This window comes from Pseudomonas aestuarii (genome assembly GCF_027988105.1).
In the GTDB taxonomy this organism is placed as follows: domain Bacteria; phylum Pseudomonadota; class Gammaproteobacteria; order Pseudomonadales; family Pseudomonadaceae; genus Aquipseudomonas; species Aquipseudomonas aestuarii.
On the sequence record NZ_JAQJZJ010000004.1, the window covers coordinates 57,672 to 285,132 of the forward strand.

The 227,461-nt window shown below is 64.0% G+C and carries 211 protein-coding genes and 3 pseudogenes (1 of these 214 running past the window's edge); 113 read left to right on the forward strand and 101 right to left on the reverse strand.

Going from position 1 to position 227,461, the window contains the following annotated elements:
- A protein-coding gene (locus PH586_RS09800; RefSeq protein ID WP_271347582.1) for a haloacid dehalogenase type II crosses the window boundary here: on the forward strand, positions 1-531 show its 3' portion. The gene continues 138 nt to the left of window position 1, outside the view; only the last 531 of its 669 coding nucleotides appear in the window; its start codon lies off the left edge, out of view; it ends in the stop codon at positions 529-531.
- A gap of 181 nt (positions 532-712) precedes the next feature.
- Positions 713-2,359: a Na/Pi cotransporter family protein gene (locus PH586_RS09805; protein WP_271347583.1), complete on the forward strand. Its 1,647-nt coding sequence runs from the start codon at positions 713-715 to the stop codon at positions 2,357-2,359.
- 28 nt (positions 2,360-2,387) lie between these two features.
- On the opposite strand, the gene PH586_RS09810 is transcribed toward PH586_RS09805, so the two are convergent.
- The 6 genes from PH586_RS09810 to PH586_RS09835 all read right to left on the reverse strand — a co-directional run bounded on the left by PH586_RS09810 (position 2,388) and on the right by PH586_RS09835 (position 10,402).
- Positions 2,388-2,576 (reverse strand): hypothetical protein, encoded by a 189-nt coding sequence (locus PH586_RS09810; protein ID WP_271347584.1) that lies wholly within the window; start codon positions 2,574-2,576, stop codon positions 2,388-2,390.
- Between the two features lie 7 nt (positions 2,577-2,583).
- A complete protein-coding gene (locus PH586_RS09815; protein WP_271347585.1) occupies positions 2,584-3,540 on the reverse strand; it encodes a hypothetical protein in 957 nt (318 codons plus the stop codon).
- Positions 3,537-6,794, reverse strand: a complete 3,258-nt coding sequence (locus PH586_RS09820) for a toxin VasX (RefSeq protein WP_271347586.1) — start codon at positions 6,792-6,794, stop codon at positions 3,537-3,539. Before PH586_RS09820 ends, PH586_RS09815 begins: the two co-directional genes overlap by 4 nt.
- Complete coding sequence (locus tag PH586_RS09825; protein WP_271347587.1) at positions 6,791-7,660, reverse strand: DUF4123 domain-containing protein; 870 nt, start codon at positions 7,658-7,660, stop codon at positions 6,791-6,793. The genes PH586_RS09820 and PH586_RS09825 overlap by 4 nt, the downstream gene beginning before the upstream one ends.
- Positions 7,657-9,693, reverse strand: coding sequence for a type VI secretion system Vgr family protein (gene tssI, locus PH586_RS09830; protein ID WP_271347588.1), 2,037 nt, complete (start codon positions 9,691-9,693; stop codon positions 7,657-7,659). Before tssI ends, PH586_RS09825 begins: the two co-directional genes overlap by 4 nt.
- A gap of 190 nt (positions 9,694-9,883) precedes the next feature.
- Positions 9,884-10,402 carry an Hcp family type VI secretion system effector gene (locus PH586_RS09835; protein WP_271347589.1) on the reverse strand — a complete coding sequence of 173 codons (519 nt, stop codon included), beginning with the start codon at positions 10,400-10,402 and terminating at the stop codon, positions 9,884-9,886.
- Between the two features lie 667 nt (positions 10,403-11,069).
- On the opposite strand from PH586_RS09835, the gene PH586_RS09840 reads away from it, so the two are divergent.
- The 5 genes and pseudogenes from PH586_RS09840 to PH586_RS09855 all read left to right on the forward strand — a co-directional run bounded on the left by PH586_RS09840 (position 11,070) and on the right by PH586_RS09855 (position 16,588).
- Entirely contained in the window at positions 11,070-11,375 is a 306-nt protein-coding gene (locus PH586_RS09840) for a hypothetical protein (protein WP_271347590.1), read from the forward strand.
- Positions 11,376-11,534: 159 nt separating this feature from the next.
- On the forward strand, positions 11,535-13,787 hold the full coding sequence (locus PH586_RS09845) for an EAL domain-containing protein (RefSeq protein ID WP_271347591.1): 2,253 nt from the start codon (positions 11,535-11,537) through the stop codon (positions 13,785-13,787).
- Positions 13,788-13,826: 39 nt separating this feature from the next.
- Positions 13,827-14,522 (forward strand): annotated as a pseudogene (locus PH586_RS23695) (PAS domain-containing protein); the annotation flags it as partial.
- A gap of 342 nt (positions 14,523-14,864) precedes the next feature.
- Positions 14,865-15,404: pseudogene (locus tag PH586_RS23700) on the forward strand (methyl-accepting chemotaxis protein); the annotation flags it as partial.
- A gap of 89 nt (positions 15,405-15,493) precedes the next feature.
- On the forward strand, positions 15,494-16,588 hold the full coding sequence (locus PH586_RS09855) for a DUF5924 family protein (RefSeq protein ID WP_271347593.1): 1,095 nt from the start codon (positions 15,494-15,496) through the stop codon (positions 16,586-16,588).
- Here PH586_RS09855 and PH586_RS09860 read toward each other — a convergent pair.
- The 5 genes from PH586_RS09860 to PH586_RS09880 form a co-directional block, all read right to left on the reverse strand.
- On the reverse strand, positions 16,570-17,799 hold the full coding sequence (locus PH586_RS09860) for a nucleoside recognition domain-containing protein (protein ID WP_271347956.1): 1,230 nt from the start codon (positions 17,797-17,799) through the stop codon (positions 16,570-16,572). The genes PH586_RS09855 and PH586_RS09860 overlap by 19 nt on opposite strands.
- 174 nt (positions 17,800-17,973) lie before the next feature.
- On the reverse strand, positions 17,974-18,138 hold the full coding sequence (locus PH586_RS09865; RefSeq protein ID WP_013789335.1) for a DUF1328 domain-containing protein: 165 nt from the start codon (positions 18,136-18,138) through the stop codon (positions 17,974-17,976).
- Entirely contained in the window at positions 18,132-18,413 is a 282-nt protein-coding gene (locus PH586_RS09870; protein WP_271347594.1) for a hypothetical protein, read from the reverse strand. Before PH586_RS09870 ends, PH586_RS09865 begins: the two co-directional genes overlap by 7 nt.
- Before the next feature lie 2 nt (positions 18,414-18,415).
- A complete protein-coding gene (locus PH586_RS09875; protein ID WP_271347595.1) occupies positions 18,416-18,676 on the reverse strand; it encodes a hypothetical protein in 261 nt (86 codons plus the stop codon).
- A gap of 241 nt (positions 18,677-18,917) precedes the next feature.
- Positions 18,918-19,754: a BON domain-containing protein gene (locus PH586_RS09880; RefSeq protein ID WP_271347596.1), complete on the reverse strand. Its 837-nt coding sequence runs from the start codon at positions 19,752-19,754 to the stop codon at positions 18,918-18,920.
- 232 nt (positions 19,755-19,986) lie between these two features.
- Here PH586_RS09880 and algB point away from each other — a divergent pair, with 232 nt between their 5' ends.
- Both algB and PH586_RS09890 read left to right on the forward strand, forming a co-directional pair.
- Positions 19,987-21,330 (forward strand): sigma-54-dependent response regulator transcription factor AlgB, encoded by a 1,344-nt coding sequence (algB, locus tag PH586_RS09885; RefSeq protein WP_271347597.1) that lies wholly within the window; start codon positions 19,987-19,989, stop codon positions 21,328-21,330.
- The gene (locus PH586_RS09890) at positions 21,327-23,102 is read left to right on the forward strand and encodes an ATP-binding protein (protein ID WP_271347598.1); all 1,776 of its coding nucleotides are present in this window, start codon (positions 21,327-21,329) and stop codon (positions 23,100-23,102) included. The genes algB and PH586_RS09890 overlap by 4 nt, the downstream gene beginning before the upstream one ends.
- 194 nt (positions 23,103-23,296) lie before the next feature.
- Here PH586_RS09890 and PH586_RS09895 read toward each other — a convergent pair whose 3' ends face one another.
- The 3 genes from PH586_RS09895 to PH586_RS09905 form a co-directional block, all read right to left on the reverse strand.
- Positions 23,297-24,832 carry a nucleobase:cation symporter-2 family protein gene (locus PH586_RS09895; RefSeq protein ID WP_271347599.1) on the reverse strand — a complete coding sequence of 512 codons (1,536 nt, stop codon included), beginning with the start codon at positions 24,830-24,832 and terminating at the stop codon, positions 23,297-23,299.
- 275 nt (positions 24,833-25,107) lie between these two features.
- On the reverse strand, positions 25,108-25,887 hold the full coding sequence (locus PH586_RS09900) for an N-acetylmuramoyl-L-alanine amidase (protein WP_271347600.1): 780 nt from the start codon (positions 25,885-25,887) through the stop codon (positions 25,108-25,110).
- The gene (locus PH586_RS09905; protein WP_271347601.1) at positions 25,884-26,477 is read right to left on the reverse strand and encodes a MarC family protein; all 594 of its coding nucleotides are present in this window, start codon (positions 26,475-26,477) and stop codon (positions 25,884-25,886) included. The genes PH586_RS09900 and PH586_RS09905 overlap by 4 nt, the downstream gene beginning before the upstream one ends.
- 135 nt (positions 26,478-26,612) lie before the next feature.
- Between PH586_RS09905 and PH586_RS09910 the strand changes: the two genes are divergently transcribed.
- Positions 26,613-28,031, forward strand: coding sequence for a DASH family cryptochrome (locus tag PH586_RS09910; RefSeq protein ID WP_271347602.1), 1,419 nt, complete (start codon positions 26,613-26,615; stop codon positions 28,029-28,031).
- Positions 28,032-28,217: 186 nt separating this feature from the next.
- On the opposite strand, the gene PH586_RS09915 is transcribed toward PH586_RS09910, so the two are convergent.
- The 5 genes from PH586_RS09915 to PH586_RS09935 all read right to left on the reverse strand — a co-directional run bounded on the left by PH586_RS09915 (position 28,218) and on the right by PH586_RS09935 (position 32,770).
- The gene (locus tag PH586_RS09915; protein ID WP_271347603.1) at positions 28,218-30,137 is read right to left on the reverse strand and encodes a diguanylate cyclase; all 1,920 of its coding nucleotides are present in this window, start codon (positions 30,135-30,137) and stop codon (positions 28,218-28,220) included.
- On the reverse strand, positions 30,134-31,015 hold the full coding sequence (locus PH586_RS09920; RefSeq protein WP_271347604.1) for an endonuclease/exonuclease/phosphatase family protein: 882 nt from the start codon (positions 31,013-31,015) through the stop codon (positions 30,134-30,136). The genes PH586_RS09915 and PH586_RS09920 overlap by 4 nt, the downstream gene beginning before the upstream one ends.
- Before the next feature lie 22 nt (positions 31,016-31,037).
- A complete protein-coding gene (locus tag PH586_RS09925) occupies positions 31,038-31,664 on the reverse strand; it encodes a thiol:disulfide interchange protein DsbA/DsbL (RefSeq protein ID WP_271347605.1) in 627 nt (208 codons plus the stop codon).
- 163 nt (positions 31,665-31,827) lie between these two features.
- Positions 31,828-32,433, reverse strand: a complete 606-nt coding sequence (locus PH586_RS09930) for a c-type cytochrome (RefSeq protein ID WP_271347606.1) — start codon at positions 32,431-32,433, stop codon at positions 31,828-31,830.
- Between the two features lie 46 nt (positions 32,434-32,479).
- The gene (locus tag PH586_RS09935) at positions 32,480-32,770 is read right to left on the reverse strand and encodes a c-type cytochrome (protein ID WP_271347607.1); all 291 of its coding nucleotides are present in this window, start codon (positions 32,768-32,770) and stop codon (positions 32,480-32,482) included.
- Between the two features lie 248 nt (positions 32,771-33,018).
- Between PH586_RS09935 and yihA the strand changes: the two genes are divergently transcribed.
- On the forward strand, positions 33,019-33,681 hold the full coding sequence (yihA, locus tag PH586_RS09940; RefSeq protein WP_271347608.1) for a ribosome biogenesis GTP-binding protein YihA/YsxC: 663 nt from the start codon (positions 33,019-33,021) through the stop codon (positions 33,679-33,681).
- Positions 33,682-33,997: 316 nt separating this feature from the next.
- Here yihA and polA read toward each other — a convergent pair whose 3' ends face one another.
- On the reverse strand, positions 33,998-36,811 hold the full coding sequence (polA, locus tag PH586_RS09945; protein WP_271347609.1) for a DNA polymerase I: 2,814 nt from the start codon (positions 36,809-36,811) through the stop codon (positions 33,998-34,000).
- 74 nt (positions 36,812-36,885) lie between these two features.
- On the opposite strand from polA, the gene PH586_RS09950 reads away from it, so the two are divergent.
- Positions 36,886-37,170, forward strand: a complete 285-nt coding sequence (locus PH586_RS09950) for a DUF2782 domain-containing protein (protein ID WP_271347610.1) — start codon at positions 36,886-36,888, stop codon at positions 37,168-37,170.
- A gap of 15 nt (positions 37,171-37,185) precedes the next feature.
- Positions 37,186-38,136, forward strand: a complete 951-nt coding sequence (locus tag PH586_RS09955; RefSeq protein WP_271347611.1) for a homoserine kinase — start codon at positions 37,186-37,188, stop codon at positions 38,134-38,136.
- A 30-nt stretch (positions 38,137-38,166) separates the two neighbouring features.
- Here the strand turns inward: PH586_RS09955 and PH586_RS09960 are convergent, their stop codons facing one another.
- The 5 genes from PH586_RS09960 to PH586_RS09980 all read right to left on the reverse strand — a co-directional run bounded on the left by PH586_RS09960 (position 38,167) and on the right by PH586_RS09980 (position 44,912).
- The gene (locus tag PH586_RS09960) at positions 38,167-38,853 is read right to left on the reverse strand and encodes a TSCPD domain-containing protein (RefSeq protein ID WP_271347612.1); all 687 of its coding nucleotides are present in this window, start codon (positions 38,851-38,853) and stop codon (positions 38,167-38,169) included.
- A 24-nt stretch (positions 38,854-38,877) separates the two neighbouring features.
- On the reverse strand, positions 38,878-41,019 hold the full coding sequence (locus PH586_RS09965; protein WP_271347613.1) for an adenosylcobalamin-dependent ribonucleoside-diphosphate reductase: 2,142 nt from the start codon (positions 41,017-41,019) through the stop codon (positions 38,878-38,880).
- A 118-nt stretch (positions 41,020-41,137) separates the two neighbouring features.
- Positions 41,138-42,409, reverse strand: a complete 1,272-nt coding sequence (locus tag PH586_RS09970; RefSeq protein WP_271347614.1) for an MFS transporter — start codon at positions 42,407-42,409, stop codon at positions 41,138-41,140.
- Between the two features lie 621 nt (positions 42,410-43,030).
- Positions 43,031-43,750, reverse strand: a complete 720-nt coding sequence (locus PH586_RS09975; protein WP_271347615.1) for a class I SAM-dependent methyltransferase — start codon at positions 43,748-43,750, stop codon at positions 43,031-43,033.
- 193 nt (positions 43,751-43,943) lie between these two features.
- Positions 43,944-44,912: a zinc ABC transporter substrate-binding protein gene (locus tag PH586_RS09980; protein WP_271347616.1), complete on the reverse strand. Its 969-nt coding sequence runs from the start codon at positions 44,910-44,912 to the stop codon at positions 43,944-43,946.
- A 66-nt stretch (positions 44,913-44,978) separates the two neighbouring features.
- Between PH586_RS09980 and PH586_RS09985 the strand changes: the two genes are divergently transcribed.
- From PH586_RS09985 to PH586_RS10015, 7 genes are all read left to right on the forward strand, one after another.
- Positions 44,979-45,464, forward strand: coding sequence for a Fur family transcriptional regulator (locus PH586_RS09985; RefSeq protein ID WP_271347617.1), 486 nt, complete (start codon positions 44,979-44,981; stop codon positions 45,462-45,464).
- A complete protein-coding gene (gene znuC / locus PH586_RS09990; protein ID WP_271347618.1) occupies positions 45,461-46,267 on the forward strand; it encodes a zinc ABC transporter ATP-binding protein ZnuC in 807 nt (268 codons plus the stop codon). The genes PH586_RS09985 and znuC overlap by 4 nt, the downstream gene beginning before the upstream one ends.
- Positions 46,260-47,048 (forward strand): zinc ABC transporter permease subunit ZnuB, encoded by a 789-nt coding sequence (gene znuB, locus PH586_RS09995; protein ID WP_271347619.1) that lies wholly within the window; start codon positions 46,260-46,262, stop codon positions 47,046-47,048. Before znuC ends, znuB begins: the two co-directional genes overlap by 8 nt.
- 130 nt (positions 47,049-47,178) lie before the next feature.
- Complete coding sequence (locus PH586_RS10000; RefSeq protein ID WP_271347620.1) at positions 47,179-48,012, forward strand: tetratricopeptide repeat protein; 834 nt, start codon at positions 47,179-47,181, stop codon at positions 48,010-48,012.
- Between the two features lie 171 nt (positions 48,013-48,183).
- A complete protein-coding gene (locus tag PH586_RS10005; RefSeq protein WP_271347621.1) occupies positions 48,184-49,191 on the forward strand; it encodes a methionine ABC transporter ATP-binding protein in 1,008 nt (335 codons plus the stop codon).
- Complete coding sequence (locus tag PH586_RS10010) at positions 49,191-49,868, forward strand: methionine ABC transporter permease (RefSeq protein ID WP_271347622.1); 678 nt, start codon at positions 49,191-49,193, stop codon at positions 49,866-49,868. Before PH586_RS10005 ends, PH586_RS10010 begins: the two co-directional genes overlap by 1 nt.
- Before the next feature lie 78 nt (positions 49,869-49,946).
- Positions 49,947-50,717, forward strand: coding sequence for a MetQ/NlpA family ABC transporter substrate-binding protein (locus PH586_RS10015; protein WP_271347623.1), 771 nt, complete (start codon positions 49,947-49,949; stop codon positions 50,715-50,717).
- Positions 50,718-50,868: 151 nt separating this feature from the next.
- Here PH586_RS10015 and PH586_RS10020 read toward each other — a convergent pair whose 3' ends face one another.
- Positions 50,869-51,732 carry a LysR substrate-binding domain-containing protein gene (locus PH586_RS10020; protein ID WP_271347624.1) on the reverse strand — a complete coding sequence of 288 codons (864 nt, stop codon included), beginning with the start codon at positions 51,730-51,732 and terminating at the stop codon, positions 50,869-50,871.
- A gap of 110 nt (positions 51,733-51,842) precedes the next feature.
- On the opposite strand from PH586_RS10020, the gene PH586_RS10025 reads away from it, so the two are divergent.
- Positions 51,843-52,268, forward strand: a complete 426-nt coding sequence (locus PH586_RS10025) for a VOC family protein (protein WP_271347625.1) — start codon at positions 51,843-51,845, stop codon at positions 52,266-52,268.
- A gap of 40 nt (positions 52,269-52,308) precedes the next feature.
- Here the strand turns inward: PH586_RS10025 and PH586_RS10030 are convergent, their stop codons facing one another.
- Genes PH586_RS10030 through PH586_RS10050 form a run of 5 tightly spaced genes read right to left on the reverse strand, consistent with a single transcriptional unit; the run spans position 52,309 to position 56,296 of the window.
- The gene (locus PH586_RS10030; protein WP_271347626.1) at positions 52,309-52,944 is read right to left on the reverse strand and encodes an SCO family protein; all 636 of its coding nucleotides are present in this window, start codon (positions 52,942-52,944) and stop codon (positions 52,309-52,311) included.
- A complete protein-coding gene (gene cyoE, locus PH586_RS10035) occupies positions 52,941-53,855 on the reverse strand; it encodes a heme o synthase (RefSeq protein WP_271347627.1) in 915 nt (304 codons plus the stop codon). Before cyoE ends, PH586_RS10030 begins: the two co-directional genes overlap by 4 nt.
- Positions 53,856-53,876: 21 nt before the next feature.
- Positions 53,877-54,977 (reverse strand): COX15/CtaA family protein, encoded by a 1,101-nt coding sequence (locus tag PH586_RS10040; protein WP_271347628.1) that lies wholly within the window; start codon positions 54,975-54,977, stop codon positions 53,877-53,879.
- A 28-nt stretch (positions 54,978-55,005) separates the two neighbouring features.
- Positions 55,006-55,590, reverse strand: coding sequence for a hypothetical protein (locus PH586_RS10045; protein WP_271347629.1), 585 nt, complete (start codon positions 55,588-55,590; stop codon positions 55,006-55,008).
- Positions 55,565-56,296 (reverse strand): SURF1 family protein, encoded by a 732-nt coding sequence (locus tag PH586_RS10050; protein ID WP_271347957.1) that lies wholly within the window; start codon positions 56,294-56,296, stop codon positions 55,565-55,567. The genes PH586_RS10045 and PH586_RS10050 overlap by 26 nt, the downstream gene beginning before the upstream one ends.
- A 75-nt stretch (positions 56,297-56,371) precedes the next feature.
- Here PH586_RS10050 and PH586_RS10055 point away from each other — a divergent pair, with 75 nt between their 5' ends.
- Positions 56,372-56,575, forward strand: a complete 204-nt coding sequence (locus tag PH586_RS10055; protein ID WP_090500813.1) for a twin transmembrane helix small protein — start codon at positions 56,372-56,374, stop codon at positions 56,573-56,575.
- A gap of 51 nt (positions 56,576-56,626) precedes the next feature.
- Here the strand turns inward: PH586_RS10055 and PH586_RS10060 are convergent, their stop codons facing one another.
- Genes PH586_RS10060 through coxB form a run of 4 tightly spaced genes read right to left on the reverse strand, consistent with a single transcriptional unit; the run spans position 56,627 to position 60,823 of the window.
- A complete protein-coding gene (locus PH586_RS10060) occupies positions 56,627-57,514 on the reverse strand; it encodes a cytochrome c oxidase subunit 3 (RefSeq protein WP_271347630.1) in 888 nt (295 codons plus the stop codon).
- An 11-nt stretch (positions 57,515-57,525) separates the two neighbouring features.
- Positions 57,526-58,077 (reverse strand): cytochrome c oxidase assembly protein, encoded by a 552-nt coding sequence (locus PH586_RS10065; protein WP_271347631.1) that lies wholly within the window; start codon positions 58,075-58,077, stop codon positions 57,526-57,528.
- 12 nt (positions 58,078-58,089) lie between these two features.
- Entirely contained in the window at positions 58,090-59,694 is a 1,605-nt protein-coding gene (gene ctaD / locus PH586_RS10070; protein WP_271347632.1) for a cytochrome c oxidase subunit I, read from the reverse strand.
- Positions 59,695-59,698: 4 nt separating this feature from the next.
- Positions 59,699-60,823 (reverse strand): cytochrome c oxidase subunit II, encoded by a 1,125-nt coding sequence (gene coxB / locus PH586_RS10075; RefSeq protein ID WP_271347633.1) that lies wholly within the window; start codon positions 60,821-60,823, stop codon positions 59,699-59,701.
- Positions 60,824-61,176: 353 nt separating this feature from the next.
- Here coxB and PH586_RS10080 point away from each other — a divergent pair, with 353 nt between their 5' ends.
- Complete coding sequence (locus tag PH586_RS10080; RefSeq protein ID WP_271347634.1) at positions 61,177-61,833, forward strand: hypothetical protein; 657 nt, start codon at positions 61,177-61,179, stop codon at positions 61,831-61,833.
- A gap of 164 nt (positions 61,834-61,997) precedes the next feature.
- Here PH586_RS10080 and PH586_RS10085 read toward each other — a convergent pair whose 3' ends face one another.
- From PH586_RS10085 to PH586_RS10105, 5 genes are all read right to left on the reverse strand, one after another.
- Positions 61,998-62,711 (reverse strand): carbonic anhydrase, encoded by a 714-nt coding sequence (locus tag PH586_RS10085; RefSeq protein WP_271347635.1) that lies wholly within the window; start codon positions 62,709-62,711, stop codon positions 61,998-62,000.
- Between the two features lie 239 nt (positions 62,712-62,950).
- Entirely contained in the window at positions 62,951-64,012 is a 1,062-nt protein-coding gene (locus PH586_RS10090; protein ID WP_271347636.1) for a PA0069 family radical SAM protein, read from the reverse strand.
- Between the two features lie 259 nt (positions 64,013-64,271).
- Positions 64,272-64,556: a YheV family putative zinc ribbon protein gene (locus PH586_RS10095; protein WP_271347637.1), complete on the reverse strand. Its 285-nt coding sequence runs from the start codon at positions 64,554-64,556 to the stop codon at positions 64,272-64,274.
- The gene (gene prlC / locus PH586_RS10100; protein WP_271347638.1) at positions 64,553-66,601 is read right to left on the reverse strand and encodes an oligopeptidase A; all 2,049 of its coding nucleotides are present in this window, start codon (positions 66,599-66,601) and stop codon (positions 64,553-64,555) included. Before prlC ends, PH586_RS10095 begins: the two co-directional genes overlap by 4 nt.
- Before the next feature lie 145 nt (positions 66,602-66,746).
- On the reverse strand, positions 66,747-68,420 hold the full coding sequence (locus PH586_RS10105) for a diguanylate cyclase (RefSeq protein WP_271347639.1): 1,674 nt from the start codon (positions 68,418-68,420) through the stop codon (positions 66,747-66,749).
- Between the two features lie 200 nt (positions 68,421-68,620).
- Here PH586_RS10105 and PH586_RS10110 point away from each other — a divergent pair, with 200 nt between their 5' ends.
- Together PH586_RS10110 and PH586_RS10115 are read left to right on the forward strand one after the other, a co-directional pair.
- Positions 68,621-69,166, forward strand: coding sequence for a gamma carbonic anhydrase family protein (locus PH586_RS10110; protein WP_271347640.1), 546 nt, complete (start codon positions 68,621-68,623; stop codon positions 69,164-69,166).
- 70 nt (positions 69,167-69,236) lie between these two features.
- Positions 69,237-69,884, forward strand: coding sequence for an HAD hydrolase-like protein (locus PH586_RS10115; protein ID WP_271347641.1), 648 nt, complete (start codon positions 69,237-69,239; stop codon positions 69,882-69,884).
- 50 nt (positions 69,885-69,934) lie between these two features.
- Here the strand turns inward: PH586_RS10115 and PH586_RS10120 are convergent, their stop codons facing one another.
- Together PH586_RS10120 and PH586_RS10125 are read right to left on the reverse strand one after the other, a co-directional pair.
- Positions 69,935-70,180, reverse strand: coding sequence for a DUF1161 domain-containing protein (locus PH586_RS10120; RefSeq protein ID WP_271347642.1), 246 nt, complete (start codon positions 70,178-70,180; stop codon positions 69,935-69,937).
- Positions 70,181-70,242: 62 nt separating this feature from the next.
- Entirely contained in the window at positions 70,243-71,328 is a 1,086-nt protein-coding gene (locus tag PH586_RS10125; protein WP_271347643.1) for an aminopeptidase, read from the reverse strand.
- Positions 71,329-71,409: 81 nt separating this feature from the next.
- Here PH586_RS10125 and PH586_RS10130 point away from each other — a divergent pair, with 81 nt between their 5' ends.
- Entirely contained in the window at positions 71,410-71,823 is a 414-nt protein-coding gene (locus PH586_RS10130; protein WP_271347644.1) for a PA0061/PA0062 family lipoprotein, read from the forward strand.
- A 106-nt stretch (positions 71,824-71,929) separates the two neighbouring features.
- On the opposite strand, the gene PH586_RS10135 is transcribed toward PH586_RS10130, so the two are convergent.
- The 4 genes from PH586_RS10135 to PH586_RS10150 form a co-directional block, all read right to left on the reverse strand.
- A complete protein-coding gene (locus PH586_RS10135; RefSeq protein ID WP_271347645.1) occupies positions 71,930-72,355 on the reverse strand; it encodes an OsmC family protein in 426 nt (141 codons plus the stop codon).
- Positions 72,356-72,422: 67 nt separating this feature from the next.
- Positions 72,423-73,424 (reverse strand): LLM class flavin-dependent oxidoreductase, encoded by a 1,002-nt coding sequence (locus PH586_RS10140; protein WP_271347646.1) that lies wholly within the window; start codon positions 73,422-73,424, stop codon positions 72,423-72,425.
- Between the two features lie 347 nt (positions 73,425-73,771).
- A complete protein-coding gene (locus tag PH586_RS10145; RefSeq protein ID WP_271347647.1) occupies positions 73,772-73,987 on the reverse strand; it encodes a dodecin in 216 nt (71 codons plus the stop codon).
- Positions 73,988-74,093: 106 nt separating this feature from the next.
- Positions 74,094-74,981: a LysR family transcriptional regulator gene (locus PH586_RS10150; RefSeq protein ID WP_271347648.1), complete on the reverse strand. Its 888-nt coding sequence runs from the start codon at positions 74,979-74,981 to the stop codon at positions 74,094-74,096.
- A gap of 140 nt (positions 74,982-75,121) precedes the next feature.
- Here PH586_RS10150 and trpB point away from each other — a divergent pair, with 140 nt between their 5' ends.
- From trpB to PH586_RS10185, 7 genes are all read left to right on the forward strand, one after another.
- The gene (gene trpB, locus PH586_RS10155; protein WP_271347649.1) at positions 75,122-76,333 is read left to right on the forward strand and encodes a tryptophan synthase subunit beta; all 1,212 of its coding nucleotides are present in this window, start codon (positions 75,122-75,124) and stop codon (positions 76,331-76,333) included.
- Positions 76,330-77,139: a tryptophan synthase subunit alpha gene (gene trpA / locus PH586_RS10160; RefSeq protein WP_271347650.1), complete on the forward strand. Its 810-nt coding sequence runs from the start codon at positions 76,330-76,332 to the stop codon at positions 77,137-77,139. Before trpB ends, trpA begins: the two co-directional genes overlap by 4 nt.
- 177 nt (positions 77,140-77,316) lie before the next feature.
- Positions 77,317-78,228 (forward strand): LysR family transcriptional regulator, encoded by a 912-nt coding sequence (locus PH586_RS10165; RefSeq protein WP_271347651.1) that lies wholly within the window; start codon positions 77,317-77,319, stop codon positions 78,226-78,228.
- Positions 78,229-78,234: 6 nt separating this feature from the next.
- Positions 78,235-79,140 (forward strand): LysR family transcriptional regulator, encoded by a 906-nt coding sequence (locus tag PH586_RS10170; protein WP_271347652.1) that lies wholly within the window; start codon positions 78,235-78,237, stop codon positions 79,138-79,140.
- A gap of 225 nt (positions 79,141-79,365) precedes the next feature.
- On the forward strand, positions 79,366-79,992 hold the full coding sequence (locus PH586_RS10175) for a glutathione S-transferase family protein (RefSeq protein WP_271347653.1): 627 nt from the start codon (positions 79,366-79,368) through the stop codon (positions 79,990-79,992).
- A gap of 67 nt (positions 79,993-80,059) precedes the next feature.
- Positions 80,060-82,132 (forward strand): pyridoxamine 5'-phosphate oxidase family protein, encoded by a 2,073-nt coding sequence (locus PH586_RS10180; protein WP_271347654.1) that lies wholly within the window; start codon positions 80,060-80,062, stop codon positions 82,130-82,132.
- A gap of 29 nt (positions 82,133-82,161) precedes the next feature.
- Positions 82,162-82,638, forward strand: coding sequence for a nuclear transport factor 2 family protein (locus PH586_RS10185; protein WP_271347655.1), 477 nt, complete (start codon positions 82,162-82,164; stop codon positions 82,636-82,638).
- A gap of 131 nt (positions 82,639-82,769) precedes the next feature.
- Here PH586_RS10185 and pbpG read toward each other — a convergent pair whose 3' ends face one another.
- Both pbpG and PH586_RS10195 read right to left on the reverse strand, forming a co-directional pair.
- On the reverse strand, positions 82,770-83,684 hold the full coding sequence (gene pbpG, locus PH586_RS10190; protein ID WP_271347656.1) for a D-alanyl-D-alanine endopeptidase: 915 nt from the start codon (positions 83,682-83,684) through the stop codon (positions 82,770-82,772).
- 139 nt (positions 83,685-83,823) lie between these two features.
- On the reverse strand, positions 83,824-84,732 hold the full coding sequence (locus tag PH586_RS10195; protein ID WP_271347657.1) for a choline sulfate utilization transcriptional regulator: 909 nt from the start codon (positions 84,730-84,732) through the stop codon (positions 83,824-83,826).
- Positions 84,733-84,846: 114 nt separating this feature from the next.
- Here PH586_RS10195 and betC point away from each other — a divergent pair, with 114 nt between their 5' ends.
- The 3 genes from betC (at position 84,847) to PH586_RS10210 (ending at position 89,021) form a co-directional block, all read left to right on the forward strand.
- On the forward strand, positions 84,847-86,355 hold the full coding sequence (gene betC, locus PH586_RS10200; RefSeq protein ID WP_271347658.1) for a choline-sulfatase: 1,509 nt from the start codon (positions 84,847-84,849) through the stop codon (positions 86,353-86,355).
- Positions 86,356-86,446: 91 nt separating this feature from the next.
- The gene (gene choX / locus PH586_RS10205; RefSeq protein ID WP_271347958.1) at positions 86,447-87,334 is read left to right on the forward strand and encodes a choline ABC transporter substrate-binding protein; all 888 of its coding nucleotides are present in this window, start codon (positions 86,447-86,449) and stop codon (positions 87,332-87,334) included.
- A gap of 118 nt (positions 87,335-87,452) precedes the next feature.
- Positions 87,453-89,021 (forward strand): SulP family inorganic anion transporter, encoded by a 1,569-nt coding sequence (locus tag PH586_RS10210; protein ID WP_271347659.1) that lies wholly within the window; start codon positions 87,453-87,455, stop codon positions 89,019-89,021.
- 10 nt (positions 89,022-89,031) lie between these two features.
- Here PH586_RS10210 and aroE read toward each other — a convergent pair whose 3' ends face one another.
- A complete protein-coding gene (gene aroE, locus PH586_RS10215; protein WP_271347660.1) occupies positions 89,032-89,856 on the reverse strand; it encodes a shikimate dehydrogenase in 825 nt (274 codons plus the stop codon).
- A 5-nt stretch (positions 89,857-89,861) separates the two neighbouring features.
- A complete protein-coding gene (gene hemF / locus PH586_RS10220) occupies positions 89,862-90,776 on the reverse strand; it encodes an oxygen-dependent coproporphyrinogen oxidase (RefSeq protein ID WP_271347661.1) in 915 nt (304 codons plus the stop codon).
- 174 nt (positions 90,777-90,950) lie between these two features.
- On the opposite strand from hemF, the gene PH586_RS10225 reads away from it, so the two are divergent.
- Positions 90,951-91,928: an NADPH:quinone reductase gene (locus tag PH586_RS10225; protein WP_271347662.1), complete on the forward strand. Its 978-nt coding sequence runs from the start codon at positions 90,951-90,953 to the stop codon at positions 91,926-91,928.
- A 204-nt stretch (positions 91,929-92,132) separates the two neighbouring features.
- Here the strand turns inward: PH586_RS10225 and PH586_RS10230 are convergent, their stop codons facing one another.
- The 3 genes from PH586_RS10230 to PH586_RS10240 all read right to left on the reverse strand — a co-directional run bounded on the left by PH586_RS10230 (position 92,133) and on the right by PH586_RS10240 (position 94,982).
- Positions 92,133-92,690 carry an L-threonylcarbamoyladenylate synthase gene (locus PH586_RS10230; protein WP_271347663.1) on the reverse strand — a complete coding sequence of 186 codons (558 nt, stop codon included), beginning with the start codon at positions 92,688-92,690 and terminating at the stop codon, positions 92,133-92,135.
- 42 nt (positions 92,691-92,732) lie between these two features.
- Positions 92,733-93,845 (reverse strand): DNA-processing protein DprA, encoded by a 1,113-nt coding sequence (gene dprA / locus PH586_RS10235; protein ID WP_271347664.1) that lies wholly within the window; start codon positions 93,843-93,845, stop codon positions 92,733-92,735.
- A 111-nt stretch (positions 93,846-93,956) separates the two neighbouring features.
- Complete coding sequence (locus tag PH586_RS10240) at positions 93,957-94,982, reverse strand: LysM peptidoglycan-binding domain-containing protein (RefSeq protein WP_271347665.1); 1,026 nt, start codon at positions 94,980-94,982, stop codon at positions 93,957-93,959.
- 152 nt (positions 94,983-95,134) lie between these two features.
- Between PH586_RS10240 and def the strand changes: the two genes are divergently transcribed.
- From def to PH586_RS10265, 5 genes are all read left to right on the forward strand, one after another.
- Positions 95,135-95,641, forward strand: a complete 507-nt coding sequence (def, locus tag PH586_RS10245) for a peptide deformylase (RefSeq protein WP_238040916.1) — start codon at positions 95,135-95,137, stop codon at positions 95,639-95,641.
- Between the two features lie 68 nt (positions 95,642-95,709).
- Positions 95,710-96,654 (forward strand): methionyl-tRNA formyltransferase, encoded by a 945-nt coding sequence (fmt, locus tag PH586_RS10250; RefSeq protein ID WP_271347666.1) that lies wholly within the window; start codon positions 95,710-95,712, stop codon positions 96,652-96,654.
- A complete protein-coding gene (gene rsmB, locus PH586_RS10255; protein WP_271347667.1) occupies positions 96,651-97,955 on the forward strand; it encodes a 16S rRNA (cytosine(967)-C(5))-methyltransferase RsmB in 1,305 nt (434 codons plus the stop codon). Before fmt ends, rsmB begins: the two co-directional genes overlap by 4 nt.
- 116 nt (positions 97,956-98,071) lie before the next feature.
- A complete protein-coding gene (gene trkA / locus PH586_RS10260; RefSeq protein WP_271347668.1) occupies positions 98,072-99,445 on the forward strand; it encodes a Trk system potassium transporter TrkA in 1,374 nt (457 codons plus the stop codon).
- Between the two features lie 11 nt (positions 99,446-99,456).
- Positions 99,457-99,783, forward strand: coding sequence for a hypothetical protein (locus PH586_RS10265; protein ID WP_271347669.1), 327 nt, complete (start codon positions 99,457-99,459; stop codon positions 99,781-99,783).
- 40 nt (positions 99,784-99,823) lie between these two features.
- Here the strand turns inward: PH586_RS10265 and PH586_RS10270 are convergent, their stop codons facing one another.
- The 4 genes from PH586_RS10270 to PH586_RS10285 form a co-directional block, all read right to left on the reverse strand.
- The gene (locus PH586_RS10270) at positions 99,824-100,483 is read right to left on the reverse strand and encodes a 7-cyano-7-deazaguanine/7-aminomethyl-7-deazaguanine transporter (protein ID WP_271347670.1); all 660 of its coding nucleotides are present in this window, start codon (positions 100,481-100,483) and stop codon (positions 99,824-99,826) included.
- A gap of 125 nt (positions 100,484-100,608) precedes the next feature.
- Entirely contained in the window at positions 100,609-100,872 is a 264-nt protein-coding gene (locus PH586_RS10275; protein WP_271347671.1) for a PilZ domain-containing protein, read from the reverse strand.
- A gap of 102 nt (positions 100,873-100,974) precedes the next feature.
- The gene (locus tag PH586_RS10280; protein WP_271347672.1) at positions 100,975-101,862 is read right to left on the reverse strand and encodes a lysophospholipid acyltransferase; all 888 of its coding nucleotides are present in this window, start codon (positions 101,860-101,862) and stop codon (positions 100,975-100,977) included.
- A gap of 195 nt (positions 101,863-102,057) precedes the next feature.
- Positions 102,058-102,612, reverse strand: a complete 555-nt coding sequence (locus PH586_RS10285) for a DNA-3-methyladenine glycosylase I (protein WP_271347673.1) — start codon at positions 102,610-102,612, stop codon at positions 102,058-102,060.
- Between the two features lie 83 nt (positions 102,613-102,695).
- On the opposite strand from PH586_RS10285, the gene glyQ reads away from it, so the two are divergent.
- The 10 genes from glyQ (at position 102,696) to PH586_RS10335 (ending at position 113,148) form a co-directional block, all read left to right on the forward strand.
- Positions 102,696-103,643: a glycine--tRNA ligase subunit alpha gene (gene glyQ, locus PH586_RS10290; RefSeq protein ID WP_271347674.1), complete on the forward strand. Its 948-nt coding sequence runs from the start codon at positions 102,696-102,698 to the stop codon at positions 103,641-103,643.
- A complete protein-coding gene (gene glyS / locus PH586_RS10295; RefSeq protein ID WP_271347675.1) occupies positions 103,640-105,694 on the forward strand; it encodes a glycine--tRNA ligase subunit beta in 2,055 nt (684 codons plus the stop codon). The genes glyQ and glyS overlap by 4 nt, the downstream gene beginning before the upstream one ends.
- Positions 105,695-105,789: 95 nt before the next feature.
- Entirely contained in the window at positions 105,790-106,320 is a 531-nt protein-coding gene (gmhB, locus tag PH586_RS10300) for a D-glycero-beta-D-manno-heptose 1,7-bisphosphate 7-phosphatase (RefSeq protein WP_271347676.1), read from the forward strand.
- A 26-nt stretch (positions 106,321-106,346) separates the two neighbouring features.
- Complete coding sequence (locus PH586_RS10305; RefSeq protein WP_271347677.1) at positions 106,347-107,120, forward strand: lysophospholipid acyltransferase family protein; 774 nt, start codon at positions 106,347-106,349, stop codon at positions 107,118-107,120.
- A 260-nt stretch (positions 107,121-107,380) separates the two neighbouring features.
- Positions 107,381-107,986 carry a CDP-alcohol phosphatidyltransferase family protein gene (locus tag PH586_RS10310; protein ID WP_271347678.1) on the forward strand — a complete coding sequence of 202 codons (606 nt, stop codon included), beginning with the start codon at positions 107,381-107,383 and terminating at the stop codon, positions 107,984-107,986.
- Between the two features lie 28 nt (positions 107,987-108,014).
- Complete coding sequence (locus PH586_RS10315) at positions 108,015-109,772, forward strand: bifunctional alpha/beta hydrolase/class I SAM-dependent methyltransferase (RefSeq protein WP_271347679.1); 1,758 nt, start codon at positions 108,015-108,017, stop codon at positions 109,770-109,772.
- Complete coding sequence (locus PH586_RS10320; RefSeq protein WP_271347959.1) at positions 109,772-111,127, forward strand: phosphatase PAP2/dual specificity phosphatase family protein; 1,356 nt, start codon at positions 109,772-109,774, stop codon at positions 111,125-111,127. Before PH586_RS10315 ends, PH586_RS10320 begins: the two co-directional genes overlap by 1 nt.
- Before the next feature lies 1 nt (position 111,128).
- Positions 111,129-111,572 carry a hypothetical protein gene (locus PH586_RS10325; protein WP_271347680.1) on the forward strand — a complete coding sequence of 148 codons (444 nt, stop codon included), beginning with the start codon at positions 111,129-111,131 and terminating at the stop codon, positions 111,570-111,572.
- Between the two features lie 9 nt (positions 111,573-111,581).
- Positions 111,582-112,202, forward strand: a complete 621-nt coding sequence (locus PH586_RS10330) for a lysophospholipid acyltransferase family protein (protein WP_271347681.1) — start codon at positions 111,582-111,584, stop codon at positions 112,200-112,202.
- Position 112,203: 1 nt separating this feature from the next.
- Positions 112,204-113,148, forward strand: a complete 945-nt coding sequence (locus PH586_RS10335; RefSeq protein ID WP_271347682.1) for a phosphatidate cytidylyltransferase — start codon at positions 112,204-112,206, stop codon at positions 113,146-113,148.
- Between the two features lie 123 nt (positions 113,149-113,271).
- Here PH586_RS10335 and PH586_RS10340 read toward each other — a convergent pair whose 3' ends face one another.
- The 5 genes from PH586_RS10340 to dnaA form a co-directional block, all read right to left on the reverse strand.
- Positions 113,272-113,478, reverse strand: a complete 207-nt coding sequence (locus PH586_RS10340) for a hypothetical protein (RefSeq protein ID WP_271347683.1) — start codon at positions 113,476-113,478, stop codon at positions 113,272-113,274.
- Between the two features lie 1,055 nt (positions 113,479-114,533).
- Positions 114,534-116,951: a DNA topoisomerase (ATP-hydrolyzing) subunit B gene (gene gyrB / locus PH586_RS10345; protein ID WP_271347684.1), complete on the reverse strand. Its 2,418-nt coding sequence runs from the start codon at positions 116,949-116,951 to the stop codon at positions 114,534-114,536.
- 3 nt (positions 116,952-116,954) lie between these two features.
- Positions 116,955-118,058 (reverse strand): DNA replication/repair protein RecF, encoded by a 1,104-nt coding sequence (gene recF, locus PH586_RS10350; protein ID WP_271347685.1) that lies wholly within the window; start codon positions 118,056-118,058, stop codon positions 116,955-116,957.
- Positions 118,059-118,065: 7 nt separating this feature from the next.
- A complete protein-coding gene (gene dnaN / locus PH586_RS10355; RefSeq protein WP_271347686.1) occupies positions 118,066-119,169 on the reverse strand; it encodes a DNA polymerase III subunit beta in 1,104 nt (367 codons plus the stop codon).
- A gap of 32 nt (positions 119,170-119,201) precedes the next feature.
- On the reverse strand, positions 119,202-120,662 hold the full coding sequence (gene dnaA / locus PH586_RS10360; RefSeq protein WP_271347687.1) for a chromosomal replication initiator protein DnaA: 1,461 nt from the start codon (positions 120,660-120,662) through the stop codon (positions 119,202-119,204).
- 521 nt (positions 120,663-121,183) lie between these two features.
- Here dnaA and rpmH point away from each other — a divergent pair.
- The 21 genes from rpmH to glmS all read left to right on the forward strand — a co-directional run bounded on the left by rpmH (position 121,184) and on the right by glmS (position 141,714).
- The gene (gene rpmH, locus PH586_RS10365; protein WP_002551315.1) at positions 121,184-121,318 is read left to right on the forward strand and encodes a 50S ribosomal protein L34; all 135 of its coding nucleotides are present in this window, start codon (positions 121,184-121,186) and stop codon (positions 121,316-121,318) included.
- 14 nt (positions 121,319-121,332) lie between these two features.
- Positions 121,333-121,734 (forward strand): ribonuclease P protein component, encoded by a 402-nt coding sequence (gene rnpA, locus PH586_RS10370; RefSeq protein ID WP_271347688.1) that lies wholly within the window; start codon positions 121,333-121,335, stop codon positions 121,732-121,734.
- On the forward strand, positions 121,727-121,972 hold the full coding sequence (gene yidD, locus PH586_RS10375) for a membrane protein insertion efficiency factor YidD (protein WP_238040894.1): 246 nt from the start codon (positions 121,727-121,729) through the stop codon (positions 121,970-121,972). The genes rnpA and yidD overlap by 8 nt, the downstream gene beginning before the upstream one ends.
- A gap of 2 nt (positions 121,973-121,974) precedes the next feature.
- Positions 121,975-123,723, forward strand: coding sequence for a membrane protein insertase YidC (gene yidC / locus PH586_RS10380; RefSeq protein ID WP_271347689.1), 1,749 nt, complete (start codon positions 121,975-121,977; stop codon positions 123,721-123,723).
- A gap of 86 nt (positions 123,724-123,809) precedes the next feature.
- A complete protein-coding gene (gene mnmE, locus PH586_RS10385) occupies positions 123,810-125,177 on the forward strand; it encodes a tRNA uridine-5-carboxymethylaminomethyl(34) synthesis GTPase MnmE (RefSeq protein ID WP_271347690.1) in 1,368 nt (455 codons plus the stop codon).
- A 687-nt stretch (positions 125,178-125,864) separates the two neighbouring features.
- On the forward strand, positions 125,865-127,757 hold the full coding sequence (gene mnmG / locus PH586_RS10390; protein WP_271347691.1) for a tRNA uridine-5-carboxymethylaminomethyl(34) synthesis enzyme MnmG: 1,893 nt from the start codon (positions 125,865-125,867) through the stop codon (positions 127,755-127,757).
- Positions 127,757-128,404, forward strand: coding sequence for a 16S rRNA (guanine(527)-N(7))-methyltransferase RsmG (rsmG, locus tag PH586_RS10395; protein ID WP_271347692.1), 648 nt, complete (start codon positions 127,757-127,759; stop codon positions 128,402-128,404). Before mnmG ends, rsmG begins: the two co-directional genes overlap by 1 nt.
- A 12-nt stretch (positions 128,405-128,416) precedes the next feature.
- Positions 128,417-129,205 carry a ParA family protein gene (locus tag PH586_RS10400; RefSeq protein WP_271347693.1) on the forward strand — a complete coding sequence of 263 codons (789 nt, stop codon included), beginning with the start codon at positions 128,417-128,419 and terminating at the stop codon, positions 129,203-129,205.
- A gap of 10 nt (positions 129,206-129,215) precedes the next feature.
- The gene (locus tag PH586_RS10405) at positions 129,216-130,088 is read left to right on the forward strand and encodes a ParB/RepB/Spo0J family partition protein (RefSeq protein WP_271347694.1); all 873 of its coding nucleotides are present in this window, start codon (positions 129,216-129,218) and stop codon (positions 130,086-130,088) included.
- 147 nt (positions 130,089-130,235) lie between these two features.
- Positions 130,236-130,643: a F0F1 ATP synthase subunit I gene (locus PH586_RS10410; protein ID WP_238040887.1), complete on the forward strand. Its 408-nt coding sequence runs from the start codon at positions 130,236-130,238 to the stop codon at positions 130,641-130,643.
- A gap of 14 nt (positions 130,644-130,657) precedes the next feature.
- The gene (gene atpB / locus PH586_RS10415) at positions 130,658-131,527 is read left to right on the forward strand and encodes a F0F1 ATP synthase subunit A (RefSeq protein WP_271347695.1); all 870 of its coding nucleotides are present in this window, start codon (positions 130,658-130,660) and stop codon (positions 131,525-131,527) included.
- A 166-nt stretch (positions 131,528-131,693) separates the two neighbouring features.
- The gene (gene atpE, locus PH586_RS10420; protein ID WP_003097235.1) at positions 131,694-131,951 is read left to right on the forward strand and encodes a F0F1 ATP synthase subunit C; all 258 of its coding nucleotides are present in this window, start codon (positions 131,694-131,696) and stop codon (positions 131,949-131,951) included.
- 57 nt (positions 131,952-132,008) lie between these two features.
- Positions 132,009-132,479: a F0F1 ATP synthase subunit B gene (locus PH586_RS10425; protein ID WP_271347696.1), complete on the forward strand. Its 471-nt coding sequence runs from the start codon at positions 132,009-132,011 to the stop codon at positions 132,477-132,479.
- Positions 132,480-132,493: 14 nt separating this feature from the next.
- Positions 132,494-133,030 carry a F0F1 ATP synthase subunit delta gene (locus PH586_RS10430; protein WP_271347697.1) on the forward strand — a complete coding sequence of 179 codons (537 nt, stop codon included), beginning with the start codon at positions 132,494-132,496 and terminating at the stop codon, positions 133,028-133,030.
- Positions 133,031-133,051: 21 nt separating this feature from the next.
- Positions 133,052-134,596 carry a F0F1 ATP synthase subunit alpha gene (atpA, locus tag PH586_RS10435; RefSeq protein WP_271347698.1) on the forward strand — a complete coding sequence of 515 codons (1,545 nt, stop codon included), beginning with the start codon at positions 133,052-133,054 and terminating at the stop codon, positions 134,594-134,596.
- A 50-nt stretch (positions 134,597-134,646) separates the two neighbouring features.
- Complete coding sequence (gene atpG / locus PH586_RS10440) at positions 134,647-135,507, forward strand: F0F1 ATP synthase subunit gamma (protein WP_271347699.1); 861 nt, start codon at positions 134,647-134,649, stop codon at positions 135,505-135,507.
- 30 nt (positions 135,508-135,537) lie between these two features.
- Positions 135,538-136,914 carry a F0F1 ATP synthase subunit beta gene (gene atpD / locus PH586_RS10445; protein WP_271347700.1) on the forward strand — a complete coding sequence of 459 codons (1,377 nt, stop codon included), beginning with the start codon at positions 135,538-135,540 and terminating at the stop codon, positions 136,912-136,914.
- Positions 136,915-136,956: 42 nt separating this feature from the next.
- Complete coding sequence (locus tag PH586_RS10450) at positions 136,957-137,385, forward strand: F0F1 ATP synthase subunit epsilon (RefSeq protein WP_238040880.1); 429 nt, start codon at positions 136,957-136,959, stop codon at positions 137,383-137,385.
- A 96-nt stretch (positions 137,386-137,481) separates the two neighbouring features.
- Entirely contained in the window at positions 137,482-138,846 is a 1,365-nt protein-coding gene (glmU, locus tag PH586_RS10455; protein WP_271347701.1) for a bifunctional UDP-N-acetylglucosamine diphosphorylase/glucosamine-1-phosphate N-acetyltransferase GlmU, read from the forward strand.
- Between the two features lie 180 nt (positions 138,847-139,026).
- Positions 139,027-139,797: a DeoR/GlpR family DNA-binding transcription regulator gene (locus PH586_RS10460; RefSeq protein WP_271347702.1), complete on the forward strand. Its 771-nt coding sequence runs from the start codon at positions 139,027-139,029 to the stop codon at positions 139,795-139,797.
- A 66-nt stretch (positions 139,798-139,863) separates the two neighbouring features.
- The gene (gene glmS, locus PH586_RS10465; RefSeq protein WP_271347703.1) at positions 139,864-141,714 is read left to right on the forward strand and encodes a glutamine--fructose-6-phosphate transaminase (isomerizing); all 1,851 of its coding nucleotides are present in this window, start codon (positions 139,864-139,866) and stop codon (positions 141,712-141,714) included.
- Positions 141,715-141,957: 243 nt separating this feature from the next.
- On the opposite strand, the gene PH586_RS10470 is transcribed toward glmS, so the two are convergent.
- The 3 genes from PH586_RS10470 to PH586_RS10480 are packed head-to-tail and all read right to left on the reverse strand — an operon-like array spanning position 141,958 to position 145,377.
- Positions 141,958-142,698, reverse strand: a complete 741-nt coding sequence (locus PH586_RS10470; RefSeq protein WP_271347704.1) for a c-type cytochrome — start codon at positions 142,696-142,698, stop codon at positions 141,958-141,960.
- 9 nt (positions 142,699-142,707) lie between these two features.
- Positions 142,708-143,631: a copper resistance protein B gene (locus PH586_RS10475; RefSeq protein ID WP_271347705.1), complete on the reverse strand. Its 924-nt coding sequence runs from the start codon at positions 143,629-143,631 to the stop codon at positions 142,708-142,710.
- A 12-nt stretch (positions 143,632-143,643) separates the two neighbouring features.
- Positions 143,644-145,377 carry a copper resistance system multicopper oxidase gene (locus PH586_RS10480; RefSeq protein WP_271347706.1) on the reverse strand — a complete coding sequence of 578 codons (1,734 nt, stop codon included), beginning with the start codon at positions 145,375-145,377 and terminating at the stop codon, positions 143,644-143,646.
- Between the two features lie 599 nt (positions 145,378-145,976).
- On the opposite strand from PH586_RS10480, the gene bufA2 (PH586_RS10485) reads away from it, so the two are divergent.
- Entirely contained in the window at positions 145,977-146,237 is a 261-nt protein-coding gene (gene bufA2 / locus PH586_RS10485; RefSeq protein ID WP_271347707.1) for a BufA2 family periplasmic bufferin-type metallophore, read from the forward strand.
- A 78-nt stretch (positions 146,238-146,315) separates the two neighbouring features.
- On the opposite strand, the gene PH586_RS10490 is transcribed toward bufA2 (PH586_RS10485), so the two are convergent.
- From PH586_RS10490 to PH586_RS10500, 3 genes are all read right to left on the reverse strand, one after another.
- Positions 146,316-146,879: a carboxymuconolactone decarboxylase family protein gene (locus tag PH586_RS10490; protein WP_271347708.1), complete on the reverse strand. Its 564-nt coding sequence runs from the start codon at positions 146,877-146,879 to the stop codon at positions 146,316-146,318.
- Positions 146,880-146,989: 110 nt separating this feature from the next.
- On the reverse strand, positions 146,990-147,208 hold the full coding sequence (locus PH586_RS10495; RefSeq protein WP_271347709.1) for a hypothetical protein: 219 nt from the start codon (positions 147,206-147,208) through the stop codon (positions 146,990-146,992).
- A 65-nt stretch (positions 147,209-147,273) separates the two neighbouring features.
- Positions 147,274-149,631 carry a heavy metal translocating P-type ATPase gene (locus tag PH586_RS10500; protein WP_271347710.1) on the reverse strand — a complete coding sequence of 786 codons (2,358 nt, stop codon included), beginning with the start codon at positions 149,629-149,631 and terminating at the stop codon, positions 147,274-147,276.
- Positions 149,632-149,982: 351 nt separating this feature from the next.
- Between PH586_RS10500 and PH586_RS10505 the strand changes: the two genes are divergently transcribed.
- From PH586_RS10505 to PH586_RS10535, 7 genes are all read left to right on the forward strand, one after another.
- On the forward strand, positions 149,983-150,666 hold the full coding sequence (locus PH586_RS10505; RefSeq protein ID WP_271347711.1) for a heavy metal response regulator transcription factor: 684 nt from the start codon (positions 149,983-149,985) through the stop codon (positions 150,664-150,666).
- Positions 150,663-152,060, forward strand: a complete 1,398-nt coding sequence (locus PH586_RS10510) for a heavy metal sensor histidine kinase (RefSeq protein WP_271347712.1) — start codon at positions 150,663-150,665, stop codon at positions 152,058-152,060. The genes PH586_RS10505 and PH586_RS10510 overlap by 4 nt, the downstream gene beginning before the upstream one ends.
- Before the next feature lie 171 nt (positions 152,061-152,231).
- Positions 152,232-152,486 carry a BufA2 family periplasmic bufferin-type metallophore gene (gene bufA2, locus PH586_RS10515; RefSeq protein WP_271347713.1) on the forward strand — a complete coding sequence of 85 codons (255 nt, stop codon included), beginning with the start codon at positions 152,232-152,234 and terminating at the stop codon, positions 152,484-152,486.
- Positions 152,487-152,547: 61 nt separating this feature from the next.
- Positions 152,548-153,393 (forward strand): MNIO family bufferin maturase, encoded by an 846-nt coding sequence (gene bufB, locus PH586_RS10520; protein ID WP_271347714.1) that lies wholly within the window; start codon positions 152,548-152,550, stop codon positions 153,391-153,393.
- Complete coding sequence (locus PH586_RS10525) at positions 153,384-154,169, forward strand: HvfC/BufC N-terminal domain-containing protein (RefSeq protein WP_271347715.1); 786 nt, start codon at positions 153,384-153,386, stop codon at positions 154,167-154,169. The genes bufB and PH586_RS10525 overlap by 10 nt, the downstream gene beginning before the upstream one ends.
- Before the next feature lie 81 nt (positions 154,170-154,250).
- The gene (cfaB, locus tag PH586_RS10530; RefSeq protein WP_271347716.1) at positions 154,251-155,435 is read left to right on the forward strand and encodes a C17 cyclopropane fatty acid synthase CfaB; all 1,185 of its coding nucleotides are present in this window, start codon (positions 154,251-154,253) and stop codon (positions 155,433-155,435) included.
- A 326-nt stretch (positions 155,436-155,761) separates the two neighbouring features.
- Positions 155,762-156,349, forward strand: coding sequence for a LysE family translocator (locus PH586_RS10535; protein WP_271347717.1), 588 nt, complete (start codon positions 155,762-155,764; stop codon positions 156,347-156,349).
- Here the strand turns inward: PH586_RS10535 and PH586_RS10540 are convergent, their stop codons facing one another.
- A complete protein-coding gene (locus PH586_RS10540; RefSeq protein WP_271347718.1) occupies positions 156,350-157,180 on the reverse strand; it encodes an AraC family transcriptional regulator in 831 nt (276 codons plus the stop codon).
- 133 nt (positions 157,181-157,313) lie between these two features.
- Between PH586_RS10540 and PH586_RS10545 the strand changes: the two genes are divergently transcribed.
- Entirely contained in the window at positions 157,314-159,068 is a 1,755-nt protein-coding gene (locus PH586_RS10545) for a sensor histidine kinase (RefSeq protein WP_271347719.1), read from the forward strand.
- A 151-nt stretch (positions 159,069-159,219) separates the two neighbouring features.
- Positions 159,220-161,244: a hydantoinase/oxoprolinase family protein gene (locus PH586_RS10550; RefSeq protein WP_271347720.1), complete on the forward strand. Its 2,025-nt coding sequence runs from the start codon at positions 159,220-159,222 to the stop codon at positions 161,242-161,244.
- A 77-nt stretch (positions 161,245-161,321) separates the two neighbouring features.
- Here PH586_RS10550 and PH586_RS10555 read toward each other — a convergent pair whose 3' ends face one another.
- From PH586_RS10555 to purU, 3 genes are all read right to left on the reverse strand, one after another.
- The gene (locus PH586_RS10555; protein WP_271347721.1) at positions 161,322-162,878 is read right to left on the reverse strand and encodes a trimethylamine methyltransferase family protein; all 1,557 of its coding nucleotides are present in this window, start codon (positions 162,876-162,878) and stop codon (positions 161,322-161,324) included.
- Positions 162,879-162,954: 76 nt separating this feature from the next.
- The gene (folD, locus tag PH586_RS10560; RefSeq protein ID WP_271347722.1) at positions 162,955-163,869 is read right to left on the reverse strand and encodes a bifunctional methylenetetrahydrofolate dehydrogenase/methenyltetrahydrofolate cyclohydrolase FolD; all 915 of its coding nucleotides are present in this window, start codon (positions 163,867-163,869) and stop codon (positions 162,955-162,957) included.
- Positions 163,870-163,943: 74 nt separating this feature from the next.
- Complete coding sequence (purU, locus tag PH586_RS10565) at positions 163,944-164,810, reverse strand: formyltetrahydrofolate deformylase (RefSeq protein ID WP_271347960.1); 867 nt, start codon at positions 164,808-164,810, stop codon at positions 163,944-163,946.
- Between the two features lie 387 nt (positions 164,811-165,197).
- Here purU and PH586_RS10570 point away from each other — a divergent pair, with 387 nt between their 5' ends.
- From PH586_RS10570 to PH586_RS10620, 11 genes are all read left to right on the forward strand, one after another.
- Positions 165,198-165,896 (forward strand): corrinoid protein, encoded by a 699-nt coding sequence (locus tag PH586_RS10570; protein ID WP_271347723.1) that lies wholly within the window; start codon positions 165,198-165,200, stop codon positions 165,894-165,896.
- Positions 165,897-165,913: 17 nt separating this feature from the next.
- A complete protein-coding gene (locus PH586_RS10575; protein ID WP_271347724.1) occupies positions 165,914-166,522 on the forward strand; it encodes a DUF1638 domain-containing protein in 609 nt (202 codons plus the stop codon).
- On the forward strand, positions 166,510-166,821 hold the full coding sequence (locus PH586_RS10580) for a virulence factor (protein ID WP_271347725.1): 312 nt from the start codon (positions 166,510-166,512) through the stop codon (positions 166,819-166,821). Before PH586_RS10575 ends, PH586_RS10580 begins: the two co-directional genes overlap by 13 nt.
- Positions 166,822-166,932: 111 nt before the next feature.
- Positions 166,933-167,400, forward strand: coding sequence for a methylenetetrahydrofolate reductase C-terminal domain-containing protein (locus PH586_RS10585; RefSeq protein WP_271347726.1), 468 nt, complete (start codon positions 166,933-166,935; stop codon positions 167,398-167,400).
- Positions 167,397-168,461, forward strand: coding sequence for a methylenetetrahydrofolate reductase (locus PH586_RS10590; protein WP_271347727.1), 1,065 nt, complete (start codon positions 167,397-167,399; stop codon positions 168,459-168,461). The genes PH586_RS10585 and PH586_RS10590 overlap by 4 nt, the downstream gene beginning before the upstream one ends.
- A gap of 55 nt (positions 168,462-168,516) precedes the next feature.
- A complete protein-coding gene (locus PH586_RS10595; RefSeq protein WP_271347728.1) occupies positions 168,517-169,428 on the forward strand; it encodes a dihydropteroate synthase in 912 nt (303 codons plus the stop codon).
- A 95-nt stretch (positions 169,429-169,523) separates the two neighbouring features.
- Positions 169,524-171,557: an ASKHA domain-containing protein gene (locus PH586_RS10600; protein ID WP_271347729.1), complete on the forward strand. Its 2,034-nt coding sequence runs from the start codon at positions 169,524-169,526 to the stop codon at positions 171,555-171,557.
- A 215-nt stretch (positions 171,558-171,772) separates the two neighbouring features.
- Positions 171,773-173,125 carry a sigma-54-dependent transcriptional regulator gene (locus PH586_RS10605; RefSeq protein WP_271347730.1) on the forward strand — a complete coding sequence of 451 codons (1,353 nt, stop codon included), beginning with the start codon at positions 171,773-171,775 and terminating at the stop codon, positions 173,123-173,125.
- A 453-nt stretch (positions 173,126-173,578) separates the two neighbouring features.
- Positions 173,579-174,532, forward strand: a complete 954-nt coding sequence (locus tag PH586_RS10610) for a TAXI family TRAP transporter solute-binding subunit (protein WP_271347731.1) — start codon at positions 173,579-173,581, stop codon at positions 174,530-174,532.
- 280 nt (positions 174,533-174,812) lie between these two features.
- Entirely contained in the window at positions 174,813-176,840 is a 2,028-nt protein-coding gene (locus PH586_RS10615) for a TRAP transporter permease (protein ID WP_271347732.1), read from the forward strand.
- Positions 176,837-177,256 carry a DUF1850 domain-containing protein gene (locus PH586_RS10620; RefSeq protein ID WP_271347733.1) on the forward strand — a complete coding sequence of 140 codons (420 nt, stop codon included), beginning with the start codon at positions 176,837-176,839 and terminating at the stop codon, positions 177,254-177,256. The genes PH586_RS10615 and PH586_RS10620 overlap by 4 nt, the downstream gene beginning before the upstream one ends.
- A gap of 432 nt (positions 177,257-177,688) precedes the next feature.
- Here PH586_RS10620 and cls read toward each other — a convergent pair whose 3' ends face one another.
- Complete coding sequence (cls, locus tag PH586_RS10625) at positions 177,689-179,134, reverse strand: cardiolipin synthase (RefSeq protein WP_408636826.1); 1,446 nt, start codon at positions 179,132-179,134, stop codon at positions 177,689-177,691.
- Positions 179,135-179,389: 255 nt separating this feature from the next.
- Here cls and PH586_RS10630 point away from each other — a divergent pair, with 255 nt between their 5' ends.
- Positions 179,390-181,057, forward strand: coding sequence for a BCCT family transporter (locus PH586_RS10630; RefSeq protein WP_271347734.1), 1,668 nt, complete (start codon positions 179,390-179,392; stop codon positions 181,055-181,057).
- A gap of 377 nt (positions 181,058-181,434) precedes the next feature.
- Here PH586_RS10630 and PH586_RS10635 read toward each other — a convergent pair whose 3' ends face one another.
- The 8 genes from PH586_RS10635 to folE2 form a co-directional block, all read right to left on the reverse strand.
- Positions 181,435-182,157 carry a 3'-5' exonuclease gene (locus tag PH586_RS10635; RefSeq protein WP_271347735.1) on the reverse strand — a complete coding sequence of 241 codons (723 nt, stop codon included), beginning with the start codon at positions 182,155-182,157 and terminating at the stop codon, positions 181,435-181,437.
- The gene (locus tag PH586_RS10640) at positions 182,154-184,019 is read right to left on the reverse strand and encodes a DUF294 nucleotidyltransferase-like domain-containing protein (RefSeq protein ID WP_271347736.1); all 1,866 of its coding nucleotides are present in this window, start codon (positions 184,017-184,019) and stop codon (positions 182,154-182,156) included. The genes PH586_RS10635 and PH586_RS10640 overlap by 4 nt, the downstream gene beginning before the upstream one ends.
- A 200-nt stretch (positions 184,020-184,219) precedes the next feature.
- On the reverse strand, positions 184,220-185,215 hold the full coding sequence (locus PH586_RS10645; RefSeq protein WP_271347737.1) for a DUF6976 family protein: 996 nt from the start codon (positions 185,213-185,215) through the stop codon (positions 184,220-184,222).
- Positions 185,212-185,934, reverse strand: coding sequence for a hypothetical protein (locus PH586_RS10650; RefSeq protein WP_271347738.1), 723 nt, complete (start codon positions 185,932-185,934; stop codon positions 185,212-185,214). Before PH586_RS10650 ends, PH586_RS10645 begins: the two co-directional genes overlap by 4 nt.
- A 131-nt stretch (positions 185,935-186,065) precedes the next feature.
- A complete protein-coding gene (locus tag PH586_RS10655) occupies positions 186,066-186,470 on the reverse strand; it encodes a ribonucleotide reductase subunit alpha (RefSeq protein ID WP_271347739.1) in 405 nt (134 codons plus the stop codon).
- Between the two features lie 174 nt (positions 186,471-186,644).
- The gene (locus PH586_RS10660; RefSeq protein WP_271347740.1) at positions 186,645-186,881 is read right to left on the reverse strand and encodes a hypothetical protein; all 237 of its coding nucleotides are present in this window, start codon (positions 186,879-186,881) and stop codon (positions 186,645-186,647) included.
- 2 nt (positions 186,882-186,883) lie between these two features.
- Entirely contained in the window at positions 186,884-187,390 is a 507-nt protein-coding gene (locus tag PH586_RS10665; protein ID WP_271347741.1) for a GNAT family N-acetyltransferase, read from the reverse strand.
- A gap of 247 nt (positions 187,391-187,637) precedes the next feature.
- A complete protein-coding gene (gene folE2, locus PH586_RS10670) occupies positions 187,638-188,534 on the reverse strand; it encodes a GTP cyclohydrolase FolE2 (protein ID WP_271347742.1) in 897 nt (298 codons plus the stop codon).
- Positions 188,535-188,610: 76 nt separating this feature from the next.
- On the opposite strand from folE2, the gene dksA reads away from it, so the two are divergent.
- Genes dksA through PH586_RS10685 form a run of 3 tightly spaced genes read left to right on the forward strand, consistent with a single transcriptional unit; the run spans position 188,611 to position 190,903 of the window.
- Positions 188,611-189,036, forward strand: a complete 426-nt coding sequence (dksA, locus tag PH586_RS10675) for an RNA polymerase-binding protein DksA (protein ID WP_271347743.1) — start codon at positions 188,611-188,613, stop codon at positions 189,034-189,036.
- Between the two features lie 14 nt (positions 189,037-189,050).
- Complete coding sequence (gene zigA / locus PH586_RS10680) at positions 189,051-190,259, forward strand: zinc metallochaperone GTPase ZigA (RefSeq protein WP_271347744.1); 1,209 nt, start codon at positions 189,051-189,053, stop codon at positions 190,257-190,259.
- Positions 190,259-190,903, forward strand: coding sequence for a DUF1826 domain-containing protein (locus tag PH586_RS10685; RefSeq protein ID WP_271347745.1), 645 nt, complete (start codon positions 190,259-190,261; stop codon positions 190,901-190,903). The genes zigA and PH586_RS10685 overlap by 1 nt, the downstream gene beginning before the upstream one ends.
- A gap of 50 nt (positions 190,904-190,953) precedes the next feature.
- Here the strand turns inward: PH586_RS10685 and PH586_RS10690 are convergent, their stop codons facing one another.
- The gene (locus tag PH586_RS10690; RefSeq protein ID WP_271347746.1) at positions 190,954-191,307 is read right to left on the reverse strand and encodes an NADH:ubiquinone oxidoreductase; all 354 of its coding nucleotides are present in this window, start codon (positions 191,305-191,307) and stop codon (positions 190,954-190,956) included.
- Between the two features lie 154 nt (positions 191,308-191,461).
- Between PH586_RS10690 and PH586_RS10695 the strand changes: the two genes are divergently transcribed.
- Positions 191,462-192,430, forward strand: coding sequence for a CobW family GTP-binding protein (locus tag PH586_RS10695; RefSeq protein WP_271347747.1), 969 nt, complete (start codon positions 191,462-191,464; stop codon positions 192,428-192,430).
- Between the two features lie 82 nt (positions 192,431-192,512).
- On the forward strand, positions 192,513-193,394 hold the full coding sequence (locus tag PH586_RS10700) for an alpha/beta fold hydrolase (protein WP_271347748.1): 882 nt from the start codon (positions 192,513-192,515) through the stop codon (positions 193,392-193,394).
- 65 nt (positions 193,395-193,459) lie between these two features.
- Here PH586_RS10700 and PH586_RS10705 read toward each other — a convergent pair whose 3' ends face one another.
- Both PH586_RS10705 and PH586_RS10710 read right to left on the reverse strand, forming a co-directional pair.
- Entirely contained in the window at positions 193,460-193,849 is a 390-nt protein-coding gene (locus tag PH586_RS10705; RefSeq protein ID WP_271347749.1) for a DUF3301 domain-containing protein, read from the reverse strand.
- Positions 193,850-193,944: 95 nt separating this feature from the next.
- The gene (locus tag PH586_RS10710) at positions 193,945-194,427 is read right to left on the reverse strand and encodes an acyl-CoA thioesterase (protein WP_271347962.1); all 483 of its coding nucleotides are present in this window, start codon (positions 194,425-194,427) and stop codon (positions 193,945-193,947) included.
- Positions 194,428-194,495: 68 nt separating this feature from the next.
- On the opposite strand from PH586_RS10710, the pseudogene PH586_RS10715 reads away from it, so the two are divergent.
- Positions 194,496-194,876: pseudogene (locus tag PH586_RS10715) on the forward strand (NADPH-dependent FMN reductase); the annotation flags it as partial.
- 8 nt (positions 194,877-194,884) lie between these two features.
- Here the strand turns inward: PH586_RS10715 and PH586_RS10720 are convergent.
- From PH586_RS10720 to PH586_RS10730, 3 genes are all read right to left on the reverse strand, one after another.
- Positions 194,885-195,643, reverse strand: coding sequence for an SDR family NAD(P)-dependent oxidoreductase (locus PH586_RS10720; RefSeq protein ID WP_271347750.1), 759 nt, complete (start codon positions 195,641-195,643; stop codon positions 194,885-194,887).
- Positions 195,644-195,696: 53 nt separating this feature from the next.
- Positions 195,697-197,064: a glutamine synthetase family protein gene (locus tag PH586_RS10725; protein WP_271347751.1), complete on the reverse strand. Its 1,368-nt coding sequence runs from the start codon at positions 197,062-197,064 to the stop codon at positions 195,697-195,699.
- 103 nt (positions 197,065-197,167) lie between these two features.
- Entirely contained in the window at positions 197,168-198,559 is a 1,392-nt protein-coding gene (locus PH586_RS10730) for an aspartate aminotransferase family protein (RefSeq protein ID WP_271347752.1), read from the reverse strand.
- A 119-nt stretch (positions 198,560-198,678) separates the two neighbouring features.
- Here PH586_RS10730 and PH586_RS10735 point away from each other — a divergent pair, with 119 nt between their 5' ends.
- Together PH586_RS10735 and PH586_RS10740 are read left to right on the forward strand one after the other, a co-directional pair.
- On the forward strand, positions 198,679-199,461 hold the full coding sequence (locus PH586_RS10735) for an SDR family NAD(P)-dependent oxidoreductase (RefSeq protein ID WP_271347753.1): 783 nt from the start codon (positions 198,679-198,681) through the stop codon (positions 199,459-199,461).
- Between the two features lie 211 nt (positions 199,462-199,672).
- Complete coding sequence (locus PH586_RS10740; protein ID WP_271347754.1) at positions 199,673-200,338, forward strand: GntR family transcriptional regulator; 666 nt, start codon at positions 199,673-199,675, stop codon at positions 200,336-200,338.
- Between the two features lie 27 nt (positions 200,339-200,365).
- Here PH586_RS10740 and PH586_RS10745 read toward each other — a convergent pair whose 3' ends face one another.
- On the reverse strand, positions 200,366-200,776 hold the full coding sequence (locus tag PH586_RS10745; protein WP_271347755.1) for an SMI1/KNR4 family protein: 411 nt from the start codon (positions 200,774-200,776) through the stop codon (positions 200,366-200,368).
- Positions 200,777-201,029: 253 nt separating this feature from the next.
- On the opposite strand from PH586_RS10745, the gene PH586_RS10750 reads away from it, so the two are divergent.
- Entirely contained in the window at positions 201,030-201,503 is a 474-nt protein-coding gene (locus PH586_RS10750) for an aminoacyl-tRNA deacylase (protein WP_271347756.1), read from the forward strand.
- 179 nt (positions 201,504-201,682) lie between these two features.
- Here PH586_RS10750 and PH586_RS10755 read toward each other — a convergent pair whose 3' ends face one another.
- The 4 genes from PH586_RS10755 to uvrD form a co-directional block, all read right to left on the reverse strand.
- Positions 201,683-202,528, reverse strand: a complete 846-nt coding sequence (locus PH586_RS10755) for a Tim44 domain-containing protein (RefSeq protein ID WP_271347757.1) — start codon at positions 202,526-202,528, stop codon at positions 201,683-201,685.
- A gap of 125 nt (positions 202,529-202,653) precedes the next feature.
- Entirely contained in the window at positions 202,654-203,232 is a 579-nt protein-coding gene (locus tag PH586_RS10760) for a TetR/AcrR family transcriptional regulator (RefSeq protein ID WP_271347758.1), read from the reverse strand.
- Between the two features lie 101 nt (positions 203,233-203,333).
- Entirely contained in the window at positions 203,334-204,428 is a 1,095-nt protein-coding gene (locus PH586_RS10765; protein ID WP_271347759.1) for a TRAP transporter substrate-binding protein, read from the reverse strand.
- 40 nt (positions 204,429-204,468) lie between these two features.
- Positions 204,469-206,658, reverse strand: coding sequence for a DNA helicase II (gene uvrD, locus PH586_RS10770; protein WP_271347760.1), 2,190 nt, complete (start codon positions 206,656-206,658; stop codon positions 204,469-204,471).
- Positions 206,659-206,889: 231 nt separating this feature from the next.
- On the opposite strand from uvrD, the gene PH586_RS10775 reads away from it, so the two are divergent.
- A complete protein-coding gene (locus tag PH586_RS10775) occupies positions 206,890-209,766 on the forward strand; it encodes a putative bifunctional diguanylate cyclase/phosphodiesterase (RefSeq protein ID WP_271347761.1) in 2,877 nt (958 codons plus the stop codon).
- Positions 209,767-209,858: 92 nt separating this feature from the next.
- Here PH586_RS10775 and PH586_RS10780 read toward each other — a convergent pair whose 3' ends face one another.
- The 5 genes from PH586_RS10780 to ectA form a co-directional block, all read right to left on the reverse strand.
- A complete protein-coding gene (locus tag PH586_RS10780; protein WP_271347762.1) occupies positions 209,859-211,289 on the reverse strand; it encodes an aspartate kinase in 1,431 nt (476 codons plus the stop codon).
- Positions 211,290-211,378: 89 nt separating this feature from the next.
- Positions 211,379-212,287 carry an ectoine hydroxylase gene (gene thpD / locus PH586_RS10785; protein ID WP_271347763.1) on the reverse strand — a complete coding sequence of 303 codons (909 nt, stop codon included), beginning with the start codon at positions 212,285-212,287 and terminating at the stop codon, positions 211,379-211,381.
- Between the two features lie 21 nt (positions 212,288-212,308).
- Positions 212,309-212,704 (reverse strand): ectoine synthase, encoded by a 396-nt coding sequence (locus PH586_RS10790; protein WP_271347764.1) that lies wholly within the window; start codon positions 212,702-212,704, stop codon positions 212,309-212,311.
- A gap of 10 nt (positions 212,705-212,714) precedes the next feature.
- Positions 212,715-214,001, reverse strand: a complete 1,287-nt coding sequence (gene ectB, locus PH586_RS10795) for a diaminobutyrate--2-oxoglutarate transaminase (protein ID WP_271347765.1) — start codon at positions 213,999-214,001, stop codon at positions 212,715-212,717.
- A complete protein-coding gene (gene ectA, locus PH586_RS10800; protein WP_271347766.1) occupies positions 213,998-214,528 on the reverse strand; it encodes a diaminobutyrate acetyltransferase in 531 nt (176 codons plus the stop codon). The genes ectB and ectA overlap by 4 nt, the downstream gene beginning before the upstream one ends.
- A gap of 936 nt (positions 214,529-215,464) precedes the next feature.
- Between ectA and PH586_RS10805 the strand changes: the two genes are divergently transcribed.
- The gene (locus tag PH586_RS10805; protein ID WP_271347767.1) at positions 215,465-215,851 is read left to right on the forward strand and encodes a c-type cytochrome; all 387 of its coding nucleotides are present in this window, start codon (positions 215,465-215,467) and stop codon (positions 215,849-215,851) included.
- 88 nt (positions 215,852-215,939) lie between these two features.
- Here PH586_RS10805 and zwf read toward each other — a convergent pair whose 3' ends face one another.
- On the reverse strand, positions 215,940-217,427 hold the full coding sequence (gene zwf, locus PH586_RS10810) for a glucose-6-phosphate dehydrogenase (protein WP_271347768.1): 1,488 nt from the start codon (positions 217,425-217,427) through the stop codon (positions 215,940-215,942).
- A gap of 113 nt (positions 217,428-217,540) precedes the next feature.
- On the opposite strand from zwf, the gene hexR reads away from it, so the two are divergent.
- Both hexR and PH586_RS10820 read left to right on the forward strand, forming a co-directional pair.
- A complete protein-coding gene (gene hexR, locus PH586_RS10815) occupies positions 217,541-218,407 on the forward strand; it encodes a transcriptional regulator HexR (protein WP_271347769.1) in 867 nt (288 codons plus the stop codon).
- A gap of 114 nt (positions 218,408-218,521) precedes the next feature.
- On the forward strand, positions 218,522-218,746 hold the full coding sequence (locus PH586_RS10820) for a PA3496 family putative envelope integrity protein (protein WP_271347770.1): 225 nt from the start codon (positions 218,522-218,524) through the stop codon (positions 218,744-218,746).
- On the opposite strand, the gene PH586_RS10825 is transcribed toward PH586_RS10820, so the two are convergent.
- Entirely contained in the window at positions 218,688-219,650 is a 963-nt protein-coding gene (locus PH586_RS10825) for a LysR substrate-binding domain-containing protein (protein WP_271347771.1), read from the reverse strand. The genes PH586_RS10820 and PH586_RS10825 overlap by 59 nt on opposite strands.
- 192 nt (positions 219,651-219,842) lie before the next feature.
- On the opposite strand from PH586_RS10825, the gene PH586_RS10830 reads away from it, so the two are divergent.
- The 5 genes from PH586_RS10830 (at position 219,843) to glsB (ending at position 225,765) form a co-directional block, all read left to right on the forward strand.
- Entirely contained in the window at positions 219,843-221,258 is a 1,416-nt protein-coding gene (locus PH586_RS10830; RefSeq protein WP_271347772.1) for an acetyl-CoA carboxylase biotin carboxylase subunit, read from the forward strand.
- Positions 221,259-221,327: 69 nt separating this feature from the next.
- Complete coding sequence (gene oadA, locus PH586_RS10835; protein WP_271347773.1) at positions 221,328-223,154, forward strand: sodium-extruding oxaloacetate decarboxylase subunit alpha; 1,827 nt, start codon at positions 221,328-221,330, stop codon at positions 223,152-223,154.
- A 126-nt stretch (positions 223,155-223,280) separates the two neighbouring features.
- Entirely contained in the window at positions 223,281-224,222 is a 942-nt protein-coding gene (locus PH586_RS10840) for a sodium-dependent bicarbonate transport family permease (protein ID WP_271347774.1), read from the forward strand.
- Between the two features lies 1 nt (position 224,223).
- Positions 224,224-224,526, forward strand: coding sequence for a P-II family nitrogen regulator (locus PH586_RS10845; RefSeq protein WP_271347775.1), 303 nt, complete (start codon positions 224,224-224,226; stop codon positions 224,524-224,526).
- Between the two features lie 330 nt (positions 224,527-224,856).
- Positions 224,857-225,765 carry a glutaminase B gene (gene glsB / locus PH586_RS10850; protein WP_271347776.1) on the forward strand — a complete coding sequence of 303 codons (909 nt, stop codon included), beginning with the start codon at positions 224,857-224,859 and terminating at the stop codon, positions 225,763-225,765.
- Positions 225,766-225,838: 73 nt separating this feature from the next.
- Here glsB and PH586_RS10855 read toward each other — a convergent pair whose 3' ends face one another.
- Together PH586_RS10855 and PH586_RS10860 are read right to left on the reverse strand one after the other, a co-directional pair.
- On the reverse strand, positions 225,839-226,294 hold the full coding sequence (locus PH586_RS10855; protein WP_271347777.1) for a GNAT family N-acetyltransferase: 456 nt from the start codon (positions 226,292-226,294) through the stop codon (positions 225,839-225,841).
- 73 nt (positions 226,295-226,367) lie between these two features.
- The gene (locus PH586_RS10860) at positions 226,368-227,357 is read right to left on the reverse strand and encodes an asparaginase (RefSeq protein WP_271347778.1); all 990 of its coding nucleotides are present in this window, start codon (positions 227,355-227,357) and stop codon (positions 226,368-226,370) included.
- Between the last annotated feature and the right edge of the window lie 104 nt (positions 227,358-227,461).

Consider the following 227,461-nt stretch of genomic DNA (forward strand, 5'->3'; position numbering starts at 1 on the left):
CGCCGCGGCCTGATGGGCGCCTACGTGGATTTTGCCCAGTGCACCCGTGAGGCCCTGGCCTTTGTTTGTGCGCAGGCCCAGGCCCCGTTCGACGCCGCGGCGCAACAGGGCTTGCTGGAGGCCTGGAACCACCTGCCGGCCTTCGCCGACAGCGCCCCCGGGCTGGTCGCCCTGCAGCAACGCGGAATACGCCTGTATGCCTTCTCCAATGGCAGCCAGGCGGCAGTCGGCGCCCTGCTCGAACAGGCCGGTCTGGCGGAGTTCTTCGACGAAATCGTCAGCGTCGAGGCGGTACACAACTTCAAGCCGGCGCCGCTGGTTTACCAGCATCTGCTGAGCCGCACCGGCAGCGCCGCCGCAACGACCTGGCTGGTCTCCAGCAACCCCTTCGACGTGCTCGGGGCAAGCCACGCAGGCCTGCGCAGCGCCTGGGTCAGACGCAGCGAACAGGCCCAGTTCGATCCCTGGGGCATCGAGCCGGATCTGCAGGTCGCCAGCTTGCTACAACTGGCCGAACGCCTGCCCGGCTGAGCCGCCGCCCTGCCCTCGGCGGCTGGCGCGAACGCCAATCGCCGACTACAGCTTAAGACAGGTCCGGTAAAAACTATTCGACCCTGGGCCAACGCTATCGACCCGGGCCCAGCGCCGCGGGTAACCTGCTACACATCCATTGGTTGCCCGCGCATGGGCGCCCCTGTCAGGGAGATGCACGATGCTGACCCTGCTCAATCTGCTTTCTGCTGTTGCCCTGCTGATCTGGGGAACCCATATCGTCCGTACCGGCATCCTGCGCGTGTACGGCTCGCAGCTACGCAAGGTCCTCAGCCACAACGTCAGTAAACGGCCCCTGGCGTTTGCCGCCGGGATCGGCGTCACCGCCCTGGTACAGAGCAGCAACGCCACCGCGCTGCTGGTCACCTCCTTCGTCGGCCAGGGCTTGATGGCGCTGACACCCGCCCTGGCGATCATGCTCGGCGCCGACGTCGGCACGGCGCTGATGGCACGGGTACTGACCTTCGACCTGAGCTGGTTGTCGCCGCTGCTGATTTTCCTCGGGGTGATCTTCTTCCTCTCGCGCCGGCAAACCCGCGCCGGCCAGCTGGGCCGCGTGGGCATCGGCCTGGGCCTGATGCTCCTGGCGCTGGAGCTGATCGTCGTCGCCGCCACACCGATCACCCAGGCCCACGGAATCAAGGTGCTGTTCGCCTCATTGACCGGCGACCTGCTGCTGGATGCCCTGATCGGCGCCCTGTTCGCCCTGATTTCCTACTCCAGCCTGGCAGCCGTGCTGCTCACCGCGACCCTGGCCGGCGCCGGCTTGATCAGCCTGCCGGTGGCCATTGGCCTGGTGATCGGCGCCAATATCGGCAGCGGCCTGCTGGCCTTCCTGACGTCCAGCCTGCAGACCCCGGCGGGACGCCGGGTGGCGCTCGGCAGTCTGCTGTACAAGCTGATTGGCCTGGTTCTGGTAATCCCCCTGCTCACCCCCCTGGTGAGCTGGCTGGACAGCCTGAACTGGCGCCCGGCCGAGCTGGTCATCGGCTTCCACCTGCTCTACAACAGCCTGCGCTGCGTGCTCATGCTGCCCAGCGTCGGGCCGATGGCGCGCTTCTGCAACTGGCTGCTGCCGGATCGCGCCGACACCGGCGGCGTCGCCCGCCCGCGCCATCTCGACCCCACGGCCCTGGCCACACCGAGCCTGGCGCTGGCCAATGCGGTGCGCGAAACCCTGCGCATCGGCGACCTGATCGAGACCATGCTCAACCACCTGCTGGAAGTCCTGCGCAGCAACCAGCCGGCGCTGAGCAAGGAGTTGCGCCGCCTGGATGACGATGTCGACGCCCTCTATAGCGCGGTCAAGCTGTACCTGGCCCAGGTGCCGCGTGAGGCACTCAGCGATCAGGACAGCCGGCGCTGGGCGGAAATTCTCGAGTGGGCAGTCAACCTGGAACAGGCCGGCAACATCATCGAACGCATGCTCGGCAAGGTGCAGGACGAAAAAACCGCGCAACGCCATGCCTTCTCCGACAGCGGCCTGGAAGAACTGACCGGCCTGCACGCCCAGCTGATGGCCAACCTGCGCCTGGGACTCAACGTGTTTCTCTCCGGCGACGCCGAGAGCGCCCGCCAACTGCTCCACGAGAAACGCCGCTTCCGCGTCCAGGAACGCCGCCTGGCCCACGCCCACGTCGGCCGCCTGCATCGCCAGGTGGTGCAAAGCATCGAAACCAGTTCGCTGCACATGGAGCTGATCGGCGACATGAAACGCCTCAACTCGCTGTTCTGCAGCAGCGCCTATGCGGTGCTGGAAAGCCGAGAGACCGGCGCACTGCACGCGGAAGAAGTGGGGGGTGAGTAGCCGATAAGCAAAGGCGGTCACGGCGGTCTTAGGCTCTGGGTAATCCCCCTGAAATCAGTCGGTGTACGCAACATGCAGGGCCATCAAGCAGGGGGCCGTCGCTGGATCCATGCTCGACGATGGTCGAGCCGGTGATGATATAGCGCATGCCCATGCCGCCGCCGACCACCGGCTGCTGTGCGTCGAGGGTGCCAGCCTGCATGGCCGCGACGATCATGAGCGGCCTATTGCGCAGCCAGTTCGGCCTCACGCTCGGCGATGGCTCGCTCCAGTTCGGGTGAGCGTTTGGCCCATTGCGCGGGCGGCAGGGGTTTGGACCATTCGACGACTTCGGGGGCGGTGAGGTCGGGGAGATTGGCGAGTTTTTTGGTCAGCAGAACGACAATCCAAGGTGCGCCAAAAATAGTCAGCCCGGTGAGGGTTGAAAAAGCGGCACCGTATTCTTTGGCTTTCAGCTCATCGAACAGTTGGCCGAAAAGCCCCCACCAAACGCCGAGGTATCCCTGTTGCTCCACTTTGCTACTTCTTTCTGCATGGGAGCTATCAGGTACTGCATCTGGCCCCACCTCCATAAAGCTGCGAATACACTCCCACTGCGCCATAGAGGAAATACCGCCGCCGGGATTGACCATCAGCACCCAGCCCTTCTTGTCGGGGCCGTAGGTTTCATGCTCCTGGCCCTTGAGCGGAAACCACAGCAGCAGGCTGCCATGCTTGGTCGCGCCATAGGTGCCCAGGTTGGTGACGCTGGGGGCTATGGCATATACGCGCTCCCAGGGCACGAACCAGTAGCTGCTGTCCGGTTCGGTAATGCAGACTTCGCGGCGCTGGCGGTTGAAGCGAATCGGCGGCGTCAGTGGATTGCGCCACTGTTTGATAAAGAAGTACCAGAGGGGCACCATTACCCCCCCCCCTGTAACTCCCAAAATCGCTAGGCTTAACCAATAATCTCCTGTTAAAGCTATCCCAACAGCTATTCCTGCAAACATCACGGTCAGGCAATGCAGTGTCAGCCAACCGGCCGCCATGGCGAAACTGCCGATATCCAGATAAACCTCGTTCTTGCGCCAGATGATATTCATCAGATCGCTAGCGGGCTGTCCGGTGGGAATGGGCATAGGGGCCAGGTGCTCCTGTTTCCAGAGCAAGCCCTGTTCTACTTCGCCGGCGTGTTCGGTCATATCGCGTCCTTGGGTTGTAGCTGCTCATGGCTGACAGCCACTGAGCTATAGCGGTCACTGATCAGCGGGCCGTCGCTGGAGCCATGCTCGACGATGGTCGAGCCGGTGATGATATAGCGCATGCCCATGCCGCCGCCGACCACCGAATCTCGTGGGCCCAGGGTGCCGGCCTGCATCGCCAGCGGGCTATGGTACAGAACCTGAAGCTGCCAGTAGGTGCAGTCGGCTCGGCGCGGCACTGCACCGGCCAGGCGCAGGCCCATGCCCTGATGGATGGGTAGCCAGTGGCTTGCAAGATTATTCAGCCATTGCTGGGTGCAGTCGGTTGGGGTGTTGAGCTTGTCGAAGGCAATCAGTTTTACATACAGCTGAGTGCGCTCGGAGTCGGCACCGGGCAAAAACAGTTGCAGGCTCTCTGTTTGGCTATCCAGCACGATGTTATTGCCGCTATGGCCAATCTGCCGGCTGACCAACCTGGATTCGGCCAGCAGTTTTGGCTTGAACAGCAGGTCGATCAGGGTTTGCAGTTCCTCGCTCTGGCTGGCGGGGCTGTCGCCCCAGCGCCGTTCGTTACCCCAGCAGCACTGTTCGAGAAAGGCTTGCAGCTCGCTGTCCTTGAAGTAGTTCCAGGCCAGGTACAGGCCCTCGACGATCAGCAGAATCCAGTTCAGCGGCACCAGGCGCAGAGTGAACCATTTGATCGCCTGCTGGGTGGTCCATTGCCCGGTCAGCGCCATATAGGTGGCATGGCCGCCCAGCCCGGTTTGCGCGGCCATCAGACCGAGCACTGCACCATCATGGCCCAGACGTGCCCAATGGTTACTTGTCCAGTAGGCACCGTCTTTCTCCATTTCGGCGGAGAGCTTTGCCAAGTCGGCCACATTGGCAACTACTGCCAGACCGCCGGTTACCGTACCAAACAGCGTCATGATCGGGGCTTTCAAGGATACGTTAGACAGCTTGATATCGAGTCGGACCTCTACTCGCCCAGTTGCTTCCCAAGCCGCGCCCACCACCGCAGAAAAGGCCGCCCCCACCTTGAAGTTCTCGGCCACATGTTCCCGTTTGCGCACATCGTCATTTTGCCGATGCTGATCACGCATATTGAGCTCACGCACGTTGTTCAAGTGCAGCAGCAAGGCGGCGAGGGGGAGCACGCCGCCAAAGGTGTTCAGGCCCCTGATGCCGGTGACGGTCGGTGCCAGGCCTTTTTGCAAAAGCTGGCCGGTTTGCTGGCCCCAGTCCCAGAGCTGTTGTCCGGCACTGCCGCTGAGGATAAAGCCGATTTTGCCGGCCTTGATCGGGGCATCTACGCACAGGCGCATGATCAGCAGCAGGCCTTGCAGTGGCCGGGGAAAGCGCTGGATCAGGTTGGCCGGCACCGCTGCCGTGGCGGAGAGGTGCTCGGCCTGCAAGGCAGTGAAGGCGGCAGACAAGCGTGATACCGCTTTGCTCCAGTCGTCTCCTGCGGGGCCGCCCAGATCACTGAGCCAGGCGAGTTTGTCGCTGGTTACCAGGCTGCCGAGCAGTTGGCCGATGGCGGCCTGATTGGCGCTGGTCAGGGCCGCTTGTACGTTGTTGGCACGGTCCCCCAGGTCCGTCAGCGAAGGGCTGAAGCCACTGGCAAGCAAGCTGAAGGGATACTCCGGTGACGGAGAACGCAGCAGGTTGACGGCCAGCTGGGTCCCCGCGCCGGTGCTGCACAGCTCACTGAGGCTGTTGAGTGACAACTCGCTCAACCAACTGCAATGTGCGCCGTCCTCATAGTCGGCATACCAGAGCGCCTGGCCGTGACGAGCCAGGTAGCTCGACATGTCGCCGTGCAGCACGTTGCGGCGTGCGGCCAGCCACTCCCGGTGCGGTTCGGCGACCCGGGCAATCCACTCCTGCATGCTGGCCAGACGCACTCGCTCGGCAACCTGAGCACCGCTCTTGCTGGCCGTCATGTTGCGCGTTTTTTCGGCCTGGTAGGCCATGACCACGCCCTGGATCTGCCCATGCAGATCCGCCGGAATAATCGGCCTGGTTGGTGCCAGTACCAGCGCCTCGCGCCGATGGATATTGGCTATTCGCCTATCCGCCGCGGCGTGGCCGATCTTGTGCCTCAGGCGCTGATTGACCTCGGTTTCCTCATCCAGCAACGGCTTGAGTTCGTGCTTGGCCTTGAGCAGCGTTTCGCCTTGCTCAGGGGTGAGCTGGATATCGCGGTCCCGGTAGCGGTAATTGAGTAGGTTGCTCAGCTCGGTACCGTCTTCGTTGATCAGGCTATTGATAAAGCCCGCGATCAGGCCTTTATGGGCGTTCTGATGATCCCAGTCTTCCTCGCGCAGGTTGACCAGGCCTTGCTCGCGATTGAGGTCGCGCAACACCCCCAGATCGTCATCCAGGCTGGCAAACACCCCATGCAACGCGCCGGCCTGGCTGCGTGCCTGGTTGAGCCAGGTGTCGGTCGCGGGCACATCCCAGGGCTGGGCGCTCCATTCGCCGGGCGCGTGTTCGGCGGCCTCAGGCTGGCGGGCGGCGGCTTGTTCGCGCTCGTGCAGCCAGGTGCGGGTATGCACATAGGCCTGGATACGCTCTGGGCTGGGATCGTCCATCATTTGCTGGCCGAGGGTGTCCACCCCTTCGCGATAGGCATCGCCATTTTGTGCATAGTCATGGGCAAGCGCCTGGTCACGCACCTCCGGCATCAGCTCGGCCATGACCTGGTCGGAGCTGTCCAGGGTCGGACAGTGGTCGGCCTCCAGGGTGCGCGCGACTTGAGTCAGGCTGATGCGGCGCATGCGGGCGCGGCGTTCGTTCGGTTCGTCGGCGAGGCGCTGGTGGACAGCGGCGGTCAAAGGGATCTCGGTATAAAGCAAGAGGGCGTCGTGCTGCTTGTTCAGCGCGATGCCGACGATGCTGCCGCTGGGCAAGTCGCTGGCGGCGTCATCCAGCCCCTGTTCGAGCAACTGGCCATCGGCGGCTACGGCGAAGCGGCGCAGCGGGCCTTGGTCGTGCCAGAGGTAGAGATAGCCGGGACGCAAACGGCGCAGGGCCATAGGGTGGCTATGGGTTTTGCTCGCCGGCTTGCAGCGGACGTGGTTGGCGGCCAGTTCGGCCAGGGCATAGCGGGCCGGGACGATGAAAACCTCGTCCTGGTGCGCCGGGCAGCTGGCGACGGGGCTGGACAGATCGTCCTTTTCGAATTCCTGTTGCGCGGCCTGGTCGGCCTGGGCCAGGCGCAGCGTTCGATCCTGAGGGCGGGCGGTCATGCGACTGACTCCTTGTCGGTGCGCAGCAACTGGCAATGCAGTTCGGCGATGAGGTTGTCCAGGCGTTGTGCGGGTAGCGGGCCGCGCTGTTCGAGCAGCTGCCGATAAACGTCATGCTCGGGGGCCTGCGGAAAATCTCTGCCCAGCTCGACCAGCAAGCCAGCCCAGCGGGTGACTTCATCGGCCGCACTGTAGCCGTAGCGCGCCGCGCTTTGCCGGCACAGGGCGGCGAATTGCTGCTGGGCGGCAGCATCCATGCCCTGCAGCAATTCGGGATAAAAGCGTTGCAAATGGGTCAGCAGGCGTTGATCGAAGCAGGCGTGCTTGGCCTGGTTCATCTGCTCCAGTTGCGTCTGGGAGAGCCGCAGCCAGGGCGTGTCGTTATAGCGCGCAAATGTCTGCGGCTTGTTCTCGCGCAGCAACTCCAGCTCTGCGCCGGAGTCGGTCGGCAGGCGAATACGCTTCACCGGCCCCATCAACGGGTCACGTTCGTCGGCTTTCAGCACGCCCAGCCATAAAGCCATGATGCGTGGGTCGTGATAGCGGAACAGCGTGGATTGATCGCCGTCCAGGCACACATGAATCAGGCTGCGCAGGTGCTCGAGCAGATCGTCTTCGCCCGCATCGGACTCCAGCCAGATGCCGGCCGTTGCCCGCCATTCTTGGTTGAAAACCTGGGCCAGCTCGCTGTGCGGACGCACCGCCACCAACAGCGGGCCGACTTCGGCCAGCGCCTCATAGGCGCTTTGCTGATAGAGCAGATGCAGCGAGGGTGATTCTTCCAGGCCGTAGATTCGGGCAACCATGCCATCGATCTGCGCACCGTCGAGGAGCAGGTAGCTATGCAATGGCGGTTGGGCCGTCATACCTTGGCCTGCTGGCAGATCTCACAAACAGGTTGGGCGCTGCGCGCCGCCTGTTGCAATGCCTGCTTCTGCGCCTGAATCAGCAACTCCCCAGCCTTGTCCGCATCCGCCACCTTGACCTTACCCGGCCGAATCGGCGCTGCGCCCGAGCCACTCCCCGGCCCACCACCGGAGTTGAATTTGATCACCGGCCCGACCAGGGTGATGCCGCCGGCGTCCAGCTTGATAAAGCTGCCGGCGGCCTTGAAGGTCAGTTCGCTGCCGGCCTCCAGCACCACTTTTTGGCCGCTGGATAGATGAATCTCTGTACCGGCGTTGATGAACTGACCGGTGCCGATCTTGATGTGCTGGTTGTTGCCGACGGTCAGGTGGTCGTTGGCTTTGATTTCGCTTCTGCGGTCGAGGTGGGTGGTGCGGTGTTCTTCGGCTTTGAATTCGCTGTAGCTGTTGGCCTCGACCGTGTCGTGGCGCTGGTTACCGACGCGGATTTTCTGGTCGTGCTCGATGTTCTCGTCCCAGTCACGCTGGGCGTGGATATAGATCTGCTCGGCGCCCTTTTTGTCTTCGATGCGCAGCTCGTTGTAGCCGCCACCGCCGGGACTGCTGAGGGTCTTGAATACCGTGCGGGTCTTGTTCGCCGGCAGGTCGTAGGGCACCACGTGTTCCTTGTGATACAGGCAGCCGGTGACCAGCGGCTGGTCGGGGTCGCCTTCGAGGAAGGTCACCAACACTTCCATGCCGATCCGCGGGATGGCGATGGCGCCGTAGCGGTCGCCGGCCCAGCTGCTGGCGACCCGTAGCCAGCAGCTGGTCTGGTCGTCGGCCTGGCCTTGGCGATCCCAGAAGAATTGCACCTTGATCCGGCCGTATTGGTCGCAATGGATTTCCTCGCCGGCGGGGCCAGTGACCACGGCGCTCTGGCTGCCGAGGATGCGCGGTTTCGGGTGGTCGAGGCTCGGGCGGTAGGGCACCGTCCAGGGGGTGGCGCTGAAGCGGTTGCGATAGCCTTGTTGGAAGTCGCCGTCGGCTTCGCTGTGTTCGGTCACAGACTCTTCCAGCACCTGCGGCTGCTTGCCCTCGTGACGGATTTCGGTCAGCAGCCAGAGGTCGTTCCAGCTGGCGCGCGGATGGTCGGTGAAGGCGAGGAAGTGGCCGCTGACCAATAGCGTCTGGTCACTCTCGCCCTGGGCCAGTTCGAAGTCGTGGCGATGGCGTTCCAGGGCGCGCTGGCTGAGGTGCTTGCCGCGCTCGCGCTCGACGAAGCGGCCGGGGTAGTCGTAGTCCTCGAGGTCCGGGACGAATTCACTCTTGGCCTCGGCCTCCAGCAGTAGCTTGGGCTTTTCGAAGTCGTAGTCGCGGCGGGTCACCCGACTGGTGCGGGTTTCCACGCGCACGCCGAAACGCTTGATCACCGGGTCGTCGGCGACCAGGCCACTGTCCTGCTGGTAAGCGGTGGGCGCGAGTTTGGGAAAGGGCGTCTGGTCGTCGCCAAAGACCAAAATATGGCCCTGTTCGCTGTGCTGAAAGTGGTAGTGAATCCCCTCTTCCTCGCACAGGCGCTGGACGAAGTGCAGGTCGCTTTCGTCGTACTGCACGCAGTACTCGCGCTCGGGGTAAATCGAGCCGAGTTGGAATTGGTAGGCGTTGGCCTGGATGCCGTGCTCTTCGAGCACCTGGCTGATGATCTTCGCCACCGTCAGGTGCTGGAAGATCCGTTGATTGGTGCGGTGCGCCAGGTAGGCCAGCTGCGGGCGCAGGCTGAGGTGGTAGCGGCTCAGGCGCTTGCCGGATTCGCCCTGGGCGACGCGGTAGATCTGCCCGTGGATGCCGTTACCGGCTTGAGACAGACTGAGGAAGGCCGCTTGATGCAGCAGGCTTTCCAGATCGAGGTCGGGACGTTCGCTGACCAGTTCCAGTTCGAACTCGAAAGGCTGGCTGATCGCCTCGCGGCCAGTGAATTCGAGCACCTGCAGATCGTGCGCAAGGCCTTCGATGCTGAGGCTGAAATGGGTCTGGTTGGCAGGGGCGAACATTCGTTGTTCCTCCGTTCCATGAGCCTGGGCTCCGGGAGTTATCGTTCCATGAAAAAGCCAGCCATTTTACGAGCACATCGAGTGGGCAACCGGGCGTATTCGACGTTTATGGCCTGATGCGGAAAACTCAAAAACGCAACGGCCAGGACGATGCCTGGCCGAAGCGGTGCGACGCGAACTCTGCCAGTGCTTAGGCGGAGATCGGGGTACGCCAGTCGTCGGAGCCGGAAGTACCGGAGACTTCGTGAGTCCAGACGATTTTGCGGTAGGTGAAGTAGACGTCTTCCAGGTGAGTGAAGTGCGACATGCCTGGGTCTTGGCAGTTCGGCATACGCGACTGCACGTCGACGATCACGGCATCTTCCAGCTCGATGGTGAAGTAGTGCTCCTGGGTCCCGGTGGAGGAGGTGCGGTACCACTCCAGGCGGCACTTGTTCAGGCGCTCACCGGAGGTCAGCGAGTTGAAGATCAGCGGCGAGGACTTGTCGAAGACCTTGGTGATCATCAGCGGCTTGTGTACGCGCTGGCCAGTCGGCTGACCGGACTGCGGATCGCGCGGGATGATCACCTGGTGACTGAATGCCTGAACCAGGATCTGGTCTTCATGACCTTCCTGAAAGATGTTACCAACCGAATCTTCGGTGAAGGTGCCGGCGGTGATCAGGCCTTGTTTGGTGCCTTCGAGGGACAGATACGCGGGTGTTGGCATGAGTGCTTTCCTTGCCTTGGGTCATGGATCGGAAATGATCCGGAGCCCAGTAGATAGCGATTTGCGTGCCAATTATACTAAACCTATATAAACCAATTAGTTAGCATGACCATAAATACACTATTGGTCATAGTTAGCGGTAAGTCACTGAAAGCTGAGCAATTTATTGCGCAGTGCTGCGCCAGAAGTTGCGCACTTGCCTGCAGGCCTTTAACAGCGCGATCTGCAGGCAAGTACCCACAGGCTTATCCACAATTTACTGCGCAACTAGTTGCGCAGTGGGACGAAGCGCAGGCGAACCCAGCAACGCCGAGGCGCCTCCCAATCAGGTGCCTATCGGCACCTCATTCGGCATCCGCCGCCTTGGCCGGCGACACAGGAGACCCGCCGGTACCGATGGAGACGCATTGTTCCTCGGCCGGTGCCGCGCCGCTCAGGGTGATACCCAGAGCAGCGCCGACAGACCCCAGGCCAGGGAGTTGCCATTCAGGGGCGCACCTTTTCTGCTGGTTGTTAGCCGCGCGAGCTTCATGGGTTGCGGCCGCAAGCGAAATTGGACGGGGCAACACGCCAGCCAAGTGCAAGCCCACGCAATACTGACCCCGGTCAATAGCAGCACCGGCCCGTCGCGCTAGCCTTGATGGCAATTAGCCACTGAGTAATTGCCATGCACCAGACCTGCCTGCTCGTGACCCTGCCCACGCCGCAATGCGCCAACCGTGTCCAGCAACTACTCCATGACCAGGCGCCGGGTTGCGCAGTACTCGGCCAGCCGGGCGACTGCAGTCAAGCTGCCTGTTGTCGCTGGCTACAGGCGCTGCCCCTGCATCAGGCCGGTGAGGTACAAGCCCTGCTGCGCGATGCCGTGGAGGTACTGGAACAGACCCGGCATGCCTTCAAGTCGGCGCAACTGGCGCAACTACGCAAACGGATGATGCGCATGCTGGAAACCTTGTCGGACAATACTGAATAAGGTAAAACCACAACTTTAGTAATGGCTTTCGCCACAGTGAAAGCCAGCTTTGCCGGGCAGGACATAAGGGCCTGCAAGACGGAGCGTCGAGGTTAGTCATTCTTTCGGATGGCTAACCTCGACGCTTTTTTTTGCGGCGAGAAACGCAAGGGACTTTCCATGGGCAACGAACAAGAATTCCAGGAACTGCTCCAACATGTCGGCCTCGAGCGCGAGGAAATCAGCCAGCGCCTGCGCTTTCTCGACTGGAGCGCGGCCGACGTCGAGCAGCTCAGCCGGCACAGTGCTACGCTGCTGCCGGCCCATTCCGATTTCCTCGACCACCTCTATCAGCGCCTCGGTGAATTTCCGGCCACCGCCGCCATCGTCAACGATCCGGCCACCATCACCCGCCTCAAGCACAGCCAGAGCGACTATTACCAGCGCCTGTGGAATGGTCCCTACGACCAGAGCTACGTGCTCAATCGCCTGCGCATCGGCTGGGTGCATCAGAAAATCGGTGTCGACCTCAAGTGGTACCTGGGCGCCTACCGCCTCTATCTGCAGGAGATGCTCGACGGCCTGCTCGGCGAGCACCCGGCCTGCGCCGGCTTCGCCAGCCTGCTGAAGGCGGTGTTCTTCGACATCGGCCTGGCCCTGGACACCTACAGTGCGGCACAGCGCAAGGCCCTGGAGAGCAGCGAGGCACGCTTCGCCCGCGCGCTGCGCGGCGCCAATGACGGGCTCTGGGACTGGCATGTCGATCACGACCAGCTGTACCTCTCCGAGCGCTGGGCGAGCATGCTCGACCTGCACCGCGACCAGCTCGGCAACGGCAGCGCCGGCTGGTTTGCCCGCGTCCACCCGGATGACCTCGGCGGCCTGCGCCGGGCCATAGACGCGCACTTGCAGGGCGGCACGGCATCGCTGCACCACGAGTACCGCATTCGCCGGCAGAGCGGCAGCTATCTCTGGGTGCTGGTGCGCGGGGTTGCCGAGCAGGTGGCTGAGGGCCAGCGGCGCATGGCCGGCTCGCAGACCGACATCAGCCAGCGCCGCGCCGTCCAGGAGCAACTGCAGCATGCCGCCCGCCATGACCCGCTCACCGGCCTGGCCAACCGCGAGCGCCTGAGCGAGCTGCTGAGCCTGGCCCTGCAGCGCCAAGGCCGGGCCGGGGCGCGCGAAGCAGCGCTGTTGTTCATCGACCTGGACCGTTTCAAGCTGATCAACGACAGCCTTGGCCATCACATCGGCGACCATGTACTGGTCGAAGTGGCGCGCCGTCTCGGCCATTGCCTGCGCCCCGGTGATCACCTGATCCGCTTCGGCGGCGACGAGTTCGTGGTCTTGCTCGACGATCTCGCCTGCAGCGCCGACGCCGAGCGGGTGGCGCAACGGATGCTGGACAGCCTGCTGCCGCCCCTGCAAGTGCAGGAGCACCAGTTGATGGTCAGTATCAGCATCGGCATCGCCACGCTGAGCGAGGAAAACGCCGGCCTCGATTCGCTGCAAGCCGCCGACCTAGCCCTGTATCGCGCCAAGGCCGCCGGCAAGGCGCAGTTCGCCCGCTACAGCAGCGAAATGCAGGCCCAGGCCCAGCATCAGCTGGAACTGCAGGGCGCGCTGAGCCGGGCCCTGGCCAGGGATGAGTTCAGCCTGGTCTATCAACCCATCTGCAAGGTGGATCAGGAACAGCCCTCCGTGGTGGCCGTGGAAGCTTTGCTGCGCTGGCAGCACAAGGGCCGAACGGTTTCGCCGCTGGAGTTCATCCCCTGCCTGGAAGAATCCGGAGGGATCCTGGCGGTCGGCGACTGGGTGCTGCGCCAGGCGTGCGCGCAAGTGCGCCACTGGCAGCTGGCCGGCCAGCCCGCTCTGCGCTGCTCGGTCAACCTGTCCAGCCGGCAACTGCAACAGAGCGACTTCGCCGCGCGGGTCGCCGATATCCTGCGCGCCAGCGGCCTGCCGCCGGCCAGCCTGGTGCTGGAGATCACCGAAAGCCAGCTGATGGAAGACAGCGCCCAGACCCTGTCCTGCCTGCGCGAACTGGCCAGCCTGGGTATCCAGCTGGCGCTGGACGATTTCGGCACCGGCTATTCCTCGCTCGGCTACCTCAAGCGCTTCCCGCTGCACATCCTCAAGGTCGACAAGAGCTTTATCAGCGGCCCGTCCGCGAATGGCGACTCGCAGCTGATCAGCCGCGCCATCATCGGCCTGGGCCTGAGCCTTGGCCTGGAGGTGGTGGCCGAGGGCGTGGAGCGCAGCGAACACCTCGACTTCCTGCGCGCCGAAGGCTGTCGCCTGGCCCAGGGCTACTGGTTCAGCCGCCCGCGAGCACCGGCCGAGCTGGAGCGCCTGTTCGGCGGCGAGGACGGCTTCGAAGGCCTCGACGCCCGGCTGCCGCCCCGGCTCGACCCCGCACCTTCACTCCCATAACAATAACGCGCGAGAGAACTGTCCCCCATGAAACTCAATATGCCCGTCAGTGGCCGTGCCATCGCGGTCGACGCCCAAGCCAATATCCTTTCCACCACCGACCTCAAGGGGGCGGTCAGCTACGTCAATCCGGACTTCGTCGCCATCAGTGGTTTCACTGAGGCCGAGTTGCTTGGCCACAACCACAACATCGTGCGCCACCCGGACATGCCGCCGCAGGCATTCGCCGACCTCTGGCGCACGCTCAAGGCGGGACGCTCATGGATGGGCCTGGTGAAGAATCGCTGCAAGAACGGCGACCATTACTGGGTCAGTGCCTATGCGACCCCGGTGCTGCGCAATGGCCAGGTGGTGGAATACCAATCGGTGCGCACCCTGGCATCGGTGCCAGGAGTCGAGCGCGCCGAGGGCCTGTACGGCGAACTGCGCGGCGGACGCACCCCGTCACGGTTACGCGCGCCGCGGCTGAGCCTCGCGCAACGTCTCAGCCTGCTCTGCGCAGCGCCCGGGCTGATCGCCGCCACGCTACTCGGGGTCGGTGGCGCCCTGCCGCTGCTGCCCGCCCTCTGCGGCGCCGCCTTGCTCGCCGGGCTGCTGGCCGGCGTGCTGCACCTTGGCCTGCGGCCGCTGGCGGGCTTGACCGAGCAGGCCCGGGCGATTGCCGACAACCCGCTGAGCCAGCTGGTATATACCGGACGCAACGATTGCTTCGGTCAGATTGCCTTCGCCCTGCACAGCCTGCAGGCCGAAACCGGGGCCGTGGTCGGCCGGATGGCAGACTCCGCCCGGCAGCTGAGTGTCGAAGCCGGGCAGTTGGTCGCCGCGGTGGACAGCAGTAGCCAGGCGACCATGCAGCAACAGGGTGAAACCGATCAGGTCGCCAGCGCCATCGGCCAAATGGCCAGTAGCGTGCAGGAGGTGGCGCGGCACGCACAGCTCAGCGCCAGCGCTGCCGGCGCCGCCGACCTGGAAACCGGCAGCGGTCTCCAGCTGGTCGAACACACCCGGCAGTCGATCGCCGCCCTGGCCAGCGAAGTACAGCAGAGCAGCCAGGTGATCCACCAACTGGAGTTGCACAGCCAGGAAATCAATCGCGCCCTGGAAGTGATCCAGAGCATTGCCGAACAGACCAATCTGCTCGCCCTCAACGCCGCGATCGAAGCCGCGCGGGCCGGCGAGGCCGGTCGTGGTTTCGCCGTGGTCGCCGACGAGGTGCGCGGCCTGGCCTCGCGCACCCAACAGTCCACCGCGGAAATCCACGGCATCATCAGCAACCTGCAGCAGGGCACCGGCAACGCCGTGGCGGCCATGAGCCGCAGCCAGCAACAGGCCGAGGCCAGCGTTGCTCATGCGCTCCAAGCCGCCCAGGCACTCGAAGGCATCAACCAGCGGGTCAGCCAGATCAGCGACATGAACCTGCAGATCGCCGCCGCCGTGGAGCAGCAGAGTGCGGTCGGCGACGATATCCAGCGCAACCTCAGCGGCATCCGTCTGGCCAGCGAGAGCAACGTCGTGGCCAGTAACCAGAGCCGCAGCAGCGCCAACCAGGTCGCGGCTCTGGCCGAGCGCCTGCAGTCCCTGGTCGAGCATTTCTGGGGGCACAAGCGCAATCACTGATGACCGGCAGGCGGCTCTGGATACAAGCTTCGTGCACAAGGAGTATTCTCCGCTATTCGCCGACCTCGACCATTGCCATGAGCCTACCCTTGACCCTAATCGCGCGCTGGAAAACCCAGCTGCTCAGCCTGTTCGCCCTGCTCCAGCGCCACCCCGGGCTGGTGGCCATCTTCGGTTTCGCCTCGGGACTGGCGAGCTTTCTGCTGGTCGAGCGCCAGGCCGAACTGGCCCAGGGGCTGGCCACGGTGATGCTGGTCAGCTGGCTGTGGCTGATCCTGGAAAACACCCTGCGCACGCAGATCGCCCGCTGGTTCGGCTTCGAGTTGCCGCCACCGCTGCTACGCTACGCAACCCAGATGATCCACCAGGAGAGCCTGTTTTTCGTCCTGCCATTCTTCTTCATCACCACCACCTGGAACAGCGGCCAGGCGCTGTTCAGCAGCGTACTGGCGATAGCGGCGCTGGTCTCGATCATCGATCCGCTGTACTACAAGTGGCTGGCGCCACGACGCTGGCTGTTCCTCGCCTATCACACCCTGACCTTGTTCGCGGTCATGCTCACCGCCTTGCCGATCATCCTCAAGCTGACCACCCCGCAGAGCTATCAGCTGGCCTTGGCCACCGCGGTGATCCTCTCGGTTCCCAGCCTGATCGGGATCATCACGGTGCAGCGCTGGTGGCGCGGCGTGCTGCTGATCGGCTTGACCCTGGCGCTGGGGGCGACCGGCTGGCTGGCCCGGTTCTGGGTGCCACCTGCCACCCTGTGGCTGACCGAAGTGGCGGTGAGCCAGGAATTCAACGACCGCAACCGCTCGCCAGGCGCTGGACTCAAGCAGCTCGGTATTGCCCAATTGCGGGCCCAGGGGCTGTATGCCTACACCGCGATCAGTGCGCCGCGCGGCCTGAACGAGCGCATCTACCATGTCTGGCGGCACAACGGCGAGGAAGTCGAGCGTATCGCGCTGGACATTTCCGGCGGGCGCAAGGAAGGCTACCGCGCCTGGACCCACAAGCAGAACTTCCCCAGCGACGCGCTGGGCAACTGGCAGATCCAGGTGCTCACCGAGGCGGGGCAGATGATTGGGGTGTTGCGCTTTCGGGTGCTGGAGTCTGCGGCCGCCCCGGCTGCCGACCTCAGCGGCCAAGCCGAATCACTATCACTCCCTCAGCCGAAGAACCAGTAGCACACGCCGATGGCGGCGAGGATTCCGGCCAGGTCGGCGAACAGCGCACAGGCCACGGCATGCCGGGCACGCTGGATGCCCACCGCACCGAAGTACACTGCCAGTACATAGAAGGTGGTCTCGGTACTGCCCTGCACCGTGGCCGCCAACAAGGCGGGAAAACTGTCCACGCCGAAACTCTGCATGGTCTCGATCAGCATGGCCCGCGCCGCGCTGCCGGAGAACGGCTTCATCAGCGCGGTGGGCAAGGCATCAATGAAGCGGGTGTCCCAGCCCAGCCACTGCCCCACCGCGCGCAAACCATCCAGGCCAAAGTCCAGGGCGCCGGAGGCGCGCAGCACGCCAATCGCGCAGAGCATGGCGACCAGGTAGGGCAACAGGCTCTTGGCCACGTCGAAGCCTTCCTTGGCGCCTTCGATGAAACTCTCGTAGACCGGCACCCGGCGTAGTGCACCGACCAGCAGGAACAGCAGGATCAGGCCGAACAGGGTGAGGTTGCCGAGCAGCGAGGACAGCGCCGCCAGCGCCGTGGCCGAGAGCCCGGCCAGCAGCGCCATGAAGCCACCGAGCAACAGCGCACCGGGAATCAGGTAGGCCAGCACCACGGGATCCCACAGGCGCAGACGCTGCACCAGGGCCACCGCCAGCAGGCCGGCCAGGGTCGAGGCGCTGGTCGCCAGGAGGATCGGCAGGAACACCAAGGTCGGGTCGTCGGCGCCCTGTTGCACCCGGTACATGAAGATCGAGACCGGCAGCAGGGTCAGGGAGGAGGTGTTGAGCACCAGGAAGAGGATCTGCGCGTTGCTCGCCACCACCTGGCTCGGGTTCAGCTCCTGCAGCGCGCGCATGGCTTTGAGGCCGATCGGCGTGGCGGCGTTGTCCAGGCCCAGGCCGTTGGCGGCGAAGTTGAGGGTAATGAAGCCCAGCGCCGGATGGCCGCGCGGCACCTCGGGCATCAGCCGCGCGAACAACGGCCCCAGCGCGCGGCCCAGGAGGTCGACCAGGCCGGCCCTCTCGGCGATGCGCAGAAAGCCCAGCCACAGGGTCAGGGTGCCGAACAGCACCACCATCACCTCGACCGCCAGCTTGGCCATGGCGAACAGGCTTTCGACCATCGCGGCGAACACCGCCGGATCGTCCCCCAGCAACCAGCGCGACAATCCCGCCACTGCCGCCACCACGAAAAATCCCAGCCACAAGCCGTTCAGCATCATCCACCCCCAGTCGATGGGCGGATGATAGCGCGGCTCAAGGTGGCCGCGCCCAGCTTGTGTGCTGACTGGAGACGGCCCTGGCGAGAGATGGCGCCCTGCGAGAGCGCTTCAGCAGGCCCTCAGGCAGCTGCCAGGATCCGGCCACAGACAGCTAGCCAGCGACGTGGACAGCTAGCCTCGTGGACGACGGCCCATGATGAACGACACGATAAACATCACCAGAAACACCACGAAGAGGATCTTCGCAATGCCCGTGGCAGTGCCGGCGATACCACCGAAACCCAATACGGCTGCGACGATGGCGATGATCAGAAAAGTTATGGCCCAGCTCAACATGGCGTTTCTCCTTGGTGCGTGAGGTCTTGCAAAATATGTGTCGAATCTACAGTTGTGCTGCCGCGCGCGGGCATTGCCAACACTTTCCCGGCGCGATCTAACCCGTCGTTGCAGCGCTGCCACGGCATGACATGCTCCTCGGCATGATTGCCCCACAGCCATTGGCCGGCCAGCAGCGTGCCGCCGAACATCACGCCTGACAGGGCCAGCAGAATCGCCAGCAACAAGACCACCGCACAGAGGGCCGTCTTGCTCGCCTGCAGCTGCATGTACATGGCTAGAACACCCAACTGACTTTGCGCGAGGAGTCGCTCCAGGTTGGCGCCAGACTATCGCTGCTGATCTGCTGCATGCCTCGAACCATCACCACTCCACCCGTCGTAGCGGCTATCGGCAGGGCTGGAGCAAGCATCGCCGCAGGAGAGGCTGCCACCTCGGCATCCCGACTCAACACCAAGCCGATCAGCGCCAGCAAAAAGGCGCTGCCGATCAACAAATACTTATCGCTTGATGCGAGATCGAAATGACGGTGGTTCATCCTGAAACTCCTCCCAGTCTTGCCTGGGTTGTCCGGTACCCGGCCGGCATGGATGCGGGCGCTGGGGCTGATAGCTTAACTAGTGCAGCGGTCGTGCCAGCTGAACTGAAAATAAAAAGTCTTTAATATCAACAAGATAAAAATAAATCCGGCAGCAGATACGGGCATCCTGCACGATCAGGTGCCGGCCGCCGGGCAATTTGCACGACGGCCGGCGGAGAGCGCGCCCGGCAGTGAAAGCTTAGCCAGTGACTTTCAGGCCTGCGGCTTTCACCGACTGCACGCCGCGGATGTTGCGGGCGGTCTCGATTGCCAGCTGCTTCTCGGCCTGGCTCAGCACGTTGCCGGCGAGCGTGACCTGTCCGGCCTTGGTCACTACCGAGATATTCAGGCCCGAGGTGTTGCGGCTGTAGAGCAGGCTGGATTTGACCTTGCTGGTGATCCAGCTATCGCTGATCACTGTCTTGGCATCAGTCGCAGCGTGCTGTGCTTTTGCCGCTGTTGTATCGGCGGCGCTGACGGTCAGCTGGTTATGCACCTGGCGCACCCCGTCGGTATTGGCCGTCAGGCGTCCGGCCAGCTCCTTGGCCGCCGCCGACTGTGCAGTGCCCGTCAGGGTCACCACACCATTGTCACTGACGACCTTGATGTCCAGACCTTCGGTGTTGCTGTTCCACAGCAGCTTGGATTTCACCGTGGCGACCAGGGTGGCGTCGTCGAAACGCTGCGCCAGGGTCGGTTCGCTGCTGACCGCGGGTTCGATCTGCGGATCGACCTGCAGCTGGTTATCGACCTTGTTCACCCCATCGATGCCCAGCGCGACCTGTTCGGCGAGGTCGCGCTCGACGGAAGTTTCCACGCTGCCGGTGAGCAGCGCGCTGCCGTTCTCGACATCCACATCGATCTTGAACGGACTGAGGTGACGGTTGAGGGCGAACGCGGTCCAGATCGAACCTTCCTGACGGGCTTCACTGAGCTGGCTGCTCAGATCGCCCTGCTCGGCGTAGGCCGCCAAGGGCATGAAGGCAAACAAACCGGCGGTCGCGGTGGCCAGGGCCAGGGTTTTCAACTGATGCATGGCAGTACTCCTAATGAATTCACTTACCAGCTACCTGCGGCAGCTATGTCTGAGTGGACTATTGCAGTACTTGTGCCAGCCCATTGGCTCAGATTAATTCTATATATATCAATAGCTTATTAAATATATTCGAAAGCGCCAGCATGCAATGTGCAAGATCGCCGCATACTCGTCATGCAACTTGCACGAGAGCGCGGGGACTAATCCTCACATTCAGCCTCTGGAGATGGACATGGACGCAGCACAACCAGGCGGGCGCATCCTGCTGGTCGATGATGAGGCGGCGATTTTGCGCACCTTTCGCTACTGCCTGGAGGACGCCGGCCATCAGGTGGCCACGGCCAGCAGTGCCCATCAGGCTGAAGCGCTGCTGCAACGCCAGGTGTTCGACCTGTGCTTCCTCGATCTGCGCCTGGGCGAGGACAGCGGTCTCGACGTCCTGGCGCAGATGCGCGTGCAGGCGCCATGGATGCGCGTGGTGATCGTCACCGCGCTGTCAGCGGTGGACATCGCCGTGGATGCCATCCAGGCCGGCGCGGCGGATTACCTGGTCAAGCCCTGCAGCCCCGAGCAACTGCGCATGGCGGCGACCAAACAACTGGAAATACGCTACCTGTCCACCCGCCTGGAAGCCCTCGAAGGCCAGGTGCGCAACCGCAAGCAGGAGCTCGATTCGAACAACCCGAGCATGATGGCAATCCTGGAAACCGCGCGCCAGGTGGCCGTTACCGACGCCAACATCCTCATCCTCGGCGAGTCCGGCACCGGCAAGGGTGAGCTGGCGCAGGCCATCCATGGCTGGAGCCGGCGGGCGAAAAAATTCTGCGTGACCATCAACTGCCCCTCGCTGACCGCCGAACTGATGGAAAGCGAACTGTTCGGCCATAGCCGCGGCGCCTTCACCGGCGCCAGCGAAAGCACCCTTGGCCGGGTCAACCAGGCCGACGGCGGCAGTCTGTTCCTCGACGAGATCGGCGATTTCCCGCTGACCCTGCAACCCAAGTTGCTGCGTTTCATCCAGGACCGGCAATACGAGCGGATCGGCGACCCGGTGACCCGCCAGGCCGACGTGCGCATCCTCGCCGCCACCAATCGCATCCTCGGCGAGATGGTCAAGGACGGTCAGTTCCGTGAAGACCTGCTCTACCGCCTCAACGTCATCACCCTCAACCTGCCGCCGCTGCGCGAGCGCAGCGAAGACCTGCTGCCCTTGGCCGAGCGCTTCCTCGCCCACTTCGTCGAGGAATATGCCCGCCCGGCGCGCGACTTCAGTGACGCCGCACGCGCGGCTTTGCTGGCTTACCACTGGCCGGGCAACATTCGTGAACTGCGCAATGTGATCGAGCGCGCCAGCATCATCTGCACCCAACCACTGGTCGAGGTCAGCCATCTCGGCCTCGGTGGGCAGCTGCCCGGCAACGGCCCGCGAGTCGGCGCCGCGATGAGCCTGGAAGAGCTCGAGAAGGCCCATATCGGCGCGGTGCTGGCCAGTAGCGAAACCCTCGACCAAGCGGCCAAGACCCTTGGCATCGATGCCTCGACCCTGTACCGCAAACGCAAGCAGTTCAATCTGTGAAGCTGCGCAGCCGGCTCTTCCTCAACAGCAGCGCACTGATCACCGTGGCCTTGCTCGGCCTGCTGCTGGGCATGTTCAGCGTATTGCAGCTGACCAGGACGCAAAGCCAGGCGATGACCCACAACCTGAGCATGCTCGACGCCACCCTCGGCATGCGCCTGGAAGTGGGCAAGCAGCTGGTCCTGCTGCTGCCGGAGAACCTCGACCGCCAGGCCTTGAGGGCTTCCGACCGGCGCTTTAACGACTGGCTCGAGCTGATCCGCGCAGGCGCCCCGGACGACCGCGACCGCCAGGCCGTGAGCGAGATCCAGCGCGCATACACGCTCTATGAGCAGCTGCTGGATAAACCCTTCTCGGCGCGCCAGGCATTGCTCGGTTCCACCGTCTTTGGCCAGGCGGTGGAGGACCTGCGCGAGCGCATCAATGCCGTGCAACTGCGCTATTTCGCCGAGCTGCAAAGCTCCGAACAGCATTCACAGGAGCGCGCCACCCTGATTGTCGCACTGCTCGGCCTGATCGGCCTGGCCGTGCTGCTGCTCGGTTTCGTCACCGCGCACAGCATCGCCCAGCGCTTCGGCCAGCCGCTGGAGGCCCTGACCCTGGCGGCCGAGCGAATCAGCCTGGGCGATTTCCAGGTCAACCTGCCATCTACTCCGGTCGCCGAACTCTCGTCCTTGAGCCAGCGTTTCGGGGTGATGGCCGAGTCGCTGCGGCAATTCAAGAACAGCGATGTCGAGACCTTGCTCACCGAGCAGCGCCGCTTGCAGGCCGTGCTCGACAGCATCGACGACGGCCTGCTGATTTTCGACCGCGGCGGCCTGCTCGATCACTTCAATCAGGTTGCCCAGCGCCAGCTCGGCTGGTACGACCAACCGCGCGGCGTGAGCATCAGCCAGGCCCTGCAGCGCCCCGGGCTGGATGAGCAGTTGCAACGGGTCATGCGCGGCGAAGGCCTGCAACAGGCACCCGAGGACCTGGAGGTCGAGGCCGACGGCGAAACCCGCCTGCTGACCTACCGCCTGACCCCGGTCAGCCTCAACGACGAACGGATTCACGGTGCGGTAATGGTGCTGCACGACGTCACCGAGCAACGCGCCTTCGAGCGCGTGCGCAGTGAATTCGTCCTGCGCGCCTCGCATGAGTTGCGCACCCCGGTGACCGGCATGCTCATGGCCTTTGGCCTGCTGCAGGAGCGCCTGCACTTCCCCGCCGAGGCGCGTGAGAGCCAGCTGCTGCAGACCGTCGACGAGGAAATGCGCCGCCTGCTCCTGCTGATCAACGACCTGCTGAATTTCTCGCGCTACCAGAACGGCCTGCAACAACTCGACAGGCGCCCGTGCGGGCTCGAACAACTGCTGCAGCAGGCGCAACTGCGCTTCGCCGCCCAGGCCGCCGAACGCGGGGTCACGCTCAGCGTCCAAGTCGACGGCGCGCTGCCGGAGATCGACCTGGATCGCCTGCAGATCGAACGCGCCCTCGACAACCTGCTCGGCAACGCCCTGCGCCACAGCCATGCCGACGGGCAGATCCGTCTGCAGGCACGGCGCCAGGGTCAGCGGCTGATCCTGAGCGTCGAGGATGATGGCGAGGGCATTCCCTACAGCCAGCAAGCGCGGATATTCGAGCCGTTCGTCCAGGTCGGCCGCAAGACCGGTGGCGCAGGCCTGGGACTGGCGCTGTGCAAGGAAATCGTCCAACTGCACGGAGGCCGCATTGGCGTGCAGTCGCGGCCGAGCCAGGGCGCACGCTTCTATCTGGAACTGCCGCTCTGAGCGGCAGCGTGACGTCTCGGTTTGCAATTGGCACCCGGCACAGCCTGTTCAGGCCGATGCCGGGCATCAGCTCCAGCAGTCAGACGCATGCCCGGCACCAAGCCCAGCCAGGAACAACTGGCCAGCGTTGTCGATGCGCTGCCAGGCGCTTGGCAACTGAGGTGAAGCCGGCGCTCGAGCTTATCCGCGCCGGCCTAGCCGTCGGCTGTCGCGGTCGCTGCAGGCGCGGTCTCGCCGCCTGACCTGAACGCCGGGGCACTTGCCACGACCACCGGGACCTCGCGCCCTTCGGCGTCGAACAACTTGCCGCCCTTGAAGTAGTCGCCATCGTTCAACGCGGCGACATCCTGATAGCGCAAGGTGCGCTCGCTGCCCGCGGCGAAGACCGATTGCTGGTCCGAGTTACCGGCCTTGACGTGGTTGAACACCAGGTTCAGCAGGATCGCCATGATCGCCGCCGAGCTGATCCCGGAGTGGAAGATGGTTTCGAACCAGGCCGGGAAGTGGTGGTAGAAGGTCGGCGCGGCGATGGGGATCATGCCGAAACCGATGGCGGTGGCCACGATGATCAGGTTCATGTTGTTGCGATAATCGACCTTGGACAGCGTGCGGATGCCGCTGGCGGCCACCGTACCGAACAGCACCACGCCGGCGCCACCCAGCACCGAGGTCGGAACCGCCGCAATCAGGCGGCCCATCACCGGCAACAGGCCCAGGGTTACCAGAATCAGCCCGGCACTGGCCACCACGTAGCGGCTCTTGACCCCGGTGACCGCCACCAGGCCGACGTTCTGGGCGAATGCGCTCTGGGTAAACGAGCCGAAGATCGGCGCAAACATGCTGGAGATCATGTCGGCGCGCAGGCCGTTGCCCAGGCGCTTGGAGTCGACCTTGGTCTCGATGATGTCACCCACCGCGAGGATGTCCGCCGAGGTTTCCACCAGGGTGACGATGATCACGATCAGCATCGAGATGATCGCCGCCACCTGGAAAGTCGGCATGCCGAAATGGAAGGGGGTCGGAAACGCCAGCAACGGGCCTTCGGCGACCTTGGAGAAATCCGCCATGCCCAGCGCCACGGCCACCAGGGTGCCGATCACCATGGCCAGCAGGATCGACAGGCGCGAGATGCTCGCGTTGCCCAGTTTGCTCAGCACCAGCACCGTTACCAGGGTGAGCGCGGCCAGACCGATATTGGCCATGCTGCCGAAATCCGCCGCCTGGCTATTACCGCCCATCGCCCAGCGCGCCGCCACCGGCATCAGGGTCAGGCCAATGATGGTGATGACAATGCCGTTGACCAACGGCGGAAAGAATTTGGTGATGCGTGAAAACACCGGGGTGATCAGCAAACCGATAAACGCCGCGGCAATCACCGCACCAAAGACGACCGGTAATCCACCGCTGCCATCGCTGCTGATGATCGCAATCATGGTCGCCACACCGGCGAATGAGACGCCCTGCACCAGCGGCAACTGGCAGCCGAAGAACGGCAGGCCCAGGGTTTGCAACAGCGTCGCCAGGCCACCGGCGAACAGCGAGGCGGCGATCAACAGGCCGATGTCCGCTGGCGACAGGCCTGCGGCCTGGCCGACGATCAGCGGTACGGCCACGATACCGCCGTACATAGTCAGCACATGCTGCAAGCCATAAGCAAGGCTGGCACCGATGCCAAGATTTTCGTCTTCCGGGCGCAGCGCAGAAGACGGCGTATCAGGTGAAGTCGTCATGCTGGGGGTTCTCGCTATTATTCTTGTATTCGGTTTGTAGACAACCGTGTCGATAAACATCCTATTCTTTGTATACAATTTTTGTCCAGCAGTACCTGGCCACCATTTTCACCATGGCCCGGAGCAATTGCTGTCTGGCGGTCGCAGCAGGAACGCCAGGCGCACGAGTTGATGACGCCGGGCAAGCAGCCGCGACAGGCCGCGGTGCAGGCACGCAAACGCAGAGGGGGAGGGAACGGCGCAAGGCCGAGCACTGACGACGAACGGTGATCGGGCTAGCTCGCAGGGCCGCCTAACACCAGCAGCAGCGCCGCCGTCTCGGCATCCGGCTCACCGTCGTAGCGCGCCTGGCGGTACTTCATCTGGAAGGCTGCCAGGACATTGCGCGTGGCCTCATCCAGCTCGCCATGCTCGGGTACCCGATAGCCCTGGCGCTGCAGTTGCTGCTGAAACCAGACCACCGTGGGCAGGCTCTCGCTGAACAAGGCCTGCTGCTGCGCCACCGCCTGGGCATCCGGCCAGGGCAGCAGACCGGCATCGGCCAGGCGTTTCCAGGGGAATAGCGGGCCCGGATCGACCTTGCGCTGCGGCGCCACGTCACTGTGGCCGAGGATGCTGCCCGGCGCCAACTGGTGGCGCTGCATGATGTCCTTGAGCAAGGCGATCAGCGCCTCGACCTGCGCCGGGGCAAAGGGTTGCCAGTGACGCCCGTTGGGGCCGTCGGTATAACCACGGTTAACCAGCTCGATGCCGATCGTGCTGGCATTGAGCCAGGTGCGTCCCTGCCACTGGCTGTCGCCGGCGTGCCAGGCACGGCGGTTTTCATCGACCAAGCGGTAGATGGTCGGCGGCGTGTCACCGATCAGGTAATGGCTACTGACTTCCTCCTCGGTCAGCAGACGCAAAGAGTTCGGCAGATCGGTCGAGGTGTAGTGCAGAACGATGTACTGCACACGGCTGCTCTGGCCGATCGCCGTGTAGCGGTCGTCGATCCGCGGACCGCCGGTACAACCGGCGAGCAGGGTCAGCCACAGGGCAAGGCAGAGGATTCTCATGGACTGATATGCAACACGCTTTGCAAGTTATCCAGCAGCATATCGACGCTGAGCATGATCAACAGCATCCCCATCAGGCGCTCTATTGCGGTGAGCCCGCGGGGGCCGAGGAAACGCTGCAGGAACGAGGCCTGCAACAGGATGAAGGCGGTCGCCGCCCACGCCAGGATCACCGCCAGGTAGAGTTCCCAGAGCGGCCCCTCGTGGGTATTGCGCAGGGTCATCAACACCGCCAGGGCCGAGGGCCCGGCCACCGCTGGGGTGGCCAGCGGCACCAGCATCGGCTCGCCATCCGGCACATCGCCGAGCACGCCCTGCGGCCCGGGAAAGATCAGGCGCATGGCAATCACGAACAGGATGATACCGCCGGCAATCGCAGTGGCCTCGCGCGACAGACCCAGGGCGCTGAGTACCTTGTCGCCGAAGGTAAGGAACAGCAGGAGCAGGATCAGGGCGCTCAGCAACTCGCGGCCCGCCACCCACAGCCGACGCTTGGGCGCGACATTCTTCAGGGCGGCGATATAGATGGCGATATTGCCGAACGGGTCGGTCACCAGAAAGATCAAGACCGCGATTCCGAAAATATCCATGCAGCACTCCTCGACAGGTCACGACAGTCTAATGTTCTAGTAGGCGTGAGTCTTTCGGCAAAACGCCTTCGTGAGGCGAATCGGCGGCAAGCGCACCTTCGCGGCGCTGTCGGGCCGACGCCCGAGGAACCTACCATGCGCGCACTGCTCTGGTTCAAACAGGATCTGCGCCTCGACGATCACCCGGCCTTGCAGGCCGGACAGAGTGCCGAGTGCCTGCTGCCTGTGTTCGTTTTCGATCCGGCGCAGTTGCAGACCGGCGACCTGGGCACCCGTCGGCTCGGCGTGCACCGTGCACGCTTTCTCCTGGAGAGCCTGATGGCGCTGGATGTCGCGCTGCGCCAGCGCGGTTCGCACTTGCTGGTTCTGCCGGGTACGCCAGAGCAGGTGCTCCCGCGGCTGGTCGGCCAGTTCGGCCTGGACCGGGTGCTGACCCTGGAAGAAATCGCCCCGGACGAACGCCGGCAGCTCGCCCGCGTGCAAGGCGCGCTTGCCGGCATCGCCCTGCAGCAAGCCCCAGGCGATAACCTGCTGCATGCGCAAGAACTGCCCTGTCCACCCGAACGACTGCCGCTGGTCTTTACCCAGTTCAAGACCCTGGTCGAGGAACGCCTGCACGTGTTCCAGCCCCGCCCCGCGCCCCAGTTGCTGCCACCTTTGCCGGACGGTGCGCAGGCGCTGCTGCAAGGGCTGCCAAGCCTGTCTCGACTGGGCCTGGGTGAGCCGTTCAGCGTGGCCGCCGGCGCCTTTCCCTTCTCCGGCGGAGAAACTGCGGCCCAGGCACGCCTGCGCGACTACCTGTGGATCAGCCAGGGGGTGCGCCACTACAAGGACACGCGCAACGGCCTGATCGGCAGTGAGTATTCGTCGAAATTCTCGCCCTGGCTGGCCAACGGCAGCCTCTCGGCACGACGGGTGGTGGCCGAATTGCGCCGCCATGAGGCGCAATACGGCCGTAACGATTCAACCTATTGCTTGTGGCTGCAGCTGCTCTGGCGCGATTTCTTCCGCTGGACCCTGGTTCGTCACGGCAGCGCACTGTTCAAGGCGGGCGGTGTGAAAGCCACCGAGCATGCCCCGCGACGGCTCGACCGAGGCTTCGAGCGCTGGTGCCAAGGCCGTACCGGCATGCCGCTGGTGGACGCCAACATGCGCGAACTGGCCGCTACCGGCTTCATGTCCAATTGTGGTCGGCAAATCGTCGCCAGTTACCTGATCAACGACTTGCAACAGGATTGGCGATATGGCGCCGCCTGGTTCGAGGAGCACCTGATCGACTACGACCCGGCGAGCAACTGGGGCAATTGGGTCTACCTCGCCGGCGTCGGCTGCGACCCGCAGCAGCAACGGGCATTCAACGCCCTGCGCCAGGCTCGTCACTTCGATCCGGACGCCAGCTATGTCAGCCTCTGGCTGCCGGAGCTGCGCCAGGTGCCAGAGCATTTGCGCCATACGCCGTTCCTGCTCTCGCAACGGCAACTGGACGCGCTCAACTACCCGCGCCTGGAACAGATTCCCGAGACCTGGCGACCCTACCTGCCCAGGGCGGCCTGAGGTCATCGGGCCGCGCCTGCGACTGGGGTCTCGCAACACTGACCAATCAGCGCTTGAACGGCCTCGCATGGGGGCGTCAGGGCACAGTGCCGAGCGGCTTCGGCAAGAGCTTTTGCGGCGCCACGCCGGGTAGCGCTGGGCGGGCTTCAAGGTTGACGCGACAGCTTCCGCACGCAGCGGCCGTGCTCAGCCGGCCTCGACGCAGTTGCGGCCGCCGCGCTTGGCCTGGTACAGCGCTTGGTCGGCGCGCTCGAATACCTGATCGCTGCGCTCTGCGCTGGCGAATGCACTGATCCCGGCCGACAGGGTGATGGTCACCCGCTCGCCCCTGAAGTGGAACGGGCAGGCTTCGATGCCGGCACGCAGGGTTTCCAATAGTTGCAAGCCGCCGGTCAAGGGGGTCGCCGGAATCAGCAGGGCGAACTCCTCACCACCGAAGCGGGCGATGAAGTCGGTCTTGCGCAGGCGCTTGTGCAGTTCGCCGGCGATGATTTTCAGCACCTTGTCGCCGGCCAGGTGGCCGTACTCGTCGTTGATCCGCTTGAAGTGGTCGATATCGACCACCGCCATCAGCAGTTCGCCACCGTAGCGCTGCCAGCGCGCCACCTCCAGATCCAGGCGCTCGTTCCAGGCCGCGCGATTGGGTAGCCCGGTAAGCGGGTCGAGCAAGGCTTTCTGCCGTTGCTCTTCGAGGTGCTGACGAAAGCCCTTGGCTTCCTGCTCCATGTTTGCCACTCGTTCGACCAGGGTTTGCAAGCGCCCGGCCACCAACTGTTCGCGCTCGTCACGCTGGCGTTGATACTGCTCCATGGTGCCCAGCAAACCGCCCAAGCGGTTTTCCACCAATTGCTTGAGGCTCGGCAAATCCGTTGCCTGCTGCACGCTGCTGTGCAGTCCGTCGACCTGCTGGCGCAGCTCGCTGTCGAGCTCACGCGCGGCACTGACCGAATCGGTGTAGCCATCGTGGGCATCTTGCAAGCCGCCCTGAAAGGTCGCCAGGCGCTCATTGAGCTGTTTGAGGTAACCCTCGAACTCGCGCTGCCCGACATCGGCAATGGCCAGCATCAGCACGGCCAGATCGTCCAGCACCGGCACCAGCTCATACAGGTTCAAACCGGCCAGAATGCGCTCGCGCAACAAGTCGGCCTGATCCTGGTGGTGCTCCGGCAAGACCAATTCGTCCAACAGACCGATCAGGGTTTTCTCGACATGATTGGCGATGGCGCTGTAACCAGGCTCTGGTGGTGGCGGCAAGGCGAACTCGGGGTCCGTCTCGGCGCTCTCAACCGACTCTTCACGGGTGCCGGGCGTCGCCGCCTGCGGTAACAAGCCGGCAGGCAGTGGCAGGCTGTCGAGCACGCTCGCCGCTGGGGCCGGGGCGTGAACGGCGTTCTCCGCGGCCTGGTTGACGGTAGCCGCCGTTGCTTCGTCAACAGAGCGGACGGGCGCTGGCTCTGCCAGGGGTGCGACTGCCGAGGGCACTGTCAGCGGCGGCAGCGGTTGCGGCACAGGCAACGGCGCCACTGGCACAGGCACTGGCACTGGCCCGGCTTCGGTCGCGGCCGGCAGCTCGCCAATCGCCGGGGCGCGGCCAGCGAACAGCCGTTTGAGCAAGCCCGGTCGCTCGACCTGAGCGTGCCCCAGCACTGCCAGCGCCTGTTGCTGCAGGGTACTCAACTCGGCCAGCAGCAGCGGCAACTCACGCACCTGCTCGGCACGGCTATCGAGTTGCTTGGCAAAGTCCTTCAGCGGCCGGCGCACTTCGCGCGGCAGGTCCAACTCGAGCAGCTGGCCAACCAACGCAACCAGGGCGCTGGAAACCTGCCCGACTCGTTGCTGGCGGCGTTGCTCGGAATCCAGAACGGCTTTTTCCAGCCGCGGGATCAATCCAGCAAGGCCCGCGTCCATGTCATCACGGCGCAGGATTGCGCGCAGATCCTGCATGCACTGATCGACCGCTTTATCGGCGCCCTCGGCCGCCAGGCTGCTGCGTACCAGCCCCCGCCGCAGCAGGTCGACCCGGGCATCCCAACGCCGTTCGAGGACTTCCTGCTGCTCGAGGCTGGCCAGGTATTTGTCTTTCCAGCGCTGGGCGTCATTGCTCATTGCGCGGTATCGGCGGCAGGCAGGCCACGCGCAGGCAGCTGCGAGCGGCCCAGTGCTTGCGGCAGGCGAATTTCCACGGCCACTGGCAGATGATCGGAAATCGGCAGAGCCAGCACCTCGTATCGCTCCAGCGCCAGGCCAGGGCTGAGCAGGATATGGTCGAGGCAGCGCTGCGGCCGCCAACTGGGAAAGGTCGCTTCGATCTGCGGCGCCACCAGGCCGAGGTCGCGCAAGGGCGATTTCAGCAGCAAGTCACTGGCGTGGGTATTCATGTCGCCCATCAGGATCTGGTGCCGATAGCCGCCGATCAGGTCGCGGATATAGGCCAGCTGGCGGGTGCGGGTCCGCGCGCCCAGCGACAGGTGCATCATCACCACGACAATCGCATCCTCGCCTTCGCCGATGCGCAATAGCATCGCACCGCGGCCCGGCGGGCCAGGTAGCGGGTGATCCTCGAGCAGGCTGGGGCGCAACCGGCTGAGCACGCCGTTACTGTGCTGGGCCAGGCGGCCAAGATTGCGATTGAGCTGCTGGTACCAGTAGGGAAAGGCACCGAGGTGGGCCAGGTGTTCGACCTGATTGACGTAGCCGGAACGCAGGCTGCCGCCATCAACTTCCTGCAGGGCAACCAGGTCGTAATTTTCAAGCAGATTGCCAATGCGCTGCAGATTGCCGGCACGGCCGATATGCGGCAGCAGGTGCTGCCAGCTGCGCGTCAGGTAGTGGTGGTAACGCTGGGTGGTGATGCCGACCTGGATATTGAAGCTGAGCAGACGCAGCAGCCCGCCGCAGGGCCAATCGACGGCAGCAGTGCACTGCGAGTTGACCTGTGGATCACACAGGCCAACCTGACGGCTGTTGGTCCATCGACGCAGCATGCGCGACGCTCGTGGCGGCCGCCTACTGCGCGGCGCGCTCTTTGTCGATCAGGTAATCGGCCACCTGCAGAGCCTGCTTGGCACCCCCGGCCATGCCGATGTCGAAACGGTACTTGCCGTTGACGACCATCACCGGCACACCGCTGATCTGGTAGGCCATGGCCAGTTTCTTGGCCTTTTCCATCTGGCTCTTCACGCCGAAGGAATTGTAAGTCTTGAGGAAGGTGTCCTTGTCGACCCCCTGGGTGGCGAGGTATTCGGCCATTTCTTCTGCCGTTGCCAGCTTCTTGCCTTGCTTGTGAATAGCGTCAAAGATGGCCGTATGCACCTTGGACTCCACCTTCATCGCCTCCAGGGTGATGAAACCTTGGCCATGCACATTCCACAGGCCACCGAACAAGGCCGGAATGCGGACAAAATTGACGTCGCCCGGCAACTGCTCGATCCACGGGTTGATGCTCGACTCGAACTGATAGCAATGGCCACAGCCGTACCAGAACAGTTCAACCACCTCGATCTGCCCGGGCTTGGATATCGGCACAGCGCTGGTGAGCTCGACATAGTTCTTGCCGGCTTCGGGTTCGGCCTGAACAGTCAGCGCGAACAGGCTGCTGATGGCCAGGGCAGCGCCGAGGATCAGTTTACGCATGAGGTACTCCTTGCTTGAATGTTAGGCGTCGCGCAACGACGAGTCGCTATTCAGACCCTGTGCCGCAGGGCAGGTTCCCACCATTGTAGCGGGCTGACAAACGAAAAAGGGTGGCCGCGGCCACCCTTTTCGTTGCAGGTTCTTACGTCCCGCGCGGCAAGGCTCAGTGCAGGCCCTGGATGAAGCTGGATACCGCTTCGATATCCTTGTTGCTCAGCTTGGCGGCGATGCTGCGCATGATCATGCCGTCACCGTCGTTGGTGCGATTGCCTTCACGGAAATCGGTCAGCTGCTTGGCCACATAGGCCGCATGCTGACCACCGATTTGCGGGAAGCCTGCCGCATCGAGGCCAGCGCCGTTGGGCGAGTGGCAACCGGTGCAGGCGGGCATGCCTTCGTTCAACTTGCCACCACGGAACAGCTCTCCGCCGCGAGCGACCAGTTTCGGGTCGGCTGCGCCAACACTCATCGACTGGCTGGAATAGTAGGCGGCGATATCGGCCAGATCCTGATCGCTGAGGTTATTCAGCAGACCGGTCATTTCCACGACCTGGCGATTGCCGGCCTTGATGTCGTTAAGCTGCTTGAGCAGGTAGCGCTCGCCTTGACCAGCCAACTTCGGGAAGTTCGGTGCAGCACTGTTGCCATCGGCACCGTGGCAAGCGCCACATACGACAACTTTGCCCTGACCTGCGGCAGCATCACCGGCGGCCTGGGCCAAACCTGTGATGCTTAGGGTCAACAGCAGACTCACGAGTATTTTGTTCATCAGCTAATCCAACTACGGCTAAGAGAGAAAGAGTTATGGGCCGGATTTACTCGGTCATCCACTGTATGACGGCTTGGTAATCCTCGGCGGTGCAGTCCATGCACAGACCACGCGGCGGCATTGCATTAAAACCATTGGTGACGCTGCTGACCAGCGTATCCATGCCTTTAGCCAAACGTGGCTCCCAGGCGGCTTTGTCGCCTTTTTTCGGTGCCATTGGCAGTTGCCCATTGTGGCATGCCCCGCAAGCGCGGTTGAACACCGTTTGTGGATCCTGGGCAGCCTGGCTGTTGTAGGAAAACACCAACACAGCAGCGGCAAGCAGCATTTTATTCATCAGATCAGCCTCATCAGGGAAGGCAACGCACCGCCCTCTATGGACACCAAGGTCTAATTCGTCCCCGCAATAATCATCCAGCGTACGGGACAAAGCGCACACAAAATCTGCGGCATTATATACTGGCACCACTGAAACGGAAACGACACCGCTTGCCGCGCCGCGTAGCGCCCGGCAGGATGTGCGCAAATGTCGCAAGGGCTGCGCGCCTGAAATTTCCATTATGCCCGCCCTCACCGGATACCCTGATGCAAGCTAAGAACCCCATTATCGGCCTGTGCCAACAAGCCACCTTCCAGATCAGCGCCGCCAAGGTCGACCAGTGTCCAGACGACCTGGGCTACGAAGTGGCCTTTGCCGGCCGCTCCAACGCCGGCAAATCCAGCGCGCTGAACACCCTGACCCACGCCAGCCTGGCGCGCACCTCGAAAACCCCGGGGCGCACCCAGCTGCTGAACTTCTTCCGCCTGGACGATGAGCGGCGCCTGGTCGACCTGCCCGGTTATGGCTACGCCAAGGTCCCGATCCCGCTGAAGCTGCACTGGCAAAAGCACCTGGAGGCTTATCTGGGCAGCCGCGAGTGCCTGCGCGGGCTGATGTTGATGATGGATATCCGCAAGCCGCTGACCGAGTTCGACATCTTGATGCTGGATTGGTCGACAGCCAGCGAGATGCCCATGCACATTCTGCTGACCAAGGCCGACAAGCTGGCTTTCGGCGCGGCCAAGACCACGCTGCTCAAGGTGCAGCAGGACATCCGCCAGCGCTGGGGCGACCGGGTGAGCATTCAGTTGTTTTCCGCACCCAAGCGTATCGGGATCGAAGACGCCCAGGCGGTGCTGGCCGAATGGCTGCAATTGGGTGAGTTCGCCATTGATGAAGAGCAGAACGAGCCGCAAACCGAAGCCTGAGTCGGCCGCCGGGTACTTTGCTGCGGACAAAAAAATCCCCGAGCCTCATATGGGGAGAGAGAAGCTCGGGGTTTAAAGGTCTGAACCGCTAGGGCGGGGTTCAGATATCTGCCAACACTTAACACAACAAGGAGCATTGAAAGGCTTTCTGGGCCATTCAAAGCTTCTGACTACGGGTACAAACGCAAAGTTCAGCCACTTCTTAGAATCTATTGATCATAAAAATCTGACGCTTAATACCTGACGGTTTTAGAAGTTAACACCCCCCGCCAGCGCCCCCCAAACGCAGGCGGGTTCGCACCGGCCAGCCGCCGGATCAGTGCGCCTCGTCCCAGTTATTGCCCACGCCCACCTCCACCAGCAACGGCACAGCCAGTTCGGCCGCGCCGCTCATCAGCTGCTTGATCTGCTCGCGCACCTGCTCGATCAGGTCTTCGCGCACCTCCAGCACCAGTTCGTCGTGCACCTGCAGGATCACCTTGGCATCCAGGCCTGACTCGCTCAGCCAGTTGTCCACCGCGATCATGGCGCGCTTGATGATATCCGCAGCGGTGCCCTGCATCGGCGCGTTGATCGCGGTGCGTTCGGCGCCCTTGCGCAGGCCCGGGTTACCCGAGCGGATCTCCGGCAGGTACAGACGACGGCCGAACAGGGTCTCGACATAGCCCTGCTCGGCGGCCTGTGCGCGGGTGCGCTCCATGTAGGCGAGCACGCCGGGATAACGGGCGAAATAGACGTCGATATAGGCTTGCGCCTGCTTGCGATCGACGCCGATCTGCTTGGCCAGACCGAAGGCGCTCATGCCGTAGATCAGGCCGAAGTTGATCGCCTTGGCGCTGCGCCGCTGGTCCGTGCTCACCTCGTCCAGGCTAACGCCGAACACTTCGGCGGCGGTGGCCTTGTGCACGTCGAGGTCATGGCGGAAGGCATCCAGCAGCCCTTCGTCCCGGGCCAGATGGGCCATGATGCGCAGCTCGATCTGCGAGTAGTCCGCCGCCAGCAACTTGTAACCCTTGGGCGCAATGAACGCCTGGCGAATGCGCCGGCCCTCGGCGCTGCGGATCGGAATGTTCTGCAGGTTCGGGTCCGAGGACGACAAGCGCCCGGTGGCCGCCACGGCCTGGTGATATGAGGTATGGATGCGCCCGGTGCGCGGGTTGATCTGCTCCGGCAGACGGTCGGTGTAGGTGCTCTTGAGCTTGCTCAGGCTGCGGTACTGCATCAGCACCTTGGGCAGCTCATAGTCCTGTTCGGCCAGTTCGGCGAGCACCGCCTCGGCGGTCGATGCCTGGCCCTTGGCGGTTTTGCTGATGACCGGCAGGCCGAGTTTCTCGTAGAGAATCACCCCGAGCTGCTTGGGTGATGACAGGTTGAATTCCTCACCGGCGATGTCGAAGGCCTGACGCTCCAGCGCCACCAACTTGTCGCCCAGCTCGACGCTCTGTTCGCCGAGCAGCTTGGCGTCGACCAGCGCACCCTGGCGCTCGATCCGTGCCAGCACCGGCACCAGCGGCATCTCGATCTCGCGCAGAACCTTGGCCAGGCCCGGTTCGGCTTCGAGCTTGGCCCACAGGCACTGGTGCAGGCGCAGGGTCACATCGGCGTCTTCTGCCGCATAAGGCCCGGCCAGCTCCAGAGCGATCTGGTCGAAGGTCAGCTGCTTGGCGCCCTTGCCGGCGATGTCCTCGAAACGAATGGTGCTGTGGTCTAGGTATTTCTGCGCCAGGCTGTCCATGTCATGGCGGGTGGCCGTGGAGTCGAGCACATAGGACTCGAGCATGGTGTCGAAGGCCACGCCCTGCACCTCGATCGGCGTCGAGGCATTGGCGAGGATATTGATGTCGTACTTGGCGTGCTGGCCGACCTTGGCCTTGTGCGGGTCTTCGAGAATCGGCTTGAGCGCGGCCAGCACCTGATCGCGGTCGAGCTGCGCCGGCACGCCCATATAGGAGTGGGCCAGCGGAATATAGGCCGCCTCGCCGGCCGTGACCGCAAACGACAGGCCCACAAGCTGCGCCTTCTGTGCATCGAGGCCGGTGGTTTCAGTGTCGAAGGCGATCAGCTCGGCGCCTTTAAGCTTGCCCAGCCAGCGCTCGAACTGCGCCTGTTCGAGTATCGTCTGGTAGCCAGGCGAGGCCGGGATAACCACGGCCGGTTCGGCTTGCGGCACCGCGCTAGCGGTCAGGCTGAACAGCTCATCGGCCGCCGGCGCGGCGCTGGCGACCTTGGCGCTTTTGGCAACCTGCCCCTTGTTCTGGCGCAATAACTCATCGCGCCAGCTCTTGAACTCCAGCTCCTCGTACAACTCGAGCAACGCGGGTACATCGGCGGCGCCGGGGTGCAGCGCGTCGACTTCCAGGTTCAGGGGTACGTCCAGCTTGATGGTCGCCAGCTGGTAGGACAGGTAGGCCATGTCACGGTGCTCGGTGAGCTTGGCCGCCAGGGTCTTGGCCCCGCGAATCGGCAGCCCGGCCACCTTGTCGAGGTTGGCGTAGATCACGTCGAGACCGCCACCGATGCCGACCAGCAGGCCTTGGGCGGTTTTCTCGCCAACCCCCGGCACTCCCGGAATGTTGTCGACCTTGTCGCCCATCAGGGCCAGGTAATCGATGATCAGCTCAGGACCGACGCCGAATTTCGCTTTCACGCCATCGATGTCATAGACGCTACCGGTCATGGTGTTGACCAGCGTAACGTGCGGGCAGACCAGCTGGGCCATGTCCTTGTCGCCGGTGGAAATCACCACGTCGCGGCCTTCGCCGGCGCATTGGCGGGCCAGGGTACCGATCACGTCATCGGCTTCGACGTCATCGACACAGAGCAGCGGGAAGCCCAGCGCCCTGACGCTGGCGTGCAATGGCTCGACCTGCACGCGCAGATCATCGGGCATCGACGGCCGGTTGGCCTTGTACTCGGCGAACAGCGCATCGCGGAAAGTGCCGCCCTTGGCATCGAAGACTACGGCGAAGGGGCTGTCGGGGTACTGCCTGCGCAGGCTCTTGAGCATGTTCAGCACGCCTTTCACCGCACCGGTGGGCAAGCCCTTGGAGGTGGTCAGCGGCGGCAGGGCATGGAAGGCGCGGTACAGGTACGAAGAACCGTCGACCAGGACGAGAGGAGCTTGGCTCATGAGCAGGATCAACCTTTTCGGCGGGGGCGGCGTTAGAATGACCGCACCATTGAAAACAAAGGGACAAGGTTACCATGCGCACACTCAATCTCTTGTTGCTGGCCAGCCTGTTGGCAGTCACTCCGCTTGCGGCATTTGCCGATGATGCCCCCTCGGCCGAGCCGGATGTAACCATCCGCCAGGAAGGCGACCGCACCGTTGAGGAATACCGGGTCAATGGCTTCCTCTATGCAATCAAAATCACCCCCAAGACCGGCAAGCCCTACTTCCTGGTGCGCGCCGACGGCAGTGACGGCAACTTCGTCCGCTCGGACTCGCCGGACATGCTGATTCCGTCCTGGGAAATCTTCAAATGGTAAGTCGGCGGTTCTGATATGTCGGTATTCACCCCCCTAGAGCGTCACGAGCTGGAAGCCTTTCTCGCGCCTTATGGCCTGGGTCGCCTGCGCGATTTCCAGGGCATTGCCGCGGGCAGCGAGAACAGCAACTTCTTCGTCAGCCTGGAGCAGGGCGAGTTCGTCCTGACCCTGATCGAGCGCGGCCCCAGCGCCGACCTGCCGTTCTTTATCGAACTGCTCGATGTCCTGCACGAGGCCGGCCTGCCGGTGCCCTATGCCCTGCGCACCGAGAGCGGTGAAGCACTGCGCTGCCTGGCGGAGAAGCCGGCGCTGTTGCAGCCGCGCCTGCCGGGCAAGCACGTTACCGTGGCCAACCCGCACCACTGCCAGGAAGTCGGCAGCCTGCTGGCGCACATTCACCTGGCCACCCGCGCCCATGTGCTGGAACGCAAGAGCGATCGCGGCCTGGACTGGATGCTCGAAGAGGGGCCCAGCCTGGCGCTGAAACTGCCGGAGGCGCAATTGCCGTTGCTGCGCGATGCCCTGGCGGAAATCCACGCGCTCAAGCCTCGCATCCTCGCCCTGCCGCGGGCCAACCTGCACGCCGACCTGTTCCGCGACAACGTGTTGTTCGATGGTAATCACCTGGCTGGGGTGATCGACTTCTATAACGCCTGCGCCGGCCCGATGCTCTACGACCTGGCAATCGCCCTGAATGACTGGTGTTCGGATGCCGATGGCAGTCTCGATCCGCACCGCGCCCAGGCCCTGCTCGGCGCCTATGCCACCCTGCGCCCCTTCACCCCGGCCGAGGCCGAGCTATGGCCGGCCATGCTGCGCATCGCCTGCGTGCGCTTCTGGCTGTCGCGGCTGATCGCCGCCGACTCCTTTGCCGGCCAGGAAGTGCTGATCCATGATCCGGGCGAGTTCCAGCACCGCCTGCTGCAGCGCCAGCAGGTCGAGGTGGCGCTGCCCTTCGCCCTCTAGTCCGGCACTTGCGCCGCCCCCCGGGGCGGCTCAGCCGCACCTGGAATACCCGCAGTTGAGGCAGGTGGCGCAGCCCTCCAGGTGCACCACCGCCTGGGTCTGGCACTTGCTGCACAGTAGCGCGCCGGGCGGGAAGCCCTCGCCCGGCTCCACCGCGCTGGCATCCTGGCTGGCCTGGTAGACCGCCCACTTCTCTGCCAGCAGCCGGCGCTGCCCTTCATCCAGTTCGTGCCCCTCGAGCAGGCCGATGGCGATCAGGTGGCGCTCCAGCACCGCGCCGATTTCGGCCACCAGCGACGGCATGTAGACGCCACCGCGCTTGAGGTAACCGCCGCGCGGATCGAACACCGCCTTCAACTCCTCGACCAGGAAGGTGCAGTCGCCGCCCTTGCGGAACACCGCCGACATGATCCGGGTCAGCGCCACTATCCACTGGAAATGCTCCATGCCCTTGGAGTTGATGAAAATCTCGAACGGCCGGCGCTGCTCGTGGGGCGTACCGGCGTTGAGCAGGATGTCGTTGATGGTGACGTAGAGCGCATGCTCGAACAGCGGCGACTTGATCTTGTAGGTGACGCCGAACAGGCTCTCCGGGCGCTGCAGGGTTTCGTCCATCTGCACCGGCGCTGACGTTTCGGCGGCGGCCGCGCGCTGCATCGCCTCGACTTCGTCGATCACCTGGAAACCGGTGATGCGCTGCTCGATCTTCACCGCCATGGATGTCTCCTGCGCGCCGGGCGCTCAATACTTGCCGTAATAGCCTTCCTTCAGGGCGTCGAACAGGTTGGCGGCGCTGTGCACCTCGCCGTCGTACTCGACTTCCTCGTTGCCCGCCAACTCCACCAGGCTGCCGTCCTCCAGCTCGAAGCGATAACGGGTGCGCGCCAGGTCCGCCTCCTTGACCAGTACGCCCTGGAACGCCACCGGGTTGAAGCGAAAGGTGGTGCAGCCCTTGAGGCCCTGGCGCCAGGCATACCGGTAAATATCCTTGAACGCCGCGAAGGGATAATCGGCGGGCACGTTGGCGGTCTTGGAGATCGACGAGTCGACCCACGGCTGCGCCGCGGCCTGCATGTCGACATGCTCGGTGGGGCTGATGTCCTCGCTGCTGACGAAATAGTCCGGCAGCTGCTCGGCCGGGTCGTCCGCGCCGGGCCGGGCATGCGGGTTGACCAGCGCGCGGTAGGCCAGCAGCTCGTAGCTGAGCACCTCGACCCGGTCCTTGGCCTTGCGCCCGGCGCGAATCAGGTTACGCGAATAGCACTGGGCGAAGCTCGGCTCGATACCGTTGGAGGCGTTGTTGGCCAGGCTCAGGCTGATGGTGCCGGTGGGCGCGATGGAGCTGTGATGGGTGAAGCGCGCGCCACGCTCGGCCAGCGCCGCCACCAACTGCGGCGCCTGCTCGGCCAGGCGTTGCATGTAGCGCGAATACTTGGCATGCAGCACCCGGCCCGGCAGACGATCGCCGACCTTATGGCCGTCGGCGAGCATCTCCGGGCGCCGGCGTAGCATCGCCGCGGTCACCTCGAACTGCTCGGCCAGCAGCGGTGCCGGGCCTTTTTCCTCGGCCAGCTCCAGGCCCACCTGCCAGCCGGTCAGGGCTATTTCGCGCGCCACCTGCTCGGTGAACGCGCAGGCCTGCGGGCTGCCATAGCGCAGCTTGAGCAGCACCAGCGCCGAACCCAGGCCGAGAAAACCCAGGCCATGGCGACGCTTGGCGAAGATCTCGGCGCGCTGCTCCGCCAGCGGCAGGCCGTTGATCTCCACCACGTTGTCCAGCAGGCGGGTGAAGATGCGCACCACGCGGCGAAACCTGTCCCAATCGAAGCGCGCGTCGGCGGCGAACGGCGCTTCGACGAAGGCGGTCAGGTTGAGCGAACCGAGCAGGCAGGCGCCATAGGGCGGCAGGGGCTGCTCGCCGCAGGGATTGCTCGCGCGGATGTCCTCGCACCACCAGTTGTTGTTCTGCTGGTTGACCCGGTCGATCAGGATGAAGCCCGGCTCGCCATAGTCGTAGGTGGTCGCCATCAGCGCGTCCCACAGGTCACGGGCGCGCAGCGTGCCATAGACCTTGCAGGCCACCAGGCCGTCCTCGCGCACGCAGTAGCCGTCGTGCAACGGCCAGTCGCGCCAGCGCACCCGGGCCGGGTCATCGAGATCCAGCGCGGCGCGCTCCTTGGCATGCACCGGGAACAGCAGCGGCCAGTCGGCGTCGGTCTCCACCGCCTGCATGAAGTCGTCGCCGACCAGCAGGCTCAGGTTGAACTGGCGCAGGCGCCCGTCCTCGCGCTTGGCGTCGATGAACGCGCGCACATCCGGGTGGGCGATATCGAAGGTGGCCATCTGCGCACCCCGGCGACCGCCGGCCGAGCTGATGGTGAAACACATCTTGTCGAAGATATCCATGAACGACAGCGGCCCGCTGGTCTGCGCCCCGGCGCCGGAGACCAGGGCGCCGCGCGGGCGCAGGGTAGAGAACTCGTAGCCGATGCCGCAGCCGGCCTTGAGCGTCAGCCCGGCCTCGACCAGCTTGCCGAGGATGTCCTCCATGGAATCGGCGATGGTCGCAGAGACCGTGCAATTGATGGTCGAGGTGGCCGGCTTGTGGGCCTCGGCGCCGGCATTGGCGACGATCCGGCCAGCCGGAATCGCACCATTGCGCAGCGCCCAGAGGAACTGTGCATACCAATGCTCGCGCAGCGACGGCGCCTCCACCTCGGCCAGGGCCCGGGCGATGCGCTGCCAGGTGCCATCGACATCGGCATCCAGCGGCGTACCGTCATGGTCGCGCAGGCAGTACTTCTGCGCCCAGATATCCAGCGCCGCCGCCTGCAGGGCAATCCCCCGAGCCGCTGCCGAACTGCCACCCGCGCGCTTGGCCATCAACCGCCCTCCTGCCGCCGAGGTGATAAAAGCACACCCTGCCTTTCACCTTAGCAGGCACGCCACGCGTAGCGCCGGCCGGTTATCGTGGGGGTATGGCTGGAGGGGGAAGGCTCGGCTACGGGTTTATAGCTTCTTCCATGATGGGTTTTAGTGGTTCGCCATCCTCGCCCAGGAGCTGGTGATCGAACGCCGCCTGCAGGCCGGTATCGTCCTCGGCCTCCTCCTCGGGCTCATGCTCAATGTAGCGCGGGTAGAGTGGCGACAAGACCGCTGCCAGGATGCCGATCGCGGAGAACATGGCAAACGCATCGGCGTAGCCGAATTCACTCACCAGCACGCCGACGACAGGCGAGCCGGTCGCCTGCCCGATTGAGACAGCCATGAATGGCAGCACCGGCCCCATCGACAGTCGGCCTGGCAACAGACGGATGCCGGTCATCAGATAGAGCCCGGTCAGACTCATATAGGCCAGGCCGAAAACCAGCGCGGAAAATGTCGCGAGCACCAGCTGACCGGGGCTGGCAGCGAGCAATGCCAGGCTCGCGGACAACATCGTCAGCATCAGAGCCTGCGTAATGGGCGGATTGTTGCGATCGGCCAGGTCGGCCACCACGGCGCCGCCGAGGCCGGCGATGCCAACCGCTAGCCACAGCCCCCCGGTTGCGCCGGGCGGCAGGCCGCCGTGGGTGACCACCAGATCGGGCGCGAAGATCCAGTACGCGGAGGAGACGAAGCCCATCACGAATGCGAACAGCGAGAGCCTGAACAGACGCGACCACTGCAGGGCGCTGATCGGAGGCGGTGGCGCGGCGTTCGCTGGCGTGACCCGCGATACCGAGGGGATGAAGTACCACGCGGCAACCACCCCGATACCCGCCAGGACGGCAAAGGACAGGTAGGCGAAACGCCAGGCGCCGGCCAGGAACAGTACCGCCGGTACGGCAACGATTACGCCAATGCTGGTGCCCGCGTTCATGACCGCGCTGACGCGTCCGTGCAGCGAGCGTTTCACCAGCGCCTGCATGGCGGCCGTCAGCGCCGGCATCATCAGGCCGGTGCAGATGCCGCAGGCGAACACGCCGACGCCAAGCGACAGGGCGGCAGAGGCCTGGCTGATCAGCGCTAGACCGCCGACGCCGAAAACACCGGACAGCACCGCCGTGTTGCGGGCACCGAGGCGATCGGCGGCCAATGGCGCGACCAGCGTGGCCAGCAAGAAACTGATGAGCGGCAGCGCGCCGATGATGCCAATCACGTAGGGCGTTAGTTCCAGCTCGGCGCGTATAGGGGGCACGAACAGCCCGAACGCGAAGCGCGCGAGTCCGTAACTGATCGCGACCAGCGCTGCACCGAACAGCGAAAAACCCGTGCTCGAAAGCGACTTCATATTGCCTCCGCCAGACCAGCATCGAGGACTGCGGCCCATTGCGGTTCCCGGCGCCGCCCTTGCCGCACGATGACTACCCGTTGATGCTCGAAATCCGTAGGTACGTTGATCATCATGCAGCCCTCATATAAATGGGAACGGGCCGGGAGCTTGCCGAAGGCATACCTGATAAAGCTTGGAACGCTATAGCGATCTGGATGGGAAACAGGCTCGGGTATCACACCCCGTGGTGAACGTTGATCTCGGCCGACGGCGCCCCCGTGCACAGCGGAAACCGGACACTCAAAGCCTAGGAGCTCCCCTGGCCGGATTCAAGCAGGCTTGCAACTAGCCCCGTTCACGCATCAGCCATCGGCGGAAAACGCTCATCAACGATGTAGCTGAACCAGGGAGGGTTACACCGCATGCGTGGCTCTGCGGTGGAGGCGAAGCCGCAATGGACTACAGTGCCTGGTCAGGCTGCTGGTCATTGCCCAGAGCAATTTCTACTGCGAGCGGCTTGAATGCTGCTGCAAGGGCTTAGCCAAGCCACAGTGCTCGCGCCCTGGCCAAGGAGCGCTCTGCGCACAGGACTGGCCGCGCTTAACCGCCGGCCACTCCCACCCAACAACTGCCGCGCCTTCAGGGCGCCCTGAAATTGCAGGTCAGGTAGCGATTGCTGAAGCCGTAGCGCAGCATCGAGCGCAGGCGCAGCAGCAGGTAGAGGGGGTGCTTGCGGTAGTACTGCAGCACGGCGTTGCCCACCCCTTCGGAGCGGTGCTGCTTGATTTGGCGCTTGACGAACAGGCCCTTGAATTGCCACCACTGAATCTGCTCGAACTGCTGATCCGGGCGCAGGCCATGGGCGCGAAACAGGGCGAAAAACGAGGCCTTGCTGAAGTCATGCAGGTGGTGCGGGTTGCCGTCCAGGGTCGGGGTGATGGGCACCGAGGCGATCACCTGGCCATGCTCGGCCAGCAGCGCGGCATAGTTGGCGACCAGTTGCTGCGGGTTCGGCAGGTGCTCGATGGTTTCCAGGCTGACGATGCTGTCGAAAGGCTGCTCGGCGCTGAAGCTCTGGGCATCGGCGCAGCGGTAGCTGAGGTTGGGCAGGCGGTAGTGCTCCTCGGCATAGGCGATGGCGGCCGGGTCGATGTCCACCCCCACGAGCATCTTGTCCGGGTGCAGTTCGGCCAGCAAGGCGGTGCCGTAGCCGCAACCACAGGCCATGTCGAGGATGCGCTCGCCGCTCAGGCAGGCAGCGGCGAAACGATAGCGCTGCAGATGGATGCGCAGGGTGTTCTGGTCGTCGACATTGTTCGGGTCGAGTTGCTTGGGATAGATGCGTTCAATGGTCAGCATGCGGGCCTTCCCTGGTGAACCAGCGGTGGCGCTGATAAGCGCCTGACTATAGGCCAGTACAGGCATGGGATATACCAACCAGCCTACGAGAGTGCTGCTCCCTGGTGCTGGATCGAGGCAGCCTGAGCCACGCAATGCCCCGGGGTTGCAGGCGCGAATGAGCCGCGCGCCAATCACTTCTGGAGGCTGCGCCTTACAAGGCGTTCAGGCACTCGGCCAAGTCATTGCCCAGGTTATCCAGCAAGGCCGTATAGCCGTTGCTATCCACGGCCAGGGTGGCGCCCATAGTATCCAGTTCGGCCAGGGTCGCCGGCAGGCCGGCGATCAGGGTCTCGGCCAGGCGCGGGCGCAGTGGCGGCTCACTGAATACGCAGCTCGGGCCGGCCTGCTCCAGGCGGGTGCGCATGGCCGCGACATGGCGGGCACCCGGTTGCACTTCGCCGAGCACGCTGAACACCCCGGCGTGCTGGAGGCCGTAGGCGGCCTCGAAGTAGTCGTAGGCTTCGTGGAAGACGAAATAGGGCTTGTCGGCCAGCCCGCCCAGGCGTTGTTTCAGGCGCTGATCGAGGGCTTCCAGACGTTTGCCGAAGGCGCCCAGGTTGGCCTGGTAACGCGCGGCGTTGGTTGGATCGGCGGCACTCAGGTCGGCGGCCATGCGCGCGGCAATTACCCGCGCATTGGCCGGCAACAGCCAGAGGTGCGCATCCACGGTACCGGGGCGGTGATCCTGATCGTGCTCATCGGCGACCGCCGACTCGGGCTCGGGCTCGGCGTGCTCGTCATGGGCCTGGTCGTGGTCATCGTGACCGGCATGGCCGTCGGCGTAGTGGCGCAGGTGCATGCCGGGCAGCTCCAGCACGGCGACACTCGGCTGGCTGCGAGCGGCCAGTACTCGCGGCAGAAAGCTTTCCAGGTCGGGACCGATCCAGTACAGCAACGCCACGTCGCGCACCCGCCGCACATCGGAGGGGCGCAGCGCGTAGTGGTGCGGCGAGGCCCCGGGCGGCAGCAGCACTTCGGGGCTGCCGACACCGTCCTGCACGGCCGCGGCGATCAGCTGCAAGGGTTTGATGCTGGTCAGCACACGCACCTCGGCAAGGGCAGCAGAGCTGGTGAGGAAAACGGCGCAGAGCAGGCCGACAGTAGAAAAAAGACGCAACACGGAGGACACCCTGGCGGGAAGGAAAGAGTAATATAATAACGTCTCTAGTCTCTGCCGTCCCTGCCCATGACTCAGCCACCGCTCGCCTCACGTCCCCACGACCATTCCCACTGCGTCAGCCAGGCCCTGGCCGAGGCCGAAAGCATCTGCACGCTTCAGGGGCTGCGCCTGACCGCCCTGCGCAAGCGCGTGCTGGAACTGGTCTGGCAGAGCCACAAGCCGCTTGGCGCCTACGATATCCTCGCCGTGTTGAGCGAGCTGGATGGCCGCCGTGCCGCACCGCCGACCGTCTATCGGGCGCTGGATTTTCTCCTGGAAAACGGCCTGGTGCACCGCATCGCCTCGCTCAATGCCTTCGTCGGCTGCAGTCACCCGACCCATACCCACCAGGGCCAGTTCCTCATCTGCCGCAGTTGCCATGCGGCCATCGAACTGGAGCACGCGGCGATCAGCGAGGCGATCATCGCTGGCGCGCAGAGCGTCGGTTTCGTGGTCGAAGGGCAGACCGTCGAAGTGGTCGGCCTCTGCGCCGGCTGTCAGGAGGCCGCATGAGCGATGCGCTGATTCGCCTCAGCGGGATTAGCGTCGGCTTCCGCGGCCAGAGCGTGCTGCAGGATGTGCAACTGAGCGTCAAACCCGGCGAGATCGTCACCCTGATCGGCCCCAATGGCGCCGGCAAGACCACCCTGGTGCGCACCGTGCTCGGCCTGCTCAAGCCCGATAGCGGCAGCGTCTGGCGCAAGCCGAAACTGCGCATCGGCTATATGCCGCAGAAACTCCATGTCGATGCCACCCTGCCGCTCAGCGTGCTGCGCTTTCTGCGCCTGGTGCCCGGCGTCGATCGCGCCAGCGCCCAGGCGGCACTGGCCGAGGTCGGCGCCAACCAGGTGATCGACAGCCCCTTGCAGAGCATTTCCGGCGGCGAGTTGCAGCGTGTGCTGCTGGCCCGCGCGCTGTTGCGCGAGCCGCAGCTGCTGGTGCTCGACGAGCCGGTGCAGGGCGTCGATGTCAGCGGCCAGGCCGAGCTGTATCGCCTGATCACCCAGTTGCGCGACCGCCATGGTTGCGGCGTGCTGATGGTCTCGCACGACCTGCACCTGGTGATGAGCACCACCGATCAGGTGGTCTGCCTGAATCGGCATGTCTGCTGTTCCGGCCATCCGGAGCAGGTCAGCGGCGACCCGGCTTTCGTCGAGCTGTTCGGCCAGGACGCCAAGAGCCTGGCGATCTATCACCACCGCCACGACCATGAGCACGACCTGCACGGTGCGGTGGTCAACGAAGCGAGCGCCGGCCTGAGTATCCAGGGTCCGGTCCAACCACACGTTCACGGAGATGGCTGCAAGCATGGCTGATTTTCTACTCAACGCCCTGCTCGCCGGCCTGGCCCTGGCCATAGTCGCCGGCCCCCTCGGCTCCTTCGTGGTCTGGCGGCGCATGGCCTATTTCGGCGACACCCTGTCGCATGCCGCGCTGCTCGGCGTCGCCCTCGGCCTGATGCTGGATGTCAGCCCGACCCTGGCGGTGACAGTCGGCTGCGTGCTGCTGGCGGTGCTGCTGGTGACCTTGCAGACCCGCCAGCCGCTGGCCTCGGACACCCTGCTCGGGATTCTCGCCCACAGCACCCTGTCGCTCGGGTTGGTGGTGCTGAGCTTCATGCAGGATGTGCGCATCGACCTGATGGGCTACCTGTTCGGCGACCTGCTCGCCGTCGGCCCGGCCGACCTGGCCTGGATCGTCGGCGGCAGCGCCCTGGTCCTGGTAGTGCTGGCCGTGCTCTGGCGGCCGTTGCTGGCGATCACCGTGCACGAGGAACTGGCCCGGGTCGAAGGCCTGCCGGTGGCGGCGATCCGCCTGAGCCTGATGCTGCTGATCGCCGTGGTGATCGCCGTGGCGATGAAGATCGTCGGCGTGCTGCTGATCACCTCGTTGCTGATCATTCCGGCGGCGGCGGCCCAGCGCCACGCGCGCACCCCGGAGCAGATGGCCCTGGGCGCCAGCCTGCTGGGCATGGTCGCCGTGTGCGGCGGCCTCAGCCTGTCATGGTTCCAGGACACCCCGGCCGGCCCCTCGATCGTGGTCTCGGCGGCCAGTCTGTTCCTGCTCAGTTTCGCCTGGCCACGGCGCACAGCCTGAGGCTCAGGCTCGGTTGTCGCAGGCCTTGGGCATGGCATGGGATCTCCCGGGCACACGCAGCAAGGTTTGGTGGCGCCCGGCTCGGCGGTGTAGAATTGCACGTTTTTTGCCCAACATGAGACTCGCAGAAATGATCTCGTTCGCCTCACGTTGTCTTTCCATCCTCGCTGTTTCGCTGCTGCTGGCCGCGTGCCAGAGCACGCGTCAAGGGCCGGGCCAGACCACCGACGCGCTGATCGGTGACTTTCGCCTGCTCGAGCAGAACCTGGCCAGCGGCCAGTTGAGCGAGGCCAAAAGCCGGCTCAAATCCCTGCGCGGGCGCGCCAGCGGCGATGCCCGCCTGGAGCTGTATCAGCGCCAGCTGGCCGAGGCCTACCTGCGCCAAGGGCAAACGGCCCTGCAGAGCGGCGATCTCGACCGTGCAGCCAAGGCCCTCCGCCAGGCGCGTCAATTGATGCCGCAGGCACCCGCCCTGACCACCGGGGTGGGTGGCGCCATTGCCCGGGTTCGGCAAACCGAGCTGGATGCCGCAGACCTGGCGAGCAACGCCGCCGAACAGGCGGCCGTCCAGGCCCAGGCCGCACGCGGGGAACAGGCGCGCCAGTTGGGCCAGGCGGCCGAACGCCAGGCGGCGGCACTCAGGGCGGTCCAGTTGCCCGAAGAGGCGCCACAGCCACACGCCCAACTGATCGATCCGGCCGCGCCCAGCAGCCTGGTGGCCCTGCCGATGCTGGACAGCCGCGACAATCAAGCGCTGTACCGCCTGCTCGACAGGGTCGCCGCGGATGTGGTCAAGTTCCGCTGCGCAGTGGACATCCAGGTCCGCCAGGCCAGTGACTATCTGTGGCTTGCGCCGCTGCTCAACGCGCGGGTCGAACGCCTCGACCCGCGCTTCAGCGCGACCGTCAACCAGGTGCTCAAGCCCGAACAGACCCCGCAACTGCGGCTTAGCCCGCAACGCTAGCCTGCGCGAGTGGCTGCCGCGAGGACAGCGCAGCTGCCTGTGGCTGCGCTCATTAATGCTATCTGGCTATAACTATAGGCCTACAAAGATTTTTGCGGCCTAAACGGCGCCGGGTAGACTAGGCACCTTTTCGCCTACCCGGCAGCTCGACAAACCCAAAAGGTTTAACGCGTGATCAATTTTCACCAGGTCCACAAGGCGTATCGCGTCGGTGGCCACGATATCCCCGCCTTGCAGCCGAGCGACCTGCAGATTGCCCGTGGCGAAGTGTTCGGCATCATCGGCCATTCCGGTGCCGGCAAGAGCACCCTGCTGCGCCTGATCAACCGCCTGGAAGAGCCGTCCGGCGGACGCATCCAGATTGACGGGGAAGATGTCACCGCGCTGGACGCGGCTGGCCTGCGGCGCTTTCGCCAGCGGGTCGGGATGATCTTCCAGCACTTCAACCTGCTCTCGTCGAAGACCGTCGCCGCCAACGTCGCCCTGCCGCTGAAACTGGCCGGGGTGCTGTCACGCAGCGCCATGGAGGCGCGGGTAGCCGAGCTGCTGGCGCGGGTCGGCCTCAGCGAGCACGCCAACAAATACCCGGCGCAGCTCTCCGGCGGGCAGAAGCAGCGGGTCGGCATCGCCCGCGCCCTCGCCACCGAGCCGAAGATCCTGCTGTGTGACGAAGCCACCAGCGCCCTCGACCCGCAGACCACCGCCTCGGTGCTGCAACTGCTGGCGCAGATCAACCGCGAGCTGAACCTGACCATCGTGCTGATCACCCACGAGATGGACGTGATCCGCCGGGTCTGTGACCGCGTGGCAGTGATGGACGCCGGCGTGATCGTCGAGTCGGGCGCGGTGGCCGATGTGTTCCTGCATCCGCAGCACGCCACCACCAAGCGTTTCGTCCTGGAAGCCGAGCAGGTCGATGAGGACGAACGGCACGACGACTTCGCCCATGTGCAGGGCTGCATCCTGCGCCTGACCTTCCAGGGCCAGGCGACCTATGCGCCGCTGCTCGGGACAGTGGCGCGCGAGACTGGGGTGGACTACAGCATCCTTGCCGGGCGCATCGACCACATCAAGGACACGCCCTACGGCCAACTGACCCTGGCCCTGACCGGTGGCGACCTGGAGGCCGCGCTGGCGCGCTTCACCGCCGCCGACGTACACATGGAGGTGCTGCGCTGATGGACGCCCTGTTGACCTCACTGCTGCCCAATGTCGACTGGCTGGAAATCTGGCAGGCCAGCCTGGACACCCTGAGCATGCTCGGCGGTTCACTGCTGTTCACCACAGTACTCGGCCTGCCCCTGGGCGTGCTGCTGTTCCTCACCAGTCCACGGCAGATGTTCGAACAGAAAACCTTCTATGGTTTTCTTTCGCTGCTGGTGAATATCCTGCGCTCGGTGCCCTTCGTCATCCTGCTGATCGTGATGATTCCCTTCACCGTGCTGGTCACCGGCACCTCGCTGGGCGTGGCCGGGGCCATTCCACCGCTGGTGGTGGGGGCCACACCGTTCTTCGCCCGCCTGGTGGAAACCGCATTGCGCGAGGTGGATCGCGGCATCATCGAGGCGACCCAGGCGATGGGCGCGACCACCCGGCAGATCGTGGTCAACGCCCTGCTGCCTGAAGCGTTGCCGGGCATCTTCGCCGCCGTGACAGTGACCGCCATCACCCTGGTGTCCTACACCGCCATGTCCGGCCTGATCGGCGGCGGCGGCTTGGGCGATCTGGCGGTGCGTTATGGCTACCAGCGCTACCAGCCCGACGTGATGCTGGTCACCGTGGTCCTGCTGCTGGTGCTGGTGCAGATTCTGCAAACCGCCGGCGACAAGCTGGTGGTGCATTTCTCCAGGAAATAAACAAAGTTCTCGAAAGTAAACAGCCCAGAAAATAGGCCGGCCACCCGCCGCCGCCCCTGATCCCACAAGGAGCACTTCATGAAAAAACTGCTAGTCGCCGCCGCGGCCTTGGTCGCGCTGTCCGCCCAGGCCGAGAGCCTGACCGTCGCCGCCACTGCCGTGCCGCACGCGGAAATCCTCGAGTTCGTCAAACCGGCGCTGGCCAAAGACGGCGTCGAACTGGATATCAAGGTCTTCACCGACTATGTACAGCCCAACGTGCAGGTTGCCGAGAAGCGCCTGGATGCCAACTTCTTCCAGCACCAGCCGTACCTCGACGAGTTCAACAAGAGCCGTGGCACCGAGCTGATCAGTGTCGCCGGCGTGCATGTCGAGCCCTTCGGTGCCTACTCGAGCAAGATCAAGGATCTCAAGGACCTGCCCCAGGGCGCTACCGTGGTCATTCCCAACGACGCCACCAACGGCGGCCGCGCCCTGTTGCTGCTGCAGAAGGCCGGGGTGATCACGCTGAAGGACGCCAGCAACATCCTCGCCACGCCGAAAGACATCGCCGTCAACCCCAAGGGCATCAAGGTGCGGGAACTGGAAGCCGCAACCCTGCCGCGCGTGCTGACCCAGGTCGACCTGGCGCTGATCAACACCAACTACGCCCTGGAAGCCAAGCTCAATCCGACCAAGGATGCGCTGATCATCGAAGGCAGCGACTCGCCTTACGTCAACATCCTGGTGGCTCGCCCAGACAATAAGGACAGCGCCGCCATGCAGAAGCTGGCCAAGGCGCTGAACAGCCCTGAAGTCAGAGCCTTCATCCTGGAGAAATACCAGGGCGCGGTGGTGCCGGCGTTCTAAGCGACCGCCTGCATGCCTCGAAAGCCCGCCCTGTGCGGGCTTTTTGTTGTCGGCACGTTGTGCGGCGCGACCACGCCAGGACCGGGCTGGGATTGAGCCCAGTGAAGCGTTCACTGCTGCGGGACTGCAGCCGATCGACCGCCTGGCCATGCTATTGCGTCGGTGCGCGCAGGCACTCCAGCAGACAGTCCAGGGCCGGCTGCCGCTGGGCGCGACGCAGCAGCGCCACCAGTTCGCGGTGGAAAGTCAGTTCGCCCAATTCGAGCACCCGCAGTTGGGTCGGCCGCTGCAGCCACAGGCCGGCGCGCGGGATCAGCGAGACGCCGAGGCCGCATTCGACCATGCGCACGATGGCCTCCAGCTCGTCCAGTTCCAGCGCCTCGTGCACGCTCAGGCGCTGCTCGCGCAGGAACTGGCTGACCAGCCGGCCACCGAAGGAGCGGCGCTCGTAGCGCACGAACGGCTGCTCGGCGAGGATCTGCAGCGGCTCATCTCCGGGAACGCCCAAGGGCGTGATCAGGACGAAGGGTTCGCGCACCAGACTGATTTGCAGCAGCTCCTTGGGCAACTCGAACGGCGGCTTGATCAGCAGCGCCAGGTCCAGTTCGCCGGCATCCACCTGGCTCAGCAGATTCAGCGACACCCCGGGCACCAACTGCAATTCGACTCGCGGCGCAGCGGCCCGAAAGCGCGGCAGGGCTTCGGGCAGCAAGCCGGTCTGCACACTGGCGATGGCGCCGACCTTCAGCTCGCCCTGCCACTCGGCGGCCGAGGTCGGCAGCGCCATCTGGGCATAGAGCGCGAGCATCTGCTCGGCCAGCGGCAGGGCATGCCGACCGGCGGCATTGAGCACGGCGGCGCGGCCACTGCGGTCGAATAGGCGCACACCCAAGCCCTGTTCCAGCACGCGCATCTGCGCGCTGACCGCCGACTGGGTCAGGCCGACCTGCTGGCCGGCGGCGGCAAAGGTGGCGTGGCGGGCGACCATCACGAAGGTTCTCAACTCGCGCAACATCAGCGCCTCGACTGATCAATTTTATTGGTGCTTGCGAAGAAGAATATTCGCTTTTACTCAGTATCGTTGTTGCTGAGAATCAGCGGACAGTCACCACAAGGAATCTCTCCATGGCGCTCGCCCCCTTTCACCTGGCCATACCCGTCCATGACCTGGCTGCGGCCCGACACTTCTACGCTGAGGTATTCGGCTGCGCCGAAGGCCGCAGCAGCGCGCATTGGGTGGACTTCAACTTCTTCGGCCACCAACTGGTGATCCACCAGGCGCCGCAGATGGACTACCAAAAGGCCGCACACAGCAACCCGGTGGACGGCCACGAGGTGCCGGTACCGCATTTCGGTGTGGTGCTGGACTGGGCGGATTGGCAGCAACTGGCCGAGCGCCTGCGCGCCAGGTACACCCGCTTCGTCATCGACCCCCATGTGCGCTTCGAGGGCCAGGTCGGCGAGCAGGCCACCCTGTTCCTCCTCGACCCCTGCGGCAACGCCCTGGAGTTCAAGGCGTTCAAGGACATGAGCCAGCTGTTCGCCAAATAACTCGGTGATGGGTTGTCGCCCAGGCGGCACGCCCCATCAATCACTCCACCGGATTGATCAACCCTGGCAACTGGGCCGCCAGCTTGGCGTTGTTCAAGGGTGCACGGATGAAGCCGCGCTGGGTGCCGTCCGGGCCGATGATTACCAGGTTGCCGCTGTGGTCGACGGTGTAGTTTTCCTTGCTGGTATCGGCCGGGATGTAGGGGATGCTCAGCGCATTGGCGAATTTCTGCAGGGTGGCTTCCTCGGCGGTCAGGCCGACAAACCCGGCATCAAAGTAGTCGAGGTATTTCTTCAACTGCTCCGGCGTGTCGCGGTTGGGGTCGACGCTGACCAGGATTACCCGCAGGTTGGCACGGCTCTGTTCCGGCAGCTGGCCTTGCAGCTGGCGCAGTTGGGCGAGCGTAGCCGGGCAGATGTCCGGGCAGAAGGTGTAGCCGAAAAACAGCAGGCTCCACTTACCCTCGAGCTGATCGACCTCAAACGCCTGGCCATCCTGATCGACGAAACTCAGCTCCGGCAAGGTGCGGCTCTGAGGCAGCAGGACGATGCCGGCATCGAGCAGCGCGGTCGGGTCGGCCAGGCCCTTGTTGCTCAGCACCTTGTTGACGGTCAGGCCGAGTACCAGCGCGACTATGGCTACAAGAACGAAAACGGTGATCTGGGTACGGGTCATGACACCAACGATGACAGGTTGAACAGCAGGTAGTGATCGACCAGCAGGGCGATAAACAGCGAGAAAAGATACCAGATGCTGTATTTGAAGGTATTGATCGCCGCGTGCGGCTTGCTGTCACGGTACAGCACCCAGGCCCAGTGCAGAAAGCGCGCGCCCAGGCCGATGGCGCAGACCAGGTAGAACAGGCCGCTCATGTGAATGGCATAGGGCAGCAGGGTCACGGCAAACATCACCAGGGTGTAGAGCAGGATGTGCACCTTGGTGTAGTGCTCGCCGTGGGTCACCGGCAGCATCGGGATGTTGGCCTTGGCGTATTCGGCCTTGCGGTGAATGGCCAGGGCCCAGAAATGCGGCGGGGTCCAGGCGAAGATGATCAGCATCAGCAGCAGCGGCTCGGCGGTCAGCTCGCCGGTAACCGCGACCCAGCCGAGCAGCGGCGGGGCGGCACCGGCCAAGCCGCCGATCACGATGTTCTGCGGCGTGGCGCGTTTGAGAAAGCCGGTGTAGATCACCGCATAGCCGAGCAGCGAGGCCAGGGTCAGCCAGGCGGCCAGTTCATTGGTGAAGGTCAACAGCAGGGCCAATCCGGCCACCGCCAGCAGCAGGGCGAAGCTCAGTGCCGCCAGCGGGGTAACCCGCCCTTCGGCCAGCGGGCGCTTGTGGGTGCGCGCCATGAGCGAGTCGATGCGCCGGTCCACCACATGGTTGACCGCCGCCGCCCCTCCGGCACACAGGCCGATACCCAGGTTGCCGAAAACCAGTACCGTCCAGGGCACGCCGGCACGGGTAGCGAGGAACATGCCGACCAAGGATGTGATCAGCATCAGCACCACCACCCGCGGCTTGGTCAGTTCCAGGTAGTCGCGCCAGCTGGCGTGGGCCTGTTGTTCGCGCAGTAGAGTAGCCATGGGGTCTCTCCTTGTTGTTCTTTATTGACCTGTTGGAGCCAGGGGGACGCCTAGTTCTTGCTGGCGATCCGGCGTCCCGGTGTTGTGTTGCCGCACGACTGCATCGCCGCAATGCCGGGCCACAGCAAGCTGGCTGCTGGGTAAGTTCAAGCGCACCCGATAGTTGACCAATACCGTCGTCAGCAGCAACAGCGCACCACCGGCGTTGTGCGCCACCGCCACCAGCAGCGGCAGATGGAACACCACGTTGCTGATACCCAGGCTGACCTGTACGCCCAGCGCCAACAGCAGCAGGCCGGCCAGACGCGCCAAGCCGGCACGGCGCAGTTGCCAGGCCAGCAGCAGCAGCACCAGGCTGACTGCCAAAGCGCCCAGACGATGGGTCATGTGGATGGCCGTGCGTGCGTCGCTGTCGAGCTGGCCGCCCAGGTAGTTGGGGCCGATATGCTGGGTCAGATGAAAACCGTTGGCGAAATCCATCGCCGGCCACCATTCGCCGTGACAGGTCGGCAGGTCCACGCAGGCCACCGCCGCGTAATTGCTGCTGACCCAGCCACCGAGGGCAATCTGTCCGATCACCAGCAGCAGGCTGATCGCGGCCAGACCGCGCAGGCGAGCGGAATGCGCGGGCACCGGCGGCGCCGCACCAGACAGGCGCAAGGTCAGGAGGAACAGCAGACTGAGGGTGGCAAAGCCGCCGAGCAAATGGGCGGACACCACTTGTGGCCAGAGTTTCAGGGTCACCGTCCACATGCCGAAGGCGCCTTGCAGGATCACCAGGCCGAGTAGCAACAGCGGCAGTTTCAGCGGTTGCCCCTCGGCACCGCGACGGCGTAGTGCATGAACCGCCAGACCCAGGATCACCAGGCCGAGACTGCCGGCAAAATAGCGATGAACCATCTCGAACCAACCCTTGGCCACTTCCACCGGCGCCTCGGGGAAGCGCACCCCGGCGAGGGCCTGCGAGTGCTCGCTCATGGGCACCGCGAGGAAGCCGTAGCAGCCTGGCCAATCCGGACAACCCAGGCCCGCGTGAGTCAGCCGGGTGTAGGCACCGAGCAGCACCACCACCACGGCCAGGAAGGTGGCGAACAAGGCGAGGCGGTATCCGGGTTTGACCATCGTGCTACTCCTTGTGCCTTCGTCGAGATCAGCCGATCTGGGAAATCTTCAGCAGATGCCGCAAGTCGTTGAGAATCGCCTTGCCCTTGCTGCGGCTGTCGTAGCGCAGCACCAGATTGCCGCGCGGATCGACAATCCACAGCTGCGCCCCTTCGGCTTTGCCGGCGACTTCGCCATAGGCCTGGGGCTCGAGTTGATAGCGGGCCAGCTGCGGGTATTCGCGGCGCAGCAGCGCGTCATAGTCATCGGCCAAAGGCTGGGTGCTGGCCACGGCATGTGAGGCGCGTGCGGTATCGCGGTTGAGGCCGATATGGATCTGCCGCGCGAGAAACACCAGCTGCTTGCAATCCGTATCGCAGGTGCCCGGTACTGTCACCAGCAACTGCCAGCGCACCTCCGGCGCACCGGAAACACCGAGATCGGCGCGGGTCTGGCCGGTGCCGATCAGCTCGCCGTGGTAGCTGCGGGTTTCCGGGACCCAGAAGCGCCACTGGTACATGGCGCTGGCCAGGATCATCGGACCGATAACCACGGCGAGGATCATGATCAGTTGCAGGCGACCTCGCCGACGACGGCTGGGCGACACTTCAGGAAGCGTGATGGCTGGGTTCATGGCGAGTCTCCCGCGCGTTATGCAAACCTAAATAGATGAACAGGCCGAGCAAAGCCGTTGCCAAGGCGAACCATTGAAAAGCATAGCCCAGGTGTTTGTCCGGGCTCATGGCGATCACCGGCCAGTCGACCCGAAAAGACCCGGGACCGGGGGCTAGACGCACCTCATGACTCAGGCCCGCGCGCCCCAACTCTCGCCAGATTTGGTCCGGTTTGACCGCGCTGATCACGCGTGGCCAGGCCTTGCCCTGTGGCCCCTGCTGCAGCTGCAAGCCATCGCCCAGCGACACATACACCGAGGCCTGGAGGCGCAGCGGAGTATCGGGCGTGGCGAACGTCGGGGTTATGCGGCGATCCGGCCAAGGCAGCCAGCCGCGATTGAGCAGCAGCCACTGGCCGCTGGCCTGATCATGAAAGGGTTGCAGGATTTCGACGCCCGCCTGGCCATCACGGGTGCGGTTATCCAGCAGGAAACTGTGCTGCGCATCGAAGTAACCCTGCAGTTTTACCCGCACATAGGCAGGGTTGGCCTGCTTCTCGAGCTCAGCGATGGCAACAGGTGCGGCCAGTTGCTGGGCTTGATTGTCGACCAGCAACTGGCGCTTTTCTTCGGCGCGCGCCAACTGCCAGAAACCCAGGGCGATAAGCGCAGGAAACAGCATCAGCACCAGCAGACTGGGCAGCCAGCCAGGGCGAAAGACGTTCATCGCGCCCGCCCCGAAGCCCGGGCCAAGCTGGTTATACTGCATCTGCAACACATTACTCTCCCCCCGGAGTTACCCATGCTCAAGGTCGCAATCGTCCTCTTGCTACTCGCTACAGTGGTCAGCCTGTTCAGCGGTCTCTTCTTCCTGGTCAAGGACGAGGGGCGCTCTTCCCGAGTGGTCAATTCCCTGACCGTTCGGGTCACGCTCACCGCCCTGACTGTAGCCCTGATTGCCTGGGGCTTCTATAGCGGCCAACTGGTGCCCCAGGTGACGTGGTAAACACCGGCCACCGCCTGAAACGCCCCCTGGCGCCTAGCCTGGCCGCGCGGGTCAGAGCACATAAACGAAGGTGAACAAGCCGATCCACACCACATCGACGAAGTGCCAGTACCAGGCGGCCGCCTCGAAACCGAAGTGATGCTCGGGGCTGAAGTGGCCACGCAAGACGCGCACCAGCATCACCGTCAGCATGATGGCCCCCAAGGTGACGTGGGCACCGTGGAAACCGGTGAGCATGAAGAAGGTCGCGCCATAGATGCCCGAGCCCAGGGTCAGGCCGAGTTCGGTGTAGGCATGGATATATTCTTCGGCCTGGAACACCAGGAACGCCGCGCCGAGTACCAGGGTCAACGCCAGCCAGAGTGTCAGCGGTTTGCGCTGGTTCTTGCGCAGGGCATGGTGGGCGAAGGTCAGGGTGAAGCTGGAACTCACCAGCAGCACGGTGTTGAGCAACGGCAAGCCCCAGGCGCTGATGATCCCGCTGGGGGCCGGGTAGAGCTTGGGATCCGGGGTGTTGAGCAGCGGCCAGCTGTACTCGAAGCCCGGCCAGAGCATGTTGGCGATACCCTTGTCGCCTTCGCCGCCCAGCCAGGGCCCGGCCCAGTTGCGCACATAGAACAGCACGCCGAAGAAGGCGGCGAAGAACATCACCTCGGAGAAGATGAACCAGCTCATGCCCCAGCGGAACGAGAGGTCCATCTGCGAGCTGTACAGGCCGGAACGGCCTTCCTTGATCACGGTGCCGAACCAGCCGAACAGCATGTAGGCGAGGAACAGGCCGCCGACGAAGAAGATCAGCGGGCCGTTGGAGTCGGCCCGCTCGGCCTTCATATCGTTGAACCAGGTACCGAGCCCGACGACCGTGATCAGCAGGCCAAGGGTGGCAATAATCGGCCACTTGCTCTGGGCCGGAACGTAGTACTGCTCATGAGCTGCCATCTTTGTTCTCCTTATTGGCCCACCTGGGCTACAGGCGGTTTACTCGCAGTGATATCGAACAGGGTGTAGGCCAGGGTCAGGTGGCGCACATCTGCCGGTAAATCTCGATCGACGATAAAACGGACCGGCATTTCAATACGTTCACCGGGCTGCAGAACCTGCTGGGTAAAGCAGAAACACTCGGTCTTGTGGAAATACGCCGCCGCCTTGGAGGGCGCAATACTGGGGATCGCCTGAGCAGTCATCGGCTTGTCCGTGGGGTTGTGCGCGACGAACACCATCTGCGTGCTGTCACCCGGATGCACCGTCACTTCATCGCCCAGCGGGCGGAATCCCCAGACCATGTCGGCCGCATTGGTGGCGAGAAACTGCACGCGCACCTGGCGCGACAGATCCACGCTTTGCTGCCCGGCCTCATAGACCCCGGCGGTTTTACCGTTAATGCCGAAGGCCTGGCACATCACGTCGTAGATCGGCACCAGGGCGAAACCGAAGCCGAACATCGCCACCACCACCAATGACAGGCGGATAACCAGGCGGCGAATCGGCAGGGCTTCACTCATGGCCGCGGTTCCTTACTTCACTTCCGGCGGGGTCTGGAAGGTGTGATACGGCGCTGGCGACGGGATCGTCCACTCCAACCCTTCGGCACCATCCCAAGGCTTGGCCGCCGCCGGCTTGCCGCCACGGATGCACTTGATGACGATGAACAGGAACAGCAACTGGGTCGCGCCGAACATGAAGGCACCGATGCTCGAGACCATGTTGAAGTTGGCGAACATCATGTTGTAGTCCGGGATGCGCCGCGGCATGCCGGCCAGACCGACGAAGTGCATCGGGAAGAACGCCAGGTTCATGCCGACGAAGCTCATCCAGAAGTGCAGCTTGCCGAGGGTCTCGTCGTACATGTGGCCGGTCCACTTCGGCAGCCAGAAGTAGGCCGAGGCGAAGATGCCGAAGATCGCCCCCGGGACCAGCACATAGTGGAAGTGCGCCACCACGAAGTAGGTGTCGTGGTACTGGAAGTCCGCCGGGGCGATGGCCAGCATCAGTCCGGAGAAACCGCCGATGGTGAACAGGATGACGAAGGCCACCGAGAACAGCATCGGCGTTTCGAAGGTCATCGACCCGCGCCACATGGTACTGGCCCAGTTGAATACCTTCACCCCGGTCGGCACGGCGATCAGCATGGTGGCGTACATGAAGAACAGCTCGCCGGTCAGCGGAATGCCGACGGTGAACATGTGGTGCGCCCAGACGATGAACGAGAGGAAGGCGATGGACGCCGTGGCGTAGACCATCGAGGTGTAGCCGAACAGCGGCTTGCGCGCGAAGGCCGGGATGATCGCACTGACCGCGCCGAACGCCGGCAGGATCATGATGTACACCTCGGGGTGGCCGAAGAACCAGAACACGTGCTGGAACAGCACGGGGTCACCGCCACCGGCAGCGCTGAAGAAACTGGTGCCGAAGTGGATGTCCATCAGCATCATGGTCACGCAGCCGGCCAATACCGGCATCACCGCAATCAGCAGGAAGGCGGTGATCAACCAGGTCCAGACGAACAGCGGCATCTTCATCAGGGTCATGCCGGGGGCGCGCAGGTTGAGAATGGTGGCGACCACGTTGATCGCGCCCATGATCGAACTGATGCCCATCAGGTGCACGGCGAAGATGAAGAAGGTCACGCTTTCCGGCGCGTAGGTGGTGGACAGTGGCGCGTAGAAGGTCCAGCCGAAGTTCGGACCGCCGCCTTCCATGAACAGGGTGCTGACCATCATGCTGAAGGCCGCCGGAAGCAGCCAGAAGCTGAAGTTGTTCATCCGCGGCAAGGCCATGTCCGGCGCACCGATCATCAGCGGAATCATCCAGTTGGCCAAGCCGACGAAGGCCGGCATTACCGCCCCGAAGACCATGATCAGGCCATGCATGGTGGTCATCTGGTTGAAGAATTCCGGCTGCACGATCTGCAGGCCCGGCTGGAACAACTCGGCGCGAATCACCATGGCCATAGTGCCACCGAGGAGGAACATGGCGAAGCTGAACCACAGGTACATGGTGCCGATGTCTTTATGGTTGGTGGTCAGCACCCAACGCATCAGACCTTTGGCCGGTCCGTGATGATGGTCATCCCCGGCATGGCCATGGCCTTTATGATCCGTATCGATCACTGCACTCATGTCCTTACTCCTGAGCTTGTTTGAACGCGAGAACGTCTTGTGGCGTGACCATGTCACCCACTTTGTTGCCCCAGGCGTTGCGTTCGTAGGTGATGATCGCGGCAATGTCGACTTCCGACAGTTGCTTGCCGAAAGCAGCCATGGCGGTGCCCGGCTTGCCGTTGACCACGATGCCGATATGGCCTGCGACTGGGCCGGTGGCGATAGCCGAACCCTTGAGCGCCGGGAACATCGGTGGCAAGCCTTCACCCGTAGGCTGATGGCATGCGGCACAGTTGGTGGTGTAGGCCTTTTCGCCGCGGGCCAGGAGTTCCTCCTGGGTCCACTCCTTGCTGGTCAGCTCCTGTTCGGCCAGCGCGAGCTGTTTGCGCTCGGTCAACCAGAGGGCAAAATCGTCCTTCGACTTGACCTCGACCACGATGGGCATGAAACCGTGGTCCTTGCCGCACAGCTCGGCGCACTGACCGCGATAGAGGCCTGGTTCCTCGACCCGCGTCCAGGACTCATTGACGAAACCGGGAATGGCGTCCTTCTTCACGGCCAGGGCCGGCACCCACCAGGAATGGATCACATCGGCGGAGGTAATCAGAAAGCGTACTTTTGTACCGACCGGCACCACCAGCGGCTGATCCACCTCGAGCAGGTAGTGCTCGCCCTTTTCGGCGCGGTTATGGATCTGGTCTTGCGGGGTGGTCAGGTTGCTGAAGAACTCGACGTCCTGGCCCAGGTATTTGTAGTGCCATTTCCACTGGTATCCGGTGACCTGGATATCCAGCTCGGATTCCGAGCTGTCGTAGATGTCGATCAGCGTCTTGGTCGCCGGGATCGCCATCAGCACCAGAATCACCAGCGGCACCACGGTCCAGAGGATCTCCACCGTGGTGCTTTCGTGAAAGTGCGCGGGCTGCTGCCCCGTTGAGCGGCGGTGAATCAGCATCGACCAGAACATCGCGCCGAATACCACAACACCGATCACGACGCAGATCCAGAAAATGGTCATGTGCAGGTCAAACACCGAGCGACTGACCTCAGTAGCGCCGGGCGCCATGTTGAGCGTCCAGCTGGCATGAGCCGAACTGAATACCAAACACAGCAGGAGGCTCATCCAAACACGTGGATGTCGCATCATTGCGGGTTCCCCTTATCGTTCTTGTTATCCCGCCGGCGGAGCATGCAGCAAAAGGATCGACGGCCATGACAACTGTCGAAACCTCTCCGTGCCGAAGCCCGTCCGGTGTTATCAGGTACTGTCTTTCGAATTCGAGTATAGACGGCGACTTCGACCTGGCAACGTCAAAACAAAAATCGTCAACGCCGCGCAAGCCTTGCGCTAAACGCCACCGTGGGTGTGGCCCGGCTAGAATGAGCGATAGCGTGTTATAGCGCGCTCGTATAAGTATGAAAAATTTATGACAATCGCATCTGAGCAGTCGCCGACAGCCAGCTATGGTTCACGCCCATGTCCTCACATCAGGAGTAGTCATGAATATCCCCGCCTTGCGCGAACTGATTCAGCGCGCTCACCAGCACGATGCCAGCAGCAAGCAACTCTGCGCACAACTGAGTACGCAACTGGAGCGTCTGCATCCCTCCATCCGCCTACCCGAGATTGACGCCCTGGGAGTGCTGACGCGCTTTGTCAGCGCCTATATCGAGCAGGTGCCCGATGTTCTGGAGGCGGCCAACCAGGTCGCGCGCGAAGCCGGCATCGAAGCGCAGATCAAGCCCGTACTGAAAGTCGCCGAAGAGTTTTTCCTCCAGCCGCCTGCACTGATGGCCGGACATGACGGTCTCGATGGTCTGCTGGACGAAGCCTACCTGGCCCACCGCCTGGTCGAGGAGGTCAACGACCGCTACATCGCCCACCTTGGCCGCCCCCTGATTCCGCTGGACACCACGGTGGCCAACCTGATCGCCCACCAGTTGATCGGCGAGCCGTTTGCCAATCAGCTGGACGAAGCCGTGCACCACGCCGTGGATGGCATGCTCGACGAGGCCAGCTTCGACCAGGCCTCCGTGCAGGCCTATCGCGAGCGCTTGAGCGACCCGCACACCGAAGCCGCTTGGAAACGCTGGCCCTGCCTGTCAGGCCAACTGGGAGTAGAACTGCAGCTGGACGAATCGCGAGCGGCGAGCTGACAAGCGCGCGCACGAACCGGTAACAAGACGTTCGCGGGGCTGGCCGGCGGTGAAAGATTTTCGCCTACTGCGGCCGCTTGAAAACGACCACGACAGCGCCCGATATTTTCCCAACCGCTGAGCGCAGCGCCGTCCGCCCTTGCTCTGCCGGATGCCGCTAGCTTTCAGACCTGCAAATAACGTGGCCGCGGTGTGGCCATCGGCAGGGGGCCGTCGCCGATCTGCCGGAACTCGCCTTTTTCGGCGTCATACGCCTTGATCGCGCTGGTCTCGATGTCATACACCCAGCCATGGATGAATAATTGCCCGCTGGCCAGGCGCGAGGCTACCGAGGGATGAGTACGCAGGTGGTCGAGTTGGGCCACCACGTTCTCCTCGGTGAGGATGCCCAGGGTGTTGTGGTCGGCGCAGCCGCAATTGTCCTCCACCACGATCTTGGCCACTTCGGCATGGCGCAGCCAGGCTTTTACCGTCGGCATGCGCTCCAGGTCTTCGGGGTTGAGCACCGCCTTCATCGCGCCACAGTCGGAATGCCCGCAGATGATGATGTGCTGCACGCCCAGTGCCATCACCGCGTACTCGATGGCGGTGGAGACCCCGCCCATCATCTGCCCGTAGGGCGGCACCACATTGCCGACGTTGCGGGAGACGAACAGGTCGCCGGGATCGCTCTGGGTAATCAATTCGGGGACGATGCGCGAATCGGCGCAGGTGATGATCATCGCCCGTGGCGTCTGCTCATGGGCGAGCTTCTTGAACAACGCCTGTTGCTGCGGAAAGACTTCCTTACGGAAGCGCTGAAAGCCTTCGACGATATGCCGCAGTGCTTCCTCCGCGCTTTCCACCACGCGAGTGTTCTGCTGCTCTTGCTTGTCCATAGGGCTAACCTCGAAAAATCTGCGGGGGGCGCATCCTTCTGGCGCGGCCAATGTCCCGGGCCGGTGATTGCGCACCCTTACTGGACACTCCACACGCACCTTGGGTCACCGCGAACCCGGCCAATGGTGACCTTCCAGATCGCCTGTTCGATCGACAGCAATTCGCGTTCCAGTGCAAGGTTCGCCACGGACATCTGCAGGCGGCCGCAGGCAACCCGTGGCGCATAACCTCCCATTATTCAGAGCAGGCTCAGCTGCGCCCCCGGCGGGCAGAACTGCGAGCAGTCCAGGCCCTGGGTATCGCGGCGGTCCAGGCCGAGCTTGCGGCTGGCCAGGCGAAAGCGCTGGGCCAGCAGCTCGGCAAACGGGCCCTCGCCGCGCATGCGGCTGCCGAAGCGGCTGTCGTAGTTCTTGCCGCCGCGCGACTGGCGGATCAGGCTCATGACATGGGCGGCGCGCTCGGGGAAGTGCGCCTGCAGCCACTGTTCGAACAGCTCGGCGATTTCCAGCGGCAGGCGCAGCAGCACATAGCCGGCAGAGCGCGCGCCGGCATCGCGGGCGGCCTCGAGCAGGCGCTCCAGCTCGCTGTCATTGATCAGCGGAATCATCGGCGCGCACAGCACCCCGACCGGCACACCGGCCTCGTGAAGTGTGCGCATGGCACGCAGACGCGCCCCCGGCGAGGCGGCACGCGGCTCCATGATGCGTTTCAGTTCGTCGTCGAGGGTGGTCAGGCTGAAGGCCACGCTGACCAGGCGCTGACTGGCCAGCTCGCCGAGCAGCTCGAGATCGCGCAGGATCAGCGAACCCTTGGTGATGATGTTCACGGGATGCTTGTAGCGCAGCAGGATTTCCAGGGCCTGGCGGGTCAGGCGCTGCTCGCGCTCGATCGGCTGGTAGGCATCGGTGTTGATGCCCAGGGCGATCGGCTGCGGCACGTAGCCGGGCTTCTGCAATTGCTCTTCCAGGCGGCTGGCGAGGTTGGTCTTGGCGATCAGCCGGGTTTCGAAATCGATACCCGGCGACATATCCCAGTAGGCGTGGCTGGGTCGGGCGAAGCAGTAGATGCAGCCGTGCTCGCAGCCCCGATAGGGATTCAGCGAACGGTCGAAACCGACATCCGGTGAGTGGTTGCGGGTGATGACGCTCTTGGCCATCTCGCTGCGCACTTCGGTGGCGCGCGACGGCGGCGTCTCGTCCTGGAACCAGCCATCGTCCTCGGCCACCGAACGGGTCGGCGCGAAGCGGTTATGCGGGTTGCTGGCGGTAGCGCGACCGCGCGGCGGCAGGGAAACGGACATGGGATGACTCCGGCAGAATACTGTATATAAATACAGCTATTCTGACTGATCACCAAGTACCAGCCGTCGCCTGTCGGCTCAGGCCGTCGACCCTCCGGTCATGAACACGGCCTGAGGCAGCCGCTTCCCATCCGCCATCGCGTTCATCGCACCCAGGCTCGCGCCTGGGTCCGCCGCCCGTGACGCTAGGCGTCAGCGCCGAATCCAACACCTGGCAAACTGCGGCGCCGGGCGACAAAACCGGTTGGCCCGTGCGGGTTCACTCGGTCGGCTTCTTCAGCTTGGGATTGGGGAAGAACTGCACCGCCTGCACCTTGGCATCGGCGACCTTGGGCTTCAGCGCGCTGACGTTGACCCTGGTCGGCAGCTCCTTGGGCACCGAGTTGCCGCGCGCATCCAGGGTGTCGGCGTAACCGCAGCCCACGCATTCGCGGTGCGGCACGCCGTCTTCGTCCCACATCTGGATCTTGTCCATCTCGCTGCAGGCCGGGCACACGGCACCGGCAATAAAGCGCCTCTTGCTTACCTTAGGCTCGTCGCTCATGCGGCCTCCTGGCTCAGGCCCAGATGGCGCAGCAGCGGGTCGATGCTCGGCTCGCGGCCGCGGAAGTCGACAAACAGCTGCATCGGTTCCTGGGAACCGCCGCGGGCGAGAATCGCCTCGCGGAAGGCACGACCGGTGGCGCTGTTGAACACCCCTTCTTCCTCGAAGCGCGAGAAGGCGTCCGCCGAGAGCACTTCGGCCCATTTGTAGCTGTAGTAACCGGCCGCGTAACCGCCGGCGAAGATGTGCGCAAAGCTGTTGGGGAAGCGGTTGTAGGCCGGCGGACGCAGCACCGAGACTTCGTCACGGATGCCTTCGAGCACCTCGAGCACGCTGCGACCGTCGCCGTGAGTGGCGTGCAGTTCGAAGTCGAACAGGGAGAACTCCAGCTGACGCACCATCATCAGCCCGGACTGAAAGTTCTTTGCCGCGAGCATCTTGTCCAGCAGGTTCTGCGGCAGGGCGTCGCCAGTCTGGTAGTGCCCGGAAATCAGCGCCAGGCCTTCGGGCTCCCAGCACCAGTTCTCCATGAACTGGCTTGGCAGCTCGACCGCATCCCAGGCCACGCCATTGATCCCCGACGCGCCGGCATGCTCGACCCGGGTCAGCAGGTGGTGCAGGCCGTGGCCGAACTCGTGGAACAGGGTGGTGACTTCGTCGTGGGTCAGCAGCGCCGGCTTGTCGCCGACACTAGGGGTGAAATTGCACACCAGATTGGCCACCGGGCTGATCAGCTTGCCCGAGGCGCTGCGCCGCTTGTCGCGGGCGCCGTCCATCCAGGCGCCGCCGCGCTTGTTGGCGCGCGCGTAGAGGTCGAAGAAGAAGCGCCCGACGTGCTGGCCCTGCTCCTTGATCTCGAACAGGCGTACATCCGGGTGCCAGCTGTCGAACCCGGACAGCTCCTCGATCTGGATGCCGTAGAGCTTCTCGACGATGGCGAACAGGCCGCCCAGCACCTTGTCGATGGGAAAATAGGCGCGGAGGATTTCCTGGGAGATGCTGTAGCGCTGCTCGCGCAGCTTCTCGCTGTAGTAGCCGACATCCCAGCTTTGCAGGTCGCGGCAGCCTTGTTCGGCGGCGAAGGCCTGCAGCTCGGCCAGGTCCTGGGCGGCAAACGGTTTGCTGCGCAGCGCCAGGTCGCGCAGGAAGTGCAGCACCTGATCGGTGGACTCGGCCATCTTGGTCGCCAGGCTCAGCTCGGCATAGTTGGCAAAACCGAGCAGCTTGGCCAGCTCCTGGCGCAAGGCGAGGATTTCCAGCATCACCGGGCTGTTGTCGTGCTGACCGGCGTTCGGCCCCTGATCGGAGGCGCGGGTGCAGTAGGCGGCATACAGCTCTTCGCGCAAGGCGCGGTCATCGGCGTAGGTCATCACCGCGAAGTAGCTGGGGAACTCCAGGGTGATCAGCCAGCCATCCAAACCCTTGGCTTCGGCGGCCTGTTTCATCTGCGCCTTGGCCGAGTCGGTCAGGCCGGCCAGCGCCGCCTCCTCGCTGACCTGCTTGCTCCAGGCCTGGGTGGCATCGAGCAACTGATTGGAGAAGCGGCTGCCGAGCTCGGAGAGCTTGATCTGAATGGCGCCGAAGCGCTGCTTCTCGGCTTCCGGCAGATCGATGCCGGACAGGTGGAAGTCGCGCAGGCTGTGCTTGAGGATGGTCTGCTGGGCGACCTCGAACCCGGCCGCCTCGGGGCTGGCGGCCAAGGCATGGTAGGCCTCGTACAGCGCACGGTTATGGCCCAGCTCGGTCGAGTACTCGGACAGCTTGGGCAGGCAGGTCTCATAGGCCGCACGCAACTCGGCGTTGTTGCACACCGCATTGAGGTGACTGACCGGGCTCCAGGCGCGGCCCAGGCGATCATTCAATTCGTCGAGCGCCAGCACCAGCCCGTCCCAACTCGGCTGGCTGGCCTGGCGGCCGAGCAACTCGGCGATGGCCGCGCGGTTGTCGGCGAGAATGCTATCGATGGCCGGCTCGACGTGCTCCGGGCGAATTGCGGAGTAGGGCGGCAGGTCGAAATCTTGCAGCAGCGGATTGTTCGCAGTCACGGTGGCACCTTGGCTAATTCGGGCGGCGTCGAACGCGCCGTAATGGCGGCTATCTTAATACAAGCCAGGCCCGCGGCCGCAGCAAAGCGCTCTATCGGCACGATTGACCTGACGGGAGCACATCAGCGCGCCCCCGGCCGTGATGCTAGCCCTGGTAACACACCAACTGGTCGCGGCCGCCGCGCTTGGCGGCGTAGAGCGCCTCATCGGCGGCGGCAAACAGCTGTTCGGGCTGTTCGAAGGGACCATCGGCCAGGCTGGCCAGGCCGATACTCAGGGTCAGGGGCACATCGCCCTCGTCCAGATTGGCCAGCTCGCGGCGCAAGCGTTCGGCCAGCACCTTGGCGTCCTCTGCACTGCTGTTCGGCATGATCACGGCGAATTCCTCACCACCGTGGCGGCAGGCAATGAACGGCTTGCGCACCTGACATTGCAGCAGCCGCGCCAGCTTCTGCAGGGCGCGGTCGCCAGCCTGATGGCCGTGGTTGTCGTTGAAGCGCTTGAAGTGGTCGATGTCCAGCAGCAACAGGCTGAGCGGCCGGCCGAGCTGACGCGCCACCTGCAGCTCCTTGTGCATCTGACTGTCAAAGTGGCGGCGATTGCACAGGCCGGTCAGGGCGTCCAGATAGCTGCTGCGCTTCAACTCGCGCACCCGGCTGCCGAGGGCCAGCGACAGCAGCAGCATCTCGATCAGCGAGCCGAGCTGGAAGGCATTCTGCGTGAGCACATTGTGCGGCAGCCAGCCGAAGGACTTCAGCATGTAGATCACCACCCCGACCAACAACGCGCTCCAGGCCAGCAGGTAGTAGCGGGCCGGACGGGCACCGGCCAGTAGCGCGACCACCCCGAGCAGCAGCAACTGCAGGGTGATCACCAGGGTCAGCGCGGCAAACGGCTGGATCAACTGGCCATAACTGAACCCGGGGATGCCCAGCATCAGCAACACGCACAAGCCCTGCAGCACCTGACTGAGCCGATCCAGGCGCGGCGCCAACTGGCGGGTGGCGAGGATGCCGCGGGCGAACTGCAGGGCCCAGAGCAGCGACATCCCGAGCAGCAGCAGCAGGCTGTCATTGGCCAGGCGTGGGTTGTCCGGCCAGAGGAACTGGTAGCTCAGACCGTTGTGCACGGCCATGTACAGGCCGTAGCAGCTGACATACAGCAGGTAGAAGAAGAATGCCCGGTCACGCACCACCAGGAACATGAACAGGTTGTACAGCACCAGCGACAGGAAGGCGCCGTAGTAGAAGCCGTAGGCCAGCTGTTCCAGGCTGATGCGCTCGAACAGCGCCTGCGCCGAGGACAGGCTCAGGCCGATGTTGATCGGCCCGGCCGAGGCATAGCGCAGGTAATAGGTCTGCTCACTGTAGGGCGGCAGGTCCAGGCTGAAGATGAAATCGCGATGGTGGATCTCGCGGCTGGCGAAAGGCCGCCGGTCACCGGTGTTGCGCACCTGCCAGCTGCCATCTGGCTGAGGGCTCCAGAAGTCGAGCCAGTCGATCAGCGGATAGTCCTGGCGCAGCATCAGGTGGCGGATTTGCGCGCTGGGGTTGCTCAGGTGAACGCGCACCCACCAGGCCGAATGACTGAAGCCGAAATTGGCCGAGTCCGCTTGGTTGTCCCGGAAATCCATGGCCTGGACCTGTTCCAGGCCGAGCTGGCCACTGGGGTCCTCCAGCAACTGCAGATGCGGCGCCAGGTTGAGCATCTCGCCCTGTTGTGGCGCAAGCAACGCGCTGGCCTCGGCCTGAACCAGCCCGAGACACAGCCACAGCGACAACCCTGCCAGCATGCGCCAGGCCGCCGCCCTTACACTCAATAAATCCCCCACCACCATCGAAAACCTGACCTTGCGTCTACGCGCCCCTCCGGCAACCGGGAGGAAGCTTTTTGCCGAATTCTGCCAGCACAAGTGGCCCTGAGCCATTAGTTTCCGGCGAGCGGTTCCGAGCGCAAGACCGGCGTTATCGGTCAGAGTTGATTACACTCAGGAAAAACCCAGCTCGGGAGACTCCCATCGTGGCCATCCGCAGTTACCAACAGTTCACTCCGCTGCTCGGCGAGCGGGTATTCGTCGATACTTCCGCCGTGGTGCTCGGCGATGTCGAAATCGGCGCCGACAGTTCGATCTGGCCGCTGGTGGTGATCCGTGGCGACATGCACAGCATCCGCATCGGCGAGCGCACCAGCATCCAGGATGGCAGCGTGCTGCACATCACCCACGCCGGGCCCTTCAACCCGCGCGGCTACCCGCTGAATATCGGCGACGACGTGACCATCGGCCACAACGTCACCCTGCACGGCTGCAACATCGCCAACCGGGTGCTGATCGGCATGGGCAGCATCATCATGGATGGCGCGGTGATCGATGAGGAAGTGGTGCTCGGCGCCGGCAGCCTGGTCACCCCCGGCAGCCACCTGGAAAGCGGCTACCTGTACATCGGCAGCCCGGCGAAACAAGCCCGCGAGCTGAGCGAAAAGGAACGCAGCTACTTCCGCTACAGCGCCGACAACTACGTGCGCCTGAAGGATCAGCACCTGATGGAAGAAGGTTACGCCGGCTGACCACCTGGCGCGCTCCTGCCAGGATCGCGCGTCGTCCTTGCCCTGTTTTCAGCCCCTGGATACTAGTGACATGCACTACCAGCACATCCTCTTCGACCTCGACGGCACCCTGACCGACCCGCGCGAGGGGATTACCCGTTCGGTGCAGCATGCGCTGGCGCAACTCGGCATCGTCGAACCTGACCTGCAGGCGCTGGAGCATTTCATCGGCCCGCCGTTGCTGCAGTGTTTCATGCAGACCTATGGCTTCGACGAGGCCACGGCCTGGCGGGCGGTGGGGCATTACCGCGAAAGGTTTCGCGAGGTCGGGCTGTATGAGAATCGGCTGTTCGATGGCGTGGGCGAGCTGCTGGAACTGCTGCTCACGCAGCAGCGAACCCTGTATATCGCCACCAGCAAGCCGGCGGTATTTGCCGTGGAGATTGCCCGGCACTTCGATTTCGCCCGGCACTTCAAGGTGATATACGGCAGCGAACTGGACGGCACGCGCACCGACAAGGTCGAGCTGATCGGCCATCTGCTGGAGCGGGAAGGCTTATCGGCCAATAGCACCCTGATGATCGGCGACCGCAAGCACGATTTGATCGGCGCACGGCGCAACGGCCTGGATGCGGCGGCGGTGGGCTATGGTTTCGGCAGCCATGAGGAGTTGCAGGCCGAGGCGCCGACCTATCATTTCGCCAGCCTGGCCGAACTGCACCGGGCCTTTATCGACTGAGACCCGGGATAGGCAGGCGTGAGGCGCGGATGGACAGGCCACTACGCGACTCACCCATTCTCCTGTCCGCCGTTCTTCTGGTAGATGATCTTCTTGGTGCCGCCGGCGCAGCTGCCGACCACCATGCTCTGATCCTGCACCTCGTCGTTGTCGACGATCTCCAGGGTGTAGCTGGACACGCCAGCGGCCTGGATCTTCACCTCGATTTCCTGCTTCAGTTCCTCGCAGGGCTTGGGCGCCGCCCATGCAACGCTGCCGAGCAACCCAAGCAGCACCGCCACTGTCCATCGGTTCATCGTGCACCGCCTTGCTGTTGCGAAACTCTCCCCTGTTTGACTGGCGCGCGGTACAGCAAGTTCTAGCGGGCTTTGGCCAAGGCTTGCAGTGCCGCGGTGCGGTCCCCGGCTGGCAACTTGCCGAGAACGGCGGCTCGTCGATAGAAGCGCGACCAATCGCCGCCGACCTCGGCGAAGATGGTGGCGAACGCCGGGACCCACTTGTGGTACAGGCCGAACGGCAGCAGCTTGGCGTTGTTCAGCGGCGCCGCGACCCAGGCGTCGTAGCGGCCGCGACCGCCCCACTCGCGCTCACGCAGGGCGCGGTACTCCTGGCGCAGACGTTCGAACTCGGCCTGCTTGGCCACCCGCGTGGCGTCTGTTGTCAGGTCGCGGGCATACAGTTGCTTGAGGCGCGCGCGGCTGGCCAGCACCAGCGCGATGAACTGTTCATGCTGCCTGGCTTCGCGACGCCCGCCGGCACTCAAGCCCAAGCCGCGCGCCTGCTGCCACTGGCGCAGTCCTTCGCGCTCGACGAAGGTGGCGAAGGATTCGTTGAACGCGGTGTCGTCGGCCACATACAGTTGCTGGTGGGCCAGTTCGTGGAAGATCACCGCCACCAGGCGTTCATCGCTCCAGCGCAGCATGCTGCTGAGAATCGGGTCGTCGAACCAGCCCAGGGTGGAATAGGCCTCGACCCCGGCCAGGTAGGTGTCGAAGCCGCGCTGCTTGAGTAGGGCCGCCGCGCCACGGCCGCGGCCCAGGCTGTAGTAGCCGCGATAGGCCACGCAGCCGGCGATGGGAAAGCAGTGCAGCTCGGGCTGGACGGAAAACTCCGCCGTGGCGAACAGGTTCCACACCACGAAAGGCCGCTGGATATCGGCATACAGGCGGTAGCTGCGGTTATCCGGCAGGTCCAGCTCGGCACTGGCAAAGTCGCGCACCTGCTGAGTCAGAATCAGGCGTTGCTGCAGGCCGGGATCCACCTGCGGATCATGCAGCAAGGCAGCCACCGGTTGGCGCGCCTGCAGCAACTGCAGCTGACCCCGGGCCAGGTGGCCGTAATAATCCAGGGTGCCGCAACCGCCGAGTAACAGCAGCGCCGCCAGCAGCGGAACCCAGGGCCGGCAGATGGTGTCGACAAAAGAGTGAGCGATGCGATAGGTCATACCCAGCACGCTAGCGCATTGCAGCTGCTGTCCGCACTATCGGCGTACGCTAATTGCATAGCATTAACTGCGGAGTCTTCCATGCGTTATCCAGCCCTGATTGTCGGCCTGTTGCTTCTCAGCGCCTGTGCCTCACCGCTGCCGCCGCGCGACCCCGGCCTGGCCTGGGTCGACCTGTACACCACGGCCAGCGATCTGCTGATGGCCGAGGAACTCGACGGCCAGCGCGTCAACGATGGCCGCTACTTCCAGATCACCCCGGGCGCCCACGAACTGATCGCACGCTACCAGTTCGACGTGCCGGGCGGCGGCAGCCTGATGGCCGAGCCGGTCCAGCGCACCTGCGAGATCCGCGTGCGCTATGACGACTTCGCCGCCGGTCAGCGCTACCGGATCGAAGCGCGGGAACTGGCGATGAGTGCCCAGGCCTGGCTCTACGACGCGCAACGCAATGTGCTGGCACGGGCCAAGGTACTGCGCTGCGGCGTGTTCTAGCACGAGCCGGCAAGCCGATCCGCCGGCAACGGGTGGATCGGCACAATGCCGATGAGTGGGCCAGGCATGGGTTGCTGCACCCTGAGCCGCGCTCGGTCTACATCGCTCAGCTGTCGAGCACCGCTTCCAGGGTGATCTCGGCATTCAGCACCTTGGATACCGGGCAACCATTCTTGGCGGCCTCCACCGCCTGCTCAAAGGCGGCCCGATCCGCACCCGGGATCTTCGCGCGCAGGCTGAGATTCACGGCGGTTATGGCGAAGCCGCCGTCGACCTTGTCCAGCGTTACCTCGGCCTTGGTCTCGATGCTTTCGGCGGTCATCCCGGCGTCACCCAGTTCCTTGGACAGGGCCATGGAAAAACAGCCGGCATGGGCCGCGCCGATCAGCTCTTCCGGGTTGGTGCCCGGCTGATCCTCGAAACGCGTATTGAAGCCATAGGGACTGCTGGACAAGGCACCGCTCTGGGTGGAAATAGTGCCTGTGCCGTCTTTGAGGCCGCCTTGCCAGTGGGCCGATGCTGTCTTTTTCATCTAAACGCTCCATTGCATAAGGGCTACAGAGTTCAGAGGGCTATAGGCGCGACAAGTTCGCGGCGATTTAGCCGGCACGCACCTGGGCGACAATCTCGAAGGCGCGCAAGCGGTCGGCGAACTCGTAAAGATCGCAGGTGAAGATCAGCTCGTCGGCGCCGGTCTGCTCCAGCAGCACCTCCAGGCGCGCCCGGACTTTCTCCGGGCCGCCGACCACCGCCATGCCGAAGAAGCTGGCAACCGCCTCTTTTTCGTGGGGCAGCCACAGCCCCTGCATGCTCTTGACCGGCGGTTTCTGCACCAGGCTGTGGCCACGGATCAGGGCAAGAATGCGCTGGTAGGCCGAGGTCGCCAGGTAGTCCGCCTGCTCGTCGCTGTCGGCGGCTACCAGTGGCACACCGAGCATCACATAGGGCTCATCGAGCACCGCCGAGGGTTTGAAGTGGTTGCGGTAGACGCGAATCGCCTCGTGCATGTAGCGCGGCGCGAAGTGCGAGGCGAAGGCATAGGGCAGGCCTTTCTCGCCCGCCAACTGGGCGCTGAACAGGCTCGAACCGAGCAGCCAGATCGGCACATTGGTGCCTGTGCCCGGCATGGCGATGACCCGCTGATTCGGCGTGCGTGGGCCCAGATAGCCCTGCAACTCCTCGACATCGCGGGGGAAGTCATCGGCGCTGCCGCTGCGCTCGCGGCGCAGGGCATGGGCGGTGAACTGGTCGGCGCCGGGCGCGCGGCCCAGTCCCAGGTCGATGCGCCCCGGGTACAGGGTGGCGAGAGTGCCGAACTGCTCGGCGATCACCAACGGGGCGTGATTGGGCAGCATCACCCCGCCGGAGCCGACACGAATGGTCGTGGTGCCCGCGGCCAGGTAACCCAGCAGCACCGCGGTCGCCGAACTGGCGATACCGTCCATGTTGTGGTGCTCGGCCACCCAGAAGCGGGTGAAACCGAGGCGCTCGACATGTCGGGCCAGTGCCAGGGAGTTGTGCAACGCCTGCTCGGGTCCGCCGTCATCGCGGATCGGCGCGAGGTCGAGGGTGGAAATCTTGGTCTGTGCGAGTGCGCTCATCTGCCCCTGCCTGTTCGAATACGGTCTATCGAGGCGAGTCGACACCCGAGTGGAATGCGTGGGCATACTTTACGGCGTCCAGGGACGACCGGCCAGCAGGCGCCGCCTGCGCTGCACGGCGCGCGGCAGATCCTATGTCAGTGCGCCAGGACTGCAGGAGGGTGGCAAACCGACAACCCATCCACCAGCGCGGGGGATGGGTTGCCGGTTATCCACCCGGCTAGCGTCGCCCGCATCGACCCAGGCCAATCCGGGGCACGACCGTGGTCACAAGCCCCCTGCCCCGGATTGCCTTCGGGCTGCATATTTTCAAGGATCGCTGGGCGGCTGTTAAGCCAAGGGGCTGCTCAGCTATCGCTGATGCGGAAACCGACCTTGAGGGTCACCTGATAGTGGCCGACTTTGCCGTTTTCGATATGCCCGCGGTTTTCCAGGACTTCGTACCATTCCAGGTTGCGGATCGACTTGGCACACTCGGCCAGGGCATTGTTGATCGCCTCATCGCTGCTGATGCGCGAAGAGCCGACTACTTCGACTTTCTTGTAGGTGTGGTGATCAGACATGGCGGTTTCTCCTCGAAGGGGTAGTTAAACGCTAGTCGATAAGTCGGCAGTCCGCGGTTTCTCTTTGCTCGGATGAGCGGTACAGGCGGCGGTCGAATCGCCGCCTTCAGCCCGCCAACTCGCCGCGCAGCCACTCGGCCAGGCACTGCGCGCGCTTGTCCAGGCGCCGCGCGGGAACCCACAAGGCCAGCCGCGCCGGGGTTGCGACGAACCCCCAGGGGGCCACCAGACGCCCGGCTGCCAGATCGTCGGCAACCAGTTGTTGCGGCGCGATGGCCACGCCCAGGCCAGCCGCGGCGGCCTCCAGCAGGTAGTAGAGATGCTCGAAGCCCTGACCCAGCTTGAGTGCGCCCGACTCGAGGCCATTGCGCGCCGCCCAGCTCGGCCAGGCTTGCGGACGCGAGCTGGTGTGCAGCAAGGGTTCGCCCAGCAGTGCCGCTGCGGGTGCCTGGTGCAGCGCGGCAAAGCGCCCATAGCGCGGACTCAAGACCGGTCCTATGTGCTCGACCGCCAGCTCGAACACCTGCATGTCCGCCGGCCAGGGTGGCTCGGCAAACCACAGGGTGGCGTCGACCCCGGCGCGGCGTGGATCCAGCTCACCCTCGCTGGCCGAGAGTTGCAGGCGCAACTCCGGCAGTTCGCGATTGAGCCGATCCAGGCGCGGAATGAACCAGCGTGCCAGCAGGCTGCCCGGGCAGGCCAAGACGAAGGGCGCCTCGGCCTGCCCCTGCTGCAGTTCGCTGCAGACCGCCCGCAGCCGCTCGAACGCCTCGCTGCTGACATCGCGCAGGCGTACCCCGGCATCTGTGAGTTTAAGGCCACGCCCGTCCTTGACGAACAAGGCCACGCCGAGGTGCTCCTCCAGCGCCCGGAGCTGGCGGCTGACCGCGCCGTGGGTGACATGCAGCTGTTCTGCCGCCAGGCTGACGCTCTGCAGGCGGGCGGCGGCCTCGAACGCACGCAGGGCATTGAGGGGGGGGAGCGCTCGGGTCATCTGTGAGTTTTCCTGACAGGTTGCGGCAATCTTATCGCTTTTGTCCCGGCCCCCACAGCCTTATCCTGTGTCCATTGTCGCAGGAGCCGCAGGTCGCCATGCCCCGCCTCCCAGACGCCCAACACTCCCAGGAGAACGTCATGACTTCATTCCGCAGCGGCCCCGATGCCAACGGCCTGTTCGGCTCGTTTGGTGGCCAGTATGTCGCCGAAACCCTGATGCCGCTGATCCACGAACTGGCCGCGGAATACGAGAAAGCCAAGGCCGACCCGAGCTTCCTCGAAGAACTGGCCTACTTCCAGCGCGACTTCGTCGGCCGGCCGAGCCCGCTGTATTTCGCCGAGCGCCTGACCGAGCATTGCGGCGGCGCGAAGATCTACTTCAAGCGTGAAGAGCTCAACCACACCGGCGCGCACAAGATCAACAACTGCATCGGCCAGGCCCTGCTGGCGCGGCGCATGGGCAAGCAACGCATCATCGCCGAGACCGGCGCCGGCATGCACGGCGTGGCCACCGCCACGGTAGCGGCGCGCTTCGGCATGGAATGCGTGATCTTCATGGGCACCACCGATATCGACCGCCAGCAGGCCAACGTCTTTCGCATGAAGCTGCTGGGCGCCACCGTGATTCCGGTGGTCGCCGGCACCGGCACCCTCAAGGATGCGATGAACGAGGCCCTGCGCGACTGGGTGACCAACGTCGACAACACCTTCTACATGATCGGTACCGTGGCCGGCCCGCACCCCTATCCGGCAATGGTGCGTGACTTCCAGGCGGTGATCGGCAAGGAAACCCGCACCCAGATCCTCGCTCAGGAAGGCCGCCTGCCCGACAGCCTGGTGGCCTGCATCGGCGGCGGCTCCAATGCCATCGGCCTGTTCCACCCCTTCCTCGACGACCAGGACATCCAGATTATCGGCGTCGAGGCGGCGGGTTACGGCATCGAAACCGGCAAGCATGCCGCCAGCCTCAACGGCGGCGTACCGGGCGTGCTGCACGGCAACCGCACCTTCCTGCTGCAGGACGACGATGGCCAGATCATCGACGCCCACTCGATTTCCGCCGGCCTGGATTACCCCGGCATCGGCCCGGAACACGCCTGGTTGCATGAGGTCGGTCGGGTCGAATACACCTCGGTGACCGACCAGCAAGCCCTCGACGCCTTCCACCAGTGCTGCCGCCTGGAAGGCATCATCCCCGCGCTGGAAAGCGCCCACGCCCTGGCCGAAGTGTTCAAGCGGGCGCCGACGCTGCCCAAGGAGCACCTGATGGTGGTCAACCTGTCCGGGCGCGGCGACAAGGACATGCAAACCGTGATGCACCACATGGGCGAACTGGAGAACCAAGCATGAGCCGCCTACAGACGCGCTTTGCCGAACTGAAACAACAGAACCGCGCCGCCCTGGTGACCTTCGTCACCGCCGGCGACCCCAACTACGCCGCCTCGCTGGCGATCCTCAAGGGCCTGCCGGCGGCCGGTGCCGACGTGATCGAACTGGGCATGCCCTTTACCGACCCGATGGCCGATGGCCCGGCGATCCAGCTGGCGAATATCCGCGCTCTGGACGGCGGACAGAACCTGGCCAAGACCCTGCAGATGGTTCGCGAGTTTCGCCAAGGCGAGCAGAACACGCCGCTGGTGCTGATGGGCTACTTCAACCCGATCCACCATTACGGCGTGGCGCGCTTTATCGCCGAGGCCAAGGAGTCGGGAGTCGACGGCCTGATCGTGGTCGACCTGCCGCCGGAACATAACATCGACCTCTGTGATCCGGCGCAAGCGGCAGGCCTGGACTTCATCCGCCTGACCACCCCGACCACCGACGATGCGCGCCTGCCCAAGGTGCTCAACGGCAGCTCCGGCTTCGTCTACTACGTCTCGGTGGCCGGCGTCACCGGCGCCGGCGCGGCAACCCTGGAGCACGTCGAGCAAGCGGTGGCCCGCCTGCGTCGGCATACCGACCTGCCGATCAGCATCGGCTTCGGCATCCGCACCCCGGAACACGCGGCGACCATCGCCCGCCTGGCCGAAGGCGTGGTGGTCGGCTCGGCGCTGATCGACCAGATCGCCCATGCCGAGGACAGCGAACAGGCCGTTCAGGGCGTGCTGAGCCTGTGTCGCGACCTGGCCGACGGGGTGCGCAACGCCCGCCTGTAACCCTCGCCAGCCAAAAAAGCCGCTATTGCCGCACAGGTGTAGCGGCTTTTTTGTTTGGGAAGAACCTGCAGGCGAGCATCGATAGCCACCTGACTAGAAGAAATACAGAATAACCACAGTCAAAATCCGAATACTGTTGCCCATAATGGAATGACCCGCCCAACAGGAGATGCGCGAGTGGACAGGTTTCAGGAGATGCAGGTGTTTCTCGCCGTCGCCGAGGAGCAGGGCTTTGCCGCCGCCGCCCGCCGCTTGAGTCTGTCGCCGCCCAGCGTGACTCGCGCGGTGGCAGCCCTCGAAGAACGCATCGGCACCCTGCTGCTGGCGCGTACCACGCGCAGCGTGCACCTGACCGAAGCCGGCCAGCGTTATGTGGAAGACTGCCGACGGATTCTCGTCGAGCTGGAGGAGGCCGAGGAATCCGCCGCCGGTAGCCATGCCATGCCCCGTGGCCTGCTGTGCCTGACCGCCCCGGTACTGTTCGGCGAACTGTTCGTCACTCCGCTGATGGTCGACTACCTCGAGCAGCACCCGGCGGTGACGATCAAGGCCCTGCTGCTCGATCGCGTGGCGAGCATGGTCGACGAGGGCATCGATGTCGCCGTGCGCATCGGCCACCTGCCTGACAGCGGCTTGCACGCCGTGCCGGTCGGCCACGTGCGCCAGGTGGTCTGCGCATCCCCGGCCTACCTGCAGCGGCACGGCCGGCCGGCCCATCCGCGCGACCTGCACGCGGCGCGCATCGTTCTCGCCGGCAGCAGCAGCCTGCTCACCGACTGGCAATTCAGCGCGCCCGAAGGGGTGCTGAGCATTCGCCCAGAGCCGCGCCTGGCGGTCAGCGCCAACCAGGCCGCGATCAATGCCGCCCAACTGGGCTGGGGCCTGACCCGCGTGCTCTCCTATCAGGTGGCCGCGCAGGTGGCCGCCGGCGAGCTGGAGCTGCTGTTGGAGCGCTTCGAGCCAGCGCCGCTGCCCATCCACGTGGTCTATCAAGGCGGTCGCAGGGTACCGGCCAAGGTGCGCAGCTTTGTCGATTATTGCGTCGAGCGCCTGCGCGGCGACGCGGCACTCAATCCGCCGGCGCGCTGACCGAGCATGGACCGCTATCAACAGATGCGCGCCTTTCAGGCCGTGGCCGAAGCCCTCAGCCTGGCCGCGGCGGCGCGGCGCCTGAGCCTGTCCGCACCGACGCTGACCCGCGCCATCGCCACCCTCGAGCAGCGTCTCGGCGCGCCTCTGCTGAGCCGCAGCACCCGCGGCGTACGGCTGACCGAGGCCGGCCAGCGCTTCGCCCTGGACTGCCAGCGCATCCTGCGCGAGGTGGCCGAGGCGGACGAGTTGGCCAGCGGCCTGCACCGGCAGCCGCGTGGCCTGCTGAGGCTGTCCACGCCGCTGCTGTTTGGTCAGCAGGTGCTGACGCCGATCCTGCTCGACTACCTGGATGCCTACCCCGAGGTGCAGATCCTCGGCCAGTACCTGGACCGCGTCCCCAACCTGCACGAGGAAGGGCTGGATGTCGCCATCCAGGTCGGCGAACTGGTGGACTCGTCCTTGTACGCCCTGCGGGTCGGGCATATTCGTCATGTGGTCTGCGCCAGCCCGGCCTACCTGGCCGCGCAGGGCGAGCCCGAGACCCCGCAGAGCTTGAGGGCACGGCAGATCATCCATTCGAGTGCCGATACGCGTTTGCCGGAATGGCGCTTTCAGCACAATGGTCAGGCTCTGACGGTGAACCTGCAGCCGCGCCTCAGTTGCGCCACCACCCAGGCGGCGATTGCGGCGGCCTGCCGGGACGCCGGCCTGACCCGCTGCATGAGCTATCAGATTCATGCGCAACTGCAGGCGGGCCACCTGCGAACGGTGCTGACCGCCTTCGAACTGCCCAGCCAACCGGTCCACCTGGTTTACCGGGAAGGCCGCCGGGCCGCCGCGCGGGTGCGCAGCTTCGTCGATTTCGCCGCGGCGAAGCTGCGCCAGCACCCCGCGCTCAATCCAAGCTGACGGCCGCCACCGATTGTCGCAACAAGCCGAACCGCACAAGCTCGGCGCACGGCCGAGCAGGACTGCAACGGCCTCGGGGGTTATTGCAGAAACTGAAACAGTGGATTGTCATTTCTGGTGATTCTGCAATTTCCATCGGGAATGGATGATCACGTCCAGCGGCGCGGCCTCTGCAAATAGCACCCGCCGCCGAGCGATCCACTCAACTGCCTTGCGGAGCCTGCCATGACCCAGAACGCCATCAAACTGTTTCATCATCCCCTGTCCGGCCACGCCCACCGGGTCGAGCTGATGCTGTCCCTGCTCGGCCTGCCAAGCAAACTGGTGTTCGTCGACCTGGCCACGGGCGCCCATAAGCAACCCGAATTCCTGGCGATGAATCCCTTCGGCCAGGTGCCGGTGATCGATGACAACGGCACCGTGCTGGCCGACTCGAATGCCATTCTGGTCTACCTGGCGCTGAAATACGGCGACGCTGGCTGGTTGCCCAGCGATGCCACAGCGGCTGCCGGCGTGCAGCGCTGGCTCTCGGTTGCCGCCGGGCCGCTTGCGGCGGGGCCCGCCCGCGCACGCCTGATCAGCGTGTTCGGCGCGCCCTACAACGCCGAAGAAGTGATCGCCAACGCCCACGCCCTGCTCCAGGTGATCGAGGTCGAATTGCAGGGTCGGCAGTTTCTGGTTGGCGAGCAGCCAAGCATCGCCGACATCGCTTGCTACAGCTACATCGCCCATGCGCCGGAGGGCAACGTGTCGCTGGCCGACTACCCGGCTATCCGCGCCTGGCTGGCGCGTATCGAAGCGCTGCCGCGCTTCGTGCCGATGCCGCGGACGGCCGCCGGCCTGCAAGCCTGATTCGCCGCGCCGGTTGCCCGCACGCTGACCGGCGCCCTGTCGCCAGAGTAGCCCTGGAGTCGTCGCCATGGTTTCCCCGCCTCACGAAAACACCCCCTCGCCCTGGCATGCCGGGGAAAAGGCCCTGCAGCAACGCGTCGGCGTGGCCGAGCGCATGGAGCAGTTCGGCCGCCGGGTGATCCGCAATCACCTGCCCGAGCAGCATCGCGAGTTCTACCGCCAGTTGCCCTTTATCCTGCTGGGTTCGGTGGATGCCGAGGGTAACCCCTGGGCCAGCATCCTCGAAGGCCGGCCGGGCTTTGTCCAGGCGCCGCAGCCGCGCCTGCTGCAACTGGACTGCCGGCCCGACGCCAGCGACCCGGCGGCGGCCAATCTGGCCGATGGCGCGGCGGTCGGCCTGCTCGGCATCGAGCTGCACAGCCGCCGGCGCAACCGGGTCAACGGCCATGTGACGGGTTCTTCCGCGACCGGCTTCGCTGTGGTGGTGGAGCAGGCCTTCGGCAACTGCCCGCAATATATTCAGCAGCGCGAAGCGCACTTCGTCCGCGAGCCAGGACCACGCCAAGGCCTGCAACATCAGCGCCTAGGCGCCCTGGATGAGGCCGCCCGCGCGCTGATTCGCGGCGCCGATAGCTGCTTCGTCGCCAGTTATATCGACCCGGACGGCGACCCCGCGCGGCGCTCGGTGGATGTCTCCCATCGCGGCGGCCAGGCCGGTTTCGTCCGGGTCGAGGGCGACTGCCTGAGCCTTCCGGATTTCGCCGGCAACCTGCACTTCAACACCCTCGGCAACCTGCTGCTCAACCCGCGGGCCGGCCTGCTGTTCATCGACTTCAACAACGGGGATCTGCTGCAGCTCAGCGGCCACAGCGAGATCATCTTCGATGGCCCCGAAGTGGCGGCCTTTCAGGGCGCCGAACGGCTCTGGCGACTGCACGTCACCCAGCTGGTACGGCGGCCGGCGGCGTTGGCGCTGCGCTGGACATTTCAGGGCTTTTCGCCGAACAGTTTGATGACCGGCTCCTGGCCCCAGGCCCAGGCCCGCCTGCAGGGCGAAGCGCTGCGCCACAGCTGGCGCCGCCTGCGGGTGACGCGCATCGAGGAGGAAAGCGCGACTATCCGTTCGTTCTATCTTGAGCCCGGCGACGCCGCCGGCTTGCCGCTGTTTCAAGCCGGCCAGCACCTGCCCATCCGCCTGCACCTGCCGGGCACCTCGACGCCACTGATCCGCACCTACAGCCTGTCCAGCGCACCCTCGGATGACTGCTGGCGCATCAGCGTGAAACGCGAAGGTGCGGTGTCCAGTTACCTGCACGAGCACGTCACGGTGGGCGACCTGATCGAGGCACGGGCGCCGCAAGGCAGTTTCGTCGTCGCTGCCGACGAACCGCGGCCACTGGTGTTGCTGGCCGCCGGCGTCGGCGTGACGCCCCTGCTGTCGATGCTGCGCGAGGTGGTCTATCAGGGCCAACGAATCCGCCGCACCCGCCGGACCTTCTTCGTGCAGAGCGCGCGCACCCTCGCTCAGCTACCGTTCAAGGATGAACTGGCAGAACTGATGAACCGCGCCGGTGATGCGCTGAGCGTGCTGCGCCTGCTCAGCCAGCCGGAGGCTCATGCCCGCGAAGGCGCGGACTTCGAACGGACGGGACGCATCGACACCCAGCTGTTGCAGACGCTGTTGCCCTTCGACGACTTCGATGTCTATCTGTGCGGGCCGAGCCGTTTCACTCAGGACTTGTATGACTGCCTGCGCGCATTGTGCATCGCCGACGCGCGCATCCACGCCGAAACCTTCGGCCCCTCGACCCTGCGCCGCCAGCCCGACCCAGGCTCAGCGGCGCACGCACAACCGCCAGCCGCGACGGCTTCGGTGCCGGTGCTGTTTGCCCGGTCGGCCCAAGAGGCGCGCTGGACGCCCGAGGGTGGCAGCCTGCTGGAACTGGCCGAGAGGCGCGGCCTGAACCCGGAATTCAGCTGCCGGGGCGGCTCCTGTGGCACCTGTAGCACCCGCCTGGTCAGTGGTCAGGTGCATTACCCGATTCCGCCGGCCGAGTTGCCGCCGAGCGGAGCAGTGCTGATCTGCTGCGCCATTCCGGCGCTCGATCCACAGGGTCACGGCCTGGTGCTGGACCTTTAACCCACCGCCCATTGTTGCGAGGCAACCCCATGAATGACACTGAAACCCGTCCACCCTTGCCGCCCTTCAGCCGCGAAACGGCGATACAGAAAGTGCGCATGGCCGAAGATGGCTGGAACAGCCGCGACCCGCAGCGGGTGGCCCTGGCCTATACAGTCGACAGTCGCTGGCGCAACCGCGCCGAATTTCCCCAGGGCCGCGCCGAGATCCAGGCCTTCCTCGAAGGCAAGTGGCAACGCGAGCTGGAGTATCGCCTGATCAAGGAACTCTGGGCCCATGACGGCAACCGCATTGCCGTGCGCTTTGCCTACGAGTGGCACGACGCCGACGGCAACTGGTTTCGCTCCTACGGCAATGAGAACTGGGAGTTCGACGAGCAGGGCCTGATGCGCCTGCGCTACGCCAGCATCAACGACCTGTCGATCAGTGCCGCCGAGCGCAAGTTCCACTGGCCGCCAGGCCGGCGCCCGGATGATCACCCCGGCCTGAGCGAGCTGGGCCTGTAGCCGTCCACCCATGCAAAAGCCGTTTTGGCAGTCCGCAACAACGGCTTTTCTGTACGCTGGAGCGCCGACGCTTGCAGGGGCCTAGCACTGGGATACCTGCGCCCCCGAGCACAGGCGTTGTTCATGGCCGTTCAAGGCTGCGTCGCCTGCAAGCGCCGCTGCTGGGTCTTCTGCTGGCGGTAGCTGATCGCCGCGGCCGGCACCGGTGTGACCTTGCCGGTTTCCAGCCAGCGCTTCAGGCGGCTGGCATCGGCCATGTGGGTGTATTTGCCGAAGGCATCCAGCACCACGAAGGCCACCGGGCGCTTATTCATCACCGTGCGCATCACCAGGCAATGGCCGGCTTCGTCGGTGAAGCCGGTCTTGGTCAGCTGTACGCTCCAGCCGGCCTTGCGCACCAGGGCGTTGGTGTTGCGAAAACCCAGGGTGTAGTTGGGTTTGCGAAAGCGCACGGTCTGCTCCGGGGTGGTGCTCAGCTGGCCAAGCAGCGGGTACTGCTGGCTGGCCTTGAGCAACAGCACCAGGTCCGTGGCGGTGGAGACGTTGTGCTCGGACAGGCCGGTCGGTTCGACGTAGCGGGTGTTGCGCATGCCCAGCGCCTTGGCCTTGGCGTTCATGGCCGCGACGAAGGCCGCGTGGCCGCCCGGATAGTGGTGCGCCAGGCTGGCCGCCGCGCGATTCTCCGAGGACATCAAGGCCAGCAGGAGCATGTCGCGACGGCTGATTTCGCTGCCCACCCGCACCCGGGAAAACACCCCCTTCATCTCCTGGGTGTCGCGGATGGTGATCGGTAGCACCTGCTCCAGCGGCAACCTGGCATCCAGCGCGACCATGGCGGTCATCAACTTGGTCACCGATGCGATCGGTACCACCACATCGGGGTTGCTGGAGTAGAGCACCTGGTTGCTCTGCAGGTCGACCAGCAGCGCACTGCCGGCGGCAAGCTCTTGCTGACGGGGCGCCTTGACGGCGGCATGGGCGTTCGATGCAACTACAACGCAGCTGCAGATCAGCAGCAGACTGACGAGCGAATGACGGATATTCACAGGACGATTCACAGGATGGGGTGGAAGGATGTCGGCACTGTCCCTTGCGCCCGGCGCAGTATACGGCACTCAGCTGCCGCCCTTGCAGTGTAGTGTAGGGTGCCTGCGCGGCGCCGCTTTGTCCGTTCGGCGGATGCTGTCAGGCGCCGCTCAACTCGCTTTGCAGCCAGTCGACGAACTGCTGAGTCAGGCGCTGGCGCCGTTTGCGCTCGGGCAGCACCAGGTAATAGCCGAATTCGGAACGCACCTCGCCGGCACAGACCCGACAGAGCAGGTCCTGGGCCAGCAGCTCGTCGACCAGATGGTGCCAGCCGATGGCCACGCCCTGGCCGGCAATCGCCGCCTGGATCAGCAGGGTGTAGTTGTCGAAACGCAGGGCGCCGGCACCGGGCGCCGCGGCGACGCCCAAGGCATGGAACAGACCGTTCCAGTCAAACCAGCGCGAGCGACTCTCGGGGCGCAGGTGCAGCAGCGGCAATTCTGCCAGCGCCGCCGCCGGTAACGGCAACTGACGGCCGCGCAGCAACTGGGGGCTACAGACCGCAAATACCTCCTCGTTGAACAGCAGGCGGGCCTCGCCATGCTTGAAGCGACCGTCGCCGAAGGCGATGGCCACGTCGATGTCCGACGGCAGGGTGCCGAGGTCGCGCGCACTGCTGATCAGGCTGACGTCCACCTCGGGGTGGATCTGATGAAAACGCGGCAGGCGCGGCATCAACCAATAGGCGGCGAAGGCGAAATCGGTGGCCACCTGCAAGACCTCGTGCTGCTGCCGGGCGGTGACCGCCATCAGGCCGGCATCGAGCGACTCCAGCCCGCTGCGCACATAGCGCAGCAGTATCTCGCCGGCCTCGGTCAGGACGATGCCGCGATAGACCCGATCGAACAGACGGGTCGCCAGCTGCTGCTCCAGACGTTTGATCTGCTGGCTGATCGCCGGCTGGCTGCTGCCCAGTTCGCTCGCCGCCGCGGTGAAGCTCAGATGGCGGGCGGCGGACTCGAACACCCGCAACACATCCAGAGAGACGCCTTCGATACTCTCAAACATAAGCTGTAGTTATCCGAGTCATGTGTTTACAGCGGGTTTACCACATTTTTTGCAGGGCAGATTATCGCTAGCAGCAATTTCGCATAAATTTTTTATATGGAATAACGGCTCGCCATGAAACGTCCCAACATTCTCTTCATCATGGCCGACCAGATGGCCGCACCGCTGCTGCCGATCCATGATCCGGCCTCACCGATCAAGATGCCCAACCTGGTACGCCTGGCCGAAACGGGCGTGGTATTCGATTCCGCCTATTGCAACAGCCCGCTCTGTGCCCCGTCACGCTTCACCCTGGTCAGCGGCCAGCTGCCGTCGAAAATCGGCGCCTACGACAACGCCGCCGACTTCCCCGGCGACGTGCCCACCTACGCGCACTACCTGCGCAGCCTCGGCTACCACACGGCGCTGTCCGGCAAGATGCACTTCTGCGGCCCCGATCAGCTGCACGGCTACGAGGAGCGCCTGACCAGCGACATCTATCCGGCCGACTACGGCTGGGCGGTGAACTGGGACGCACCGGAAGAGCGCCTGAGCTGGTACCACAACATGTCCTCGGTATTGCAGGCCGGCCCCACCGTGCGCACCAACCAGCTGGATTTCGATGAAGAGGTGGTGTTCAAGGCCCAGCAGTACCTCTACAACCACGTCCGCGAGAACGCCGAACAGCCGTTCTGCCTGACGGTGTCGATGACCCACCCGCACGACCCCTACTGCATCCCGGAAGAGTTCTGGAACCTGTACCGCGATGAGGACATCCCGCTGCCAGGGGTCAACATCGACCAGCAAGACCTCGACCTCCACTCGCAACGCATCCTCAAGGTCATCGACCTGTGGGGCAAGGAGCTGCCCGCGGAGAAGATCCGGGACGCGCGGCGCGCCTATTTCGGGGCCTGCAGCTATATCGACGCGAATATCGGCAAGCTGCTGAAAACCCTCGGTGATTGCGGCTTGGCCGAGGACACCATCATCGTCTTCTCCGGCGACCACGGCGACATGCTTGGCGAGCGCGGCCTCTGGTACAAGATGCACTGGTTCGAGATGGCCGCCCGGGTGCCCTTCGTGGTCCATGCGCCGCGCCAATTCGCCGCGCACCGGGTCAGCCAGTCGATGTCCACCGCCGACCTGCTGCCGACCCTGGTGGAGCTGGCCGGCGGCACGCTGGACCCCAGCCTGCCGCTCGATGGTCGCTCCCTGCTGCCACACTTGCAGGGCAGCGGCGGGCACGACGAAGTGCTCGGCGAGTACATGGGTGAAGGCACTAACAGCCCACTGATGATGATCCGCCGCGGCGACTGGAAATTCATCTATTGCGAACAGGACCCGCTGCTGTTGTTCAACGTGGCCAACGACCCGCACGAGCTGGAGAACCTGGCCCAGTCGCCCGAGCACCAGGGCCTGCTGGCCGAGTTCCTCGCGGACGCACGCCAGCGCTGGGACATTCCGGCGATCCATCAGGCCACCCTCGCCAGCCAGCGGCGTCGACGCTTCGTCGCCGAGGCGCTGACCAAGGGCAAGCTGAAGAGCTGGGACCATCAACCCATGGTCGACGCCAGCCAGCAATACATGCGCAACCACATCGACCTCGACGACCTGGAGCGCCGCGCCCGCTACCCGCGGCCATAATCGCGACAACCGACAAGCGTGCAACTACAACTAAAATAACTGGAGATGCCCCATGAAAAAGATCAGCACCCTATGTGCCGCGAGCCTGTTGATGGCTGTCGGCACCCTGCAGGCCCAGGCCGAAGACGCCCAATGCGCCACGGTCAAACTCGGCGATCCGGGCTGGAGCGACATCGCGGTCACCAACGGCATCACCAGCTTCCTGCTCGACGGCCTGGGCTACAAGGCACAAACCCAGATCCTCGCCGTGCCGATCATCTTCGCCGGCCTGCAGAAGGGCCAGGTCGATGTCTTCCTCGGCAACTGGATGCCGGCGCAGCAAAGCAACTACGACAAGTTCGTCGCCAGCGGTGAAGTGGCCAAGCTGGCGCAGAACCTCAGCGGCACCGAATACACCCTGGCAGTGCCGACCTACGCCTATGAGGCTGGGGTGAAGACCTTTGCCGATCTCGACAAGTTTGCCGAGCAGTTCAAGCACAAGCTCTACGGCATCGCCTCGGGCTCGCCGGCCAACGAATCGATCCGCAAGATGATCGAGTCCGACGAGTTCGGCCTGGGCGACTGGAAACTGGTGGAATCCAGCGAACAGGCGATGCTGGTGCAAGTCGGTCGTGCGGTGAAACGCGACCAGTTCGTGGTGTTCCTGGGCTGGACCCCGCACCCGATGAACGTCAACTACGACATCAAGTACCTCAAGGGTGGCGAACAATATTTTGGCGAAAGCGGCAGCGTCAACACCCTGGCCCGCAAGGACTATGCCGCGCAATGCCCGAACGTCAGCACGCTGCTGAGCAACCTGAGCTTCACTCAAGAGATGGAGAACAGCATCATGAACCAGGTGCTGAGCAAGCAGGCGAGCAACACCGAGGCGGTCAAGGCCTGGCTCCAGGCCAACCCGGCGATGCTCGAGGGCTGGCTCAAAGGCGTCACCACCCGCGATGGCGGCGACGCGATGGCGGCGGTCAAAGCTAAGCTTTGAATCGCCAGGCTGGATTGCGTAGGGTGAACCCAGGTTCAGCCTGCGCTGGCCGCCCCGGATCGGCCGGGACTTTTGCGCGCCGGGGCAGTCCGCCTCCAGCCCCTAACTAGACGTCGCCATGCAGCTACCCAACCGTCAAACCCTACTGCCCTTCCTCAGATGGCTGCCCAACACCAGCCGCCGCAGCCTCGGCAACGATTTGCTGGTGGGCCTGAGCGGCGCCATCCTGGCTCTGCCGCAATCCATCGCCTATGCCTTGATCGCTGGCCTGCCTGCCGAGTACGGCCTCTATGCGGCCATAGTGCCGGTGATCATCGCCTGCCTGTGGGGCTCGTCCTGGCACCTGATCTGCGGGCCGACCGCGGCTATCTCCATCGTCCTGTTCACCAGCGTCAGCCCCCTGGCGACGCCGGGCAGCGACGATTTTATCGCGCTGATCCTGTTGCTGACCTTTCTCGCTGGGCTGTTCCAGTGGCTGCTCGGCCTGCTGCGCTTCGGCGCCCTGGTCAACTTCGTCTCGCACTCGGTGGTGCTCGGCTTCACCTTGGGCGCCGCGACGGTGATCGTACTCGGTCAGTTGCCCAACCTCATCGGCATCAGCATGCCCAGCCAGGCCACGGCCCTGGCGACCCTGCTCAACCTCGGCGAACACCTGGCGGAAATCGACTGGCGCTCGCTGGCGCTGGCCCTCTTCAGCCTGGGCGTCAGCCTGCTGATAAGAAGATTCTGGCCACGCCTGCCGGCCCTGCTGGTCGGCATAGTCGCCGGCAGCCTGGCCGTATTGGCCTGGCCCGCCCAGCTCGGCGACATCGCCCTGGTCAGTGCTTTCGACGGCCAGCTGCCCCCGTTCAGCCCGCTACGCTTCGAGCTGGCGAGCATCCTGCAACTGCTGCCGGCAGCGGTGGCCTGCGGCATGCTCGGGCTGGTCACCAGCCTGTCGATTGCCCGTGCGCTGGCCAGCAAATCCCAGCAGTTCCTCGACGCCAACCAGGAGGTGCGCGCCCAGGGCTTGTCCAACCTGATCGGCCCCTGGTTCTCCGGTTCCTTGTCGGCCGGCTCCTTCACCCGCTCGGCCCTGAACCTGCAGGCCGGCGCCCGCTCGCCCCTGGCCGGGGTATTTTCCGCGCTGCTGGTGGCCCTGTTTGCCCTGGTCGGCGCCCGCCTGATCGCCCACATCCCGCTGCCCAGCATGGCCGCGAGCATCCTGCTGATCTGCTGGGGGCTGGTGGATATTGCCGGGATACGCGCATTGTTCCGGGTCAGTCGCTCGGAGTTCCTGGTGATGTTGCTGACCCTGCTCGCCACCCTGCTGCTGGAGCTGCAAACGGCGATCTATGCCGGGGTGCTGGCCTCGCTGTTCTTCTACCTCAAGCGCACCTCGCAGCCGCGGGTGAAGTTCTGGGAGGAGGGCGAGGAGGAATTGCTGCGCGTGGAGGGGTCGATCTTTTTCGGCGCCTGCCACTACCTGCAACAGATCATCCAGCGCAGCAAAGGCGAGCGGGTGATCATCGATGCCCACCACGTCAACTTCATCGATTACGCCGGGGTGGAAATGCTCCACCAGGAAGCACGCCGCCTGCTCGCGCAGGACCGTAGCCTGATCCTGCGGCGCGCCCGACCGCAGGTGATCGAGGAAATCCACAAGCTCGAAGGCGCCGAGCAGTGCCCGGTGCAGTTCGAGGATTGAAACCCCGGATTCACCCCAGCTGCAGCTGGCGGCGCAATTCGGCCAACACCGGCGCGCTGTCCGGGCGCACGCCGCGCCACAGGTAGAAGGCCTCGGCAGCCTGCTCGACCAGCATGCCCAAGCCATCCAGGGTACGCGCCGCGCCCTGCTCGGCGGCCCAGCGGTTGAACGCGGTGGGCGCTTTGCCGTACATCATGTCGTAGCACAGGGTATGCCCCGGCGCGATCAGGCTTGACGCGATCGGCGGCAGCTCGCCGGCCAGGCTGGCCGAGGTGCCGTTGACGATCAGGTCCACCGGCGCATCGATCCAGTCGAAGCCGCTGGCGACTACCGGCCCCAGGTCGGCGAATTCGCGGGCCAGCTGTTCGGCCTTCTGCACCGTGCGGTTGGCGATCACCAGGGTCGCCGGCTGCTCGGCCAGCATGGGTTCGAGCACACCACGCACGGCACCGCCGGCACCGAGCAGGAGGATGCGTTTGCCGCGCAGGTCGAAGCCGGCGTTGACGGTCAGGTCACGCACCAGCCCGGCACCATCGGTGTTGTCGCCAAGCAGGCTGCCGTCATCCAGTTTCTTCAGGGTATTCACCGCGCCAGCACGCTGGGCGCGGGCACTGAGGCTGTCGGCCAGCTGAAAGGCCTGTTCCTTGAACGGCACGGTGACGTTGGCGCCCTTGCCTTGGGCGAAGAACGCCCGGGCAAAGCCGGGAAAGTCATCCAGCGGCGCGAGCAACGCCTCGTAGCTCAGCTGCTCGCCGGTCTGCGCGGCAAACAGGCGGTGGATCAGCGGCGACTTGCTGTGGCCGATGGGGTTGCCGAAGACGCCGTAACGATCCATCAGCCTCATGCCTTTTTCAGCCAGTCGCGGTCGGTCAGGTAGTACTCGGTCAGGCGCGCCTCTTCGCTGCCCGGTTCGGGCTTCCAGTCGTAACCCCAGCGCACCTGCGGCGGCAGCGACATGAGGATCGATTCGGTGCGCCCGCCGGACTGCAGGCCGAACAGGGTGCCGCGGTCGTAGACCAGGTTGAACTCGACGTAGCGGCCGCGGCGGAACGCCTGGAACTCGCGCTCGCGCTCGCCGTAGGGGGTCAGCTTGCGCCGCTGCACGATGGGCAGGTAGGCCGCAAGGTAGGCATCGCCGATCGCGCGCATGAAGGCGAAGCTGGTGTCGAAGTCCCACTGGTTCAGGTCGTCGAAGAACAGGCCGCCGATGCCGCGCGGTTCGCCGCGGTGCTTGATCAGGAAGTAGCGGTCGCACCAGGCCTTGAACTTCGGATAGACCTCGGCGCCGAACGGCGCGCAGGCCTCAAAGGCGACCCGATGCCAGTGCACGCAATCTTCTTCGTTGGCGTAATAGGGGGTCAGGTCGAAGCCGCCACCGAACCACCAGACCGGCTCCTCGCCTTCCTTCTCGGCGCTGAAGAAGCGCACGTTGGCATGGGAGGTGGGCACGTAGGGGTTTTCCGGGTGGATCACCAGGGACACGCCGAGTGCCTCGAAACCGCGTCCGGCCAGTTCCGGGCGATGAGCACTGGCCGACGGCGGCAAGCCGTCGCCAAACACGTGGGAGAAATTGACCCCGCCCTTTTCGATCAGCGCGCCATTCTCGATCACCCGCGTGCGGCCGCCGCCGCCGGCCGGGCGCTGCCAGCTTTCCTCGAAGAACTCGGCGCCAGCGTCCTCGGCTTGCAGGGCGGCGCAGATACGGTCTTGCAGGTCGAGCAGATAGGCCTTCACGGCCTCAGTACGGTCACTCACGGCGGCACCTTGGAAGCAGTCAGGCCAGCCAGGGAGTTGCCCAGCCGGCGAAATCGGCGCCCAGCATAACATTTGCCGACACAGGCTTGCTGTTGACGCCGCGCCTGCACAGCGGTTGGATAGGGGCCTGAATCGCCCATGCCCGTGGGCGAGCCCTGCGACAAGGAGCCTGAGATGGCCAAGCGTATTCAATTCAGCAGCCACGGCGGCCCCGACGTCCTCGAGTACTGCGACTACCAGCCAGCCGCACCCGGCCCCCACGAGGTCCGCGTGCAGAACCGGGCGATCGGCCTGAATTTCATCGACACCTACTTCCGCAGCGGCCTGTATCCGCCGCCGGCGCTGCCGTCGAGCCTGGGCAATGAAGCGGCCGGTATTGTCGAAGCCGTCGGCGCGCAGGTCAGCCAGTTCCAGGTCGGCGATCGTGTGGCCTACGCCACCGCACCGCTGGGCGCCTACAGCGAACTGCACGTGCTGCCGGCCGCCAAGCTGGTCAAGCTGCCGGATGCCATCAGCTTCGAGCAGGCCGCGGCGGTGATGCTCAAGGGCCTGACCGTGCAGTACCTGCTGCGCCAGGTATTTCCACTGCAGGGCGGCGAAACCATCCTGTTCCATGCCGCCGCCGGTGGCGTCGGCTCCCTGGCCTGCCAGTGGGCCAAGGCCCTGGGGGTCAGGTTGATCGGCACCGTCAGCTCGGCCGAAAAAGCCGCGCGGGCCATGGAGCAGGGCGCCTGGGCGACCATCGACTACAGCCATGAGAACGTGGCCCAGCGCGTACTGGCGCTGACCGACGGGCGCAAGTGCCCGGTGGTCTACGATGGCGTCGGCAAGGACACCTGGGAAACCTCGCTGGATTGCGTGGCCCCACGCGGGCTACTGGTCAGCTTCGGCAACGCCTCCGGGGCGGTCACCGGGGTCAACCTGGGCATCCTCGCGCAGAAGGGTTCGCTATTCGTCACCCGGCCGACCCTGGCCGGCTACGCCGACACCCCCGAGCGCCTGCAGATGATGGCCGACGAGCTGTTCGGCATGATCGAAAGCGGCCAGTTGCAGGTCGATATCAGCAATCGCTACGCCCTCAAGGACGCCGCCGCCGCGCAAGCCGCCCTGAGCGCCCGGCAGACCACCGGCTCGACCATTCTGCTGCCATAGGCTGGGTTAGGTTTCGCACGCACAGCCCAATACCTGTCGCGCCGTAACCCACCATGGTCATCTGCGGCGCCTGAACAGATGGGTTAGGCGGCGATCCGCGCGGAGCGTAGGGCGGCTTCGGAGCGCAGCGACAACCCGCCAGCTTTATGCCGCGCGGCTGAACCATGGTGCACTGCCTGCGGCGAGTGACACCCTACAACAGCATCAGGATGGTCGGATTACATCGCCACTGATCAGGTCACGAATCAGGCTGGGGTTCTTGCGCCCGCCCAGGGCGCCGCCGAGGACCTTGTCCAGTTGCCGCGGAAAGTACTGCTCGACCCGCAGGCGCGTGCGGGCCGCCGGGCGGCCGGCGGGGTTGGCCGAGGTCGAGACCAGCGGGCCGGTGAGGGCACAGAGTTGGCGCACCAGCGGGTGATCGCTGACGCGCAAAGCGACGCTGCTGTGCTCGCCGGTGATCCACTCGGGCAGGCGCTGCTGATGCGGGACCAGCCAGGTATTGGGCCCCGGCCAGGTGCTGGCCAGACGCTCTTGCCAGATCTCCGGCAGATCCTCGAGGAGAAAATCGAACTGCTCGATGCAGTCCGCCACCAGGATCAGGCCCTTGTCCATCGGCCGCTCTTTCAGCGCCAGTAGGCGCTCCACCGCGAGCTCGTTCCACGGGTCGCAGCCCAGCCCCCACACCGCCTCGGTCGGGTAAGCGATTATTCCGCCCTGACGCACCACCCGCGCCGCCTGCTGTACCTGCCACCTGCTGACCATCCACTGCACTCCCACCTATGCCTGCCGCGCAGTGTATCCAAGCTAGCGGGCGCGGCCCACCCAGCGTCCGGCTTCGCAGGCTATATGGCCGTCCAGCTCCAGCTCGGTGAGGGCCGCCAACACCTGCGGCAAGGGCCAACCGCTGACCGCCGCCAGGGCTTCACTGCTGTGCGGCGCCGCATGCAGCAAGTCGAGCAACGGGTGCGCGAAGCGCTGGGCCGGACTTGCCTCGCTGGCCAACGGCGGCTGCAGCTGCCAGCCACGCAGCGCTTCGAGGATATGCTCGATGCTTTCCACCAGCACGGCGCCATCGCGGATCAACTGATGGCAGCCGCGCGCGCCGGGATGGTGGATCGAACCGGGAATGGCATAGACCTCGCGGCCTTGCTCGGCCGCCAGCCGCGCGGTGATCAGCGAGCCGCTGGAAGGGCTGGCCTCGACCACCAGCACGCCGAGGGACAGGCCACTGATGATGCGGTTGCGCCGAGGGAAATTGCCCGCATGCGGCGGGCAATCCAGTGGCAACTCCGACACCAGCGCACCACCATGCTCGACGATGTCCGCGGCCAACTGCCGGTGCCGCGCCGGATACAGGCGCTGCAAGCCGGTGCCGAGTACCGCGATGGTTTTTCCGGCCACATCCAGGGCACCTTGATGGGCCGCGCCGTCGATGCCCAGCGCCAGGCCGCTGGTGATCACGAAGCCGCCGGCGGCCAGGCTGCGAGCGAAGCTGTGCGCGGTATCCAGTCCGGGCCGTGAGGCGCGGCGACTGCCGACCATGGCCAGTTGCGGCTGCTCGAGTAGCGCCGGATCGCCGGCCACATAGAGCAAGGGCGGGGCATCGCCGAGTTCGGCGAGCAAGCCCGGATAAGCCGGGTCATCCCACATCAACAGATGATGCTGCTCAGCCTCCAGCCAGGCCAGGGCGGCAGTGGCGCGCTCACGCACCTCGCTGCTGCGCCGGGGTTCGGCACAGGCCGCCGGTAACCCCAGCGAACGCCAGGCACTGGCTGGTGCACTGAGGGCCGCGGAAGCGCTGTCGAAGGCACTGAGCAATTTGCGAAAACGCCGCGGGCCAAGCTCCGGCAGGCTGTGCAGGCGCAGGCGGGCTTCGAGTTCGGCAGGGGAGATACGGTAGCTGGGGCATTGCGCCATGGCGATCATCCTTGATCGGTCGCGCCCGGAAACGTTGCGGGAACTACGGGCGGCAGGTAGCGGTGCAGCAGAGACCCCCGCCGCGCAGGCGCGCGGCTGGGGTTGGCGGCGCTAGGGGTTGCGTACCTTGTCCATCACCGCCAGCTGGCGGGTGGCGCCAAGGATCAGGCCATAGCTGAGTTTTTCGTAGGTGCGGAACACCATCAACAGACCGGCCCGCTCATCCGGGATCTTCACCGCTTCGCCGGTAATCCGATCGCGTACGGTTTCGCCGGTCTTGTACACCGCCAGCACGCTGCCCTCGGCCAGGCCATCACGCGCACCCTTGTTCAGGGTGACCACGTCGAACTGGCCGATCTGGGTCACGCCACGCGGGACGTCGAGGATCAAGCCGTTGATTTCGCTGCTCGGCGCGCTGGGCATGAAGGTCGAGGTGATCGCCCGCTCTTCGGTGGCGAAAAGGCGATCGCCGAGGCGCACTTCCTGGGTTGTGCGGGTCAGGCTCATGGTGCCGATATCACCTTCCTCGGCAACGATCTCACCGCCGCCGATGTCATCGGCATTGATTCCGAGGAACTCCTGGGTGTCCGGGTCGACGTAGGTCTTGCCCTGGCGGAAGATGCCATACACCGGCGCAGTTTCGTCGAAGGAACCGCGCGCGTAAACCCGATCACCGGCACCGCTGACCACACGCTCGGCGTTACCGGCGACGATATAGGGTGCTCTCTCGAACGCTTCGGGGGTATCGACGATGCGGTTGCTCAGCAGGAAGCTGTTGATCGCCCCCAGCGGGATGGTCGGAATCGCTTCGGCCATCGGCGTGCTGCGGATCTGCGGCGACAGCTTGATGGTGCCACGCGACTCGCCACGGCTGAGCATCAGCCGTGGCTGGCCATCGACATAGACCAGGCTGAGTTGATCGCCGGGATAGATCAGATGGGGGTTTTCCACTTGCGGGTTGGCATGCCAGATTTCTGGCCACTTCCACGGCTCACTGAGAAACCGCCCGGAAATATCCCAGAGAGTATCGCCCTTGACCACGGTATAACGGTCTGGGTGACCGTCCTTGAGATGCACTTCGGCCTGGGCCAAGCCGCTAGCGGCAAGCAATAGCAGGGCGAGTAGTGATTTCCTCATGCGGTGAATCCCTTTATTATGTGTCTTCACGTGGAGCGCCCTAGCGCCGCGACTAAACCCAGTAGTACTGCGGCGTGAAGCCGTTTTTCAATGCTGCTCATCATCTTAGCAGCGGATTTTGACTTTATTCCACAAGTGCATCACAAACGCATATGGCTATCTTAAACATCCTCGAATTTCCCGATCCACGCTTGCGCACCATCGCCAAGCCGGTGGACATGGTCGACGACGCCCTGCGTCAATTGATCGACGACATGTTTGAAACCATGTACGAAGCCCCGGGCATCGGCCTGGCCGCGACTCAGGTCAACGTGCACAAGCGCCTGGTGGTGATGGATCTATCGGAAGACCGAAGCGAACCCCGGGTGTTCATCAACCCCGAGTTCGAGACCCTTACCGACGAGGTGGAGCAGTACCAGGAAGGCTGCCTCTCGGTGCCGGGCTTCTACGAAAACATCGACCGCCCGCAAAAAGTCAGGATCAAGGCGCTGGACCGCGATGGCCAGCCCTACGAACTGATCGCCGAAGGCCTGCTCGCGGTGTGTATCCAGCACGAGTGCGACCATCTCAACGGCAAGCTGTTCGTCGATTACCTGTCCAACCTCAAGCGCGACCGGATCAAGAAGAAGCTGGAAAAGCAACATCGCCAGCAGGCTTGAGCCACACCCCGATAGAAGGCTTGCTGCGGCAAGCCTTCTTCTTTTTCAGTAGTGATTAGCGAGAATCCATGTCCGAGTCTTTGCGCATCGTCTTTGCCGGCACCCCGGAGTTCGCCGCCGAACACCTCAAGGCCCTGCTCGATAGCCCGCATCAGATCATTGCCGTGTATAGCCAGCCGGATCGGCCGGCCGGCCGCGGACAGAAGCTCGCCGCCAGCCCGGTCAAACAGCTCGCCCTGCAGCATGCAGTTCCGGTCTATCAACCGCAAACCCTGCGCGACCCGGCAGCCCAGGCCGAGCTGGCCGCGCTCGCGCCGGACTTGCTGGTGGTGGTGGCCTACGGCCTGATCCTGCCGCAGGTGGTGCTGGACATCCCGCGCCTGGGCTGCATCAACAGCCACGCCTCGCTGCTGCCGCGCTGGCGCGGCGCCGCACCGATCCAGCGCGCCATCGAAGCCGGCGACAACGAATCCGGGGTCACCGTGATGCAGATGGAAGCTGGCCTGGACACCGGGCCAATGCTGCTGAAAGTCAGCACGCCGATTGCGGCCGACGATACCGGCGGCAGTCTGCACGACCGCCTGGCCGCGCTTGGCCCGCCGGCGGTGCTCGATGCCATCGCCGGCCTGGCCGCAGGTACCCTGGTCGGCGAGGTGCAGGACGACAGCCTGGCCACCTACGCGCACAAACTGAACAAGGATGAAGCCCGTCTGGACTGGACGCGCCCGGCGCTGGAACTGGAGCGGCTGATCCGCGCCTTCCACCCCTGGCCGATCTGCCACAGCACCCTGACTGGCGCAGCGCTGAAGGTGCATGCGGCTGAGCCGGGCGAGGGCAGTGGTACACCCGGCCGCATACTCGCGGCCGACAAACAGGGCCTGACGGTTGCCTGCGGCCAGGGCGCGCTGCGCTTGACCCGCCTGCAACTGCCCGGCGGCAAGGCGCTTGATTTCAGTGACCTGTACAACAGTCGCCGCGAGCAGTTCGCCGTCGGCCTGGTGCTCGGCGTATGAACCCTCGTCTCGCTGCCGCCCGTGCCCTGGCTGTCGTGCTCAATGGCAAAGCCTCCCTGGGCAGCAGCCTGCCACCGCTGCTGGACAAGGTTGAGCAGCGCGACCGCGGCCTGGCCCAGGATCTGGCGTTCGGCACCGCACGCTGGCAACCACGCCTGGCGCTGATCGCCGAGCAACTGCTGCAAAAACCTTTCAAGGCGGCCGACCGTGACGTCGAGGCACTGCTGCTGATCGGGCTGTATCAGCTGTTCTACACGCGTATTCCCGCCCATGCCGCCATCGGCGAGACCGTGGCCTGTATCGACAAATTGAAGAAGCCTTCGCTCAAGGGCCTGCTCAATGCCGTGCTGCGCAATGCCCAGCGCGAAAGCGAAAGCATTATTGCCAGCCTGGATCGCGATCCGGTGCTGCATAGCGCCCATCCACGCTGGCTGCAGAAAGCCCTGAAGGCCCAGTGGCCCGAACAATGGCAAGCCATCTGTGCGGCCAACAACGCCCATCCGCCGCTGATCCTGCGGGTCAATCGCCGCCTCGGCAGCCGCGATGACTACCTGGCTGAGCTGCGGCGCAGCGGATTCGCCGCCGAACCCTGCACGTTCAGCCGCGACGGCATTCGTTTGCTGCAGGCGTGCGATGTCACCGGCTTGCCGGGTTTCGCCGCAGGCCTCCTCAGCGTGCAGGACGAGGCCGCGCAACTGGCCGCCGACCTGCTCGAACTGGCCCCTGGGCAACGGGTGCTGGATGCCTGCTGCGCACCGGGCGGCAAGACCTGTCACCTGCTCGAGGCCGAACCGGCACTGGCCGGCGTGGTGGCGGTGGATCTGGAAGAAAAGCGCCTGGTGCGGGTGCGCGAAAACCTCAAGCGCCTCAATCTCGACGCCGAACTGATCGCCGCCGATGGCCGTGATACCGCTGCCTGGTGGGATGGCCAGGCGTTCCAGCGGATTCTCCTCGACGCGCCGTGCTCCGCCACCGGGGTGATTCGCCGCCATCCGGACATCAAGCTGACCCGGCAACCCGCGGATATTCCGGCGCTGGCCCAGTTGCAGGGCGAATTGCTCGATGCCCTGTGGCCGACCCTGGAAGTCGGCGGCATCCTGCTGTACGCCACCTGCTCGGTGCTGCCCATGGAAAACAGTGACAACATCGCCGCCTTTCTCGCCCGCACGCCAAACGCTCGTGAACTGGAGATAAGCGCCGACTTCGGTCTCCAGACGACCCATGGTCGCCAGTTGCTGCCGCAAATCGACGGTCACGATGGTTTCTACTATGCCAAGCTGAGCAAGATCGCCGCATGCTGAACAGAGGCGTCGACAGGGCCAGGCCGCGCAGGCTTGAGTCCGGCGCAACGCCCGTATAACTGGAGTCGGTGGACGGCAGCTGAACGCAGCCCGGCCCACCCAACAGGAGTGATCGCTTGAAAATCATCATTCTCGGCGCTGGCCAAGTCGGCGGCACCCTGGCGGAACACCTGGCCAGCGAGGCCAACGACATCACCGTGGTCGACACCGACGGAGATCGCCTGCGCGACCTCGGTGACCGTCTGGATATCCGCACCGTACAAGGCCGCGGCTCCTTCCCCACGGTGCTGCGCCAGGCCGGCGCGGACGATGCCGACATGCTGATCGCGGTAACCAACAGCGACGAAGTCAACATGATCGCCTGTCAGGTGGCCTACACCCTGTTCCATACCCCGACCAAGATTGCCCGGGTGCGCGAAGCGGCCTACCTGACCCGCTCCGGCCTGTTCAACAACGAAGCGATTCCGGTCGACGTGCTGATCAGCCCGGAACAGGTGGTGACCAACTACATCAAGCGCCTGATCGAATACCCCGGCTCGCTGCAGGTAATCGACTTCGCCGAAGGCAAGGCCCAGCTGGTGGCCGTGCGCGCCTACTACGGCGGCCCACTGGTCGGTCAGCAACTGCGCCAGTTGCGCGAACACATGCCCAATGTCGACACCCGGGTTGCCGCGATCTTCCGCCGCAACCGGCCGATCATTCCCCAGGGCGACACCGTGATCGAGGCCGATGACGAGGTGTTCTTCATCGCCGCCAAAGGCCACATCCGCGCGGTGATGAGCGAAATGCGCCGCCTGGAAGTCAGCTACAAGAAGGTGGTGATCGCCGGCGGCGGGCACATTGGCGAGCGCCTGGCCGAGGCGATCGAGAGCCGCTATCAGGTGAAGATCATCGAGATGAACCCGGCGCGCTGCCGCTACCTCTCGGAAAACCTCGACAGCACCGTGGTCCTGCAGGGCAGCGCCTCCGACCGCGACCTGCTGGTCGAGGAGAACATCAGCGATGCCGACATCTTCCTCGCCCTGACCAACGACGACGAGGCCAACATCATGTCGTCCTTGCTGGCCAAGCGTCTCGGCGCGCGCAAGGTAATGACCCTGATCAACAACCCGGCCTATGTCGACCTGGTCCAGGGCGGCGAGATCGATATCGCCATCAGCCCGCAGCTGGCCACCATCGGCACCCTGCTGACCCATGTGCGCCGTGGCGATATCGTCAGCGTGCACTCGTTGCGCCGCGGAGCCGCCGAAGCGATCGAGGCCATCGCCCACGGCGACGCCAAGTCGAGCAAGGTGGTCGGTCGCGCCATCAAGGACATCCCACTGCCGCCGGGCACCACCATCGGGGCGATCATCCGCGCCGAGGAAGTGCTGATCGCCCACGACGCCACGGTGATCGAGTCCGGCGACCACGTAATCCTGTTCCTGGTGGACAAGAAGTACATCCGCGATGCCGAGCGCCTGTTCCAGGTCGGCCTGACGTTTTTCTGAGCACAGGAGGGTTGATGCTCGAATCCCTGGAAAAAATGCTGGCCAAGGGCGTGGACAATGCCCTGTTGCGCTTCGGCCTGGGCAAGGGCTATCTGGATGCAGGTGAACCGGCGCGCGCCGCCGACCACCTGCGGCGCTGCGTCGAGTTCGATTCCAAGTATTCGGCCGCCTGGAAGCTACTGGGCAAGGTGCTGCTGGCCGCCGAGCAACCGCTGGCGGCCCGCCAGGCCTGGGAGCAGGGCCTGCAAGCGGCCCGCGAGCATGGCGACAAGCAGGCGGAGAAGGAAATGACGGTATTCCTGCGCAAGCTGGATAAACGCCAGCAGCAACCCGAGTAGCTCACACGCAGTCGGCCCCCGGCTTGCTGTTGCGCCGCCATCAACCTCGGGCAGACAGCACCTCGCGCTTGGGCACAGCCCGGGCGATGGCGTTGAGCAGCATGCCGTAGAGCGGTACGAAGAGCAGCAGGCTGATTGCCAGCTTGATGGCGTAATCCACCGCCGCGATCTCCACCCAGTGCTCGGCCATGAACGGGTCGTTGCTTTGCCAGAAGGCGATGGAGAAGAAGGCGAAGGTGTCCAGCAGGTTGCCCAGCAGCGTCGAGGCGGCCGGGGCCACCCACCATTGACGCAGGTTGCGCAGGCGATCGAATACCTGGATATCCAGCAGTTGCCCGAGGACATAGGCGAGGAAGCTGGCCAGGGCGATGCGGGCGACGAACAGGTTGAACGCCAGCAACGCGCCAACGCCGGCGAAACTGCCGTTCTGGAACAGCACGGACACCCCATAAGAGGCGAGCAAGGCGGGCAGCATGACCCGCGCGATCACTTGCCGCGCCTGTCCTTTGCCGAGCAGACGGACGCTGAGGTCGGTCGCGAGGAAGATGAACGGAAAGCTGAACGCGCCCCAGGTGGTCTGCCAACCGAACAGCGTCATGGGTAGCTGCACCAGGTAGTTGCTGGCAATGATGATGAGCAGGTGAAAGGCGATCAGGCCGGCCAGGGCCGGGCGCCAGATAGTCGCAGGGACGGTGGGCATGGCATGTCCTTTTTGAATGAGATGGGGTTAGGGAACCCATTGCCGCGGCTGGAAATATTCTCCGCGCGGCATTCTAGCGTTTTCTTGACCGACAGGATAAGTTTTTGAGCGCTGTGGACGACTGCTCAACGCTCGATGAAGCGCAGGCCGATACCCTCGGCATCCACTCGCATCACTTCCATCTGCAGCACCGGCGCCTCGATCGGCAGATCCTGCACCTGGCCCGTGACTATCGTGCCTTGGAGCAGGGCCAGCAGATCCGGGTGTTTGACATAGACGCCGCCATCGGAGAGGTCGCGGGTCTGCGCCAACACTTCACCGAAACTCGGGTGGCAGATCTTGATCCGGCACTTCATCGAGGTACGAGGATGCTGGCGCTGGCTGGGCATAGAGGTGACCGTCCTAAGCGGGTGAGGCGCAATTATTAGCAGCGCAAGATTCTGCAGCCGCCGAGCAGCAATGGACAAAAGGCGCCGATCGGGCGCCTCGGTTCAATACCACTTCGGCTCGCCTGGCGGGCGCTTCTTGAAGCGTTTCATGCTCCACATGTACTGGCTCGGGTAGGCCCGCACGTATTTCTCGATAACCCCACTCATGGCTGCCACCGCGGTTTCCACATCGTCGCTGTACATCTCCGCCGGCGCCGCCTCGAGGATCACCTTGAAACCGGAACCATCGGCCAGACGCAGGGCATGCAGGAACACCCCGCAGGCCTTGCCGCCGACCAGCATGCCGGCCACGAACTTGCTGGTCAGCGCCTGGGTGGCCAGAAAGGGCACGAACACCCCCGCCGACAGGCTGGGTTCGGGGTCGGCGGGAATGCCCACGGCGCCGCCTTTGCGCACTTCCTTGATGACGCTGAGGATGCCTTCGCGGGTGGAGGGCGCCACCCGGTTGCCCAACTGCACGCGCTGCTGGCGCAACAATTCGTCGACCGCCTTGAGCTTGGGCGGCCGGTAGAAAATAATCGGCTTGCACTGGGCGCAGTAGAAGTGATTGAGCACTTCCCAATTGCCCAGATGGCTGGTGATGCCGACCACGCCCTTGCCGCTGGCCAGGGCCTGCTCGAGAACCTCCAGGCCCTCGACCTCACGGACCAGGCCGATGGACTTCTGTGCCGGCCAGATCCAGGCACAGGCGCTTTCGGTGAGGGTCTTGCCGATGTCCTTGAGGCTCTGCCCGACCAGGCGCTCACGCTCGTCCTCGCCCAGTTCGGGGAAGCACTTGGCCAGGTTGATCCGCACCACCTCGCGCGAGCTGTTCGGCAGCTTCCACATCAGCCAGCCGATGAGATTGCCCACCGCCTGCACGGCGCGCCAGGGCAGCAGGGCGAACAGACGGAGAAAGCCGACCACCAGGCGGCCTTTGAATGCTTCCACGTACGACTCCAGGCAGTTGCATAAAAGCTGGCATTGTAACCGGCTGAACCGGTTGCGGGCGTGCCCCTTGGTTTGGGTTGGAAAATAGGGCGGGCGCAACCCGCCAGTCATGCGGATGATCCAGGCGGGTTGCCCCGCCCAACAGGATGGGGCCGACCGGTAACCGCGGGGTGGCCTCGCTGAGTTCGGTCCGACCTAGGCACCAACCAGCACGGCATAGCGGTCGCAATCGGTGGCGTGGTCCATGACCATCCCCGTGGCCTGCATATAGGCGTAGCAGATGGTCGGGCCGACGAAGGTGAAACCGGCCTTCTTCAGCGTCTTGCTCATGGCTTCGGCTTCCACGGTGACGCTCGGCATCTGGCTGCGCTCGCTGAAGTGATTGATCTTCGGCTGCCCGCCGACGAACGACCAGAGCAGCGCCACTGGATCCTCCAGCCGTAGCCAGGCCTGGGCGTTCTGCCGCGCGGCCTTTATTTTCAGGCGGTTGCGGATGATCCCAGGGTCTTGCATCAGGCTTTCCAGATACTCATCGCTCATTACGGCCACACGCTGCACGTCGAAGCCGAACAGCACCTCGCGGTAGCGTTCGCGCTTCTTCAGCACGGTGATCCAGGACAAGCCGGCCTGAAAGCCCTCCAGCAGCAATAACTCGAACAGGGCCTGGGGATCGCGCTGCGGCACGCCCCATTCCCGATCGTGATAGGCCTGATAGAGCGGGTCGTCGGTACACCAGAAGCAACGCGGCATAGGGCCTTCCAGGGCGGTGGAGGCCGCGTCGATTGGGGTATACTCCCGCCCTTTCTGTCGCAGCCCCAACAGGTGAATTTTCCGTGAGCCAGACTACGCCTGCCGTGCGCACCTTCCAAGACTTGATCCTCACCCTGCAACAATACTGGGCCGAGCAAGGTTGTGTGGTGTTACAGCCTTACGATATGGAAGTGGGCGCCGGCACCTTCCACACTGCCACCTTTCTGCGCGCCATCGGCCCAGAGACCTGGAACGCCGCCTACGTGCAACCCTCGCGTCGTCCGACTGACGGCCGCTACGGCGAGAACCCCAACCGCCTGCAGCATTACTACCAGTTCCAGGTGGTCTTGAAGCCGAACCCGGAAAACTTCCAGGAGCTGTACCTCGGCTCGCTGCAGGCCATCGGCATCGACCCGCTGGTGCACGACGTCCGCTTCGTCGAGGACAACTGGGAATCGCCGACCCTCGGCGCCTGGGGTCTGGGCTGGGAAATCTGGCTGAACGGCATGGAAGTCACCCAGTTCACCTACTTCCAGCAAGTCGGTGGCATCGAGTGCTACCCGGTGACCGGCGAGATCACCTACGGCCTGGAACGCCTGGCCATGTACATTCAGGGCGTCGATTCGGTCTACGACCTGGTGTGGACCGATGGCCAGTTCGGCACCGTCACCTACGGCGACGTGTTCCACCAGAACGAGGTGGAGCAGTCGACCTACAACTTCGAGCACGCCAACGTCGACAAGCTGTTCGAGCTGTTCGACTTCTATGAGTCGGAAGCCAACCGCCTGATCGAACTGGAACTGCCGCTGCCAACCTACGAGATGGTGCTCAAGGCCTCGCACACCTTCAACCTGCTGGACGCGCGCCGCGCCATTTCGGTGACCGCACGTCAGCAGTACATCCTGCGCGTACGCGCCCTGGCCCGCGCCGTGGCGCAGAGCTACCTGCAGGCGCGGCGCAAACTCGGCTTCCCGCTCGCCGCCCCCGACCTGCGTGATGAAGTATTGGCCAAGCTGGAGGCAGCAGAATGAGTGCGCACGATTTTCTGGTAGAACTGGGCACCGAAGAGCTGCCGCCGAAATCCCTGAACAGCCTGGGCCGAGCCTTCCTCGCCGGCATCGAAAAGGGCCTGAAAGGCGCCGGCCTGAGCTATGGCCAGGTGCGCTACTACGCCGCGCCGCGCCGCCTCGCGGTGCTGGTCGAGCAGCTTGAAGAGCAACAGGCCGATCGCACCCAGAACCTCGATGGCCCGCCGCTGCAGGCCGCCTTCGACAAGGACGGCAACCCGACCCAGGCGGCGCTGGGCTTCGCCAAGAAATGTGGCGTCGAGCTGGCCGAGATCGACCGCAGTGGGCCGAAGCTGCGATTCAGCCAGCGCATCCCTGGCCAGGCCGCCGCCGGCCTGCTGCCGGGCATCGTCGAAACCTCGCTGAACGAGTTGCCGATTCCCAAGCGCATGCGCTGGGGCGCGCGCAAGACCGAATTCGTCCGCCCGAGCCAGTGGCTGGTGATGCTGTTCGGCGACCAGGTGATCGATTGCGAAATCCTCGCCCAGAAATCCGGCCGGGTCTCGCGCGGCCACCGCTTCCACGCCAATCAGGAAGTGCGCATCTCGGCACCGGCCAACTACGCCGAGGACCTGCGCAGCGCCTATGTGATCGCCGATTTCGCCGAGCGTCGCGCGCAGATTGCCGCGCGCATCGAGCAACTGGCCAGCGAGCAGCAGGGCACCGCGATAGTGCCGCCGGCGCTGCTCGATGAAGTCAGCGCCCTGGTCGAATGGCCGGTGCCGCTGGTCTGCTCCTTCGAGGAGCGCTTCCTCGACGTGCCGCAGGAAGCGCTGATCATCACCATGCAGGACAACCAGAAATACTTCTGCCTGCTCGATGCCAACGGCAAGTTGCTGCCGCGCTTCATCACCGTGGCCAACATCGAAAGCAAGGATCCGCAGCAGATCATTTCCGGCAACGAGAAGGTGGTGCGCCCACGCCTGACCGACGCCGAGTTCTTCTTCAAGCAGGACCAGAAGCACAAGCTCGAGACCCTCAACCAGCGCCTGGCCAATGTGGTGTTCCAGGCCCAGCTCGGCTCGGTCTACGACAAGGCCAAGCGCGTTTCCGCCCTGGCCGGCTTCATCGCCCAGCGCGTCGGCGGCGACGCGACGCGTGCCGCGCGCGCCGGCCTGCTGTGCAAGTGCGACCTGGCCAGCGAGATGGTCGGCGAGTTCCCGGAGATGCAGGGCATCGCCGGCTATTACTACGCCAAGCACGACGGCGAGGCGGAAGACGTCGCCCTGGCCCTGAACGAGCAATACATGCCGCGCGGTGCCGGTGCCGAATTGCCAAGCACCCTGACCGGCGCTGCGGTGGCCCTGGCCGACAAGCTCGACACCCTGGTCGGCATCTTCGGCATCGGCATGCTGCCCACCGGCAGCAAGGACCCCTATGCCCTGCGCCGAGCGGCCCTGGGCGTGCTGCGTATCCTGATCGAGAAACAGCTGGACCTGGATCTGGCGGCCACCATCGCCTTCGCCATCGAACAGTTCGACGGCAAGGTCAAAGCCGGCAATCTGGCGTCTCAGGTGCAGGACTTCATCTTCGACCGTCTGCGTGCGCGTTATGAAGATGAAGGCGTCGAGGTCGCCGTGTATCAGGCCGTGCGCGCGGTCAACCCGGTTTCGCCGCTGGACTTCGACCAGCGCGTGCAGGCCGTGCAGACCTTCCGCACCCTGCCTGAAGCGGCGGCCCTGGCCGCCGCCAACAAGCGTGTATCCAATCTGCTGGGCAAGGCCGAAGGTCAGGTCGCCGCAAGTATCCAGGCCCACCACTTCGATACGCCGAGCGAGTTCACCCTCAACGCCGCCATCCAGCAGGCCGAACAGGCGGTGCAGCCACTGGCCGAGGCGCGTCAGTACAGCGCCGCCCTGGCGCAACTGGCCGGCCTGCGCGAGCCGGTGGACGCCTTCTTCGAGTCGGTACTGGTCAACGCCGAAGACCCGGCGGTGCGGGCCAACCGCTATGCCCTGCTGGCCAAGCTGCGCGGCCTGTTCCTCGGCGTAGCCGATATCTCGGTGCTGAGCTGACCCTTGCCTGATCGTAGGATGGGTTGAAGAAAGCGATACCCATCATCACCTTCGCCGGATTGTGGCCACCACCGCAATCCGGCCACGGATGCCCCATGAAACTGCTGATTCTCGACCGCGACGGCGTGATCAACTACGACTCCGACGCCTATATCAAAAACCTCGACGAGTGGCGGCCGCTGCCCGGTGCCGTCGACGCCATCGCCCGCTTGTCCAAGGCCGGCTGGACGATCGCGGTGGCCACCAACCAGTCCGGTCTGGCGCGTGGCTATTTCGATCAGGCCGCGCTGGACGCGATGCACGAGCGCCTGCGCCAACTGGTCGCCGAGCAGGGTGGCGAGCTGGGGCTGATCGTGCACTGTCCGCATGGTCCGGATGACGGTTGCGACTGCCGCAAGCCAAAGCCCGGTATGCTCCAGCAGATAGCCGCGCACTACGGCGTCAGTCTGGCCGGGGTGTGGTTCGTCGGCGACAGCAGCGGTGACCTTAAAGCCGCACTCGCCGTCGATTGTCAGCCGGTCTTGGTCAAGACCGGCAAAGGTCTGCTCACCCTGGCCCAGCCATTGCCTGCCGGTACCCTGGTATTCGATGACCTGGCAGCGGTCGCCAGCCAACTTATCCACTGAAATACAGCAGGACGGTAAACGCTCCCATGTCGATATTGCAGACCATCAGAACCTTCCTCTTCTACCTGTTGCTGTCTGCCAGCGCGTGCTTCTGGTGCATCCTCAGCATGTTCGTCGCACCCTTCCTGCCGTTTCGGGCGCGCTACCGTTTCGTCAATCAGACCTGGTGCCGCTGCGCCGTCTGGCTGGCCAAGGTGGTGATGGGTATCAGCTACCAGGTCACAGGCCTGGAGAACATCCCGCAGCGGCCCTGCGTGATCCTTGCCAAGCATCAGAGCACCTGGGAGACCTTCTTCCTCTCGGCGCTGTTCGAGCCACTGAGCCAGGTGATCAAGCGCGAACTGCTCTATGTGCCGTTCTTCGGCTGGGCCATGGCCATGCTCAAACCCATCGCCATCGACCGCAGCAATCCCAAAGCCGCCCTCAAGCAACTGGCCAAGCAGGGTCACGAGCGCCTGGAACAGGGCGCCTGGGTGCTGATCTTCCCGGAAGGCACGCGGATCGCCACCGGCCAGATCGGCAAGTTCTCCCGGGGCGGCGCCGCCCTGGCGGTCAACGCCAACCTGCCGGTATTACCCATCGCCCATAACGCTGGCGAGTTCTGGCCCAAGCAAGGCTGGGGCAAAACCCCCGGCACCATTCAGGTGGTAATAGGCCCGGTCATGCAGGCCGAAGGCACAGGCCCGCGGGCGATTGCCGCGTTGAATGATCGCGCCTTCGCCTGGATCAGCCAGGCACAGCGCGATATCGGTGCCCTGAGCACTGCAGATGCAGTCTGCGACACCAGCGATAGCCTCTAGCCAGCGGGCGGGTTCGTCACCATTGCGAATCCGCCGCCTACTGCGAAAACTGTGGATAAGCTGTGGGCGAAATATCGATAAAGCCCTCTTGTCGAATATAACTCCCTGATTATTAACTCCTTTGCCTGGTGCATGGAAACTCGGCAGCTGGGTATAAGTTTTCAGCCGTTGCGCGAAACCGGCACCGATCCACGCTCACCGGGCAGCCAAAGCGGCTAAGCTGTTCGCCACTCCAGTGCACTGAAAGGGAACTCAGGCCGATGCTGTCCATTTATCAACTCAAACCACACTTCCAGAACCTGCTGCGTCCCGGCGTAAAGTACCTCTACGACAGCGGCGTGAGTGCCAATCAGGTAACGTTGGCGGCGGCCATGCTGTCGCTGCTGCTCGGCAGCCTCCTGGCGATTTTCCATCAACACGCCTGGCTGTTCGCCTTGATCCCGCTGTGGATGCTGCTGCGCATGGCGCTCAACGCCGTGGACGGCATGCTCGCCCGCGAGTTCGACCAGCAATCGCGGCTCGGCGCCTACCTCAACGAACTCTGCGACCTGGTCGCCGACGGCGCCCTGTACCTGCCATTCGCCCTGCTGCCCGGCGTCTCGCCACAGCTGGTGGTGGTGCTGGTGCTGTTCGCCCTGATCAGCGAATACGCTGGCGTACTCGGCCCTATGGTCGGCGCCTCGCGCCGCTACGATGGGCCCATGGGCAAGAGCGACCGGGCCTTCTGTTTCGGCGTGCTGGGTGCCGGTGTGGCCAGCGGCCTGCTCCCTGCCAGCGGGATCAACGGCCTGCTCGCCCTGATTCTCGCCCTGCTGCTCTACACCCTCTATAACCGCGTGCGCCAAGGCCTGGCCGAAGCGGTGTGACCGACTGATTCGAAATAGGGATATCTCGATGCGCGAAGCCCAAGAACTGCGTTTTACCACCCATGACGGCGTAGAGCTGTTCTATCGCCACTGGCCTGCCGAGGTCGCTGACACTGCCGCGCCCAAGCGGGCCATCGTGATGTTCCATCGTGGCCATGAGCATGGTGGGCGCATGGCCCATCTGGTCGACGAATTGGCTATGCCCGGTTTCGAATTCTTTGCCTGGGATGCCCGCGGCCATGGCCTGTCGCCGGGCGAACGTGGCGACAGCCCGAGCTTTGCCACCAGCGTCCGCGACGTGCAGACCTTCATCGAGCATATCGTCGCCAGTCATGGACTGGCCGAGGCAGATCTCGCGGTACTGGCGCAGAGCGTCGGCGCCGTGGTGGTATCGGCCTGGGCCCATGACTACGCGCCGAAGATCCGCGCCCTGGTGCTCGCCTCGCCGGCCTTCAAGGTCAAGCTCTACGTGCCCTTTGCCAGGCCGGGCCTCAAGCTGATGCGCGCCTGGCGCGGCAATTTCTTCGTCAACAGCTACGTCAAAGCCAAGTTCCTAAGCCACGACCCGGCCCGCATCGCCTCCTTCGACAACGATCCACTGATCACCCGGGCGATTTCGGTCAATATGCTGCTCGGCCTGAACGACGCCGCCGAGCGGGTGGTGGCCGATGCCCAGACGATCCAGATCCCTACCCAGTTGCTGATCTCCGGCGCCGACTTCGTGGTGCAGCGTAAACCCCAGGAGCAGTTCTTCGATCGCCTCGGCAGCCTGCACAAAGAGAAGCACATCCTGCCCGGCTTCTTTCACGACACCCTCGGCGAACGTGACCGCAGCCACGCCTTGAACCGCATCCAGCGCTTTCTCCTGCACTGCTTCGAAGAGCCGCTAGCATGTCCTTCGTTACTGGATGCCGACCGCCTCGGCGCGACCTGCGCCGAGGCCGAAAGCCTGGCTGCGCCGCTGCCGCCTAACTCGCTACGCGACCTCTACTGGCGCGCCACCCGCACCGGCCTCAAGTTCGGCAGCAGCCTGTCCGACGGGGTCAGGCTGGGCTTCGACACCGGCTTCGACTCCGGCAGCACGCTCGACTACGTCTACCGCAACCGGCCCAGCGGCAAGTCGGCGCTCGGCAAGTTGATCGATCAGAACTACCTGAACTCCATCGGCTGGCGCGGCATCCGCCAACGCAAACTGCACGTGGAGGAGCTGCTGCGCCTGGCCATGGCCAAACTGCGCATGCAGGGCCAAGCCGTGCGCATCGTCGATATCGCCGCCGGCCATGGCCGCTATATCCTCGAAGCCCTGGACGGCATGGAACAACAACCCGACTCGATCCTGCTGCGCGACTACAGCGACATCAATGTGTGCGACGGCGCCGCGCTGATCGAACAGAAAGGCCTGGCGGCTATCGCCCGTTTCGTCAAAGGCGACGCCTTCGATCGCGACGATCTGGCCACACTCGATCCCAAGCCGACCCTGGCGGTGGTTTCCGGCCTGTATGAGCTGTTCGCCAGCAACCAGATGGTCGGCAACTCCCTAGCCGGTCTGGCGGCTGCGGTGGAAGAGGGCGGCTATCTGGTCTACACCGACCAGCCCTGGCACCCGCAACTTGAATTTATCGCCCGGGCCTTGACCAGCCACCGCAGCGGCGAAGCCTGGGTCATGCGCCGACGCAGCCAGGCAGAGATGGATCAGCTGGTCGAGGCCGCAGGTTTCCGCAAGCTGACCCAGCGCATCGATGAATGGGGCATTTTCAGCGTCTCCCTGGCGCAGCGGGTGTGCTGATTGCAGGCGCAGCGGTAAGTCGCGAAGCCGGGTTGTGGAAGCGCGGTGTGCTCTGGCTGCTGCTCTTGGCGCCGCTTTTTTTCGCCAGTTACAGCTTTGCCAACTGGCTAAGCGCTCAACGGGCGGACGTCGGCACCCTGGTGTTCGCCTGGGAAAGCCGGATACCGCTATGGCCGTGGACCATCGTGCCTTACTGGTCGATCGACCTGTTATACGGCTTGTCCTTTTTGCTGCCGGCGACCCGCCGGGAGATGGATCGACACGGCCTGCGTCTGCTCAGCGTGCAGCTACTGTGCATCGCCGCGTTCCTGCTCTGGCCACTGCGTTTCACCTTCGAGCGGCCGGAACTGGATGGCCTGTTCGGCACGCTGTTCGATGTGCTGATGGGCTTCGACAAACCCTTCAACCAGGCGCCATCCCTGCATATCGCCCTGCTGGTGGTGCTCTGGCTGTGCTTCGCCCGCTATGCCACGGGTCTCTGGCGGGTATTGCTGCATGCCTGGTTCTTCTTGATCGGCATGTCGGTGCTGACCACTTGGCAGCATCATTTCGTCGATGTGCCCACCGGGGTACTGGCCGGTTGCTGGTGCGTCTGGCTCTGGCCGCAGCAAGGCCCCAGTCCGCTGCTGGATTGGCAGCTGACGTGCGCTGCGCAGCGTTGGCGCCTGGCGTTGCGCTATGGCTTCGCCGCGGCCCTGCTGACGGCTGTGGCGGTGAATCTGGGAGGTGCCTGGCTATGGCTGCTATGGCCGGGATGCTCCTTGCTGCTGGTGGCGCTGAACTATGCGCTGTTCGGCGCGGCGGGCTTTCAGAAGGATGCCAATGGCCGCCTGAGCAGCGCCGCCTGCTGCCTGCTCGCGCCCTATCTGCTTGGCGTCTGGCTGAATTCACGCCTATGGACGCGTAAGCATCCGCAGGCAGACGAAGTCGGCGAGGGGGTTTGGCTTGGACGTATTCCTTCAGCAGGGCAGGCCGAACAGTTTCATGCCCAGCTGGACCTCTGTGCCGAGCTGCCGAACTGGTCGCCGGCCAAAGCCTATCGCTCGCTGCCGGTGCTCGACCTCACCGTACCCTGCCCGAACACGCTCCTGGCCGCCGCACAGGCAATCGAAGCGCTACGCCAGCAGGGTCCGTTGTTGGTCTATTGCGCGCTCGGCTATTCACGTAGCGCCTGCGCGGTAGCCGCCTGGTTGCTGCACAGCGGTCGTTGCCAGAACCTGTCAGAGGCGCTCGCCCAGCTGCGCCAGGCACGCCCACAAGTGGTATTGAGCCAAGCCCACCTGCGAGCGTTAGAGGACATGCTGCAATTGCCCGGCAACGCGGCACCGGCGGTAGCATCAGCCCATGGTTACTGAGATGCAACTGTATACGGTGGCCTGCCTGCTACGCCGGGGCAAGACCCTCGATGGACTGTCCAGCGCGCTCAGCGTACTCGCCCTGCTGATCGGCCTCGCGCCGCTGTTGGGCGCCGTGATACAGCCATTGGCCGCCACGCTCTGCGCCCTGTTGCTGCTGCTGGGGCTGGCTGAAAAATATTGGGCGTTGCGTGTGGCCCTGGATGCCGAGCTATTCCAGCACCTGGCGGGCGACGCCGAGCAACTGGCGCGGCGTACCGTCGAGCTCGATCAGGCACTTGCCAGACTCGGTCTACAACCGCCGAACAATACCGCGCGCAGCTGGGTCGAGCGCAGTCGCGGCGCGTTGCGCTTGTTACGTCTGCAGGCACTCTCGCTGCTCGCGCAATTGTTGCTGGCCGTGGCGATCCTGCTCGGCCTGCCTTGGTTTTCAATCCCTGGATAAGGCATCTTCATGCTCGCTTCCCTGACCGCTTTTGCCATTACCTCCGCCGCACGCCTGCTGACAGGCGCCCGTGCGCTCTGGATCGGCTGCACCGCCCAGCCAGTGCAACGGCTGTACTACGCCAACCACAGCAGCCATGGCGACTTCGTCCTGCTCTGGGCCTCGTTGCCGCCAGAATTGCGGTACACGACCCGCCCGGTGGCCGGTGCCGACTACTGGCAGCGAGACGGCTTGCGTCGCTATCTGATCAACCGGGTATTCAATGGCGTACTGATCGACCGCGAGCGCAGTTCGCCCGACGCCAATCCGCTGCAACCCATGCTTGACGCCTTGGACCACGGCGATTCGTTGATCCTGTTCCCCGAGGGCACGCGCAATCTGGAGGATGGCCTGCTGCCATTCAAGAGTGGCCTCTACCACCTGGCCCAGGCGCGGCCACAGGTGGAGCTGATCCCGGTATGGATCGCCAACCTCAGCCGCGTCATGCCCAAGGGCAGGGCGCTGCCGCTACCGCTGCTGTGCACCCTGAGTTTCGGCGAGCCGCTGCAGCGACTCGAAACAGAGAATAAGAACGCGTTCCTCGAACGCGCGCGCAATGCCCTGCTGGCCATGGCACCCGAGGAGGTTTGAGATGGATCACAACACCCTGTTGCTGTTCGCCGGTATCGGCGCCCTGTTACTGCTGGCATCGACCATTGGCTTTTTGCTCAAGCGCCGCAGCGGCGACACACCCAATCCGGTCATCGACAACCTCAATGCGCGGATCAACGCCTGGTGGGTGATGGTGCTGGTGATAGGCGCTGCCTTTCTGTTCGGCGATACCGGCGTCATCTTGCTGTTCTACTGCGTCTCGTTCTATGCCCTGCGCGAATTCATGACCCTGACCCCAACCCGGCGCAGCGATTACCCGGCACTGGTGGCGGCCTTCTATTTCGCCCTGCCCATGCAGTACCTGCTGATCGCGTTGGACTGGTACGGCTTGTTCGCTATCTTCATCCCGGTTTACCTGTTTCTTCTGCTGCCGATTCTCGCCTCCCTGGGCGGCGATACCACGCGCTTCCTCGAGCGGGCGTCCAAGGTGCAATGGGGCCTGATGATCACGGTGTACTGCATCTCCTCGGTACCGGCACTGCTGACCCTCGACATTCCCGGATATGAAGGACGCAACCTGTTGCTGATCGCCTGGCTGATCATCGTGGTGCAGCTCTCCGATGTGCTGCAATACGTCTGCGGCAAGCTATTAGGCAAACACAAGATCGCCCCACACCTGTCGCCCTCGAAGACTGTGGAAGGCTTTATCGGCGGTGTCAGCCTGGCTTGCCTGGTTGGCGCGCTGCTGTGCTGGATCACCCCGTTCAACTTCTGGCAGGCGGCGCTGATGGCCCTGGCCGTCAACCTGCTCGGGTTTTCCGGTGGCCTGGTGATGTCGGCGATCAAACGTGATCGCGGGGTAAAGGATTGGGGCCATATGATCGAAGGCCATGGCGGCATGCTCGACCGCCTGGATTCGGTCTGCTTCGCCGCCCCGATATTCTTCCACTTCGTGCGCTACTGGTGGGTACCGGCACTGGTCTAGATTCAGTCAATCGGCCACCAGCTTCGCACCAGGGATACACCAGCCCCAGGTACTCGAGGGCTGTTTTATTCGGCTGCAGCCAAGCTCGAAATACCGTTCAGTTCATCCCCAGACGACCGGTTTTCAGCCATTGAACGATGCCAGCGCCGGCCGGTGCCGCCACATGATCGTCTCGGCATGCCGGGTAATCACCACCAGCCCCACTGTCTGAATTTCAAGCGGGGTGAATTTGAACAACAGGCCCAGCGCGTCCTGCACACTCACGTTGAGCAAAATGAACTTCGGGCGCCCCAGTTCCTCCGCCTTGATTCCAAGAATGTCGGTGTACAAGCACACCAGCGAATCGACTGGTAATCCTCCCATTGTTAGCACTCGGCAGAAATAGAGGTCGGGCCGCTTGTTCGCTCGGTTACACCACCGCTATAACCCAACGCTTTGCTCGTACCCTGAGGGACTCCGCTCAACCGCGTATCCTGTTACGACCGCCATGCTCAGGTAACGTAACTGAGTGATACGGAAACAGATCAGCCGCACTTCTCCCTAGCTGAAAAACCGATAATTTAGCAATCTGTTGATTTATAAGAATAATTTCAAGATGGCACGCGCTGTGCTGTATCTATGGCAGAACAACAACAAAAACAGTAAATAAAGAAAAACATCTCGACTCTGGCAAAACAAAAACAAAACCGCAGAGAAGCAGCAAACCGATTTTTTTGGAGAGGGTAGGCTTTTCCGGGTTCATCCCGGCAACCAGTTTTAGAAGAATAAAACTACCTTGAGGTAGCTCGTTCTGGTTGGATCACCTGCTGACAAGGGGCTGTACCAGCAACCAAAAAAATACGTTTGCCCTTGATCCCTCTCGGGGATCTGATGAACAAGCCGTCGATCACTAATAACAACAACAGATTGCTGAACAAGAAAAACAAAGCACGGATTAATTATTAGAGGGGAGCCAATGGCTCCCCTCAGTGCTTTCTGGCTTCTCCATCTTTCGCAGGTCAGTCTCGGCTCTCTAGGGTGAATGAACGACAGGATGATGCTATGGGCTAAGGCGCTGATGCTCCGGCCACGAACCCAATGCTGCCGCCGAATTTCGGCAATGTTGTCCATTGATACCCCCCAGACTCTTTAGGCAAATGACCGGATGGTTGCACACACCGGGGGGAGTACTACTGGACGCTATTTACCCCGGGTAATCTGTAAATTTTTCCACGCAGCCTCACAAGTCGCCGCCACCTGAAGCCCGATAAACCATCCCCTCTAACGACAAAACCCCGGCGGACCTTTCGGTCACCGGGGTTTTGTCGGCAGGGCAGGGGCCATTAACTTTGGCTAAAGCTTAGCTTTGAGCGCAAGGATAAATAACTCTGTCCATCCACAAGCGATCAGAAGTCCAGATTGGACACCGCCAGGGCGTTAGCCTCGATGAATTCACGACGTGGTTCTACGGCATCGCCCATCAAGGTGTTGAAGATCTGATCCGCGCCAATCGCGTCTTCGATCGTCACCTTGAGCATGCGCCGTACTTCGGGATCCATGGTGGTTTCCCACAGCTGGTTCGGGTTCATTTCACCGAGTCCCTTGTAGCGCTGAATGCTGTGGCGTTTAGTACTTTCGGTCATCAGCCAGCCCAAGGCGTCCTTGAAGGTGGTGACCGCCTTCTTGCGCTCGCCGCGCTGCACATAGGCATCCTCTTCCAGCAGGCTGTTCAGTTGGTCGCCCAAGCTGGTAACGGTCTTGTAGTCGTTGCTGGCGAAGAAGTCGCGATTGAAGATGATGTAGCTGGAGACCCCGTGGGAAATCAGTTCGACCTGCGGTAACCACAGATGACGCTCTTGGTCTTCATGCAGGCTGGTCTTGTAGCCAAGACCAGACTTCTCCATGCCTTTCAGACGGGCATCCAGCAGATCTAGCCAGGCTTGCATGGCATCCTTGTCCGCCAATTGCTCGGTACTGACGCGCGGAATGTAGACGAAATGCTCAGTCAGCTCGATCGGGTACAGCCGCGACAAGCGATTGAGGGTCTTCATTACCAGGCGGTAGTCACCGACCAGCCGCTCCAGCGCCTCGCCTGACAAGCCGGGGGCACTTTCGTTGACATGCAGGCTGGCATCTTCCAAGGCCGACTGGGTCATGTATTCCTCCATGGCCTCGTCGTCCTTGATGTACTGCTCCTGCTTGCCCTTCTTGACCTTGTACAGCGGCGGCTGGGCGATATAGATGTAGCCGCGCTCGACCAGTTCCGGCAACTGACGGAAGAAGAAGGTCAGCAGCAGGGTACGGATGTGCGAACCGTCGACGTCGGCGTCGGTCATGATGATGATGTTGTGATAGCGCAGCTTGTCGATGTTGTATTCATCGCGGCCGATACCACAGCCCAGGGCGGTGATCAGGGTGCCGACTTCCTGGGAGGAGATCATCTTGTCGAAGCGGGCTTTCTCGACATTGAGGATCTTGCCCTTTAGCGGCAGGATCGCCTGGGTCTTGCGGTTGCGGCCCTGCTTGGCAGAACCGCCCGCGGAGTCACCCTCCACTATGTAGAGTTCGGAAAGAGCAGGGTCCTTTTCCTGGCAGTCGGCCAGTTTCCCGGGCAAGCCGGCGATATCCAGGGCCCCCTTACGGCGGGTCATTTCCCGGGCTTTGCGCGCGGCTTCACGGGCGCGGGCGGCATCGATCATCTTGCCGACCACGGCCTTGGCTTCGCCTGGATTCTCCAGGAGGAAGTCGGAGAAGTGCTTGCCCATTTCCTGCTCGACCGCGGTCTTCACTTCGGAAGAAACCAGCTTGTCCTTGGTCTGCGAGCTGAATTTGGGGTCCGGCACTTTCACCGAAATGATCGCGGTCAAGCCTTCGCGGGCATCGTCACCGGTGGTAGCGATCTTGTGCTTCTTGGCCAAACCCTCCTGCTCGATATAGGCATTCAGGTTACGCGTCAGCGCCGAGCGGAAACCGGCCAGGTGGGTGCCACCGTCGCGCTGCGGGATGTTGTTGGTGAAACACAGCAGGTTCTCGTTGAAGCTATCGTTCCACTGCAAGGCCACTTCGACACCGATGCCATCCTCACGCTGAATGCTGAAGTGGAACACCTGGTTGACCGCAGTCTTGTTGACGTTGAGGTATTCGACGAAGGCGCGCAGCCCGCCTTCGTACTTGAACAGCTCTTCCTTGCCGCTGCGCTCGTCCTTGAGCACGATGCCGACACCCGAGTTGAGGAACGACAGTTCGCGCAGACGCTTGGCCAGAATGTCCCAGCTGAAATGGATATTGGCGAAGGTTAGCGAGGACGGCTTGAAGTGAATCTGGGTGCCCGTGCTGTCAGTGTCGCCGACGATGCGCATGGGCTCCTGTGGCACACCATGCACGTAGGTCTGCTCCCAGATGTGGCCACTGCGGCGCACGGTGAGCAGCAGATGCTCGGAAAGGGCGTTGACCACCGAGACACCCACGCCGTGCAGACCACCGGAGACTTTGTAGGAGTTGTCATCGAACTTACCGCCGGCATGCAACACGGTCATGATGACCTCGGCAGCGGAAATACCTTCCTCTTTATGGATGTCCACCGGGATGCCACGACCGTTGTCGCTCACGCTGATGGATTCATCCGGGTGGATGGTGATGGTGATGTCGCTGCAATGCCCCGCCAACGCTTCGTCAATCGAGTTGTCGACCACCTCGAATACCATGTGGTGCAGACCGCTGCCATCATCGGTATCGCCGATGTACATGCCAGGTCGCTTGCGTACGGCATCCAGGCCTTTCAAGACCTTGATGTTATTGGAGTCGTACGTTTGGTTTTCGCTCATGCTTCACTCCCGGTGGTCATCGGTCTGGGTGATACGGCCATGTTCCACGTGGAACATGGCAACGGGCGTATCCGTGCGCCAGCCTTCCCTCAACAATTCATGGTCTACACAGGTGATGAACACCTGGCAGTGCAAGTCTTCTAACAAACGACACAAGGCACGGCGATGCTGCTCATCCAGTTCTGACGGCAAGTCATCCACCAGATAAATACATTGCCCACGCTTGGCCTGATTAACCAAATGGCCCTGGGCAATACGCAGGGCACAAATAACCAGTTTCTGCTGACCTCGCGACAATATCTCCGCGGCACTATGGGCTGCCAGACGCAATCTGAGATCCGCGCGCTGGGGGCCGGCCTGGGTATGACCTATTTGCTGATCCCGGAGAAGGGAAGTGGCCAGCACTTCACTCAGTTCACGCTCCTTGTCCCAGCCGCGGTAATAACTGAGGGTCAAGCCTTCCAGCTCCAACAGCTCGCTCAGGGTGCGTTCGAACACCGGTTTCAAGGCCTTGATATAGGCTCTACGGTAACCATCGATCTCGTCGCTGGCCAGGCAAAGCTCACGGTCCCAGGCCGCCTGCGAAGCGGCGTCAAGTGTACCATGCCGCAGCCACGAGTTCCGCTGCCGCAGGGCCTTCTGCAGGCGCTGCCAGGCCGGCATAAAGCGAGGTTCCACGTGGAACACACCCCAATCGAGAAACTGTCGACGAACCTTGGGCGCGCCTTCGAGCAAGCGGAAACTATCCGGGTTGATCAATTGCAAGGGCAGCGCTTCAGCCAATTGGGCAGCACTGCGCGCATTCTGCCCATCGATACGAATCTGCAACTCGCCCTGGCGATCACGGGAAATTCCCAGACTGCTTTGCCGGCCATCGGCCAGTTGCACTTCACCAAAAACAGTACAAGCCAGTTGCTCGTACTGAATCATTGGCAGTAGTCGGGTGCTGCGAAATGAGCGGGCCAACCCAAGCAAATGCACGGCTTCCAGCAAACTGGTTTTGCCGCTGCCATTGGCGCCGTGGAGGATATTGATACGCGGGGAGGGGGAGAGGGTCACCGGGTGCAAATTGCGCACCGCGGTGACCATGATGCGGGTGAGGGACATTTAGCAGTTACAGACGCATGGGCATAACGACATAGGCGGAATCGTCGTTATCGGCTTCCTGTACCAGAGCACTGCTATTGGAGTCGGACAGAATCAGGCGCACCTGATCAGTGGTCATCACACCCAGCACATCGAGCAGGTAACTGACATTGAAACCGATCTCCAACTGGTTACCGTTGTAGTCCACGGCAATCTCTTCTTCGGCCTCTTCCTGCTCCGGGTTGTTGGCCTGAATTTTCAGCAGGCCAGCCGCCAGTTGCAAACGGATACCCCGGTACTTTTCGTTGGAGAGAATAGCCGTGCGGCTGAACGCTTCGCGCAGACCTTGACGATCGGCGACCACCAATTTGTCGCCTCCGCGCGGCAGCACACGCTCGTAATCGGGGAACTTGCCGTCAACCAGTTTGGAGGTGAAGGTAAACTCACCGGTGGTCGCACGAATATGATGCTGGCCCAGAACGATGCTGACGTTGGCATCCTGCTCGGTCAGCAGTCGCGCCAACTCGAGAATACCTTTGCGCGGCACTATCACCTGATGGCGTTCGGTCTGCTCGATCTCGGCGGCCATCGAACACATGGCCAGACGATGACCATCGGTGGCGACTGCGCGCAAAATGCCCGTCTGAACTTCCAGCAACATACCGTTGAGGTAATAGCGCACGTCTTGCTGCGCCATGGCAAAACTGGTGCGTTCGATCAGGCGGCGCAGCCTGCTTTGGTTGAGGCTGAGGGTCAGCGAACCCGGGCCTTCCTCGACCGTGGGGAAGTCATTGGCCGGCAAGGTCGACAGGGAGAAACGGCTACGTCCGGCCTTGACCAGCAACTTCTGATCGTCGACGCGGATGTCGATCAACGCATCATTCGGCAGGCTTTTGCAGATATCCATCAGCTTGCGCGCCGGTACGGTAATTTCACCGGGCTCGGCCGGCTCTTCCAGACTTACCCGGCCCACCAGCTCGACTTCGAGATCGGTACCGGTCAGCGACAATTGCTGGCCTTCGACCACCAGCAGCACATTGGACAGCACCGGCAAGGTCTGGCGGCGTTCCACGACGCCGGCGACCAGTTGCAGTGGTTTCAACAAGGCTTCGCGTTGAATAGTGAAATGCATGGTCTAGTCCCTTGCCTAGTGGAGTGGCGTATTCAAGTGGTCAACGTACGCAGCAGATTCTTGTAATCCTCGCGGATGTCCGCGTCGGATTCCTTCAGTTCAGCAATCTTACGGCAAGCATGCAATACCGTGGTGTGATCGCGGCCGCCGAAGGCATCACCAATCTCCGGCAGGCTGTGGTTGGTCAGTTCCTTCGACAGTGCCATCGCCACTTGTCGCGGTCTTGCCACCGAGCGTGAACGGCGTTTCGAAAGCAGATCGGAGATCTTGATCTTGTAGTACTCGGCCGTGGTGCGCTGGATATTGTCGATGCTGACCAGCTTGTCTTGCAGCGCCAACAAATCCTTCAGCGACTCGCGGATCAACTCGATGGTGATGTCACGGCCCATGAAGTGCGAATGGGCAATCACGCGCTTGAGCGCGCCTTCCAGTTCGCGCACGTTGGAACGGATGCGCTGGGCAATGAAGAACGCCGCGTCGTGTGGCAAATCCACTTTGGCCTGATCGGCCTTCTTCATCAGGATCGCCACCCGGGTTTCCAACTCGGGCGGTTCGACCGCCACCGTCAGGCCCCAACCGAAGCGCGATTTCAGACGCTCTTCCAGGCCTTCGATTTCCTTCGGGTAGCGGTCACTGGTGAGAATTACCTGCTGGCCACCCTCGAGCAACGCGTTGAAGGTGTGAAAGAACTCCTCCTGAGAGCGTTCCTTTTTGGCGAAAAACTGAATGTCGTCGATCAGCAAGGCATCCACCGAACGGTAGAAACGCTTGAACTCGTTGATTGCATTCAACTGCAGTGCCTTGACCATATCGGCAACGAAGCGCTCGGAATGCAGGTACACCACCTTGGCATTCGGGTTCTTCTGCAACAGGTGATTACCCACCGCGTGCATCAAGTGGGTCTTACCCAGGCCCACGCCGCCATAGAGGAACAGCGGGTTGTAACCGTGCTTGGGATTGTCTGCCACCTGCCAGGCCGCCGCGCGGGCCAACTGGTTGGACTTGCCCTCGACGAAATTGTCGAAGGTGAAGGTACGGTTCAGGTAGCTGGTGTGCTTGAGTCCGCCTTCCACTTGGACCGTGCGCTCAGTGCGCGCGGGGGCGGTCTGGCTGGCAGCCCCGGCCATGGGGTCAAAACTGGAGCGCGATGGCTCTGACAGCGCAGGAGCGGCCTTCGGGGCGGCCACTGGCGTGCTGGTCACGACCGGCGCCGGTGCGGGAGCCGCAGCCACGCGCGGGGCGCTGCTGCGTTTGCTGCCTATTAACAAGGACAGTGCCGGCATCATGCCGTTGGTGCGTTCGGCGAGCAATTCGAGCAGCCGCGTCAGGTACTTTTCATTGACCCAGTCCAGCACGAAACGGTTCGGCGCATAGACGCGAAGCTCGTCGCCAGCGGCTTCGACCTGCAGCGGTCGGATCCAGGTATTGAATTGCTGGGCAGGCAGTTCATCGCGCAGAAGCTCTACGCACTGCTGCCAAAGTTCAACGGACACGGATAACCCCTAAATAGGAAAGCGGCGAGGCAAAAAACAAGCGCCATTGTAGCGACCGAAGACCGAGTTATCCACACGTAACGATCGCTCAGGTGAGATACCTGATGCCGGCCATCAGCCTTACCACTGGTCGATAACTGCAGATTCAACTCTGTGGATAACCCTGCTTGAGCCCAGCGGATAAGCCTGGGCATAAGTGGTGCATGAACCCAGCTGTGGATAACATGGCATTCCATCCCCAGCTTATCCGCTGCCTTCGCACAGCCGCAGCACGTCTTCCTGACAGACTTACCCTTCCGCATAAGCATCATGGATAAAGGGCTTGAGGCACTTATGCACAGAAAAGTGGCTTGCTAATAGTTATTAACATTACAGAAAAGCTTTAAATATTCTCTTCTCTATATTCTTTATTAACGAAAATGCTGGTTGGAAATTGACCTGACCCTTGGGATTCTCTAGAATCGCCGGTCTCTTAAAACGGGGGCCATTCCGGCCCGTAGTCGACAGCCAGGTAACACGCCATGAAACGCACTTTCCAACCCAGCACTATCAAACGCGCTCGCACTCACGGTTTCCGTGCTCGTATGGCCACCAAGAACGGCCGTGCTGTCCTGTCGCGTCGCCGCGCCAAGGGCCGTAAGCGTCTCGCCGTCTAAATTTCGGTATCGTGGTGAGTCGAGACTTCAGTCGGGAAAAGCGTCTGCTAACCCCCCGACAATTCAAGGCAGTCTTCGACTCCCCTAGCGGCAAAGTTCCGGGCAAAAATGTCCTGCTGCTGGCGCGCAACAACCAGCTTGACCACCCCCGCCTGGGTTTGGTGATCGGCAAGAAGAGCGTCAAGCTCTCGGTTGAGCGCAATCGCCTGAAACGCCAGATCCGCGAATCGTTCCGCCTCCACCAGGACAACCTGGTCGGTTGGGACATCGTAGTGGTTGCGCGTAAGGGCCTGGGCGATCTGCAGAATGCCGAACTGGCTCACCAGTTCGGCAAGCTCTGGAAACGCCTCGCACGCAACAAACCCAGCCCGGAAACTTCTACCCCTATCGGGATAAACGACAGTCCCCATGCGTAAACTGGCCTTGGTTCCAATCCAGTTCTACCGCTATGCCATCAGTCCTTTGATGGCCAGCCACTGTCGTTTTTATCCAAGCTGCTCCTGCTACGCGCATGAAGCCATCGAACAACAAGGCCTCATGCGTGGTGGCTGGCTGGCATTGCGCCGGCTCGGCCGCTGTCACCCGTGGAATCCCGGTGGCTACGACCCGGTTCCCCCCGCGAAAACCTCCCGTTCCTCTTCGATGGCCGAATAATCATGGATATTCAACGCTCGATCCTGATCGTCGCCCTGGCAATCGTGTCCTATATGATGGTTCTCCAGTGGAACCAGGACTACGGTCAAGCTGCCCTGCCGACTCAGACTGCAGCAGTCAGCAGTACCGTTCCGAGCTTGCCGGATACCACTGCCCGCGCCCAAACCGCCAGCGGTGACGACATACCGACTGCAGCCCCTGCCGCCGAATCAGGCTCCATCAGCGTTGCCCCAGTGGCCGTCAGTGACCAACTGATTCGAGTGAAAACCGACGTCCTGGATCTGGCCATCGATCCACGGGGCGGTGATGTGGTGGAGTTGCGGTTGCCGCAGTACCCGCGCCGGCAAGACCACCCGGAAGTGCCTTTCCAACTGTTCGATAACGGCAGCGAGCGCACCTATCTGGCGCAAAGCGGTTTGATCGGCGCTAACGCGCCGGACCGGTCCAGCGGCCGTGCCCTGTGGAGCAGCGACAAGCAGAGTTATGAATTGGCTGAAGGCCAGGACAGTCTGCAGGTCGACCTCAAGCTCAGCGAAGACGGGGTCAATTACATCAAACGCTTCACCTTCACCCGTGGCCTGAATCCTGAGTGCTCGCCCGCCGAACAACAGCTGAAAAAGCCCGGTTGCGTAGACCCTGCGGCTTATCAGATGACCGTCAGCTATCTGATCGACAATCAGAGTGGCAAAGCGTGGAGCGGCAATATGTTCGCTCAGCTAAAGCGCGATAGCAGTGATGATCCCTCGTCGACCACCGCCACCGGCACCGCCACCTACCTGGGTGGCGCGCTCTGGACACCCGAAGAGTCATACAAAAAAGTGTCGATGAAAGATATCGACAAGCAAGCTTTTAAAGAAACCGTTGAAGGAGGCTGGGTTGCCTGGCTGCAGCACTACTTTGTCACTGCCTGGATTCCCGAGAAAGGCACGACCAACCAGGTACAGACTCGCAAAGACAGCCAAGGCAATTACATTGTCGGCTTTACCGGTCCGGCCGTTCAGGTTGCTCCCGGCGCCCAAGGCGAAATCAATGCCATTCTGTATGCCGGCCCGAAGCTTCAAGGTCACCTGAAAACCCTGTCCCCCGGGCTCGAGTTGACGGTCGACTACGGCATTCTGTGGTTCATTGCCCAGCCAATCTTCTGGTTACTGGAACATATCCACAGCATCTTGGGCAACTGGGGCTGGTCGATCATCGTCCTGACCATCATCATCAAACTGATCTTCTTCCCGCTGTCTGCCGCCAGCTACAAGTCGATGGCGCGCATGCGTGCTGTAGCGCCGAAACTGGCTGCTCTGAAAGAGCAGTTCGGAGATGACCGGCAGAAGATGTCCCAGGGCATGATGGAGCTGTACAAAAAAGAGAAGATCAACCCACTGGGCGGTTGCCTGCCGATCCTGGTACAGATGCCGGTGTTCCTGGCCCTGTATTGGACTCTGCTGGAAAGCGTTGAAATGCGTCAGGCCCCGTGGATGTTCTGGATTACCGACCTGGCGATCAAGGATCCGTTCTTCATCCTGCCGATCATCATGGGCGCCACCATGTTCATCCAGCAGCAGCTCAACCCGACACCGCCGGATCCGATGCAGGCCAAGGTGATGAAGCTGATGCCTGTCATCTTCACCTTCTTCTTCCTCTGGTTCCCGGCCGGTCTGGTGCTGTACTGGGTCGTCAACAACTGCCTGTCCATCGCTCAGCAGTGGTACATTACCCGCAAGATTGAAGCGGCAACCAAGGCGGCTGCGGCCTGATAAGGCGGAGCTTGTAAGCTCGAGCAAGCCGTTAACAAGACGCCCCCATCGTGGGGCGTCTTGCTATCCAGCGTTTGGAGTTCAGCATGTCAGCAGTCCGTGAAACCATTGCCGCCGTTGCGACAGCCCAGGGCCGTGGTGGCGTCGGCATCGTGCGTGTCTCGGGGCCCTTGGCAGGGAAACTGGCCCTGGCGATTTGCCAGCGTGAACTGAAACCACGCTATGCCCATTACGGGCCTTTTTTTGCCGATGCCGAACAGGTGCTGGATGAGGGCCTGGCCCTGTACTTTCCCGGGCCCAACTCCTTTACCGGCGAGGATGTACTGGAACTGCAAGGCCATGGCGGCCCGGTGGTACTCGACTTGCTCCTGCGCCGCTGCCTGCAACTTGGCGCGCGCCAGGCCCGTCCCGGCGAGTTCAGCGAGCGGGCATTCCTCAACGACAAACTCGACCTGGCCCAGGCCGAGGCGATTGCCGACCTGATCGAAGCCAGCTCGGCACAGGCCGCGCGCAATGCCTTGCGTTCTCTACAAGGCGAGTTCTCGCGCCGCGTGTATGGCCTGACCGAACGCCTGATCAGCCTGCGCATCTACGTCGAGGCGGCCATCGATTTTCCCGAAGAGGAAATCGACTTTCTTGCCGATGGCCATGTGCTCAGCCTGCTCGAGGGCGTTCGTGCCGATCTTGCCGAAGTGCTGCGCGAAGCAGGCCAGGGTGCGCTGCTGCGCGATGGCATGACAGTGGTGATCGCCGGGCGGCCGAACGCCGGAAAATCCAGTTTGCTCAATGCCCTGGCCGGCCGCGAAGCAGCCATCGTCACCGAGATCGCCGGCACCACCCGCGACGTACTGCGCGAACATATCCACATCGATGGCATGCCGTTGCACGTGGTGGATACCGCTGGCTTGCGCGACACCCAGGATCAGGTGGAAAAGATCGGCGTCGAGCGCGCACTTAAAGCCATTGGCGAAGCCGACCGTATTCTCCTGGTGGTCGATGCCACTGCTGCAGAAGCCGACGACCCCTTCTCGCTATGGCCGGAGTTTCTCGCTCAGCGTCCCGCCCCGGGCAAAGTCACCCTGATTCGCAACAAGGCCGACCTGTCCGGCGAAGCCACTGCCCTGGAAGTCGGCAGCGATGGCCATGTAACCATCAGCCTGTCGGCCAGATCCAGCGCCGGTCTCGATCTGCTGCGCGAGCACCTGAAAGCCTGCATGGGCTACGAACAGACTGCCGAGAGCAGCTTCAGTGCCCGCAGGCGCCATCTGGAGGCGTTGCGCCTCGCCGCTAGCCATCTCGACCACGGTCACGCTCAGCTGACCCTGGCAGGGGCCGGTGAGCTGCTCGCCGAAGACCTGCGCCTGGCGCAACAGACTCTGGGCGAGATCACCGGGGCGTTCAGCTCCGACGACCTGCTCGGCCGGATATTTTCCAGCTTCTGTATCGGCAAGTAGCGAGCGCCTTCCCCACGGTGAGCTGGGCGGTACTCCGTTGCAGCTCGACCGCGCCTGGTTGAATGAGCCGCGCAACCCGGCTACGTAAACCCCGTATGAGCGCAGCGATGGCAATCGCTGCCACACCATCGCTCAACGCCTTCAGCTCCTGCGAACGCTAGAAATCCCCCCTGCGTCTACCCAATCCTGCGACTTGGGCGACCTTGTCCTGGCCAACGACTTCACGATTGCATCCTTCAGGCAGTCATCGTCTTGGCCAAACGCGGTTTTACATGCGGTTATTTTCCCGTCTAAGCCCTGTGGAAAACCGGGCCTGAGCCCGGTCCATAACCCGGTGATAAAACTGAGGATAAATGCCCCTGTGGATAACCATCACTTTAATCCACAGGCTGTCTACCGCTACCGAACAGGCTAACGGCAGGATTATCACAGCCTTTTGAAACGCTACAGGGCACATGGTCATTGAGCTGTAGCGATCTATCCACAGAAAAGCGCTGCATACTTTATAAACATAAAAACAAAGATCTATATAAATCTATTCTTTTATTCTTTATTAACCGGAAGCTCTGAGAGGACCAACGCAGGCTGGCTATTTTTTGTGCAAAAGGCTTCTTTCACACCGGCTAAATCCCTATACTCGCCGGCTTTCCAGCTTTTCAAAGCTTCTCAACAGGCACGAGGTGCGTGGTGGATTTCCCTTCCCGTTTTCAGGTGATCGTGATCGGCGGTGGTCATGCCGGCACCGAGGCTGCTTTGGCAGCGGCACGCATGGGGGTAAAAACCCTGCTGCTGACCCATAACGTGGAAACCCTCGGTCAGATGAGCTGCAATCCGGCTATCGGCGGAATTGGCAAAAGCCATCTGGTCAAGGAAATCGACGCCCTGGGTGGCGCCATGGCAACCGCCACCGACAAGGCCGGCATCCAGTTCCGCGTGCTCAACAGCCGCAAGGGCCCTGCCGTTCGCGCCACTCGCGCCCAGGCCGATCGGGTGCTGTACAAGGCGGCTATCCGCGAAACCCTGGAAAACCAGGCCAACCTGTGGATATTTCAGCAGGCCGCGGATGACCTGATCGTCGAGAATGACCAAGTCAAAGGCGTGGTCACCCAGATGGGGCTGCGGATATTCGCCGATTCGGTGGTGTTGACCACCGGCACCTTCCTCGGTGGACTTATCCACATCGGCATGCAGAACTATTCCGGTGGCCGCGCCGGTGATCCACCCTCGATTGCCCTGGCCCAGCGCTTGCGCGAATTGCCGCTGCGGGTCGGTCGCCTGAAGACCGGTACCCCGCCGCGCATCGATGGCCGCTCGGTGGATTTTTCCGTGATGACCGAGCAACCCGGCGATACGCCGATTCCGCTGATGTCGTTTCTCGGAACACCTGAGCAGCATCCGTCTCAGGTCAGTTGCTGGATCACCCACACCAATGCCCGAACCCACGAGATCATTGCCGCCAATCTCGATCGTTCGCCGATGTATTCCGGGTTGATCGAAGGCGTAGGGCCGCGTTACTGCCCATCGATCGAAGACAAGATCCATCGTTTTGCCGACAAGGACAGCCATCAGGTATTTATCGAGCCGGAGGGGCTGACCACCCATGAGCTCTATCCCAACGGGATTTCCACCTCGTTGCCGTTCGACGTGCAGTTGCAGTTGGTGCGCTCGATCCGCGGCATGGAAAACGCCCATATCGTGCGTCCGGGCTACGCCATCGAATACGACTACTTCGATCCGCGTGACCTGAAATACAGCCTGGAAACCAAGGTCATTGCCGGTTTGTTCTTTGCCGGCCAGATCAATGGCACCACCGGTTACGAAGAAGCCGGCGCCCAGGGGCTGCTGGCCGGGGCCAATGCCGCGTTGCGCGCCCAGGGCAAAGACAGCTGGTGCCCGCGCCGCGACGAAGCCTACCTCGGCGTTTTGGTCGACGACCTGATCACCCTGGGGACCCAGGAGCCGTACCGCATGTTCACCTCGCGGGCCGAATATCGGCTGATCCTGCGCGAAGATAACGCCGACCTGCGCCTGACCGAAAAAGGCCGCGAGCTGGGCCTGGTCGATGATCGCCGTTGGGCCGCATTCGAGATCAAGCGTGAAGCCATCGCGGTGGAAGAACAGCGCCTGAAAAGTACCTGGGTCAGGCCCGGTACGCCCCAGGGCGATGCGATTGCCGCGCATTTCGGCACGCCGCTGACCCACGAGTACAACCTGCTCAACCTGTTGTCGCGCCCGGAGATCGATTACCTCGGTCTGGTCGAGCTGACCGGCGCAGGGGCAGAAGACCCGCAAGTCGCCGAGCAGGTCGAGATCAAGACCAAGTACGCCGGCTACATCGATCGTCAGCAGGATGAAATCGCCCGGCTGCGCGCCAGCGAGGACACCCAATTGCCTGCCGATATCGATTACACCGGGATTTCCGGCCTGTCCAAGGAGATCCAGCACAAGCTCGGCAATACGCGTCCTGAAACCCTCGGCCAGGCTTCGCGGATTCCCGGGGTCACCCCGGCGGCGATTTCCCTGCTGCTGATCCACCTGAAAAAACGCGGAGCTGGTCGCCAGCTGGAGCAAAGCGCCTGATGTCAGTGGTAACCAGCAAGCACGCCGAAGAACTGGCGCAAGGCGCCCTCGAGCTGGGCGTCGAGGTATCCGCCCTGCAGCAGGAACAGTTGCTGGCCTATCTGGCGCTGCTGATCAAGTGGAACAAGGCCTACAACCTCACCGCGGTGCGCGACCCGGACGAAATGGTTTCGCGCCACCTGCTCGACAGCCTGAGTGTGCAGCCCTACGTCTTCGATGCTGGGGATAACTGGCTGGACGTCGGCAGTGGTGGCGGCATGCCGGGCATTCCCCTGGCCATCCTGTTCCCCGAGCGGCAATTCACCCTGCTCGACTCCAACGGCAAGAAAACCCGCTTTCTCACTCAGGTGAAGCTGGAGCTGAAACTGACCAACCTGGAAGTTATCCACAGCCGGGTCGAGGCCTTCAAGCCGCCGCAGCCATTCAGCGGTATCGTTTCCCGTGCTTTCAGCAGCCTGGAGGATTTTGCCAACTGGACCCGCCATCTCGGCGATGGCCAGAGCCAGTGGCTGGCCATGAAGGGCGTGCATCCGGACGACGAACTGCAAGCTCTGCCGGCCGACTTCCGCCTGGCAGCCACCCATGTGCTCAAGGTTCCCGGTTGCCAAGGTCAGCGTCATCTGCTGATACTGCGTCGCTCGGTCTAGGGGGAACGCAACATGGCTAAAGTATTCGCAATCGCCAACCAGAAAGGCGGCGTGGGCAAGACCACCACCTGCATCAATCTGGCGGCCTCGCTGGTTGCGACCAAGCGCCGCGTCCTGCTGATCGATCTTGATCCACAGGGTAACGCCACCATGGGCAGCGGTGTGGATAAGCATGCCCTGGAGCATTCGATCTACGACGTGTTGATCGGTGAATGCAACCTGGTCGAGGCCATGCAGTATTCCGAGCACGGTGGTTACCAGTTGCTGCCGGCCAACCGTGACCTGACGGCTGCGGAAGTCGGCCTGCTGGAAATGAAAATGAAGGAAAGCCGCCTGCGTAACGCCTTGGCGCCGATCCGCGAGAACTACGATTACATCCTCATCGACTGTCCACCGGCACTGTCGATGCTCACGGTCAATGCCCTGGTGGCCGCCGATGGGGTGATCATCCCCATGCAATGCGAGTATTTCGCCCTGGAAGGCTTGAGCGACCTGATCAACAGCATTCAGCGCATTGCGCAAATGCTCAATCCTTCGCTGAAGATCGAAGGCCTGCTGCGTACCATGTACGACCCGCGCATCAGCCTGACCAACGATGTAACGGCGCAGCTCAAGCAGCATTTCCCCGACACGCTGTACCAAACCGTTATCCCGCGCAACATTCGCCTGGCCGAGGCCCCTAGCTACGGCATGCCGGCGCTGGTTTATGACAAGCAATCCCGTGGCGCCATTGCCTACCTGGCCTTGGCTGGCGAGTTGGTTCGCCGTCAGCGCGCCGGCGCCCACACCGCAACCGCATAAGGAACTCCGCATGGCCGTCAAGAAACGAGGGCTGGGACGTGGCTTGGACGCCCTGCTGGGGGGCACCACCGTCACTGCTCTGCAGGAAGAAGCTGCCCAGGTCGATAGCCGCGAGCTGCAATACGTGCCCCTGGACCTGATCCAGCGCGGCAAGTACCAACCGCGCCGTGACATGGATGCCACCGCGCTGGATGAACTGGCGCAGTCGATCAAGGCCCAGGGTGTGTTGCAACCGATTGTGGTGCGGCCGATTGGCGAAGGGCGTTTCGAGATAGTCGCCGGAGAACGGCGCTGGCGTGCCTGCCAGCAGGCTGGCCTGGACAAGATCCCGGCCATGGTGCGCGAACTGCCCGACGAGGCAGCGATCGCCATGGCGCTGATCGAGAACATCCAGCGTGAAGACCTCAACCCGATCGACGAGGCCGTTGCCCTGCAACGGCTGCAGCAGGAATTCCAGCTTACCCAGCAGCAGGTGGCTGAGGCCGTGGGCAAATCCCGCGTGACCATCACCAACCTGCTGCGCCTGATCGGTCTGCCGGACGAGATCAAGACCCTGCTGTCCCATGGCGATTTGGAGATGGGCCATGCGCGTGCCCTGCTGGGTCTGCCTGCGGAACAACAGGTCGAAGGGGCGCGACACGTTGTCGCACGAGGGCTGACAGTACGACAAACCGAAGCCCTGGTACGCCAGTGGTTGAGTGGCAAAGACAAGCCGGTTGCGGCGCCCAAGGCCGACCCGGATATAAGTCGTCTGGAGCAGCGCCTGGCCGAGCGCCTGGGCTCTCCGGTGCAGATCAAGCACGGGCAGAAGGGCAAAGGCCAACTGGTGATTCGCTACAGCTCACTGGATGAATTGCAGGGTGTTCTGGCCCACATCCGCTGAAACAATTGACCATGTAGCAGGTTCACGTAAATCACTACCTGGCTGTTGAACCGGGGAACCTGCGCCCCTATACTTTGCGCGCTTTTGTCGGCACGAAATATGCCAGGCCGTTGATTTGAGGCGGCCGACACCGTAGGGACTGTGACGATGGATGTACGCAAGCCAAATCGCACGCCCTTTCATCGTTTAGCGGTGTTTCCGGTCTTGTTGACCCAGTTGGCTGTACTACTGTTAGCGGCTGCGGTGTTGTATGTCACTCGCGGCGCAGTAAGTGGTTATTCAGGGTTGTGTGGCGGCCTGATTGCCTGGTTGCCGAATCTGTACTTTGCCCACAAGGCGTTCCGTTTCAGTGGAGCGCGGGCTGCTCAAGCCATAGTCCGGTCTTTTTATGCCGGTGAAGCGGGCAAACTGATTTTGACGGCAGTGCTGTTTGCACTGACGTTTGCAGGCGTGAAGCCATTGGATGCGCTGGCGGTATTCGGCGTATTCCTGTTGACCCAATTGGTCAACTGGTTCTCACCCCTGCTAATGAAAATAAGATTTTTAAGACCTTAGCGCTCGAGGGATATATGGCAGCTGCAGAAACCGCTTCGGGTTATATCCAGCATCACTTGACCAACCTGACCTATGGTCAGCACCCGGTCAATGGCTGGAGCTTTGCCCACAACGTCAGGGAAGCTCAAGAAATGGGCTTCTGGGCATTCCACGTCGATACCCTGTTGGTGTCGGTGGTGCTCGGCCTGCTTTTCATTCTGTTGTTCCGCGCTGCAGCCAAGCGCGCCACTTCCGGGCAACCGGGTGGTCTGCAGAATTTAGTCGAAGTCTTGGTTGAGTTCGTCGATGGCAGTGTCAAAGACACCTTCCATGGTCGCAACGCACTGATCGCACCGCTGGGTCTGACCATCTTCGTCTGGGTCTTCCTGATGAACTTCATGGATCTGTTCCCGGTGGATTGGCTGCCGATGCTGGCGGCGACAATCACCGGTGATAAACACCTGTTCTTCCGTGTCGTGCCGACTACTGACCCGAACGCCACCCTGGGCCTGGCCCTGTCGGTGTTTGCCCTGATCCTCTACTACAGCATCAAGGTCAAAGGCATCAGCGGTTTCATCGGCGAGCTGACTCTGCACCCGTTCGGCAGCAAGAACGTCCTGGTTCAGGCTCTGTTTGTGCCGGTCAACCTGCTGCTCGAGTTGGTGACCCTGGTTGCCAAGCCGATTTCCCTGGCGCTGCGTCTGTTCGGCAACCTGTATGCCGGCGAGCTGATCTTCATCCTTATCGCCGTCATGTTCAGCGGCGGCTTGCTGCTGGGCGGTCTGGGTATTGTCTTGCAGTGGGCGTGGGCGGTGTTCCACATCCTGATCATCGTGCTGCAAGCGTTCATCTTCATGATGCTGACCATCGTCTACCTGTCGATGGCGCACGAAGACAACCACTAAGGGCGCAATGCGCATCCTCGATGCCCTTCCCCGCTGGGGAAACGGCAGATCAGGCTGCGCTCTGCTCGAGGTGGACGCCCGCAAGGGCAACACAGGCAATGATTTAGCTTTACCGCTTTACCTTAGAAAACCTTAAACCAATACGACATAAAAGTCGGGAGGAAAGATGGAAACTGTAGTTGGTCTGACCGCGATCGCTGTAGCACTGCTGATTGGCCTGGGTGCCCTGGGTACCGCCATTGGTTTCGGCCTGCTGGGCGGCAAGTTCCTGGAAGGCGCAGCGCGTCAGCCGGAAATGGTACCGATGCTGCAAGTAAAAATGTTCATCGTCGCCGGTCTGCTCGACGCCGTGACCATGATCGGTGTTGGTATCGCACTGTTCTTCACCTTCGCGAACCCCTTCGTTGGTCAAATTGCAGGCTAATCACTCGAGTATTCGAGTGGATTGGTTTGATGGACAACGAACGAGCGAGGTGTTGGCGTGAACATTAATGCAACCCTGATTGGCCAGTCCGTTGCCTTCTTCATCTTCGTGCTGTTCTGCATGAAGTTCGTATGGCCTCCGGTCATTACGGCTTTGCAGGATCGTCAGAAGAAGATTGCAGATGGACTGGACGCTGCCAGCCGTGCGGCTCGTGACCTGGAGTTGGCCCAAGATAAAGTGGCCCAACAACTGCGCGAAGCCAAAGGCCAAGCAGCCGAAATCATTGAGCAAGCCAAGAAACGTGGAACCCAGATCGTCGACGAAGCCCGTGACCAGGCCCGTGTCGAAGCTGACCGCGTGAAGGCTCAGGCTCAGGCCGAGATCGAACAGGAACTGAACAGCGTCAAAGACGCCTTGCGTGCCCAAGTGGGTAGCCTGGCCGTCAGCGGTGCCGAGAAGATCCTGAGCAAATCTATCGACCAAAACGCGCATGCGGAGCTGGTTTCCAAACTGGCAGCCGAAATTTAAGCGAGGGCGCGATCATGGCAGAACTGACCACGCTGGCCCGACCTTACGCCAAGGCTGCCTTTGAGTATGCCCAGGCCCACCAGCAGCTGGCCTCTTGGTCAGCCATGCTCGGCCTGGCTGCTGCGGTGTCGCAAGTCGACACCATCCAGCGCATGCTCGGGGCTCCGCGTCTGACGAGTACAGATAAGTCCACCACCTTCAACGAGGTGTGTGGTGACAAGTTCGACGCCCAGGTACGCAATTTCATCCATATCGTCGCCGAAAACGATCGCCTGGCCTTGTTGCCGGAGATCGCCGATCTGTTCGAGCTGTACAAAGCCGAACAGGAAAAATCGGTCGACGTGGATGTCACCAGTGCCTTTGCATTGAGCGATGAACAGCAAGACAAACTCGCCAAGGTTCTCAGTGCACGGCTCAACCGGGAAGTGCGCCTGCATGCAACGGAGGATGCCAGCCTTATCGGTGGTGTCGTAATCCGCGCCGGCGACCTGGTTATCGATGGCTCAGTTCGCGGCAAAATCGCGAAGCTGGCCGAAGCATTGAAATCTTGAGTTTGAAGGGGCAGCAGAGCTATGCAGCAACTCAATCCTTCCGAAATAAGTGAAATCATCAAGGGCCGCATCGACAAGCTCGATGTTTCCTCGCAAGCCCGTAACGAAGGCACAGTCGTCAGCGTATCCGACGGTATTGTGCGCATTCACGGTCTCGCCGACGTTATGTACGGTGAAATGATCGAGTTCCCGGGTGCCGTTTATGGCATGGCGATGAACCTGGAGCGCGACTCTGTCGGCGCCGTGGTTCTCGGTGCCTATCAGTCGTTGGCTGAAGGCATGAGCGCCAAGTGCACCGGCCGCATCCTCGAAGTGCCGGTAGGTCCGGAACTGCTGGGTCGCGTTGTCGATGCTCTGGGTAACCCGGTTGACGGTAAAGGCCCGCTGAACAACGTCGCTACTGACGCGGTTGAGAAGGTTGCACCGGGCGTGATCTGGCGTAAGTCGGTCGACCAACCGGTGCAAACCGGTTACAAGGCCGTCGACGCCATGATCCCGGTTGGCCGTGGCCAGCGCGAGCTGATCATCGGCGACCGTCAGATCGGTAAAACCGCTCTGGCGATCGATGCCATCATCAACCAGAAGAACAGCGGCATTAAGTGCGTTTACGTGGCTATTGGTCAGAAGCAATCGACCATCGCCAACGTGGTGCGCAAGCTGGAAGAAAACGGCGCCTTGGCTAACACCATCATCGTCGCGGCCAGTGCCTCCGAATCCGCTGCGCTGCAGTTCATTGCACCGTACTCCGGTTGCACCATGGGCGAGTACTTCCGCGACCGTGGCGAAGACGCGCTGATCGTTTATGACGATCTGTCCAAGCAAGCAGTGGCTTACCGCCAGATTTCCCTGCTGCTGCGCCGTCCTCCAGGCCGTGAAGCCTACCCGGGCGACGTGTTCTATCTCCACAGCCGTCTGCTGGAGCGTGCATCGCGCGTTTCCGAAGAGTATGTCGAGAAGTTCACCAACGGCGCCGTGACAGGCAAGACCGGTTCCCTGACCGCCCTGCCGATCATCGAAACCCAGGCTGGCGACGTTTCCGCGTTCGTTCCGACCAACGTGATCTCGATCACCGACGGTCAGATCTTCCTGGAATCGGCCATGTTCAACTCCGGCATTCGCCCGGCAGTGAACGCCGGTGTTTCGGTTTCCCGCGTAGGTGGTGCCGCTCAGACCAAGATCATCAAGAAGCTTTCCGGTGGTATCCGTACCGCTCTGGCTCAGTACCGTGAATTGGCGGCTTTCGCCCAGTTCGCTTCTGACCTGGACGAAGCCACCCGCAAGCAGCTTGAGCATGGTCAGCGCGTTACCGAGCTGATGAAGCAGAAGCAATACGCGCCGATGTCCATCGCCGACATGTCGCTGTCCCTGTACTCGGCCGAACGTGGCTACCTGCAGGACATCGAAATCGTCAAAATCGGCAGCTTCGAACAAGCTCTGATTGCTTACTTCAACCGCGATCACGCCGACTTGATGGCGAAGATCAACGTGAAGGGTGACTTCAATGACGAAATCGACGCTGGCCTGAAAGCCGGTATCGAGAAGTTCAAGGCCACCCAAACCTGGTAAGCCGCAGCGGAGGTCTTATGACCTCCGCCTGCTAACCCGATAGGTGTCAAATGGCAGGCGCAAAAGAGATTCGCAGCAAGATTGCGAGCATCAAAAGCACGCAAAAGATCACCAGCGCCATGGAAAAGGTAGCTGTCAGCAAGATGCGCAAGGCTCAAATGCGCATGTCTGCCAGCCGTCCTTACGCGGAGCGCATCCGCCAGGTGATTGGTCATCTGGCCAACGCCAACCCGGAATACCGTCATCCGTTCATGACCGAGCGCGAAGTAAAGCGCGTGGGTTATGTGGTGGTGAGCAGTGACCGTGGCTTGTGTGGTGGCCTCAATACCAACCTGTTCAAGACCCTGGTCAAGGACATGGTGGTAAACCGCGAACAAGGTGTAGAGATCGACCTCTGCGTGATTGGTGGCAAGGGTGCGGCTTTCTTCCGCAGCTTTGGTGGCAATGTCGTTGCTGCGATCAGCCACCTGGGCGAAGAACCGTCGATCAACGATCTGATCGGTAGCGTCAAGGTCATGCTCGATGCGTACCTCGATGGCCGCATCGACCGTTTGTCCGTGGTCTCGAACAAGTTCGTCAACACCATGACGCAACAGCCGACAGTGGAACAGTTGGTTCCCCTGGTGGCTGATTCGGATCAAAAGCTCAAGCATCACTGGGACTATCTCTATGAACCCGATGCCAAGGAGCTGCTGGACGGCTTGATGGTGCGCTACGTGGAGTCGCAGGTGTACCAGGCGGTGGTCGAGAACAACGCTGCTGAACAAGCGGCGCGGATGATCGCGATGAAGAACGCTACCGACAACGCCGGTGATCTGATCAGCGATTTGCAGCTGATCTACAACAAGGCGCGTCAGGCGGCGATCACCCAAGAGATCTCGGAAATCGTTGGCGGCGCAGCCGCGGTCTGATACCGGTTCAAATATTCAGAGGATCCAGCTATGAGTAGCGGACGTATCGTACAAATCATCGGCGCCGTGATCGACGTGGAATTCCCACGCGATCAGGTTCCGGGCATCTACGACGCCTTGAAAGTTCAAGGCGCCGAAACCACTCTGGAAGTTCAGCAGCAGCTGGGCGACGGCGTGGTTCGTACCATCGCGATGGGCTCGACCGAAGGCTTGAAGCGCGGTCTGGACGTCAGCAACACCGGCGCAGCCATTTCCGTCCCTGTCGGTAAAGCGACCCTGGGCCGGATCATGGACGTACTCGGTAACCCGATCGACGAAGCCGGTCCGATCGGCGAAGAAGAGCGCTGGGGCATTCACCGTCCTGCGCCGTCCTTCGCTGAACAAGCGGGCGGCAACGACCTGCTGGAAACCGGCATCAAGGTTATCGACCTGATCTGCCCGTTCGCCAAGGGCGGTAAAGTCGGTCTGTTCGGTGGTGCCGGTGTCGGCAAGACCGTAAACATGATGGAACTGATCCGTAACATCGCCATCGAGCACAGCGGTTATTCCGTGTTCGCCGGTGTGGGTGAGCGTACCCGTGAGGGTAACGACTTCTACCACGAGATGAAGGACTCCAACGTTCTCGACAAGGTAGCCCTGGTTTACGGTCAGATGAACGAGCCACCAGGCAACCGTCTGCGCGTAGCACTGACCGGCCTGACCATGGCCGAGAAGTTCCGTGACGAAGGTAACGACGTTCTGCTGTTCGTCGACAACATCTACCGTTACACCCTGGCCGGTACCGAAGTATCCGCTCTGCTGGGCCGTATGCCTTCCGCCGTGGGCTATCAGCCGACGCTGGCTGAGGAAATGGGTATCCTGCAGGAGCGTATTACCTCGACCAAGAACGGTTCGATCACCTCGATTCAGGCCGTTTACGTACCTGCGGATGACTTGACTGACCCGTCCCCGGCGACCACCTTCGCCCACTTGGACGCCACCGTCGTACTGTCGCGTGACATCGCTTCCCTGGGTATCTACCCAGCGGTCGACCCGCTCGACTCCACTTCGCGTCAGCTTGACCCGAACGTGATCGGTCAAGAGCACTACGACACCGCCCGTGGCGTGCAGTACGTGCTGCAGCGTTACAAGGAACTGAAGGACATCATCGCGATCCTGGGTATGGACGAGCTGTCGGAAACCGACAAGCAGTTGGTATCCCGTGCGCGTAAGATCCAGCGCTTCCTGTCGCAGCCGTTCTTCGTGGCCGAAGTCTTCACCGGTTCGCCGGGCAAGTACGTTTCCCTGAAGGACACCATCGCTGGTTTCAGCGGGATTCTGAAAGGTGATTACGATCACCTGCCGGAGCAGGCGTTCTACATGGTCGGCGGCATCGAAGAAGCCATCGAGAAAGCGAAGAAACTGTAATCACCCGTGCGCCCGGAGACGGGCGCTTTTGTGAGGCTAGATATGGCTATGACAGTCCATTGCGACATCGTCAGCGCAGAAGGCGAAATCTTCTCCGGTCTGGTCGAGATGGTGATTGCGCACGGCAACCTGGGCGATCTGGGTATCGCTCTGGGTCACGCGCCGCTGATCACCGACCTCAAGCCGGGCCCGATTCGTCTGGTCATGCCGGGTGGCGAAACCGAGGTGTATTACATCTCCGGTGGCTTTCTTGAAGTGCAGCCGAACATGGTCAAGGTTCTTGCCGACACCGTGCAGCGTGCTGCCGATCTCGACGAAGCCTCTGCTCAGGAAGCCGTCAAGGCTGCCGAGAAGGCCCTGCATGAAAAAGGCGCCGAGTTCGACTACGGCTCCGCCGCCGCTCGTCTGGCCGAGGCCGCAGCTCAGCTGCGCACCGTCCAGCAGCTGCGCAAGAAGTACGGCGGCAGCTGATACCGAGCTAGACGTTGCACTTCATCGAAAGTCAGTAAAAGGGTAGCCTTGGCTACCCTTTTTCTTTGTCCGCATTTTTTGGATCAGTGCCTGCCTATGTCTCTCGATATCGTCATCCTCGCCGCCGGCCAAGGTACGCGCATGCGCTCCGCCTTGCCGAAAGTCCTGCATCCGATCGCCGGGCAATCCATGCTCGCGCACGTCATCGACCGCGCCCGACAGCTTTCGCCTGTCGGCATCCATGTGGTGATCGGGCATGGCGCGGACCTGGTGCGCGAGCGACTGGCCGCCGATGACCTGAACTTCGTCCTGCAGGACCAACAGCTGGGCACCGGCCATGCCGTGGCCCAGGCCCTGCCGGCGCTGACTGCCGAGCGCGTGCTGATTCTCTATGGCGATGTGCCGCTGATCGAGACCGCCACCCTCGAGCGTTTGCTGGAGCAGGTCGGCGCCGAGCAACTGGCGCTGCTGACCGTCGACCTCATCGACCCGACCGGCTATGGCCGCATCGTGCGCGATGCGGCTGGCGTGGTGAAGGCGATTGTCGAGCACAAGGACGCCACGCCCGAACAACGGCAGATCTGCGAAGGCAACACCGGCATTCTCGCCGTGCCCGGCAAGTGCCTGGCCGACTGGCTCGGGCGGCTGTCCAACAGCAATGCCCAGGGCGAGTACTACCTCACCGACGTGATCGCCATGGCGGTGGCCGACGGCTTGGTCGTGGCCACCGAGCAACCACTGGATGCGATGGAAGTGCAGGGCGCCAACGATCGCCTGCAGCTGGCCGAGTTGGAGCGTCATTACCAGCAGCGTGCCGCCCGCCGCCTGATGGCCCAGGGCGTGACCCTGCGCGATCCGGCGCGTTTTGACCTGCGTGGCGAGGCGACTGTGGGACGCGACGTGCTGATCGACATCAATGTGATCCTCGAGGGCCGCGTGGTCATCGAGGATGCTGTGCAGATCGGGCCGAACTGCGTGATCAAGGACAGCACCCTGCGCCAGGGCGCCATCGTCAAGGCCAACAGTCATCTGGACGGTGCCGAACTGGGCGCGGGGGCCGACTGTGGTCCCTTCGCCCGTCTGCGGCCCGGCAGCGTGCTAGGGGCCAAGGCGCATGTGGGCAACTTCGTCGAACTGAAGAACGCCGTACTGGGCGAGGGCGCCAAGGCCGGGCACCTGAGCTACCTGGGCGATGCCGAGATCGGCGCGCGGAGCAACATCGGTGCCGGCACCATCACCTGCAACTACGACGGTGCCAACAAGTTCCAGACGGTGCTGGGTGAGGACGTGTTCATCGGCTCCAACAGTGCCCTGGTGGCGCCGGTAGCCCTGGGTGACGGCGCCACCACTGGCGCCGGCTCGGTGATTACCAGCGATGTGCCGGCTAACTGCCTCGCCGTTGGCCGCGCCAAGCAGCGCAATATCGAAGGCTGGAAGCGCCCGGTAAAGATTAAGAAGTAGGATGGTTAGCAGCGCAGCAGCGTAACCCTTCATATGGCCAGCATGGGTATCGCTGCGCGCAACCCATCCTACGATCCGCTCACGAAGGCGACGTCTGTCGCCTTGAGTGGTTTTCAGGCTTGACGGAAAAGCTTCATTAGGTTTTGATTCGCGCCATTATCTTTCGAATCGAAACTTAGCATGTCGAAACGCAACACGCCGCAACGTCGTCACCGCATCCTCGCCTTGCTCGCCGAGCAGGGCGAGGTGAGTGTGGACGAGTTGGCCAAGCATTTCGAAACCTCGGAAGTGACCATTCGCAAGGACCTCGCCGCCCTGGAAACGAACGGCCTGCTGCTGCGCCGCTATGGCGGTGCGGTGCCCCTGCCGCAGGAGCTGATCGGCGATGCCGGCCAGCCGATTTCCCCCTACAAGCAGGCCATCGCCCGCGCCGGCGTGGCGCGCATCCGCGAGCATGCGCGGATCATCATCGACAGCGGCACTACCACGGCGGCCATGATTCCCGAACTGGGCCACAAGCCGGGCCTGGTGGTGATGACCAACTCGCTGAATGTGGCGCGCGCCCTCAGCGAGCTGGAGCACGAACCGGTGCTGTTGATGACCGGCGGCACCTGGGATCCGCACTCGGAATCCTTCCAGGGCCAGGTCGCCGAGCAGGTGCTGCGCTCCTACGACTTCGACCAGCTGTTCATCGGCGCCGACGGCATTGACCTGGCGCGTGGCACCACCACCTTCAACGAGTTGCTCGGCCTGTCCCGGGTGATGGCCGAGGTGGCCCGCGAGGTGGTGGTGATGGTCGAGAGTGACAAGATCGGCCGCAAGATTCCCAATCTGGAACTGCCCTGGGGCAGCATCCATACCCTGATCACCGACGAGCGCCTCAGCGCTGAAGTGCGTGAACAGCTGACGGCGCGCGGGGTCAACCTGATCTGCGCGTCAATTGAAACGTAAGAGCCTGTTTTTAACGCGGCAAGGCCGACGCGCAGCAGACTTTGAATAGGATCTAAGGAGAAGACTATGTGTGGCATCGTAGGCGCCGTCGCCGAACGCAACATCACCGCCGTGCTGGTGGAAGGCCTGAAACGCCTGGAATACCGCGGCTATGACAGCGCCGGTGTAGCGCTGCTGAATGAACAGGGCCAGCTCGAGCGCCGCCGCCGGGTGGGCAAGGTCAGCGAACTGCAAGCCGCCCTGGTTGCTGAACCGCTGGCCGGCCGCCTGGGCATCGCCCATACCCGCTGGGCCACCCACGGTGCGCCCAGCGAGCGCAATGCCCACCCGCATTTCTCCGGGATTGATCTGGCGGTGGTGCACAACGGCATCATCGAAAACCACGAACAACTGCGTGCCCAGCTCAAGGGCCTGGGCTACGTGTTCAGCTCGGATACCGACACCGAAGTCATCGTCCACCTGCTCGAGCACAAGCTGCAGAGCCTGGGCGACCTGACCGCCGCGCTCAAGGCCGCGGTCAAGGACCTGCACGGCGCCTACGGCCTGGCGGTGATCAGCGCGCAACAGCCGGATCGCCTGCTCGCCGCGCGTAGCGGTAGCCCGCTGGTGATCGGCCTGGGCCTGGGCGAGAACTTCCTCGCCTCGGATCAACTGGCCCTGCGTCAGGTGACCGACCGTTTCATGTACCTGGAAGAAGGCGATATCGCCGAGATCCACCGCGATGGCGTGCAGATCTGGGATGTCGACGGCAATCCGGTGGTGCGCGAAAGCGTGCAGTACCACGAAGGCGCCGAAGCCGCCGACAAGGGTGAGTTCCGCCATTTCATGCTCAAGGAAATCCACGAGCAACCCAAGGTCGTGCAACGCACCCTGGAAGGTCGCCTCGGCACTCACCAGGTACTGGTCCAGGCGTTCGGCCCGCAGGCCGCCGAGCTGTTCGCCCGGGTGAAGAACGTGCAGATCGTCGCCTGCGGCACCAGCTATCACGCCGGCATGGTCGCCCGTTACTGGCTGGAAGAACTGGCCGGGATTCCCTGCCAGATCGAGGTGGCCAGCGAATTCCGCTACCGCAAGGTGGTGGTGCAACCGGACACCCTGTTCATCAGCATTTCCCAGTCAGGCGAAACCGCCGACACCCTGGCGGCGCTGCGCAACGCCAAGGCGCTGAGCCCCGAGCAGGGCGGTTACATGGCCAGCCTGGCCATCTGCAACGTCGGTATCAGCTCGCTGGTGCGCGAATCAGACCTGTGCCTGTTGACCCTGGCCGGCCCGGAAATCGGTGTGGCCTCGACCAAGGCCTTCACCACCCAGCTGGTCGCCCTGATGCTGCTCACCCTGTCCATCGGCCAGGTCCGCGGCAGCCTGGACAAACAGCTGGAAGCCAAACTGGTCGAGGAACTGCGCCGCCTGCCGACCCGCCTCGGTGAAGCCCTGGCGATGGACACGGTGGTGGAGAAGGTCTCCGAACTGTTCGCCGAGAAGCACCACGCGCTGTTCCTCGGCCGGGGCGCGCAGTACCCGGTGGCCATGGAAGGGGCGCTCAAGCTCAAGGAAATCTCCTATATCCACGCCGAAGCTTACCCGGCAGGCGAGCTCAAGCACGGCCCCCTGGCCCTGGTCGACAGTGACATGCCGGTGGTCACGGTGGCGCCGAACAACGAGCTGCTGGAGAAGCTCAAATCCAACCTGCAGGAAGTGCGCGCCCGTGGCGGCGAGTTGCTGGTGTTTGCCGATGAGCAGGCGGGTCTGCGCAACGGCGAGGGCACCCATGTGGTGAACATGCCGCATATCCACGACGCCCTGGCGCCGATTCTCTACACCATTCCGCTGCAGCTGCTGTCCTACTACGTCGCCGTGCTCAAGGGCACCGACGTCGACCAGCCGCGCAACCTGGCCAAGAGCGTGACCGTGGAATAACGCTGTGCAGTGAGCACTGGCCTGCTGCAGGGTTATCACCCTGTTGTTCATCGGCAACGATCGGCCACAGGTTGGCGGGACACTGGGCTACCACCTGTTCGCTACCGGCGCCGGTTAGGCCAATGACCGGGTAGGCCTGCCGCCGGCTGGCCTACCCGCACAGCGATGCCCGGCGGTCGCGGCAGCGAAGAGCACTTGCGCCAAGGCGGCGACACCTACTGCTCGACCCGTTAAATCACGCTTTCAACCGGCATGGACATGCTCCTTGCCGTCTGAGTGGAGGTGGCTCTTGGTCGCGGGTTTGGCGTCGTGCTGGCTGGTCTCGGGCATTGCCCCGGCGTGATGGTCGGCGGCGGCTTCATCAGGGTGGCTCATCCCGGCCATTTCGCCGGAATGGTGATCTGCGCCGGCCTGCGCGCTGTTGTGCTGACCCTCATGGTTGTGCATCTCGCTCTCGCCCCCGCCGTGCTGGTGGCCCGCGCTACTGGCTACCAGGGTCCGATACTGCTGGGCATCGAGTTCGGGCAACTTTTGCATAAAGGCGACTATGCCCCATATATAGGGGTCGGCCATGCTCTTGCCCCAGGCGGGCATGCCGCTGGCCTTGATGCCGTGCTTGATAATCCAGAAGGTCGCCGCCGGGTTGCGATCGACGCCGGCCTTGGTCAGGTTCAGCGGTGCCGGGTAGAGGCTCTGGCTCAACTCGGTAGTCGCTATACCGGGCGCCAGGTGGCAGCCGATGCACATCGAGTTGTAGTTGCCGGCCCCGGCGCGGATCAGGGCCTGGTTGTGCAGATCGGGTACCTGGATATCCCGTGAGCGCACCAGGATCGAGCGATCACGGGCCATGGCCAGGAAGGCATACACGGCAGGCGGATGGGGATCGTCGGCGCCCACGTTGACCAGGCCATAGTAGGCGCTTGCGCTGACCGCGACGCTGGCGACAATGCTGGCTGCCAGCAAGGTTTTTATTGTTCTTTTCACTTCAGGTCCTCAAAACCACAGCCGAATACCGGCGACCAAGCGCGCCTCGCTGACATTGCCGCCTTCATCGCGCGCCAGATCGGCGGTATTGCCGTAGGCGCGGTTCCAGCTCACCCCGATATAGGGGGCAAATTCTCGGCGGATTTCATAGCGCAGGCGCAGACCGATTTCACTGTTGGCCAGGCCGGAGCCCAGGCCGTGTTCAGGGTCGTTCTGGCCATAGAAATTCAGCTCTGCAGTGGGCTGCAGGATCAGTCGATTGGTCAGTAGCATGTCGTAGTCGCCTTCCAGGCGCAGGGCGCTTTGCCCTTGCTCGCCGACGAAACCGGTGGCTTCGACTTCCAGGCCGAACAGCGGCATGCCCTGGACGCCAAACGCGGCCCAGGTTTGTGCCGAGCCCGGCTTGAAGTCCTGGCGCACCCCGCCGACCAGCTCCCACCAGGGGCCGATAGCGTGGCCCCAGAGTGCCTGGAGTTCGGCATCTTCGGTTACCCCATTGGTTCGCTCGCCTTCCGAGCGCAGCCACAAACGGTCGATATCGCCGCCGATCCAGCCCGAGGCGTCCCAGCTGAGTACGCTGCCTGCATCGGCATTCTGGTATTCCAGCTTTTCGAACAGCAGGAACCCGTTGAGCGCCTTGTCGTGCATCTTATGACCGTCCAGCGCTGGGAATGCGGCGGCGCGATCGGCATCGGTCAGCAGTGGGATCGGCGTCCGGCTGGTGGCGGGTTGGGAGCTGCCGTGGTTCATCTGGCTGTGATCCATGGCCGCGTGGCTGCCGGGCTGCATTTGGCTGGGCTGCTCGGCTGGTTTGGCGCCATGGCCCATGGCCGCGTGGTCCATCGGCTCTGCAGCCATGGCCGGTCCAGCGCTGCCCAGTAGCAGTGCCAAAGCGCCACCGACCAGGAGTTTCGGCTTCATTGCTGTGCTCATTGGCAGATTCCCTTATTCATCCACGCGTACTTCACGGAACATGCCCATTTCCATGTGGAACATCAGGTGGCAATGGTAGGCCCAGCGCCCAAGGGCATCGGCGGTGACCCGGTAACTGCGTCTGGAGCCGGGCGGGATGTTGATGGTGTGCTTGCGCACCATGAAGTTGCCGTGTTCGTCCTCCAGGTCGCTCCACATGCCGTGCAGGTGGATCGGGTGGGCCATCATGCTGTCGTTGACCAGGGTGATGCGCAGGCGCTCGCCGTATGTGAGCCGCAGTGGCTCGGCATCGGAGAACTTGATGCCATCGAAGGACCAGGCGTACCTCTCCATGTGGCCGGTCAGGTGCAGTTCCAGGGTACGGCTCGGTTCGCGGCCGTCCGGGTCGGCGAAGCTGCTCCTGAGGTCGGCGTAGGTCAGGACCCGTCGACCGTTTTCGCGCAAGCCGATACCCGGATCAGCCAGCTTTGGCGTGGGCAGCATGGTTTGCATGTCGACCAGCGGGTTGTTGGTTTCAGACGCGGGGTGCGGCTGCATCTGCCCGCTCATGCCGGCCATGTCGTCCATGCCGCTCATCTGGCTGTGGTCCATGCCGGCCATGTCGTCCATGCCAGCCATCTGGCTATGGTCCATGCCCATATCGCCCATGCCGATCAGCGGGCGTGGATCGAGTTCGGGCACTGGCGCGCTCAGGCCCTCGCGCACGGCCAGGGTGCCACGGGCATAGCCGCTGCGGTCCATGGACTGGGCGAAGATGCTGTAGGCCTCGGCACCTGCCGGCTCGACTATCACGTCATAGGTTTCCGCCACCGCGATGCGCAATTCATCGACGCTGACCGATTGCACGTGCTGGCCGTCGGCGGCGACCACGGTCATCTTCAGGCCGGGGATGCGTAGGTCAAAATAGCTCATGGCCGAGCCGTTGATAAAGCGCAGGCGCAGCTTCTCGCCGGGCTGGAAGATGCCGGTCCAGTTGCCATTGGGCGCCCGGCCGTTCATCAGGTAGGTGTAGGTATAGGCACTGACGTCGGCGAGGTCGGTGGGGCTCATGTTCATCTCGGCCCACATCTTGCGATCGGCTACGGCGGCCGACCAACCTTGTTCGCTGACGTCGGCGATGAAGTCGCCGAGGGTGCGCTGGTGGAAGTTGTAGTAGTCCGATTGCTTTTTCAGCTTGGCCAAGACCCGGGCGGGGTCTTCATCGCTCCAGTCGCTCAGCATCACCACATAGTCGCGATCGTACTGGAACGGCTCCGGTTCCTTGGCGTCGATCACGATCGGGCCATAGACCCCCACCTGTTCCTGCAGCCCCGAGTGGCTGTGGTACCAGTAGGTGCCGTTCTGCTGCACCTTGAAGCGGTACTCGTACATCCCATCGGGGGCGATGCCGTGGAAACTCAGGCCGGGCACGCCATCCATGTTGGCCGGCAGGATGATGCCATGCCAGTGGATGGAGGTGTCCTGGCTCAGGCGATTCTTGACCCGCAAGGTCACCGTGTCGCCCTCGCGCCAACGTAGCAGCGGCCCAGGCAGACTGCCGTTGATGGTCATCGCGGTACGGGGCGCGCCGGTGATGTTCACCGGCGTTTCGCCAATGTAGAGTTCGAAGTCGCTGCCGCTGAGAACATTGGGCTGCCCTGGGCTGACTACCGCCCAGGCCGGAGCCCGCCAGAGACCCAGGCTCGCCAATAGACCGCCGGCGGTCAGGCCTTTGACGAAGGTTCGCCTCGAGGTTTTGCTGTGCATGGGTGTGGTCCAGTCAATCAAAAGAAATCGCTGCTGAGTAGCCAGCGCGTTGGCTGACGGCCGTGCTCGCTGCGGTGCGGAACCGGCAAACTTCAGCGAGGGTAAACTGCCATATTTCGACCTTTCGGCAGATTACATTTCTGTCAGCTTGGCTGCCCTGACGAGAGTCAACAGGCGGCATGGCGGGCCATGCGCGGCTCCGCGCTGGTCTGCGGCTGTGCAACCTGGTGCCGAGCGAGCTGCAGCTTGCTCGATCCGCGCCAAGCGGCGTTCGCCGTTGCCCTCGGCCAGGGCAGAAAGGCTCGGGCCGACGATAGCGACGCGGCTTTGCATCAGGTGCATGGGGCTGTCCTGGATAGCGTTTGGTTGCCCCGCCGATCCCTTTTGGGTTCGAGCCTCGGGTTCGAGGCAACCCTGATCTGCGTGGCCTGCCAGCTCGCTGAGGCAAAGATTACAGTTCTGTCAGCAGGCCATCTTTCGCTTGTAGGGCTTTGCCCGGGTTCTGTAAGTTCTATCTACGGAGCCTGAACAGCAGCGCTATGCAGGCTTCTCTCGGTCAGTCGTGACCTCATACCATCCCCAGCAAGAGCAATAGCCCTATGTCGACACTACCTTCTGCCGTCACCGGCGCCGCATTGGCATTGGTTGCCGCCGGCCTGTTCGCCAGTCTGCCGGCGCAAGCGGCCCAGGATACGCAAACAGCTCAAGTGCAGTGCTACGGTGTGAATGCCTGCAAAGGCCAGAACGACTGCATGACCGCCACCAATGCCTGCAAGGGTGAAGGCGCCTGCAAAGGCCAGGGTTTCAACCTGATGACCCAGGCCAAGTGCGACGAGGCGGGTGGCAAGACCGGCGAATGAGGTTGCGCAGGGAGTGCCTGCCACTCCCCTGTTCTGCAACCCTTGACGAGCAATAGCGTGGGACTCTAGCTGATCAATTCAGGGGGTATTCGCCGGAGCCGGCGGGAGCTTGCACAAGCCCTGGGCGGGCACATCGAGCGCACTATTGAATTTGCTCGATAAGTTCTGGAAGGCAATCAGCCCGGTCAGCTCAACGATGCCGTCCTCGTCGAAGAAGCGGCTTAATTTCCCCATCAATTCATCGGTGACCCGGCGCTCCGAGTAGGTGATGGCCTCCGCGTACTCCAGCACCGCCTGCTCTGTTGGGTCAAATAACGCGCTATCGCGCCACTGTGAGAGGCTCTCGACTTTCGCCATGGAACCGGTGCGCTTGGCGAGCGTGGCCGAGTTGATATCCACGCAGAATTCGCACTGATTGATTTGCGCTACCCGCACCGTCACCAGTGAGCGCAAAACGGGGCTCGGCGGCGACCCCTTTCTGTCCAGCACGCCATACAGAACAGCCACTGCCGCGAACAGTTTCGGCACCCGTGCCCAGAGCAAGCCAGGTTGCAGGATGGCGCCGTATTTTCTTCGCTGGTTCCAGAAGAAGGGCCGTAACCACCAGGGATAGTCACGGATTGCTCGCGCCGAAATTCTCATCGTCCCTCCTCGCATGCACAGGCTCACGGCTCAGTGCTTTTGGCCAATTCGATCAGGCCCTGGGCAACAGGGGCCTGACCTGCAGCGCCTGGCACAACTGATCCGAGTGACTACTCATCGGCGGGTGTTGTGCGGCTCCTCTCTGCCGGCCAACTGGAAAACGCCAGAAAATACAGCAGAACAAAGTTGACGATGGGCACAACCATCAACAGCCCCAGCCACTGCGAATAGCCAGCCTTTTTAAAGATCAAACAAAACGGCAGGGTGATCAGTACCAAGAACAGCAACATCATCACCGGCCCAAATGGCCATATCGAGGGGTCATGCATCAAAGGACGTCTCCAGGTTATTGATGAATTCAGCGGCACGCTGCATGTCGAGCTGTGCCGCCCGTTCAGTCGATGACCACCCGGCGCAGGCGCAGGGCGTTGAACACCACCGAGGCGGAGCTCACGCTCATGGCCAGCGCTGCGATCATCGGTGACAGCAGATGGCCGGTCAGCGGGTACAACAGCCCCGCTGCCAGCGGTATGCCCATGGCGTTGTAGAGCAAGGCGAAGCCGAGGTTCTGGCGCATGTTCTTCACCGTGGCCACGGACAAGCTGCGCGCGCGCAGGATGCCCATCAGGTCGCCTTTGACCAGGGTCACCTGGGCGCTGCTCATCGCCACGTCGGTCCCGGTGCCCATGGCGATGCCGACTTCCGCACGGGCCAGGGCCGGGGCGTCGTTGATGCCATCGCCGGCCATTGCCACCCGTCGGCCCTGACCTTGCAGGTCCGCCACCAGCCGTTCCTTGTCCTGCGGCTTGACCTCGCCATGCACCTCTTCGATACCCAGCTGCCTGGCCACCGCCCGCGCCGTGGTCAGGCCGTCACCGGTGGCCATGATCACGGTCACGCCCTCGGCTTGCAGTTTGTTCACCGCCTCCCTGGAAGTGGCCTTGATCGGGTCCGACACTGCCAGCAAGCCGGCCAGCCCGCCATCCGCCGCCAGGTAGACGATGCTGATGGCGTCGGCGCGCAGCTGTTCGGCGCGTTTGTGCAAGGCGCTGAGGTCGACGCCAGCGTCTTCCATCAAGGCGCTATTGCCCAACTGGATCTGCCTGCCCTCGATCTGCCCGCGCACGCCGATCCCCGAACCGGATTCGAACTGCTCCGGCGTGGCCAGCTCCAGCCCTTCGGCTCGGGCGTGTTCGACGATTGCGTGGGCCAATGGATGCTCGCTGCCCTGGTCGAGGCTGGCGGCCAGGCGCAGCACTTCATTGGGCTCGACCTGCTGGGTGCCTTCGACGCTATGGAATACCGGCCGTCCCTCGGTCAGGGTGCCGGTCTTGTCGACGATCAGGGTATCGATCTTGCGCAGATTTTCGATCGCGCTGGCATCGCGGAACAGCACCCCATTGCTGGCGCCCATGCCGGTGGAAACCATGATCGACATCGGGGTGGCCAGGCCCAGCGCGCAGGGGCAGGCGATGATCAACACCGCCACTGCATTGATCAGGCCGAATACCCAGCTGGGCTCCGGGCCAAACAGCCCCCAGCCGAACAACGTCAGCAGCGCGATGCTGATGACGCCGACCACGAAATAACCGGCAATGGTATCCGCCATGCGCTGCATCGGCGCTTTCGAGCGCTGGGCGCGGGCCACCATCTGCACGATCTGCGCGAGGGTGGTGTCGCCGCCCACCTTCTGTGCCTCCATCACCAGGCTGCCGTTGGCATTCAGGGTGGCGCCGATCAGCGCGTCGCCGGGTTGCTTCAGCACCGGCACGGGTTCGCCGGTCAGCATCGACTCGTCGACGCTGCTTTCACCCTCCAGCACCTTGCCGTCGGCCGGCACCTTCTCGCCGGGACGCACCCGCAGGTGATCACCCAGTTGCACATCGTCCAGGGCAACATCTTCTTCCTGGCCATCCGGATTGATCCGGCGCGCGGTCTTCGGCGCCAGGCCGAGCAGCGACTTGATCGCCGCCGAGGCCTGCGAGCGGGCCTTGAGTTCGAGCACCTGACCCAGCAGGGTCAGGGAGATGATCACCGCGGAAGCCTCGAAGTAGACGCCGATGCGCCCGTCCTGCATGAAGTTCAGCGGGAACAGTTGCGGAGCCAGGGTGGCGGCGACGCTGTACAGGTAGGCCGCGCTGGTGCCGAGGCCGATCAGGGTCCACATGTTCGGGCTGCGCTGGCGCAGCGAAGCGACCCCACGGACGAAGAAGGGCCAGCCGGCCCAGAGGGTTACCGGGCTGGCGAGGGCCAGTTCGACCCAGTTCTGGGTACTGCCGTGAAACAACGGCAGCGCGTGCCCGGCCATGGCCAAGGTGGTCACCATGATCGTCAGCGGCAGGGTCCACCAGAAGCGCCGGGTGAAATCCTTCAGCTCGGGATTTTCCTCTTCATCGAGCTGCGCCATCACCGGTTCCAGGGCCATGCCGCAGATCGGGCACGCCCCGGGACCTGGTCGACGGATCTCGGGGTGCATGGGGCAGGTGTACTCGCTGGCTGCGGTCGGCTCAGGCGCCTGCTCGGTCTGCTCGGCGGCGTGCTGCGGGTCCAGGTAACGGGTTGGCTCGGCGTGAAACCTGTCCTGGCATTTCTGACTGCAAAACCTGTACGTCTCGCCCTGGTACTGCTCGCTGTACGCGCTGTCGGGCTTGACCGGCATGCCGCACACCGGGTCCTCCCGACTGCCAGGTGCAGTTGGCCGACCCGCCGGGTGCGGGTGGTTAGGCTCATGCTGGTGCGCAGAGGAAGACATGAGGTACTTCCTTATCTGGTCAACTTCACGCTGCTACTGTCCCTCAGCCTAGAGAACCCGCACTGGCGCAGGCTTGATGCCAATCAAGCCAAGGTCAGTTCGCATCCAATCACTATCGCTGCTGGTGATTGAACAGCTGGGTGCCAGGGAGGCGCCACTGGGGCAAGGGCGCGATGAACGCAAGTCCATTGATGTGGGCGGCGAGCACCAGGCTCATCCCCTACTCGTGGTTGGAGTCTGGACGGCGCCAGCTGACAGGCCGCTGCAGCGAACATTACATTTCTGTCAGCGGCTGGTTGCGCTGATGGATTAGCGGCACACTCAGGGCGCTCGCCACCTGGGAAACAGCGCATGAAGATTCTGGTCGCCGAAGACGAAGCTAAAACCGGCACCTACTTGCAACAGGGGCTCAGTGAGGCTGGCTTCATCGTGGACCGGGTGATGACCGGCAGCGATGCCCTGCACCAGGCCCTCGGTGAAACCTACGACCTGCTGATCCTCGACGTGATGATGCCGGGCCTGGACGGTTGGGAAGTGCTGCGCCGGCTGCGTGCTGCTGGCAAGGAGCTGCCCGTGCTGTTCCTCACCGCGCGGGATCGGGTCGAGGATCGGGTCAAGGGCCTGGAGCTGGGCGCGGATGACTACCTGATCAAGCCGTTTGCCTTTGCCGAACTGCTGGCCCGGGTCAGAACCCTGCTGCGCCGCGGCACTGGCGCGCCGACCCAATCGAGCCTGACGATTGCCGACCTGGAAGTCGATCTGCTCAAGCATCGGGCCCTGCGCGGTGGCCAGCGCATCGATCTGACCGCCAAGGAGTTTGCCCTGCTGGAACTGCTGCTACGACGTCGCGGCGAGGTGCTGCCCAAGTCGCTGATCGCCTCGCAGGTCTGGGACATGAATTTCGACAGTGATACCAACGTCATCGAGGTGGCAATCCGGCGTTTGCGGGCGAAGATCGATGACGATTTCCCGGTGAAGCTGATCCAGACCGTGCGCGGCATGGGCTACAAGCTCGAGGTGCCGCAAGCACAATGAATCGACTGTCCCTGACCGCCCGCCTGAGCCTGATGTTCATGCTGGCCGTGGCGGCGGTGCTGAGCGTCGCGGCGCTGAGTTTCAATCGGCTCAGCCAGCACCACTTCGAGATGCTGGATCGACAGATCCTGGTGGAAAAGCTCGAGTCTGCCCGGGCCATACTTGCCGACCCGACCGGGACAACGAGTTTCGAGCAACTGCATGTCTTGCTCGGCGCACACCGTGATCTGTCGGCCATCCTCCTCGCGGCCGACGGCCACCAGCTGTTCGCCGAGCCACCGGCGGTCAGCATCCCGCAGCAGTTTGCGGGCTACCCCGAGAGCGCCTTGTGGCAGTGGCGGAGCCAGACCCAGAGGTACCGGGGGATCACCGCTCAGCTGGCTGCGCCAGGCCGGTCTGGGCCGGTTACGCTGATGTTGGCACTCGATGTCACCCATCACCTGTCGTTCTTCGAAACCTTGCAGCGCTGGTTCTGGATTGGTCTGGCCGGCAGCGCCCTGGTCAGTGCGGGGCTGGGCTGGGTCGTTGCCCGTAGCGGCCTGCGGCCCTTGCGCCAGGTCACCCAGCTGGCCACTTCGGTGTCGGTCGAGTCGCTCAAGGGACGCATCCCCCTGACGTCTGTGCCCCTGGAGCTGCAGCAGTTGGTGATCTCGTTCAATGCCATGCTGGGCCGGCTGGATGAAGCCTTCGTGCGACTCTCCAGCTTCTCTGCCGACATCGCCCACGAGCTGAGGACGCCGCTCAGCAGCCTGATGACCCACACCGAGGTGATTCTCAGCCGCAAGCGTGACGTCGACGCCTATGAGGAGAATCTCCATTCGAACCTGGAAGACCTCAAGCGCATGGCGCGGATGATCGATGACATGCTGTTTCTGGCCAAGGCGGACAATGGCCTGATCATCCCCGAGCAGCAGCACATTGCGCTCGAGGCGGTGGTGGCCAAGTTGTTCGAGTACTACCAGTTGCTGGCCGAGGACCGTGGGGTCGAACTCAAGTTGGCAGGTCACGGCAGCATCCGTGGCGACCTGCTGATGTTGCATCGGGCGATCTCCAACCTGTTGTCCAATGCACTGCGTTATACCCCCGCAGGAGCGACCATATTGGTGACCATCAGCGAGGCTGCTGGCACCACCCACCTGAGCGTGGAAAACCCCGGGCAGGGCATTCCGGCCGACCACCTTGAACGGCTGTTTGATCGCTTCTACCGCGCCGATCCTGCACGCCAGGAAGGCAACCGCAGCAATGCCGGCCTGGGCCTGGCGATCACGCGCTCGATAGTCGCGGCCCATCAGGGCAGTATCTGCTGCAGCTCTGTGGATGGCCGGACAGTTTTCCACATGCAGTTCCCCCAATCCGGGCAGCCCCGGGCGACTGAGTGGGCAAGGCCCGCTTAGGCCCGGAGTGGCAACCTGGGCGATTGCCGTGACGGCACCGGGAGTGCTGGCTGAGTCGCGCAAAACTTCTCGGCGCGCTTGTAACGCCTGGCGCCGAGCGCGCTCTAGTTGTATGTCGGCCTTGAACACTCCTGTTTGACCGACCCAACCAGACTATCCGAGGATGCACCCATGACTACCAAGACTGCTGCTACTGGCGCTGCCCTGGCCTTCGCCGCCGCTACCCTGTTCGCTGGCCTGACCAGCACCCTGGTCGCGGCTGAAGAAGCCATGGTTCACTGTTACGGCGTCAACGCCTGCAAAGGTCAGAACGATTGCAAGACCGCCAGCAACGCCTGCAAAGGCCAGGGTTCCTGCAAGGGCCAAGGCTTCAAGAGCATGACCCTGGCCGAGTGCAATGCGGCCAAGGGTACTGTTGGCGAGTAACGCCCTGTGGAGTGGTCGGCGTACGGCCACTCCGGTTCACCCCATGGCCAAGGAGCCCGGCATGTCCATCGAATCACCCAGCCTGGGCTATGGCCTGGGCCTGCGTACCCCCTATTACCAGGAGATTCTCGAGCAGCGACCCAACGTCGACTGGTTCGAGGTGATCTCGGAAAATTACCTGGTCGAGGGCGGCAAGCCGCTCTACTACCTGGACGCCATCGGTGAACACTACCCGCTGGTGATGCATGGCGTGTCGCTGTCGATCGGCGGCCCCCATGAACTGGATCGTGACTACCTGCGCCGCCTCAAGCAGCTGGCGGCGCGGGTGCAGCCGCAGTGGATCTCCGATCACCTGTGCTGGAGCCGTGGCAATGCCCACCAGTTGCACGACCTGCTGCCACTGCCGTTCACCGAAGAGAGCCTGCAGCACGTCGCCACGCGGGTGCGTCAGGTGCAGGACGTGATCGAACGGCCGCTGGTGCTGGAGAACGTCTCCAGCTACCTGCGCAGTGCCGACGATCAGTTCACTGAATGGCAGTTCCTCGCCGCGCTCAGTGAACTCAGCGGCTGCGAGTTGCTGCTCGACGTCAACAATGTCTATGTCAGTGCGCGCAACCATGGTTTCGAACCCTGGGACTTCATCAGCGGGCTGCCCAAGCAGCGGGTCCGCCAACTGCATCTGGCCGGGCACAGCGATTACGGCAGCTACCTGATCGACACCCATGATCAGCCGGTCAGCGATCCGGTCTGGCAGCTCTATCAGCGGACTTTGCGTCACCTGGGGCCGGTCTCGACGCTGCTCGAGCGGGACGACCACTACCCGCCATTTGCGGAGTTGCTCGGCGAGCTCGACCAGGCCCGCGCCTATGCCGCCGTGGCCCTGGAGGGAGTGCCGACATGCGCCTGAACGACTGGCAGCGTGAACTCGAGAGCTACCTGCTCGGCAGCGACCCGAGCGCCAAGCCGGCGTTGCGCGCCAGCCTGCTCGGCAGCCTGGCACTGAGCGCCGAGGATGGCCTGGCGATTTACCACAACGCCTACCGCGCGCGTCTGCTCGACGCCTTGCGCGGCGATTACCCGGCCGTGCACGGCTGGCTCGGCGACGTCGAGTTCGATGCCTTGGCCGGCGCCTATATCGATGCGCACCCCTCGCAGCACTTCAGCCTGCGCTGGCTGGGCGCCGAGTTGGCCAGCTTCATCGACACCTACCTGGTGCCCGAGCAGGCGATCCCGCTTGGCGAGCTGGCGCGGCTGGAGTGGGCGTTCAGCCTGGCTTTCGACGCGGCCGCCGGTGAGCCGCTGAGCATGGCGCAGATGGCCAGTCTACCGGCCGAGGACTGGCCGGCCCTGCAGGTGCGCCTGCTGCCCAGCGTGCAATGGCAGGTCTGCCGATACAACAGCCTGGCGCTCTGGCGCGCGTGCAAGGCGCAGAGCGAGTTCCCCGGTAGCCAGACGCTGGAGCAACCCCTGGTCTGCCTGATCTGGCGGCACGGCCTGGTCAGCCACTACCGCAGCCTGGAGCCCAACGAAGCCGCGGCCTTGCACGGCATGGCCGTGGCCGGCTGGAGTTTCGCCGAACTCTGCGCGCAGTTGCACGAACTGGGTGAGGGCGCGCCGCTGCAAGCCGCCACCTGGCTGCGCCAATGGCTGAGCGACGGCCTGTTGCAGCGACATGGCGGATAGCCATCTTTTATGCAGCCAATAGCCTGACAAGCGATCCAGCTGAACTAATCTATGGTTGATTGGTGAAAGATGGAGGTTGCCATGCTCGCCTACCTGCCTCCGGCCCTGCGTGATCTGCAACTGCCGTTGCGGCTGCGCTTGTGGGACGGCAAACAGATCGATCTCGGCCCCGAGCCACGGGTCACCATGGTGGTGAAAGACCCGAGCCTGGTGGCGCAGCTGGCCCATCCGAGCCTGGCTGCTTTGGGTGGCGCCTATGTCGAAGGACGTTTGGAGCTGGAGGGGCCGATCAGCGCGGTGATCGAACTCGGTGATGCCCTCAGTCAGGCGCTGATCGACGATGAGCCGGTTGCCGAGTCGCAGCGCAGCGCCCACGACAAGGCCACCGATGCGGCGGCCATCAGCTACCACTACGACCTGTCCAACGACTTCTATGCGCTCTGGCTGGACCGCGAGATGGTCTACTCCTGCGCCTATTTCGAGACCGGCAGCGAAGACCTCGAGCAGGCCCAGCAGGCCAAGCTGCGCCACCTGTGCCGCAAGCTGCGCCTGCAGCCGGGCGAGCGCCTGCTCGATGTCGGCTGCGGTTGGGGCGGGCTGGCGCGCTTCGCCGCCCGCGAGTTCGGCGTCGAGGTGCATGGCATCACCCTCAGCCACGCGCAGCTGCAACTGGCCCGGCAGCGGGTCGCGGACGAGGGGCTGGCGTCGCAGGTGCAGCTGGAACTGCTGGACTATCGCGACCTGCCGCAGGACGGCCGCTTCGACAAGGTGGTCAGCGTCGGCATGTTCGAGCATGTCGGCCACGCCAACCTGCCGCTCTACTGCCAGCGGCTGTTCGGCGCGGTGAAGAGCGGCGGCCTGGTGATGAACCATGGCATCACCGCCAAATACACCGACGGCCGGCCAGTGGCGCGCGGTGGCGGCGAGTTCATCGGCCGCTACGTGTTCCCCGAAGGCGAGCTGCCGCACTTGGCGACCATGACCCGCGAACTCAGCGATGCCGGCCTGGAAGTGGTCGACGTGGAAAACCTGCGCCTGCATTACGCGCGCACCCTGGAACACTGGAGTGCACGCCTGGAAACGCAACTGGAGCAGGCCGCGCAGCTGGTGCCCGAGCAGGCCCTGCGCATCTGGCGGCTGTACCTGGCCGGTTGCGCCTACGGTTTCGCCCGTGGCTGGATGAGCCTGCACCAGATCCTCGCGGTCAAGCCGCACGCCGATGGCAGTCACGACCTGCCCTGGACCCGCGCCGACCTGTATCGCTGAACCTGACGAAGGAGCGCCGCCCCCATCGCAGCTGCAGCAGGCCTACGGAGAATGCGCGGTCTGCTGCTCTTGTAGGATGGCGCGGGCCGCGTAGGATTGAGCGCAGCGATACCCACCGGCCGGTTTATGCCTGTACCCGCTGGCAGGGCGAATATCGATGATGGGTTACGGCGCATTTGTTCTGCCGCCAGCAGGTCAATTTGCGGGCGCCTAACCCGCGCGGTCCCCCTCATCCTAGCCGCCTGCCAGGGGCAGTTTCCTTCAATACCACGCGTTGCCCGCCTGTCAGTCTTCGCCTTCTCTCTGGCGATGCGGGCAGCTACGCGATGACTCTTCTGCTTTCCATGGCGGCCTTTGCCCTGGCTTCCTCGATTTCCCCTGGCCCGGTCAACCTGGTGGCGCTCAGCTCCGCCGCCCGCTATGGCCTGCGCGCCGGCCTGCGGCATGTGACCGGCGCGACCCTGGGCTTCACCCTGTTATTGCTGGCCATGGGCCTGGGGCTGCATCGCCTGTTGCAGCAATGGCCGCTGCTGGCGACGCTGATTCGCTGGGCCGGCGTGGCCTTCCTGCTCTACATGGCCTATGGCCTGGCGCGTGACGATGGCCGGCTGGATGGCGGCAAGGTGCAACAGCCACCCACCCTGCTCACCGGCGCGGTGATGCAGTGGCTCAATCCCAAGGCCTGGCTGGCGGCCCTGGCCGGCATGGGCGCCTATGCGGCGGACGGCGAACTGGCCGTGGTTGGGCAGTTCGCCGCGCTGTATTTCGTCATCTGCTACCTGTCCCTGGCCTGCTGGGCCTATGCCGGTGCGTTCCTGCGCCAGTACCTGGAGCAACCGCGGCGCCTGCGCCTGTTCAATCGCGCCTTGGCCTTGCTGCTGGTAGCGTCTGCGCTCTACCTGCTGTGGCCCTGATCAGGCCGAACGGCGGTATTGGCCGGGGGTGGCGGCGAGCAGCTGCTTGAAGGTGCGCTGCAAATGCGCCTGGTCGGCGAAACCGGCCGCCAGGGCCACCTCGGCAATCTCGCCGCCCTGTCGCAGTCTGGCCTGGGCGTATTGGATGCGGCTGTTGACCAGGTAGGCGTGGGGCGTCATGCCATAGCCGCGGCGGAAGCTGCGGCTCAGGTAGGAAGGGGAGAGCCCGGCTGCCGCGCAGATGTCTTCCAGCTTCAACGCCTCGGTGCAGTGCGCGCGGATAAACTCGGCGGCCAGGTGCACGCGTGGATTGTCCTCGCGGCGGCTGCGGGGCGCCGGGGCGAGGCGGCGTTGCAGTTCGGCGAAGAACTCCAGCAGGGCACAGTGCTTGTGCAGGCCGTCGGCCTGCGGGTCGCTGAGCAGGTCAAAGAGGCGATTCAGTCCGACGTAGAGCGTCGGATCCTGGCTGAGGATGGCCGAGAAGGCGCGCAGCGGCTGGTTGCGGCTAAAGCCTGCCTGGTGCTGCAGTTCGGTCAGCCAGGCCGCGTCGACATAAAACATGCGATAGGACCAGAGCTGATCCTCCAGCGGGTTGCAGGCGTGCACGTCACCCGGGTTCATCAGCACCACGCTGCCGGCACCGATCCGTTCGTGCGCCTTCTCGTTGAGGTAGCTGCTGCGACCGTGGGTGACGGCGCCGATCGAGAAGCATTCATGGGCATGCCTGGCGTAGCACAACTGGCGCCCATCGAGCACATCGCGCGCCTCCACGAACGGCAGGGCCGGGTCGCGCCAGAAGCGTGGGGTGGTCGGCTGATTCACTGTTGCCATGTTGCCTGCCCGCCGACTGATTCAGACCAAGGGTTCGACTATAGCCGGCTGCGCCGGCGGCACAACCCTGGAGCGCCTGCAATGGGCCACGCTTTGCCTTACCATGCCGGGATTGGGTCGAGTCGAGCCGTGCATGCCTGCCTTTTTTCCGCGTTTTCGCGTCATCCTGATCGTGCTGCTGATTCTCCTCGGCCTGCTCGCCAGCATCTGGCTGGCCGGCCGTTATGCCGAGCAGCGCGCCTGGCAGGAGCGTAGCGTCGAGGCGCGTGGCCAGTTGCAACTCTATGCCCAGTCGATCCATACCTTGGTCGAGCGCTTTCGCTCGGTGCCCGAGGTGCTGGCGCTGGACAGCGATATCAAGTCGCTGCTGCATGCGCCGAACGATCGCCTGTTGCGCGAAAAACTCAATCAACGCCTGGAGCAGTTGAACGCCGCGGCCGGTTCCACCGTGCTCTACCTGCTCGACAGCCAGGGCGAGACCCTGGTAGCGAGCAACTGGCGCGACTGGAGCAGCTTCGTCGGCAACAACTACGCCTTCCGCCCCTACTTTCAGGATGCCGTGCGTCAGTCTTCCGGGCGCTATTTCGCGGTGGGGGTGACCACCGGGATTCCCGGTTATTTTCTTTCCCATGTGGTGCGCGACGATAACGGCGCGGTGCTCGGTGTGCTGGTGGTCAAGCTCGAACTGGAGGAATTGCAGCGCGAATGGGCGGGGCAGACCGGGGTGTTGCTGGTGGCCGACAGCTATTCGGTGGTGATCCTCAGCAGCCGGCCGGCCTGGCGCTTTCTCGCCCTGCAGACGTTGAGCGAACAGGCCCGCGGCGAGCTGGTGGAAGTGCGCAAGTATGCCGAACAGGCGCTGCAACCGCTGCCCAGCGAGCTGCGCCGGCGCATCGGCGAGGACAGCGAATGGCGCCGGGTCGACGGTCCGGACGGGCGCCGCGACTACCTTTGGCAGCGTCTGGCGTTGCCCGAGGAAGACTGGACCCTGCATCTGCTGGTCGAGCCGCAGGCGCTGGTCGATAGCGTGCGCAGCTACCGCCTGGCCGCCGCCGGGGTGTGGATGACCCTGGCCTTCCTGTTGCTGTACCTGGCCCAGCGGCGCAAGAACCAGCGCCTGCAGGCCGGGATTCGCGAGCGCCTGGAGCGCGAGGTGGCGCTGCGCACCGCCGAGTTGCGCGAGGCCCAGGATGGCCTGGTGCACGCGGCGAAGATGGCCGCCCTGGGGCAGATGTCGGCGGCCATGGCCCATGAAATCAACCAGCCGCTGACCGCCATGCAGATGCAGCTGGGCAGCCTGCGCCTGCTCCTCGACAGCGGTCGCCAGGCCGACGTGCACGAAGGCTTGCGCCGCATCGACGGCCTGCTGCAACGAATGGCCGGGCTCACCGGGCACCTGAAGACCTTCGCCCGCAAGAGCCCGGCCGGCCTCAGCGAACGCCTGCGCCTGGGCGATGTGCTGGCGCAGGCGCTGCAGCTGCTGGCGCCGCGCCTGCGCAGCGAACAGGTGGAGTTGCGCAGCGAAATAGATGCGAACGTGCAGGTGATGGGCGATGCAATCCGTCTCGAGCAGGTGCTGCTCAATCTGCTGAACAATGCCCTGGATGCCATGGCGGACGCCGAGCAGCGGCTGCTCACGGTGTCGATCCAGCGCCAGGGCGAGCAGTGCCTGCTGAGTATTGCGGACAGTGGCGGCGGCATTGCCGAGGACAACCTGAGCCGGGTGTTCGAGCCGTTCTTCACCACCAAGCCGGTGGGCCAGGGCTTGGGCCTGGGGCTGGCGGTGTCCTACGGCATCATCCGCGAGCTGGGCGGCAACCTGGAAGCGGGCAATGGCCCCGAGGGCGCAGTGTTTACCCTCAGGTTGCCGGCTGTGCCAGACCGCTAACCTGGCGGCCTGTCCAGCTGTAGCCGGGCAGGCCGCTAACCCGCTCAGTGGTTGTCGCTTTTCAGTGGTGCCATGCCGCTGGTGGAGCAGTGGCAAGCCTGGCCGGGTGCTATTACTGCGGTCTATCTGCCCTTAAGGAGCCGCTTCCGACATGGCATATTTTCTCGGCATCGATACCGGCGGTACCTTCACCGATGCCGTGCTGCTGGACGACCAGCGCCGGGTGGTGGCCTCGGCCAAGCGGCTGACCACGCGTCTGGATTTGAGCGTCGGCATCGGCCAGTCGATGGCCGCGCTGCCGCAGCAGCTCCTGCCCGAGGTCGCCCTGGTGTCGCTGTCCTCGACCCTGACCACCAACTCGGCGGTGGAAGGCAAGGGTTCGCCGGTGTGCGTGCTGCTGATCGGCTACGACGCCCAGCAGCTCAAGGCCAGCGGCTTGCCCGAGTTGCTCGGGCCGGACGGCATCGTCCTGTTGGCCGGCGGCCACGATGCCGGCGGCCATGAGCAGGCGGCGCTGGACGAGGAGGCGGCGCGCCAGGCGATCCTGGCCCACCGCGACCGGGTCTCGGCCTTCGCCATTTCGGCGACCTTCAGCGTGCGCAACCCTTCCCACGAGCTGCGCGTGCAGGAGTTGGTCAACGACCTGGCCGGCAAACCGGTCAGTTGCGGGCATGAGCTGGCCTCGTCGCTGGGCGCGCCGCGGCGCGCCATGACCGCGGCGCTGAACGCGCGCATGATCGCCCAGGTCAGCCAGTTGATCGACTCGGTCCAGGGCCTGCTGGCCGCGCAGGACATCCAGGCGCCGTTGATGATCGTCAAGGGCGATGGTTCGCTGGTCAATGCCGCCAGCGCCATGTTGCGCCCGATCAGTACGGTGTTGTCGGGCCCTGCCGCCAGCGTCAACGGGGCCTGTGCCCTGAGCGGCTATCGCGACCTGATCGTGGCCGACATGGGCGGCACCACCACCGACATCGCGGTGGTGCGCAATGGCCGCCCCGAGCTGTCCTTCGATGGTGCCCGGGTCGGTGACTGGCGGCCGATGGTCGAAGCCATCCGCCTGTACTCGATCGGTCTGGGCGGAGACAGCGAGGTGAGCTTCGACAGTGGCCAGGGCATTGCCATCGGCCCGCGCCGGGTGGTGCCGCTGAGCCTGCTGGCCAGCCAGTACCCGGCGGTGATCGCGGTGCTCGAGCGCCAGTTGCAGTCACACCCCTGCAGCAGCCATAACCGCTTTGCCCTACGCCTGCAGCGCGATGACGCCCTGCTGCGCCACCTGACCCCCGACGAGCAGTTGGCCTGGGAACGCCTGGAAGCCGGCCCGGTGGACATCGAGCAGGCGGCCATGGACGAGCGCTGGCTGGCACGCGCGCTGGCCCGTCTGGAGCGCAAGGGGCTGGTGATCTACAGCGGCTTCACGCCCACCGACGCCGCCCATGTACTGGGTATTTCCCAGCACTGGAGCACCCAGGCGGCCAGCTTGGCGGCGCGTATCTGGGCGCGCCGGATGCGTCGCCAGTACGGCTTCGGCACCTGGCCGGAAGGCGACGCCGAGGCGCCCGCCCGGGACGTGTTCCAGCGGGTCATCCGGGTCATCTGCAGCAAATTGGTCGAGGCCGGGCTGCACGATGCCGGCCAGGACGGCGACGTCAGCCGGCTGGCGAAGGTGCTCAGCGAGCTGGTCATGACCCCGCAGGAGGGGCGTGCTGCCCGCTCGGTGTTCAGCCTGCATTTCGCCGACGACCTGCCGGTGGTGGCCGTCGGCGGTCCGGCCTCGAGTTACTATCCGAAGGCGGCCGAGGCCCTGGGCGTGCGCCTATGTCTGCCACCGCACGGCGAGGTCGCCAACGCAGTGGGCACGCTGTTTGGCGAGGTGGTGCAGCGCGTGCACATCACCGTGCTGCAACCGCAATTCGGGGTTTTCCGGGTGTTTACCCGCCACGGCCCGGTGGACCATGCCAGCCTCGACGCGGCGCTCGCCCAGGCGCGCGCCGAAGCCGCCGTGGACGCGGAGCTGCTGGCCCGGCAGGCCGGCGCCGATAGCCTGCGCATCGAATACCAGCTGGAGGAAAACTGCGTGCGCAACGATATCGACGGCGAGATGTTCTTCGAGGCCCGGGTCACCGCGCTGGCCTGCGGGATGCCGGCGCTGTACGTGGCGGCGCTCACCGAGGCTTGAGGTCAACCGGGAGCCGCCAGGAAAACGCCAGAAGGCGGCCCGAGGACCGCCTTCTGGCATTGTGCAGCAGCCTGCGCCTACACGCTCGAGTCGGGCATGCTCGCCTTGCGTTGCTCGATATAGGCCAGCAGCGCCGCGTCGATCGCCGGGTCCAGCTCGGGCGCCTGGTACTCGGCCAGCAGCTTCTTCCAGCGGGCATTGGCGCGCTGGGCCATGTCCAGGCGACCGTCGGCGTCCCATTGCTCGAAGCTGTTGTTATCGCAGATCGGCGACAGGTAGAAGGCGGTCTTGAAGTTCTGCTGGGTGTGGTCGCAGCCGAGGTAGTGCTTGCCCGGGCCGACTTCGCGAATCGCGTCCATGGCCTGGCCGTTCTCGGACAGGTCGACGCCCTTGAGCAGGGTCTGCATCATGCCGGCCTGGTCGGCGTCCATGATGAACTTCTCGTAGCCCATGGCCAGGCCGCCCTCGAGCCAGCCGGCGGTGTGCAGGGCGAAATTGACCCCGCCCAGAGTGGTCGGCAGCAGGGTGTTGGCGCTTTCGCTGGCGGCCTGGGCATCGGGCACCTTGGAGGCGGTAAAGGAGCCGCCGGAACGGAAGGGCACGCCCAGGCGCCGGGCCAGATTGGCCATCACGTAGAGCACCAGCGCCGGCTCGGGGGTACCGAAGGTGGGGGCGCCGGACTGCATCGACATGGAGCTGGCGAAGCTGCCGAACACCACGGGGGCGCCCGGGTTGACCAGCTGCACGAAGGCCATGCCGGCCAGGGCCTCGGCCAGGGTCTGGGCGGCGGTGCCGGCGATAGTCACCGGCGACATGGCGCCGGCGAGGATGAACGGGGTGATGATGCAGGCCTGGTTGGCGCGGGCATAGACCTTGGCGGCGCCGAGCATGGTGTCATCGAAGGTCATCGGCGAGTTGGCGTTGATCAGGTTGATCACGCAGGTCCTCGGCTTGCCGGTTGCCGGATCGATCCAGTTGTCGCCGAACAGGATCTTGGCCATCTCGATGGTGTCCTGGGCCCGTTCCGGGTGGGTCACCGAGCCCATGAAGCACTTGTCGGAGTACTTCATGTGGCTGTAGATCATGTCCAGGTGGCGCTTGTTCACCGGCAGGTCGACCGGCTCGCAGATGGTGCCGCCGGAGTGGTGAATGCTCGGCGACAGGTAGGCCAGTTTGACGAAGTTGCGGAAGTCCTCGAGGGTGCCGTAGCGCCGTCCGCGATCGATGTCGTGGACGAAGGGGCAGCCGTAGGCGGGCACGAACACGGTGTTGGCGCCGCCGATCTGCACGCTGCGCGCCGGGTTGCGCGCATGCTGGGTGAACTCGCGCGGGGCGCTGTCCTGAATCAGCTTGCGGCACAGGCCGCGCGGCATGCGCACCCGCTCGCCCTGGACGTCGGCGCCGGCGTCGCGCCAGATCTGCAAGGCTTCCGGATCGTCGCGAAAATCGATGCCGATCTCCTCGAGGATGGTGTCGGCGTTGTCCTCGATGATGCGCAGGCCCGCGTCGTCGAGGACCTCGTAGTAGGGGATGTTGCGCGTGATGTAGGGAGCCTGTGCGGCCTGGCCTTCGGCTCGGCTGGCGCGACGTGCCTCGCTGCCGCCGCCGCGTCTGCGTGTGGGATGTGAACTCATGATCGGACTCTCCCTCGGTTGCTTACGTCATCAGGACGTCGGTATGTGGAGTTGATGAGGCACCCCCTGTGCCGACCTAGCTACCTTCCACGCTGCCCCAGGCGGCTTGCATGATGTTGCCGGGGAAGGCGATGCCATTCTGCCGGCAGGCGGCCTCGAGCGTATTGAGCAGCAGGCAGGCGATGGTCATCGGGCCGACGCCGCCGGGAACCGGGGTGATGGCACCCGCCACGTCACGCGCCAGGTCGAAATCCACGTCGCCCACCAGCAGGGCCTTGCCTGCTTCCTCGATGCGGTTGATGCCGACATCGATGACTGTAGCCCCTGGCTTTATCCAGTGCCCGGCAACCAGTCGTGGTTGCCCGACCGCGGCCACCAGGATGTCCGCCCGCTGGCATTCGGCCTGCAGGTCGCGCGTGCGCGAATGGGCGATGGTCACCGTGCAGTTCTCCTTGAGCAGCAGGCTGGCCATGGGCTTACCGACGATGTTGGAGCGCCCCAGGACTAGGGCGTGCAGGCCGCTCAGGTCACCCAGATGGTGCTTGAGCAGCATCAGGCAACCCAGTGGGGTGCAGGGCACTATGCCCTTGCCGCCGGTGGCCAGCGCGCCGACATTGAGTGGGTGGAAGCCGTCGATGTCCTTGTCCGGGCGGATCGCGTTGATCACCCGCTCGGGGTCGACCTGTGGCGGCAAGGGCAGCTGCACCAGAATCCCGTGCACGGCCGGATCCTGATTGAGCCGCTCGATCAGCTCGAGCAACTGCTCCTCCGGCACGCCGTAGGCCAGGCGATATTCGAACGACGACATCTGCGCTTCGCGGGCCTGGTTCGCCTTGTTTCTGACATAGATCTGGCTGGCCGGGTCTTCGCCGACCAGGATCACCGCCAGCCCGGGCGTGACGAAGTGCTGTTCGCGCAGCGTGCGCACCTGGAGGCCGATTTCCGCGCGCAGACGCGCCGCATACGCCTTGCCATCGATGATTGTTGCCATGCATAAGCCCTGTGTGGGTGTGCCAGTCCCGAAGGTCGGCGATGGAGTTGTGCCGCGCCGCTACCGACGCAGGCTCAGCGAAACACCACGGTGGTATGGCCGTTGATGAACACCCGGTGTTCCAGATGGAAGCGCACCGCCCGCGACAGCGCCAGGTTCTCCGCATCGCGGCCGACCGCGGCCAGTTGCTCGGCGCTGTAGGTGTGGTCCACGCGCTCGACGATCTGCTCGATGATCGGGCCCTCGTCGAGGTCGGAGGTCACGTAGTGGGCGGTGGCGCCGATCAGCTTGACCCCGCGCTCGAAGGCCTGGTGATAGGGCTTGGCGCCCTTGAAACCGGGCAGGAACGAGTGATGGATATTGATCGCCCGACCGGCCAGCTTGTCGCACAGGTCCTCGGAGAGGATTTGCATGTAGCGCGCCAGCACCACCAGGTCGGCGCCGGTCTCCTCGACGATCTGCAGCAGCCTGGCTTCCTGCTCGGCCTTGTTCTCCGGCGTCACCGGCAGGTGGTAGTAGGGAATGTCATACCAGTCGGCCAGGCGCTTGAGGTCGGGGTGGTTGGAGACGATGGCCGCAACCTCCATCTTGATCTCGCCGGTGCGCTGGCGGTAGAGCAGGTCGTCCAGGCAGTGATCGAACCTGGAGACGGCGATCAGCACCTTGGGCGGGGTCAGGGTGTCATGCATCTCCCACTCCAGGCCGTCGAGCTCGGCCACGGCGGGGAAGCTGTCCTTGAGCACCTGGAAGGAGGGTGTCTCGCCGGGGGTGGTGGAGAACACCACGCGAACGAAGAAGTTGCCGCTGGATATCTGATCGAACTGGGCCATTTCCATGATGTAGCAGCGGTGCTGGGCGAGAAAGGTGGAGATTCTCGACACGGTTCCGATGGCGCCCTTGCAGCTGGCCTTCAGCACATAGATGTTCTTTCCTTCGGTCATTGCGGACATTGCAGACATTTCAATCCCCCCCTGACAACGCACTCTTGAATAGGCGGTCGGACTTGGCGATGCGCAGAATGGGACGGCCTGACGCTCGCTTCAGAGTCTTTGAAATCTACTCGCCGCCTCTGTGGTCACTTGCTCAAAGACGACGTCTGGCGTCGCCCTAGCGACGTCGCTTGGGTTCGAGTATTTCTTAAAAAAATGATCCAGATCAATGTATTGCGAGATTGGATAACAATGTGGTCGAAGTTTGACTATGTAGTCGCACGTGGGTATGTGTGCGTCGTCTTGGTGGTTATAAACTGAACGAACTGCTTCTACGCTGGCTATTCATCACTGCCGTCAGGCGTAATCCAGACGTAGTTTTCGGGGGAGTCAATCGCAATGACCGACCAGTTCAGCGAAGAAGATTTTGACCTCAACGATCTGCCCGACGACGAACTCGTCGAACAGATGCACGATGACCTCTACAACGGCTTGCGCGAGGAGGTGGTCGAGGGCACCGAGATTCTCCTGGCACGCGGCTGGAGCGCCAGTAAGGTACTGGACGAGGCGCTGGTCGGCGGCATGACCATCGTCGGCGTCGACTTCCGCGACGGCATCCTGTTCGTCCCGGAAGTGCTGATGGCAGCCAACGCCATGAAAGGCGGTATGGAAGTGCTGCGCCCGTTGCTGACTCAGTCCGGTGCCGAATCGGTCGGCAAGATCGTGATCGGCACGGTCAAGGGCGACATCCATGACATCGGCAAGAACCTGGTGTGCATGATGATGGAAGGCGCCGGCTTCGAAGTCATCGACATCGGCATCAACATCCCGGTCGAGACCTACATCGAAGCCCTGGAAAAGCACAAGCCGGACATTCTCGGCCTGTCGGCGCTGCTGACCACCACCATGTCCTACATGAAGGTGGTGATCGACACCCTGGTGGAGAAGGGCATCCGTGACGACTACATCGTGATGGTCGGCGGCGCGCCGCTCAACGAGGAGTTCGGCAAGGCGGTCGGCGCCGATGCCTATTGCCGCGATGCGGGTGTCGCCGTGGACATGGCCAAAGAACTGATCGCCCGTCGGCGTGCGGCCTGAACCAAGAGCCGGCGGCCATGAAGCCCATGCTGATCATTGCCTGTGGGGCCTTGGCCAGGGAGATCAATGCACTGGTCGCGGCCAATGGCTGGCAGCAGGTGCGGGTGCAGTGCCTGCCAGCCGACCTGCATAACCACCCCGAGCGGATCGCCGGGGCGGTGCAGGACAAGCTGCACGAGGTCGATCGGGGGCGTGAGCGGGTGTTCGTCGCCTATGCCGATTGCGGCACCGGCGGACGCCTCGATCAGGTGCTCGCCGCCCATGGTGTGGAACGCCTGCCGGGCGCGCATTGCTATGACTTCTACGCGGGCGAGCAGGTGTTTGCCGAGCTTGCCGCCGCGGAGCCAGGCACCTTCTACCTCACCGACTTCCTGGCCCGGCATTTCGACCGGCTGGTCATGCGCGAGCTGGGCATCGATCAGCACCCGCAATTGGCCGCGCTGTATTTCGGCAACTACCGACGTCTGCTGTACCTGGCGCAGCGCGAGGACCCCGTGCTGATGCAGGCCGCCGAGCGCGCCGCCGGATTGCTCGGCCTGGCCTTCGAGTACCGCTATACCGGCTACGGGGATCTGCACACTTCACTGCTGCGCTTTATCGAAGGGGAAGAGAAATGGCCCAACTGATCATCGTGTCCTGGCGCGACATCCCTGCGCAGATCATCGTCAAGCGGGGTCGTAACAGCGCCCGCGTGCAGCTACCCCAGCGGTTTCAGAAAGCCATCGACCGGGCGGCCATGCGCGCCGGCAAGGGTGGCTCGGAGGCCTATCTGGCCGACTGGAAGCGCTCCGAACCCAAAGCCTGCGGCGACGACCTGCAGGCCGAAGCCGAGGCCGAGGCGGCCCACATCGAACAAGGTTATAGCGACGACGACCTGGCCCGGCTGATCAAGAACAAGGGGCTGGCCCTCGACCCGGAGGCCTGACCGGATCCCCGACCGGTTGTCCGAATGGAGGTCTTTGCGTTGGTGGTGGCGAAGGCGTTTGGCACGCCAGGCATCAACAATCATGCTGTCTCACGAGCCAGGATAACTGCCATGTACAAGGTTCGTCATTGGGTGGTCCGCCACTCCAGAGTGTTCGAAAGCCTCTACCGCTGCTTCGAGCCGCTGCTGGTGAAGTTGCACCCGCTGTGGAAGCGGCTGGGGTATGCGCGGGTCGAGGCCCCGATGCGCGCCGTCGAGAAGGGCGTCAAGGGCTTGCTGTTCGACTGTCAGATGTGCGGTCAGTGCGTATTGAGTTCGACCGGCATGGCGTGCCCGATGAACTGCCCGAAGACCCTGCGCAACGGCCCCTGCGGCGGGGTACGCAGCGACGGCCATTGCGAAGTGAAACCGGAGATGAAATGCGTCTGGGTCGAGGCCTGGGCCGGCAGCCAGAACATGCGGCACGGCGAGCGCATTCATGTGGTGCAGCAGCCGGTCGACTACCGCCTCAGGGGCTCATCCTCCTGGCTCAGCGTGGTCCGTGAACAGGCGCAGCGGAACAACGGGGACGAGCAATGAGATTCGATGACGAGCCGGTTCCCGGCTATTCGCTGCCGATCCTGCCGGGTCACGTCTCGCCCGGGCGGCTGGAGCGAGTGTTGCGCGCGGGCAAGTTTGCCATCACCGCCGAGCTCGATCCGCCGGATTCGGCCGATCCGGCCGAGGTGCTCAAGCGCGCGGCGATCTTCGACGGCTACGTCGACGCCATCAACGCCACCGACGGTTCGGGGGCCAACTGCCACATGTCCAGCGTCGGCGTGTGCTCGCTGCTGACCCGGGTCGGCTACGCCACCATCATGCAGATCTCCTGCCGCGACCGTAATCGCATCGCCATTCAGGGCGAGATCCTCGGCGCGGCGGCGATGGGCGCCTGCAACATCCTCTGCCTGACCGGCGACGGCGTGCAGGCCGGCGATCATCCGCAGGCCAAGCCGGTGTTCGACCTGGACTCGATGTCGTTGCTGGAAATCGCCCGCGGCATGCGCGACGACTGCCGCTTCCAGAGCGGACGCAAGATCGACATGCCGCCGCGGGTGTTTCTCGGCGCCGCCGAGAACCCGTTCGTGCCGCCCTATGACTGGCGCCCGCACCGCCTGGCGAAGAAGGTGGCGGCCGGGGCGCAATTCATCCAGACCCAGTATTGCTTCGATATCGACCGACTCAAGCAGTTCATGGCCAAGGTGGGCGATCTCGGCCTGCTGGAAGGGCCGAAGCGGGTGCATATTCTGGTCGGGGTCGGCCCGCTGGCCTCGGCCAAGAGCGCCCTGTGGATCCGCCAGAACGTCCCCGGCGTGCATATTCCGGATGCGGTGATCGAGCGCCTGCAGGGCGCCAGCAAGCAGAAAGAGGAGGGCAAGCGCCTGTGCCTGGACCTGCTGCAGGAGATCCGCGAGATCAAGGGCGTCAGCGGCGCGCACATCATGGCCTACCGCCAGGAGGAAAGCGTGGCGGAGATCATCCAGGCCTCCGGCGTACTCGAAGGGCGGGTGCCCTGGTACCCGGGCCGCGACAACCCCGCGCAACTCAATCCAGAGTCGCCGGATGCGCTCGGGCACAGCGAACAGGCGTTATCCGACTAGTTGCGGGCAACGCGATACAGGTCGGCAATCCAGTGTAAATATTCGAGGAAGTGTCATGACAGATACCATCATCAGCTCGCACAAGAAGGAAGTGGTGCTCGGCTTCGAGCGGCCCTTCGTGGTCATCGGTGAGCGCATCAACCCCACGGGGCGCAAGCTGCTGGCGGCGGAAATGGCCGCCGGCGACTTCTCCCGGGTGATCCTCGATGTCGAGGCGCAGCTGGCGGCCGGCGCGCACATGCTCGACGTCAACGCCGGCATCCCGCTGGCCGACGAGCCGGCGATCCTGGCCCAGACCATCAAGCTGGTGCAGTCGCTGACCGACGTGCCGCTGTGCATCGACTCCTCGATCATCGCCGCCCTGGAAGCCGGCCTGGCGGTGTACCAGGGCAAGCCCCTGGTCAACTCGGTGACCGGCGAGGACGAAAGCCTGGAGCGGGTACTGCCGCTGGTGAAGAAGTACGGCGCCGCCGTGGTGGCCATCAGCAACGACGAAACCGGCATCTCCCACGACCCCAATGTGCGCTTCGCCATCGCCAAGAAGATCGTCGAACGGGCCGCCGATCACGGCATTCCGGCCTGCGACGTGGTGGTCGACCCGCTGGTGATGCCGATCGGCGCGGTGGGCAACGCCGGTCGCCAGGTCTTCGAACTGTGCTATCGGTTGCAGCGCGAGCTGAAGGTCAACACCACCTGCGGTGCCTCCAACGTCAGCTTCGGCCTGCCCAACCGCAACGGCATCAATGCGGCCTTTATGAGCATGGCGATCGCCTCCGGCCTGACCTCGGCGATCACCAATCCACTGCACGAAGAGATCATGGCCGCCATCCTGGGCGCCGACGTGATGATGGGCCACGACCCAGACTGCATGCGCTGGATCAAGAAGTTCCGCGAGCCGCCGGCGGTTGGCGCCGATGGCAGCGAGGCCCGCGGTCGCCGGCAGACCCGTCGGCGCTCAACCAGCTAAGCGTCGCCGCCTGCCGCCGGTGGTATCGCCGGCGGCGCCGCGAAGGGCCCTGCTCCAGGGCGCTGCGGGGACTTGCTTCGAACCAGGAGGTAGCCGTGTCCGAGCCTGAAGATGCACTCGTGGTATTCACCCCGTCCGGCCGCCGTGGTCGCTTCCCCGTGGGCACGCCGCTGCTGGAGGCGGCCCGGTCGCTGGGCGTCGATATCGACTCGGTGTGTGGCGGTCGCGGTCTCTGCGGTCGCTGCCAGGTCGACCTGTGCGAGGGCAGCTTCGCCAAGCACGGGCTCGAGTCCGCCGCCAGCCACCTGAGCGCCAAGAGCGACACCGAGTACGCCTGGGAAATGCGCCGCGGCCCGCTCAGTTCGGGGCGCCGGTTGAGCTGTTCGACCCAGCTGCTGGGCGATGCGGTGATCGATGTGCCGCCTTCCAGCCAGGTGCACCGCCAGGTCGTGCGCAAGCGCGCGGAAGTGGTCAATATCGAGCTGGACCCGATCGTTCGCCTGTACTTCGTCGAGGTGCAACAGCCGGACATGCACGTGCCGGCCTCCGATCTGCGCCGGCTCAAGGATGCCCTCAACTACCAGTGGCACCTGCCCCAGCTGGAAAGCGATATCCGCGTGGTCCAGCAACTGCAGCAGGCCCTGCGCCAGGGTCAGTGGCAAGTCACGGTGGCGGTGTACAACGACGAGCGGATCATCGCCGTCTGGCCGGGGCTGCACGAGAAGATCTACGGCATGGCGGTGGATGTCGGCTCGACCACCATCGCCGCTCATCTGTGCGACCTGCAGAGTGGCGAGGTGGTGGCCTCCGCCGGGCGCATGAACCCGCAGATCCGCTTCGGCGAGGATCTGATGAGTCGGGTCTCCTACATCATGATGAACCCGGGCGGCGAGGTGGACATGACCCTCGCCGTGCGCGAGGCGCTCAACCAGGTGACCGAGGAGCTGGCCAAGGAGGCGGGGATCGGCTTGAACGCGATCATCGAGGCCACCTTCGTCGGCAACCCGATCATGCACAGCCTGGTGTTCGGCATCAATCCGGTCGAGCTGGGCGGCGCGCCCTTCGCCCTGGCCACCGACGAGGCGGTCGACGGTCTCTGGGCCACCGAAATCGACCTGCGCATCCACCCCAACGCGCGGGTCTATGGCTTGCCCTGCATCGCCGGCCACGTCGGTGCCGACACCGCCGCGGTGATCCTTTCCGAGACGCCCTACCTGAGCGAAGAACTGATGTTGCTGGTGGACGTCGGCACCAACGCCGAGATCGTCCTGGGCAATCGCGAGCGCCTGCTGGCGGCCTCCAGTCCGACCGGCCCGGCCTTCGAGGGCGCCCAGATCAGTTGCGGCCAGCGCGCCGCGCCGGGTGCCATCGAGCGGGTGCGCATCGACCCGCAGACCCTGGAACCGCGCTTCAAGGTGATCGGCTGCGATCTGTGGTCGAACCAGGCCGGCTTCGCCGAGGCGATCGCCGGGCATGGCGTCACCGGAGTCTGTGGCTCGGGCATCATCGAGGTGATCGCCGAACTGTTCCTGGCCGGCATCATCAACCACGAGGGGGTAGTCAACGGCGCCCTGGCCGAGCGCTGCCCGCGGGTGGTGGCCGACGGCCGGACCTTCGCCTACGTGCTGCACCAGGACGCCAGCCGCACCCTGCGCATCACCCAGAATGACGTGCGCGCGATCCAGCTGGCCAAGGCCGCGCTCTATGCCGGAATCAAGCTGCTGATGGAGCAATTCGGCACCGATCGGGTCGAGCGCATTCGCCTGGCCGGCGCCTTCGGCACCCATATCGACGTCAAGTACGCGATGATTCTCGGCCTGATCCCGGACTGCGACCTCGAGCATGTCACCTCGGCCGGCAATGCCGCCGGCACAGGGGCGCGCATCGCCCTGCTCAGTCGCAAGTCGCGCCAGGAAATCGAAGAGGTGGTCAGGCGCGTGGAGAAGGTGGAAACCGCCACCGAGCCGCGTTTTCAGGAGCACTTCATCGCGGCCATGGCGATCCCGCACAAGACCGATGCCTTCAGCCGGTTGCGGGCCAGCGTCACCCTGCCAGCGCCCAGCCCGAGCCAGAACACCCTGAATCGGGCGGCCGGGCGGCGTCAGCGCCCGCCCCGTCAGCCGAGCTGAGCAGCACTGGGTAGGAGGGGGCAGGCGCGTACCGCATCAATGGCATCTGCGGAAACCGTTGACGCGCCGTGACTCATCAAGGGTGCCTCGCGCTGTCACGGTCTGGTCGTGACGCGGCGCTCGAATACTGTTGCCGTTTTTCTTGGGCTGTTCTGCGCCGCTAGCCTACACGGCCCGACCCACCCTACACTGCCGGCGTCGAGAGGGGGGTGTCCATGAGCGGTCAGGTGATAGTGGTCGATGACGAGGCGGCGATCCGCGAAGCGGTGCAGCAGTGGCTCGAACTGTCCGGTTTGCAGGTGCAGAGCTGCGCCAATGCGGCGCAGGCGCTGGCGTTGGTCGATCGCGATTTTGCCGGCGTGGTCGTCAGCGATGTGCGCATGCCCGGCACCGACGGCCTGCAACTGCTCGACTCGCTGCTGGAGCTGGATCGCGACCTGCCGGTGATCCTGGTGACCGGCCATGGCGATGTGCCGATGGCGGTGCAGGCGCTGCGTAACGGCGCCTACGACTTTATCGAAAAGCCCTTCACCCCCGAGCGCCTGCTCGACAGCGTGCGCCGCGCCCTGGACAAGCGCCGGCTGGTCTGCGAGAACCGCCAGCTGCGTCAGCAATTTGCCCAGAAGGATCACATCGAGGCGCAGTTGCTCGGTGTTTCAAAGCCGATGGAAAACCTGCGCCGGCAGATTCTCGAGCTGGCCGGGACCTCGGTGAATATCCTGATTCGTGGCGACACCGGCAGCGGCAAGGAGCGGGTCGCCCGCTGCCTGCATGATTTCAGTTCGCGCGCCGGCAAGCCCTTCGTCGCCCTCAACTGTGCGGCGATTCCGGAGCAGTTGTTCGAAAGCGAGCTGTTCGGTCACGAAAGCGGCGCCTTCACCGGCGCCCAGGGCAAGCGCATCGGCCGCATCGAACATGCCGACGGCGGCACCCTGTTTCTCGATGAGGTGGAAAGCCTGCCGCTGGCCCAGCAGGTCAAGTTGCTGCGGGTGCTGCAGGAGAAAACCCTGGAGCGGCTCGGTTCCAACCGCAGTATCCAGGTCGATCTGCGGGTGATCAGCGCGGTCAAGCCGGATCTGCTCGATGAAGTGCGCGCCGGGCGTTTCCGCGAGGACCTGTACTACCGGCTGAACGTCGCCAGCCTGCGCATCCCCCCGCTGCGCGAGCGGCGCGAGGACATTCCCCTGCTGTTCGAACACTTCGCCCGCCAGGCCGCCCAGCGCCATGGGCGGGACATGCCGCCGTTGTCGCCGGCCGACTTGAGCCGGTTGCTCGGTCACGACTGGCCGGGCAATGTGCGCGAGCTGATCAACGCCGCCGAGCGCCATGCCCTGGGTCTGAGCGCCCCGGCTGAAGGCGCTGGCGAGTTGCCGGTGCAGTCCCTGGCCGAGCAGATGGAAACCTTCGAGGCGCAATGCCTGCACCGCGCCTTGCAGCACTGCCAGGGCAATATCGCCGAGGTCATGGCGCTGTTGCAGCTGCCGCGGCGCACCCTCAACGAGAAGATGCAGCGCCATGGCCTGCAGCGCAGCAGCTATCGTCCGGCCGGCAGTGGCGACGAGGACTGAAGATCCTCAGCAGTGCGTTGGCGCAGACCTGGCAGGTGCACACAGGATCTGCACGCCGACAGCGTAAGCGGATTTACGCCTATCTCTGCTCGATAGTAGGCGTAAATCCGCTCATCAAGCCTCGGGCTATTCATGCAAACCCCTCTAGATCGGGCTATACAGCCATTGGCACGGCATCTGCTATAGCTCTGGTACGCCATCCGTGCTGTTTGCGGCGGCGATTATAAGAAAGACCAGAGGTGAGCCTATGAACTGCCGAACTGCCCCCGCGAGCGCGTCTCGCCCAGCTCCGTTATGCCGCCTCTTGCGTGCCAGGCCTCGGTCGGGTGCGGGCATTCGCCACTTTCGCCCATTCTGATCGGCCCCCGGACTTGCCTATCCGCTGCGGCGGGTCGTGCATCGTCTACAGTGAAAAAACGCTGCATAAAGCCATAACAACGACGGAGATACTCCATGCGATTGACCAAGCGTTTCAGCCTGCTCGCTGCTGCCGCGGCCCTGACGGCCAGCACTGCCGCATTTGCCGCACCGACCTTTATCAACATCCTCACTGGCGGCACCAGCGGGGTCTACTACCCGATCGGTGTGGCCCTGTCGCAGCTCTACAGCAACGGTATCGACGGCGCCAAGACCTCGGTGCAGGCCACCAAGGCGTCGGTGGAAAACCTCAACCTGCTGCAGACCGGTCGCGGCGAGCTGGCCTTGGCCCTGGGTGACTCGGTCGCCGATGCCTGGAATGGCGTGGAAGATGCCGGCTTCAAAACCCCGCTGAAGAAGCTCCGCGCGATTGCCGGCACCTACCCGAACTACATCCAGATCGTCGCCAACAAGGAGTCCGGTATCGCCACCCTGGCTGACCTCAAAGGCAAGCGTATCTCGGTCGGCGCACCGAAGTCCGGCACCGAGCTGAATGCGCGGGCGATCTTCGCCGCGGCGGGTCTGAGCTATGACGACATGGCCAAGGTCGAGTTCCTGCCGTACGCCGAGTCGGTCGAGCTGATCAAGAATCGTCAGCTGGATGCCACCCTGCAATCCTCGGGGCTGGGCATGGCGGCGATCCGCGATTTGGCCGCCACCCTGCCGATCAATTTCGTCGCCATTCCGGCCGAGGTAAGCACCAAGATCGGCAATGCGGCCTATCAGCCCGCCATGATTCCAGCCGGTACCTATGACGGTCAGGATGTCGACATCGCGACAGTGGCGATCAAGAACATCCTGGTCAGCCATGAAGATGTATCCGAGGAAGTGGCCTACCAGATGACCAAGCTGATGTTCGACAACCTCGAGCGTCTGGGCAACGCCCATTCCGCGGCCAAGGACATCAAACTGGACGGCGCGGCGAAGAACCTGCCGATCCCGCTGCATCCAGGTGCCGAGCGCTTCTACAAGGAAGTCGGCGCGCTGTAAGGCTGCCGTAGGGTTGAGCTCGTAGGATGGCTCGGGCCTGGTAGATGGGTTAGTCGCGCAGCGGCATAACCCATCTACCGATGACGAAGGCGCTTGCCATGCAGCATGGGTATCGCTTCGCTCAACCGAGCCTACCGAGCCTACCGAGCCTACCGAGCCTACCGAGCCTACCCAGGCACCACTGTCTGTAGAGTTGCGAATAAAACCAGCGTGCCGTGTACGGCAGGTTTTGTTGGCAACTCTTACGCCATATCGACGTTGTAATGAGGGCACCAGCTCCATGACTGAACAAAACCACGGCCTCGCGGCTGGACCGGGCGAGTGGCCGAAAGCGCTGTTTTATGTGGCGCTGCTGTTTTCGATCTTCCAGATCACCACGGCGGCCTTTCATCCGGTGTCCAGCCAGATCCTGCGGGCGGTACACGTCGGCTTTCTGCTGCTGACGGTATTCCTCAGCATTCCCCTGATCGGCAAGGACAAACCCTGGCAGCCGCTGGCCTGGCTACTCGGCCTGGCGGGCATGGGTACCGCCATCTACCAGTGGGTGTTCGAGGCGGACCTGATCCAGCGTTCCGGCGATCTGACCAGTGCCGACATGGTCGTCGGCCTGGTGCTGATGGTGCTGGTCTTCGAGGCGGCGCGCCGGGTCATGGGCATCGCCTTGCCGCTGATCTGCGGGTTGTTCCTCGCCTACGGCCTGCTCGGTCAATACCTGCCCGGGGATCTGGCCCACCGCGGTTATGGCCTGGACCAGATCGTCAACCAGCTGGCCTTCGGTACCGAAGGCTTCTACGGCACCCCGACCTATGTGTCGGCCACCTATATCTTCCTGTTCATCCTGTTCGGCTCTTTCCTCGAACAGGCGGGCATGATCAAGCTGTTCACCGACTTCGCCATGGGCCTGTTCGGCCACAAGCTCGGCGGCCCGGCCAAGGTCTCGGTGGTGTCCTCGGCGCTGATGGGCACCATCACCGGTTCCGGGGTGGCCAACGTGGTCACCACCGGCCAGTTCACCATTCCGTTGATGAAACGCTTCGGCTACAAGTCGGCCTTCGCCGGCGGCGTCGAAGCGACTTCGAGCATGGGCAGCCAGATCATGCCGCCGATCATGGGCGCGGTGGCGTTCATCATGGCCGAGACCATCAATGTGCCTTTCATCGAGGTGGCCAAGGCCGCCTTGATGCCGGCGTTGCTGTACTTCGGATCGGTGTTCTGGATGGTTCACCTGGAAGCCAAGCGCGCCAACCTGCGTGGCCTGCCGAAAGACCAGTGCCCCAATCCCTGGGCCGCGGTGAAAGAGCGTTGGTACCTGCTGATCCCGCTGTTCATCCTTATCTACCTGCTGTTCTCCGGGCGCACGCCGCTGTTTTCCGGCATGGTCGGCCTGGCCCTGACCGCCATCGTCATTCTCGGTTCGGCGATCATCCTGCGGGTGTCCTCGACCGTACTGCGCATGGCCTTCTGGATTGCCCTCGGGGTGCTCTGCGCCGGCTTCTTCCAGCTGGGTATCGGCGTGGTATTCGGTGTGGTCGCGCTGCTGGTGGCGATCTGCTGGTTCATCAAGGGCGGTCGCGACACCCTGGTGATCTGTCTGCATGCGCTGGTCGAAGGCGCGCGCCACGCGGTGCCGGTGGGCATCGCCTGCGCCCTGGTCGGGGTGATCATCGGTGTGGTCTCGCTGACCGGGGTGGCGTCGACCTTCGCCGGTTACATCCTCGCCATCGGCCAGGACAACCTGTTCCTTTCGCTGATTCTCACCATGCTGACCTGCCTGGTGCTGGGCATGGGGATTCCGACCATTCCCAACTACATCATCACCAGTTCCATCGCCGCACCGGCACTGCTGGAGCTGGGCGTGCCGCTGATTGTCTCGCACATGTTCGTCTTCTACTTCGGCATCATGGCCGACCTCACCCCGCCGGTGGCGCTGGCCTGTTTCGCGGCGGCCCCTATCGCCAAGGAGAGCGGGTTGAAGATCAGTCTGTGGGCAATACGTATCGCCATCGCCGGTTTCGTCGTCCCCTTCATGGCGGTGTATGAACCGGCGCTGATGCTGCAAAGCGATAGCCTGCTGGCGATCATCTATGTGCTGGTCAAGGCGGCGCTGGCGATCGGTATCTGGGGCGCAGTGTTCACCGGTTTCTTGCACTGCAAGATGCCCTGGTGGGAGCGCGTACTGGGTTTCGCCGCGGGTATCAGTCTGATCCTGGCCACGCCGATGAGCGATGAGATCGGTTTTGTGCTGGTGGCGCTGTTCCTCGGGCAGCACTTCTGGCGTGCGCGCCATGCCCAGGCGACGCTGGCGTGATCGGATTGTGCTTGGGCCTGGCCGGGGTGGTGTGGGCTGAGCTGCCGGTGCCGGCGTTTACTCTGGCCTGGCGCCACACCATCGAGAAAATTCGCTGGGAAGAGGATTACCGCGTGACCGCCGAGGGCTTGCTGCTCGGCGAGGCGCGGGTCAAGGGTTCTGGTGCTGGCATGGAAATCCCTGCCGATGCCGAACTGCGTGAGGGCAGCTGGCACTACCAACGCCAGCTAGCGCCCCTGCAACCGCTGCGCTTGGGGCGAACCCCCGAGGCAGGGGATTACCAACTGTGTTTCAACCAGCGTTGTCGCTCCATGAGTGACTGGCTCGGCCCGCCACAAGCGACCCAGCCGACGGTGGAACTTTGGAGCTGTGAGCTCGGCTCCCCCCTATCGGTCAACGATGCGGGGAACGGCTAGCGCCGTTGTCGCTCCCAGCGCCACAAGCGTTGGCTGCCGCAAGAGGAGAACCCCCATTTGGCTTTGCCGGTGGGGGTTTTGTTCATTCAGCCCCGGCTACTGCCAAGCAAGGGCCTGCGGCCAATGAGCTGCTCCCCTGCAGCCTCGATCATCCCGGCGTCTGGCCAATTAGCCTGGCGCCTGACCGGGTATTTTCTCGCGAAGACGTGACCCCCGACCCCCTAGGGGAGCGACCGGCCAAGCGAGCGCTCAGCCGTGCAGTGTGCTGCTGGTTTCGCCAGTCCAGGGCTGGGTCGCCAACCCAGCCCTGGAAGTCTTGCCCTGCGCATCTGCATGCGTGAAACGCGGATCAAGACCCAGGATATTCCCTGGCAGACCCCCAGGTCAGGCTGAAACCAGCAGATCATCGGGCGCCGCGCCGCCAGCTGGCTGCTAGAGGATCGGCGAGATCAGCCGCGCCACGCGCATGGCCAGTTGCTGCAGGCGCCGCAGGTTCTTGTAGTCGCTGGCGAGCAGTTCGCGCGAGCGGGCGAAGTCCTGATCGAGCATCTGTTCGACCTCGGCGGCAAAGCCGGGGTGGAAGGTCAGCAGGGTGATCTCGAAGTTCAGGCGGAACGAGCGATTGTCCAGATTGGCACTGCCGACGCTGGCGACTTCCCGATCGATCAGCATGACCTTCTGGTGCAAAAAGCCCGGCAAGTAGCGGAACACCCGGATCCCGGCGCGCAAGGCCTCGAAGGCATACAGGCTGGAGGCGGCATAGACCACCCGGTGGTCGGGCCGTGCCGGCAGCAGGATGCGCACCTCGACGCCGCGCAGCACGGCCAGGCGCAAGGCGGTGAACAGCGCCTCGTCGGGGATGAAGTAGGGGCTGGTGATCCAGACCCGCTCGCGGGCGCTGTGAATCGCCTCGACGAACAGCAGCGCGCAGGTTTCCTGCGGGTCGGCCGGGCCGCTGGCGATCAGCTGGCAGAGCATGCCCTTACTCGGGTAGGCCTCGGGCAGCAGCAGCGGCGGCAACTGGCGAGTGGCCCAGAACCAGTCTTCGGCGAAGGACTCCTGCAGGCAGGCGACCACCGGCCCGCGCACTTCGACATGGGTATCGCGCCAGGGCGCCAGCGGCGGCTTGTGCCCGAGGTATTCGACGCCGACATTGAGCCCACCGAGAAAGCCACATTCGCCATCGACCACGACGATCTTGCGATGGTTGCGAAAGTTCAGCTGGAAGCGGCTGAGCAGCCCGCCGCCGGTGGTGAAGGGGTGGATCCGGATGCCGCCGGCGCGCATTTTGTCGCTGTAATGACGCGGCAGGGCGTGGCTGCCGACACCGTCGTAGAGCACGAAAACCTGCACACCGGCGGCCGCGCGCTCCAGCAGCAGGTCTTGCAGGCGCCGGCCGAGCGGGTCGTCGCGGAGGATGAAGAACTGCAGCAGGATCACTTTGCGTGCGCTACCCAGGGCCGCAAAGATCGCGGCGAAGGCCGCCTCGCCATCGATCAGCAGCTGCACCTGGTTGTTCGCCAGGCAGGGCATCCGGCCCAGTCGGGGCAGGGCGCGCAGTAGCCGGGAGGCCGGGGATGCGCTGGCGCTCAGGGCTTCGTCGACCCACGGTCGCCAGTTCAGCGCGGCCATGGCCTGGTGCATCTGCTTGTCGGCAAGGCGGCGCGCCTTGATATAGGCATCGAAGCGACTGCGACCAAACACCAGGTAGGGCACCAGGGTCAGGTAGGGCATGAAGAACAGCGACATCGCCCAAGCCAGGGCGCCCTGGGCGGTGCGCACGGTCAGCACCGCATGCACGGCCGCGAGCAGGCCGAGGGCGTGGATCGCGGCGATCAGGTAGGCGAACAGATTGGGGGTCGCGATGTCCAGGGGCATGCTGGTTCCTGTGCGCTGACGCCGGGTTTTTGCTCCCTGCAGTGTGGCACCAACAGGGCGGCGTGCACTGAGTGCAATATCAGAGAGTGACGGTTTTTGGCCTGCGAATGACGGCCCGTGGCCGGCAAGTATGGGGTTTGCCTGTTACCCTTATCGCAACCGAAAAAAATATTTCGGTCGCGATGAGTTGTAAGTGGGGCGAATCCGTCCTTCTTGTGCTTGCCTGCGAGTTAATTGCCCCAAGGAGAACTCCACATGGAAAAACCCCCAGCGAATAACACGACGCCACAGCCAGAAGCGGAAATAGAAGGTGGCATCCCGGCTCCGAGTGGAGCCTCCACCCTGATCGACACCGATTATGTCGTCGGCCAAGACAACATCAAGGGCAGGTTTCTGGTCAACCTGGATATCCATGGCAAGGTCTTCAGCATTTCCGCGCTGTGCATCGTGCTGTTCGTGGTCCTGACCCTGGCCCTGCAGAGCGAGGTCGAGCCGCTGTTCACGGCTGTTCGCAACTGGTTAACCAGTAACCTGGCCTGGTTCTTCCTGGGTTCGGCGAACATCTTCGTGCTGCTGTGTCTGGGCTTGATCATTACGCCGTTGGGCAGGGTGCGCCTGGGCGGCAAAGAGGCGACGCCGGACTATTCCTATACCGGCTGGTTCTCCATGCTGTTCGCTGCCGGTATGGGTATCGGCCTGATGTTCTACGGCGTGGCCGAGCCGATGTCGCACTTCTCCACGGCGATGGGTGGAGTCAGTATCGGCGAGGACGGTCTGCGCACCGACTGGGCGCCGCTGGGCGCTGCTGCCGGCAATGCGTCGGAAGCCGCCAGCCTGGCCATGGCTGCCACCATCTTCCACTGGGGCCTGCACCCGTGGGCCGTCTACGCGATTGTGGCGCTGGCGCTGGCATTGTTCTCCTTCAACAAGGGCCTGCCGCTGAGCATGCGCTCGATCTTCTATCCACTCTTGGGTGAGCGGGTATGGGGCTGGCCGGGCCATCTGATCGATATCCTTGCGGTATTTGCCACCCTGTTCGGCCTGGCCACCTCGCTGGGCTTCGGCGCCGAGCAGGCGGCAGCCGGTCTCGATCACCTGTTCGGCATAACCGCGACCGATACCAGCAAGGTGCTGCTGATCATCGGGATCACCGCGATTGCCTTGATGTCGGTAATGGCTGGCCTGGACAAGGGGGTCAAACGCCTGTCCGAAATCAACATGGTGCTGGCGCTGCTATTGCTGGTGTTCATCATAGTGGTGGGGCCGACCCTGGCGATCATGACTGGCTTCTTCAGCAATCTGGGTAGCTACCTGACCTATCTGCCCGAGCTGTCCAACCCCTTCGGTCGCGAAGACGCCAACTTCAGCCAGGGCTGGACCGCCTTCTACTGGGCCTGGTGGATCAGCTGGTCGCCCTTCGTCGGCATGTTCATCGCACGGGTCAGCCGCGGTCGCACGGTGCGCGAGTTCCTGGTCGCGGTGCTGCTGGTGCCTTCCCTGGCCTCGGTGCTGTGGATGACCGCCTTTGGCGGTACCGGCATCGGTCAGTTGGTCAACGATGGCTTCACCGGGGTGCAGGATGCCGCGCTGGAGCTGAAGCTGTTCGTCATGCTCGAGCAGTTGCCGTTGGCCGAGATCAGCTCCTTCATCGGCATCATCCTGGTGATCGTGTTCTTCGTCACCTCGTCGGACTCGGGTTCGCTGGTGATCGATACCATCACCGCTGGCGGCAAGGTCAATGCGCCGATTCCGCAGCGGGCCTTCTGGGCCATCATGGAAGGCGTGGTCGCCATTGCCCTGCTGCTGGGCGGCGGCTTGGTCGCCCTGCAGGCGATGGCGGTGTCCACGGGACTCCCCTTCACCATGGTCCTGCTGGTGGGCTGCGTGTCCATCGTCAAAGGCTTGATGAGCGAGCCGCGCTGACCGCTGTTGTCGGGCAATACCAGAACGCGCCTTCGGGCGCGTTTTTTTGTCGGCGGTATGCAGGGCCGGGTTGTTTGAGTCAGCGCCGCAATCCTTGTGGGAGGGGCTTTAGCCGCGAGTTCTTAACCGGGTTGATGGGCTGCTGGCGCGGCTATCTGGGTGCGGCATTACAGCGTGAGGGATGATATGGATTGCGCCCCTCGGGTGTGCAGCATCAAGGGTCAGTCAACGCGGCGCAATGACTGGCGACCGCTCAGGGTGATGGCTATCGCTGCGCTCAACCCATGCTAAAAGCATCGCGGCTAAAGCCCCTCCCAGAAGAACGCTGCGTGATCCGTTAGTGGTTACTGGCAAAAATCTAGCGCGCCGCAATCCACTCAGCTCCACAACTCGCCGACCGGGGTGGTCGGCGAGTAGCGGGTGGCTACCTGCGCTTGCAGCAGCTCCGCCGTGGCCAGGGCATCGGTCAGGGCGTGGTGCGCCTGGTACAGCGGCAGGCCATAACGCAGGCGACTGTCGGCCAAGCGGATGGAAGTCTGCTGACGGCCGAACAGACGGTCGAGCCAACCCGGCTGGCGCTGGCTGCGGTGCAAGCGGGCCTCCAGTTCCATGGTGTCGATCACCGGGAAGTGCAGCGCCTCGCCCAGATGCTGACGTACCGCCTGGTCGAGAAAACCGCGTTCGATCGTGCGGTAATGCACCACCATTACCTTGCCGGCCATGGCCGTCAGCAATTCGCCGAGAATAGTCGTCAGCCTGGGGGCGTGGCGGATGTCGCTGTGGGTGATGTGATGGAAGGTGACCGACTCGCTGCTCAGCTCGGAAACCGGCTTGACCACCCAGTACTGCGCCTCAGCGCAGCGGATGCGCGCGAGGTTGAAGGGCACCAGGCCGAGGCTGACGATCGAGTGGCGGCCGCAATCCAGACCGGTGGTTTCCACGTCCAGCGCCACCAGCGGCACCTGCTCCAGCGGGGTATCGGCGGCTACCACGCCGGCCTGATAGAAGGCCGCCAGGCGCGGATCCGTGGCCGTTTTTGCGAGCTGGAGGAAGATGCTCTGCCAGTCTACCGGCCTTGCGCGGGCAGCGGGCCGCTTCACTGCGAGCCGCCCGTTGGGTAGCGAAAGCGCAGGTATTTCTGCGCATTGCTGAGTACCTGGAAGGCTTCCTTGAGGTTGTAGCGCTCGCTGGCGGAGACCTTTTCCGGCTCGATGTAGTTGTCCGGCTTGCGGCCGGCCTCGAGGTCCATGGCCTGATGGCGGATGCGCACGATGGAGAGAAACTCCAGGGCGTAGCGCAGCTTGGTGATGGCTTCCTGGGGCATCAGCTGGGTGCTGGCGATGGCGTCCAGGCGATCCAGGGAATTCTGCGCCTTGGAGCCGGCCGCCAGGGCATGCACGCGGATCAGGTCGGTAAGGGGCGCCGTGCCGCGACCCTTGAGGTTGATGATGTTGTTCTGTTGGCCATCCTTTTCCATCACGAAGGTGCGGAAAAATCCCAGTGGCGGGGTGCGGTTGAGGGCATTGCGCGCCAGGCTGGCAAGAAACAGCGGGTTCTGGCTGGCCTTCTGCGCCAGCAGATCCTTGAGGCTCTCGACCAGCTCGGCCTCGCCGTAGACGCTGTCGAGGTCGAAGAAGATGCAGCTGTTGAGTAGGGTTTCCGGGTTAGGCCGTTCAATCCACTGGTTGAAGTAGCCCTTCCACACCCTTAGCGGTTGGCGCCACTGGGGGGTGGTGGCCATGATCCCGCCCTTGCAATAGCTGTAGCCACAGGCCGCCAGGCCATCGCTGACGAAGGTCGCCAGTTTCAGGAAGTAGTCGTCGTGGATGCGCGGATCGAAGCGGTTGTCTAGGACCAGGGCGTTGTCCTGGTCGGTGACGATCAGCTGCTCGTCGCGGGCCATGGAGCCCAGCGCCATGAAGCAGTAGGGCACCGGCGGCGGGCCGAGTTCTTGCTCGGCCAACTCCAGCAGGCGCTGAGTCAGGCTACGGCCGATGCCCGACATGGCGCTGCCGATCATGTGCGCGGTGGCCTCGTCGTTGACCATGCGCAGGAAGGTGGCGCGCAGATCCGGCACCAGAGCCTGCAGTTCGGCCACCGACTGCTTGTTGAAGATGTTGTTGACCAGGTACAGGCTGCTCTGCGACTCGTATTTGATGATGTCCGAGAGGTTGATCACCCCGACCGTGCGCTGGCGGTACACCACCGGCAGGTGATGAATATTGTGGCGGAGCATGCACAGCATCGCCTCGAACACCGAGTCGTCGGCGTTGATGGTGATCGGATTGGGTGACATCACCCGATCGACCGGGGTGTCCAGGGCCAGGCCTTCGGCGAGTACCCGGGTGCGCAGGTCGCGATCGGTGGTGATGCCGGCCATCACCTGGCCCGGGGGCGGCCCTAGGATCACCAGGGAAGACACGCTGTGCTCGGTCATCACCCGCGCGGCCTGCTGCACCGTGGTGCCCAGGGGCACGCTGACGGTGCGCCGCGAGACCAGCTTGCGTACCTTGATCTTCATCAGTTCGCTGGCGTTGCCCTGGCTTTCCACCGCCGACTGCAGACGCGACTGGCCTTCGGCCTCGACGAAGTCGGCGAAGAAGTCATGGGCCTCGCAGAGTTGCTCGAACAGGTGGCCGGGAATGAAATAGATCAGGCTGTCTTCAATGGCCCGGGCCGGCAGACGTACCTTATGCCCGCGCAGCAGGCCAAACTGGCCGAAGACATCGCCCTCGGTCAGGCGATTGTAGAGCGCCCCGGTGCGCCGGTAGATTTCCACCGCGCCGCTGCGTATGTAGTGCAGGGCGTGGATCTCCGCCCCGAAGCTCAGAATATCGCTGCCGGCCTTGAAGTAGCCGACTTCGACCTGGCGGGCGATCTCGTCGAGGGTATCGTCGGGTAGCCCATCGAAGGGTGGGAAGCGTTGCAGGTGGTCGCGGATTTCGATCAGCTCGATCTGCATGCGGGTCTCTTGAGAGTGGGCGGACGACGACCGAACCCGGGCTGGCCCAAGCTCGGTCTGACGCGCTGCGTTGATCATGACTACCGACTCGTCACACCGCTGGGGCGAATGGCCGGCCCTCACTTACCTTAACGTGTCCTGCAGCGGCTGCGCGACTGTTTCGCTGCCGGGTCGCGATCCGGCAAATCGAGGTCGCTGGTTCAGCTTGGCTCGAGCGTCAGGTAGACCGCCGTCTGGTTGAGCAGCTGGTAGGCGACTTCGCCGAAGGTGATGGGGCCGATGAGTCGCGCCGTCTGGCGCCCCTGCAACTGCGAATAGAGGTAGTTGAGGATGCAGTTGCAGCCGAACAGGATGGGGCCGCCGTCGCTGGGCATGGCCTGCAGGAAGCGCGCGCTGTAGTCCTCGACCGCGTCGGCGAAGCGGTAGTCGACTCCGGCGAACACCGGCGCGTAGAAGGACACCAGGCCCGGCTCTGAGTCCAGCGCCTGGATGCTGACATTGATCATGGCCCCGCAGTAGTCGGCCACCAGCGGCAGGCGGGTGTCGATGCCGCGCGCGCGGATCAGTTCGAGCAAGCTGCCGCGCACGCCATCGATCAGGCAGTCGCGGGCGGCAAAGCCGGTCTCGTCGAAACGCAGTGTCGGTCCTGCGCCAGGCTTGAACAGGTTCACCGCATGCACCACCGCCGTCTGGTGCGGCGGCAGGGGGATGTGCAGGACGATGGCCTGGTCGGCGAAGCAGCGACCGCTGCGCCCATCGACCACCTGGGCCTGCGCACTGCCCAGCTGATCCAGGTGCACGCCGGCGACCCAGCCGGCAATCGGCTTGATGTACATGTCGGGGTAATTGGGGGCTGCGCGGGCATAGTCCTCGAGCACTGCACTGCCGGCCGGCAGGATGACGATGCTGAAGCCATCTTCCGGGGCGTCTTCGAGCATGTGCGGCAGCCGCTCACGGTCATAGCAGGCGATCTCGCCGGCCCGCTGGCCGAAGGGCTGAACGAACACCCGGTCGAGCCGACAGGTGCCACCCTCGCTGGCCATGAAGTAGGGGGTGGTACCGCCGATCCAGTTGCCCCTGGGCAGCGCCGTCAGGCAGTCGAGGTGGCCGGCGATGGCCAGGGTTTCGCCGCGTTCGATCAAGGCGCTGGCCTGGCGCAGGTCCAGCAGGGCGCTTGTCGCTGTGCCGTTGTTCATGGCTGATCGCCCTCCGTGACCGGCTGGCGGTCGTTGTTCAGCTGGGCGATCTCGTGCTGCAGATGCTTTTCATGCTTGATGAAGAAGCGCCGCAGTTCATTGATCCTGAGGATCTGCATATCCGGGTCATGCGCCCTGGCAAAGTCCTGGCGGGCGCGGGCCAGCAGCAGTTTCAGGCTGAGCAGGCGGATCTCGAACGGACAATCCATTGCCAGCAGGCGCAGCCATATGCGGTCGTCGCTGGCCGGGATCGAGCTGCCGGTTTGCCCCGCCGAGTCGTCCAACTGCAGGCGCGCCCGCAGGTCGGTGTCCGCCGTGGCCAATTGACCGGACTCGATCGCGTGCTTGATCTGCCAGGCCAGGTGAATGTCGATATCCAGCAAGGCGCAGACCTGGCGATAGCGCAGGCCATCCTGCAGGCACTGGATCACCCGCCGGGCCAGGCCATGGGTAAAGTCGCTGGCGCTTCTACCGAGGAAGGCTTGCGGCGCCTGCTCGTCCTGCTCTGGCAGGCTGGCGTGGATGTAGGTCTTGTAGGCGCCGATATTGACATGCCGCCAGCGTGAACGAGGCTGCTCGCCAAGGTAGCGACCGAACCAGGTCTTGCCAGTGCTCAGGTAGGCATGCACCTCGCGGCTGTGGGTATCGACCCGGACCCGGCTGACCTCCCAGGGCTCGTTCACTTCCAGCAGCCAGCGGCACAATTCTGCGTCTTTCACCCGGAGCTCCCTGTGGTGGTTTACCAGTCCAGGGACGTTCACATGGGGGCGCGCAGCGAGCCAGGGAACCTTGGCACTAAGTCGCTGCGACTTGCTTGTTGCAACTTGCGCACTAGTACGGTGACAGGTGCCTAGTAGAAGTTGACTGCATGGCCCTCACGGTCGAAGGCGACGAAGTTGCCGATGCTGCCGGCTTCGATGGCCCCGACCATCATCTTCAGCGGTTGTTCGGCCTCGTCGCTGCTCGGCACCAGGCCTGCGCGCCCGGCCAGGCCGGCGGCGAACACCAGGTCCCAGGCCACCCCGGTGCGGTTGGACTCGGCCAGCAACCCGGCAAAATCCACCAGCTCGTCCGGCAGCTTGTCGACGCACAGCACCGGCTTGAGCGAACCGCCCTGGTTCTCGGCGTGGCGCTGGCGTTCCTCTTCGGTTGCATCTTCCGGCAGCTCGGCGCAGACGAACACCAACAGCAAGCGTTGCGGTTCCGGCTGGGCCTTGGCGGCAGTCAGCAGGTCGGCGAATTCGGCAATATCCATGACAGTCCATCCGTACGAAAAAATGAGCGGTGCGATCAGCCACACTGCCACGCGACCTCGGCCTTTGACCATATCTCTTAAGGTATAGAGGCGCTGCGCCCATGCCCTGCCGAGGGCCGGACCAACCAGCGGGTTTTTTTTCAGGCTTGCGCTCGCGGGCTGCGCCCTGGCCGCTCAGGGCTTGCTGCTTTCCCGCAGCTTGGCTAGCAGAGCCTCGCTTTGAGCGCGTTGCTCGTCTTCGCTGAGGTACGGGTTTTCCAGCACTTTGTCGATTTGCTCGAGCAATTCGCTTTGTCGGCGGACACGCTGATCCAGTTGCCTGAGTTGACGGTTACTGCGCCAGTTCCAGTAGGCCAAACCCGCGACTGCCAGCAGTACCAGCGCAAGTCCTATCCAGGTCAGATGAGTCATGGCTATTGCGGGGTTCCTTGTATTTCAGGGCGCAGCGGCTTGCGCATGGCGAAGCGCTGCAAGGTAACAGTGCCGCGCACCACCGTCTGTGCCTGTTCCACAGAAAAGCCCTGCCTGGCAAAGAATGGCCGCGCCGTCAGGCTGGCCTCGGTAAAGACCGACGTTGCCCCCGCAGCGTGTATGCGCGTTTGCGCGGCGGCATACAGCGCCGTGGCTACGCCTTGGCGGGCATGCTGCGGGGCGGTGAACAGCAGGTCGATATGGCCATCGCGGGTAAAGCCGATAAAACCGGCGAGTTGCCGGTTATCTTCGGCGATCAGCAGCTCCAGGGCCGCCAGGCGAGTCTGCCAGGCGGGCATGTCCGCGTGCGCCGGCGCCCAGGCCCGGCGCTGCGCCTGGTCATAGTCAGCGGCGCCGAGCCGATGCACAGCGGCACCGAGCAGCTCGACCAACGCCTGCAGATCCCGGGCGTGGTAATCGCGCAAAGTGATGGCTGGATGACGGGGCATAGGCGGTGAGGCATCGCTGCTGAGGGTGCGGCTCACAGCCTCAAACAGATTGTCACCGTTGTAAATAGCTGAAGGTGTCCCGCAAAGCCGTAAAAACGACGATATGGGCTGGTAAGCCAATTGTGCAGAAGCTGTGCGGAGTCGTATTGCTGATTGATGCCACAGACGGCGCGCCCCTGGCTCCGGGTTAGGTTCGCCGGTCAGCCTGGCAAGCAGTTCAGCGCCCCTTGCAGTTGCTGGCAGCGGATCATGCCGGGCGCCAGTTCCAGCTGCTCTCGGCCACCGCATCGTGGGCGTGCAGGCTTTCCGCGTGGACCACCCGCAGGTGGAAGGCGCGCAGCTCGGGCTGCAGCAACAGGGCGCGGTGCAGGCGGCGCGCGGCGTCTTCGCAGAACATCAGGTTCTGCCCGTTGGCCAGGGCGAAGGCCTGCTCGTCGGCGCGCTTGACCGCAGTTTGCACCGCGGTGCCGAGGGCCTGCTCGGCGCGGTCGATCAGCTCGAGCAGGGGCAGTTCATCGGCCAGCGGGCTCAGGCGCACCTGCAGGGTGGCGGTGCTGCGCTGGCTATGCGGCGTGGCGAGAATGCCCTGGGTCGAGCCGAGCCAGGTCAGCAGTTGCTGATGGTCGAGGGGCTGCTTGGCGAAGTCCTCGAGAAAGCGCTGCTGGATCAGTTGGCGGGCCAGGGCGGCGGAGCAGGGGCAGGTCGAGGAATAGTCGAGCTGCACCTGCAGTTCCACGTGGAACCCCCATGAATCCTGGCGTGCACGCACTTCGAAGGGATAGGCCTTCCAGCCCGATAGCGGGCTGACCAGGGCCGGTCGGCTGAGCAAGGCCTCGCCGCGCAGGCTGATATGGGCTTGTCGCGACAGGCCGCGATGGCTATCGAGAAACTCGCCCAGCAGCTGGCGCAACAGCGGCGGGCTGAGGTTGTCTGTCTCCAGGACCCGCAGGGCCAGGTACAGGCGCGACATATGGATGCCGCGCGCGCCGCCGTCATCCAGGCTGACCCCGGCATCGGCACGGGCGTTGACCCGTTGCCCGGCAAACAGCAGCGGCAGGGCGATTTCGCCCATGCCGACCCAGTCCAGGGTTTGTGGGTAGTGAGTCGCTTGGGAGGCGATATCCGGCAGAGTCAGGGCGTTCATCAGAAATCCAGGGTGTGACTGAGGCGATAAATGTTATGTTATAACAATCAAAGCGCCACGCCAGTGAATTCGAATCATGACCTTGACCCTGCTTACCGAAGCCGAGCTGCTCGCCCAGCCGGCCGATGACTACATGAGCGACGCCCAGCAGCAATTCTTCCGCGCCTTGCTGCTGAGCCAGCGCGGCGAACTGCAGGCGCGCATTGCCGAGGCGTTGGAGACCCTGCGCGAGCGCGAAACCAGCAGCGACCCGGCCGATATCGGCAGCGCCGAAGAACAGCGGCAGTGGCAGCTGCGCCAGCTCGAGCGGGAAAGGAAACTGCTCGACAAGCTCGACCAAGCCCTGGCTCACCTGGCCCGCGGCGAATACGGCTGGTGCCGCGAAACCGGCGAGGCCATCGGCCTCAAGCGCCTGCTGCTGCGGCCCACCGCCAGCCTGTGCGTCGAAGCCAAGGAACGCCAGGAACAGCGGGAAATACACCTGCGCGACCGTGATCAATGATGGAGACCCCCGCAATGACTGAACGACTACCCGTGACCGTGCTATCGGGCTTTCTCGGTGCCGGCAAGAGCACCCTGCTCAACTACATCCTGAAGAACCGCGAGGGCCTCAAGGTCGCGGTGATCGTCAACGACATGAGCGAGATCAATATCGATGGCAGCGAGGTCCAGCGCGATGTCAGCCTCAACCGCGCCGAAGAGAAACTCATCGAGATGAGCAACGGCTGCATCTGCTGCACCCTGCGCGAGGACCTGCTGGAAGAGGTCGGCCGCCTGGCCCGGGACGGTCGCTTCGACTACCTGCTGATCGAATCCACCGGTATCTCCGAGCCCTTGCCGGTGGCGGAAACCTTCACCTTCCGTGACGAGCAGGGCCAGAGCCTGGCCGATCTGACCCGCCTCGATACCCTGGTCACGGTGGTCGACGGGGTCAACTTCCTGCGCGATTTCCACGAGGCCGAGAGCCTGGCCAGCCGTGGCGAGACCCTCGGCGAAGAGGACGAGCGCTCGATCACCGATCTGCTGATCGAGCAGGTGGAGTTCGCCGACGTGCTGCTGGTGAGCAAGATCGATCTGATCGGCAGCCATGAGCGCGAGGAGCTGATCGCCATGCTGCGCGGCCTCAACACCCACGCCGAGATCCTGCCGATGGCCATGGGCGCGGTGCCCCTGAACAAGATCCTCGATACCGGGCGCTTCGACTTCGAGCGTGCCGCCCAGGCGCCGGGCTGGCTCAAGGAGCTGCGCGGTGAGCACATCCCCGAGACCGAGGAATACGGCATCGCCTCCAGCGCCTACCGGGCGCGGCGGCCGTTGCACCCCGAGCGTTTCTTCAATTTCATCAACCGCGAATGGAGCAATGGCCGCCTGCTGCGCTCCAAGGGCTTCTTCTGGCTGGCCAGCAAGTACCAGGAAGCCGGCAGCTGGTCCCAGGCCGGCGGCCTGATGCGCCATGGGTTTGCCGGGCGCTGGTGGCGTTTCGTGCCGAAAAGCCAGTGGCCGAGCGATGCCGAAGGCCTGCAGGCGATCATGCAGCACTGGAGCGCCGAGGTCGGCGACTGCCGCCAGGAGCTGGTGTTCATCGGCCAGAACATCGACTTTACCCAGCTGACCGCCGAGCTGGATGCCTGCCTGCTGGATGACGCGGAAATGGCCCTGGGCGTGGATGCCTGGCGGGCGCTGCCAGATCCCTTCGGCCCCTGGGTCGAGGAGGTGGCGGCCTGATGCTTGCGCCAATAATGCGGCAACCGTTGCAGCAGGTCGCCGGCGGGCAGATCGAGGTGCTCGGCGAGGTGTTGCGTGATGAGGTCAACCTGGCCCTCTGGCAACGTCGACTGCCGCCAGCGATCGGCGCGTTCGCCACGGCGTTACTGGCCCGAGGCGAGCCGTTGGCAGAGTCCAGGGTGCTGGAGTTGGCGCACTCGGAGAGCCCGGTGGATCTTGGCGACCTGCTCCAGGGCTATGGCGCGTTACCCGGCCACGCGGCCTTTATCGCCGATGTCGCCTGGCTGGTCGCTGCCTTCGCCTGTCTGCTCGACGCCAAACGCATCGGCCTGCGCCTGCGCGTGCTGGACAAGGCCATGTGCCCGCGCTTTCACGTCGACCATGTGCCGCTGCGCCTGATCACCAGCTATGCCGGGGTCGGCAGCCAGTGGCTGCGCGAGGGCGTGATGGCGCGGCGTCGCCTCGGCGACCCGGCCGCCGAGCCCGTGGACGAGGCCCGGATCGAACGCGCCGCGGCCGGCCATGTGCTGCTGGCCAAGGGCGAGAAATGGATCGGCAACGAGGGCGGCGGGCTGATCCACCGCTCGCCGCAACCGCCAGCCGGCGAGCGGCGTTTGTTGCTGACCCTGGACTGGCTGGGCTGAGTGATTGCGGCATGCGCGGGCTGTTGTAGGAGCCCCAGGGCGCGGCTCGGTCAGCGCGCCATCCACACGCCTTTGCTCTGCCGTTCGCAGAACGGCTTGAGGTAGGCGGCGTCGCTGGCCACGCCGTAGTAATGAATGTCCTGCTGGTAGGGCATGCCGCCGACCCGGGCGTTGCGACAGACGCCGTAGGCGCCGATCGGGCATTGCTCGACGAAGGCGACTTCGACCTTCTGACCTTTCAATTGTGGTTGGCAGAAACCGCTGCGAAACAGGTTCGCTGGAATGCTGCGGTTCTGCTGGCAGATCTTGACGTCCAGACGTTCGGCCTGACTGTGAATCACGCAGGCTTCGCCCCAGGCCAGTCCAGATAGGGCGAGCATCCCCAGTAGCAGAGCAATACGCATCGATTTACCCCCACAGCGAATATGCCGGCGACTCTAGCATGCCGCTTTTTTCGCGTCTGCGGGGGCGGCGCCCGCGGACACCGTCCGCTCAACCAGCACCAGCAGCGCACCGGGGTCCCTTCCCTTGGCGCTCGTACCAACGCACCATAGGCCCATGCTGACCAATATACCCACCCACCTGATCGCCGGCCCCCTGGGCGCCGGCAAGACCAGCCTGATCCGCCAACTGCTGGCGCAGCGCCCGGCGGATGAGCGCTGGGCGGTGCTGATCAACGAGTTCGGCCTGATCGGCCTGGACGCGGCCCTGCTGACCAGCGACGCCGACGGCATTGCCATGGGCGAGGTCGCCGGCGGCTGCCTGTGCTGCGTCAACGGCGTGCCCTTCCAGATCGGCCTGAGCCGGCTGTTGCGCAAGGCCAGGCCGGATCGCCTGCTGATCGAGCCGTCCGGCCTGGGCCATCCGCTGGAGTTGTTGCGCCAATTGCGCGAGCCGCCCTGGGCCGGCGTGTTGGCCGTGCAACCGGCGGTGCTGGTGCTGGATGCCGCCGCCCTGGCCGCCGGCGTCGGCTTGCCCGACAGCCAGCAGGCCAGCGTGAGCAGCGCCGGTTTGCTGCTGCTGAACAAGGCCGAGCACCTGGACGATGCGACGAAGCTGCGGGTTCAGGCGCAACTGCCGACGCGCCCGCTGCTGTGGACGACCCAGGCGGCCTTGCCACTGGCGCAACTCCCCGGCTTCGCCGCCCGGGCCGCAGCCGGTGCCGGTCTGGACGGCCTGCCCCACGGCGCCGTCGCGACCATGCCGCAGATCTGGCGCACGCCGGCCGAGCCGATCTGCCAGGTTCAGGCGCAAACCGAAGGCTGGAGCATCGGCTGGCGCTGGCACCCCAGCCAGCGTTTCGAGCTGATGCGGGTGCAACACTGGCTCGCCGGCTTGCCCTGGCGCCGGGCCAAGCTGGTGTTGCAGACCAATGCCGGCTGGCTCTCGGCCAACGCCCTGGAGGGTCAGCCCTTGCACTGGCAAGCCAGCGAATGGCGCAAGGACTCACGCCTGGAGCTGATCTTTAGCGAGGCGCAGGAGGTGGCGACCTTGCAGGACGGCTTGCAGCAGTGCCGACTGGGCTGAGTCAATAACGCGGGGTGCGCCGGTACACGGCTCCTTGTACGCGCCTGATAGACTCCGCAGATTTTCCTGATGGATAAAGGATATGCACCTACTCCCCTGGTCCCACGCCAGCTCCGCCGGTTTCACCCTGCGCGGCTGGCAATCGCCGCCTTCGGGCAAGCCGCTGCTGCATTTTCTCCACGGTAACGGTTATTGCGGGCGCGTCTACGAGCCGTTGCTGGAATGCCTGGCCGAGGACTTCGACCTCTGGCTGTGTGACGTCCAGGGCCATGGCGACAGCGATCATGGCGGGCGTTTCCATGGCTGGAACCGCAGCGCCGAACTGGCGCTGGAGGCCTTCGCCCAGGGCCATGGCCAGTTCGGCGAGGTGCCGGTTTACGCCGTCGGCCACAGTTTTGGCGGGGTCTTGACCAGCCTGATGCTGGCCCAGCAGCCGCAGCTGTTTAAGCGCGCGGTGCTGCTCGATCCGGTGCTGTTCACCCCGGCGATGATCGGGGTGATGGCGCTCTCCGACGTGGTCGGTCTGAGCCAGCGCAATACCCTGGCGAGCAAGGCGCGCAAGCGTCGCCGCGAGTGGCCCGACCGGATTGCAGCCTACGCCGCGTTGCATGGCCGGGGGATGTTCCGCGACTGGAACGAGGCGGCGTTCGAGGCCTATCTCAACCATGCCCTGCGCGACACCGAGAGTGGCGTCGAACTCAAGTGCCGGCCAAGCCGCGAGGCGGATATCTTCGGCTCTTTCCCCAAGCGCCTGTGGCCATCGCTGGCCAAGGTGGTCACGCCGACCCAGGTGCTGTATGGCCAGCGCAGCTACCCCTTCGTTGCCAAGTCGGTGGCGCGCTGGTGCGCCAGCAACCCGCACATTCATGCCCAGGTTGTGGAAGGCGGGCACTGCTTTATGCAGGAACAACCCGAGGACGCGGCTATCAGGGTGCGCGATTTCTGCTTGCCGCACTATGCCTGAGGCCAGCTGCAAGCAGCTCTGCAGAGGGCTTTGGCGCGGTGACCGGAACCCGTGGCAGCCGCGATTCAGTCCTCGGGCGGCTGATGTTCGCGCCGCCAGGCATTGAGTTCAATGACCTGAGGGCTTTCTGCCGGTGGTTTCCTGAACGGATGGGGCGCCAGCTCGATGCGTCCGACCTGCTGGCCGAACATGACAATGCTGCCGACATGCCGTTGTTCGCCGGTGACGGTGAACTCGAAGCCATACACCCGGGCCAGACGCTTGCGCCCGCGGGTATCGGCCAGCAGGGTGATCTTGCGCAGGGCGACATTGCCGTCGAGCAGCTCGACATCGGCTCTCGCGCAGTGCTGTTTGACCTGCTCCAGGGCGCGCTCGCGCAAACCGTGGGCGTGCCAGAGCCAGGCGCCGGCCGTGGCCAGTAGCATCAGAACGAAAATATTACCGAGGGTCAGCATTGCGGGTTCCAGGCGGGCTTGGTCGGATCGCGGAGTGAGTGAAGGAGCGTTACGCCATTCTGCCAGTCTCGCTGCGGGCTGTCTTGCCCGTGCACTCAAGCGTCGTGCTTGAGGTCGCGGTAGCGCTGCTCCAGCTCCTGGCGAATCGCCCGGCGCTGCTGACCCTGTTTGAAGCGCCGCTGTTCTTCGGAGGTCTGCGGCTGACGCACCTGTACCGCTATCGGCTTGCCGCCGTCATCGACCGCAACCATGGTGAAGAAGCAGCTGTTGGTGTGGCGCACCGAGCGCTGGCGGATGTTCTCGGTGATCACCTTGATGCCGATTTCCATCGAGCTGCGCCCGGTGTAATTGACCGAGGCGAGGAAGGTCACCAGCTCGCCGACGTGGATCGGCTCGCGGAAGGTCACCTGGTCCACCGACAGGGTCACCACGTAGCAGCCGGCATAGCGGCTGGCGCAGGCGAAGGCGACCTCGTCTAGGTACTTGAGCAGGGTGCCGCCGTGGACATTGCCGGAGAAATTGGCCATATCCGGGGTCATCAACACGGTCATCGTCAGTTGGGCATTTCCGGCTTCCATGGGGGCACTCTTGTAGTTGAGGTGGGCGGCTACGGGCATCGCGGGGCCTCCCTATCATAACGACTCAGGCGGATGGAGTGGTGCTGGTCAGCCCCGAGTGGCACGGCATGGCCAGCCCGGCGCTGAAGAACTTCTTCGTCTACGCCGGCCGCCGCGAACTGGGGCACAAGCCTGGGCTGCTGGTCGGCGTCTCGGCCGGCAGCGGCGGCGCCTACCCGCTGAGCGAACTGCGCACCTCCAGCTACAAGAACTGCCGGCTGTGCTACCCGCCCGAGCAGCTGATCGGGCGCCAGGTCGAGACGCTGCTCAATGGCGAGACGGCGGTCGATGAAGCCGATGCGCGCATCCGCACCCGCGCCGACTGGACCCTCGGCGTGCTGGTGCAGTACGCGCAGGCCATGCGCCCGCTGCGCACGGCCATCGCGCCGGCCTTCGCCAGCGGCATGTGAGGCCTTGGCTACTTGCCGGCCGACAGGCCGAAGTCGATCGCCAGGTCGGCGCCGGTGATGGCCTCGGCCTCGGGCTGGCACAGGTACCAGACCAGCTCGGCGACTTCCTCGGGGCGCAGGAAGCGTGCCTGGCGGCCCTGTGGGTAAAGGCTCAGCAGCTCGCGCTTGTAGGCATTGGGGTTGCCCTTGCCGTAGCGTTCGGCCTGGTAGTCGAGCATCGGCGTGGCGATGTCTCCGGGCGACACCGCGTTGACCCGCACGCCGTGCTCGGCCAATTCCAGGGACAGGGTCTTGCTCAGCATCACCAGTGCCGCCTTGCTCGCACAGTAGGCCGCCGAGCCGCGATAGGCCTGGCGCCCGGCGTCGCTGGCGATATTGACGATGCAGCCGCGGCTTTCCTTGAGGTGAGGGATGGCGGCCTGGCTCATGTAGAAGGCGGCCTTGAGGTTGACCCCGAGCACCTGGTCGAAGTCATCCTCGCTGAAGGTCTCCACCGGTCCCTCGCGCCATACCCCGGCGGCGTTGATAACCGCGTCCAGGCGGCCGGTGGCGACCAGGGTCTCGGCGATCAGCTCCTGGCAGTTGCTGGCGCTGCGCAGGTCGGCGGTGGCGCTGAAGTCCAGCGGCACCAAGGTGTTCAGCGCGTGCAGGCCGGCCTTGTCGACATCGGTGGCGGTCACCCGCCAGCGGCTCTGGGAAAAGCGCTTGGCGATGGCGCGGCCGAGGCCGCCAGCGGCCCCGGTGATCAGGATGACGGGCGTGCTCATGATGGTGCTCCTCGTGGCTGGTTCAATCAGTGTAGGTAAGGCTGAAGGTTGCCTCAGGCGTGGCTCAGGTACCAGCGCCAGTCCTGCTCGCCGACTTCGCCCATGAACTGGCGGAACTCGGTCCATTTGATCGCCAGGAACACCTTGAGGAAGTCCTCGCCCAGCGCTTGCCTGGCCCAGCTGGAATTTTCCAGGGCGCGCAGGGCGGTCAGCCAGTCGGTCGGCAGGGTCTCGCGCGCCTGCTCGTAGCCGTTGCCGACGATGGCCTGGCCCGGGTCGAGCTGATGCTGGATGCCATGGTGGATGCCGGCGAGGATCGCCGCCGCCGCCAGGTAGGGGTTGGCGTCGGCGCCGCAGATGCGGTGCTCGATGTGGCGGCTGTTGGCCGGGCCACCCGGGACGCGGAAGGACACGGTGCGGTTGTTCACCCCCCAACTCTTGGCTAGCGGCGCGTAGCTGTTGGCCTGGAAGCGCCGGTAGGAGTTGGCGTTGGGGCAGAAGATCGCCAGCGCATCGTCAAGCGTGGCCATCATGCCGCCGATGGCGTGCCTGAGCAGCGGGGTGCCCTGCGGATCTTCCGAGGCCATCAGGTTGTTGCCCTGCTCGTCGGCCAGGCTGACGTGCAGGTGCAGGCCGCTGCCGGCTTGGTCGCCGAACGGCTTGGCCATGAAGCAGGCCTGCAGCCCGTGCTTGCCCGCCACGCCCTTGACCAGGCGCTTGTAGCGCACGCCCTCGTCGACCGCTTGCAGGGCGTCGAAGCGGTGCTCCAGGGTCAGCTCCAGCTGGCCCGGGGCGTACTCGGAGATCGCCGTGCGCACCGGCAGGCCCTGGGCCTCGCAGGCGGCGTAGAGGTCGTCGAGGAAGGCTTGCTGTTGTTCCAGCTCCAGCACGCCGTAGACCTGCGGCGCCTGTGGGCGCACGCCGTTCATCTGCACGGCCGGCTGCGGGCGGCCGTTGGCGTCGCGCTGCTGGTCCAGCAGGTAGAACTCCAGCTCCACCGCCATCACCGGGTGGTAGCCGTCGGCCTTGAGCCGGTCGATGGCGCGCACCAGCACATGCCGCGGGTCGGCCGGGGCGGCGGGCAGGCCCTGGGTCGGGTGCATGCTCACCTGCACCTGGCCGGTGGGCTGGGCGCGCCAGGGTTGCAGCGTCAGACTGCCGGGCAGCGGGTAGGTCCAGCAGTCGGCATCGGCGACTTCCCAGACCAGGCCGCTGGCCTCGACGTCCTCGCCCTGGATGGTCAGCGAGAGAATGGAGCTGGGCAGCGGGCGGCCGTTCTCAAAGATTGCCAGCAGTTCGTCGCGGTGCAGCAGCTTGCCGCGCGGGATGCCGTTGGCGTCGATCAGCATCAGCTCGATCAGGCGCACCTCGGGGTGCTGGGCGAGGAAGTCACGGGCTTCTTGGGGATTGGCGAATTGCATGGTCGTTCTCGCGTAGGGTGGATGGCGCTATATCCATCCACCAGGGCTAGGTGGTCGGTGGATGAGAAGAGCGTCAGCTACGCGCCCCGATCCACCCTACGGGTTACTCGCGGGCGCCGGGAATGGCCAGCAGCTCGGTGATGGCCTGGTCGAGCATGGCGATCAGTTTGTCCACATCCTCCGCCGTGGTGTTCGGGCAGCACAGGGTCATGTTGTGGAACGGCGTGATCAGGATGCCGCGGTTGATCAGGTACAGGTGCAGGGCCATCTGCAGCTCGTCGTGGAAGGCCGCTTCGGCCTCGGCGCCGGTCTTCGGCGACACCGGGCAGAACTGGAACTCGCTGCGCGCGCCCAGTTCGGTCACCGACCACTTGAGCTCGTGCTTGCCGATCAGGCGGCGGAAGCCGTCGGCCAGGCGCCCCGCCAGCGGCAGCATGTGGGCGTAGGCGGCCGGGGTCATCACCTGTTCCAGGTTGGCGCGCATGCAGTGCATGGCCAGGGCGTTGGCCGACAATGTGGTGCCCATGCCGCTGTGACCGTGGCCATGGCTGTCCGCGCTGGCCTGCTGGCGGACGCGCTGCATGGCGTCGGCCATGGCCGCGCTGCAGCCGAAGATGCCGCAGGGCACGCCGCCGGCGATCGGCTTGCCGACCACGAAGAAGTCCGGATCGAGGTCCCACAGCCGGGTACAGCCACCGATATCGGTGGAGATGGTGTGGGTCTCGTCGATGATCAGCAGGCTGCCATATTTACGGGTCAGCTCGCGGCACTGCTGCATGAAGCCCGGCTCGGGCAGGACCATGCCGATGTTGGTCATCGCCGGCTCGCACAGCAGGGCGCAGACGTCGCCCTGGGCCAGCGCGGCCTCCAGGGCGGCGACGTCGTTGAACGGGATGGCACGGCTGTACTGGGTCAGGTCGTAGGCCTGGCCGATCAGGCCGGAGCGGTGCGCGGTGGCGCCGTCGCGGCTGCGCACCATCACATCATCCACGGTGCCGTGGTAGCAGCCGTCGAACACCAGCAGGGTCTTGCGCTGGGTAAGGGCGCGCGCCCAGCGCAGCACATAGCGGTTGGAGTCGGTGGCGGTGGCGGTGACCTGCCAGAACGGCAGACCGAAGCGTGCGGCCAGCAGTTCGCCGCAGACCACCGCGTCCTCGCCCGGGAGCATGGTGGTCAGGCCGTTGTTGGCCTGCTCGGCGATGGCCTTGGCGATCGGATCCGGCGAGTGGCCGAACATGCTGCCGGTGTCGCCCAGGCAGAAGTCGATGTAGGCGTGGCCGTCGACGTCATGGAAGCGCGCGCCCTTGGCCCGCTCGACGAACAGCGGCACCGGGGTCGACCAGTCGGCCATCCAGTGCATCGGCACGCCGCCGAACAGCGACTGGCGCGCTCGCTCGGCCAGGGCCACGGACTTGGGGTTGCGTTGCAGGAAGCGTATCCGCTCGTCGGCGGCGAAGGTTGCTACGGCGGATGGGCTGATGCCGCTGGCAGTCATGTTGAACACCTCGTTCGAATTTCTGCACATTCTGTTTTGTGATCACAAATAAGTCAATGGGTCGCCATTAAGGCAATATCTGCTAGTATTTCCCCAAATTTGTGATCACAGGAGTGACGATGAAGAGGCATTCGATCTGGCAGGACCAGGTGGCGCTGGTCAGTGGGGCCGGTAGCGACAGCGGCATCGGCCTGGCGATCGCCAGGCGCCTGGGCCGCGAAGGGGTGCGCGTTCTGCTCACCGCCAGCAGTGCACGCATCGAGCAGCGTGCGCGCGAGTTGCAAGCTGAAGGTATAGATGCCCGCGCGCGGGCTGGCGACCTCACCGACGAAGCGCAGGTCGCCGAGTTGGCGAGCTGGGCACAGGCCCAGTTCGGCCGGGTCGACATTCTGGTCAACAATGCCGGCATGGCCATGCAGGGCAGCCCGGAGCCCTTCGCCGAGGTGGCGGCGATGGACCTGGCGACCTGGAACCTGTCCCTCGCGCGCAACCTGACCAGCGCCTTCCTGCTCACCCGCGCCCTGTTGCCGGGCATGCAGGCGCGCGGCTACGGACGCATCGTCAACATCAGCTCGACCACCGGCACCCGCGGCAGCAACCCCGGCGAGGCCGCCTACAGCGCGGCCAAGGCCGGCATGCTCGGGCTGAGCATGGGCCTGGCGCTGGAGGTGGCGAAACAGGGAATCACGGTCAACAGCGTGGCGCCGGGCTGGATCGCCACCGGATCGAGCACCGACGAGGAGCGCCATGCCGCCGCGTACACGCCGATTGGCCGTGCCGGCCGCCCGGTGGAGATCGCCGCTGCCGTGGCCTTTCTCGCCTCGCCCGAAGCCAGCTACATTACCGGCGAGGTGCTGGTGGTGGACGGCGGCAACTGCCTGATCGAAAACAAGGCCCCCTGAGCGTTTCTGCGTCGCTCAGGGGGTGTTGCAGGGGCGCTCGAAAAGGCTCATTGACTTGCAGTTAACTGCTCATTTCAAGCACCCCTGCGCCTAGCCTGCTGCTCGCAGAACCGCTCAGCTTTCGTTGAATACTTTGGAGAACCGCATGCGCAACTGCCTACTGACCCTGGCCCAACTGCCCGCCCCACCAGTACCCGGGAACCGCTGACCCATGGCCGATAACCTGCAGGAGCAGCTCTACCAGAATATCCGCGCGGCCCTGCTGACCGGGCGTTTCCAGCCCGGCGAGCGGCTGAAGATTCGTGATCTGGCGGCCGAGTGGGGCACCAGCCCGATGCCGGTGCGCGCCGCCTTGCAGCGGCTGGTCGCCGAGGGTGCGCTGGAGGGCGAGCCACAGCGCTCGGTACGGGTGCCGGCGATGACCCGCGAGCGCTACCAGCAGTTGCTGCCGGTGCGTATCAGCCTGGAGGGCCTGGCGGTGGAGCTGGCCGCCGCGCGGATCGGTGCGGCCGAGCTGGCGGCGTTGCAGGCGTGCATCGCGCGCATGGAAAGCGCCCTCGAGCGGCGCGACGTGCAGGCCTACCTGAGCGAGAACAGCCAGTTTCACCTGAGCCTGTACCAGGCCTGCGGCAATCCGGTGCTGCTGCGCCTGATCGAGTCGCTGTGGCTGCAGGTCGGGCCCTTCTTCAATCGCCTGTTCACCGAGGCCGACCTGTCACTGCGCCTCAACGATTTCCACGAGGATGTGTTCCGGGCCCTGCGCGCCGGCGACGGCAAGGCGGCGCGGGCGGCGGCGGAGCAGGACCTGAGCTTCTTCGGTCAGTTCCTGCTCAACCTGCTTGCGCTGGAGCAGGGCGAGGCCAGTCGCCAGGGTTGATCCCAGCCTGGTCCGACCTGGACGGGCTCAGCTCTCCAGCCAGACGTCGCGTACCCAGTGCCACACCGAGTCCCAGGTTTCTTCTTCGCTCAGCTCGCCGGTCTCGCCTTCCCAGAGCACCACGGTGCCGTCCAGTTCGACGCAGTAGTAGTTGCCGCGATCCTCGCAGATCGGCACCAGCTCACGCGATACGCCCAGCGACCAGGCCACCGAGGCGACTTCCGGCAGGTAGGTGTGGGATTGCGGGTCGGTGGCGGTGACCGGCTCGAGACGGCCGTAGACCACGTCGCTGACCTTGAGCAGGAACTCGCGCAGCTCGAACGGCAGGTTGATCAGGATCTGCTCCTCGATCTCCACCAGCACTTCTTCTTCCGGCAGTTCCAGCGGCACCGGTACAGGCTCGTTCAGTTCACGCAGTTGTTCGATGACTTCTTCCACGGCAACAGGACCTCGTGCATAGGGATGGGTTTTATACAGTAGCTGGCGTGCGGAGGAAAAGCCGCCCGTCCCGCCACTGCTGTTTACGGCTGCTGACGACCCTTGCCGTCCGTCTGTTCAGGGCAGAAAAAGCGCCGGCCGCGGGTGGCCTTCCATCCATTGGCTGCTAGGAGCCTGGGCGCGAACTAAACTTCGCACAGCAGCCTGTCACTTAATTACCGCTTGAGCGCCAGGCTCGAGCAGGAGGTGGATCATGCATATGGCAGCAACGTTGAAACGCAGTCTGGAAAGCGCGCAGTGCCAGTTCGAGATCGTCCCTCACCCGCATTCCGCGAGCAGCCTGGAATCGGCGCGGGTAGCCAGCATCCCGGCCGAGCGTCTGGCCAAGCCGGTGATCCTCGACGATCGCAAGGGGCACTACCTGATGGCGGTGGTGCCGGCCAGCCGGCATCTGGACATGAGCATGGTCAGCAAGGGCGACGAGCACTGGGAGCTAACCAGCGAATCGACCATCGCCAGCCTGTTCAAGGATTGCGAGCTGGGCGCGGTGCCGGCGGTCAGCGAGCCCTACGGGATGAGCATGCGCCTCGATCCCCTGCTGACCCGCCAGCAGGACATCTACTTCGAGGCCGGCGATCACGAGAGCTTGGTGCACATGAGCACCGAGCAGTTTCTCAAGCTGGTACCCCATGCCGAAGTCTGTGAGCTGTGCCCGCAGCCCGGCTAAGCCGCCGGTGCCGCCGATCTTCGTCTGGCGCCGGTCGATCGCCCGCCGCCAGCCGCATCGGGTCGGTCAACCGCGCTCGAAGGGTGGCGGCAGGCGGCCCTGAAAGACGGCGGCGGCGGAGATTCGCCGGGCAGTAAAACCCCAGGCGAGCCTGGGGTCCGGGTGGCGCGTCGAGCGGATCAGTTCTGGCGGATACCGGCCACCAGCCATGGCTGGTTGTCACCGGCTTCGCGTTCCATGCGCCAGCTTTCGCTGAAGGCTTCGCCCTGGTCGAAGCGCGAGGTCTTGGCCACGCCGGTGAAGGTCAGGGTGGCGACGGTCTTGTCGCTCAGATCGTCGACGCCATCCAGTTGCACGTCGAGGTTGTCGACGTAGGTGGATTGGAAGCCCTCGCCGAGGTCGGCGCGCTCGCGCTTGAGGAATTCGAGCAACTGCGGGGTGACGAACTCGCCGATCTTGTCCATCTCGTTGGCGTCCCAGTGCTGCTGCAGGCTGAGGAAGTGCTCGCGGCCGGCGCTGACGAAGCTTTGCTCGTTGAACCAGGCCGGGGCATTGATCACCGGCTTGAGCGCGGCAGCGCTGGCGCCACCGAAGATCGAGGCGGGTGCAGCCTGGGCAGGCATTTCACGCTGCATGGGCGCGCCATTGGCGGTTAGCGGGCCGGCCTGCTTGCGCCGGGAGGCGAGGAAGCGGAACAGCAGGAAGGCGATCAGGCCGAAGATCAGCATGTCCATGATCTGCAGGCCTTCGAAGCCGTCACCCATGAACATCGAGGCGAGCAGACCGCCGGCAGCGAGACCGGCCAATGGGCCGAGCCAGCGCGAGGCGCCACTGGCCGCTGCCGGCTGACGACCGGCGGTCGGCGTGGTAGCGGTCGAGGTTGGCGAGGTGGTCTGGCGAGTCTGGTGGCTCGGCGCGGAGCCGAAGGATTTAGCGCCGCCAAACCGCTTGGCTTCGGCGTCGAAACTCATGGTAAGACCCAAACTCAGGCACATGGCCAGGGCGATGCTGAGGAAACGCTGCATGTTTAGCTGTCTCTTGGTGGCTGGAACTATGCGCGGCATCTTGCCCGCCAGCCGCGTGGAAGGCTAGTCATAGAGTGTTTCGGGCTTTTGCTTTTCGCTCAACGGTATCGCCTCGGCGTCGCCACTTAGCGGCGCAACAGCATCTGCAGCGGCCCGTAGCGCAGTTGCCGACGCAGGAAGGCGCGAAACTCGGCGGGGTCTTCCTCGGGGTGGCGCAACCAGTGGATGAAACTGCGCAGGTAGGCGCCGGTCAGCAGGCTTTCCTCGGCGATGCGCCGCAGGTGCAGGGTTTCGCGCTGTGCCGCCTCGCGCCACCACTGCACGGTGCGGCTGATGCGCAGCAGGCCGAGTACCTGCAGGTGCAGATGCGCGGGTTCGAGCTTGTACAACAGCATCTGCCCGGTCACCGCGCGGTGGCTCGCCAGGCAGTCGAGCCAGGCCACCAGCAGTTCTTCCAGGCGTTGCGCTGGTTCCAGGCCAGCCAGGTCGGTGGCCTTGGCGCGCGTCAGCAGGGCCCGGTCGGCGCGGTCGAACCAGGCCTCGACCAGCTGGTCCTTGTCACGATAGTGGGCGGCGATGGCGTCCAGGCCGACGCCCAGTCGGGTGGCCACATCGAACAGGTGCAGGCGCTCCCAGCCACAGACATCGGCCAGTTGCAGGGCCGCATCGAGAATCTGCGGGGCATTGATGGTTGGCTTCTTCATCGACTCACCTCGACATCGAGTATGGGTCGGGAGTCGCAAAGCGCAGGGTGCAAACGACAAACGGAGCCAGCAGGCTCCGTTTGTGCGAGGTACCGAGGGGCTTAGCGCCAGTTATACAGTTCCTGTTCGGACAGCCGATGCATCTCGCTGGCCTGGGCCTGGAAGGCCTGCATCGAGGCCCAGATACGTCCGTTCAGCTCGCTCTGCGCGGCCAGCTCGCCGAGCACCACCTCGGACTCGCGCTGCAGGGCGTCGAGCACTTCGTCGGGGAAGCGCTTGAGCAGGGTGCCCTGTTGCTTGAGTTCCTCCAGGGCCAGGGCGTTGTGGTAGACGTAGTCGTCGAGCATGTCCTGGCTGGCGGCGCGGGCGGCCTCGGTGAGGATCGCCTGCAGGTCGGCCGGCAGGCTGTCGAGGGCCTTCTGGTTGATCAGCAGCTCGAGCACCGCCTGCGGCTCCTGCCAGCCCGGGTAGTAGTAGAACTTGGCGGCTTTATGCAGGCCGAAGGCCAGGTCGTTGTAGGGGCTGACCCAATCGGTGGCGTCGATGGCGTGGGTCTCCAGGGCGGTGAACACCTCGCCGCCGGGCAGATTGACGGTGGTTGCGCCGAGGCGCGACAGCACTTCGCCACCGAGACCGGGCATGCGGATCTTCAGGCCCTTGAGGTCGTCCAGGGTGTTGATCTCCTTGTTGTACCAGCCACCCATCTGCATGCCGGTATTGCCCACTACCACCGGCTTGACCCCGTAAGGGGCATAGGCCTCGTCCCACAGCGCCTGACCGCCGCCATGGCTGAGCCAGGCGTTCATTTCTGCAGTGGACAGACCGAAGGGCACGGCGGTGAAGAACTGCGCCGCCGGCACCTTGCCTTTCCAGTAGTAGGCGGCGCCATGGCCCAGTTCGGCGGTGCCGCGCGAGACCGCGTCGAACACCTCCAGCGGCGGTACCAGTTCGCCACCGGCATAGACCTTGATGGTCAGGCGTCCGGCGCTCATGGTGCTGACCCGCTCGGCCAGGCGTTCGGCGGCGGTGCCCAGGCCCGGGTAGTTCTTCGGCCAGGCGGTGACCATCTTCCACTGGAAGCTCTGCGCCGGCGCACTCTCGGCCTGGGTGACGCTGGCTTGTTCGTCCTTGCAGCCGGCCAGGCCGAACGCGGCGAGCAGCGCCGCGGCGGCGCCGAACAGGTAACGGCGATTCATCGAAACTCTCCCTAACTGCGCATTATGGTTATTGGTGTTGTTAAAGCGCCTGCAACTTGGCGTAACTGAGCATCAGCCATTTGCTGCCTTCGCTCTCGAAATTCACCTGCACCCGCGCCTGGGCGCCGGAGCCCTCGAAATTGAGGATGGTGCCCTCGCCGAACAGTGCATGCTGCACCCGTTGGCCAAGGCTGAACGCGGTGTCCGGTACGGCGCTACCGGCGAACATGCTGCTGCCGCTCATGTTGCGGCTGTTGGTGCTGAAGGGCCGGCTGACGCTATTGGACAGGCGCACTTCCTGGATCAGCGGCGCTGGAATCTCGCGGACGAAGCGCGAGATCGAATTACGCGTTTCATTGCCATACAAACGGCGGACTTCAGCGTAACTGATCACCAGTTTCTGCATCGCGCGGGTGATGCCGACATAGGCCAGGCGGCGTTCTTCCTCGAGCCGGCCGGGTTCTTCCAGGCTCATCTTGTGCGGGAACAGACCTTCTTCCATGCCCACCAGGAACACCTGGGGAAACTCCAGGCCCTTGGCGCTGTGCAGGGTCATCAGCTGGATGCTGTCTTCGTTTTCCGCGGCCTGGGTATCGCCGGCCTCCAGCGAGGCATGGCCGAGGAAAGCCTGCAGCGGACTCAACTCGTCGTCTCCGTCATGGTCGAAGGCGCGCGCGGCGCTGACCAGTTCTTCCAGGTTCTCGATCCGCGCCTGGGCTTTCTCGCCTTTCTCGGCCTGGTGGTAGGCGATCAGGCCGCTCTGCTCGATGACGGTCTGGGTCATCAGGTGCAGCGGCATTTCCAGCACCTTGGCCGCGAGATTCTCGATCAGCTCGACAAAGCCGGCCAGGGCGCCCGAGGCGCGGCCCGGCAGGGCCTTGTTGGCGACCATCAGGCGAATGGCTTCCCACATCGCCACATCATGTTCACGGGCGTAGGCGCGGATCGTTTCGACACTCTTCTCGCCGATGCCACGGGCCGGCACGTTGATCACCCGTTCGAGGGCCGCATCGTTGCCGCGGCCGTCGAGCAGGCGCATATAGGCCATGGCGTTCTTGATTTCGGCGCGCTCGAAGAAGCGCTGGCCGCCATAGATGCGGTAGGGGATCTTCTCGCGCAACAGGGCTTCTTCGAGCACCCGCGACTGGGCGTTGGAGCGGTAGAGGATGGCGATTTCACTGCGCTTGAGGCCGTCCTTGCGCAGGGCGTCCTCGATCGTCTCGACCACGTAGCGGGCCTCATCGTGCTCGTTGAACGCCGAATACAGGCTGATCGGCTCGCCGTCGCCGTCTTCGGTCCAGAGTTCCTTGCCCAGGCGGCCCTGATTGTTGGCGATCAGCGCGTTGGCGGCCTTGAGGATGCCGGCACTGGAGCGGTAGTTCTGCTCCAGGCGGATGATCTCGGCGTCCGGGAAGTCGCGGCTGTACTGGTGGATATTCTCGATCTTGGCCCCGCGCCAGCCGTAGATCGACTGATCGTCGTCACCGACCACCATCAGGCTCTCGCCGCCCTGGGCCAGCAGACGCAACCAGGCGTACTGCACGGCGTTGGTGTCCTGGAATTCGTCCACCAGAACATGGCGGAAGCGCCGCTGGTAATGCTCGAGCAGGCCCGGCTTGTCGCGCCACAGGTCGAGCGCGCGCAGCAGCAGTTCGGCGAAGTCGATCACTCCGGCACGGGCGCAGGCCGCTTCATAGGCTTCGTAGATCTTCAGCATGGTGGCCAGGAACAGGTCGCCGCCGGGCTGGATATTCTTCGGCCGCAGGCCTTCGTCCTTCTGTCCGTTAATGAACCATTGCGCCTGCTTGACCGGCCAGCGCTGCTCGTCCAGGCCGAGTTCGCGGATCACCCGCTTGACCAGGCGCTGCTGATCGTCGGAATCGAGGATCTGGAAGTTCTCCGCCAGACCGGCTTCCTGCCAGTGCGCGCGCAGCAATCGGTGAGCCAGGCCGTGGAAGGTGCCGACCCACATGCCGGCCGGATTGACGCCGAGCATCTGTTCGATGCGCGCCCGCATCTCGGCGGCGGCCTTGTTGGTGAAGGTCACCGAGAGGACGCTGTGGGGCGAGGCGTTTTCGATCTGGATCAGCCAGGCGATACGGTGCACCAGCACCCGGGTCTTGCCGGAGCCGGCGCCGGCCAGGACCAGTTGACGGCCGAGGCTGGCCGCTACGGCCTGGCGCTGGGCGTCGTTGAGAGAAGCGATCAGGAGTTCGGGGTCATTTTGCATCGCGGCATTCTAGGCGGCGGCGACAACGAGGGCAAACCGGCTAAGCGGTGCATGGTTGCACGGGGGGCCGGGGACGACCGGTAAGTCACCTTGCCGGGTGGCGGTTGCAGGTCATCCAGGACGAGCCAGGTTGCTTGATGGGCCTATCATTTTGCACCGATGATTGTTGGGCGAAGCCTCTAGCTCGGGTATGCTCCGCCGACCTAGGCACCCATTACAAGAAAATAGCCTATGACCCAGTCCCCTAGCGCCGCTGTGCAACTGACGCTGGACAGTACACCCGAGATTCGTCAGCAATTCGCCACGGAGATCGCCATCGAACGTACCCGCCTGCTGTATCAGGGCTCGTGGGTGCCGACGCTATTCATGCTGCTCAATGGCCTGGCCTGCGCCTATTTGCTCTGGGCGCCGCAGAGCCGTGTGCTGCTCTCCGGCTGGCTGATCTGGCTGGTGCTGCTGGCCGTGCTGCGCCTGCTCCAGGTCCGCGCCTTCAATCGCGCCCCGCCGAGTGGCCAGGTGCAGGCGCATTGGCGGCGCAACTTCCTGTTTGGCGCCGCTGCCTCGGGTCTGACCCTGGCCTTCGCCGCCATCGCCCTGGTGCCGGCCGATGTGTTCTACCAGCAGGCTCTGGTCTACGGCCTGATCGGCGCGGCGATCCTGTCCGCCAGCGTGGCCTATGCCGTCAGCCTGTCGGCGTTCCTGACCTTCGCCTTGCCCTGCCTGCTGCCGTCGGTGGCCTATCTGCTGCTCAGCGAACACAGCCTGCAGCGCGGCTGGGGCATGCTTGGCGGCATCCTGCTGGCGACCCTGCTGGTGGTGGCCTGGCAGGTCAACCGCCTGCTGCAGCGCAGCCTGGTGCAGCGCTTCCAGAATCAGGGGCTGATCGCCCGCCTGGAACACGCCCGGCAGCAGGCCGAGGCGCTCAATGATGAGTTGGCCCGCGAGGTCGAGCAGCGCCGCCGGGCCGAAGGCAAGTTGCGCACGGCCCATGATGAACTGGAAATGCGCGTGGCCGAACGCACCCTGGAGCTGGATGACGCCACCCACGCCCTGAGCAAGAGCGAGGCGCGCCTGGCCCTGGCCCTGGAGGCCAGCGAGCTGGGGCTGTGGGACTGGAATCTGCAGAGCGATGAAGTGCACCACTCGCAGCTCAAGGAAATCTTCGGTCTCGAACCCGAGACGGTGCAGGCGATGTTGCGCGACCTCAAGCCACGCCTGCACCCGGACGATCTGCCGTTGCTGCGCCGGACCCTGGTCGAGCACATGAAGGGTCGCAGCGACGGATATCAGATCGAATACCGGGTCAAGCATGCCGATGGCCGCTGGGTCTGGGTCGAGGATCGCGGCCGAGCGGTGGAGCGCGATGCCCGGGGCCGGGTGCTGCGCATGCTCGGTACGCGGCGCACCATCACCGCGCGCAAGCAGCAGGAAGAGCAGCAGCGCCTGGCCGCCACGGTGTTCGAGGCGGCCAGCGAAGGCATCGTCATTCTCGATCCGGACTACCGCCTGCTGGCGGTCAACGAGGCATTCAGCCAGGTCACCGGCTATCGCCAGGCAGACGTGCTCGGCAAGAGCGTCGCCAGCCTGATCAGCAGCCGCGACACCCGTCACCAGTACCAGCTGATCCGTCTGGAGCTGGAGCGCGGCGACCACTGGCAGGGCGAATTGATCGAGACGCGCAAGAACGGCGAACTCTACCCGCAATTGCTGCAACTCAAGGTGGTGCGCGATGCGCGGGGGCTGGTCAGTCATATCGTCGGCTTCTTCGCCGACCTGTCGTCACGGCGCGAGGCCGAGGAGCGTCTGCGCTATCTGTCGCACTACGACGAACTCACCGGCCTGGCCAATCGCAGTCTGTTCAAGGCGCGCCTGCACGAGGCCAGTCAGCGTTCGCGGCAGAGTGGGCGCGGCCTGGCTTTGCTGCACGTCGACCTGGACCGGTTCAAGTGGCTCAACGACAGCCTCGGCCATGAAGTGGCCGACCAATTGCTGCGGCAGATGAGCCGGCGCCTGAGTCAGGCCATGCCCGAGGCCGACACCATTGCGCGCTTGTCCGGCGACGAATTTGCCGTGCTGCTCGATTCCTACGGCAGCCTCTCGACCCTGGCGCGGATGGCCAGCCGCCTGCTGGCCAAGTTGCGCCTGCCGATGACCGTCGGCGGCCAGGAGCTGGTGGTCAGCGCTTCCCTGGGCATCAGCCTGTTGCCGGACAACGCGCGCGAGATCGCCACCCTGGTCAGCCAGGCCGACATGGCCATGCAGCACGCCAAGCACCTGGGCGGTAATACCTTCCAGTTCTTCACCGACAACCTGCAGGCCTGCACCCTGGAGCGCCTGCAGCTGGAAACCCAGTTGCGCAAGGCGATCGACGAGCAGCAGCTGGAGGTGTTCTATCAGCCCAAGCTGTGCCTGGCCGATGACAGCCTGAATGCCGCCGAGGCGCTGGTGCGCTGGCGCCATCCGGAGCGCGGCCTGGTGCCGCCGGGGGATTTCATCGGCTTGGCCGAGGAGACCGGGCTGATCGCGCCGATCGGCGAATTCGTCCTGCGCCGCGCCTGTCAGCAGGCGCGGGACTGGCAGCTGCAGGGCCTGGCGCAGATCCGCGTGTCGGTGAACCTGTCGGTGCACCAGCTGCGCCAGGGCAAGCTGACCAGCCTGGTGCGCCAGGTGCTCGACGAAACCGGCCTGGCGCCGCAGTTCCTCGAACTCGAATTGACCGAGAGCCAGTTGCTCGACAATGTCGAGAGCGTCATCAGCACCTTCCAGCAGCTGCGCGACCTGGGGGTGAAGCTGGCGATCGACGACTTCGGCACCGGCTACTCCTCGCTCAGCTACCTCAAGCGTTTCCCGGTGGACTACGTGAAGATCGACCAGACCTTCATCCGCGACCTGGCGCTCGGCGGCGAGGATGCGGCGATTACCCGCGCGATCATCGTCATGGCCCATAGCCTGGAGTTGAAGGTGGTCGCCGAAGGCGTGGAAACCCAGGCGCAGATGGATTTCCTCAAGGCCCAGCAGTGCGACGAAATCCAGGGCTACCTGATCAGCAAACCGGTGCCGGCCGAGCAGTTTGCCCAGTTGCTGCGCGACCAGGCCGACGCCTGCTGAGCTGATGTCGCGGTGCGTCCCTGGCAAGGGGCGTGTTCCTGCCCGCCCGCGGTGATCTCACTGACGCGGGGGCGCAACGGGGTGCGCCTGGGTCAGGCCGCGACGATCACATCGCCATGGTTCTCCGGCTCGATCAGCGCCCGGTGCAGCGTGGCCACCGCGGCCGCGTAGTCCTCCTCGTTGACCACGCACTGCATCCCCACCTGGCGGATCGATTGGTGCACGGCCTGGATGCTGATGCCCGCTTCTGCCAGCGCCGCCACTGTCCTGGCGAGGATGCCCTTGACCTTCAGGTCCGAGCCGACCGCCGAGACGATGGCGACGTTGTGCACGGTCACCTCGGCGGCCGGGTAGCGTTCCTCGATCAGTCGCGCGGCGCGGTTGATCAGCTTGCGCGAGCCCGAGGCGTAATAGGTGATGCTGTTGGCGTCGGAGTCCTTGTTGACCACGTACAGCTTGAGCTGCTTGAGCAGCTTGGAGATCTCCATGTCGTAGCCGACATCGCCGAGCATGTCCTGGTCGAACACTTCCAGGCCGAACACGTCCTTGCGCCCGGCGATGATCTCCACGCAGGGCCGCTCGCTGCGGTAGCTCTGGCTGATCAGGGTGCCGGTATGTTCGGGCTCGAAGGCATTCTTGATGCGTAGTTCGATGCCGGCGCTGCGCAGGGTCTTGGCCGCACGCGGATGGATCGCTTCCATGCCCAGATTGGACAGCTGGTCGGCGACGTCGTAGTTGGTGCGGCCGATGGTCACCACTCGGCCTTCGCCAACCAGCTTGGGGTCGGCGCTGCTGAGGTGGAATTCCTTGTGGATGATCGCTTCGCGGGCGCCGGTGGCGGCGGCGATCTGGGCGAAGGTGATCTCGCTGTAGCCGCGGTCGAAGGTGTTCATCAACCCTTCGCTGCAGTGGGTGTAGCCGGTGGCGACGACCAGTTCGCGACTCAGGTCGACCTCGGCGAAGCAACTGCCGATCATCGCCTCGAAGGCCAGTGGCGCCTCCAGGTGCCAGCCGGTGAGGTCGACCAGCTTGGCGTTGACCCCGCGCTGCTTGAGCGCCAGCACGGTATTGAAGGCGCTGTGTGCCTCGCCCAGCGAGGCGAGCATCTCGCGCACCTTCATCAGGTGCTCGCTCAGCTGGAAGTGGCCGTAGGCGCACAGCCGCTGCAGGCTGTGCATGCATTCGCCGGCATCGTCGATGCGCGAGCCGATGAACTGGTTGGCCGCCTGGCGCTCGAATTCGCCGGCGAACAGCGCGGCATTCTTCGCCAGCATCTGCTGGCGCACCACTGCCAGCGAATCGCGCCAGGCTTCTTCGCTACGCGCGTCGGCGAAGCGCTGGTAGACGCCGGGTTCGCCGGTCTTCTTGTGCTCCAGCAACAGGTTGGTCATGCCGCTGTAAGCCGAGACGACGAAGACCCGCTGATACAGCTGATCGTCCTGTCGTGGGCCGATAAGGATGTTGTCGAGCACTTCCTCGAAGCGGCTCATGGAGGTGCCGCCGATTTTTTCTACGGTATGCATGAGTGTCCGGTCGTGATGATTTCGGCGGGTGGCCGCCAAGCGCCCACCCAGAAATAGCTCAGGCCCGCTGTTGCGGGCCTGTCTGTGTGTCAGAGGTACTCTTGCGGCTGGATATCCAGTGCCGTGAAGTCCTCGCGCTCGGCGACGAAGGCCGGGCGTGGCGCTTGGGCGCAGAAGGGCGCCTGCAGCGCGTTGTCCACCTGGTTGTAGACGTAGAACAGGTTGCTGCGTGCGCTGGGGGAGATGTTGCTGTTGGAGCCGTGGAGGATGTTGCTGTCGAAGAACACCACGCTGCCGGCCGGGCCGAGGGCGGTGTCGATGCCGTAGCGGCTGGCCATCTCGCTCAGGCTGTTATCGTCCGGTACGCCGAACTGCTGCTTGCGCAGGGATTCTTCGTAGTGGTTCTCCGGCGTGGCGCCGACACAGCGCACGTAGTGCTTGTGCGAGCCGGGGATCAGCAGCAGCGGGCCGTTGTGCGACTCGTTGTCGGTGAGCAGGATCGAGCAGCTCAGCGCGCGCATGCGCGGCATGCCGTCCTCGACGTGCCAGGTCTCGAAGTCCGAATGCCAGTAGAACTCCTTGCCGGTGAAGCCAGGCTTGAAGTTCATCCGCGACTGGTGCACGTACAGTTCGCCGCCGAGAATGAAGCGGGCGATGCCGGCGATGCGTTCGTCGCGGGCCACCCGGGCGAACAACGGATTGTCCTTGTGGATGGCGAACACCGAGCGCACCGCACCGCTTTCCGGTTCGCTGATGGTCTTGCCGGAATCCGCCAGCGCCGGGTCGCAGCGCACGCGGTCGAGCTCCTGGCGCAGCACCGCCACCTCGTCGGCGCTGAACACGTCGTGCAGCACCAGGTAGCCGTCGCGCTGGTAGCGCTCGAGCTGCTGGGCGCTGATGGGCGCATTTTCCAGGTCGTTACGGTAGACCACCGGGTCCAGGCGCTCTTGCCAGCTCGGTTGCAGGTGCTGGCGCGAGGGGTAGAGATCGGTTTGCACGGGTGACTCCTCCAAGTCTGATCAGGCGACGGTTTCGGCCTCCAGCGGGTAGACCCCGCTTTCGTCATGCACTTCCTTGCCGTTGAGCGGCGGATTGAACACGCAGGCCATCTTCATTTCCGTGGTGCCGCGCAGCAGGTGCTCGTCGTGCTTGTCGAGGATGTACAGGGTGCCGGGGGCGATCGGGTAGATCTTGCCGTCGGCAAGGGTCTCGATCTCGCCTTCGCCGCTGATGCAATACACCGACTCCAGGTGGTTCTGGTACCAGATGTGGGTCTCGGTGTTGGCGTAGATGGTGGTGATGTGAAAGGAGAAGCCCATGTTGTCGTCCTTGAGCAGCATGCGGGTGCTGTCCCAGGTTTCAGTGACGATCTTGCGGTTGGACTGCTCGCAGTCGGCCAGTGTACGTACGATCATGTTCAGCTCCTCAAGAGGCCTGGGAGGCCTGGTTGGCGGTTTGTTCGGACATCACGGCGGCGAAGGCCGCATCGAGAATGGTCATGGCCTTGTCGATCTGCGCTTCGCTGATAATCAGCGGGCACAGGCACTTGACCACTTCGCTATGGGCGCCGCTGGTCTCGATCACCAGGCCGTGCTCGAAGGCATGGCGGCAGATGGCAGCGGCGCTGTCGCCATCCGGGCAGCTGATGCCGATCATCATGCCGCGGCCCTTGATGAACAGTGAGTAGGGGCCGTAGCGGCGGACGATCTTGTTCATCCCGTCGGCGATGCGCTTGCCCTTGGCGCGCACGCTCTTGGCGAACTGGTCGTCGCGCCAGAAGTGCTCGATGGCGGCGGTAGCGGTGACGAAGGCGTGGTTGTTGCCGCGGAAGGTGCCGTTGTGCTCGCCCGGCTTCCACTGGTCCAGCTCCTTGCGCAGCAGCACCATGGCGAACGGCAGGCCGAAGCCGCTGAGCGACTTGGACAGGGTGATCATGTCCGGCTTGATGCCCATTTCTTCGAAGCTGAAGAAGCTGCCGGTGCGGCCGCAGCCGGCCTGGATGTCGTCGACAATCAGCAACATGCCGTGCTTGCGGCAGAGCTTCTCCAGCTTGCGCACCCATTCGGCGGAGGCGGCATTCAGCCCGCCCTCGCCCTGCACCACTTCGACGATGACCGCGGCCGGCTTGTCGATGCCGCTGCTCGGGTCGCCGAGCAGCTTGTCCATCATGCCGATGGTGTTGACCTTGTCGCCGAAATAGTTGGCGTAGGGCATGCGGCTGACGTCGGTTAGCGGCACGCCGGCGGCGCCGCGATGGTGCTGGTTACCGGTGGCGGCCAGGGCGCCGATGCTGCAGCCGTGGAAGCCGTTGGTGAAACTGATGATGTTGCTGCGCCCGGTGACCTTGCGCGCCAGCTTCAGCGCCGCTTCCACCGCGTTGGTCCCGGTCGGCCCGGTGAACTGCATCACGTAGTCGTGCATGCCACGCGGCTTGAGGATCAGCCGGCTGAAGGTCTCGAGGAACCGCTCCTTGGCATCGGAGTACATGTCCAGGCCGTGGGTGATGCCATCGTTGTCGATGTAGTCGAGCAGCGCCTCCTTGAGCACCGGGTGGTTGTGCCCGTAATTCAGCGTGCCAGCACCGCCGAGGAAGTCGATGTAGGACTTGCCGTCGCGGGTGATCAGTTCCGCGCCGCGCGCCTGGTCGAATACCACGGGGAATGAGCGGCAATAGCTCCTGACGGACGATTCATTCAGTTCGAAGAGTTTCATGCGGTTTCCTTGTGTGTTTCTTCCAGGACGGATGCGTTGAACGGGCCGGCGCGATAGAGCACTTCGTCCTCATGCTGGCCGGCGAAATGCCCGGCGCGGGAGAACAGGGTGCGCGTCTCATAGTCGACCCCGAGGCGGGCAAAGGCTCGCTTGAACAGCGCCTGGGAGGCGCCGTTGTCCGGCGAAATGGTGGTTTCCAGAAAAGCTACGCCCTGGGCGGCGACCCGTTGGGTCAGCGCCAGCAGCATGCGCAGGGCCAAACCCTGGCCGCGAAGCGAGGCATCCACCGCGACCTGCCAGACGAATAGCGTGTCTGGGCGCGAGGGTGGACGGTAACCGGAGATAAATCCCACCAGTTGGCCGTCAGCGTTCTCGGCGGCTATGGCGGTATCGGCGAAGTCGGCACATTGCAGCAAATTGCAATACACCGAATTGCTGTCCAGGGGTTGGCAGCGGGCTACCAATTGATGAAGCGGATATCCGTCGCCGTCGGTTGGGCGACGGAGCGTGACGGGGGCAACACTCAAACCAGAATCCTTGAAGTTGTGCAAATCCCTATTAGGGTATACATACTGCGCAGGGTTTCTCAACCCGCAGTCCGGACAGCCGGCTTAATCGCGGCGTGAGAAGGGGCGTGAAGCGAGCTAAGTTGAAGTTCCGGTAACTTGCGAGTTGAGCTTGTCGATAGGGACAGGAAACTCGCTGTATATCGGTGCCGCGGCTGGCGGTTCTGCCGGGTGCCAGCGGCGCTGTTGCAGTAGTTGTATTTTTCCGATGCAAAAGCGCCCGTTAGATAAACCGTGGGCATGGCTGAAAGCCTCTGTTTGCAAGGGGTATACGCTATTTTCGAGAGTTGGCTATTGTCTGTTGCGGCCGGCGTGATGTTGTCAGATATCCGGCGGATATTCGCTGAAATATGCGGGCTGATATGGGGCTCCTGAATCTCCATGATCTTTCGTAGATTGCTTGGCCAATGATGGCAAGGGGCACGCCGAAAGTGCGGGTTGGTTACAGGGAGCGGGCGGTGCTGAATGAGGTCAAATTATTATTTGTTATGGTTTGGATATATCGACTGCGTTCGGGAATTGCTCACGACTATATTGAGCCGGCGCCAGTTGTGTTATTAGCCAGGCTATTTCGCGTAGTTCGGTAGTTCGCAATATTTCCCAGGCCAGCAGTGTCTGCGCCTGCGCTTCGATGGTCTGGCGAAGCTGATGGTTGGGCACATCAACCGGTGCCGTGCTAAGCCATCGGTCCGCTTGGCCGGAGTGCCCGGGTTGTCGTCCCGGCGTTGGCCGCCGCCATGCGCTAATCGCCCGCGCCCCGTTCGAGCCGAGACCTGTCCCCGGCTGCATGCAGAAAAGTACTTTGGTGCCATGCAATTGCGGCTTTTGTACAAGAGCCGCACAAAAGGCCCACAAAATATACTGTTATTGCCTAGTCATCAGAGAGGGAATTACAGAATGAAAATGCGTCTGTCATCATCATTGGCGTTGTTATGCACCGCATTGGCTGCGGCCCCGTTGCTCCAGGCAGCAGAGGACGGCATGGAAGCGGCCGGCCGCCAGTTGTTCAGCCACCACTGCACGGCGTGTCACTCGCTGGACACCAGCGAGAACGCCTTCGGTCCCAGCCTGTTTGGTGTGGTGGGGCGACCGGCGGCTTCCGTGCCCCGCTTTGCCTACTCGAAAGCCATGCAGGCTTCGGGGATCACCTGGAGTGAAGACAACCTGCGCAAGTGGATCAGCGACAACGAGGCCTTGGTGCCGGGCACCCGCATGCGTCACGTCGCCATCACCGACCCGGCCGAACAGGATTACCTGATCAGCTTCCTGGGTTCACTGAAGTAAGCCACGCCCCGCGGGGTGGCAAGGCCACAGCGCCACCCGTCTGACTCCCCCGCGACATCCTCGGTGGGGCGGCGCCGCATGCGCCCGCTCACTCCATCCACTTGCGTCCCGCCAGCTCCAGCAGCAGGTTGGCTTGTTCCGGCCCGCTGCTGCCGGCCGCATAGGGTCGCGGGCTCTGGTGGTGTTGCCGCCAGCCATTGATGATCGGATCGATCCAGCTCCAGGCCGCTTCGACTTCGTCGCGGCGCATGAACAGCGTCGAGTCGCCTTCGATCACGTCCAGCAGCAGGCGTTCGTAGGCGTCCCAGCGGCGAGTCTGGCGAAACGCCTTGGCCAGGTTGAGGTCCAGCTCGACCGGCGCCAGCTGCATACCCTTACCGGGGTTCTTGCCCATCAGTTGCAGACTGATGCATTCCTCCGGCTGCAGGCGGATCAGCAGGCGATTGGCCTCGCCGTCGCCGAACAGCTGGTGTGGCACCGGCTTGAACTGAATCAGGATCTCGGAGGTTTTCTTCGCCAGGCGCTTGCCGGTGCGCAGGTAGAAGGGCACGCCGGCCCAGCGCCAGTTCTCGATCTCCACCTGCAGGGCGACGAAGGTCTCGGTATCGCTGTCGTTGTCGACATTCTTCTCGAAGTAGTAGGCCGGCACGTCCTGCCCGCCAATCTTGCCGGCGCTGTACTGGCCGCGCACGGTCTTGTCGCGCACGTCGAGGCCGGAGATGGGTTTCAGCGCCTCGAGCACCTTGACCTTCTCGTTGCGCACCGCCTCGGCATCGAAGCGCACCGGTGCTTCCATGGCCACCAGGCAGAGCAGTTGCAGCAGGTGGTTCTGGATCATGTCGCGCATGGCGCCGGCGTTGTCATAGTAGGCGCCGCGATTTTCCACGCCCAGGGTCTCGCACACGCTGATCTGCACGTGGTCGATGTGCCCGGCGCGCCACACCGGCTCGAACAGGGCGTTGGCGAAGCGCAGCGCCATCAGGTTCTGCACGGTTTCCTTGCCCAGGTAGTGATCGATGCGAAATACCCGCGACTCGTCGAATACCGCGCCGATCGCCGCGTTGATCGCCTGCGCCGACGGCAGCGAGTGGCCGATCGGTTTTTCCAGCACGATGCGCGCATGGGGCCCGGCCAGGCCGGCGACCTGCAGGTGCGAGGCGATGTCTTCGAACAGGTCGGGAGCGGTGGCCAGGTAGTAGACCCGCACGCGCGCGTCAGCGGCGCCCAGGTGTTTGGCCAGGCGGCCGAAGTCGGCGCTCTGGCTGGCATCCATGGCGAAGTAGTCGAGGCGCGCGGCGAAGCCCTGCCAGGTCTCGTTGTCGAAGTCGGCGCGCGCCACCTGGGCGCGACAGCGGCGTTCGGCAAGGGCCTGGTAAGCGGCGCGGCTGTGCTGGCTGCGCGCCAGGGCGAGGATGCGCATGTCGGCATGCAGCCGACCGACGCGGTGCAGGTGGTAGAGCGCTGGCAGCAGCTTGTGCAGGGCCAGATCGCCCGTACCGCCAAAGACCAGCATGTCGCAGGGAATGCTCAAAGCGGGAACTCCGACTCGGTTTAGCCGTGCGGGGGCGTCGACCATGTAGTATAACTACAAAGTCACTACACCCACGGCGTGCCCCGATCATAACCGAGTCGTCACTCGGATGAAGATGGCACTACGTATTCGTCATATTTCAGCCCGAGCCCATGCCCGTGAATTTGTTGCAGCACATCGCCCAGTCGCGCCATCTGTTACGCAAGTCGGAACTCAAGGTGGCCGATCATGTACTGCTCGACCCGGCCGCGGTGATGCACAGTTCCATGGCCGACCTGGCCCACAGCGTCGGCATCAGCGAGCCAACCATCGTGCGCTTCTGTCGAGCCATCGGCTGCAGCGGTTTCCAGGACCTCAAGCTGAAACTGGCGCAGAGCCTGGCCGCTGGCGCCAGCTTTGGCCAGTTCGCGATCCATGAAGACGACTCGGTCACCGACTTCAGCCTGAAGATCTTCGACACCACCCTGCACACCCTGATCGAGGTGCGCGAGAATCTCGATCCACAGGCCTTGCAGCGTGCCATTGCCGCCTGTGCTCAGGCCCAGCGCGTGGAGTTCTATGGTTTCGGCGCCTCGGGGGCGGTGGCGGCGGATGCCCAGCACAAGTTTTTCCGCCTGCTGCTGACGGCGGCGGCCTACTCCGACCCGCACATGCAGGCGATGAGTGCGGTGACCCTGAAACCGACCGATGTGGCCATCTGCATCTCCCAGTCCGGCCGCTCTAAAGACCTGCTGATCACCGCCAACCTGGTGCGGGAAAGCGGCGCGACCCTGATCACCCTGTGTCCCAGTCAGACCCCGCTGGCCGACCTGGCTACGGTCAACCTGGCCATCGACGTGCAGGAAGACACCGAGATCTATACGCCACTGACCTCGCGCATTGCCCACCTGGTGGTGATCGATGTGTTGGCCATGGGCGTGGCCATGGCCCGCGGGCCGAGCCTGGTCAACCACCTGAAGAGCGTCAAGCGCAGCTTGCGCAGCCTGCGCCTGTCGCCCAAGTCGGTGAAGCTGCACGAGGACTAGCAGTCCGTCCCCGTCTAGCTGTGTGGGTTCATCGCAACTTCATCGTCTTGCCCTCAAAGCGTCATCTCCCAGGCTGACTCTGTAACTCCCGTTATTCAGCCTGGGAGACCTGATATGCCTCGTTATTTGGATGAAGCGCAGTCACACGTCAGCACTGATGCGAAAAGCCGGCGCAAGCTGCTCGATCAGCGCCGTATGGAATACCGCCGCGCCATCGAAAGCTACGCCGAACGTCGCCAGTTGCAGCAGCAGTTGCTCGACTTCCCGGAGCTGGTCGCCGCTAACTACCTGGCAGCCGCTCAGGCGCCGGTTCGGCGAAGCGTTCAGCCAGGGCGTTGATCTGGCTGCGCTGATCGCGCACGAAGGCGAAAAACGCCTGGGCCACCGGCGACAGGTATTTGCCGCGCGGATGGACCAGGCACCAGCTGCGCAGCAATGGCAGCTCCGCCACCGGCAACTCGCGCAGTACGCCGCACGCCAGCTCGCGGCGCACGGCATGGCGGGGCAGCAGCGCCAGGCCGAGGCCGGCAAGCACCCCTTCGAGCTGGCTCTCGGTCGAGCCGGTCTCCAGGGTCTGGGCGAAGTGCGCGCGTTTCTGGTGGCAATATTCCTCGCCGGCCAGTCGGGTGCCCGAACCCCGTTCGCGCACCAGCAAGGGCCAGGCGGTGAGCGCTTGCAGGGTCAGTGGCCCCTGCCGGCAGAGCGCGTGCGTCGGTGGTGCCACCGCGATGATCGGGTTGTTGAGGAAGGGCAGGAACTCGAGATCCAGATCCGTCGGCACCTGGGACATGATCAGCAGGTCATCGCGATTGGCGCTCAAGCGCTTGAGGGCCTGGGCGTGATTGGTCACCACCAGCTGCAGGCTGACTTCCGGGTACTGGCTGCGAAAAGCGGCGAACAGGTGCGGTGTGAAGTATTTGGCGCTGGACTCGACGGCCAGGCTCAGCTGGCCCTGCAGGGAACCTTGCAGGTCGCCCAGTTGCATGTCGAGGCTTTCCAGTCGCCCGAAAATATCCGCGCTGGCCCGTTGCAGGGCCTCGGCGGCGTCGGTCAGGTAGAGCTTCTTGCCGACGTAGTCGAACAGCGGCTGGCCGAGCAGCTCTTCCAGCTGGCGGACTTGCAGGCTGACCGCTGGCTGGGTCAGTGACATGTCTTCGGCGGCGCGGCTGTAGGAGCGCTGCTGGCACACCGCGCGGAACACCTGAAGTTGGCGCAGGGTGATGCGCATCAAGGATTTGCGCACGGGGTACCTCGTTCGGCGGGCTGCTGGATTGAGCCTTGCGGCGGAGCTTTGGCTCGAATGTATAAGCCATTGCTTATGGCCAAGCAAATTATTATTGATTTCGGTTATCCAGCCCGCGGGCGTAGGGTGCATGGGTGGTCGCGACTAGCCACAAACGACTATCTGTCTGTCCACTGGGTCGAGGAAGCACGCGTGATCAAGAAAATCCTGATTGCCAACCGCGGCGAGATTGCCGTCCGTATCGTGCGCGCCTGCGCCGAAATGGGCATACGCTCGGTGGCCGTCTACTCCGACGCCGACCGCATGGCCCTGCACGTCAAGCGTGCCGACGAGGCCCATAGCATTGGTGACGACCCCCTGGCCGGTTACCTGAACCCGCGCAAGCTGGTCAATCTGGCGGTGGAAACCGGCTGCGATGCCCTGCATCCCGGTTACGGCTTTCTTTCCGAGAATGCCGAGCTGGCGGAGATCTGCGCCGAACGCGGGATCAAGTTCATCGGCCCAAGCGCCGAGGTGATCCGCCGCATGGGTGACAAGACCGAAGCGCGGCGCAGCATGATCAAGGCCGGGGTGCCGGTCACCCCCGGTACCGAGGGCAACGTCGCCGATATTACCGAGGCCCTGGCCGAAGGCGAGCGTATCGGTTACCCGGTGATGCTCAAGGCCACCTCCGGTGGCGGCGGCCGCGGTATCCGCCGTTGCAACTCGCGCGAAGAACTGGAGCAGGCCTTCCCCCGGGTGATCTCCGAAGCGACCAAGGCTTTCGGCTCGGCTGAAGTCTTTCTGGAAAAGTGCATCGTCAATCCCAAGCACATCGAGGCGCAGATTCTCGGCGACAGCTTCGGCAATGTGGTGCACCTGTACGAGCGCGACTGCTCGATCCAGCGGCGCAACCAGAAGCTCATCGAGATCGCTCCCAGTCCGCAGCTGACCCCCGAGCAGCGCGCCTATATCGGCGACCTGTCGGTGCGCGCAGCCAAGGCGGTGGGCTATGAGAACGCCGGTACCGTGGAGTTCTTGCTGGCCGAGGGCGAGGTGTACTTCATGGAGATGAACACCCGGGTGCAGGTGGAGCACACCATCACCGAAGAGATCACCGGCATCGATATCGTGCGCGAGCAGATCCGCATCGCCTCCGGCCTGCCGCTGTCGGTCAAGCAGGAAGACATCATCCACCGCGGCTTCGCCCTGCAGTTCCGCATCAACGCCGAGGACCCGAAGAACAACTTCCTGCCCAGCTTCGGCAAGATCACCCGCTACTACGCGCCCGGCGGCCCCGGCGTGCGCACCGACACGGCGATCTACACCGGCTACACCATTCCGCCCTACTACGATTCGATGTGTTTGAAGCTGGTGGTCTGGGCGCTGACCTGGGAAGAGGCGATGGACCGCGGCCTGCGCGCCCTCGACGACATGCGCCTGCAGGGGGTGAAGACCACCGCCGCCTATTACCAGGAGATCCTGCGCAACCCGGAATTTCGTAGCGGCCAGTTCAACACCAGCTTCGTCGAAAGCCACCCGGAACTGACCCAGTACTCGATCAAGCGCAAGCCCGAAGAGCTGGCGCTGGCCATTGCCGCCGCCATCGCCGCCCACGCCGGGCTCTAACGAATCGTAGCCCGGACCCAGTCCGGCAGTTGCAGCCACGGATCCTATCCGGGCTTCAGGAGAACCAAGATGAGCAAGACCGATCAGCCGAAACGCATCGCCGTCACCGACACCATCCTGCGTGACGCTCACCAGTCGCTGCTGGCCACGCGCATGCGTCTGGACGACATGCTGCCGATCTGCGACAAGCTCGACCAGGTGGGTTACTGGTCGCTGGAGGTCTGGGGCGGCGCGACCTTCGACGCCTGTGTGCGCTTCCTCAAGGAAGACCCCTGGACGCGTTTGCGCGAACTGCGCAAGGCACTGCCCAATACCCGCCTGCAGATGCTCCTGCGTGGGCAGAACCTGCTCGGCTATCGCCACTATAGCGACGACGTGGTCAAGGCCTTCGTCGCCAAGGCGGCGGCCAACGGCATCGATGTGTTCCGCATCTTCGACGCCATGAACGATGTGCGTAACCTGCGCGTCGCCATCGCGGCGGTGAAAGCCGCCGGCAAGCATGCCCAGGGCACCATTGCCTATACCACCAGCCCGGTGCACACGGTCGAGGCCTTCGTCGCCCAGGCCAAGGCCATGCAGGCCATGGGCGTCGACTCGGTGGCGCTCAAGGACATGGCCGGCCTGCTCACCCCCTATGCCACTTTCGAGCTGGTCCAGGCGCTGAAGGCCGAGGTCGACCTGCCGGTGTTCATCCACAGCCATGACACCTCGGGCATGGGCGCGATGTGCCAGCTCAAGGCCGTCGAGGCGGGTGCCGAGCATATCGACACCGCCATCTCCAGCTTCGCCTGGGGCACCAGCCATCCGGGTACCGAGTCGATGGTCGCCGCGCTCAAGGGCAGCGCATACGACACTGGCCTGGACCTGGCGCTGATCCAGGAGATCGGCCTGTACTTCTATGCCGTGCGCAAGAAGTACCACCAGTTCGAGAGCGAATTCACCGCGGTGGATACCCGCGTGCAGGTCAATCAGGTGCCGGGCGGGATGATGTCCAACCTGGCCAACCAGCTCAAGGAGCAGGGCGCGCTGCACCGCATCAACGAGGTGTTCGCGGAGATCCCGCGGGTCCGCGAAGACCTCGGTTATCCGCCGCTGGTGACCCCGACTTCACAGATCGTCGGCACCCAGGCGGTGTTCAACGTGCTGGCTGGCGAGCGCTACAAGACCATCACCAACGAGGTGAAGCTCTACCTGCAGGGCCGCTACGGCCTGGCCCCGGGCAAGATCAACGAGCAACTGCGCAAGCAGGCGATCGGCAGCGAAGAGGTGATCGACGTGCGCCCGGCCGATTTGCTCAAGCCGGAAATGGCCAAGCTGCGCGAAGAGATCAACCTGTTGGCCAAGTCCGAGGAGGACGTGCTGACCTATGCCATGTTCCCCGACATCGGCCGCAAGTTCCTCGAGGAGCGCGAAGCCGGCACCCTGGTCCCGGAAGTGCTGCTGCCGATCCCCGAAGGCGGCGGCGTGGCCGCTGCCGGGGGCGCCGGGGTGCCGACCGAGTTCGTCATCGACGTGCACGGCGAGAGCTACCGGGTCGACATCACCGGCGTCGGCGTCAAGGGTGAGGGCAAGCGCCACTTCTACCTGTCCATCGACGGTATGCCGGAAGAGGTGGTGTTCGAGCCGCTCAACGACTTCGTCGCGGGCGCGGGCGCCAGTGGCAAGCGCAAGCAGGCCAGAGCGCCGGGCGACGTCAGCACCAGCATGCCGGGCAATATCGTCGATGTGCTGGTCATGGAGGGCGACACGGTGAAAGCCGGCCAGGCGGTGTTGATCAGCGAGGCGATGAAGATGGAGACCGAGGTGCAGGCGCCCATCGCCGGGACGGTCAGGGCGGTGCACGTGGCCAAGGGCGACCGGGTCAATCCGGGTGAAGTGCTAATCGAGATCGAGTAAGTCATCGCGGCGCAGTGAACGCCATCGCGGGATGGCTTGGCGGCGTTGCAACTGTTTCCCTCTGGGGGCCGCAAGGCTCCCTTTTTTTAACTGGACGCCGCACAGTCATGGGCGTTGGAGGCGGTAATGGGGCTGGACCCGGTGGTGCTGTTTTTTATCTTCGGTCTGTGTGCCGGCCTGCTGAAAAGCGAGCTGAAGCTGCCGCCGGCGCTCTATGAAACCCTGTCCATCGTCTTGCTGCTGGCCATCGGCCTGCACGGCGGCGTGGAGTTGGCGGAGCAGGCCAGTCTGCAGTTGCTCGGCCAGGCGGCGCTGGTGCTGGGCTTGGGCATGGTGTTGCCGGTGCTGGCCTTTGCTGTACTGCGCGCGCTGAATTTCGACCGGGTCAATGCGGCGGCGGTGGCGGCGCATTATGGCTCGGTGAGCGCCGGTACCTTCGCCGTGGTCGTGGCGTTCATGCTGGCCCGTGGCATCGAGTTCGAGAGCTACATGCCGTTGTTCGTGGCGATCCTGGAGATTCCGGCGATCCTGGTCGGCATCCTGCTGGCCAAGGGCCTGGCCCGCGACACCGACTGGCGCGAGCTGGGCCGGGAGATCTTCCTCGGCAAGAGCATCATGCTGCTGCTCGGCGGCCTGATCATCGGCGCAGTGGCCGGCAAGGAGGCGATCAAGCCGCTGGAGCCGCTGTACACCAGCATGTTCAAGCCGGTGCTGGCGTTCTTCCTGCTGGAAATGGGCCTGATCGCCTCCGGTCAGCTTGGCGCGCTCAAGCAGTTCGGTTTGCGCCTGCTGGGTTTTGCCCTGCTGATGCCGTTGCTCGGCGCCCTTATCGGCGCCTTGCTGGCGCGCCTGATGGGCCTGTCGCTGGGCGGCACCGCCGTGCTCGCGACCCTGGCGGCCAGCGCCTCCTATATTGCCGTGCCGGCAGCCATGCGCCTGGCCTTGCCCGCCGCCAATCCGTCGCTGTCGCTGACCGCCTCACTGGGGATTACCTTTCCCTTCAATATCCTGATCGGCATTCCACTGTACCTGATGCTGGCCGAACAACTGATCGCCTGGGGACTCTGAGATGAACGCACATACCCGCACCCTGCTCACCGTGATCTGCGAAGCCGCACTGGAGAAGAAACTGCTGGCCGACCTGGAAACACTCGGTGCGCCGGGCTGGACCATCTCCGACGCCCGCGGCCGTGGCGGCCGTGGCGTGCGCAGCGCCGGCTGGGACACCGAGGGCAATATCCGCGTGGAGATCATCTGCGCCCGGGACATCGCCGAACGCCTCGCCGACCACCTGCAGGAGCAGTACTACGCCAATTTCGCCATGGTCTGCTACCTGGCGCAGGTGGAGGTGCTGCGCCCGGAGAAATTCTGAGGCGCTGTGCAAGGCTAGCTGCAGGCGCAGGCGGATAACTCGCTACGACAGCACGCTGGCGGGCGGTCGCGAGCCATCGCGTGGATCGCTGCTGCTTCTTGCCCCGGCTTCGCACCGGCGCGCTAGCGCTGCACCGCCTGCGCGGCCTGTCCCGGATGGCGTCAAGGCTTGTCCATGTGGGCCTTGCGGCGGAACATGGAGTCCTGGGGTTCAGGTGCCGCCCTGTTAGCGCAGTCCGGGGAGGGCTTGAGTGAGTGTGATCCGCATCGGATGGCCAGCGTCTACCAGCCATGGTCCGGGGTTTGCCCGGGCATTACGGCGAGTCTGAGCATGCAAGCGCTGTTGAAGGAAATCCTCGAAGAAGTCCGGCCGCTGATCGGCCGGGGCAAGGTGGCCGATTACATTCCGGCGCTGGGCGATGTGCCGGGCAGCCAGCTGGGTATCGCGGTGTACAGCAACGAGGGCGAGCTGTTCTGTGCCGGCGATGCGCATACGGCGTTTTCCGTGCAAAGCATCTCCAAGGTATTCAGCCTGGTGCAGGCCATCGGCCATTCCGGCGAGGATATTTGGCAGCGTTTGGGCCACGAGCCGTCCGGGCAACCGTTCAACTCGCTGGTGCAGTTGGAGTTCGAGCGCGGTCGGCCGCGCAACCCCTTCATCAATGCCGGTGCGCTGGTGATCTGCGACATCAACCAATCGCGCTTTGCCGCGCCGGTGCTGTCGATGCGCGATTTCGTCCGTCGCCTGGCCGGCAACCCCGAGATAGCGGTGGATAACCGGGTCGTCGATTCGGAATATCAGCACCGCGCGCGCAACGCGGCCGCGGCCTACCTGATGCAGTCCTTCGGCAATTTCCATAACGATGTCGAGACGGTGCTGCGCAACTACTTCAGTTACTGTGCCTTGCGCATGAACTGCATCGACCTGGCCCGCGCCTTCTGCTTCCTGGCCAACGATGGGTTTTGCCTGCACAGTGGCGAGCAGATCCTCAGCTCGCGGCAGACCAAGCAGGTCAACGCCATCATGGCCACCAGCGGCTTGTACGACGAGGCCGGTAACTTCGCCTACCGGGTCGGTCTGCCGGGCAAGAGCGGGGTCGGCGGCGGCATCGTCGCGGTGGTGCCGGGGCGTTTCAGTGTCTGCGTCTGGTCACCGGAACTGAACGCCGCGGGCAACTCCCTGGTCGGCATGGCGGCGCTGGAGTTGCTCAGCCAGCGCATCGGCTGGTCGGTGTTCTGAGCCGCCCGGCGACTGAGGCGTAGGGTGGATGTCGCTGTTTACATCCACCAGGGGCGCGGGTGGATGTGAAGGCCTAGAGCAGCTTGCGGAACTGCACGAAGCCCGAGCGCTCGGCGACGCGCTCGTACAGCAGCATGGCCTTGCTGTTGGTGTCGTGGGTCAGCCAGTGCACCCGCGCGCAGTCGGTCCGACGGGCCTGGTCATAGACGTGTTCGATCAGCTGGCGGCCGACGCCGCTGCTGCGCACGTCCTTGGCGATGAACAGATCCTGCAGGTAGCAGTAGTCGCCGAGGGTCCAGGTCGAGCGGTGGTAGACCCAGTGCACCAGGCCGATGGCCTGGCCTTCGTGCCAGGCGAGGGCGGCATGCATCGGTTCGGCCGGATCGAGAAAGCGCTGCCAGGTGGCGTCGCTGGTGGCCGCTGGAATCTCGGTCATGTAGAAGCGCTGGTAGCCCTGCCACAGGGGCAGCCAGGCGGCATGGTCGGCGGCGCTGACGGGACGGATCTCGGCGGGAATGCGAACGGCCATCGTGCGACCTCCTCTAGGTTGGATCAGTCATCCTGAAACGGTTAGGGCTGCGCTGCAAGTCCCGCAACGCGGGCTAGTCGGCACGCTCGCCGCACAGATCCAGCGCGAACCAGTGTTCCGTCTCGGCCTGGCTCAGGCCAGCGCCGAGCAGGGCGAACAGCTTGCCCAGCGCGGCTTCGCGGGTCATGCCGCCGGCCGAGACCAGCCCCGCGCTGGCCAGTTTGCTCCCCGCCGCATAGACGCCGAACTCGACATGACCATGGGCGCACTGGCTGACCGCCGCCAGCACCACCCCTCGCTCATGGGCGCTCTTCAGTGTGGCCAGCAGTTCGGCGTCATCCGAGGGCCCGGTGCCGCTGCCGTAGCACTCCAGCAGCAGGCCGCGTACTCCGCTGTCGAGCAGCGCGCGCACATGCGCCGCCTGGATGCCGGGGAAGCACGGCAGCACCGCGAGATTGACCGCTTGGCGCGGCTGGCGGTAATCGAGGCTGGCGGGGATGCTCTCGGCGCGTTGGCTCTGGCGCAGGCGCGGCAGCTCGGCGAAGGCGCCGAAGGTGGCGCTGGCCAGCTTGCTGACCCGCGCGCCATGCATCAGCTGGCCATTGAAGTACAGGTGCACGCCGGGGGCGACGCCTTGCTGCAGCGCCTGCATGGCACCGAACAGGTTGGCCCAGGCATCGCTGCCGTCGACCCCGGCCGGCTTCATCGAGCCGGTCAGCAGCACCGGAACCGGCAGGCCGAGCAGCAGGAAACTCAGGGCGCCGGCGCTGTAGGCCAGGGTGTCGGTGCCGTGCAGCAGCAGCACCGCATCGCAGCCGTCCTGCTCGACGCCGGCGCGGATCGCCGCGACCATCGCCAGCCAGTTGACCTGGCTCATGTTGGCGCTGTCGATCGGCGGCAGCAATTCGCGGAAGATCCACTCCGGCAGCTGGCGGTCGTGTTCCAGGGCCTGTTGGGCGCGCAGCCGCGCCTCGAAGCCGGACGCCGGCGCCAGGCCGTCTGCGCTCATCTGCATGCCGATGGTACCGCCGGTGTAGAGCACCAGGAGTCTTGTTATAGCCATGACGGCTCTCCTCAGAGGTTGTGAAAATATCGAGCGCCGTCGCGAGGCTGTCTCCAGGCGTTCGCGGCAAGGCGCGCTACGTGAAAAGTGGGGGGGGGGTTAGT

Excerpts from the sequence above, each read along its gene's own strand:
- PH586_RS10055 (WP_090500813.1), top strand. The coding sequence starts at position 56,372 with ATGCTCAAGGTCGCAATCGTCCTCTTGCTACTCGCTACAGTGGTCAGC.
- rpmH (WP_002551315.1), top strand. The coding sequence starts at position 121,184 with ATGAAACGCACTTTCCAACCCAGCACTATCAAACGCGCTCGCACTCAC.
- PH586_RS10685 (WP_271347745.1), top strand. The coding sequence starts at position 190,259 with ATGCTTGCGCCAATAATGCGGCAACCGTTGCAGCAGGTCGCCGGCGGG.
- PH586_RS10695 (WP_271347747.1), top strand. The coding sequence starts at position 191,462 with ATGCTGACCAATATACCCACCCACCTGATCGCCGGCCCCCTGGGCGCC.
- PH586_RS10740 (WP_271347754.1), top strand. The coding sequence starts at position 199,673 with ATGGCCGATAACCTGCAGGAGCAGCTCTACCAGAATATCCGCGCGGCC.
- PH586_RS10630 (WP_271347734.1), top strand. The coding sequence starts at position 179,390 with ATGGAAAAACCCCCAGCGAATAACACGACGCCACAGCCAGAAGCGGAA.
- choX (WP_271347958.1), top strand. The coding sequence starts at position 86,447 with ATGGCTGTCGGCACCCTGCAGGCCCAGGCCGAAGACGCCCAATGCGCC.
- PH586_RS10330 (WP_271347681.1), top strand. The coding sequence starts at position 111,582 with ATGCTCGCTTCCCTGACCGCTTTTGCCATTACCTCCGCCGCACGCCTG.
- glmU (WP_271347701.1), top strand. The coding sequence starts at position 137,482 with ATGTCTCTCGATATCGTCATCCTCGCCGCCGGCCAAGGTACGCGCATG.
- PH586_RS09840 (WP_271347590.1), top strand. The coding sequence starts at position 11,070 with ATGCACCAGACCTGCCTGCTCGTGACCCTGCCCACGCCGCAATGCGCC.
- PH586_RS10605 (WP_271347730.1), top strand. The coding sequence starts at position 171,773 with ATGAGCGGTCAGGTGATAGTGGTCGATGACGAGGCGGCGATCCGCGAA.
- atpD (WP_271347700.1), top strand. The coding sequence starts at position 135,538 with ATGAGTAGCGGACGTATCGTACAAATCATCGGCGCCGTGATCGACGTG.
- PH586_RS10140 (WP_271347646.1), bottom strand. The coding sequence starts at position 73,424 with ATGAGCGCACTCGCACAGACCAAGATTTCCACCCTCGACCTCGCGCCG.
- PH586_RS10615 (WP_271347732.1), top strand. The coding sequence starts at position 174,813 with ATGACTGAACAAAACCACGGCCTCGCGGCTGGACCGGGCGAGTGGCCG.
- PH586_RS10000 (WP_271347620.1), top strand. The coding sequence starts at position 47,179 with ATGATCTCGTTCGCCTCACGTTGTCTTTCCATCCTCGCTGTTTCGCTG.
- dprA (WP_271347664.1), bottom strand. The coding sequence starts at position 93,845 with ATGGCGCAATGCCCCAGCTACCGTATCTCCCCTGCCGAACTCGAAGCC.
- betC (WP_271347658.1), top strand. The coding sequence starts at position 84,847 with ATGAAACGTCCCAACATTCTCTTCATCATGGCCGACCAGATGGCCGCA.
- PH586_RS09895 (WP_271347599.1), bottom strand. The coding sequence starts at position 24,832 with ATGACGACTTCACCTGATACGCCGTCTTCTGCGCTGCGCCCGGAAGAC.
- atpB (WP_271347695.1), top strand. The coding sequence starts at position 130,658 with ATGGCAGCTGCAGAAACCGCTTCGGGTTATATCCAGCATCACTTGACC.
- cls (WP_408636826.1), bottom strand. The coding sequence starts at position 179,134 with ATGCCCCTGGACATCGCGACCCCCAATCTGTTCGCCTACCTGATCGCC.
- PH586_RS10150 (WP_271347648.1), bottom strand. The coding sequence starts at position 74,981 with ATGACCCGAGCGCTCCCCCCCCTCAATGCCCTGCGTGCGTTCGAGGCC.
- zigA (WP_271347744.1), top strand. The coding sequence starts at position 189,051 with ATGACTGAACGACTACCCGTGACCGTGCTATCGGGCTTTCTCGGTGCC.
- PH586_RS10045 (WP_271347629.1), bottom strand. The coding sequence starts at position 55,590 with ATGAACCCAGCCATCACGCTTCCTGAAGTGTCGCCCAGCCGTCGTCGG.
- polA (WP_271347609.1), bottom strand. The coding sequence starts at position 36,811 with ATGAGCCAAGCTCCTCTCGTCCTGGTCGACGGTTCTTCGTACCTGTAC.
- PH586_RS10185 (WP_271347655.1), top strand. The coding sequence starts at position 82,162 with ATGAATGACACTGAAACCCGTCCACCCTTGCCGCCCTTCAGCCGCGAA.
- PH586_RS10060 (WP_271347630.1), bottom strand. The coding sequence starts at position 57,514 with ATGGCAGCTCATGAGCAGTACTACGTTCCGGCCCAGAGCAAGTGGCCG.
- PH586_RS10845 (WP_271347775.1), top strand. The coding sequence starts at position 224,224 with ATGAACGCACATACCCGCACCCTGCTCACCGTGATCTGCGAAGCCGCA.
- PH586_RS10015 (WP_271347623.1), top strand. The coding sequence starts at position 49,947 with ATGAAAAAACTGCTAGTCGCCGCCGCGGCCTTGGTCGCGCTGTCCGCC.
- PH586_RS10130 (WP_271347644.1), top strand. The coding sequence starts at position 71,410 with ATGCGTTATCCAGCCCTGATTGTCGGCCTGTTGCTTCTCAGCGCCTGT.
- PH586_RS10230 (WP_271347663.1), bottom strand. The coding sequence starts at position 92,690 with ATGGTCAGCAGGTGGCAGGTACAGCAGGCGGCGCGGGTGGTGCGTCAG.
- PH586_RS10490 (WP_271347708.1), bottom strand. The coding sequence starts at position 146,879 with ATGAGAATTTCGGCGCGAGCAATCCGTGACTATCCCTGGTGGTTACGG.
- PH586_RS10645 (WP_271347737.1), bottom strand. The coding sequence starts at position 185,215 with ATGAACAACGGCACAGCGACAAGCGCCCTGCTGGACCTGCGCCAGGCC.
- gyrB (WP_271347684.1), bottom strand. The coding sequence starts at position 116,951 with ATGAGCGAAAACCAAACGTACGACTCCAATAACATCAAGGTCTTGAAA.
- PH586_RS09935 (WP_271347607.1), bottom strand. The coding sequence starts at position 32,770 with ATGAATAAAATGCTGCTTGCCGCTGCTGTGTTGGTGTTTTCCTACAAC.
- PH586_RS10460 (WP_271347702.1), top strand. The coding sequence starts at position 139,027 with ATGTCGAAACGCAACACGCCGCAACGTCGTCACCGCATCCTCGCCTTG.
- PH586_RS09925 (WP_271347605.1), bottom strand. The coding sequence starts at position 31,664 with ATGCGTAAACTGATCCTCGGCGCTGCCCTGGCCATCAGCAGCCTGTTC.
- bufB (WP_271347714.1), top strand. The coding sequence starts at position 152,548 with ATGTCCATCGAATCACCCAGCCTGGGCTATGGCCTGGGCCTGCGTACC.
- PH586_RS09955 (WP_271347611.1), top strand. The coding sequence starts at position 37,186 with ATGTCGGTATTCACCCCCCTAGAGCGTCACGAGCTGGAAGCCTTTCTC.
- PH586_RS10430 (WP_271347697.1), top strand. The coding sequence starts at position 132,494 with ATGGCAGAACTGACCACGCTGGCCCGACCTTACGCCAAGGCTGCCTTT.
- glyS (WP_271347675.1), top strand. The coding sequence starts at position 103,640 with ATGAGTGCGCACGATTTTCTGGTAGAACTGGGCACCGAAGAGCTGCCG.
- gmhB (WP_271347676.1), top strand. The coding sequence starts at position 105,790 with ATGAAACTGCTGATTCTCGACCGCGACGGCGTGATCAACTACGACTCC.
- cfaB (WP_271347716.1), top strand. The coding sequence starts at position 154,251 with ATGCTCGCCTACCTGCCTCCGGCCCTGCGTGATCTGCAACTGCCGTTG.
- PH586_RS09845 (WP_271347591.1), top strand. The coding sequence starts at position 11,535 with ATGGGCAACGAACAAGAATTCCAGGAACTGCTCCAACATGTCGGCCTC.
- PH586_RS09970 (WP_271347614.1), bottom strand. The coding sequence starts at position 42,409 with ATGAAGTCGCTTTCGAGCACGGGTTTTTCGCTGTTCGGTGCAGCGCTG.
- PH586_RS10805 (WP_271347767.1), top strand. The coding sequence starts at position 215,465 with ATGAAAATGCGTCTGTCATCATCATTGGCGTTGTTATGCACCGCATTG.
- PH586_RS09905 (WP_271347601.1), bottom strand. The coding sequence starts at position 26,477 with ATGGATATTTTCGGAATCGCGGTCTTGATCTTTCTGGTGACCGACCCG.
- folD (WP_271347722.1), bottom strand. The coding sequence starts at position 163,869 with ATGGCAACAATCATCGATGGCAAGGCGTATGCGGCGCGTCTGCGCGCG.
- PH586_RS10065 (WP_271347631.1), bottom strand. The coding sequence starts at position 58,077 with ATGAGTGAAGCCCTGCCGATTCGCCGCCTGGTTATCCGCCTGTCATTG.
- znuB (WP_271347619.1), top strand. The coding sequence starts at position 46,260 with ATGGCTGATTTTCTACTCAACGCCCTGCTCGCCGGCCTGGCCCTGGCC.
- PH586_RS10525 (WP_271347715.1), top strand. The coding sequence starts at position 153,384 with ATGCGCCTGAACGACTGGCAGCGTGAACTCGAGAGCTACCTGCTCGGC.
- PH586_RS10480 (WP_271347706.1), bottom strand. The coding sequence starts at position 145,377 with ATGCACAGCAAAACCTCGAGGCGAACCTTCGTCAAAGGCCTGACCGCC.
- PH586_RS10840 (WP_271347774.1), top strand. The coding sequence starts at position 223,281 with ATGGGGCTGGACCCGGTGGTGCTGTTTTTTATCTTCGGTCTGTGTGCC.
- cyoE (WP_271347627.1), bottom strand. The coding sequence starts at position 53,855 with ATGGCTACTCTACTGCGCGAACAACAGGCCCACGCCAGCTGGCGCGAC.
- PH586_RS10545 (WP_271347719.1), top strand. The coding sequence starts at position 157,314 with ATGCCTGCCTTTTTTCCGCGTTTTCGCGTCATCCTGATCGTGCTGCTG.
- PH586_RS10010 (WP_271347622.1), top strand. The coding sequence starts at position 49,191 with ATGGACGCCCTGTTGACCTCACTGCTGCCCAATGTCGACTGGCTGGAA.
- PH586_RS10590 (WP_271347727.1), top strand. The coding sequence starts at position 167,397 with ATGAGATTCGATGACGAGCCGGTTCCCGGCTATTCGCTGCCGATCCTG.
- PH586_RS09875 (WP_271347595.1), bottom strand. The coding sequence starts at position 18,676 with ATGAACCACCGTCATTTCGATCTCGCATCAAGCGATAAGTATTTGTTG.
- PH586_RS10790 (WP_271347764.1), bottom strand. The coding sequence starts at position 212,704 with ATGATCGTACGTACACTGGCCGACTGCGAGCAGTCCAACCGCAAGATC.
- PH586_RS10540 (WP_271347718.1), bottom strand. The coding sequence starts at position 157,180 with ATGGCAACAGTGAATCAGCCGACCACCCCACGCTTCTGGCGCGACCCG.
- PH586_RS10095 (WP_271347637.1), bottom strand. The coding sequence starts at position 64,556 with ATGAGCGACGAGCCTAAGGTAAGCAAGAGGCGCTTTATTGCCGGTGCC.
- fmt (WP_271347666.1), top strand. The coding sequence starts at position 95,710 with ATGTCCGAGTCTTTGCGCATCGTCTTTGCCGGCACCCCGGAGTTCGCC.
- PH586_RS09910 (WP_271347602.1), top strand. The coding sequence starts at position 26,613 with ATGCGCGCACTGCTCTGGTTCAAACAGGATCTGCGCCTCGACGATCAC.
- tssI (WP_271347588.1), bottom strand. The coding sequence starts at position 9,693 with ATGTTCGCCCCTGCCAACCAGACCCATTTCAGCCTCAGCATCGAAGGC.
- PH586_RS09865 (WP_013789335.1), bottom strand. The coding sequence starts at position 18,138 with ATGTTGAGCTGGGCCATAACTTTTCTGATCATCGCCATCGTCGCAGCC.
- PH586_RS10050 (WP_271347957.1), bottom strand. The coding sequence starts at position 56,296 with ATGAACGTCTTTCGCCCTGGCTGGCTGCCCAGTCTGCTGGTGCTGATG.
- PH586_RS10555 (WP_271347721.1), bottom strand. The coding sequence starts at position 162,878 with ATGAGTTCACATCCCACACGCAGACGCGGCGGCGGCAGCGAGGCACGT.
- yidC (WP_271347689.1), top strand. The coding sequence starts at position 121,975 with ATGGATATTCAACGCTCGATCCTGATCGTCGCCCTGGCAATCGTGTCC.
- yidD (WP_238040894.1), top strand. The coding sequence starts at position 121,727 with ATGCGTAAACTGGCCTTGGTTCCAATCCAGTTCTACCGCTATGCCATC.
- bufA2 (WP_271347707.1), top strand. The coding sequence starts at position 145,977 with ATGTCGACACTACCTTCTGCCGTCACCGGCGCCGCATTGGCATTGGTT.
- PH586_RS10690 (WP_271347746.1), bottom strand. The coding sequence starts at position 191,307 with ATGCGTATTGCTCTGCTACTGGGGATGCTCGCCCTATCTGGACTGGCC.
- PH586_RS10705 (WP_271347749.1), bottom strand. The coding sequence starts at position 193,849 with ATGCTGACCCTCGGTAATATTTTCGTTCTGATGCTACTGGCCACGGCC.
- PH586_RS10710 (WP_271347962.1), bottom strand. The coding sequence starts at position 194,427 with ATGGAAGCCGGAAATGCCCAACTGACGATGACCGTGTTGATGACCCCG.
- PH586_RS10760 (WP_271347758.1), bottom strand. The coding sequence starts at position 203,232 with ATGAAGAAGCCAACCATCAATGCCCCGCAGATTCTCGATGCGGCCCTG.
- rsmG (WP_271347692.1), top strand. The coding sequence starts at position 127,757 with ATGTCAGTGGTAACCAGCAAGCACGCCGAAGAACTGGCGCAAGGCGCC.
- PH586_RS10315 (WP_271347679.1), top strand. The coding sequence starts at position 108,015 with ATGCGCGAAGCCCAAGAACTGCGTTTTACCACCCATGACGGCGTAGAG.
- PH586_RS10570 (WP_271347723.1), top strand. The coding sequence starts at position 165,198 with ATGACCGACCAGTTCAGCGAAGAAGATTTTGACCTCAACGATCTGCCC.
- zwf (WP_271347768.1), bottom strand. The coding sequence starts at position 217,427 with ATGGTCGACGCCCCCGCACGGCTAAACCGAGTCGGAGTTCCCGCTTTG.
- PH586_RS10020 (WP_271347624.1), bottom strand. The coding sequence starts at position 51,732 with ATGTTGCGCGAGTTGAGAACCTTCGTGATGGTCGCCCGCCACGCCACC.
- PH586_RS10135 (WP_271347645.1), bottom strand. The coding sequence starts at position 72,355 with ATGAAAAAGACAGCATCGGCCCACTGGCAAGGCGGCCTCAAAGACGGC.
- PH586_RS10120 (WP_271347642.1), bottom strand. The coding sequence starts at position 70,180 with ATGAACCGATGGACAGTGGCGGTGCTGCTTGGGTTGCTCGGCAGCGTT.
- znuC (WP_271347618.1), top strand. The coding sequence starts at position 45,461 with ATGAGCGATGCGCTGATTCGCCTCAGCGGGATTAGCGTCGGCTTCCGC.
- dksA (WP_271347743.1), top strand. The coding sequence starts at position 188,611 with ATGACCTTGACCCTGCTTACCGAAGCCGAGCTGCTCGCCCAGCCGGCC.
- glmS (WP_271347703.1), top strand. The coding sequence starts at position 139,864 with ATGTGTGGCATCGTAGGCGCCGTCGCCGAACGCAACATCACCGCCGTG.
- PH586_RS10820 (WP_271347770.1), top strand. The coding sequence starts at position 218,522 with ATGCCTCGTTATTTGGATGAAGCGCAGTCACACGTCAGCACTGATGCG.
- mnmE (WP_271347690.1), top strand. The coding sequence starts at position 123,810 with ATGTCAGCAGTCCGTGAAACCATTGCCGCCGTTGCGACAGCCCAGGGC.
- PH586_RS10175 (WP_271347653.1), top strand. The coding sequence starts at position 79,366 with ATGACCCAGAACGCCATCAAACTGTTTCATCATCCCCTGTCCGGCCAC.
- PH586_RS10080 (WP_271347634.1), top strand. The coding sequence starts at position 61,177 with ATGAATATCCCCGCCTTGCGCGAACTGATTCAGCGCGCTCACCAGCAC.
- PH586_RS10765 (WP_271347759.1), bottom strand. The coding sequence starts at position 204,428 with ATGAATCGCCGTTACCTGTTCGGCGCCGCCGCGGCGCTGCTCGCCGCG.
- coxB (WP_271347633.1), bottom strand. The coding sequence starts at position 60,823 with ATGATGCGACATCCACGTGTTTGGATGAGCCTCCTGCTGTGTTTGGTA.
- PH586_RS10505 (WP_271347711.1), top strand. The coding sequence starts at position 149,983 with ATGAAGATTCTGGTCGCCGAAGACGAAGCTAAAACCGGCACCTACTTG.
- PH586_RS10720 (WP_271347750.1), bottom strand. The coding sequence starts at position 195,643 with ATGAGCACGCCCGTCATCCTGATCACCGGGGCCGCTGGCGGCCTCGGC.
- PH586_RS10180 (WP_271347654.1), top strand. The coding sequence starts at position 80,060 with ATGGTTTCCCCGCCTCACGAAAACACCCCCTCGCCCTGGCATGCCGGG.
- PH586_RS10405 (WP_271347694.1), top strand. The coding sequence starts at position 129,216 with ATGGCCGTCAAGAAACGAGGGCTGGGACGTGGCTTGGACGCCCTGCTG.
- PH586_RS09835 (WP_271347589.1), bottom strand. The coding sequence starts at position 10,402 with ATGCCAACACCCGCGTATCTGTCCCTCGAAGGCACCAAACAAGGCCTG.
- trpA (WP_271347650.1), top strand. The coding sequence starts at position 76,330 with ATGAGCCGCCTACAGACGCGCTTTGCCGAACTGAAACAACAGAACCGC.
- PH586_RS10335 (WP_271347682.1), top strand. The coding sequence starts at position 112,204 with ATGGATCACAACACCCTGTTGCTGTTCGCCGGTATCGGCGCCCTGTTA.
- aroE (WP_271347660.1), bottom strand. The coding sequence starts at position 89,856 with ATGGATCGTTACGGCGTCTTCGGCAACCCCATCGGCCACAGCAAGTCG.
- PH586_RS10730 (WP_271347752.1), bottom strand. The coding sequence starts at position 198,559 with ATGACTGCCAGCGGCATCAGCCCATCCGCCGTAGCAACCTTCGCCGCC.
- glsB (WP_271347776.1), top strand. The coding sequence starts at position 224,857 with ATGCAAGCGCTGTTGAAGGAAATCCTCGAAGAAGTCCGGCCGCTGATC.
- PH586_RS09820 (WP_271347586.1), bottom strand. The coding sequence starts at position 6,794 with ATGACCGCCCGCCCTCAGGATCGAACGCTGCGCCTGGCCCAGGCCGAC.
- PH586_RS10585 (WP_271347726.1), top strand. The coding sequence starts at position 166,933 with ATGTACAAGGTTCGTCATTGGGTGGTCCGCCACTCCAGAGTGTTCGAA.
- PH586_RS09985 (WP_271347617.1), top strand. The coding sequence starts at position 44,979 with ATGACTCAGCCACCGCTCGCCTCACGTCCCCACGACCATTCCCACTGC.
- atpG (WP_271347699.1), top strand. The coding sequence starts at position 134,647 with ATGGCAGGCGCAAAAGAGATTCGCAGCAAGATTGCGAGCATCAAAAGC.
- PH586_RS10500 (WP_271347710.1), bottom strand. The coding sequence starts at position 149,631 with ATGTCTTCCTCTGCGCACCAGCATGAGCCTAACCACCCGCACCCGGCG.
- PH586_RS10575 (WP_271347724.1), top strand. The coding sequence starts at position 165,914 with ATGAAGCCCATGCTGATCATTGCCTGTGGGGCCTTGGCCAGGGAGATC.
- PH586_RS10085 (WP_271347635.1), bottom strand. The coding sequence starts at position 62,711 with ATGGACAAGCAAGAGCAGCAGAACACTCGCGTGGTGGAAAGCGCGGAG.
- PH586_RS10535 (WP_271347717.1), top strand. The coding sequence starts at position 155,762 with ATGACTCTTCTGCTTTCCATGGCGGCCTTTGCCCTGGCTTCCTCGATT.
- rsmB (WP_271347667.1), top strand. The coding sequence starts at position 96,651 with ATGAACCCTCGTCTCGCTGCCGCCCGTGCCCTGGCTGTCGTGCTCAAT.
- PH586_RS10400 (WP_271347693.1), top strand. The coding sequence starts at position 128,417 with ATGGCTAAAGTATTCGCAATCGCCAACCAGAAAGGCGGCGTGGGCAAG.
- dnaN (WP_271347686.1), bottom strand. The coding sequence starts at position 119,169 with ATGCATTTCACTATTCAACGCGAAGCCTTGTTGAAACCACTGCAACTG.
- PH586_RS09810 (WP_271347584.1), bottom strand. The coding sequence starts at position 2,576 with ATGATCGTCGCGGCCATGCAGGCTGGCACCCTCGACGCACAGCAGCCG.
- PH586_RS10495 (WP_271347709.1), bottom strand. The coding sequence starts at position 147,208 with ATGCATGACCCCTCGATATGGCCATTTGGGCCGGTGATGATGTTGCTG.
- PH586_RS10595 (WP_271347728.1), top strand. The coding sequence starts at position 168,517 with ATGACAGATACCATCATCAGCTCGCACAAGAAGGAAGTGGTGCTCGGC.
- PH586_RS09975 (WP_271347615.1), bottom strand. The coding sequence starts at position 43,750 with ATGCTGACCATTGAACGCATCTATCCCAAGCAACTCGACCCGAACAAT.
- PH586_RS10775 (WP_271347761.1), top strand. The coding sequence starts at position 206,890 with ATGACCCAGTCCCCTAGCGCCGCTGTGCAACTGACGCTGGACAGTACA.
- PH586_RS10170 (WP_271347652.1), top strand. The coding sequence starts at position 78,235 with ATGGACCGCTATCAACAGATGCGCGCCTTTCAGGCCGTGGCCGAAGCC.
- atpE (WP_003097235.1), top strand. The coding sequence starts at position 131,694 with ATGGAAACTGTAGTTGGTCTGACCGCGATCGCTGTAGCACTGCTGATT.
- PH586_RS10145 (WP_271347647.1), bottom strand. The coding sequence starts at position 73,987 with ATGTCTGATCACCACACCTACAAGAAAGTCGAAGTAGTCGGCTCTTCG.
- PH586_RS10665 (WP_271347741.1), bottom strand. The coding sequence starts at position 187,390 with ATGCCCCGTCATCCAGCCATCACTTTGCGCGATTACCACGCCCGGGAT.
- folE2 (WP_271347742.1), bottom strand. The coding sequence starts at position 188,534 with ATGAACGCCCTGACTCTGCCGGATATCGCCTCCCAAGCGACTCACTAC.
- PH586_RS10735 (WP_271347753.1), top strand. The coding sequence starts at position 198,679 with ATGAAGAGGCATTCGATCTGGCAGGACCAGGTGGCGCTGGTCAGTGGG.
- PH586_RS09960 (WP_271347612.1), bottom strand. The coding sequence starts at position 38,853 with ATGGCGGTGAAGATCGAGCAGCGCATCACCGGTTTCCAGGTGATCGAC.
- PH586_RS10610 (WP_271347731.1), top strand. The coding sequence starts at position 173,579 with ATGCGATTGACCAAGCGTTTCAGCCTGCTCGCTGCTGCCGCGGCCCTG.
- PH586_RS09825 (WP_271347587.1), bottom strand. The coding sequence starts at position 7,660 with ATGACGGCCCAACCGCCATTGCATAGCTACCTGCTCCTCGACGGTGCG.
- PH586_RS10275 (WP_271347671.1), bottom strand. The coding sequence starts at position 100,872 with ATGCCCAGCCAGCGCCAGCATCCTCGTACCTCGATGAAGTGCCGGATC.
- PH586_RS10475 (WP_271347705.1), bottom strand. The coding sequence starts at position 143,631 with ATGAGCACAGCAATGAAGCCGAAACTCCTGGTCGGTGGCGCTTTGGCA.
- yihA (WP_271347608.1), top strand. The coding sequence starts at position 33,019 with ATGCAAGCTAAGAACCCCATTATCGGCCTGTGCCAACAAGCCACCTTC.
- PH586_RS10580 (WP_271347725.1), top strand. The coding sequence starts at position 166,510 with ATGGCCCAACTGATCATCGTGTCCTGGCGCGACATCCCTGCGCAGATC.
- PH586_RS10855 (WP_271347777.1), bottom strand. The coding sequence starts at position 226,294 with ATGGCCGTTCGCATTCCCGCCGAGATCCGTCCCGTCAGCGCCGCCGAC.
- PH586_RS10225 (WP_271347662.1), top strand. The coding sequence starts at position 90,951 with ATGGCCAAGCGTATTCAATTCAGCAGCCACGGCGGCCCCGACGTCCTC.
- PH586_RS10240 (WP_271347665.1), bottom strand. The coding sequence starts at position 94,982 with ATGAGGAAATCACTACTCGCCCTGCTATTGCTTGCCGCTAGCGGCTTG.
- PH586_RS09950 (WP_271347610.1), top strand. The coding sequence starts at position 36,886 with ATGCGCACACTCAATCTCTTGTTGCTGGCCAGCCTGTTGGCAGTCACT.
- PH586_RS10700 (WP_271347748.1), top strand. The coding sequence starts at position 192,513 with ATGCACCTACTCCCCTGGTCCCACGCCAGCTCCGCCGGTTTCACCCTG.
- oadA (WP_271347773.1), top strand. The coding sequence starts at position 221,328 with ATGAGCAAGACCGATCAGCCGAAACGCATCGCCGTCACCGACACCATC.
- def (WP_238040916.1), top strand. The coding sequence starts at position 95,135 with ATGGCTATCTTAAACATCCTCGAATTTCCCGATCCACGCTTGCGCACC.
- PH586_RS09805 (WP_271347583.1), top strand. The coding sequence starts at position 713 with ATGCTGACCCTGCTCAATCTGCTTTCTGCTGTTGCCCTGCTGATCTGG.
- PH586_RS09900 (WP_271347600.1), bottom strand. The coding sequence starts at position 25,887 with ATGAGAATCCTCTGCCTTGCCCTGTGGCTGACCCTGCTCGCCGGTTGT.
- PH586_RS10210 (WP_271347659.1), top strand. The coding sequence starts at position 87,453 with ATGCAGCTACCCAACCGTCAAACCCTACTGCCCTTCCTCAGATGGCTG.
- purU (WP_271347960.1), bottom strand. The coding sequence starts at position 164,810 with ATGACCGAAGGAAAGAACATCTATGTGCTGAAGGCCAGCTGCAAGGGC.
- bufA2 (WP_271347713.1), top strand. The coding sequence starts at position 152,232 with ATGACTACCAAGACTGCTGCTACTGGCGCTGCCCTGGCCTTCGCCGCC.
- uvrD (WP_271347760.1), bottom strand. The coding sequence starts at position 206,658 with ATGCAAAATGACCCCGAACTCCTGATCGCTTCTCTCAACGACGCCCAG.
- trpB (WP_271347649.1), top strand. The coding sequence starts at position 75,122 with ATGACTTCATTCCGCAGCGGCCCCGATGCCAACGGCCTGTTCGGCTCG.
- PH586_RS10305 (WP_271347677.1), top strand. The coding sequence starts at position 106,347 with ATGTCGATATTGCAGACCATCAGAACCTTCCTCTTCTACCTGTTGCTG.
- PH586_RS10195 (WP_271347657.1), bottom strand. The coding sequence starts at position 84,732 with ATGTTTGAGAGTATCGAAGGCGTCTCTCTGGATGTGTTGCGGGTGTTC.
- recF (WP_271347685.1), bottom strand. The coding sequence starts at position 118,058 with ATGTCCCTCACCCGCATCATGGTCACCGCGGTGCGCAATTTGCACCCG.
- PH586_RS10750 (WP_271347756.1), top strand. The coding sequence starts at position 201,030 with ATGCATATGGCAGCAACGTTGAAACGCAGTCTGGAAAGCGCGCAGTGC.
- PH586_RS10115 (WP_271347641.1), top strand. The coding sequence starts at position 69,237 with ATGCACTACCAGCACATCCTCTTCGACCTCGACGGCACCCTGACCGAC.
- PH586_RS10310 (WP_271347678.1), top strand. The coding sequence starts at position 107,381 with ATGCTGTCCATTTATCAACTCAAACCACACTTCCAGAACCTGCTGCGT.
- algB (WP_271347597.1), top strand. The coding sequence starts at position 19,987 with ATGGACGCAGCACAACCAGGCGGGCGCATCCTGCTGGTCGATGATGAG.
- ectB (WP_271347765.1), bottom strand. The coding sequence starts at position 214,001 with ATGAAACTCTTCGAACTGAATGAATCGTCCGTCAGGAGCTATTGCCGC.
- PH586_RS10125 (WP_271347643.1), bottom strand. The coding sequence starts at position 71,328 with ATGACCTATCGCATCGCTCACTCTTTTGTCGACACCATCTGCCGGCCC.
- PH586_RS09965 (WP_271347613.1), bottom strand. The coding sequence starts at position 41,019 with ATGGCCAAGCGCGCGGGTGGCAGTTCGGCAGCGGCTCGGGGGATTGCC.
- PH586_RS09930 (WP_271347606.1), bottom strand. The coding sequence starts at position 32,433 with ATGAACAAAATACTCGTGAGTCTGCTGTTGACCCTAAGCATCACAGGT.
- PH586_RS10655 (WP_271347739.1), bottom strand. The coding sequence starts at position 186,470 with ATGGATATTGCCGAATTCGCCGACCTGCTGACTGCCGCCAAGGCCCAG.
- PH586_RS10285 (WP_271347673.1), bottom strand. The coding sequence starts at position 102,612 with ATGCCGCGTTGCTTCTGGTGTACCGACGACCCGCTCTATCAGGCCTAT.
- PH586_RS10860 (WP_271347778.1), bottom strand. The coding sequence starts at position 227,357 with ATGGCTATAACAAGACTCCTGGTGCTCTACACCGGCGGTACCATCGGC.
- PH586_RS09860 (WP_271347956.1), bottom strand. The coding sequence starts at position 17,799 with ATGCTGAACGGCTTGTGGCTGGGATTTTTCGTGGTGGCGGCAGTGGCG.
- PH586_RS10640 (WP_271347736.1), bottom strand. The coding sequence starts at position 184,019 with ATGCAGATCGAGCTGATCGAAATCCGCGACCACCTGCAACGCTTCCCA.
- ctaD (WP_271347632.1), bottom strand. The coding sequence starts at position 59,694 with ATGAGTGCAGTGATCGATACGGATCATAAAGGCCATGGCCATGCCGGG.
- PH586_RS10510 (WP_271347712.1), top strand. The coding sequence starts at position 150,663 with ATGAATCGACTGTCCCTGACCGCCCGCCTGAGCCTGATGTTCATGCTG.
- PH586_RS10090 (WP_271347636.1), bottom strand. The coding sequence starts at position 64,012 with ATGTCCGTTTCCCTGCCGCCGCGCGGTCGCGCTACCGCCAGCAACCCG.
- PH586_RS09815 (WP_271347585.1), bottom strand. The coding sequence starts at position 3,540 with ATGACCGAACACGCCGGCGAAGTAGAACAGGGCTTGCTCTGGAAACAG.
- PH586_RS10030 (WP_271347626.1), bottom strand. The coding sequence starts at position 52,944 with ATGACCCGTACCCAGATCACCGTTTTCGTTCTTGTAGCCATAGTCGCG.
- PH586_RS10755 (WP_271347757.1), bottom strand. The coding sequence starts at position 202,528 with ATGCAGCGTTTCCTCAGCATCGCCCTGGCCATGTGCCTGAGTTTGGGT.
- PH586_RS09880 (WP_271347596.1), bottom strand. The coding sequence starts at position 19,754 with ATGCATCAGTTGAAAACCCTGGCCCTGGCCACCGCGACCGCCGGTTTG.
- atpA (WP_271347698.1), top strand. The coding sequence starts at position 133,052 with ATGCAGCAACTCAATCCTTCCGAAATAAGTGAAATCATCAAGGGCCGC.
- PH586_RS10450 (WP_238040880.1), top strand. The coding sequence starts at position 136,957 with ATGGCTATGACAGTCCATTGCGACATCGTCAGCGCAGAAGGCGAAATC.
- PH586_RS09870 (WP_271347594.1), bottom strand. The coding sequence starts at position 18,413 with ATGTACATGCAGCTGCAGGCGAGCAAGACGGCCCTCTGTGCGGTGGTC.
- PH586_RS10325 (WP_271347680.1), top strand. The coding sequence starts at position 111,129 with ATGCAACTGTATACGGTGGCCTGCCTGCTACGCCGGGGCAAGACCCTC.
- PH586_RS09920 (WP_271347604.1), bottom strand. The coding sequence starts at position 31,015 with ATGCTGCGTCGATGGACCAACAGCCGTCAGGTTGGCCTGTGTGATCCA.
- PH586_RS10040 (WP_271347628.1), bottom strand. The coding sequence starts at position 54,977 with ATGGTCAAACCCGGATACCGCCTCGCCTTGTTCGCCACCTTCCTGGCC.
- PH586_RS10725 (WP_271347751.1), bottom strand. The coding sequence starts at position 197,064 with ATGCAATTCGCCAATCCCCAAGAAGCCCGTGACTTCCTCGCCCAGCAC.
- PH586_RS10780 (WP_271347762.1), bottom strand. The coding sequence starts at position 211,289 with ATGCATACCGTAGAAAAAATCGGCGGCACCTCCATGAGCCGCTTCGAG.
- PH586_RS10270 (WP_271347670.1), bottom strand. The coding sequence starts at position 100,483 with ATGCCCACCGTCCCTGCGACTATCTGGCGCCCGGCCCTGGCCGGCCTG.
- PH586_RS10660 (WP_271347740.1), bottom strand. The coding sequence starts at position 186,881 with ATGACTCATCTGACCTGGATAGGACTTGCGCTGGTACTGCTGGCAGTC.
- PH586_RS10025 (WP_271347625.1), top strand. The coding sequence starts at position 51,843 with ATGGCGCTCGCCCCCTTTCACCTGGCCATACCCGTCCATGACCTGGCT.
- PH586_RS09915 (WP_271347603.1), bottom strand. The coding sequence starts at position 30,137 with ATGAGCAATGACGCCCAGCGCTGGAAAGACAAATACCTGGCCAGCCTC.
- PH586_RS10550 (WP_271347720.1), top strand. The coding sequence starts at position 159,220 with ATGGCATATTTTCTCGGCATCGATACCGGCGGTACCTTCACCGATGCC.
- PH586_RS10410 (WP_238040887.1), top strand. The coding sequence starts at position 130,236 with ATGGATGTACGCAAGCCAAATCGCACGCCCTTTCATCGTTTAGCGGTG.